This window comes from Halobacteriovorax sp. YZS-3-1 (assembly GCF_047084945.1).
GTDB lineage: Bacteria > Bdellovibrionota > Bacteriovoracia > Bacteriovoracales > Bacteriovoracaceae > Halobacteriovorax_A > Halobacteriovorax_A vibrionivorans.
The window spans coordinates 865,090-1,095,775 of sequence record NZ_JBKIYI010000001.1; the positions used below are offsets into that span (position 1 = coordinate 865,090).

Annotated in this window: 229 protein-coding genes, 1 tRNA gene and 1 riboswitch (2 of these 231 running past the window's edge); of the genes, 136 read left to right on the plus strand and 94 right to left on the minus strand. The window is 35.8% G+C overall.

Features of this window, described 5'->3' with window-relative positions:
• Both ACMAZI_RS04140 and ACMAZI_RS04145 read left to right on the plus strand, forming a co-directional pair.
• Positions 1 to 131 carry the 3' end of a protein kinase domain-containing protein gene (locus ACMAZI_RS04140; RefSeq protein ID WP_114705461.1) on the plus strand. Its footprint begins 616 nt before the window's first position, so 131 of the gene's 747 nt are visible here — the last part of the coding sequence; its start codon lies off the left edge, out of view; the stop codon is at positions 129 to 131.
• Positions 121 to 894: a PP2C family protein-serine/threonine phosphatase gene (locus tag ACMAZI_RS04145; RefSeq protein WP_412473721.1), complete on the plus strand. Its 774-nt coding sequence runs from the start codon at positions 121 to 123 to the stop codon at positions 892 to 894. The genes ACMAZI_RS04140 and ACMAZI_RS04145 overlap by 11 nt, the downstream gene beginning before the upstream one ends.
• Here the strand turns inward: ACMAZI_RS04145 and pheA are convergent.
• Genes pheA through ACMAZI_RS04165 form a run of 4 tightly spaced genes read right to left on the minus strand, consistent with a single transcriptional unit; the run spans position 891 to position 4,718 of the window.
• The gene (gene pheA / locus ACMAZI_RS04150) at positions 891 to 1,712 is read right to left on the minus strand and encodes a prephenate dehydratase (protein ID WP_114705459.1); all 822 of its coding nucleotides are present in this window, start codon (positions 1,710 to 1,712) and stop codon (positions 891 to 893) included. The two genes, ACMAZI_RS04145 and pheA, sit on opposite strands and share 4 nt — an antisense overlap.
• Positions 1,709 to 2,440: a prephenate dehydrogenase/arogenate dehydrogenase family protein gene (locus ACMAZI_RS04155; RefSeq protein WP_412473720.1), complete on the minus strand. Its 732-nt coding sequence runs from the start codon at positions 2,438 to 2,440 to the stop codon at positions 1,709 to 1,711. The genes pheA and ACMAZI_RS04155 overlap by 4 nt, the downstream gene beginning before the upstream one ends.
• Positions 2,440 to 3,597: a pyridoxal phosphate-dependent aminotransferase gene (locus tag ACMAZI_RS04160; protein ID WP_334678081.1), complete on the minus strand. Its 1,158-nt coding sequence runs from the start codon at positions 3,595 to 3,597 to the stop codon at positions 2,440 to 2,442. Before ACMAZI_RS04160 ends, ACMAZI_RS04155 begins: the two co-directional genes overlap by 1 nt.
• Before the next feature lie 29 nt (positions 3,598 to 3,626).
• The gene (locus ACMAZI_RS04165; protein WP_412473719.1) at positions 3,627 to 4,718 is read right to left on the minus strand and encodes a chorismate mutase; all 1,092 of its coding nucleotides are present in this window, start codon (positions 4,716 to 4,718) and stop codon (positions 3,627 to 3,629) included.
• A gap of 388 nt (positions 4,719 to 5,106) precedes the next feature.
• Between ACMAZI_RS04165 and ACMAZI_RS04170 the strand changes: the two genes are divergently transcribed.
• On the plus strand, positions 5,107 to 5,811 hold the full coding sequence (locus ACMAZI_RS04170; protein ID WP_412473718.1) for a hypothetical protein: 705 nt from the start codon (positions 5,107 to 5,109) through the stop codon (positions 5,809 to 5,811).
• A gap of 52 nt (positions 5,812 to 5,863) precedes the next feature.
• On the opposite strand, the gene ACMAZI_RS04175 is transcribed toward ACMAZI_RS04170, so the two are convergent.
• Positions 5,864 to 6,301, minus strand: coding sequence for a 6-carboxytetrahydropterin synthase (locus tag ACMAZI_RS04175; RefSeq protein WP_412473717.1), 438 nt, complete (start codon positions 6,299 to 6,301; stop codon positions 5,864 to 5,866).
• Positions 6,302 to 6,377: 76 nt separating this feature from the next.
• Positions 6,378 to 6,866, minus strand: coding sequence for a hypothetical protein (locus tag ACMAZI_RS04180; RefSeq protein ID WP_412475109.1), 489 nt, complete (start codon positions 6,864 to 6,866; stop codon positions 6,378 to 6,380).
• 88 nt (positions 6,867 to 6,954) lie between these two features.
• Between ACMAZI_RS04180 and ACMAZI_RS04185 the strand changes: the two genes are divergently transcribed.
• The 5 genes from ACMAZI_RS04185 to ACMAZI_RS04205 all read left to right on the plus strand — a co-directional run bounded on the left by ACMAZI_RS04185 (position 6,955) and on the right by ACMAZI_RS04205 (position 11,772).
• Positions 6,955 to 9,282 (plus strand): DNA polymerase II, encoded by a 2,328-nt coding sequence (locus ACMAZI_RS04185; RefSeq protein WP_120405292.1) that lies wholly within the window; start codon positions 6,955 to 6,957, stop codon positions 9,280 to 9,282.
• Positions 9,279 to 9,560: a hypothetical protein gene (locus tag ACMAZI_RS04190; protein WP_114705452.1), complete on the plus strand. Its 282-nt coding sequence runs from the start codon at positions 9,279 to 9,281 to the stop codon at positions 9,558 to 9,560. The genes ACMAZI_RS04185 and ACMAZI_RS04190 overlap by 4 nt, the downstream gene beginning before the upstream one ends.
• Positions 9,561 to 9,639: 79 nt before the next feature.
• Positions 9,640 to 9,864, plus strand: a complete 225-nt coding sequence (locus ACMAZI_RS04195) for a YggT family protein (protein WP_158536736.1) — start codon at positions 9,640 to 9,642, stop codon at positions 9,862 to 9,864.
• 75 nt (positions 9,865 to 9,939) lie between these two features.
• Positions 9,940 to 10,767 (plus strand): hypothetical protein, encoded by an 828-nt coding sequence (locus ACMAZI_RS04200; RefSeq protein WP_412473716.1) that lies wholly within the window; start codon positions 9,940 to 9,942, stop codon positions 10,765 to 10,767.
• Positions 10,768 to 10,908: 141 nt separating this feature from the next.
• The gene (locus tag ACMAZI_RS04205) at positions 10,909 to 11,772 is read left to right on the plus strand and encodes an FtsB family cell division protein (protein ID WP_412473715.1); all 864 of its coding nucleotides are present in this window, start codon (positions 10,909 to 10,911) and stop codon (positions 11,770 to 11,772) included.
• Here ACMAZI_RS04205 and ACMAZI_RS04210 read toward each other — a convergent pair.
• Positions 11,717 to 12,241 (minus strand): DUF192 domain-containing protein, encoded by a 525-nt coding sequence (locus ACMAZI_RS04210; RefSeq protein WP_120405290.1) that lies wholly within the window; start codon positions 12,239 to 12,241, stop codon positions 11,717 to 11,719. The two genes, ACMAZI_RS04205 and ACMAZI_RS04210, sit on opposite strands and share 56 nt — an antisense overlap.
• 30 nt (positions 12,242 to 12,271) lie before the next feature.
• Between ACMAZI_RS04210 and aspS the strand changes: the two genes are divergently transcribed.
• The 4 genes from aspS (at position 12,272) to ACMAZI_RS04230 (ending at position 17,596) form a co-directional block, all read left to right on the plus strand.
• Entirely contained in the window at positions 12,272 to 14,071 is a 1,800-nt protein-coding gene (gene aspS / locus ACMAZI_RS04215) for an aspartate--tRNA ligase (protein ID WP_233500229.1), read from the plus strand.
• 52 nt (positions 14,072 to 14,123) lie between these two features.
• Complete coding sequence (locus ACMAZI_RS04220; RefSeq protein ID WP_120405289.1) at positions 14,124 to 15,584, plus strand: SLC13 family permease; 1,461 nt, start codon at positions 14,124 to 14,126, stop codon at positions 15,582 to 15,584.
• A gap of 74 nt (positions 15,585 to 15,658) precedes the next feature.
• Entirely contained in the window at positions 15,659 to 17,194 is a 1,536-nt protein-coding gene (locus tag ACMAZI_RS04225) for a hypothetical protein (protein WP_412473714.1), read from the plus strand.
• A gap of 48 nt (positions 17,195 to 17,242) precedes the next feature.
• Positions 17,243 to 17,596: a hypothetical protein gene (locus ACMAZI_RS04230; RefSeq protein WP_412473713.1), complete on the plus strand. Its 354-nt coding sequence runs from the start codon at positions 17,243 to 17,245 to the stop codon at positions 17,594 to 17,596.
• Positions 17,597 to 17,785: 189 nt separating this feature from the next.
• Here ACMAZI_RS04230 and ACMAZI_RS04235 read toward each other — a convergent pair whose 3' ends face one another.
• Positions 17,786 to 18,382, minus strand: coding sequence for an RDD family protein (locus tag ACMAZI_RS04235; RefSeq protein ID WP_114705445.1), 597 nt, complete (start codon positions 18,380 to 18,382; stop codon positions 17,786 to 17,788).
• An 87-nt stretch (positions 18,383 to 18,469) separates the two neighbouring features.
• Positions 18,470 to 21,184 (minus strand): DNA mismatch repair protein MutS, encoded by a 2,715-nt coding sequence (gene mutS / locus ACMAZI_RS04240; protein WP_334678090.1) that lies wholly within the window; start codon positions 21,182 to 21,184, stop codon positions 18,470 to 18,472.
• Between the two features lie 124 nt (positions 21,185 to 21,308).
• Here mutS and ACMAZI_RS04245 point away from each other — a divergent pair, with 124 nt between their 5' ends.
• The 5 genes from ACMAZI_RS04245 (at position 21,309) to ACMAZI_RS04265 (ending at position 25,869) form a co-directional block, all read left to right on the plus strand.
• On the plus strand, positions 21,309 to 22,274 hold the full coding sequence (locus ACMAZI_RS04245; RefSeq protein WP_114705443.1) for an LptA/OstA family protein: 966 nt from the start codon (positions 21,309 to 21,311) through the stop codon (positions 22,272 to 22,274).
• Positions 22,275 to 22,278: 4 nt separating this feature from the next.
• A complete protein-coding gene (gene lptB, locus ACMAZI_RS04250; RefSeq protein WP_114705442.1) occupies positions 22,279 to 23,013 on the plus strand; it encodes an LPS export ABC transporter ATP-binding protein in 735 nt (244 codons plus the stop codon).
• A 54-nt stretch (positions 23,014 to 23,067) separates the two neighbouring features.
• A complete protein-coding gene (gene rpoN, locus ACMAZI_RS04255) occupies positions 23,068 to 24,519 on the plus strand; it encodes an RNA polymerase factor sigma-54 (RefSeq protein WP_114705441.1) in 1,452 nt (483 codons plus the stop codon).
• A 71-nt stretch (positions 24,520 to 24,590) separates the two neighbouring features.
• A complete protein-coding gene (gene hpf, locus ACMAZI_RS04260; RefSeq protein ID WP_158536735.1) occupies positions 24,591 to 24,968 on the plus strand; it encodes a ribosome hibernation-promoting factor, HPF/YfiA family in 378 nt (125 codons plus the stop codon).
• A 112-nt stretch (positions 24,969 to 25,080) separates the two neighbouring features.
• Positions 25,081 to 25,869: a DUF2608 domain-containing protein gene (locus ACMAZI_RS04265; RefSeq protein WP_114705439.1), complete on the plus strand. Its 789-nt coding sequence runs from the start codon at positions 25,081 to 25,083 to the stop codon at positions 25,867 to 25,869.
• 26 nt (positions 25,870 to 25,895) lie between these two features.
• On the opposite strand, the gene ACMAZI_RS04270 is transcribed toward ACMAZI_RS04265, so the two are convergent.
• Both ACMAZI_RS04270 and ACMAZI_RS04275 read right to left on the minus strand, forming a co-directional pair.
• Positions 25,896 to 26,453: a hypothetical protein gene (locus ACMAZI_RS04270; RefSeq protein ID WP_114705438.1), complete on the minus strand. Its 558-nt coding sequence runs from the start codon at positions 26,451 to 26,453 to the stop codon at positions 25,896 to 25,898.
• Positions 26,454 to 26,532: 79 nt separating this feature from the next.
• Positions 26,533 to 27,360, minus strand: a complete 828-nt coding sequence (locus ACMAZI_RS04275) for a mechanosensitive ion channel family protein (protein ID WP_114705437.1) — start codon at positions 27,358 to 27,360, stop codon at positions 26,533 to 26,535.
• Positions 27,361 to 27,509: 149 nt separating this feature from the next.
• On the opposite strand from ACMAZI_RS04275, the gene ACMAZI_RS04280 reads away from it, so the two are divergent.
• Positions 27,510 to 29,126, plus strand: a complete 1,617-nt coding sequence (locus ACMAZI_RS04280) for an ABC-F family ATP-binding cassette domain-containing protein (RefSeq protein WP_412473712.1) — start codon at positions 27,510 to 27,512, stop codon at positions 29,124 to 29,126.
• 2 nt (positions 29,127 to 29,128) lie between these two features.
• The gene (locus tag ACMAZI_RS04285) at positions 29,129 to 30,271 is read left to right on the plus strand and encodes a cation:proton antiporter (protein WP_334678095.1); all 1,143 of its coding nucleotides are present in this window, start codon (positions 29,129 to 29,131) and stop codon (positions 30,269 to 30,271) included.
• On the opposite strand, the gene ACMAZI_RS04290 is transcribed toward ACMAZI_RS04285, so the two are convergent.
• The gene (locus ACMAZI_RS04290; protein ID WP_412473711.1) at positions 30,268 to 31,350 is read right to left on the minus strand and encodes a porin; all 1,083 of its coding nucleotides are present in this window, start codon (positions 31,348 to 31,350) and stop codon (positions 30,268 to 30,270) included. The two genes, ACMAZI_RS04285 and ACMAZI_RS04290, sit on opposite strands and share 4 nt — an antisense overlap.
• Positions 31,351 to 31,427: 77 nt before the next feature.
• Positions 31,428 to 31,898: an FKBP-type peptidyl-prolyl cis-trans isomerase gene (locus tag ACMAZI_RS04295; protein ID WP_199506598.1), complete on the minus strand. Its 471-nt coding sequence runs from the start codon at positions 31,896 to 31,898 to the stop codon at positions 31,428 to 31,430.
• A gap of 88 nt (positions 31,899 to 31,986) precedes the next feature.
• On the opposite strand from ACMAZI_RS04295, the gene ACMAZI_RS04300 reads away from it, so the two are divergent.
• Together ACMAZI_RS04300 and ACMAZI_RS04305 are read left to right on the plus strand one after the other, a co-directional pair.
• On the plus strand, positions 31,987 to 34,146 hold the full coding sequence (locus tag ACMAZI_RS04300) for a UvrD-helicase domain-containing protein (protein WP_114705432.1): 2,160 nt from the start codon (positions 31,987 to 31,989) through the stop codon (positions 34,144 to 34,146).
• Between the two features lie 24 nt (positions 34,147 to 34,170).
• Entirely contained in the window at positions 34,171 to 35,325 is a 1,155-nt protein-coding gene (locus ACMAZI_RS04305; protein WP_412473710.1) for an MFS transporter, read from the plus strand.
• Here the strand turns inward: ACMAZI_RS04305 and ACMAZI_RS04310 are convergent.
• The 3 genes from ACMAZI_RS04310 to ACMAZI_RS04320 all read right to left on the minus strand — a co-directional run bounded on the left by ACMAZI_RS04310 (position 35,307) and on the right by ACMAZI_RS04320 (position 38,459).
• Positions 35,307 to 37,079, minus strand: coding sequence for a TonB-dependent receptor plug domain-containing protein (locus ACMAZI_RS04310; RefSeq protein ID WP_412474441.1), 1,773 nt, complete (start codon positions 37,077 to 37,079; stop codon positions 35,307 to 35,309). The genes ACMAZI_RS04305 and ACMAZI_RS04310 overlap by 19 nt on opposite strands.
• Positions 37,049 to 37,178, minus strand: a riboswitch (adenosylcobalamin-variant (AdoCbl-variant) riboswitch). Its footprint overlaps the gene before it by 31 nt.
• Positions 37,179 to 37,249: 71 nt before the next feature.
• Entirely contained in the window at positions 37,250 to 37,765 is a 516-nt protein-coding gene (locus tag ACMAZI_RS04315) for a hypothetical protein (protein ID WP_412473709.1), read from the minus strand.
• Positions 37,766 to 37,868: 103 nt separating this feature from the next.
• The gene (locus ACMAZI_RS04320; RefSeq protein ID WP_412473708.1) at positions 37,869 to 38,459 is read right to left on the minus strand and encodes a hypothetical protein; all 591 of its coding nucleotides are present in this window, start codon (positions 38,457 to 38,459) and stop codon (positions 37,869 to 37,871) included.
• A gap of 122 nt (positions 38,460 to 38,581) precedes the next feature.
• Between ACMAZI_RS04320 and ACMAZI_RS04325 the strand changes: the two genes are divergently transcribed.
• The 4 genes from ACMAZI_RS04325 to ACMAZI_RS04340 all read left to right on the plus strand — a co-directional run bounded on the left by ACMAZI_RS04325 (position 38,582) and on the right by ACMAZI_RS04340 (position 41,438).
• Positions 38,582 to 38,899 carry a winged helix-turn-helix domain-containing protein gene (locus ACMAZI_RS04325; protein WP_412474436.1) on the plus strand — a complete coding sequence of 106 codons (318 nt, stop codon included), beginning with the start codon at positions 38,582 to 38,584 and terminating at the stop codon, positions 38,897 to 38,899.
• 146 nt (positions 38,900 to 39,045) lie between these two features.
• Positions 39,046 to 39,357: a winged helix-turn-helix domain-containing protein gene (locus tag ACMAZI_RS04330; protein WP_334678099.1), complete on the plus strand. Its 312-nt coding sequence runs from the start codon at positions 39,046 to 39,048 to the stop codon at positions 39,355 to 39,357.
• A 75-nt stretch (positions 39,358 to 39,432) separates the two neighbouring features.
• Complete coding sequence (locus ACMAZI_RS04335; protein ID WP_114705426.1) at positions 39,433 to 40,440, plus strand: putative zinc-binding metallopeptidase; 1,008 nt, start codon at positions 39,433 to 39,435, stop codon at positions 40,438 to 40,440.
• Positions 40,437 to 41,438, plus strand: a complete 1,002-nt coding sequence (locus tag ACMAZI_RS04340) for an ATP-grasp domain-containing protein (protein WP_412473706.1) — start codon at positions 40,437 to 40,439, stop codon at positions 41,436 to 41,438. The genes ACMAZI_RS04335 and ACMAZI_RS04340 overlap by 4 nt, the downstream gene beginning before the upstream one ends.
• Here the strand turns inward: ACMAZI_RS04340 and rlmN (ACMAZI_RS04345) are convergent.
• Complete coding sequence (gene rlmN / locus ACMAZI_RS04345) at positions 41,435 to 42,481, minus strand: 23S rRNA (adenine(2503)-C(2))-methyltransferase RlmN (RefSeq protein ID WP_114705424.1); 1,047 nt, start codon at positions 42,479 to 42,481, stop codon at positions 41,435 to 41,437. The two genes, ACMAZI_RS04340 and rlmN (ACMAZI_RS04345), sit on opposite strands and share 4 nt — an antisense overlap.
• A gap of 51 nt (positions 42,482 to 42,532) precedes the next feature.
• Here rlmN (ACMAZI_RS04345) and ACMAZI_RS04350 point away from each other — a divergent pair, with 51 nt between their 5' ends.
• A complete protein-coding gene (locus ACMAZI_RS04350) occupies positions 42,533 to 43,306 on the plus strand; it encodes a dienelactone hydrolase family protein (protein ID WP_114705423.1) in 774 nt (257 codons plus the stop codon).
• Between the two features lie 34 nt (positions 43,307 to 43,340).
• Here ACMAZI_RS04350 and ACMAZI_RS04355 read toward each other — a convergent pair whose 3' ends face one another.
• On the minus strand, positions 43,341 to 44,594 hold the full coding sequence (locus ACMAZI_RS04355; RefSeq protein WP_412473705.1) for a hypothetical protein: 1,254 nt from the start codon (positions 44,592 to 44,594) through the stop codon (positions 43,341 to 43,343).
• Between the two features lie 133 nt (positions 44,595 to 44,727).
• Here ACMAZI_RS04355 and ACMAZI_RS04360 point away from each other — a divergent pair, with 133 nt between their 5' ends.
• On the plus strand, positions 44,728 to 45,105 hold the full coding sequence (locus tag ACMAZI_RS04360; RefSeq protein WP_114705421.1) for a thiol-disulfide oxidoreductase DCC family protein: 378 nt from the start codon (positions 44,728 to 44,730) through the stop codon (positions 45,103 to 45,105).
• Here the strand turns inward: ACMAZI_RS04360 and rlmN (ACMAZI_RS04365) are convergent.
• Entirely contained in the window at positions 45,085 to 46,137 is a 1,053-nt protein-coding gene (rlmN, locus tag ACMAZI_RS04365) for a 23S rRNA (adenine(2503)-C(2))-methyltransferase RlmN (protein ID WP_114705420.1), read from the minus strand. The two genes, ACMAZI_RS04360 and rlmN (ACMAZI_RS04365), sit on opposite strands and share 21 nt — an antisense overlap.
• Complete coding sequence (locus ACMAZI_RS04370) at positions 46,137 to 46,496, minus strand: hypothetical protein (RefSeq protein WP_412473704.1); 360 nt, start codon at positions 46,494 to 46,496, stop codon at positions 46,137 to 46,139. The genes rlmN (ACMAZI_RS04365) and ACMAZI_RS04370 overlap by 1 nt, the downstream gene beginning before the upstream one ends.
• Before the next feature lie 102 nt (positions 46,497 to 46,598).
• Here ACMAZI_RS04370 and ACMAZI_RS04375 point away from each other — a divergent pair, with 102 nt between their 5' ends.
• Entirely contained in the window at positions 46,599 to 46,949 is a 351-nt protein-coding gene (locus ACMAZI_RS04375; protein ID WP_120405275.1) for a Kazal-type serine protease inhibitor family protein, read from the plus strand.
• Between the two features lie 149 nt (positions 46,950 to 47,098).
• A complete protein-coding gene (locus tag ACMAZI_RS04380) occupies positions 47,099 to 48,685 on the plus strand; it encodes a methyl-accepting chemotaxis protein (protein WP_412473703.1) in 1,587 nt (528 codons plus the stop codon).
• 38 nt (positions 48,686 to 48,723) lie between these two features.
• Here ACMAZI_RS04380 and ACMAZI_RS04385 read toward each other — a convergent pair whose 3' ends face one another.
• The 4 genes from ACMAZI_RS04385 to ACMAZI_RS04400 are packed head-to-tail and all read right to left on the minus strand — an operon-like array spanning position 48,724 to position 51,834.
• Positions 48,724 to 49,524 carry an ABC transporter permease gene (locus ACMAZI_RS04385; protein WP_334678103.1) on the minus strand — a complete coding sequence of 267 codons (801 nt, stop codon included), beginning with the start codon at positions 49,522 to 49,524 and terminating at the stop codon, positions 48,724 to 48,726.
• Positions 49,524 to 50,321, minus strand: coding sequence for an ABC transporter permease (locus ACMAZI_RS04390; protein WP_334678104.1), 798 nt, complete (start codon positions 50,319 to 50,321; stop codon positions 49,524 to 49,526). The genes ACMAZI_RS04385 and ACMAZI_RS04390 overlap by 1 nt, the downstream gene beginning before the upstream one ends.
• Positions 50,314 to 51,306, minus strand: a complete 993-nt coding sequence (locus ACMAZI_RS04395; RefSeq protein WP_412473702.1) for an ATP-binding cassette domain-containing protein — start codon at positions 51,304 to 51,306, stop codon at positions 50,314 to 50,316. Before ACMAZI_RS04395 ends, ACMAZI_RS04390 begins: the two co-directional genes overlap by 8 nt.
• Before the next feature lie 6 nt (positions 51,307 to 51,312).
• Positions 51,313 to 51,834 carry a TrmH family RNA methyltransferase gene (locus tag ACMAZI_RS04400; protein ID WP_334678106.1) on the minus strand — a complete coding sequence of 174 codons (522 nt, stop codon included), beginning with the start codon at positions 51,832 to 51,834 and terminating at the stop codon, positions 51,313 to 51,315.
• A gap of 37 nt (positions 51,835 to 51,871) precedes the next feature.
• On the opposite strand from ACMAZI_RS04400, the gene msrA reads away from it, so the two are divergent.
• Both msrA and ACMAZI_RS04410 read left to right on the plus strand, forming a co-directional pair.
• A complete protein-coding gene (gene msrA / locus ACMAZI_RS04405) occupies positions 51,872 to 52,366 on the plus strand; it encodes a peptide-methionine (S)-S-oxide reductase MsrA (protein ID WP_412473701.1) in 495 nt (164 codons plus the stop codon).
• 219 nt (positions 52,367 to 52,585) lie between these two features.
• Complete coding sequence (locus ACMAZI_RS04410; RefSeq protein WP_334678107.1) at positions 52,586 to 52,840, plus strand: hypothetical protein; 255 nt, start codon at positions 52,586 to 52,588, stop codon at positions 52,838 to 52,840.
• A gap of 16 nt (positions 52,841 to 52,856) precedes the next feature.
• Here ACMAZI_RS04410 and ACMAZI_RS04415 read toward each other — a convergent pair whose 3' ends face one another.
• Entirely contained in the window at positions 52,857 to 53,825 is a 969-nt protein-coding gene (locus ACMAZI_RS04415; protein ID WP_114705410.1) for a DMT family transporter, read from the minus strand.
• 278 nt (positions 53,826 to 54,103) lie between these two features.
• Here ACMAZI_RS04415 and ACMAZI_RS04420 point away from each other — a divergent pair, with 278 nt between their 5' ends.
• A complete protein-coding gene (locus ACMAZI_RS04420; RefSeq protein ID WP_114705409.1) occupies positions 54,104 to 54,358 on the plus strand; it encodes a hypothetical protein in 255 nt (84 codons plus the stop codon).
• Between the two features lie 39 nt (positions 54,359 to 54,397).
• Here ACMAZI_RS04420 and ACMAZI_RS04425 read toward each other — a convergent pair whose 3' ends face one another.
• Positions 54,398 to 56,401: a urocanate hydratase gene (locus tag ACMAZI_RS04425; protein ID WP_412473700.1), complete on the minus strand. Its 2,004-nt coding sequence runs from the start codon at positions 56,399 to 56,401 to the stop codon at positions 54,398 to 54,400.
• A 162-nt stretch (positions 56,402 to 56,563) separates the two neighbouring features.
• Here ACMAZI_RS04425 and ACMAZI_RS04430 point away from each other — a divergent pair, with 162 nt between their 5' ends.
• Positions 56,564 to 57,037 (plus strand): CarD family transcriptional regulator, encoded by a 474-nt coding sequence (locus ACMAZI_RS04430; protein ID WP_114705407.1) that lies wholly within the window; start codon positions 56,564 to 56,566, stop codon positions 57,035 to 57,037.
• A 2-nt stretch (positions 57,038 to 57,039) separates the two neighbouring features.
• Here the strand turns inward: ACMAZI_RS04430 and ACMAZI_RS04435 are convergent, their stop codons facing one another.
• Positions 57,040 to 57,924: a trypsin-like serine peptidase gene (locus ACMAZI_RS04435; RefSeq protein ID WP_114705406.1), complete on the minus strand. Its 885-nt coding sequence runs from the start codon at positions 57,922 to 57,924 to the stop codon at positions 57,040 to 57,042.
• Between the two features lie 193 nt (positions 57,925 to 58,117).
• Here ACMAZI_RS04435 and ACMAZI_RS04440 point away from each other — a divergent pair, with 193 nt between their 5' ends.
• Both ACMAZI_RS04440 and ACMAZI_RS04445 read left to right on the plus strand, forming a co-directional pair.
• Positions 58,118 to 59,413: a hypothetical protein gene (locus tag ACMAZI_RS04440; RefSeq protein ID WP_412473699.1), complete on the plus strand. Its 1,296-nt coding sequence runs from the start codon at positions 58,118 to 58,120 to the stop codon at positions 59,411 to 59,413.
• Entirely contained in the window at positions 59,400 to 59,870 is a 471-nt protein-coding gene (locus ACMAZI_RS04445; RefSeq protein ID WP_334678109.1) for a hypothetical protein, read from the plus strand. The genes ACMAZI_RS04440 and ACMAZI_RS04445 overlap by 14 nt, the downstream gene beginning before the upstream one ends.
• Positions 59,871 to 59,902: 32 nt before the next feature.
• Here the strand turns inward: ACMAZI_RS04445 and ACMAZI_RS04450 are convergent, their stop codons facing one another.
• From ACMAZI_RS04450 to ACMAZI_RS04475, 6 genes are all read right to left on the minus strand, one after another.
• On the minus strand, positions 59,903 to 60,409 hold the full coding sequence (locus ACMAZI_RS04450; protein WP_114705403.1) for an NADPH-dependent FMN reductase: 507 nt from the start codon (positions 60,407 to 60,409) through the stop codon (positions 59,903 to 59,905).
• 16 nt (positions 60,410 to 60,425) lie between these two features.
• Positions 60,426 to 61,409 (minus strand): succinylglutamate desuccinylase, encoded by a 984-nt coding sequence (locus ACMAZI_RS04455; RefSeq protein ID WP_412473698.1) that lies wholly within the window; start codon positions 61,407 to 61,409, stop codon positions 60,426 to 60,428.
• Between the two features lie 11 nt (positions 61,410 to 61,420).
• Positions 61,421 to 62,644, minus strand: a complete 1,224-nt coding sequence (gene ilvA / locus ACMAZI_RS04460; RefSeq protein ID WP_412473697.1) for a threonine ammonia-lyase — start codon at positions 62,642 to 62,644, stop codon at positions 61,421 to 61,423.
• 9 nt (positions 62,645 to 62,653) lie between these two features.
• A complete protein-coding gene (locus ACMAZI_RS04465) occupies positions 62,654 to 63,202 on the minus strand; it encodes an FxsA family protein (RefSeq protein WP_412473696.1) in 549 nt (182 codons plus the stop codon).
• 93 nt (positions 63,203 to 63,295) lie between these two features.
• A complete protein-coding gene (locus ACMAZI_RS04470; protein WP_412473695.1) occupies positions 63,296 to 63,979 on the minus strand; it encodes an SH3 domain-containing protein in 684 nt (227 codons plus the stop codon).
• Positions 63,980 to 64,032: 53 nt separating this feature from the next.
• On the minus strand, positions 64,033 to 64,539 hold the full coding sequence (locus ACMAZI_RS04475) for a TerB family tellurite resistance protein (protein ID WP_114705399.1): 507 nt from the start codon (positions 64,537 to 64,539) through the stop codon (positions 64,033 to 64,035).
• 109 nt (positions 64,540 to 64,648) lie between these two features.
• On the opposite strand from ACMAZI_RS04475, the gene clpS reads away from it, so the two are divergent.
• From clpS to ACMAZI_RS04510, 7 genes are all read left to right on the plus strand, one after another.
• Positions 64,649 to 65,005: an ATP-dependent Clp protease adapter ClpS gene (gene clpS, locus ACMAZI_RS04480; RefSeq protein ID WP_240406482.1), complete on the plus strand. Its 357-nt coding sequence runs from the start codon at positions 64,649 to 64,651 to the stop codon at positions 65,003 to 65,005.
• A gap of 17 nt (positions 65,006 to 65,022) precedes the next feature.
• Complete coding sequence (clpA, locus tag ACMAZI_RS04485) at positions 65,023 to 67,365, plus strand: ATP-dependent Clp protease ATP-binding subunit ClpA (protein ID WP_114705398.1); 2,343 nt, start codon at positions 65,023 to 65,025, stop codon at positions 67,363 to 67,365.
• Positions 67,366 to 67,745: 380 nt separating this feature from the next.
• Positions 67,746 to 68,252 (plus strand): histidine biosynthesis protein HisIE, encoded by a 507-nt coding sequence (locus ACMAZI_RS04490; RefSeq protein WP_162929673.1) that lies wholly within the window; start codon positions 67,746 to 67,748, stop codon positions 68,250 to 68,252.
• 293 nt (positions 68,253 to 68,545) lie between these two features.
• Positions 68,546 to 70,021, plus strand: coding sequence for a tRNA (N6-isopentenyl adenosine(37)-C2)-methylthiotransferase MiaB (gene miaB, locus ACMAZI_RS04495; RefSeq protein WP_412473694.1), 1,476 nt, complete (start codon positions 68,546 to 68,548; stop codon positions 70,019 to 70,021).
• A gap of 84 nt (positions 70,022 to 70,105) precedes the next feature.
• Complete coding sequence (locus tag ACMAZI_RS04500) at positions 70,106 to 70,726, plus strand: hypothetical protein (protein ID WP_114705395.1); 621 nt, start codon at positions 70,106 to 70,108, stop codon at positions 70,724 to 70,726.
• Entirely contained in the window at positions 70,714 to 71,757 is a 1,044-nt protein-coding gene (locus ACMAZI_RS04505; RefSeq protein ID WP_412473693.1) for an aminopeptidase, read from the plus strand. Before ACMAZI_RS04500 ends, ACMAZI_RS04505 begins: the two co-directional genes overlap by 13 nt.
• 24 nt (positions 71,758 to 71,781) lie before the next feature.
• The gene (locus ACMAZI_RS04510) at positions 71,782 to 72,717 is read left to right on the plus strand and encodes a hypothetical protein (RefSeq protein ID WP_334678116.1); all 936 of its coding nucleotides are present in this window, start codon (positions 71,782 to 71,784) and stop codon (positions 72,715 to 72,717) included.
• A gap of 11 nt (positions 72,718 to 72,728) precedes the next feature.
• Here the strand turns inward: ACMAZI_RS04510 and ACMAZI_RS04515 are convergent, their stop codons facing one another.
• Entirely contained in the window at positions 72,729 to 73,547 is an 819-nt protein-coding gene (locus ACMAZI_RS04515; protein WP_114705392.1) for a hypothetical protein, read from the minus strand.
• Positions 73,548 to 73,668: 121 nt separating this feature from the next.
• On the opposite strand from ACMAZI_RS04515, the gene ACMAZI_RS04520 reads away from it, so the two are divergent.
• Positions 73,669 to 74,088, plus strand: coding sequence for a hypothetical protein (locus tag ACMAZI_RS04520; RefSeq protein WP_133296857.1), 420 nt, complete (start codon positions 73,669 to 73,671; stop codon positions 74,086 to 74,088).
• Positions 74,069 to 74,467: a hypothetical protein gene (locus tag ACMAZI_RS04525; RefSeq protein WP_412473692.1), complete on the plus strand. Its 399-nt coding sequence runs from the start codon at positions 74,069 to 74,071 to the stop codon at positions 74,465 to 74,467. Before ACMAZI_RS04520 ends, ACMAZI_RS04525 begins: the two co-directional genes overlap by 20 nt.
• Here the strand turns inward: ACMAZI_RS04525 and ACMAZI_RS04530 are convergent.
• The gene (locus ACMAZI_RS04530) at positions 74,447 to 75,232 is read right to left on the minus strand and encodes a hypothetical protein (protein WP_412473691.1); all 786 of its coding nucleotides are present in this window, start codon (positions 75,230 to 75,232) and stop codon (positions 74,447 to 74,449) included. The two genes, ACMAZI_RS04525 and ACMAZI_RS04530, sit on opposite strands and share 21 nt — an antisense overlap.
• A gap of 184 nt (positions 75,233 to 75,416) precedes the next feature.
• On the opposite strand from ACMAZI_RS04530, the gene ACMAZI_RS04535 reads away from it, so the two are divergent.
• Positions 75,417 to 76,880, plus strand: coding sequence for a hypothetical protein (locus ACMAZI_RS04535; RefSeq protein WP_412473690.1), 1,464 nt, complete (start codon positions 75,417 to 75,419; stop codon positions 76,878 to 76,880).
• A gap of 2 nt (positions 76,881 to 76,882) precedes the next feature.
• Here the strand turns inward: ACMAZI_RS04535 and ACMAZI_RS04540 are convergent, their stop codons facing one another.
• Both ACMAZI_RS04540 and ACMAZI_RS04545 read right to left on the minus strand, forming a co-directional pair.
• Positions 76,883 to 78,511: a ChaN family lipoprotein gene (locus ACMAZI_RS04540; RefSeq protein WP_334678119.1), complete on the minus strand. Its 1,629-nt coding sequence runs from the start codon at positions 78,509 to 78,511 to the stop codon at positions 76,883 to 76,885.
• 15 nt (positions 78,512 to 78,526) lie between these two features.
• On the minus strand, positions 78,527 to 81,382 hold the full coding sequence (locus ACMAZI_RS04545) for a hypothetical protein (protein WP_412473689.1): 2,856 nt from the start codon (positions 81,380 to 81,382) through the stop codon (positions 78,527 to 78,529).
• Between the two features lie 255 nt (positions 81,383 to 81,637).
• Here ACMAZI_RS04545 and ACMAZI_RS04550 point away from each other — a divergent pair, with 255 nt between their 5' ends.
• The 8 genes from ACMAZI_RS04550 to ACMAZI_RS04585 all read left to right on the plus strand — a co-directional run bounded on the left by ACMAZI_RS04550 (position 81,638) and on the right by ACMAZI_RS04585 (position 89,158).
• Positions 81,638 to 82,570 (plus strand): hypothetical protein, encoded by a 933-nt coding sequence (locus ACMAZI_RS04550; RefSeq protein WP_133296855.1) that lies wholly within the window; start codon positions 81,638 to 81,640, stop codon positions 82,568 to 82,570.
• A gap of 19 nt (positions 82,571 to 82,589) precedes the next feature.
• Positions 82,590 to 83,165 (plus strand): RsmD family RNA methyltransferase, encoded by a 576-nt coding sequence (locus ACMAZI_RS04555; protein ID WP_114705384.1) that lies wholly within the window; start codon positions 82,590 to 82,592, stop codon positions 83,163 to 83,165.
• Positions 83,166 to 83,216: 51 nt separating this feature from the next.
• Complete coding sequence (coaD, locus tag ACMAZI_RS04560; RefSeq protein WP_114705383.1) at positions 83,217 to 83,696, plus strand: pantetheine-phosphate adenylyltransferase; 480 nt, start codon at positions 83,217 to 83,219, stop codon at positions 83,694 to 83,696.
• A complete protein-coding gene (locus ACMAZI_RS04565; RefSeq protein WP_114705382.1) occupies positions 83,696 to 84,925 on the plus strand; it encodes a pyridoxal phosphate-dependent aminotransferase in 1,230 nt (409 codons plus the stop codon). Before coaD ends, ACMAZI_RS04565 begins: the two co-directional genes overlap by 1 nt.
• A gap of 64 nt (positions 84,926 to 84,989) precedes the next feature.
• Positions 84,990 to 85,991, plus strand: a complete 1,002-nt coding sequence (locus ACMAZI_RS04570; RefSeq protein ID WP_412473688.1) for a hypothetical protein — start codon at positions 84,990 to 84,992, stop codon at positions 85,989 to 85,991.
• A gap of 3 nt (positions 85,992 to 85,994) precedes the next feature.
• On the plus strand, positions 85,995 to 87,137 hold the full coding sequence (locus ACMAZI_RS04575) for a hypothetical protein (protein WP_412473687.1): 1,143 nt from the start codon (positions 85,995 to 85,997) through the stop codon (positions 87,135 to 87,137).
• Between the two features lie 118 nt (positions 87,138 to 87,255).
• Positions 87,256 to 88,581, plus strand: a complete 1,326-nt coding sequence (locus ACMAZI_RS04580) for a PhoH family protein (protein WP_412473686.1) — start codon at positions 87,256 to 87,258, stop codon at positions 88,579 to 88,581.
• 13 nt (positions 88,582 to 88,594) lie between these two features.
• Positions 88,595 to 89,158: a PilZ domain-containing protein gene (locus ACMAZI_RS04585; protein WP_114705378.1), complete on the plus strand. Its 564-nt coding sequence runs from the start codon at positions 88,595 to 88,597 to the stop codon at positions 89,156 to 89,158.
• A gap of 68 nt (positions 89,159 to 89,226) precedes the next feature.
• Here ACMAZI_RS04585 and ACMAZI_RS04590 read toward each other — a convergent pair whose 3' ends face one another.
• Together ACMAZI_RS04590 and ACMAZI_RS04595 are read right to left on the minus strand one after the other, a co-directional pair.
• Positions 89,227 to 89,538 carry a hypothetical protein gene (locus tag ACMAZI_RS04590; RefSeq protein ID WP_114705377.1) on the minus strand — a complete coding sequence of 104 codons (312 nt, stop codon included), beginning with the start codon at positions 89,536 to 89,538 and terminating at the stop codon, positions 89,227 to 89,229.
• 137 nt (positions 89,539 to 89,675) lie between these two features.
• Positions 89,676 to 90,287: a DedA family protein gene (locus ACMAZI_RS04595; protein ID WP_233500226.1), complete on the minus strand. Its 612-nt coding sequence runs from the start codon at positions 90,285 to 90,287 to the stop codon at positions 89,676 to 89,678.
• Between the two features lie 116 nt (positions 90,288 to 90,403).
• Between ACMAZI_RS04595 and ACMAZI_RS04600 the strand changes: the two genes are divergently transcribed.
• Positions 90,404 to 91,141, plus strand: a complete 738-nt coding sequence (locus ACMAZI_RS04600; RefSeq protein ID WP_114705376.1) for a hypothetical protein — start codon at positions 90,404 to 90,406, stop codon at positions 91,139 to 91,141.
• 6 nt (positions 91,142 to 91,147) lie between these two features.
• Here the strand turns inward: ACMAZI_RS04600 and ACMAZI_RS04605 are convergent, their stop codons facing one another.
• Complete coding sequence (locus ACMAZI_RS04605) at positions 91,148 to 91,750, minus strand: peroxiredoxin (RefSeq protein WP_114705375.1); 603 nt, start codon at positions 91,748 to 91,750, stop codon at positions 91,148 to 91,150.
• A gap of 249 nt (positions 91,751 to 91,999) precedes the next feature.
• Between ACMAZI_RS04605 and ACMAZI_RS04610 the strand changes: the two genes are divergently transcribed.
• From ACMAZI_RS04610 to lon, 6 genes are all read left to right on the plus strand, one after another.
• Positions 92,000 to 92,611: an ATP-dependent Clp protease proteolytic subunit gene (locus ACMAZI_RS04610; RefSeq protein ID WP_114705374.1), complete on the plus strand. Its 612-nt coding sequence runs from the start codon at positions 92,000 to 92,002 to the stop codon at positions 92,609 to 92,611.
• Between the two features lie 40 nt (positions 92,612 to 92,651).
• Complete coding sequence (gene clpX / locus ACMAZI_RS04615) at positions 92,652 to 93,962, plus strand: ATP-dependent Clp protease ATP-binding subunit ClpX (protein WP_114705373.1); 1,311 nt, start codon at positions 92,652 to 92,654, stop codon at positions 93,960 to 93,962.
• A 246-nt stretch (positions 93,963 to 94,208) separates the two neighbouring features.
• A complete protein-coding gene (locus ACMAZI_RS04620; protein WP_412473685.1) occupies positions 94,209 to 96,314 on the plus strand; it encodes a methyl-accepting chemotaxis protein in 2,106 nt (701 codons plus the stop codon).
• A 208-nt stretch (positions 96,315 to 96,522) separates the two neighbouring features.
• Positions 96,523 to 96,780 (plus strand): hypothetical protein, encoded by a 258-nt coding sequence (locus ACMAZI_RS04625; RefSeq protein ID WP_114705371.1) that lies wholly within the window; start codon positions 96,523 to 96,525, stop codon positions 96,778 to 96,780.
• 21 nt (positions 96,781 to 96,801) lie between these two features.
• Positions 96,802 to 98,127, plus strand: a complete 1,326-nt coding sequence (locus ACMAZI_RS04630; protein WP_412473684.1) for a DUF3373 family protein — start codon at positions 96,802 to 96,804, stop codon at positions 98,125 to 98,127.
• A gap of 435 nt (positions 98,128 to 98,562) precedes the next feature.
• Positions 98,563 to 100,971 carry an endopeptidase La gene (lon, locus tag ACMAZI_RS04635; protein ID WP_120405263.1) on the plus strand — a complete coding sequence of 803 codons (2,409 nt, stop codon included), beginning with the start codon at positions 98,563 to 98,565 and terminating at the stop codon, positions 100,969 to 100,971.
• Between the two features lie 79 nt (positions 100,972 to 101,050).
• Here the strand turns inward: lon and asnB are convergent, their stop codons facing one another.
• A complete protein-coding gene (gene asnB / locus ACMAZI_RS04640; protein ID WP_412473683.1) occupies positions 101,051 to 102,631 on the minus strand; it encodes an asparagine synthase B in 1,581 nt (526 codons plus the stop codon).
• A 127-nt stretch (positions 102,632 to 102,758) separates the two neighbouring features.
• On the opposite strand from asnB, the gene ACMAZI_RS04645 reads away from it, so the two are divergent.
• Entirely contained in the window at positions 102,759 to 103,220 is a 462-nt protein-coding gene (locus ACMAZI_RS04645) for an Lrp/AsnC ligand binding domain-containing protein (RefSeq protein WP_114705367.1), read from the plus strand.
• Here ACMAZI_RS04645 and ACMAZI_RS04650 read toward each other — a convergent pair.
• A complete protein-coding gene (locus ACMAZI_RS04650; RefSeq protein ID WP_412473682.1) occupies positions 103,217 to 104,008 on the minus strand; it encodes a sulfite exporter TauE/SafE family protein in 792 nt (263 codons plus the stop codon). The two genes, ACMAZI_RS04645 and ACMAZI_RS04650, sit on opposite strands and share 4 nt — an antisense overlap.
• 196 nt (positions 104,009 to 104,204) lie before the next feature.
• On the opposite strand from ACMAZI_RS04650, the gene ACMAZI_RS04655 reads away from it, so the two are divergent.
• Positions 104,205 to 107,666, plus strand: a complete 3,462-nt coding sequence (locus ACMAZI_RS04655; protein ID WP_412473681.1) for a hypothetical protein — start codon at positions 104,205 to 104,207, stop codon at positions 107,664 to 107,666.
• A 19-nt stretch (positions 107,667 to 107,685) separates the two neighbouring features.
• Here the strand turns inward: ACMAZI_RS04655 and ACMAZI_RS04660 are convergent, their stop codons facing one another.
• The 9 genes from ACMAZI_RS04660 to folE2 all read right to left on the minus strand — a co-directional run bounded on the left by ACMAZI_RS04660 (position 107,686) and on the right by folE2 (position 114,284).
• A complete protein-coding gene (locus ACMAZI_RS04660; RefSeq protein WP_114705364.1) occupies positions 107,686 to 108,270 on the minus strand; it encodes a hypothetical protein in 585 nt (194 codons plus the stop codon).
• Between the two features lies 1 nt (position 108,271).
• Positions 108,272 to 109,060 carry a hypothetical protein gene (locus tag ACMAZI_RS04665; RefSeq protein WP_133296853.1) on the minus strand — a complete coding sequence of 263 codons (789 nt, stop codon included), beginning with the start codon at positions 109,058 to 109,060 and terminating at the stop codon, positions 108,272 to 108,274.
• 159 nt (positions 109,061 to 109,219) lie between these two features.
• Complete coding sequence (locus ACMAZI_RS04670; protein WP_412473680.1) at positions 109,220 to 109,714, minus strand: hypothetical protein; 495 nt, start codon at positions 109,712 to 109,714, stop codon at positions 109,220 to 109,222.
• 258 nt (positions 109,715 to 109,972) lie between these two features.
• Positions 109,973 to 110,521: a hypothetical protein gene (locus ACMAZI_RS04675; RefSeq protein WP_412473679.1), complete on the minus strand. Its 549-nt coding sequence runs from the start codon at positions 110,519 to 110,521 to the stop codon at positions 109,973 to 109,975.
• 1 nt (position 110,522) lies between these two features.
• Positions 110,523 to 111,308, minus strand: a complete 786-nt coding sequence (locus tag ACMAZI_RS04680; RefSeq protein ID WP_412473678.1) for a helix-turn-helix domain-containing protein — start codon at positions 111,306 to 111,308, stop codon at positions 110,523 to 110,525.
• A gap of 97 nt (positions 111,309 to 111,405) precedes the next feature.
• Entirely contained in the window at positions 111,406 to 111,906 is a 501-nt protein-coding gene (locus ACMAZI_RS04685) for a hypothetical protein (protein ID WP_114705359.1), read from the minus strand.
• A gap of 197 nt (positions 111,907 to 112,103) precedes the next feature.
• Complete coding sequence (locus ACMAZI_RS04690; protein ID WP_412473677.1) at positions 112,104 to 113,054, minus strand: glycosyltransferase; 951 nt, start codon at positions 113,052 to 113,054, stop codon at positions 112,104 to 112,106.
• A 97-nt stretch (positions 113,055 to 113,151) separates the two neighbouring features.
• Positions 113,152 to 113,227: transfer RNA gene (locus tag ACMAZI_RS04695), tRNA-Val, on the minus strand.
• 118 nt (positions 113,228 to 113,345) lie between these two features.
• A complete protein-coding gene (folE2, locus tag ACMAZI_RS04700) occupies positions 113,346 to 114,284 on the minus strand; it encodes a GTP cyclohydrolase FolE2 (RefSeq protein WP_114705358.1) in 939 nt (312 codons plus the stop codon).
• A gap of 241 nt (positions 114,285 to 114,525) precedes the next feature.
• Here folE2 and ACMAZI_RS04705 point away from each other — a divergent pair, with 241 nt between their 5' ends.
• From ACMAZI_RS04705 to ACMAZI_RS04715, 3 genes are read left to right on the plus strand one after another with little or no spacing between them, the layout of a single operon-like run.
• The gene (locus ACMAZI_RS04705; protein ID WP_114705357.1) at positions 114,526 to 114,735 is read left to right on the plus strand and encodes a hypothetical protein; all 210 of its coding nucleotides are present in this window, start codon (positions 114,526 to 114,528) and stop codon (positions 114,733 to 114,735) included.
• Between the two features lie 10 nt (positions 114,736 to 114,745).
• Entirely contained in the window at positions 114,746 to 115,582 is an 837-nt protein-coding gene (locus ACMAZI_RS04710) for a hypothetical protein (protein WP_412473676.1), read from the plus strand.
• Position 115,583: 1 nt separating this feature from the next.
• Entirely contained in the window at positions 115,584 to 116,144 is a 561-nt protein-coding gene (locus ACMAZI_RS04715) for an AAA family ATPase (protein WP_412473675.1), read from the plus strand.
• 1 nt (position 116,145) lies between these two features.
• Here ACMAZI_RS04715 and arsB read toward each other — a convergent pair whose 3' ends face one another.
• From arsB to ACMAZI_RS04730, 3 genes are all read right to left on the minus strand, one after another.
• A complete protein-coding gene (gene arsB / locus ACMAZI_RS04720; protein WP_412473674.1) occupies positions 116,146 to 117,156 on the minus strand; it encodes an ACR3 family arsenite efflux transporter in 1,011 nt (336 codons plus the stop codon).
• Between the two features lies 1 nt (position 117,157).
• On the minus strand, positions 117,158 to 117,574 hold the full coding sequence (locus ACMAZI_RS04725) for an arsenate reductase ArsC (protein ID WP_412473673.1): 417 nt from the start codon (positions 117,572 to 117,574) through the stop codon (positions 117,158 to 117,160).
• An 87-nt stretch (positions 117,575 to 117,661) separates the two neighbouring features.
• Positions 117,662 to 118,987 carry a dihydroorotase gene (locus ACMAZI_RS04730; RefSeq protein ID WP_412473672.1) on the minus strand — a complete coding sequence of 442 codons (1,326 nt, stop codon included), beginning with the start codon at positions 118,985 to 118,987 and terminating at the stop codon, positions 117,662 to 117,664.
• A 54-nt stretch (positions 118,988 to 119,041) separates the two neighbouring features.
• Between ACMAZI_RS04730 and cysS the strand changes: the two genes are divergently transcribed.
• A complete protein-coding gene (gene cysS, locus ACMAZI_RS04735; protein WP_114705351.1) occupies positions 119,042 to 120,502 on the plus strand; it encodes a cysteine--tRNA ligase in 1,461 nt (486 codons plus the stop codon).
• A gap of 99 nt (positions 120,503 to 120,601) precedes the next feature.
• Positions 120,602 to 121,105, plus strand: a complete 504-nt coding sequence (locus tag ACMAZI_RS04740; RefSeq protein WP_120405254.1) for a hypothetical protein — start codon at positions 120,602 to 120,604, stop codon at positions 121,103 to 121,105.
• Between the two features lie 37 nt (positions 121,106 to 121,142).
• On the opposite strand, the gene lgt (ACMAZI_RS04745) is transcribed toward ACMAZI_RS04740, so the two are convergent.
• Positions 121,143 to 121,922: a prolipoprotein diacylglyceryl transferase gene (gene lgt, locus ACMAZI_RS04745; protein WP_334678144.1), complete on the minus strand. Its 780-nt coding sequence runs from the start codon at positions 121,920 to 121,922 to the stop codon at positions 121,143 to 121,145.
• Between the two features lie 57 nt (positions 121,923 to 121,979).
• Here lgt (ACMAZI_RS04745) and priA point away from each other — a divergent pair, with 57 nt between their 5' ends.
• The 4 genes from priA to ACMAZI_RS04765 all read left to right on the plus strand — a co-directional run bounded on the left by priA (position 121,980) and on the right by ACMAZI_RS04765 (position 126,928).
• A complete protein-coding gene (priA, locus tag ACMAZI_RS04750) occupies positions 121,980 to 124,016 on the plus strand; it encodes a primosomal protein N' (protein WP_412473671.1) in 2,037 nt (678 codons plus the stop codon).
• Positions 124,017 to 124,021: 5 nt separating this feature from the next.
• Positions 124,022 to 124,627, plus strand: coding sequence for a LysE family translocator (locus tag ACMAZI_RS04755; RefSeq protein WP_412473670.1), 606 nt, complete (start codon positions 124,022 to 124,024; stop codon positions 124,625 to 124,627).
• 92 nt (positions 124,628 to 124,719) lie between these two features.
• Positions 124,720 to 126,168 carry a sensor histidine kinase gene (locus ACMAZI_RS04760; protein ID WP_412473669.1) on the plus strand — a complete coding sequence of 483 codons (1,449 nt, stop codon included), beginning with the start codon at positions 124,720 to 124,722 and terminating at the stop codon, positions 126,166 to 126,168.
• A gap of 4 nt (positions 126,169 to 126,172) precedes the next feature.
• Complete coding sequence (locus ACMAZI_RS04765; RefSeq protein WP_412473668.1) at positions 126,173 to 126,928, plus strand: PhnD/SsuA/transferrin family substrate-binding protein; 756 nt, start codon at positions 126,173 to 126,175, stop codon at positions 126,926 to 126,928.
• Here ACMAZI_RS04765 and ACMAZI_RS04770 read toward each other — a convergent pair.
• The gene (locus ACMAZI_RS04770; protein ID WP_412473667.1) at positions 126,914 to 128,266 is read right to left on the minus strand and encodes a D-alanyl-D-alanine carboxypeptidase; all 1,353 of its coding nucleotides are present in this window, start codon (positions 128,264 to 128,266) and stop codon (positions 126,914 to 126,916) included. The genes ACMAZI_RS04765 and ACMAZI_RS04770 overlap by 15 nt on opposite strands.
• Positions 128,266 to 128,505, minus strand: a complete 240-nt coding sequence (yidD, locus tag ACMAZI_RS04775; RefSeq protein WP_412474019.1) for a membrane protein insertion efficiency factor YidD — start codon at positions 128,503 to 128,505, stop codon at positions 128,266 to 128,268. The genes ACMAZI_RS04770 and yidD overlap by 1 nt, the downstream gene beginning before the upstream one ends.
• A gap of 66 nt (positions 128,506 to 128,571) precedes the next feature.
• Between yidD and nth the strand changes: the two genes are divergently transcribed.
• Genes nth through ACMAZI_RS04790 form a run of 3 tightly spaced genes read left to right on the plus strand, consistent with a single transcriptional unit; the run spans position 128,572 to position 130,701 of the window.
• Positions 128,572 to 129,222 carry an endonuclease III gene (gene nth, locus ACMAZI_RS04780; RefSeq protein WP_334678151.1) on the plus strand — a complete coding sequence of 217 codons (651 nt, stop codon included), beginning with the start codon at positions 128,572 to 128,574 and terminating at the stop codon, positions 129,220 to 129,222.
• Positions 129,219 to 129,905, plus strand: coding sequence for an alpha/beta hydrolase (locus ACMAZI_RS04785; protein WP_114705341.1), 687 nt, complete (start codon positions 129,219 to 129,221; stop codon positions 129,903 to 129,905). The genes nth and ACMAZI_RS04785 overlap by 4 nt, the downstream gene beginning before the upstream one ends.
• A gap of 4 nt (positions 129,906 to 129,909) precedes the next feature.
• A complete protein-coding gene (locus tag ACMAZI_RS04790; protein ID WP_114706225.1) occupies positions 129,910 to 130,701 on the plus strand; it encodes a DUF2797 domain-containing protein in 792 nt (263 codons plus the stop codon).
• Here the strand turns inward: ACMAZI_RS04790 and ACMAZI_RS04795 are convergent.
• Positions 130,698 to 131,066: a hypothetical protein gene (locus tag ACMAZI_RS04795; protein WP_114705340.1), complete on the minus strand. Its 369-nt coding sequence runs from the start codon at positions 131,064 to 131,066 to the stop codon at positions 130,698 to 130,700. The genes ACMAZI_RS04790 and ACMAZI_RS04795 overlap by 4 nt on opposite strands.
• A 62-nt stretch (positions 131,067 to 131,128) precedes the next feature.
• Between ACMAZI_RS04795 and ACMAZI_RS04800 the strand changes: the two genes are divergently transcribed.
• Positions 131,129 to 131,983, plus strand: a complete 855-nt coding sequence (locus ACMAZI_RS04800; RefSeq protein ID WP_412473666.1) for an alpha/beta fold hydrolase — start codon at positions 131,129 to 131,131, stop codon at positions 131,981 to 131,983.
• Here ACMAZI_RS04800 and ACMAZI_RS04805 read toward each other — a convergent pair.
• On the minus strand, positions 131,980 to 132,645 hold the full coding sequence (locus ACMAZI_RS04805; protein WP_412473665.1) for a type 1 glutamine amidotransferase: 666 nt from the start codon (positions 132,643 to 132,645) through the stop codon (positions 131,980 to 131,982). The two genes, ACMAZI_RS04800 and ACMAZI_RS04805, sit on opposite strands and share 4 nt — an antisense overlap.
• Positions 132,646 to 133,006: 361 nt before the next feature.
• Here ACMAZI_RS04805 and ACMAZI_RS04810 point away from each other — a divergent pair, with 361 nt between their 5' ends.
• Positions 133,007 to 133,453, plus strand: coding sequence for a hypothetical protein (locus tag ACMAZI_RS04810; protein WP_114705337.1), 447 nt, complete (start codon positions 133,007 to 133,009; stop codon positions 133,451 to 133,453).
• A gap of 12 nt (positions 133,454 to 133,465) precedes the next feature.
• On the opposite strand, the gene ACMAZI_RS04815 is transcribed toward ACMAZI_RS04810, so the two are convergent.
• On the minus strand, positions 133,466 to 133,639 hold the full coding sequence (locus tag ACMAZI_RS04815) for a hypothetical protein (protein ID WP_158536729.1): 174 nt from the start codon (positions 133,637 to 133,639) through the stop codon (positions 133,466 to 133,468).
• Positions 133,640 to 133,829: 190 nt separating this feature from the next.
• Positions 133,830 to 135,083, minus strand: coding sequence for a M48 family metallopeptidase (locus ACMAZI_RS04820; protein ID WP_412473664.1), 1,254 nt, complete (start codon positions 135,081 to 135,083; stop codon positions 133,830 to 133,832).
• A gap of 71 nt (positions 135,084 to 135,154) precedes the next feature.
• Between ACMAZI_RS04820 and ACMAZI_RS04825 the strand changes: the two genes are divergently transcribed.
• From ACMAZI_RS04825 to ACMAZI_RS04835, 3 genes are read left to right on the plus strand one after another with little or no spacing between them, the layout of a single operon-like run.
• Positions 135,155 to 135,874 carry a hydroxyacylglutathione hydrolase C-terminal domain-containing protein gene (locus ACMAZI_RS04825; RefSeq protein ID WP_114705335.1) on the plus strand — a complete coding sequence of 240 codons (720 nt, stop codon included), beginning with the start codon at positions 135,155 to 135,157 and terminating at the stop codon, positions 135,872 to 135,874.
• Between the two features lie 21 nt (positions 135,875 to 135,895).
• Positions 135,896 to 136,369 (plus strand): thioredoxin-dependent thiol peroxidase, encoded by a 474-nt coding sequence (bcp, locus tag ACMAZI_RS04830; protein ID WP_114705334.1) that lies wholly within the window; start codon positions 135,896 to 135,898, stop codon positions 136,367 to 136,369.
• Between the two features lie 14 nt (positions 136,370 to 136,383).
• The gene (locus ACMAZI_RS04835; RefSeq protein WP_334678154.1) at positions 136,384 to 137,514 is read left to right on the plus strand and encodes a hypothetical protein; all 1,131 of its coding nucleotides are present in this window, start codon (positions 136,384 to 136,386) and stop codon (positions 137,512 to 137,514) included.
• A gap of 35 nt (positions 137,515 to 137,549) precedes the next feature.
• Here ACMAZI_RS04835 and ACMAZI_RS04840 read toward each other — a convergent pair whose 3' ends face one another.
• The 4 genes from ACMAZI_RS04840 to ACMAZI_RS04855 form a co-directional block, all read right to left on the minus strand.
• Entirely contained in the window at positions 137,550 to 138,560 is a 1,011-nt protein-coding gene (locus ACMAZI_RS04840) for a phosphatase PAP2 family protein (protein WP_412473663.1), read from the minus strand.
• 132 nt (positions 138,561 to 138,692) lie between these two features.
• On the minus strand, positions 138,693 to 139,748 hold the full coding sequence (locus ACMAZI_RS04845; protein ID WP_412473662.1) for a hypothetical protein: 1,056 nt from the start codon (positions 139,746 to 139,748) through the stop codon (positions 138,693 to 138,695).
• A gap of 16 nt (positions 139,749 to 139,764) precedes the next feature.
• Positions 139,765 to 141,141, minus strand: a complete 1,377-nt coding sequence (locus ACMAZI_RS04850; RefSeq protein ID WP_334678157.1) for a hypothetical protein — start codon at positions 141,139 to 141,141, stop codon at positions 139,765 to 139,767.
• A gap of 94 nt (positions 141,142 to 141,235) precedes the next feature.
• Positions 141,236 to 141,463 carry a DUF4911 domain-containing protein gene (locus ACMAZI_RS04855; RefSeq protein ID WP_114705329.1) on the minus strand — a complete coding sequence of 76 codons (228 nt, stop codon included), beginning with the start codon at positions 141,461 to 141,463 and terminating at the stop codon, positions 141,236 to 141,238.
• A gap of 130 nt (positions 141,464 to 141,593) precedes the next feature.
• On the opposite strand from ACMAZI_RS04855, the gene ACMAZI_RS04860 reads away from it, so the two are divergent.
• The 7 genes from ACMAZI_RS04860 (at position 141,594) to ACMAZI_RS04890 (ending at position 150,189) form a co-directional block, all read left to right on the plus strand.
• Complete coding sequence (locus ACMAZI_RS04860) at positions 141,594 to 142,316, plus strand: tetratricopeptide repeat protein (protein WP_158536727.1); 723 nt, start codon at positions 141,594 to 141,596, stop codon at positions 142,314 to 142,316.
• Between the two features lie 8 nt (positions 142,317 to 142,324).
• Positions 142,325 to 144,520, plus strand: a complete 2,196-nt coding sequence (locus ACMAZI_RS04865; protein WP_412473661.1) for a LysM peptidoglycan-binding domain-containing protein — start codon at positions 142,325 to 142,327, stop codon at positions 144,518 to 144,520.
• Positions 144,521 to 144,603: 83 nt separating this feature from the next.
• Positions 144,604 to 147,135 (plus strand): type I DNA topoisomerase, encoded by a 2,532-nt coding sequence (gene topA / locus ACMAZI_RS04870; protein WP_133296849.1) that lies wholly within the window; start codon positions 144,604 to 144,606, stop codon positions 147,133 to 147,135.
• 4 nt (positions 147,136 to 147,139) lie between these two features.
• The gene (locus ACMAZI_RS04875) at positions 147,140 to 148,057 is read left to right on the plus strand and encodes a DUF368 domain-containing protein (RefSeq protein ID WP_412473660.1); all 918 of its coding nucleotides are present in this window, start codon (positions 147,140 to 147,142) and stop codon (positions 148,055 to 148,057) included.
• 81 nt (positions 148,058 to 148,138) lie between these two features.
• A complete protein-coding gene (locus ACMAZI_RS04880; RefSeq protein ID WP_114705324.1) occupies positions 148,139 to 149,260 on the plus strand; it encodes a hypothetical protein in 1,122 nt (373 codons plus the stop codon).
• Between the two features lie 260 nt (positions 149,261 to 149,520).
• Positions 149,521 to 149,757 (plus strand): FMN-binding protein, encoded by a 237-nt coding sequence (locus ACMAZI_RS04885; protein WP_412473659.1) that lies wholly within the window; start codon positions 149,521 to 149,523, stop codon positions 149,755 to 149,757.
• Between the two features lie 6 nt (positions 149,758 to 149,763).
• Positions 149,764 to 150,189, plus strand: a complete 426-nt coding sequence (locus ACMAZI_RS04890; protein ID WP_334678161.1) for a hypothetical protein — start codon at positions 149,764 to 149,766, stop codon at positions 150,187 to 150,189.
• Here ACMAZI_RS04890 and ACMAZI_RS04895 read toward each other — a convergent pair.
• Genes ACMAZI_RS04895 through ACMAZI_RS04905 form a run of 3 tightly spaced genes read right to left on the minus strand, consistent with a single transcriptional unit; the run spans position 150,169 to position 152,019 of the window.
• Positions 150,169 to 150,666, minus strand: a complete 498-nt coding sequence (locus ACMAZI_RS04895; protein ID WP_412473658.1) for a DUF501 domain-containing protein — start codon at positions 150,664 to 150,666, stop codon at positions 150,169 to 150,171. The genes ACMAZI_RS04890 and ACMAZI_RS04895 overlap by 21 nt on opposite strands.
• A gap of 2 nt (positions 150,667 to 150,668) precedes the next feature.
• Complete coding sequence (locus ACMAZI_RS04900; RefSeq protein WP_412473657.1) at positions 150,669 to 151,394, minus strand: hypothetical protein; 726 nt, start codon at positions 151,392 to 151,394, stop codon at positions 150,669 to 150,671.
• Positions 151,381 to 152,019, minus strand: a complete 639-nt coding sequence (locus tag ACMAZI_RS04905; RefSeq protein ID WP_114705319.1) for a DUF3943 domain-containing protein — start codon at positions 152,017 to 152,019, stop codon at positions 151,381 to 151,383. Before ACMAZI_RS04905 ends, ACMAZI_RS04900 begins: the two co-directional genes overlap by 14 nt.
• A gap of 60 nt (positions 152,020 to 152,079) precedes the next feature.
• Here ACMAZI_RS04905 and ACMAZI_RS04910 point away from each other — a divergent pair, with 60 nt between their 5' ends.
• Positions 152,080 to 153,090, plus strand: a complete 1,011-nt coding sequence (locus ACMAZI_RS04910; protein WP_114705318.1) for a hypothetical protein — start codon at positions 152,080 to 152,082, stop codon at positions 153,088 to 153,090.
• Positions 153,091 to 153,151: 61 nt separating this feature from the next.
• Positions 153,152 to 154,753, plus strand: coding sequence for a glutamate--cysteine ligase (gene gshA, locus ACMAZI_RS04915; protein WP_412473656.1), 1,602 nt, complete (start codon positions 153,152 to 153,154; stop codon positions 154,751 to 154,753).
• Here gshA and ACMAZI_RS04920 read toward each other — a convergent pair.
• Entirely contained in the window at positions 154,734 to 155,546 is an 813-nt protein-coding gene (locus ACMAZI_RS04920; protein WP_412473655.1) for an aspartyl/asparaginyl beta-hydroxylase domain-containing protein, read from the minus strand. The genes gshA and ACMAZI_RS04920 overlap by 20 nt on opposite strands.
• 311 nt (positions 155,547 to 155,857) lie before the next feature.
• Positions 155,858 to 156,979, minus strand: coding sequence for a hypothetical protein (locus ACMAZI_RS04925; RefSeq protein ID WP_412473654.1), 1,122 nt, complete (start codon positions 156,977 to 156,979; stop codon positions 155,858 to 155,860).
• 126 nt (positions 156,980 to 157,105) lie between these two features.
• Between ACMAZI_RS04925 and ACMAZI_RS04930 the strand changes: the two genes are divergently transcribed.
• The 4 genes from ACMAZI_RS04930 to ACMAZI_RS04945 all read left to right on the plus strand — a co-directional run bounded on the left by ACMAZI_RS04930 (position 157,106) and on the right by ACMAZI_RS04945 (position 163,666).
• The gene (locus ACMAZI_RS04930; protein ID WP_412475110.1) at positions 157,106 to 157,744 is read left to right on the plus strand and encodes an N-acetyltransferase family protein; all 639 of its coding nucleotides are present in this window, start codon (positions 157,106 to 157,108) and stop codon (positions 157,742 to 157,744) included.
• Between the two features lies 1 nt (position 157,745).
• Positions 157,746 to 158,993 carry a diaminopimelate decarboxylase gene (gene lysA, locus ACMAZI_RS04935; protein ID WP_412473652.1) on the plus strand — a complete coding sequence of 416 codons (1,248 nt, stop codon included), beginning with the start codon at positions 157,746 to 157,748 and terminating at the stop codon, positions 158,991 to 158,993.
• Positions 158,994 to 159,002: 9 nt separating this feature from the next.
• Positions 159,003 to 159,557: a hypothetical protein gene (locus ACMAZI_RS04940; protein WP_114705312.1), complete on the plus strand. Its 555-nt coding sequence runs from the start codon at positions 159,003 to 159,005 to the stop codon at positions 159,555 to 159,557.
• A 164-nt stretch (positions 159,558 to 159,721) separates the two neighbouring features.
• Complete coding sequence (locus ACMAZI_RS04945; RefSeq protein WP_412473651.1) at positions 159,722 to 163,666, plus strand: tail fiber domain-containing protein; 3,945 nt, start codon at positions 159,722 to 159,724, stop codon at positions 163,664 to 163,666.
• Positions 163,667 to 163,719: 53 nt separating this feature from the next.
• Here ACMAZI_RS04945 and acnB read toward each other — a convergent pair whose 3' ends face one another.
• Positions 163,720 to 166,284, minus strand: a complete 2,565-nt coding sequence (acnB, locus tag ACMAZI_RS04950) for a bifunctional aconitate hydratase 2/2-methylisocitrate dehydratase (RefSeq protein ID WP_412473650.1) — start codon at positions 166,282 to 166,284, stop codon at positions 163,720 to 163,722.
• 175 nt (positions 166,285 to 166,459) lie between these two features.
• Between acnB and ACMAZI_RS04955 the strand changes: the two genes are divergently transcribed.
• The 4 genes from ACMAZI_RS04955 (at position 166,460) to ACMAZI_RS04970 (ending at position 171,412) form a co-directional block, all read left to right on the plus strand.
• Complete coding sequence (locus ACMAZI_RS04955) at positions 166,460 to 167,368, plus strand: hypothetical protein (RefSeq protein WP_412473649.1); 909 nt, start codon at positions 166,460 to 166,462, stop codon at positions 167,366 to 167,368.
• A 67-nt stretch (positions 167,369 to 167,435) separates the two neighbouring features.
• The gene (locus tag ACMAZI_RS04960) at positions 167,436 to 168,866 is read left to right on the plus strand and encodes an aminoacyl-histidine dipeptidase (RefSeq protein WP_412473648.1); all 1,431 of its coding nucleotides are present in this window, start codon (positions 167,436 to 167,438) and stop codon (positions 168,864 to 168,866) included.
• Positions 168,866 to 169,219, plus strand: coding sequence for a hypothetical protein (locus ACMAZI_RS04965; protein ID WP_114705307.1), 354 nt, complete (start codon positions 168,866 to 168,868; stop codon positions 169,217 to 169,219). Before ACMAZI_RS04960 ends, ACMAZI_RS04965 begins: the two co-directional genes overlap by 1 nt.
• Positions 169,220 to 169,267: 48 nt before the next feature.
• Positions 169,268 to 171,412: a hypothetical protein gene (locus ACMAZI_RS04970; protein WP_412473647.1), complete on the plus strand. Its 2,145-nt coding sequence runs from the start codon at positions 169,268 to 169,270 to the stop codon at positions 171,410 to 171,412.
• Between the two features lie 38 nt (positions 171,413 to 171,450).
• Here ACMAZI_RS04970 and ACMAZI_RS04975 read toward each other — a convergent pair whose 3' ends face one another.
• The gene (locus ACMAZI_RS04975) at positions 171,451 to 172,344 is read right to left on the minus strand and encodes a 1,4-dihydroxy-2-naphthoyl-CoA synthase (protein WP_114705305.1); all 894 of its coding nucleotides are present in this window, start codon (positions 172,342 to 172,344) and stop codon (positions 171,451 to 171,453) included.
• 107 nt (positions 172,345 to 172,451) lie between these two features.
• Between ACMAZI_RS04975 and ACMAZI_RS04980 the strand changes: the two genes are divergently transcribed.
• A complete protein-coding gene (locus tag ACMAZI_RS04980; protein ID WP_412473646.1) occupies positions 172,452 to 172,748 on the plus strand; it encodes a hypothetical protein in 297 nt (98 codons plus the stop codon).
• A 15-nt stretch (positions 172,749 to 172,763) separates the two neighbouring features.
• Here ACMAZI_RS04980 and ACMAZI_RS04985 read toward each other — a convergent pair whose 3' ends face one another.
• Positions 172,764 to 173,111, minus strand: a complete 348-nt coding sequence (locus ACMAZI_RS04985) for a hypothetical protein (RefSeq protein WP_114705303.1) — start codon at positions 173,109 to 173,111, stop codon at positions 172,764 to 172,766.
• A 69-nt stretch (positions 173,112 to 173,180) separates the two neighbouring features.
• Here ACMAZI_RS04985 and ACMAZI_RS04990 point away from each other — a divergent pair, with 69 nt between their 5' ends.
• Positions 173,181 to 173,600 (plus strand): hypothetical protein, encoded by a 420-nt coding sequence (locus tag ACMAZI_RS04990; protein WP_412473645.1) that lies wholly within the window; start codon positions 173,181 to 173,183, stop codon positions 173,598 to 173,600.
• Between the two features lie 9 nt (positions 173,601 to 173,609).
• Positions 173,610 to 174,503 carry a hypothetical protein gene (locus tag ACMAZI_RS04995; protein WP_412473644.1) on the plus strand — a complete coding sequence of 298 codons (894 nt, stop codon included), beginning with the start codon at positions 173,610 to 173,612 and terminating at the stop codon, positions 174,501 to 174,503.
• 1 nt (position 174,504) lies between these two features.
• On the opposite strand, the gene ACMAZI_RS05000 is transcribed toward ACMAZI_RS04995, so the two are convergent.
• Positions 174,505 to 174,996: a globin domain-containing protein gene (locus tag ACMAZI_RS05000; RefSeq protein WP_412473643.1), complete on the minus strand. Its 492-nt coding sequence runs from the start codon at positions 174,994 to 174,996 to the stop codon at positions 174,505 to 174,507.
• Positions 174,997 to 175,141: 145 nt separating this feature from the next.
• Here ACMAZI_RS05000 and ACMAZI_RS05005 point away from each other — a divergent pair, with 145 nt between their 5' ends.
• The 3 genes from ACMAZI_RS05005 to ACMAZI_RS05015 all read left to right on the plus strand — a co-directional run bounded on the left by ACMAZI_RS05005 (position 175,142) and on the right by ACMAZI_RS05015 (position 177,062).
• A complete protein-coding gene (locus ACMAZI_RS05005) occupies positions 175,142 to 176,158 on the plus strand; it encodes an ABC transporter ATP-binding protein (RefSeq protein WP_120405228.1) in 1,017 nt (338 codons plus the stop codon).
• Between the two features lie 83 nt (positions 176,159 to 176,241).
• On the plus strand, positions 176,242 to 176,787 hold the full coding sequence (locus ACMAZI_RS05010) for a YceI family protein (RefSeq protein ID WP_334678172.1): 546 nt from the start codon (positions 176,242 to 176,244) through the stop codon (positions 176,785 to 176,787).
• Between the two features lie 77 nt (positions 176,788 to 176,864).
• Positions 176,865 to 177,062 (plus strand): hypothetical protein, encoded by a 198-nt coding sequence (locus ACMAZI_RS05015; protein ID WP_334678173.1) that lies wholly within the window; start codon positions 176,865 to 176,867, stop codon positions 177,060 to 177,062.
• On the opposite strand, the gene ACMAZI_RS05020 is transcribed toward ACMAZI_RS05015, so the two are convergent.
• Together ACMAZI_RS05020 and ACMAZI_RS05025 are read right to left on the minus strand one after the other, a co-directional pair.
• Entirely contained in the window at positions 177,054 to 177,881 is an 828-nt protein-coding gene (locus ACMAZI_RS05020; RefSeq protein ID WP_334678174.1) for an RNA pseudouridine synthase, read from the minus strand. The genes ACMAZI_RS05015 and ACMAZI_RS05020 overlap by 9 nt on opposite strands.
• Positions 177,882 to 177,890: 9 nt before the next feature.
• A complete protein-coding gene (locus tag ACMAZI_RS05025) occupies positions 177,891 to 178,199 on the minus strand; it encodes a hypothetical protein (RefSeq protein WP_334678175.1) in 309 nt (102 codons plus the stop codon).
• A gap of 39 nt (positions 178,200 to 178,238) precedes the next feature.
• On the opposite strand from ACMAZI_RS05025, the gene ACMAZI_RS05030 reads away from it, so the two are divergent.
• Genes ACMAZI_RS05030 through lgt (ACMAZI_RS05040) form a run of 3 tightly spaced genes read left to right on the plus strand, consistent with a single transcriptional unit; the run spans position 178,239 to position 180,413 of the window.
• The gene (locus tag ACMAZI_RS05030) at positions 178,239 to 179,138 is read left to right on the plus strand and encodes a radical SAM protein (RefSeq protein ID WP_120405224.1); all 900 of its coding nucleotides are present in this window, start codon (positions 178,239 to 178,241) and stop codon (positions 179,136 to 179,138) included.
• Positions 179,139 to 179,160: 22 nt separating this feature from the next.
• Positions 179,161 to 179,637 carry a DUF2489 domain-containing protein gene (locus ACMAZI_RS05035; RefSeq protein ID WP_412473642.1) on the plus strand — a complete coding sequence of 159 codons (477 nt, stop codon included), beginning with the start codon at positions 179,161 to 179,163 and terminating at the stop codon, positions 179,635 to 179,637.
• A complete protein-coding gene (gene lgt / locus ACMAZI_RS05040) occupies positions 179,637 to 180,413 on the plus strand; it encodes a prolipoprotein diacylglyceryl transferase (protein WP_412473641.1) in 777 nt (258 codons plus the stop codon). The genes ACMAZI_RS05035 and lgt (ACMAZI_RS05040) overlap by 1 nt, the downstream gene beginning before the upstream one ends.
• Here lgt (ACMAZI_RS05040) and ACMAZI_RS05045 read toward each other — a convergent pair.
• Positions 180,391 to 180,597: a hypothetical protein gene (locus ACMAZI_RS05045; protein ID WP_114705291.1), complete on the minus strand. Its 207-nt coding sequence runs from the start codon at positions 180,595 to 180,597 to the stop codon at positions 180,391 to 180,393. The two genes, lgt (ACMAZI_RS05040) and ACMAZI_RS05045, sit on opposite strands and share 23 nt — an antisense overlap.
• Positions 180,598 to 180,688: 91 nt before the next feature.
• Between ACMAZI_RS05045 and serS the strand changes: the two genes are divergently transcribed.
• Positions 180,689 to 181,969, plus strand: a complete 1,281-nt coding sequence (serS, locus tag ACMAZI_RS05050) for a serine--tRNA ligase (protein WP_114705290.1) — start codon at positions 180,689 to 180,691, stop codon at positions 181,967 to 181,969.
• Positions 181,970 to 181,975: 6 nt separating this feature from the next.
• Here the strand turns inward: serS and ACMAZI_RS05055 are convergent, their stop codons facing one another.
• Complete coding sequence (locus ACMAZI_RS05055; protein ID WP_114705289.1) at positions 181,976 to 182,509, minus strand: GNAT family N-acetyltransferase; 534 nt, start codon at positions 182,507 to 182,509, stop codon at positions 181,976 to 181,978.
• A 126-nt stretch (positions 182,510 to 182,635) separates the two neighbouring features.
• Between ACMAZI_RS05055 and ACMAZI_RS05060 the strand changes: the two genes are divergently transcribed.
• Complete coding sequence (locus tag ACMAZI_RS05060) at positions 182,636 to 183,757, plus strand: ParA family protein (RefSeq protein ID WP_114705288.1); 1,122 nt, start codon at positions 182,636 to 182,638, stop codon at positions 183,755 to 183,757.
• A 3-nt stretch (positions 183,758 to 183,760) separates the two neighbouring features.
• Positions 183,761 to 184,189: a hypothetical protein gene (locus ACMAZI_RS05065; protein ID WP_114705287.1), complete on the plus strand. Its 429-nt coding sequence runs from the start codon at positions 183,761 to 183,763 to the stop codon at positions 184,187 to 184,189.
• Here ACMAZI_RS05065 and ACMAZI_RS05070 read toward each other — a convergent pair.
• The 3 genes from ACMAZI_RS05070 to ACMAZI_RS05080 form a co-directional block, all read right to left on the minus strand.
• Positions 184,172 to 184,501, minus strand: a complete 330-nt coding sequence (locus tag ACMAZI_RS05070; RefSeq protein WP_334678178.1) for a hypothetical protein — start codon at positions 184,499 to 184,501, stop codon at positions 184,172 to 184,174. The two genes, ACMAZI_RS05065 and ACMAZI_RS05070, sit on opposite strands and share 18 nt — an antisense overlap.
• A complete protein-coding gene (locus tag ACMAZI_RS05075) occupies positions 184,485 to 185,423 on the minus strand; it encodes an HD-GYP domain-containing protein (RefSeq protein WP_334678179.1) in 939 nt (312 codons plus the stop codon). Before ACMAZI_RS05075 ends, ACMAZI_RS05070 begins: the two co-directional genes overlap by 17 nt.
• Before the next feature lie 72 nt (positions 185,424 to 185,495).
• Positions 185,496 to 187,376 (minus strand): sensor histidine kinase, encoded by a 1,881-nt coding sequence (locus ACMAZI_RS05080; RefSeq protein ID WP_412473640.1) that lies wholly within the window; start codon positions 187,374 to 187,376, stop codon positions 185,496 to 185,498.
• 140 nt (positions 187,377 to 187,516) lie between these two features.
• On the opposite strand from ACMAZI_RS05080, the gene ACMAZI_RS05085 reads away from it, so the two are divergent.
• From ACMAZI_RS05085 to ACMAZI_RS05100, 4 genes are all read left to right on the plus strand, one after another.
• The gene (locus tag ACMAZI_RS05085) at positions 187,517 to 188,161 is read left to right on the plus strand and encodes a DsbA family protein (RefSeq protein ID WP_114705283.1); all 645 of its coding nucleotides are present in this window, start codon (positions 187,517 to 187,519) and stop codon (positions 188,159 to 188,161) included.
• Positions 188,158 to 188,715 (plus strand): peptidylprolyl isomerase, encoded by a 558-nt coding sequence (locus ACMAZI_RS05090; protein WP_114705282.1) that lies wholly within the window; start codon positions 188,158 to 188,160, stop codon positions 188,713 to 188,715. The genes ACMAZI_RS05085 and ACMAZI_RS05090 overlap by 4 nt, the downstream gene beginning before the upstream one ends.
• A 99-nt stretch (positions 188,716 to 188,814) precedes the next feature.
• Complete coding sequence (locus ACMAZI_RS05095; protein WP_412473639.1) at positions 188,815 to 190,650, plus strand: hypothetical protein; 1,836 nt, start codon at positions 188,815 to 188,817, stop codon at positions 190,648 to 190,650.
• A 3-nt stretch (positions 190,651 to 190,653) separates the two neighbouring features.
• Positions 190,654 to 191,313: a Type 1 glutamine amidotransferase-like domain-containing protein gene (locus ACMAZI_RS05100; RefSeq protein ID WP_114705280.1), complete on the plus strand. Its 660-nt coding sequence runs from the start codon at positions 190,654 to 190,656 to the stop codon at positions 191,311 to 191,313.
• Between the two features lies 1 nt (position 191,314).
• On the opposite strand, the gene ACMAZI_RS05105 is transcribed toward ACMAZI_RS05100, so the two are convergent.
• From ACMAZI_RS05105 to cmoA, 3 genes are read right to left on the minus strand one after another with little or no spacing between them, the layout of a single operon-like run.
• A complete protein-coding gene (locus tag ACMAZI_RS05105; protein ID WP_114705279.1) occupies positions 191,315 to 191,692 on the minus strand; it encodes a YbaN family protein in 378 nt (125 codons plus the stop codon).
• Positions 191,693 to 191,701: 9 nt separating this feature from the next.
• Complete coding sequence (gene cmoB / locus ACMAZI_RS05110) at positions 191,702 to 192,631, minus strand: tRNA 5-methoxyuridine(34)/uridine 5-oxyacetic acid(34) synthase CmoB (RefSeq protein ID WP_412473638.1); 930 nt, start codon at positions 192,629 to 192,631, stop codon at positions 191,702 to 191,704.
• A 15-nt stretch (positions 192,632 to 192,646) separates the two neighbouring features.
• A complete protein-coding gene (gene cmoA / locus ACMAZI_RS05115; protein ID WP_120405216.1) occupies positions 192,647 to 193,399 on the minus strand; it encodes a carboxy-S-adenosyl-L-methionine synthase CmoA in 753 nt (250 codons plus the stop codon).
• A 171-nt stretch (positions 193,400 to 193,570) separates the two neighbouring features.
• Here cmoA and ACMAZI_RS05120 point away from each other — a divergent pair, with 171 nt between their 5' ends.
• The 3 genes from ACMAZI_RS05120 to ACMAZI_RS05130 all read left to right on the plus strand — a co-directional run bounded on the left by ACMAZI_RS05120 (position 193,571) and on the right by ACMAZI_RS05130 (position 196,517).
• Entirely contained in the window at positions 193,571 to 194,215 is a 645-nt protein-coding gene (locus ACMAZI_RS05120; RefSeq protein ID WP_412473637.1) for a hypothetical protein, read from the plus strand.
• A 2-nt stretch (positions 194,216 to 194,217) separates the two neighbouring features.
• Positions 194,218 to 194,961, plus strand: a complete 744-nt coding sequence (locus tag ACMAZI_RS05125) for a response regulator transcription factor (RefSeq protein ID WP_158536721.1) — start codon at positions 194,218 to 194,220, stop codon at positions 194,959 to 194,961.
• A gap of 104 nt (positions 194,962 to 195,065) precedes the next feature.
• Complete coding sequence (locus ACMAZI_RS05130) at positions 195,066 to 196,517, plus strand: sensor histidine kinase (RefSeq protein WP_114705274.1); 1,452 nt, start codon at positions 195,066 to 195,068, stop codon at positions 196,515 to 196,517.
• A gap of 4 nt (positions 196,518 to 196,521) precedes the next feature.
• On the opposite strand, the gene grxD is transcribed toward ACMAZI_RS05130, so the two are convergent.
• Both grxD and ACMAZI_RS05140 read right to left on the minus strand, forming a co-directional pair.
• Positions 196,522 to 196,908, minus strand: a complete 387-nt coding sequence (grxD, locus tag ACMAZI_RS05135; protein WP_114705273.1) for a Grx4 family monothiol glutaredoxin — start codon at positions 196,906 to 196,908, stop codon at positions 196,522 to 196,524.
• An 81-nt stretch (positions 196,909 to 196,989) separates the two neighbouring features.
• On the minus strand, positions 196,990 to 197,643 hold the full coding sequence (locus ACMAZI_RS05140; RefSeq protein WP_334678184.1) for an alpha/beta hydrolase: 654 nt from the start codon (positions 197,641 to 197,643) through the stop codon (positions 196,990 to 196,992).
• Between the two features lie 109 nt (positions 197,644 to 197,752).
• On the opposite strand from ACMAZI_RS05140, the gene ACMAZI_RS05145 reads away from it, so the two are divergent.
• Together ACMAZI_RS05145 and ACMAZI_RS05150 are read left to right on the plus strand one after the other, a co-directional pair.
• A complete protein-coding gene (locus ACMAZI_RS05145; protein ID WP_412473636.1) occupies positions 197,753 to 198,400 on the plus strand; it encodes a 50S ribosomal protein L25 in 648 nt (215 codons plus the stop codon).
• 74 nt (positions 198,401 to 198,474) lie between these two features.
• A complete protein-coding gene (locus ACMAZI_RS05150) occupies positions 198,475 to 198,921 on the plus strand; it encodes a DUF962 domain-containing protein (RefSeq protein WP_114705270.1) in 447 nt (148 codons plus the stop codon).
• Positions 198,922 to 198,923: 2 nt separating this feature from the next.
• Here ACMAZI_RS05150 and grxB read toward each other — a convergent pair whose 3' ends face one another.
• The gene (gene grxB, locus ACMAZI_RS05155; protein WP_334678185.1) at positions 198,924 to 199,568 is read right to left on the minus strand and encodes a glutaredoxin 2; all 645 of its coding nucleotides are present in this window, start codon (positions 199,566 to 199,568) and stop codon (positions 198,924 to 198,926) included.
• An 83-nt stretch (positions 199,569 to 199,651) separates the two neighbouring features.
• On the opposite strand from grxB, the gene ACMAZI_RS05160 reads away from it, so the two are divergent.
• A complete protein-coding gene (locus ACMAZI_RS05160; protein ID WP_114705268.1) occupies positions 199,652 to 201,544 on the plus strand; it encodes an MFS transporter in 1,893 nt (630 codons plus the stop codon).
• Positions 201,545 to 201,562: 18 nt separating this feature from the next.
• Here the strand turns inward: ACMAZI_RS05160 and ACMAZI_RS05165 are convergent, their stop codons facing one another.
• Positions 201,563 to 203,554 carry an alkyl/aryl-sulfatase gene (locus tag ACMAZI_RS05165; protein ID WP_412473635.1) on the minus strand — a complete coding sequence of 664 codons (1,992 nt, stop codon included), beginning with the start codon at positions 203,552 to 203,554 and terminating at the stop codon, positions 201,563 to 201,565.
• 127 nt (positions 203,555 to 203,681) lie between these two features.
• Positions 203,682 to 205,673, minus strand: a complete 1,992-nt coding sequence (locus ACMAZI_RS05170) for a transketolase C-terminal domain-containing protein (protein WP_162929661.1) — start codon at positions 205,671 to 205,673, stop codon at positions 203,682 to 203,684.
• Between the two features lie 268 nt (positions 205,674 to 205,941).
• Here ACMAZI_RS05170 and ACMAZI_RS05175 point away from each other — a divergent pair, with 268 nt between their 5' ends.
• The 6 genes from ACMAZI_RS05175 to ACMAZI_RS05200 all read left to right on the plus strand — a co-directional run bounded on the left by ACMAZI_RS05175 (position 205,942) and on the right by ACMAZI_RS05200 (position 211,270).
• Positions 205,942 to 206,181 carry a hypothetical protein gene (locus ACMAZI_RS05175; RefSeq protein ID WP_120405210.1) on the plus strand — a complete coding sequence of 80 codons (240 nt, stop codon included), beginning with the start codon at positions 205,942 to 205,944 and terminating at the stop codon, positions 206,179 to 206,181.
• 66 nt (positions 206,182 to 206,247) lie between these two features.
• Positions 206,248 to 207,678 carry an aldehyde dehydrogenase family protein gene (locus ACMAZI_RS05180; RefSeq protein ID WP_412473634.1) on the plus strand — a complete coding sequence of 477 codons (1,431 nt, stop codon included), beginning with the start codon at positions 206,248 to 206,250 and terminating at the stop codon, positions 207,676 to 207,678.
• Positions 207,679 to 207,686: 8 nt separating this feature from the next.
• On the plus strand, positions 207,687 to 209,357 hold the full coding sequence (locus tag ACMAZI_RS05185) for a hypothetical protein (RefSeq protein WP_120405208.1): 1,671 nt from the start codon (positions 207,687 to 207,689) through the stop codon (positions 209,355 to 209,357).
• Complete coding sequence (locus ACMAZI_RS05190; RefSeq protein WP_114705263.1) at positions 209,357 to 210,085, plus strand: glycerophosphodiester phosphodiesterase family protein; 729 nt, start codon at positions 209,357 to 209,359, stop codon at positions 210,083 to 210,085. The genes ACMAZI_RS05185 and ACMAZI_RS05190 overlap by 1 nt, the downstream gene beginning before the upstream one ends.
• Before the next feature lie 11 nt (positions 210,086 to 210,096).
• Positions 210,097 to 210,741: a hypothetical protein gene (locus ACMAZI_RS05195; RefSeq protein ID WP_412473633.1), complete on the plus strand. Its 645-nt coding sequence runs from the start codon at positions 210,097 to 210,099 to the stop codon at positions 210,739 to 210,741.
• A gap of 1 nt (position 210,742) precedes the next feature.
• Complete coding sequence (locus ACMAZI_RS05200; protein ID WP_334678189.1) at positions 210,743 to 211,270, plus strand: NUDIX hydrolase; 528 nt, start codon at positions 210,743 to 210,745, stop codon at positions 211,268 to 211,270.
• A gap of 2 nt (positions 211,271 to 211,272) precedes the next feature.
• On the opposite strand, the gene ACMAZI_RS05205 is transcribed toward ACMAZI_RS05200, so the two are convergent.
• The gene (locus tag ACMAZI_RS05205) at positions 211,273 to 211,788 is read right to left on the minus strand and encodes an NYN domain-containing protein (RefSeq protein WP_158536717.1); all 516 of its coding nucleotides are present in this window, start codon (positions 211,786 to 211,788) and stop codon (positions 211,273 to 211,275) included.
• Positions 211,772 to 215,710, minus strand: coding sequence for a hypothetical protein (locus ACMAZI_RS05210; RefSeq protein ID WP_412473632.1), 3,939 nt, complete (start codon positions 215,708 to 215,710; stop codon positions 211,772 to 211,774). The genes ACMAZI_RS05205 and ACMAZI_RS05210 overlap by 17 nt, the downstream gene beginning before the upstream one ends.
• 224 nt (positions 215,711 to 215,934) lie before the next feature.
• Here ACMAZI_RS05210 and ACMAZI_RS05215 point away from each other — a divergent pair, with 224 nt between their 5' ends.
• Positions 215,935 to 217,287, plus strand: coding sequence for a hypothetical protein (locus ACMAZI_RS05215; RefSeq protein WP_412473631.1), 1,353 nt, complete (start codon positions 215,935 to 215,937; stop codon positions 217,285 to 217,287).
• Positions 217,288 to 217,290: 3 nt separating this feature from the next.
• On the opposite strand, the gene ACMAZI_RS05220 is transcribed toward ACMAZI_RS05215, so the two are convergent.
• Both ACMAZI_RS05220 and ACMAZI_RS05225 read right to left on the minus strand, forming a co-directional pair.
• Positions 217,291 to 219,057: an ABC transporter ATP-binding protein gene (locus tag ACMAZI_RS05220; protein WP_120405204.1), complete on the minus strand. Its 1,767-nt coding sequence runs from the start codon at positions 219,055 to 219,057 to the stop codon at positions 217,291 to 217,293.
• A gap of 145 nt (positions 219,058 to 219,202) precedes the next feature.
• A complete protein-coding gene (locus tag ACMAZI_RS05225; protein ID WP_114705256.1) occupies positions 219,203 to 219,568 on the minus strand; it encodes a helix-turn-helix domain-containing protein in 366 nt (121 codons plus the stop codon).
• A 121-nt stretch (positions 219,569 to 219,689) separates the two neighbouring features.
• On the opposite strand from ACMAZI_RS05225, the gene ACMAZI_RS05230 reads away from it, so the two are divergent.
• From ACMAZI_RS05230 to ACMAZI_RS05240, 3 genes are all read left to right on the plus strand, one after another.
• On the plus strand, positions 219,690 to 220,304 hold the full coding sequence (locus ACMAZI_RS05230) for a hypothetical protein (protein ID WP_412473630.1): 615 nt from the start codon (positions 219,690 to 219,692) through the stop codon (positions 220,302 to 220,304).
• Between the two features lie 7 nt (positions 220,305 to 220,311).
• Positions 220,312 to 220,926 carry a hypothetical protein gene (locus ACMAZI_RS05235; RefSeq protein ID WP_412473629.1) on the plus strand — a complete coding sequence of 205 codons (615 nt, stop codon included), beginning with the start codon at positions 220,312 to 220,314 and terminating at the stop codon, positions 220,924 to 220,926.
• A 103-nt stretch (positions 220,927 to 221,029) separates the two neighbouring features.
• Positions 221,030 to 221,461: a DoxX family membrane protein gene (locus tag ACMAZI_RS05240; protein WP_412473628.1), complete on the plus strand. Its 432-nt coding sequence runs from the start codon at positions 221,030 to 221,032 to the stop codon at positions 221,459 to 221,461.
• Here the strand turns inward: ACMAZI_RS05240 and ACMAZI_RS05245 are convergent, their stop codons facing one another.
• Complete coding sequence (locus ACMAZI_RS05245; protein ID WP_412473627.1) at positions 221,462 to 222,322, minus strand: Fpg/Nei family DNA glycosylase; 861 nt, start codon at positions 222,320 to 222,322, stop codon at positions 221,462 to 221,464.
• Positions 222,323 to 222,586: 264 nt separating this feature from the next.
• Here ACMAZI_RS05245 and ACMAZI_RS05250 point away from each other — a divergent pair, with 264 nt between their 5' ends.
• The 8 genes from ACMAZI_RS05250 to ACMAZI_RS05285 form a co-directional block, all read left to right on the plus strand.
• Positions 222,587 to 223,324 (plus strand): hypothetical protein, encoded by a 738-nt coding sequence (locus ACMAZI_RS05250; RefSeq protein WP_412475111.1) that lies wholly within the window; start codon positions 222,587 to 222,589, stop codon positions 223,322 to 223,324.
• 106 nt (positions 223,325 to 223,430) lie between these two features.
• Entirely contained in the window at positions 223,431 to 225,800 is a 2,370-nt protein-coding gene (locus ACMAZI_RS05255; RefSeq protein ID WP_412473625.1) for an AAA family ATPase, read from the plus strand.
• Positions 225,801 to 225,805: 5 nt separating this feature from the next.
• Positions 225,806 to 226,471 carry a DUF3223 domain-containing protein gene (locus tag ACMAZI_RS05260; RefSeq protein ID WP_412473624.1) on the plus strand — a complete coding sequence of 222 codons (666 nt, stop codon included), beginning with the start codon at positions 225,806 to 225,808 and terminating at the stop codon, positions 226,469 to 226,471.
• A gap of 10 nt (positions 226,472 to 226,481) precedes the next feature.
• Positions 226,482 to 227,750: a DUF6602 domain-containing protein gene (locus ACMAZI_RS05265; RefSeq protein ID WP_412473623.1), complete on the plus strand. Its 1,269-nt coding sequence runs from the start codon at positions 226,482 to 226,484 to the stop codon at positions 227,748 to 227,750.
• 24 nt (positions 227,751 to 227,774) lie between these two features.
• Positions 227,775 to 228,125: a DUF6998 domain-containing protein gene (locus ACMAZI_RS05270; RefSeq protein ID WP_412473622.1), complete on the plus strand. Its 351-nt coding sequence runs from the start codon at positions 227,775 to 227,777 to the stop codon at positions 228,123 to 228,125.
• Positions 228,125 to 228,247 (plus strand): hypothetical protein, encoded by a 123-nt coding sequence (locus ACMAZI_RS05275; RefSeq protein WP_412475112.1) that lies wholly within the window; start codon positions 228,125 to 228,127, stop codon positions 228,245 to 228,247. Before ACMAZI_RS05270 ends, ACMAZI_RS05275 begins: the two co-directional genes overlap by 1 nt.
• A 358-nt stretch (positions 228,248 to 228,605) precedes the next feature.
• Entirely contained in the window at positions 228,606 to 229,436 is an 831-nt protein-coding gene (locus ACMAZI_RS05280) for a hypothetical protein (RefSeq protein ID WP_412473621.1), read from the plus strand.
• Positions 229,437 to 229,684: 248 nt separating this feature from the next.
• Positions 229,685 to 230,686, plus strand: the 5' portion of a protein-coding gene (locus ACMAZI_RS05285) for an AAA family ATPase (protein ID WP_412473620.1). Its footprint extends 1,473 nt past the window's final position; the window shows 1,002 of its 2,475 coding nt (coding positions 1-1,002); it begins with the start codon at positions 229,685 to 229,687; its stop codon lies beyond the right edge, outside the window.

Genomic DNA, 230,686 nt, shown 5'->3' on the forward strand with positions numbered 1-230,686 from the left:
ACAAAAAGTTATCACCTTCCATCAAGTACATTATTTGTGGACTTAAAAGAGGGATGATCTTAAAACGATTTAAAAATATACGAATGCTTCGTTCTCACTTAGAAACAATGGATTGGTCGGATGCCATTTAAGAAGATTATCTGTGATATTAACGAATTTGAAAGTGATCTCTTTGATTTTGGAGATTATCGAATTGGTTATTTTATTTCTCGTCATAAATACAAAGAGGGAACAGAGCAAAATGAAGACTCTCTTTTTATAAGTGGGGATGAGAAGTCTTTCGTATTTGGTGTTGCTGACGGTGCTGGTGGCCATCCTAGAGGACGAGATGCTTCCGTCGCAATCAGTGAAGAGATATCAAAGTATAGCGCAAATTCTAATAGCCTTGATTTAATAGAGGCCGCTAATCAAAAAGTTAATGATCTAAAGGCCGGTGCACGTGCTACATTGGCATTTGCAGAAATCAAATATGATAATATTAGATTCTATCACGTGGGCGATTCTGAGATTCTTTATTGGAATGCTCATGGAAATGAACTCTATACTTCGACTCCACATTCTGGAGTAGGGCATATGGTTAAGGCCGGAGTCCTTGGGCAAGAGGAGTCCTTAAGCCATCCTGAAAGAAATTACGTTAATAATCTTATGGGTGATGATCTTATTAAAATTGAGTCAACTTCATCGTCTATTATGAAAAAAGGGCACACTGTACTTATCGGTAGTGATGGACTCTTTGATAATATTCCACACGACACTCTTACTGAGCTTATTGGTCAAGGTGGCTTTGACAAATCTTTTGAGGATCTCGTTAACTTCTGTAAAACTCAAACTGAAGATAAGTGGCTTAAGTTTGATGACACATCATTTGTCGTTATAAGAAAAGTTAAGGCCTAAAAAGAACCAGCAGGGTAGCTTCCAAGAATCTTAATATCATTTGCATCACGCTTTAATTCCTTAAGGCATTCTTGCACCTTCTTATCATGAAGGGCACCCATGAAATCAACATAGAAGATATACTTAAATGGTTGATGGGGAATTGGGCGAGACTCAAGTTTTGTCAGGTTGATATTGTAACTTGCAAAGACTTGAAGGCATCCAAGAAGTGCTCCAGGATGGTGCTTTGTTGTAAAAGCGATCGATGTCTTTTCTTTTCCAATTCCTGTTGGAATATTTTTCTCTTTTACAAAAATTAGAAAGCGAGTGTAATTATCCGCTTCATCTTGAATCTTTTCTTGAATGATATTTAGTCCGTAATAGTCGGCGCAAAGACGAGAGCCAACACAGGCTTCTGTTTCTGATTTTGAATCAGAGATAATTTTTGCAGAACCAGCTGTATCAAATTCGGCAACAGGCTTTAGCTTCTTTTCTTTAAAGAAGCCGTGGCATTGTGCCAAGGCAATCGGGTGAGAATAGACAGCTTTGATTTTATCTGTCTCCACACCCGGATTTGCCATGAGGCAATGATTAATTTCTAGATAGAGTTCGCCAATGGCAAAGAAGTCATGTTTAAAAATTAAATCCATATTGATATCGACATTGCCGACAATACTATTTTCTATAGGTAAGATGGCACAGGCGACGTCTTCGTCTTCTAGTGCTTGGCAGACATCTTCACTTAGGGCAATACCGATAGCTTCAACATCTTTTCCAAAATATTTATAAAGGGCCTCTTCTGAATAAGATCCTTTCGTTCCTTGAAAAGCTACTTTCAATCTTCTAACCTTTTAATCACTTTACTAAAAGAAGCGAGGAATTCTTCTCTCGTTTCCTTGGCGTATTTATTATGTTCATTCATATCTGCAAATAACTCCCAAGAGTCATTCTCAACGGTTTTTAGAATTTTAAGAAGTCTACGATATCCCTTTGTATCGATGGCAAGCTTCTTAGCATCCATATCCATCAATGTTCTTCCTATCATGTGAGTGAGTAGAAGAGAGTGGGAGATTTGTTTATCGTGCTCACTTGCTGTTGTTTCTATAACTTTAATTCCATGAAAGCGCATGAACGCACAAATCTTTTGATAGAGTTTGTCCTCAATTCGTACCGGACAAACAGCAATCTTTGTTCCAAATAGGGTTTCTCCTGCTGAGTCTGGCCCAAACATTGGGTGAGTTGCAAGGATACTCACTGATTCAGGAAGATGCTTTTTCATAACTTCAACGGGCATCTCCTTAACGGAACATACGTCCACAAGGAGAGCATCTTTTGAAAGTTTTGGAGCTATTTCTTTTATTACTGATTCAAATTTATTCATTGGAACAAATGGTATAACGATTGGGTTCTTACAGACTTCATCTAGAGACTTGAAGCGGCATCCCAGTGCTTCAACTTCCTCTTTTACGTCTTGGTTAATATCGTAAACCTCAACTGTAAAATCTTCTTCGAGGTATTTTGATATTAATTTACCTAGTCGTCCAAAACCAATTATACCAACTTTCATTATGCTAAAACCTTTTGAATTTTTTCATAAGCTAATTCGATTCGCTCTACTGTATCAGTAAAGGCAAGACGAATATAATTATCCATACCAAAGAATTTTCCTGGAACAAGAGCAACACCTGCTTCTTCAATGAGCTTTTGCACCATCTCCATCGAGTCCTTAACAAGGCCTTTTTCAATATAAGGAGTAATGTCTAGAAATAGATAAAACGCCCCTTGAGGTTCATTTGTTTTAAATAATTGTGAAAAGAGCTTAAAGGCTACATCTCTTCTTTCTTTCATCGTTGATAACATCTCTCCAATGATTTCCTCTTGGTGCTTAATTGCATTAACCGCTCCAAGTTGAGTGAAGGAAGGGATATTTCCACAAAGATGGCCCTGAAAACTATCAACTTTCTTTATGAAGTCTTCATGAGCAACCATATAGCCTACGCGAAATCCAGTCATACAAAACGTCTTTGAAAAGCTTTGGATTGATACGGATCTCTTGGCGATTTCTTCACCAAGCATAAGAGGTGAGATGAATTCTGTGTCGTAAGTGAGACTTTCATAGGCTTCATCACTTACTAACATAAGATCGTGCTCGATACATAGTTTACCTAATTCAGTGAGCTCTTCTCTGGTATAAACAACCCCAGAAGGATTATTAGGCGTGTTGATATAGATTGCTTTTGTCTTTTTAGAAATTGCTTTTTTAATAGCGTTAATATCTAAGTGAAAATTCTCTTTTGAATTAACAAAGATAGATTCTCCTCCTGCAAGTTTAATACTTTCAGGAATTGTTACCCAATATGGAATAGGAACAATGACTTCATCTCCGTCATTAAGAATTGATTGAAAGGTGTTAAAAATAATCTGCTTTGATCCGTTACCCACGAGAATGTTTTCTTGATGAATATCTGTTTTACAACGCATGTTGAAGTAGCCAGCAATGGCCGATCGAAGTTCTGGTTCACCTCGAACGTACGAGTATCTTGTTTTTCCAGCTTTTAAAGCTTCATAGATTGCTTCAAGAATACTCTCGCGAGGAGAGAAGTCGGGCTCACCAACATTGAGGCCAATAATATCTCTACCTTGATTTCTAAGGTTTGTTATTTGTGCTGCAACCTGGATACTTCCAGACGGAGCAATTCCGTTTACTCGATCAGATACTTTCATAATTTGATTATAACACCTATCTATATGAACTAAGATTCTTTTTTAAAATCATTCATCATGCGTGTTTGTTCTCTAACTGATTCAGTGTGAATTGCATGGTAGAGTTCTTCAACAAATCTTGGGTCGAGAGAAAATTTCTTACCCTTCTCAAGGCGGTCTTTCATAAGAGCATCCATTCTTCCTACTTGAAGTGGAGTTACATTATTTTCACTCTTAAGCTTTCCAATTTGCTTAACAATATTCATACGCATATGCATCATCTCTAGAATATCATTATCAACTTGATCGATCTTATTTCTAAGTTTGTTTAGCTCATCTTCAAAACCATCATTCAGGCCAATAGCATCTCTTACTTGTAGGTGAGTGATAATATCGTGAAGCATTTTTGGAGTTACCTGTTGAGCGGCATCACTTAGTGCTTTTTCCGGTGTAATATGTGTTTCAACCATCACACCATCCATGTTCATATCCATGGCCTTCTGACAAACTTCTCCAATCAGGTTGCGATTCCCTGCAATGTGAGATGGGTCACAAATAATCGGAAGCTCTGGCATTAGTCTTTTAAGTTCAATAGGAATTGCCCAGTAAGGCTTATTTCTATACTTTGTTTTTTCAGCACTTGAAAAACCTCTGTGAATGGCAGCTAGTTTATCAAGTCCTACTGCTGAAAATCTTTCAATAGCACCCATCCAAAGTGCAAGGTCTAAGTTGATTGGATTCTTTACCATTACAGGAATGTTGACGCCTCTTAAGGCATCAGCAATTTCTTGAACGGCAAATGGTGAAACTGTTGTACGAGCACCAATCCAAAGAATATCAACGTTATGTTTTAAGGCAAGTTCAACGTGAGAAGCGTTGGCCACTTCAGTTGTAATAGGAATACCAAAGTCTTTTTTTACTCGCTCCATCCAAGGAAGGCCCACAAGTCCTACTCCTTCAAATGTATTTGGGCGAGTTCTTGGTTTCCAAATTCCTGCACGAAAGGCATCAACTTTTCCGTTGGCAACTAGCTCTTTGGCGATCTGATAAACCTGCTCCTCACTTTCTGCTGAACAAGGTCCTGCAATAACGAGTGGTCTTTCTTTAATATCCATCCAAGAGTTTAGTGGCGCAATTTTCATAACTTTGATCCTTTCTTTTTTAGTCAACTATATATTACTCGTAGCAATATAATTCAAGTGTCTTCGATACTTTATCTCATCGAAAACACCTTAATATTTCTTAATTTTTCATTTTTTAAAGAAAATCAATGGAATTATTTGCTGATGATGCTCATCTTTGTCACTTTTGGAATTTTTGGCACTTCTTAATTGAGCAATATTAAATATTTGTATGAGTAAACTCTTTCTTTTCTCAAGTTGACGAGTTTGTTCAACTTTTAACTTTTCAATGTCGATTAGCCTTTATGACTTTTATGAATTGTTCCAGGTGCTTTTTCTTTTTCATGATCAGTGAAAAGTATCCAGGAACCTAAAATACTTTTAATGTAAGTTTGAGTTTGGAGACGAGATGAAAAAAGAATTATTTGAAAGAAGATCAAACCAATTCTTTCTTATAGTATTTATAACTTGTTCTATATTAGTATTTGCAGGAGCTTGTAATAATGGTTCTTTTGGATATTTCTCAGCTATTCCATTTTTTATATGTTTACTTGTTTTACTAAAGCATGATTTCGAATTTTTTATATTTCCATTTATATTTGTAATTTTTATTAGTTCTCTATTCTATTATTTGAAAATAATTGATAGTCGTTTGTTTCTTAGCGGAGTAGGAAAAACTATTGTTACTATAAAACCAGTCTGTATTAATAAAAGTGATTCAGAAGCAAGGTACTCAACTTTAACTCACCTGTATCTATGCAATGAGAAGAATAATGATAAATATACATTTATTCCTCGAGGTGTAGAGTTTGAAATATATGAAGTGAATGTAAGTAATGGAGACTTTGGAGAATCATATTCTTACCATGCAAGAAATGATGACATAGAGTTCTTTGAATATGAATTTAATGGCAACTTTAAACTGAAAAACTCAAACAATACTTTTGATATAAATGATATAAGAAATCCTATTCTTTATGGGATATCATGGCTAATGGTCTGGCCTATGCTGTTAGGTGGAGTTTTTGCATTACCTCTCTTTCCTGTAATTCCTTTTGTACTATATAAGTTTAGTGAGGCTGCAATGGAAGAGGAAGCTCAGGGAGAAATATAGGAACTTGAGTACACGGTTTCTGAAATCACCCTAGGAACCGCGTACTTAATAATTATGGAATATAAATTGCTGAGTTTTTTTCGTTTTCTTTAACTTCAAGGCGAGAAATCCAAACGCGACCGTCTGTTTTCTTCTTGATTAGCTCGCTCATTTTTTCATAAACGTACTGAGCTGTTCCTTCCATTCCTGCATTTGGAAGAACGCGAAGTTGAACAACTCCAGCTTCATCGAGCTTCTTAAATTCTTCCATAAATGGATCATCTTGTGATGCCAGGAAAGTGTGGTCAAACATATCATCAAGCCATGCCTTCACATCTTTAAGATCACCAAAGTCCATAACCCACATTTCTTTTGTTAGCTGTGAACATTCAAATTCAAAGTGAAATGATCTTGAGTATCCGTGAACAAAGCGGCAGTGAGATTCTGCTTTCCACTGACGGTGAGTACATGGGAATCCGTAAAAGTGTTTTGTTGATTTAAAAGTGGCCATAATTATCTCCGTTTAAGTGCAATAACATTAGCATATTTGAGATAATCATGGCCACTTTAATAGCCTGAGGGAGAGGCTATAACTTGATAGTTTTTAAGTCTTCATTAATTTCCTTAGAGGCCTTCTTTGTGAAGATGAGAGTAGGGGCATACTTAAAGGCCAAACCAAGGACTAAGAGAGTTTGGATAATGAAGATGTTTCGATTTGTGTCGGGTCCTCCTTGTAATGCACTAGTGTCAGAAGCCGACGGGAACCAACGTAGTGCGATGAAAAGCAATGCTGTCGGCAAGAGCATATTGACACATCCATTGTAAACACGTTCCTTAGCGTTTTTAGGGGGATTAATAAATTCATTAACAAGGGTTAGGGCCAAGGAACAGAGGGCCAATAAGCCGAATACCACAGGCATTGCAGCGTTTTGGAATACTTGGATCGAAAGCAGGGACAAAACGCCAAGAAACATATAGCTAAGTAAGCGATACTTCTTGCCTTTTTGACCCTTTTCCGAAAAGTAGTCCACGAGAAAAACTAAATTAAATAGTGTAAATACGATTGTTATTGTCATGCCCTGCATATCGGGGAAATGACGAATCACTAAACTTAAGAAATGTATAAAAAAAGACAAATCAGATTTAATAGGATAGTGTATTTTCATGACGGAAATCATTCATTGCCAAGGCTTTATTCTTCAAGACCAAATTATTGATCGCAACGATCATATGGAGTTAGTCTATTGGGTTAAGACTCCAGAGGATGTTGTTAAAGTTATTATCACAACTGAAAAACCTCTGTTCTTTATCGAGTCTGATGTGGAACTCAATATGAGTTTTCAAGGAGAGAGAAGAAAACTTGGCCTTAAGGCCTTCAATGGCCGAACGGTTGATGGAATTTATTTCAATAAACACAAAGATCTTTTAGATACACGTGAGCATTTCCATAAAAACGGTATTCGTACTTATGAAAGTGATGTTAGACCAAATGAGCGCTTTCTTATGGAGAGATTCATAAATGGTGAAGTTATGCTTCAAGGTCCATGTCAAAAGATCGGCAAAACTCGTGTCTTTACCAATCCACAAATTAAAGCATTAACTGATCAGCATCAGATACCAAAGTTTAATATCATGTCCATTGATATTGAAACGAGTATGGGAGATGATCTCTATTCAATTGCTATCCATCAAATCGGTGAGGCTGAGTATAAGAAAGTCTATATGCTTGATGAGTCTCGAACATATACAAATGATGATTTAACTCATTTCTATGGGAGTGAGAAAGAATTATTGAATGCATTTATTAATGAATTTCCAACATACGATCCAGACTTTATTGTGGGGTGGCATGTTGTTGGCTTTGACTTAAACTTTCTTGATCGAAAATGCCAAAAACTAGGCTTAAGATTAAACCTCGGCCGTGATGGCTCTCAAGTTCGTTTACGTGAAAGAAAAGGGGCAGGCTGGTTTTCTACAATAGCCGGACGCCAAGTTATTGATGGCCCACCAACATTGAGATCGGCCTTTTACTCATTTGAAAACTTTAAACTCGATACAGTCGCAAGTGAAGTTCTGGGAACGAATAAAGATATCTCTGCGACGGGAATGGAGAAAGTCGAAGAGATCACAAGACGTTTTAATGAAGATAAACATGCCTTAGCAAAGTATAATATTCTCGATTGTACACTCGTTTTAGATATCTATGAAAAATTACAAATCTATGATCATCTCTTTCGTCGTGTTCAATATAGCGGGATGCTAATTGATCGACTTGCCAGTTCAACTCGATCTTTTGATCACTTATACTTACCACGCTTACATCGTAAAGGATTTATCGCCGGTAATACTTTAGATATTGATAAAGAAAGTGCATCTCTTGGTGGACTTGTGATTGAAGGAACAAAGGGATTACACGAGCACGTTGTCGTCTTAGACTTTAAATCTCTTTATCCAACAATAATTAAAACATTTAAAATCGATCCTCTTTCTCGTTTAAGAGGAGATGTTAATGGAACACGTTTAAAGAATGGTGTTTCATTTTCAAAAACAGAACATATTCTACCTGAACAGATCGACTACCTCTTAGGACAAAGAGAGATTGCAAAGCATCGCCAAGATAAGAACCTTTCTCAAGCAGTAAAGATTCTTATGAATTCATTCTACGGTGTTATGGGCTCTGGTGGATGTCGTTTTTATCATGCTGATCTTGCCACTTCTATTACTTCAACTGGCCAATGGTTACTTAATGAATCCATGAATCATGCTAGAAGTTTGGGCTATGAGGTTGTCTATGGTGATACTGACTCTATCTTTGTTAAATTAAAATTCTTAGATGTTTCTCAAAAAGATAAAGCAGCTAACTCTCTTGCGAGGAAAATTACTAATCATCTTGCAGAATTGATTAAAAGAGAATTCAATGTGGAATCATTCTTAGAGATGGAATACGAGAAGTATTTTAAAAAGCTGTTTATTCCTGGGATGAGGGGATCTGAGCAAGGAGCTAAAAAACGCTATGCTGGATTGCTTGGTAATGATGAATTACACTTTTCTGGAATGGAGTTTGTTCGCTCGGATTGGACAAAGGCCGCAAAGAATTTTCAATTTGAAATTTATAAAATGTTCTTTAAGGACGAATCACTTAATGAATATATTAAGAGTTATGTGAATGACTTAAAGAATGGAATTTATGATCAGGATCTTGTTTATTCCAAGAGACTATCAAAAGATATCAGTGAATACACAAAGTCGAACCCTCCTCATGTAAAAGCAGCAAAACTTTTAAAAGAGAAGGAGCCAGATAAAGATATCCGTCAAATCAGTTACTTGATGACGTTACACGGGCCAGTACCAATTGATTTATCACCTCGTGATATCGATTATCAGCACTATATCGATAAACAACTATCTCCTGTCGCAACTGATGTGCTAAGATTTAAGGGTATCTCCTTTGACGATATTGTCATGGGTTCTCAAATGAGTTTATTTGAATGATGAAACGATATAAGAAGAATTGGACATTTTTTGGCGTCTTCTTTCTCCTCTTGGGTGGAAGTTATGTTCTTTTTAAAAGAGATATCTTTCTCTATGTTTGTGAGAATGAAAATAATGCTCCAGCATGCTTCTTATTATCTGATCTTTATCATCAAGATGGCCTCGCTGCCAAGTCACAAAAATATCTTGAGCTTTCTTGTCAGAATAAGTACGAAATTGCTTGTACTAAGCTTAATAAAGCACCTAAAGAAGCTTTAAGCTCTCCAATTGTTAAATAGTTTTAGGTTTTATCTTTTGCTTGTGCTTGAACTTTTTTAGGAAGTTCTATATTCTAATTGCCAATCAAGGGGATTAATTTTGATTCGCACACTAATCGATATTTACATTTTTATTCTTATCATCGATGTCATCATTTCTTATATTCCACAATATAAATCTCATCCTGTTGCCATTAGAATTAAACAGATCTCAGATTATACTTGTGGCCCTGTGAGAAGAATGTTGCCAGAGATGGATATTCCATTCGATATCTCTCCAATGATTGTTATTCTCGTTTTAAAGATTTTTGTCGCAATTTTTTAACGCGTCCAAATTCTTGCCAACACGTAGCAAAACCCTTTAGACTATAAAGTATATGTATTACCTACGGAGGGGTTGGTGCACAACGAGTTTGATTTTCTCACACAAGAGACATTTAACCTTAATACACAAGACGAAATTTTAGCAGACGACGATTTTAGAAATGAGTTTTTATTCGGCCACTCGTCTGAACAAATAAATAAAGAAGTTCAAAAACAAGATTATCCGCAAACTTGTGGACTCGTGTTTAATATCGTTAAGAGTAGCTCAACTTTTAGTCTGCGTGGAGTGATCACAGATAATATCAGTGACACTTTTGAGGCGGCTTTAATTGGTGATACTGCGACCTTAAAAGCTCTTCGTATCGACCAAGATGAAGTTTCTAAGTCTCTTTATTATGAGGTTGATAACCTTGACCTTGCTCAGGTTATTTTTGATCAGGTATTCAATAAGAGATTCCCATTAGAAGAAGATCTCATTTGTAATATCTCTGACCCTGGCTTTAGCTGGTGGTATCAAAGAAGTGACGATGCGATTCGCATTAATTTCAAAAGTCATAAACTTGAAGGAAATGGCCAGCGCTTAAAGCTTGGACCAATTGGTGATGTATGTATTGCTAGCATCTTATTTTCTCGTTTAGAGAAGTATCTTGAGAGTAAAATGTCCTTTCTTGAATACAATGTTTCAGAAAAGCATTTTATTATTAAGCCAAAAGATCGCTTTCACCGAGTATTTGACGAATTATCAGCACTATTTGAAGAAGGTGAGTTAGATCGTGATGCTCACATCTTAAAAGGGCTTGATGGCACTTTGAACCTCTACTTAAAAGAATTAGCTACAATTCGTAAGTTTTGGCTTCGTGTAGAATCACTTAATACGGATCAAGGATTTAATTTACTGTCATAATGGCCGAAAGCTTTTGACGGTGCGTCACGAGAAGATTTCCTACGGAAAAAGACTTGTGTCATTTTTTGAAACGCATTAAAATATTGATATTGGGAAAAAAAGTGTTCATGAGGAACGCTTAGCAAAAAACAGGATGTAAGTTTGCAATTTTCACTAGGAAGGAACCGTGGTCCAGCGTCGTCTGGTGCCTCTACAAATTCAACTAGTTCAAATCAGTCTAATTCGAGAAGTGCGGCGATGCAAAAAGCAATCGAGCGCAATCGTGCAAAGATGCAAAGACGTCAAAGTGATGCAGGTTCTCCACCTCCAACACCAGGAAGTCGACCATCTCCTCAATCACGTATGCAAGCGAGTGCTGCGAGTGAAGCGCCTAAATCTTCTGGTTCATCAGTTTTAGCAAAGCTTAGAGAGCAGAGAGTGGCAAAAGAAGCACAAGCTTCAGCGGCCGGAGCAAGAAGAGCATCAATGTCAGCTCCATCTTCATCTGCAAGGCCATCAACAACTGCATCAGCAGCAACAAGAAAACCAATTACTGATTCAAATAATATCGAAATGTCTTCACCACTTAGAAAGAAGACCACAGCACCGGCCGCGCCGACTTATGCACAACAATCAGAAGCTAAATCTTTAACGAAACCAAAAGCTAAAGTTTCAGCAAAGAGAAAAGTTAAGTCAAAGTCGAGAAAGAAAGGCGAGGTAACGAGCTGGGGTGTTAAGCTTTGTTGGGGGTTTTGTCTATTCCTATTAGGTCGCTTAATTTTTTCTCAAGGTGGCGTTATTGAATACTTTGATAAGAAATCAACTCTTGATCAAGCTTATCATGAGGCCCATCTCTTAAAAGAAGAGAATGCCGGACTTATGAAGGAGCTAGAATTAATTCGCACAAATAATAAGTATAAGAAGAAACTTGTTCGCGATCACTTAGGTTATATCGCACGTGATGAGTATCTTATTCTATTCCCAGAGAATTCAGAAACTTCTGTGAGAGGGCTTTCTTCCATTTAAGTTGGGAGCCCTTCGTTATCTTCAATTTCTTTGCCATTCCAGCATGTAATTCTAAGACAAATTGGCTTTGATAAGGCTTTGTTATTGGAATCTTCTTAGGGTTTTCTCGGCTAGGGTAATGAGGAAGAGTTTCAATGGCCACAACTTTAAAATTCTTATCGAGAAAAATAATATCTAAGTCAAAGAATGTATTTGGCATCCAAAACTTTAGTGGCATCATTCGACGATAAACAAAGAGTAAACCTTCGTCTTTTTTCATGGCCTCTGATTTGAGTCCACTTAGTCCTTGGCGTTTCTCTTTTTCGCTTACGGCCCAGGATACCTCAATTTCTTTCTTACTAGGTGTGATCATCGTGTTTACACCCCATTTTTTATTGATAAATTGACCATGACTAGGTGTGGCGTAAAACAAAACGACTGAGTAGAAAAAAATACTGAGAATATGTGTAGAATTTGCTATAAATTTCATACACAAAAACTATATATCAAGAGGATTAGCATGTCACAGATTAAGGGTTTGATGAGAACTCACAATTTAGGAGAATTAAGGGCCGAAGACATCGGTAAGAAAGTAACACTATGCGGTTGGGTAAATAAGAACCGCGACCTAGGTGGACTTACTTTTATCGATTTAAGAGATAAGTTTGGTTTAACTCAGCTTAACTTTACAAATTTCAAAGGCGACGTTGATCTTCTTAAAAAGTGTCACCTCGAATCAGTTATTATGATTAAAGGTGAAGTGGCAAAGCGTCCAGAAGAAGCTTTAAATAAGAATATGCCAACAGGTGAAGTTGAAGTCCATGTTGAAGAATTAGAAGTTCTATCAGAGTGTGATATTAACAATATTCCATTTCTTCCATATGGAGCGACTGAAGCAACAGAAGATAATAAGCTTAAGTATCGCTACCTTGATCTAAGAACAAAGAAGCTTCAAGATATTTTAAAACTACGTTCTAAGATTACTTTAGACGTTAGAAATACAATGCACGAAAACGACTTTATTGAAGTTGAAACTCCAATTCTATATAAGTCGACTCCTGAAGGTGCTCGTGACTATGTTGTTCCTTCTCGTGTTCATCCAGGTCACGTTTATGCACTTCCACAGTCACCACAAACACTAAAACAACTTCTTATGATTGGTGGAACAGATAAGTACTTCCAAATTTGTAAGTGTTTCCGTGATGAGGACCTTCGAGCTGACCGTCAGCCAGAATTTACTCAAGTGGATATTGAAGTTTCTTTTGCGACAGAAGAGTACATGAAGAATCTTGCAACAGATCTAATGAAAAATATTTTTGAATTAGAATCAGATTATGAGATTCCTGTAATGAATTATAACGATGCCATGAGAGATTATGGTTCTGATAAGCCAGATGTTCGTTTCGGTCTTAAGCAACATGTTGTTTCTGATCTTTTTAAAGAAACTGAATTTGGTGTTTTTAAAAATGCTATTGAATCTGGTGGAATGGTTAAGGCCATGTTCGTTCCTGCAACGATGGGAACTTTTTCACGTAAGATCCTTGATGGTTTTGTAAACGTTGTTAAGCCATTTGGTGGAAAAGGCGTTGCCTTCTTTAAAGTTGAAGAGGGGAAAGCATCTGGTGGTATCTCTAAGTTTATCACTGACGATGTGCTAGCTAATCTATCAAGTCTTCCAGACCTTGATGGTGATTCAAAATCTGGAACATGGTTATTCTTTGCTGATAAAGAAGAGATCGTTCATGACAGTGCAGATGCTCTACGTCGTCACCTTGGACAAGAGCTTAAGCTTATTGAAAATAGTGATAAGAAATATGCTTTCTTATGGGTAAATGACTTCCCATGCTTTGAAGCTGATGAAGAAAGATTATACGCAAAACACCATCCATTTACTTCTCCAAAATTAAGTGAAATGGATAAGTTTATGAATGAAGAAATCAGCGTGAAAAACGAAGTTCTAAAGAATCTTCCAGCTCAAGCATATGACCTCGTTTGTAATGGTTACGAGCTAGGTGGTGGATCGATTAGAATTCACAATGGTGCTGTTCAAGAGAGAATGTTTGAAGTTCTTGGAATGAGTGAAGAAGAAGTTGAAAAGCAATTTAGCTTCTTTGTTAATGCACTTAAATATGGAACTCCTCCGCACGGTGGGATTGCTCTAGGGCTTGATCGTATCACAATGGTAAAGGCAGGAACTGACAATATCCGTGACGTTATTGCATTTCCAAAAACAACGACAGCAAGTGATATGATGTCGAATGCTCCTTCTGTTCCTTCAAAAGAGCAGACTGATGAACTACACTTTAGTTTCTTAAAATAATCCAATCTTCCTCCTGTTGCTAATGCGGCAGGAGGAAACTTAAGAAGACTCTATGATTAAAAGCTTATATGATGAATTTAGAACTGAGTGGAAGAATAACACTGCTAAGTCAGTCATCTTTCAGTTCTTAGGCATCATTGCTTTCTTTCTTGTCTATACTTCAAATTTACCTTTAGAAGAAAATGCTAAAAAATTCTTAGCAATCTTTTCTTATGTTGTCGTTCAGTGGCTACTTTCAAGTACTACTTTATTTATATCAGGTCTTATGGGAGTTGCTCTAACTGTTTTACTTGGAGTTATATCTTTTGAGGAAGCCTTTAGTAGTTTTAGCTCACCAATAATCTTTCTCTTTATGGGAGGTTTTCTCTTAGCTCGCGCGATGGAGAAATTAGGATTAGATCGAAAAATTTCGATTGCAATATTAAGTTCAAAGTTTATCAATGGAAGTTTTAATCGAACACTTGCGGTAATTATCGTTGTAACTGCTACTTTTTCGATGTGGGTTTCAAACTCCGCAACAGCAGCTATGATGATCTCGATAGCTTTTGGTATCTTAAAGTCATTTAAAGTGAAAGAGGATATTACAAAACAATATTTTCTTTTAATTATTGGCTATGCTGCCACTGTCGGGGGAATGGCAACGCCAATAGGTTCACCTCCAAATCTCATTACGATGGGTTTATTAGAGCAGCATACAGGGCAGAGCTTAACATTTTGGGATTGGTTTAAATACGGTTTGCCTTTAAGTTGTGGTTTCATGTTGATTTTATTTCTTTATGCCAAGAGTAAAATTACAGAGGCCATACCTAAGGTTGATAAGAAGGATCTCATCCTAAGCTTAGGAAAGGACCATAAGATTTCAAATAATGAATTTCGTTTAATGGCCATTTTCTCATTAACGGTTTTCTTTTGGTTTGCTCCAACTATTGCAACTTTTGTTCTTGGTAAGGCCAATGCTTTAACCATCTATTTGCATAAGTATGTGACACCGGCCATGGTTGCTATCATTGCATCGTGCTCACTTTTTATGTTTCCAATCTATAGTAAAACAAAGCTATTGGAGCAAGAGGACATTAAGAAAATAGATTGGGGAACTTTGTTACTTTTTGCTTCAGGTCTTTCCCTTGGGACAACTCTTTTTAAAACTGGAATTGCAGAGTATGTTGGAAATAATATCATTACAATATTTAGTAACTTTAGTTTTTCAGTTATTCTAATTTTTATTGTGGCCATTACAATTCTTTTAACTGAGTTAGTAAGTAATACGGCCGCTGCAAATATTCTTGTTCCGATTTTAATTGCGGCTGCAGCAAAAGTTGGTTTTTCAACAACAACCGCAGCTTTTGTCATTGCTTTCAGTTGTAATATGGCCTTTATGCTTCCTGTAGCAACTCCGCCAAATGCTATCGTTTATGGAACAGGCCTCGTTTCAATGAAGAAAATGATCGGATTTGGTGCAATCTTAAACCTGATCGCTTTTGTCGTCCTTTGTGCCATCGTTGCATTCTTCTAAGGTTAATATTTCCTTTTAATTTAGTTTTTCTCTGATTATTAAAATGACCAAAGAATTTTGTCGAAAAGCGCAGTATGAAAGCACTTAATCTATCGATTCTTATTCTTTTTTCATTAAATTCTCTTGCCTTTGATGGTTTATTTGAAGACCTTTCAGAGATGGCCGACTGTGTAGAATGTGTCATTATGGAAGGTGCAAGTGAGGGCCAAGGAGGAGGGTATCCGAGTGGAGGCTTTTCTGGCGGAGGATTCCCAACTACTTCTGGTGGTGGTATGGGTGGGGGAGTTTTTGGAAGCGGTATGGGTGGTTACGGCGTTGGAATCACTAACGAGCTAACTCCAAAGAAAAAGAAGGAGATTGCAAAGCAATTTGCAATGAACCAACTTCAATATCATATTGGCAATTCTGATAAAGACACTATTAATCTGGATGAATACTTCAATAGTGTTGATCCTGAAAATGAGTTAAAACGACAAGATCGCGAAGAAATTGTTGCTGATTTAATTAGTCGCTCGACAACTCCTTTCTACGAATATGATTCTAAAACAGGAGTTGGAAGTTATACCGTTAGCCCAAATATCGATCGTCTAATCAGATCAAGTCAGGCAACGGGATATATTGTTTCTGATGAGTCCTATAAAGATCGTGAACTTGCTCAAGCTTATATTAGTTATCAAGGTGATGTAGACGGTCTAGTTAAATACCTAAAAGATAATTTCTCCGGAGAGAAATTGGCCGAAGCGGCCAATCAATATGCTATGTATACTGGTGTGGATAGTAGCGGCAATTTGACGGATGGTTACTATAAATTAATGAAACTCTCGTTAGAAGAAGGGGAGTTATCTAATGATAAAGTGATGAATTTAATCAGACATGAAATTACGACCAGGGCCTTAGGTGGAAAACCAACACCACTTTCAGGTCTAATTGAGAGACATATTGATGTTACTGAGTCTTTTCGTAATAACTTCGGCGATAACCTCGCTTGTGAGTATGCAAAAGGTGTTTATCTAAACACTAATAAGTGGAAGGAAGAAAGTAGTGCCATGCTACCAAATGGTGCAAGCTCATATCCTCAAATGAATTATGAACAAGAAGAAATGATTAAAAAGCTCAAAGAAAGTGCAGTTGTTAATAATGTAAATATGATGTCTCATTATCAGGCACTCGGTGGTAATTTAGAAGTTCCATGTGGAGACGGGAAGTATCCAAAAGACTATTTAAAGATTGCTATGGATGAAGGTCTTCTAAGCTTCATGGAAAAAGAAGAGTTACAAGCATTAGGTGTTTTGGAAGAGGATTGTTATGAGAATGTTTCAAGACTTGATCTTGCAAAACTTTGCGATGCTGCTTCTATTGCATGGATTCTAGAGAGGCAAACAAGTCGAAACCTACGAATGTCAGAGAAAACAAAGGACTCTAATGTTAAACATCACTATATAGAAGGAAGAGATAATTGCAGTATTACAGTACTTGATAATATTGTTAGGCAAAATGGCCGAACTGTAGATCGAGAAGTTCAGGTTCTCTTAAATAGTGATGAAGTTATTCTTAAAACAAAAAGTATGGACCAGCTTAAGGCCAGTATTAAAGAGCTTTACGACAAATAGTAAGATCTTTGTTGCACGAAATCATAGGGGCAGATAAAATAGAATATTATGGCCCTAAGTTTAAATAAAACTTTTGAAAAATCTTCAAAATCCAAAATTAAAAAACGTATTGAGAGTTCAGATGAATCTCTTTTGGAGATTATTCTCGATCATAAAGAAGAGCGCTCACGTCGTAAGCAAAAAGGTGAGTTAAAGGCCAATGTAAAAAGGCCATGGGATTCTAAAGATAGTGATCAGAGAGATCTCTTTAAGAGTGATAGTGAAGGGTATAATAAATCAAAAGTCGCATCTAAGTCTGTGATGCAGCCTTATAAAGAATCAAAAGCAGCTACATCTGATGAGAAATTAAAGTCTCGCGTTGTTGGGCGCGCCAGTGAAATCTTTTCTGACTTAGACTTTTAGGGGCGCGGGTACCAATGGAAGTTTCAGGTACTTAGCTTACTTATAAGTGCTTAAGCAGCCCTATATAAGTCTCTTTTGATCATTTTATCTTGTGAAAACGATTTAAAACGTAAGTTTAAAGAAAATTATGATGTTTTCAATTGGAAATGAGGGGCTAAACTATTGAAAGTTCCATTGGTACCCGCGCCCCTAAGAAACTTCTTCAAAGAGAGCGATCTGTTGTGCTTCTTCAGGAGTTGATACTTCCGCTTGTGCTAAGGCATATTCAAAATCATCCATACATACTACATGAGTGTGAGAGATAAAGTCTTGAACACCTTTTTGATCTTTCCTAACAAAGTTTAAGGCAAGTGGTAGATACGCTAGTAGGCTAGCAAAGACATATCCAATAGAGCGGCCAAAGCAGTCGAGGGCACTTAATTCTTCTGTCATATCTCGTGAGCTAACAACCTTTAGCTTAAAGAAAGCTTTTCCAAGCGTTTGTCCATTTCCTAAGTAATAAGAAAAAAAGAAATAACTAAAGAACATGATCGCTAGGGATAGGTTTGTTGTGTGGGCCTGAAACGTAAACGTCGAAACTCTCGGTGACGTTGAAATATTTGAAACATAATTATTTATAAAAGATAGCCAAACAAATGAAAGGGCCTTATTGGCAAAGACAATAATGTAGAGGTCACAAATAAATGCATATGCTCTTTTTCTAAGCCTATCATTTCGAAGCTTCTTGGCCGCTTTTGATTGTTTATAATGATCGTAAATTTCTGTCAGTTTCTGGTTTGCGCTCATGCCCTACGTATCGGCATCTAGGCATGGGAATAAAAAAAAGGACGTGCTGAACACGTCCTTGGAAAATATTGCTTATTCTATAATTATCTAGCTAAAAGTAATTTGGTCGACTAATTGATGAAGCTTATTAAGTGCTTGAATTGGCGTTAAGTTGTTAATATCCATTTTTGTTAGATCATCTTCAACTTGTTTTAAATAGTCAGGTACTTCTTGAGTTACTTCAATATTAAAGAAATCAAGTTGCTCACCACATGCAGACTCATCTTGTCCTAAAAGGGCCTTTGAAATATTTGTTTCTTTCTCCATGCTCTTTAAAACATTTTGAGAACGTTTTAAAACAGAAGGAGGAAGGCCAGCAAGTTTAGCAACGTAGATACCAAATGACTGCGAAGCTGCTTTTTCTATTAAGCGATATAGGAATTTTACATTTCCTTTATGATTTAGAGTTTCTACAGTTAAGTTCTTTGCTTGTGGATAACTATCAGCAAGATCAATTAATTCATGGTAGTGAGTAGCAAAAAGACATAGAGCTTTTGTTTCTTCAATAAAATGTTCTACTAGTGCCCACGCAATAGAAAGGCCATCATAAGTCGATGTTCCTCGTCCAACTTCATCAAGAATGATAAGAGAGTTCTCTGTTGCGTGCCTTAGAATCTCAGCTGTTTCGGCCATTTCAACCATGAAAGTTGATTGACCTTTTAAAATATCATCACTTGCACCAAGACGACTAAATAAGAAATCACAGATACTAACTTTTGCATTTTCAGCAGGAACGTATGATCCAATTTGTGTTAGTAATTGAATGATTGCGATTTCACGCATAACTGTTGTCTTACCGGCCATGTTAGGACCAGTGATAAGACCAAAGTATGTTTTTTCATTAAGTTTGAGATCGTGAGGAATAAACTGATCTTTTATAGCAGCTTTAATTAACGGATGCCATGCACCGTGAATATCCATGTCACGGGACTTGTCCGAAATTGTTGGTCTCGAAAATTCTTCATTACGAGCAATCCAAGCAAGTGATTGGAGAGTATCTGTTGTGGACAGAATATTTGCTAGGTTTTGAATAGCATTACTTAGCATTGTGATTTGCTTAATTAAGTTCTTAAAGATTTCTCTTTCTAACTTTTCAAGTTTCTCACGAGCTACCACAACTTCTTTCTCAAATTGAGTTAGTTCTTCTGTTGCATATCTTTCAGAGTTTACGAGAGTTTGCCTACGTACAAAGTTTGCAGGAACTTTATCTGTATGAGTTTTTGATACTTCAATGAAGTATCCAGCAACATTATTTGATTTAATTCTCAGCTTTTGAATTCCAGTCTCTTCACGGTATCGATTTTCAAGTTCAACAAGGGCCTGGGCCGTATTTTGTGAAACTTTAGCAAGACGATCACGTGTCTTATTTGCACCTTCCTTAATTAAGTTTCCTTTATCGAGGCTTGCACCAATTTCATCATTGATCGTTAACTTAATTTCATTGCGAAGTTCAAAAAGACTTTCTTTTGCTTCTTTATTTAATGTTCCAAAGACATTTGTAGGAAGCTTCTTAAGAGAGTTTAATAGATCTTCATAGACATCAACAGCACTTGCAATATTAAGAAGGTCTCCGGCATTTGCACGATTTGTCGCGGCCTTTGCTAGAATTCTTTCTAAGTCGCGTACGTTGTTTAATGACTCACGCGTATCTTGTAGAAGTTCATCATTTTTTAAGAAGTACTCAATTGTATCAAGACGATTTTTAATTTCTGCCTTACTCGTAAGTGGAGATGTGAAAATCGTTTTAAGTTTTCTTGAACCCATTGAAGTCTTTGTCTTATCCATAAAACCAAGGAGAGACTCTTTATAGGTTTCACGAGACTTTGGCAGTATCTCAAGTCCTGTTAGAGTTGGTATCGTCACTTTCATTGAGCCTGTTTCATCACTAAGGCTAAAAGTATGAAGGTGAGAGAATCCTTCGTGGTTTTGAGTTGAACAAATATAATATGAAAGGGCACCAATTGGTTCTAATACCGTTTCATTTTCTTTGATAACTTGGTCACGTTTATAAGTCGGAATTAATTTTTCAATATAGACACTCGAGTACTTTTCTTTAAAGTATTCTTTTGAAAGGTGAGTAACTAGAGTCCCGTTGTGTTCATTTAAAGTCGCAACATTTTCATACTTATCCCATTGACCTAGGTATGTAAGAAATTCTTTTGGTGCAAGAACACGAAGCTTTTCAATAAAGTCCTCAAAAGTTTCAAGAATAAAACCTTTGAAGAATCCTGTTGTGAAGTCGATTGTGATAATTTCAAAGCGTCCATTTGTTTCATTACAAGCGACAATGAATTGATCTTCTTTTGAGTCGGTCTTATCGAGATCAAAGGGCATCCCTGGAGAAACAACTTGAGTTACTGCACGCTCAACAATTCCCTTTGCTTCTTTTGGATCTTGGACCTGTTCACATATTGCAACTTTTAATCCTTCTTTTGAAAAGCGATCAATATAAGTTGCGGCCGCATGATGTGGAATACCGGCCATTGGAATTTTGTGCTCTCCAAGTTTTCCTCGGTGAGTAAGAGCAATATTTAAAATCTTAGAAGCGTTAATTGCATCTTCAAAGAAAACTTCATAGAAGTCACCCATGCGAAACATTAGCATGTGGTCGCGATATTGGGTTTTTATCTCGTGATACTGGGCCATCATTGGAGTTAGCTTTACTCCTTCGGCCACGATTTTCTCAATCTCTAAAGTCATATTATTGTTTCCCATATGTGTTGTGTATTCCTGAGCGATTAACTCTACCAAATACGCAACCATTGGAAAAGACTCCAATACTTACAATTGGCATGACGCGGATATTTGTCGTAAAATAGAAGGACGTAAATAGCTGATTATTTACTCAATTTTTAAGGAATTTATTTTGCTAAGCGTTGGACAGAGGTTGTCAATTTGGTTATTTCTCTTTGGCATCTTCGCTTCTACATATATGGGACTCTTTGTTACTTACAATACAACGGGTATTGATGAGAGTATGAATGAGCTTCTTGATCAAGACGTCTACTCATATTTTAAAAATGTGAAGTACTTTAAAATGTCTGATAAGCAAGGACGTTATCATTTAGATGCTGCTGAGGTTTCACAAAATTTAACAACCAATGTTTTGATTCTAACAGAGCCGAGTGGGGTTCTAATAAACGACTATCAGTCGCAGCCGATGTATTATGATGCCTACACAGGTGTAATCAATGTTAATAAGAAGTATCTTTCGTTAAGAGGAAATGTCATCTTAAGAGATCCAAATATTCGTATCGAGTCTGACTCAATGACATATTCTGATAATTCCCAAATGGTAAATTTTCAAGGAAATGCAAAATCATCATCTAAGAATTTCGATGCTGCTTATGAAATTGAAGTTGGCGCAGATAATCTTTCATACAATCTCTCAAATGAGTTAGTTAGATATGATGGAAATGTAAAAGGAAAGGTAAGTCGAACGAGGGCCTATGAAGATGATATCAAATTTGAGGCCAACTCGATTGTCGTCGATAAGAGCAAGCGCAATGCCAATTTGAGTGGAAATGTAAAATTTCTTAAATCTCAACTAGTTGCAAGTGCTCGAAATGGCGAAATCTACCTAGATAATTATAACAAAAAGCTCAAGTATTATGCACTTTATGACGATGTGGTTATTGAGGAAACTGTTTCTCCTAAAGGACAGCCACCTTTCAAAAGGAAGGCTTTCAGTGAGAGACTCGAGGGATTTATGGCAGAAGAAAAAATCGTTCTGCTAGGTCTTCCAAGGGTTTATCAAAAGAAAGACTTATTGAGAGGTAACACAATTGTTCTTAGGCGAGACATCGAAACCATTGAAGTTGATGATGCTAATACGAATTTTAAAATAAGGTAATAGCATGTCAGAAGAAATAGCACAGTTATCAGCTCATGGTTTAAAGAAAGTTTACGGCGGACGAGAAGTCGTTAAAGGCGTAAGCATCGATGTTAAGCAAGGAGAAGTTGTCGGTTTACTCGGCCCAAACGGTGCTGGAAAGACAACATCGTTTTACATGATGGTTGGGCTCGTTAAAGCAGATGAGGGTAGTATTGATCTCTCAGGTGAAGACTTAACGGAGCAGCCAATTCATATTAGGGCCCTAAAAGGTGTTGGATATCTTCCTCAGGAAGCTAGCATCTTTAGAGATTTATCGGTTGAGGCCAATATTTACTCGGTACTTGAAAACCGAGACTTACCAAGGGCCAAGAAGAAGACACTTCTTGATAACTTGATAAGCGACTTTGGTCTTGGACATATCCGTAAGTCTCTCGGTTCAGCTCTTTCCGGTGGGGAAAGAAGAAGAGTTGAGATCGCACGAACACTGGCATTAGAACCAAAGTTTGTCCTTCTCGATGAACCTTTCGCTGGAGTTGACCCGTTAGCCGTTAATGACATTCAAACTGTTATTAACAGCTTAAAAACGAGGAATATTGGAGTCCTCATTACCGACCACAACGTTAGAGAAACACTTGGAGTAGTTGATCGCGCGTTTATTATGAGTAGTGGAGAATTACTTGTAAGTGGGACACCGGAAGATATTGTAAACGATGAAAGAGCACGGAAGTTCTATCTTGGTGAAGAATTTAAAATGTAGCTAGACCAATAAACTAAAGTAGAGGTCTGGTTACGAAATGAATAAGGAACCACTATGGCCACTAAACTTTCACAAAGTCTAAATCAGTCTCAACAACTCGTGATGACGCCGCAACTTCAGCAGGCGATTAAACTACTCACATTAAGTCACTTAGAAATGACAGATGTTATTGCTAAGGAGATGGTTGAAAATCCGATGCTAGAAGAAGTTTCCCATGGTGAGGGAGATTACAAACTAGATAAGTTAGAGAATCAATCTAAAGAAGCAAAGGCCGACGATTTTAAAGAAGAGGCCATGATGAGTAGTGGTGACGATATCGACTGGCAAAAGTATGTCGATAGTTACAACTCAACTACATATGAACCAAATATGGCAACACCATCTCTTAGTCCAGATGATATGCCTAATTATGAAAATATGGTTTCCAAAGGTGCTTCACTAGCTGAGCACTTAGAGTGGCAGCTACGTATGGAAGACCTTAACGATGTGGAAATTGATTTTGCAATTGAGATCATCGGAAATATTAATGATGATGGTTATCTCTCATGTAAGTTTGATGAACTAATTGAGACTTCAAACCTTGAGCGTGAAGAGTGTTTGGGAATGCTGGAGCTTGTGCAAAGACTTGATCCTGTAGGATGTGGTGCTCAAGACCTTGTTGATTGTCTTCTTGCTCAGGCGCGTATCGCTGAAGAGCGTTCACCTTTACTAGAAAAACTTATTCGTTTTCATTTAACGAATCTTAAAAATAGAGATTATAAGAAAATTACAGCTGATACTGGTGTTGCAGAAGAGCAGATTATTGAAACAGCAAAACTACTTCATAATTTTCATCCAAAGCCAGGAAGACTTGTTGGTGGGGGAGAAACTCATTATGTAACTCCTGATGTTTACGTAGTTGAAATCGGTGGAGAGTTCGTTGTTCAGGTTAATGACGACGGTGTACCAAGATTAAGAATTTCTAAAATGTATCAGGATATGCTTAATCAAGCAGAATCCCTACAGAATAAAGAAGCTAAAGAATTTGTGGAAGAAAAACTTAAGTCGGCTTTATGGCTAATTAAGTCTATAAATAAGAGACAGAGAACAATTGACCAAGTGGCAAAATCAATTGTGAAAAAACAGCAGCAGTTCTTTAAAAAAGGACCTAAGCATTTAAAGCCAATGGTTCTAAAAGATGTTGCCAATGAATTAGGAGTTCATGAGTCGACAGTTTCACGTGCTACTTCAAATAAGTATATGCACACACCAATTGGAATGTTTGAATTAAAGTATTTTTTCAACGCTGGAATTGGTGGAGATAAAGGTGGAGTGGATGCCGTAGGTGAAGTTGTTAAGCTTAAAATCAAAGAGCTTGTAGACAATGAGAATCCAAAGAAGCCTCTATCAGATCAGAAGATTGCCGACCTTTTGAGTCAAGAGGAGATGAAAGTAGCAAGACGTACAGTCGCTAAGTACCGAGAAAGTCTTGGCATTTTGTCGTCGTCAAAAAGAAAAGTAAAATAGCTCGATATTTTGGAAAAACAGCCGATAGGTCAGTTCCAAGATACTTTATATCATAGAGGAGAATGTATTTTATGAAAGTTACAGTAAGTTTTAGACACCTTGAGCATACGCCAGCACTTGATGAGAGAATCCACGAAAAGTCAGAGAAGATTGCAAAATATCTGGACGGTAATCTCCATTTGAAGTGGAGCTGTGAAGTAAGAGATGGTCGCGAGCACTATGCTGAAATTGAGGTTCTAGGGCCAGGGTTTGACTTCCATGCTGAAGCTCATTCGGAAAACCTCTACAAAACAATTGACCTAGCAGTTGCTAAAATTGAAAAGCAAGTGCAGAAGAAAAAAGAGAAAATGCGTAATCGCAAAAAGATGCCTCATAAAGATATCGAGATCCTTGATCCAGAAAGTGCTTGGCTTGAGCACGAGCCTGATATTGATGATATGGCATCTTAAACTTATTTCTTAAGTAAAATTAATATCTAAAATAAGGCCTTCTAATAAAAAAGAAGGCCTTTGTCTTTTGTTGCTCTTCTTGCTAAGCTTCTCGCCTTAGAAAGGAGACCTTATGAAATTCTTAATTTCATTTTTATTAATTTTTAATACTTTTGCTTATGAAGAAATCTCTTCACACACTAACTTTTATAAGAAAGTAACTCACTATGCTTTAAAGAATAAAGTCGCTCCAAGTGACATTCTTGTCATCTACGATATTGATAATACTTTACTGCGTTTTAAAACGAGTTTTGCTAGTGATCAGTGGTTTAACTGGCAAAAAGATCAGATAAAAAAAGGATGCCCAAAACACTGTATCGCAAAATCTGTTGGGGGAGTGCTTCAGTACTCGTATAATGCGACTTTCTTGTCACGTATGTTACTTGTCGAAAAAGAGATCCCATCGCTTATCAGAAGCCTTCAGGAAGCTAATTATGGGGTTGTTGCTCTAACATCACGTGGGCCAGTTAATCATCCAGCAACAATTCGTGAACTGAATCGAAATGGCGTTGATTTTGATAAGAGGAATGCACCGAAATGGCCATTTTCTACTAAGCTGAATGGGCGAAAGGTTCGTTATGCAGATGGTGTCTTCTTAACGTCAGGGTTAAACAAAGGTGAGATGCTTACTTATCTTATTAATCGACCTAATTTAAAAAAGAAGTATAAAGCGATTTTCTTCTTAGATGATCGATTAAAGCATGTGAAGCATATGGATAAGTGGTTTAAGGGAAAGCTTGATGTTAATTCATATCGATTAACAACGACAGATAAAATCGTTAAGGCTTTCGAAGAGTCTGATAAGAAAGAAGTAATAAGAGTTGGTGAAGAATTTAAAGCATTGATGAAAGATTTAAATTAAAAAAAAAGCCTTCTTAGAAGGCTTTTTTAATATGATCTTGTCGTACAAAAAGTATTCATTCCAATTGTTGTACATTCAGTTTTTCCTGAACTTCTGCTTGTGCGAAAACTACCATCCCAGCTGTCTTGATCATGTTGTCTCATTGTAAGATAAGCAGATAGTGATGTTCTTTCTTGTTCAGAGAGATAAATGCTTTCTCCATTTTCAACTGCTCTTGATAACTCTTTAAAGTCGATATCGGCATCCTCTCTAATTGTGAGCATTCGCATACTTAATTTAACGGGATATCTTCTCTCATCCCAATTCTCTTTTATATGTCTTTTATTTGCTTTCTTATATCGCTTTCCATCTGATGATTTAATTGCGAATAGTCCAAATTTAAAGATTACACCTTTTTCATTTCGCATTTCATAGTTATCCACATGCCAATACTTTAATCCATCGCTTCCAATAATAAGACCTTGGTCTTCATCAAAGTAAGATCCAGCTTGGTCAAAAGGAGCAAGTTTTGTTGGAAAGATACCTGCCTGTGCGCTTGAAATAGAAATTAGCATGATAAGAAATATACCAAAGATTGATTTCATTTATTTCCCCCTATCGAAATATGAACAATCTATATCGTCGGGGGAATGATGCTGTCTAGAGACAAAATGACACTACTAATTAATTGTAGAACTCGCGCATAAAGTCTTTAATAATCTTTTGTTCAACTGTTCCTTTTGTGCGAAAAGGGGCCGTGATTCTTACATTTAATTCAATTTCTTCCTTTGAATTAAAAGTAATTTGAACTCTTGGCTTTAAAAGAGGGGTTTCAAGATGAGACTTTGTAAATAGCTTATTAAGAGCTCTTTGGGCCACTTCAAAATACTCTGAACAATAGAAGTCTGCTCTTTCAAGAAGTATTTGCTCTGCTTTTTCCCAATCATCATGAGGGTCTAATATTATATTAAAGCTATGGAGAACATAGCTTTTTAAGAATGTTTCATTTGTTACCTTACAGCTTAGAAATACTGAATTTGGGATAATGATGGAGCGTCCCGTAAAGTTATGAGAGTTCTTATTTGGCCCAAATTCTAAGAGAGTCGTTGTAAAAAGATCGCGATCGATAACGCTTCCTCTTCTTCCATCGACTTCGATAGCATCACCAATTATGAAGCCACCAGAGAAAGTTTTATAGATTCCACCAATTAAATTAAGGGAGAATTCCTTTGTAATAAGGACGATTGCAACAAGAACAGCAGCGAGTGAAAAGGCCAAGTTTTTAATCTCTGCCGAATATATATACAGTGCAATAAAAGCAAATAAAATAGTAAGAGAGATATTTGTATTAACAACATAACGTCTTTTCTGCTCTGTAGAAACGGACTTTGTCTTCTTTAGTACAAAAGAGACAAAGTGATTAATAAAATAGAAAAGAATAATCAGTAATACTAAATATACTGACTTTTTAATTTCACCATTTGCATTAATAAAAATATTCTCTAATTTCATAAGCTTAATTATAGTCTCAAATCCATAAATCCAGAATAACTATTTGCACAAAATTGCAAATGTTAAAGACATAGTTAATAACATAGTGATAAAATTAATCAACCTGAAAATCATTTATAAGTAATCAAAAATAAAGGACTTTTGTTCATATGCTTAACGTTTCCAATATTTCAAAAATTCAAAGTAGTGAAACTCTCTATTCAGGAGGAAGTTTTCAAATAAATCCAGGTGAAAAAGTTGGTCTCGTCGGTCCAAATGGAGCTGGTAAAACAACACTATTTCGAATGATTATTGGAGAAGAAAAGCCAGATGAAGGACAAGTATCATTTCCCGATAAATTACGTTGGGCCTATTTTTCACAAAAAGTAGGTGAGCTTGCGGGCCAAACAGCTCTTGAAGTTGTTATGTCTGGAGATGATAAAATTTCAAAATTAGGTGAAAAACTTAAGGTTTTTGAAGAAAAGCTGGCCGATTGCGCCAATATGAGTGATGACGAAATGAATGATGTCCTCATGAAAATGGGTGATGTTCAATCAGAGTTTGAAAAAAGAGGTGGCTATGACCTCGAAACTCGCGCTGAAGAAGTTCTGACTGGACTGGGGATTATGCCAGAAGATCACGGGAAGATGATTGAAGACTTCTCTGGTGGTTGGAAAATGAGAATCGCCCTTGCGCGAGTTCTTGTGATAAGTCCTGATCTCATTATCATGGATGAGCCGACAAACTATCTTGATATGGAGTCGATTCTTTGGCTTGAAGATTGGCTTAAGACTTTTGAAGGGGGAATCTTTATGACGACCCACGATCGCGACTTCATGAATAATGTTTGTAATAAAATTATTGAGATCGCTCATAAGAGAATTACCACATACTCGGGAAATTATGATTTCTACGAAAAAGAAAGAGATATTAGAAGAGAGCAATTAATCGCTCAAGCTTCAAGGCAAGCTGATATGTTGGCCAAAGAAGAAGAATTTATTGCAAAGTTTAAGGCCCGCGCTTCTCATGCGGCACAAGTACAATCTCGTGTGAAAAAATTAGATAAAATTGATCGCATTGAAGTTCCTGCTGAAGAAGAAAGCATAAGTTTTCAATTTCCAACACCTCCGCGAGGTGGAGATGATGTTGTTATTATTAAGGACCTTGCAAAGTCTTGGCCTTTAAGTGAAGGAGCGCAACACGATGTCTTTGATGGCCTTTCAGTAACTGTTAAAAGAACAAATAAAATTGCAGTTGTGGGTGTTAATGGTGCAGGTAAGTCAACGTTATTAAAATGTATCACTGGCCATACAGACGCAACAAAAGGAAGTGTTAGTATTGGCCCAAGTATTAAACTTGGCTACTTTTCACAATATTCACTAGAGGTATTAAATCCTGAATCATCAGTTTTTGATGAAGTAAGAAAGGATCTACCAACAGCTAGTGATGGATATATTAGAAACCTTCTTGCGGCATTCTTATTTCGCGGGCAAGACGTTGATAAGAAAGTTAAGTATCTCTCTGGAGGAGAGAAGTCGCGACTTGTTCTTGCAACTCTTCTTTCACAAAATAATAATTTTCTGGTTCTCGATGAGCCAACAAACCATTTAGATATTAAATCGAGAGAAGTCCTCTTAGATGCTCTTAAGAGATATGAAGGGACGATAATGTTTGTCTCCCATGATAGACACTTTTTGAGTGAGTTGGCCGAGCAGGTTTACGAAGTCGATAAAGGTGAAGTAAGAATTTTTCCTGGGAACTATAAAGAATATTTGGAAAGGATTTAAATATGATTCACTTAGTTAATTCTGAAGCACAGTATTTAATACTATTTACAGTGCTCTTAATATTGCCAAAGCTTTTACTGAGGTTTCAGATCCCAATAGGGATTTCTTCGATTGCTTTGGGTGTCGGAGCTGGATTAGGACTGGGGTGGTTTAGAGGAGATGAGCTTCTTCTTATGCTTTCTCGTCTTGGTATTACTTCTTTGTTTCTCTTTGCTGGTTTTGAAGTTGAAATAGAAGAGCTAAAGCAAAATTGGAAGGAGTTATTTTTAGGAGTAACTCAAATGTTAGCAATTACGCTTTTAGTTGCTTTTGGAATTTCTCTTTACTTTGAAATTGCCTTTAGGCCTGCGACTTTAATTGCTCTTGGTATTATGACGCCATCGACAGGTTTTATTTTAAACTCTCTAAAAAATTATGGATTCTCAGAAGGTCAAGAGTATTGGATTCGTTCAAAGGCCATCTCTAAAGAAATTGCAGCGATCTTATTACTCTTTGTTACGTTGCAGTCTGAAAGCCTTGTGAACCTTGGAAGTTCAACAATGGTTCTTATTGCACTAAGTGTTTTCTTACCATTAGCATATAAATTATTCTTCAAGTATATAGCGCCTTATGCAAAAGACTCAGAAGTTGGTTTTCTTATTCTTACAGCTCTTATCTGTGGTGTAATTACAAAGAAAATTGGAACTTATTATCTTGTTGGTGCATTTATCGTTGGATTTATTGCTTCAGAGTTTAAGCACTTTGGAAAATCGGATAAGTCAGAAGAAATTATTAAGAACTTACAAATGTTCTTCTCATTCTTTATCCCATTCTACTTCTTCAAAGCAGGGGTTAGTTTTACAAAAGACCTATTTAGTACTGAAGGATTAATCATTGGTTTAGTTTTCTTAGGAGTCTTTATTCCATTGAGAATTATCAATACATATTCAAATATGAATTTCTTTATGAAGGACTTTTGGCCTGATCGTAAGGAAATTACTATGTCACTTCTTCCAACTCTTATCTTTGGTCTTGTTATGGCCCAAATTTCAAGAGAAAGATTTGATATACCACTAGAGATCGTTTCGGGGCTTGTTATTTATACACTAGTTGCAAGTGTAATCCCTGCGTTTATGTTTAAGAAAGTTCCACCTGAGAACTTCTAAAAATACAATGTTGCGCCTAGGATAACTTGATGGTTTTCCGGGCGCTCACCACTTGGCTCAGTGCTATCATCAAAGACAAACTCAAGACCTAGTTCAACTTGCTCATATCGGTAAATATAAGAGGCAAGATAATAGGACATTTCGTAGTCTTCATAATTAACTTCATCAGAATTTTGCCAATTATAGCCGATCATTAATTGATGTCTCTTTGTGATATTCCAACCAATTAATCCCTCAAAGTCATCAGTTCTAATAAAGTTTCCATCCACTAGCTCAAGATCCTTTGCATCAGCATAATTAAATGCCGTAAAAAACTCTTTATAGATGTATCTTGCTCCAACTGAAACCGATGTCTCGCTAACATCTTCTCCTGTGCTATCTGTAATGAGATTAATTGCAGCTGCACCAAGAATGATATTCTTTGTGATATAGCGAATAGAAGCTGCAATACTATGTTCTAAGACGAGCTGGCCAATAACATTGCCAGCAGAGTCGGTTATATCTGTTGACTCATCTCCTGTTAGTTTTGCTTGGGCCCCCAAGTGAATATTTCCTAGCTTATAACGTAGTTGGACTAGATCGACTCCACGAGACGTTCCAATAACTTCACCATTTGAAGTATAAGTTGAAGAGGCAAATGCACCTGTCACCATAAAGATATCTGTTAGGCCAGATATGTCGTACCAGACAGACCAGTTCTTTCCAATCGTTGCCTCAAAGTCTCCCTTGGATAAGGAGAGGTAAGTTAGTCTTGTTGAAAATGGCCGGTCGCTAGTATTATCTACTTGAAAACGACCGGTCGTATTAGGAATTTCCTGAACGCTTTGGCTCGTATTGCTGGTATTGATTCCAAACTCAGCACGAAGACCAGTGGTGAACCCCTCGAGTAGGTCATCTCTCTCATATTTGAACCCAAAACGAGAGGAGTTATTATTTAGCGACTGAACTCCCGCTTGGCCAATAGCGGCCATTGAAAGCTTTCCGTATAGACTAAAATTTCCACCAAGGTCTTTGGCCTGAATTATTTTAGGAGTAAATAGAATGGATATTATAAAAAGATATTTTTGAATATACCCCACAAAACCCTCACTAAAATTAGTCTAATTTAATAGTAAAAGGGTTTTGTGTGGTTTTTTAACTTAAGAAAAGTAAATTCTTAGTGCTGTACGCCACCTACACCGTGAGCGTGACCGTGAGCAACTTCTTCATCAGTTGCCTCTCTAACTTCAGTGATTTCAATATCAAAAGTTAGATCTTGTCCTGCAAGAGGGTGATTACCGTCAAGAGTAACCTCTTCACCTTGTAGTTCGACGATTGTAAATGGAGGTAGACCTTGATCTTGGTTTACTTGGAATACGTCTCCAATATTTAATTGAGCGTCAGCTGGAAATTGTGACTTTTGAACTTTAATAATTAGTTCGTCATTCTTATTTCCGTAAGCATCTGCTGCTGCTACGTCAATTTTTGCTTTTTCTCCAACTGCCATTCCAATAACCTTTTCTTCTAGTCCTGGAATAATTTGTCCAACACCTTCAAGAAAAAGAAGTGGACCATGTTCAGAAGAAGTATCTAAAACTTCATTGTTTGAGTTCGTTAATGTGTAGTTAAATCCGATAACTTTTGGCATAATAAGCCCTCATGTTGTTAGTGTTTATTAATAAAAAAGAGTATAAAGTCTCAGCCTAACAATGTATTTGATAGAAGGCAAATAAAGAATGAGTGAATTAGATAATGTAAAATACATCGAAAAAATCAATGGATTCCTTGAGGAAACAATCCAATTGGTAAAACGTTTACCTGATTTAAACGCCGCAGCACTGGCCGATATTGCAGATAATATTAAGGCTTTGCGCGACGAGTCGCTAAATTGTAAGGAAGATGATTTACCTGGAATTATCCAGCAGATGAATTTATTGAATCAATTGGCCGAGCGTTACGAACAGCACCAAAGTATGCCAAGCCTGGAATCTCCATTCTTTGGTCACTTTAAAATTGAGCAAAATGGAAAGTTAAAAGACTTCCTTATTGGACACGTACCATTTTCACATAAAGAGCTAAAGTTTAAGATTATTGACTGGAAGAAATCACCAATGGCGAGAATCTTCTATCAATATGGACAAGGTGATGACTTTGACTTTGATCTCGATGATCGAGTTATCGAAGGACGTATTTTAGAGAAGGCCATCTTAACTGTTAGAGATGGACAACTGGTACGAGTTGACCGAGAAGGGGACTCATTTGTTTATCGTGATAATAAATGGATGTCCCTAAATGAAACAGTTAAAAAACTTGCTGGAGGAGAAGGGAGTGCAAATCAGTCCCTTGGTAGTGGGCGTACTGGATTTGATGGGCCAGAAGTAATCTCACTCCTAGATAAAACTCAATACGACCTTGTTAATCAAAGTGTGAATAAGCCACTTCTAATTACGGGGGGAGCAGGTAGTGGTAAGACTACAGTTGCTCTTTATAGGATTGCAAAACTTTGTCGTGAAGATGGAATTCGCCAACAAGATGTAATGGTTATTGTTCCAAACCAAGGACTTGTTAAGCTTTCAAAGAAGCTTCTAATTGAGTCTAATCTTGAAAATGTAAGAGTCTCTACTCTTGATGATCTTATTAAAAAGATTATTTTTCAAAATATAAGAAATATACCTAAGAAGATTGAATATAATCCGATGGATTCAATTGCCACTGTAAAAAGAAATCCTAAGCTTCTTAGTTTAATTGATGAATATCTTGAAAAGAAAGAAGAAGGAATTCGAGCAAAACTTAAAGATCGTGACCTTGAATTTTTCGATAATCAAGATGGCCCTCTTTATTTAAAACTTAAGAGAGTTAGTGAGAAGACTCATGATTCGATCTTAAAAGTAGAATTAAGAAAGTTATTAAAGAGCTTTAAAAATGTACGAGAAGAGTTATTAAATATCTTTTCAGACTATAGTCTAATGGAAAAACTTCCTGAGATGACTAATCGTCAAGTAACGTCACATATGCTTAAGGACTTAAAGTTTTATACTGCAAAACAAATTCAGTTAATGGACTCTGATAGTGATTACGTTAGTAAAGAGTCTCGAGATAGTGAAGTCACCGGATTTGTGGATAAGTACGATCTATCACTTTATAATTATTTAATTGTAAAACAATTTGGACATTTAAAGTATTTTGGCCGTGAATTTAAATTCTATAAGCATATCTTTTTAGATGAAGCACAAGAACTTTCACAAAGTGAACTTAAGCTACTTGGTCAAATTAAACATCGTGATGGAAATTTCACAATCGCTGGGGATAGTGTTCAGCAGATTGATCGTACTTTTGAATTCACTTCATGGCACGATGTCTGTCATAACCTTGAATTAGATGTCGATGATATTCAAGTTGAAGAGCTCAATGTTTCTTACCGTTCACCAAAAGAGATCGTCTCTTTCGCTCATCATGTACTAGGTCCACTTGCCCCTAAGCAATTACCTGATTCAAAGCGAGATGGTGGACCAATTGTTGAAACATCCGTTCAACATTTGGAACATGCGGCGATGCTAGTGAGTAGTGCTCTTATTGAACTAATGAATCGCGAACCGAAGGCCTCTGTTGCCATTATTTGTGCTAAGGAGAGTGTGGCGCGAGAACTGTATCGAGAAATTGAAGAGGTCGGAAGTGTTCGACTTGTTTTAGATGAGAACTTCTCACTGAAGCCTGGGATTGAAGTCACAACAGTAGAGCAAATCCGAGGACTCGAATTTGATTATGTCATCATTCCAGATTGTGATAAGGAAAATTATCCAATTGATAACACTGCTCGTAAACGTCTACATTTAGCAGCGACACGTGCAATCCACCAATTATGGTTACTATATAAAGATAAGTCTCTTATTGCTTAAGTAAGAGACTATAGAGGAAGAAGTTTGAAAAATTTTGGATACGTAATTCTAGGCTATATGTCCTTAGTCGCTCTAAGCTTTATTGATAATGGACGTGGGGCCGTTTATCCAGAACTACTTCGCTTCTTTTCAATTGGACCTGATAAGGGCTCATTAATCTTTTCCTTAATGTCTATTACCTCTGTTCTAGCATACCTTTCAACTTCTCTTTGGCTACCTAGGCTAGGGCCTGTTGTCTCAACTCGAGTTGCTATGATCATGATGGCAATTGGAACATATGGTATTGGTGCAGGAGGAGACTTTCAAAACTTCGACTTAAGTTTAGTCTTTGGTGCCTTAGCTGGTTTTGGATTTGGAATTACTGGTATCACGATGAATTTTATGGTTGATTCTGGAGCACCACCTTTTCAAAAAAGGCGATTCTTATCGGGGCTACATGGAGCTTATGGGCTTTCTTCACTCCTTGCCCCTCAATTATTATCACTATTTCTTTATGTTAATCTTAGTTGGATTCACTACTTTAAATTTTTAGCAATTCCTTGTGCTATTGTTTTGATTTATTCATTTTTTACTCATGATAGTCATCATCAAGATATAAAAGAAAACCACGGTACAATGAAGGATGCATTTTTCATGAATCTCTTAATTGGCCTTTTCGCTGGTTGTTACGTAGCCTCGGAGATTATGGTTTCTTCTAGAATAAAGTATTATCTTGTTGAAGCCCATGGATTTAGTGAATACGTAGCAAATAATTATCTTTCTTATTTCTTTCTCTTTCTTATGATTGGGCGACTAGGATTCGCATTTTTTAGGATTGAATTAGAGTCGAAAAAGTTAATTATTATCTCTTTAGTTTCGACATTAATTTGTTTTAGCTTAGGTGAGATACATCAAATATTTTATGCAATGACAGGGCTGTTTATGTCGTTTTGTTTCCCTGTCATTGTCGATTGGATTTCAAATTCATTTCCAAAAAAGAATCATGTCGTTCTTGGTAGTACCATGAGTTATATTGGAGTAGGTATTGCAGTTATGCACTTTATCTTTGGTGCAATCGCCGATCGCTTTGGTGCTGGCAACGCTTTCTACCTCTTTTATCTCTTAAATATTGGCTCTATGGTTTCATTTTTCATAGCGATGAGTCTTGTTAAAAGATATCATCAAAATGAGAGTTTATAAGAGAGATAATAGCTTCTAGGCATCGTTCCATAGTACTCGACGTTTTCGTACTTCTTATCAAGAATATTTAAAACTTTAAAAGAAAAGTTTTTATAATGATAAGTGAAATTACCTACAATATAGGACGGTAGCTCTCCACCAACATCTTTTCTCTTTCCAACGTATTGCCAATTATTAATCAGTCTTTGATTTTTACTTAGTTGATAACCAAGAATTAAGCTTCCTAATTGTTTTGGTGTTCTTAATAAATCAGAATCATCTGTTTCATTCTTTGCACGTTGAAAAGTTAGAGATGTCTTTATATTGAAACTATTTTTAAATTCTATTGAATGATTTAATTCAATCCCTTGAATTTGAGATTTTGCTATATTGTCATAACCAAAAACAGTAGTATCGTAATCAATTTGATTTTTAAGATCATAGTTAAATATAGCGGCCTCAAATTGAGACATTATCGTATTGTAGCTAAAGATAAACTCTGTATTTATACTATCTGTTGGTTTTAAATCATCAACTTGGTTGGCCAGTTGATAAAGTGTAGGAAGTTTAAATCCTTGTGAAATATGTGCCTTTAAAGAGATCTCATTATTTATTCGATAACCTGCACCTGCGCTACCTATTACGTTTGAGTTATTAGACTGTATTGATGAGAAGTCATCAAATCGTAGTCCAAGATCGTAGAACCATTTCTCAAGACTTAAGTTTGCTGCAGTGTAAACTGAGTATAATTCACTTTGAGAATTCTCAACTTCGTCTTCTTGCTTTGTGTACTCAACTCCAGAAAGTAGGCTTAGGTTTTGAGTGTGCTTATACTTAATATCAAGTTTAGCTTGTGTCTCATTACCTTTATATAATGGCGTAAAGCTATTCGTAGGGTCTTCTCTCTTAATATGTGAATAACGAATACTTGGAGTTATCGTTAATTTTTCATCTTCAGAAAAATAATTAAACCCTAGGTAATGATTTGATTGAAGGTATTCATTAAGATCGTTTTCAACGACATCGATTGGACCATACGGTGGAGTGGATTCAAAACCATCAATTTCTACTTCTGAGTCAAGAAGTTGACCTTGATAATTAAGTTCTAATTGTTCGTTTAAAAGATAGCTTAAATTAAGATTGAGGTTTAAGTTCTTAAATGAATCATCTTCTGCATTTTCGATTCTATCTTCATTGACAGCAGAGTAGCCATCACTTGAGAGGTAACTCGCACTTAATCCATAATTGAGCTTATCAGAGTTGCCGCTGCTCTGAAGGCCAGCTTTAACTGTATTTAAACTTCCGTATTCAAGATTTAATGAATTGTTCTTATGTCCTTTCTTTGTATTAATCTTTAGAACACCACCAACAGCGTTTGATCCATAGAGTATCGACTGACTTCCTTTTAAGATCTCAATGCTTTCGATATTTTCGAGCAAAAGATTATTCACTTGAAAAGAGTTATTAATATCAGTTGGATCAACAAGCTCGATATTATCGATAATAACTTTAGAAAAACCTGTTGGTAGTCCTCTTAAGTTAAAACTTGCGATTGATCCAAGTCCTCCTGTTTGGGGGATGAATACTGATGACCTACCTTGTAACAGCTCTTGCAAGGTCGTTGCTCCAGAGTCTTCAATTTCTTGGGCGGTAATGACAGTCACATCGCTAGTTATTTTTTCTTTTGATGTTTCAAGCTTTGAGGCCTTGATAAGAATGTCAGCATGAATTGGTAATGAAACTATAGATAATAGAATAAGTGGCGTTTTTATGATCTTCCTCCGAGATATAAAGTTAAAAAAACAGGGATCGGACTTTAACCGTTGCGGGACAGTCTCTGAATTTCACAGAGTTCACCTTGTCGAATTTTTCAATTCATGAATTTTCACAGGAGGCTCATTGTCTGTCAAGAAGAGCTTGAAGACAATGGGCCGTAAGATAGAAATTATATATTGTGATAGTACTGAGAATTGACGACGTCTTTATAAGTTTTAGGATCTTTCTCTTTTAAGTCTGAGAGAATAATCATATCTGGTGCATCTAAATCATTTGTATGTGTATGAACTTGATATTTAAATAACCAATTAAATAATTTACGATGCTCTAGATAGACGATTGTCTCACAGGCAATTAGTAATATCGGCGCTATTAAAAATGAGTTACATAAGAATAACTCAAAAAATAAGATATTAATTACAAGTGGTGCTGCAATTACGGCCGATAATGGAATGAACAAATTTAATAGAAACATTGTCCCAAGTACAATTTCAAGTGATTTAATCATGTAGTAAAGATAACCAGTTTCTTGCAGAGAATTAATAAAGGAAAGGGCCTCAGGTGTAAATTGTGACTCTGTTAATAGCCCTAGACCTGGAGTAACTCCTCCTAGAAGTAGAACCGTTCCCATAACAATTCGAGCACCAACAAAGAGAAACTTCCTTCTTTTACTTTCTGACTTCATAAAACCTCCAAAAGTGATCACCATTGATTATATGACCCAAGAGGCAAGCAAGTATGGAGGTAATGTTAAAATAAATTCAAGTTAAGAGAAAACTTCTTGAATACTAAACGCTTCTTATCTTACAGATAAAATAACCATCTTTTTCAACAACAATATTTTTTGAAAATGGAATGCGGATTCGAAAAAGTGGATCGTAAATCACAAAAGTATCTAGTCGCTGATTACTCTGTTGAAGATATTGTGAAATATCACTTATTTCTTTACCTAGTAATCTTTGATCTTCTTCGTTTTGTACTGAAGTTAGAATTGTTCTCGACTGGTCTTGTTTCATTAACTCAGAATATGCAATACCTTTAAGAGGAGTTTCAACTTTTAGGGAATTTAGTAGAGGGGTTGTTTCAATGAAGTGGCCATCTCGAGACCCACAATAGAATTCAAATCCCTGTTGAACAAATTTCTCTAAGACCTTTTTACTTAACTCATCTTGATAGAGTCGTACTAATTTTAAACCTAAGTATCGAGCTTGTAGCTGGAGTACTTCTTCGGGGATTCCTGTATGACCTAATTCATTACCTTCTTTATTAAGAAGACAAAGAAGAATAATTTCATCCTTTTTATGTGATTCTAATAGTTTCTTTAATGTTGCAAGAGAGGTTAAACCACCACTCCAAAATAGTACTTTCTTATTTTTCATCAATTACTCTTAAGTCCAATTAATATGTGAATAATCCCTATAGGTTTATTTTTACCTCACAAACATGGACATGTTCAATGGAATAAAATTTTCTCAATGATTCTTCTGGAGGAGAAATGAATATGCAACCACTTAATAATTCAAATAATCAGACCCTATCTTTTCGAAATCTGTCCTTGGACCCAAAAAATCGAGTGGCCTATGTTGATGAAAGAAAGGTAGAGCTGACAAAAACCGAGTGTAAGATCTTATTTTTTCTTCTCGATGGTGGCAAAAGAGTCTATCCGAGGGAGCAACTAGTTAAATTTATATGGGGAGATGTAGATGTGGCAAATAAAACGGTCAATACCCACCTCACACACCTAAGACATAAAACAAAAGGTGTTGATTTCAGGATTCGTATAAATCGCAACAACCAAATTTGCTTACACGATCTGTAATGTATTGAATTTATAGCCATTTTTCATATCTGTAGGAAATAATATTTCTATGATTAGGATAATTGTTTAGACATTTCCTATCTATAAGTTGTTAATTTTTTCGCCTCCCATTAACCTAATTTATTGAAGGGGGAGGAGTTAAAAATATGACATTTATTATCCAGAATGATTGGGTAGGATTTAGAAACCTGAGGATTAACCACAAAGAGAAGAAAGTTTATGTTGGAGATAATGAGGTAGCTTTAACAAAAACAGAGTATAAGGTTCTCTACTTTTTAATCTCAGGGGGAAAGAGAATTTACAAATTAGAAGAATTAGTAATGGGAGCGTGGGGACCTGTCGTTGTGACCAATAAAACGATAAATACGCATCTCTCTCATATTCGAGCAAAGATCGAGGGAGTCGACTTTAAGCTCAAGATTAATCGTAACGGCCAAGTCTGTATTAATGACTTATAAATAATTCATGCCAAGGCCTTTCTTCTTTAATTTCTTCCAGTTACAGCTATAATTGGCCCTTAACTGGAAGAGCAAATGAAGAAACTAAATTTAGAAAATTCTAATCAAAGAGATATATTGGGGGCCCAATTATGGGAACTCGATATCTCATTTGATAAGAGTATTTTTTCAAATTGTTTAGATCAGCTAAATCAGGAATTAGAAAATAAGAATTTATTAGTTCGACCAAAGGTTTGGCTTAGTGATGATTGGTTTTGTCCTGATTCTATCTCTGGAATTGCGATACCATTTACTCTAATGCACCCACGTTTAATAGCATTAGAAAGACAGTACATCGGTCATGTCGAAGGTGAAACTCGTGACTGGTTTATGAAGCTTATGCGACACGAATGTGGGCATGTTATGGATAATGCCTACTTTTTAAAAGATGAGCAAAGAAGAAAGAGTATCTTTGGTGATCATGATAAACGTTATCCAAATTCATATATTCCTAAAGTTTTCTCTAAGAATTATGTATATCACTTAGAAGATCATTATGCTCAGGCCCATCCTGAGGAAGACTTTGCAGAAACATTTGCAACCTGGCTAACTCCAAGATCAAATTGGAGAAATATATATGAAAACTGGCCAGCTCTAACAAAGCTTAAATACGTTGATTCTCAAATGAAGAGTTTACGCGGTAAGAAGCCAAATGTCGTTTGTTATAAAGAAGTCGACTCGATAGAGGAGAGCACCTTAACTGTAGCAGAGTATCTTCAGCTTAAGAAGAAGAGACTACGTAAGCAGTCTTTAACGAGACGAAGTCTTAAGCATATTGAGTCATACTTAAATGATAATTCAACAACTGGAACAGATTTAAGAGTTGTTCTAAAAAATAATCGCCAGAAGTTAATTAGAAACATCGCCTTGAAGACTAATACATATCAATATAAAATAGATTCTGTTGTTAAAGATTTGGAGAATATCACTTCAGTTAAGAAGCTATATATTCCAAATGAAAGAGGAACTCAAAACTTAGAAAAACTTTTGCTAAGTCATACTAAAAAGTTTTTCACTGAGGGCCGCGACAGGATTATCATGTGAGTAAAAAGAAAGTTCTCGTACTTGTCCATTCAGATCTAATTCCACCTCAAGATATTTCTAAGGAGGAGGAAGCACGGGAAGAGTTTGAATATAAGCCTTGGATTACTGAATACAATGTTATTAAGACTTTAAAGAATCTTGGTCATAACGTAAAAGTCGTAGGTCTTTATTCTGACTTAATGCCTCTTAGAGAGGCCATCGATGAATTCAAACCAAATATTGTTTTTAATCTACTTGAGGAATTCAATGGTAACGTTCTCTTTGATCAAAATGTGGTTTCCTACTTAGAGCTACTTAAGGTTAAGTATACAGGTAATAATCCAAGAGGCTTAATGATTGCACGTGACAAGGCAATGGCCAAGAAGCTTCTTTCATATCACCGAATAAAAACACCACAATTTCAAGTCTTTAAAAATCGTAAAAAAACGAAGCTTTCTAAGAAGTTGAAGTTCCCACTAATTGTTAAGTGCTTATACCAAGATGCTTCATTAGGAATTAGTGGAGCTTCAATTGTAAAAAGTGAAGAGAAGGCACTTGAACGTATTAAGTATCTCATGGATAAATACGAAGAAGAGGTCATTGTTGAAGAATTTATCGAAGGTCGTGAATTCTTTGTGGGAGTTATCGGTAATAAACGATTAACGATTCTACCAATTCTTGAACTTCGTTTTAACAAAGTTGATAAGCCTGAACTTGAACTCTATTCAGAGAAGGCCAAATGGAATATGAAGTATCGCAAATCAAAAGGTATCGATATTGAGTTAGCAGATATTCCTAAAGAAGTTAAAGAGCGAATAATAAAAATCTGTAAGCGAACATATAAAGTTCTTGAGTTAAGTGGCTATGCTAGGATTGATTTACGTGTTGATGAAAATGGGATCCCATATATTATTGAGGCCAATCCAAATCCAAATATCGCGATGAAAGATGAGTTTGCGATGGCTGCAGAGTCAGCTGGGATAAGCTATAAAAAGTTAATAACGAAACTAGTTAATTAGTTTGAGTTAGGAAGATTGAGCTTTTCGTACTGAGTCTTTAATTGTCCACAAGCTGCTAAAATATCATCGCCCTTTGTTTCTCGTACCGTACAGGTTAGTCCCGCTGCTTGTAGTGATCTTTGAAACCATTCAATGTGTTCATCACTTGGTCTCTTGAACTTACTTTCTGGGTACTCATTAAAAGGGATAATATTAATTTTTGATTCTTTTTTAGGCAGATTTTCAATGAGGCCATCAATATCTTCTTGAGTATCATTTAGATCTTTAATGAGTAAGTACTCGTACATGATACGTCGAGAGTTTTTAACAGGAATTGTTTTCAATGCCTCAAGTAGGCCATCAACTTGGTAGCGCTTATTAATTGGCATAAGCTCAGAGCGTAGGTTATTTCTAATTGCATGTAGTGAAATGGCAACATTCACATCCGGTAGCTCTTCCCATTGCTTAATCTTGGGTACTAATCCTGATGTTGAGATAGTTACCTTGTGCTTACTAAGGGCAATTCCTAAAGGATCAGTTAAGAGGTAGCAGGCCTTTTTAACATTTTCAAAATTATGAAGAGGCTCACCTTGGCCCATAAAAACAATATTTGAGATTTGATAATCTTTATCTACATTCTCGCGCATCCAGCTTGATACAGTTAAGTATTGACCGACAATTTCAGCTGTCGTCAGATGTCTTGTAAGGCCCTGGGTGGCAGTATGACAAAAGGTGCAGCCAATTGCACAGCCAACTTGTGATGAGATACAAAGAGTTGATCGTAGTCGCTTGTCATTTTCACTTTCGATCAAAACAGCTTCAATTGAATTCTTATCTTTAAGACCTAGGAGAAACTTTCTCGTCCCATCTTTTGACAGGCCTTGCCATAATACTTTGAGTAAAGAAAGGTCATATTCCTTAGCTTTTTCACGTACCACTCTTGGCGCATGCTCCCATGTATCAGGGTTGAAATTTAACTTTTTATAGACCCACTTTCCCATGATTTTTGCTTCATCATATGGGAAACTTTCTAAAGTTAAATTATATAAGCTATCTTTTGTCATAATGCATAATTAACCAATTGCATTGGGCCAGTCAATCTTTAAGGAGGAATAATGCGAATTTTACTACCTATTTTGTTCTTATTCAGCTTTGTAAGCTGTTCATCAGTCACAACGAAAGATGTTGACTACCAAGTAGGAGAACAGAATTTCAAAGGTTATATGGCACTTAATGGAAGCGCTGATGATAAGCGCCCTGGTATTGTTGTTGTTCATGAATGGTGGGGTCATAATGATTATGCCAGAAAGAGGGCCGATCAATTAGCTGATCTTGGCTATAATGCTATTGCTCTTGATATGTATGGTGATGGAAAAACTGCTGAGCATCCAAAAGATGCGATGAAATTCTCAAAGCAGGCTTTTAGCAACCCTAAATTGTTAAAGGCAAAGTTTAATGCTGCGGTAGAACTTTTAAAGAAGCAAGAAAGTGTCGACCCTGAAAGAATAGGTGCAATTGGATATTGCTTTGGTGGGGCAGTAGTTCTTTTTAATGCAACTCAAGGAGCAGATCTAAAAGCAGTGGTTTCATTTCATGGATCTCTAGGTGGAATAAAGACAGTAAAAAAGGGATCAACAGCTAAATTACTTGTAATTAATGGTGCCGATGACCCACTTGTTTCAAAAGAAGATATAAAGAGCTTTAAGAATGTTATTAGAGATTCGAAACTTTCCATGAAGTTTGTGAACCTTCCAGGTGCCACTCATGCCTTTACTAATCCTGCTGCGACAGAAAAAGGAAAGAAGTTTAACTTACCGTTAGCTTATAATGAAAAAGCGGATAAAGAATCTTGGGAGATGATGAGAGAGTTTTTACAAAATACACTTTAAATAAAAAAGGCCGTCTTATTGACGGCCTTTTTACTTATAGACATGAATTTAATTTCTTAAAGTTTAAATCAGTGTGATAACCATTTAGACTTAAATCATCAAAGCTTAGTGCTCTTGTTAGCTCATCATTATAATTAACAGCTTTCCAATTTATTGCTACAGGACTTTCACAATCAAGAGCAACATTTTCAATATCAATGATCGATAAGAACTTATTCTTCATTGGAAGTTTAACCTTACATGCTTGGAAGCTACCTGTGTCTCCAACTGAAGCACATAGAGCTGGCTTTTGAGTTTCAAGAACTAATAGATCTCCATCTTTTCTAAAAATTGTAATATCTTTTGATGAAGATTCAAAAGTTGAACCATTATTTACAAGCGCTTCTTGAATTAAGTTAGTTAGAGCATTTCGCTTGTGAGTATCATGGTGTAGGTTACAGTCAGCTGGAGTTGAAGGGTTGAACTTTGTTTGACATGCAAAGTTTTCAGCAAGAGCAACACCGTCTCTTTCACTTACTTTTGCACCGAAATCAGCATCACCTTCAATCTTTCCATGAAGCATACCAGCTACTTTTCCATCTACAATTACTGGAGCACCTGTTGAGTTCCAGTCGATTGCACAATTAGAAAGAACAAAGTTCTTAGAATCTTTTGTTCCGTTAATTGTAGTAAGTAGTGAATTTGTAATACCTTTACATTCTTTCTTTGCTCGAGTGTACTTTCCTTCTGAGAGTGCGTAATTTGTTGTTCCACCTCTTGAGAATGAAGTTATTTCAAAAGTTTTATTCTTATCTCCAAACTTAACACCATCAAATGTTGTTTCTAGGAATCCAACATTACTTTTTTGTTTTGTATTAACTAGAACAATTTCAGAATATTTTTGGTTTTCAATTGAGTCACATGTGTAAGTGAAGCCTTTTAAATCCTTGAAAGCAATTTGCTTACATGCAGATGCCATCCAGTCTCCAAATGATTGATCTCTTTCTTGTCTTGGAAGACATTTCTTTGCTGTAGCAACTAAGTTATCACCAACAAAGAACGATGCACATGTTTGAAGTCGCCCACGATTTAATTTACCCATAAGTAAGACTTCATCTATACATCCATCTTTTGAATATCGATCACATACAAAAGGTGCTTCATTTAGAGCTGATGCAATTGAGACTCCACCAAGGCCTTGGCTATTTAATGTAGGGCCAGTGTTGTCGTATAGGGAAGAGCGATCACCACAAGAAGTGAGACCAGCTAAGGTAAATACTAGTGTTGTTAGAAGTAGGGCGTTCTTCATAAATTCTCTCTCAAATATTTGATTAATGTTGGCCAAAATCTAGCATAAGAAAGATGAACTATGTATCAGTATGTGTCTCAATATAATTTTTACAATTTAGATTATTGAAGGACTTTAGTGTAAGATATAAACCATGAATATCGTCTTTCTCGATGGTAAGTGCTTGATTTGTAATGGCATCATCAAATTTATTTATCGAATTGATCGTAAGAAACGGATCAAATTCTGTCATCTCCAAGATGAGAAGGCGCTAAATTATCTAGAACAAGATTTCGTTAAGAATTTATCAACTGTCGTTTTCTATCAAGATGGTAAGATTTCAACGAAGTCTGATGCGGCCATTAATATCATGGTGACGCTGGGTCATACATATTTTAAACTCTTTCGTTTTATCCCGCGTTTCATTCGTGATGGAATTTATCAGTTTATAGCAAAGAATCGTTATATTATTGGGGAAGAACTTGATGTCTGTCCTATTCCTGAAGCTGACTTAGCAGAGCGCTTCCTCTAGCTCTTCAGATGTAAGCTGGCCACATGCCGCCAGGATGTCATCTCCTTTAGTCGTTCTTATTTTTGCATGAAAGCCAAGCTCCATTAGGCCAACCTTAAATTCTTCAACAGATTCCATCAGTGGCCTTTTATAAGGGGCACCAGGAAATTCATTAAATGGAATGAGATTGAAGATAACAGGCATTCCTTTTAAAAGCTCTCCAATCTTTTCTAAGTGCTTCTTACTATGATTTAAGTCCTTGATAACAAGGTACTCGAAAGTAAGGTATTGGCGCTTCATAAGTTTAAGGCCTTTTAATTCCTCAATTAGTTTTTCAATAGGGTAAGCCTTGTTTAATGGAATAAGTTCACTTCTTTCATCATTAAATGGTGAGTGGAAGCTAAGAGCAAAGTTGATACTACCTAATTCCTTAAAGCGTTTTATCCCTGGTAAATAGCCTGCTGTTGAAAGAGTGATTTGTCTTGGACCTAGGCCCATACCTTCATTTATCCTCAGGATTGAAATTGCCTGTGCTACTTCTTCAATATTATGAAGTGGTTCACCTTGGCCCATAAAGACAATATTAGGAGCCGCTTGATGGCCATTAAACTTTTCTTTAATGAAGTTATACGCTTGAATATATTGAAGAATGATCTCTTTTTCTTTAAGGGAGCGAGTAAGGCCCTGTGTTCCTGTAAAACAGAATGAGCACTTCATTGAACAGCCAACTTGAGAAGATAGGCATAGAGTGTACTTCTTTTGAAAGGGGACACAAACGGTTTCAACTGTGCGTCCATCGCTAAGCTTAAAAAGTAACTTAATGGTCTTATCATCAATAGACTCTTGAACTTTTGCTATTTCAAGAAAATCAAAAATAAAGTTTTCTTCTAAAAGAGGGTAGAGCTTCTTTGGTAAGCCTTCAATTTCGTGAAACGACTTCTTACTGTGTTTATAAACTTGAGTATAAATTGTTTGAGCATGGACTTTTGTAAACCCATGCTCAATTACAAAGGACTCTAGTTGTGAAAGTGGGAGGCTAAAGAATGACTTTATTAGAGCATCCCCATCTTTCGGGCCTGTTCCATCATTTGTTCACGCTGTTCTGGTGTCATATTTTGAACCATCTCTTGCATCTTCTGTATTTCTTCAGGTGACATTTGAGACATCATCTCTTGTGCCTTTGCATACATATCTTCTTGATTCTCAAACTTCTCCATTGAGAAGATGATTTTTTCTGGGCCAATTTCACTACCGATCATCTTTTTTTCACGAAGTTCATCGAGAACTTTATTTAGACTAAGACCTTTTGAGTCTGCGATTTCATACATTTTCTCTGTTGGTAGAGAAACCTTCTTTTGAGGGAAACCATTGGCACTTAAATTTTTGATAATTTGATCAATAAAGTTTTCCATGTACTTATCCTTTTTCTAGTCGTTTAGGGCACTATTATTAACATGATGCGCATGAAATTCCAAGATTAAGGCCATTTGAAGCCTTTGTGTTATAATTTATTTATGAAAATAATATCTCTTTTTTTAATTTTATCTCAGTTTCAAATATATGCTCTTCTTTGTTCAAAAGATTACCTTCCGGTTTGTGCCAATGGAGTTACTTATACAAATGCTTGTATGGCAGAGTCTTCAGGAGCAACTGATATAAAGAATGGTGCTTGTGAAGTTGTTGAAAAAAAGAAAAATAAGCCTTCTCATGTTTCTCCGCCTAAACCATCTACTTGTGTATGTCCTATGATTTGGAAACCTGTTTGTGGTGTTGATGGAAAAACTTATGGTAGCTCATGTAATGCTCGATGCAAGGGTGTTCCAATTAAGCATCAAGGGGCCTGTGACAAGATAGAATCTCACTAGATTTTTTTATTTATAAAAGGCCATTATTTAACTTAGAAGGTTAACAGTTGAATTTGCAAGGGTTAACAGTTGAATTAAGGTTAACTATAGAAACAAAGCTTAAGTCGTTGATCTTATTGCCCGATAGTTGCGTTAACTAGGGGTGATAAATGAACAAAAGTTTTAAGTTTAAATTAATTTTACTATGTGTCTTTTTATCAATTGTTAGTATTTCGATCAGTACTGTTTCCTATTTTGGAATCTCAAAATTGAGCGATGAGTCTCATGAATTTAGTCGCGATATTATTCCACGCAGTATTCTTCTCAACGAAATGGATGTTAGCTATCAGAAAACAAGAATTGCTGTTCGTACATTAGGACTTGAGAATAATACCGCTTCAGAAAATGAGGCTGCGATCAACTCTACTCTTGAGATGATTGCAAAATACGATAATGCCGCCAAGAAATTAAAGTCAAAAATCCACGATGAAAAAGAAAAAGAGATCTTTGATAATCTTGAAAAGGAGTGGATTAATTTTAAAGCGGTTGGTGCTAGAGCTATTGAATTGGCAAAAGACGGAAGTGTTAAAGCGAGAAAAGAATTATTAGAAATCTTTCATGTACATTGTCCAGAGGCTGCTGAAAGCTATCAAGTCGCCTTGGATCTTTACACTAAAGAGATTTCTCAAGAAGTCGTAACTTCTGCGGCCGCATTTAATCAGACTGTAAGCTCTCTTAATTATACACTTCTCATTGTATCAATTATTGGGGTGATTCTAGGTCTTAGTGCCGGTGTTGTTTACGCTAATAAGATTTCTTTACGCATTAGAGAAACTCTTGAGCGTTTAACAAAGAGTTCAAACTTTATGACTAAAAGTGCAAATAATATTTCACTTACGTCAAATAATCTAACATCTTCTTCTCGAAACCAAGACCTTTCTCTACAAGAGTCTTCTGCGGCAATCGAGCAAGTAAGTTCCATGATAAAGGTGACTTCAAATAATGCTCAAGAGTCTACTGAACTTGCAAAAGAGAGTTTAGATAAAGCTGCTTTTGGACAGAAGATCGTTAAGAAAATGATTGATTCAATGAATGGAATTGATAGCGATATTGTCGAGATGGTTGAAGAGTTGGGCTCAAATACAGAAAAGATGCAGCAGATTATTAGTCTAATTGAACAAATTGAAGAAAGAACACAGGTTATTAATGATATCGTTTTTCAAACAAAACTTCTTTCTTTTAATGCATCAGTAGAAGCTGCAAGGGCAGGAGAGTCTGGTAAAGGTTTCTCAGTGGTTGCCGAAGAAGTCGGTAAGCTTGCTGAGATGAGTGGGCACGCTTCTGTTGATATCTCTGAAATGGTGAGTTCAAGTGTAAAAGAAGTAAATCGTATGATTACTGAATCTAATGAAACACTTAATTCACTTGTTTCAAAAGTTAGAGATAGTGTTAACTCTGGAACTAAGGTTGCGGGAGAATGTGGTGATATTCTAGAGAGTATTGTTGAAAGTGTTGATGATGTTACAAAGGCCATTAACGAGATCTCAACTGCCACTTTTGAACAAGCAAAAGGTATTGAGGAGCTTCAAAGTTCTATCTCAAGTATTGATCTGTCTTCAAGATCTAATACTGGTATTGCTGAGGAAGCGTCTAAAGTAGCTGGAAAACTTTTAAATGAAGTTGTTCACGTTAATAAATCAATTGATGAAATTGAAACTGCCATACTTGGCGATGAAGCGGCCCCCAAAGCTGCCTAAAATAATCTGGCCACAAGTTTATGAGTACTCTTCCTTTGTCACGAAGAGGCTGAATCATAGACTTGTAGGCCTTTTTCCCAAAGAATCTTTAAAACAAACCAAAAGATTATCGTTGCTCCTACCATGATCAGAAGGTAGTGCCACTTATTCATATCTAGTAGAAAGCGTACTGGTGCAGAGCCAATTAGCAGAATTGGAATAAAGAAAGAAAAAACTCTCTTTGTCATTGTTCCATAGATTAGATCTGGCCAACGTGATAATTGTTGCATCTGCATTCTAAAGAAATTTATTCCAACACCCTCTACAAGCCAAAACATTGCACAACTTATAACGAATTCAATAACTGCTAGTAGTGTTAATGATAGGATAAGTAATGGGGGCACAAGAAGCCATTGTATTAAAGTAAAGCCGTTGGCATTAGCATAGTAGCAAAATATAGAGATCGCTGGAATCAATGTCGGAAGAGATGATGGGCGTACATAGCGAAAGAAGACACTGAAAATTGAGTTGAGAGGTCGCAGGATTGTATAATCGAGCTGACCAGATTTTAGATCATCACTAAAGCGCCAAAAATTTTGACTAAAGATAATCATATGAAAGCAATCCATTAAAAGCATATATGTCAAAAATAACATGAATTCATTTCTGTTCCAGCCCTTCACTTGATCAACGTGATCAAAGATAAAGTCTAGTGTGAAATATGCTGAAGCAAAGAAAAAGAGATCCATAAAGATCATGAGAACAAAGCTCGTACGAAAGCTCATTGCTACTGAAGTACTTGTCGAGACAAACTTTGAATAAACGCTTAAGTAGTGTTTACATTCGTTTTTAAAACTCATTACATCCCCGCTGCCGTATAAAGTTTAATTCCACGTTTCCAGACTAATGTACAGATTACGCTAACACCTATAAGCCAAGGACTTAATACGCTAAAGAACGTTGAGTAACTAACTGGCTCTCCCATAAAGACTTTAATCGGGTAGTAGGTTAGATAAGGGAATGGTGTGTACATGAGAATCTCTCTAAAGAAGTCTGGATAGAGTTCTAAAGGAATAATTGCTCCGGATAAAAACACTGTAATCATTTGAAGCATAACCCTTAGGATCCATGTCTCTTCAAGCCAGAAGGCCATAACCCCAGTTAGGTATTGTAGAGAAAACCAAAATAGACTTACAAATAGGCAAACGGCAACTCCATTTAAAAGAGTTATAAAGTCTATATTTGGTAGGATTCCAATAAGAGAAAAGAAGAATATTGCAAAACCTGTGACACATAATTGAATCATTTGAAATCCAATGAATGATGCCGTGTGGAACTCCCAGAAGTTAAAAGGGTAGATGAGATAAGTTGATATTCTTCCCATTCTAATATCAAGTGCTAGGTTTAGAGCAGTGTGGCCCTGTGCAAGTTGTGAGACAACAAAGGCCCATACATGGTAAGTTAACATTGCACTAAGAGTATAGCCTTTAATAGTATCAAGACCTGTACTTTCAAAAATTGCCGTCCAAAGATTGTATTTAATAAATAGGAAGACAATAGCAGGTCCAATAATTTGTAAAAAGAAGTTTAGACGGTATGCCGTATACTTCACTACGGAAATTTTAATTGTTTGCCACCACTTAATAAGATTAGACATTACTTAAGATCTCCGGATTCGCCATAATCTTTTTCATTACTTTTTCAATAGGAAGCTTTTCTGTATGAAAATCGATAACTGGATATTTAGAAAGAATTGCAGCGGATAATTGTGATAGCTCCTCTTTATCTACTCTCAATTCAACACTTGTATTGTGATCAAAGAAATCACAATCTAGCTTAGTCCAAAACTCTTCGTTGCTATCAATTGACTTATCAAAACTAAAGTAAACAGACTTCTTATCACCAAGAATTCTCTCCAAATTCTTTAGAGGCCCATCGTATGCTTTTTGCCCCTTTGAAATAAGAACAAGGTCCTTACAAAGAGCTTGTACATCGGCCATATAATGCGATGTTAAAATAATCGATAGGTCATTTTTTGCGTGATACTCTTTTAAGAAGTTTCTCATATTTTCTTGGGCCACAAGATCAAGTCCAATAGTTGGTTCATCGAGAAATAAAACTTCTGGTTCATGTAAAAGAGAGGCCATTAGTTCAAGCTTCATACGCTCACCGAGAGAAAGCTTTCTTACGTGAATATGAAAAAGTTCCGTTACATCAAGAAGCTCTCCCATATAGCCAAGTTTTTTCTTAAACATATCATCTGGTATTTCATAATATTTTTGAAGTAACTTAAATGAGTCCATGGCCGGAATATCCCACCATAGTTGCGACTTTTGCCCCATAACAAGGGCTATTTTCTTACGGAATTCTTTATCTCTTTGCCACGGCTTATAACCTGCAATTGAAACCTCTCCATCAGAGGGAACGATGATTCCAGTTAACATTTTCATAAGAGTTGTTTTACCGGCACCGTTTGGACCTAAGAGACCTTTGATCTCACCCTTTTCGACTTTGAAGCTGAAGTCTTTTACTGCATATTTTGTAATGGGGCTTCTATTAAAGAAAGACTTTACACTACCTTTAAAACCTTCTTCTTTCTTGTAACTTACAAATTTCTTTGTGAGGCCATTTGTTTCAATCATATTTAATTACTCGCTTGCGTGTTGATTTGTGTATTCGTACATAACAATACTTGCCGCTATTGAAACATTTAAAGATTCAGTTAGACCGTATTGTTTTATTTTTAACCTTTTTATTCCTGGCATATCTTTCAGTGGCCCAAATTCTTCGTGACCAAAGATAAATGCTGACTTCTGTGGAAGGTCGCATTTATTTAGAAATGTTTCTGCTTTTGAATCTAGAGTGAGAGGAGTGTAACCAAGTTCATTTATTCGCTCAATTGATTCTTCAATCTCATCGAAAAAGAATGTTTTCACTCTTTTAAGAGCGCCCTTTGCAATTGTGACATCGAAGAACTTCGTTCCAACAATATGGACTTCATAAATACTGTATATTTCACATGACCTAAGGATCTTTCCTATGTTGAAGCCACCCTTTAAGTGGTCCAAGACAATAATAATTTTATGTTGTCCGTGAACAGCTTTTTCTTTGGCTATCTCTAGTTCTTTCTCTAACTTCTTTTCTAAGAATTTTCTTGTTTTCTTGCTCATACTTGGGATAAATTACGAAATAAATCGGAGGTTTGCAATGAGCAATGAGACATCAAATGAAAATCAAATAGCTGTTCTTGGCGCAGGGTGTTTTTGGGGTGTTGAAGAGACCTTCCGAACGTTAGCTGGAGTAGTTGAAACAGAAGTTGGCTATGCTGGTGGTGAGTCGGATCAAACAACATATGAAGAAGTGTGTACTGATACAACTGGCCATGCTGAAGTCATTAAAATTACCTACAATCCTAATGTCATCAAATTTGAGAATCTCTTGGATGTCTTCTTTAAAAACCATAATCCTACGACACTTAATCGTCAGGGAGTAGATGTGGGTAGCCAATATCGAAGTGTAATCTTCTATTTGGATGAGGATCAGAGAGTTCAAGGTGAAAAGGCCATAAAAGAGCTTGATGAAAGTAATCGCTTCCCAAATCCCGTTGTAACTAAATTAGAAGCATTTAAAAATTACGTAAAGGCAGAAGAATATCATCAAAAATACTTGAAGAAGAAGGGTTTAACATCTTGTCTCATCTAAAATTGTTGAGAATATAAGCTCATGTTTTTATTGACAGTGGCGCAAGTTCTAGGCAATCGCGATCATGTTCAATAAATAAATTAACTACGACTCATCCCCAGCTGCAGTAGATAGAGTACTGTAATCACATAAAAGTAAAGATTATCTCAGAATTCGACATTTCTTGCGCATAATAGTTAATAGCTCAACAATCATGAGTGAAGGAAGAGGAGTTTATAAATGAATATTGAAAACTTTAGAGAGACTTTTATTGCCCATGCAAGAGATGAAATTAAATCAATCGTCTCTCAATCAAAAATTAAAGGCGAGTTCAACTGTGACGTCTTTAATGAGAAATTAGTGATTATTTGGTCCGATGCCCAAATAAATGGACTAACTGAAGATGAGTTTTCAACTTTAGTTTCTGAAATTATTCCAACTCACTTTGATAACGTCGTTTTCCCATTCACTGACGATATACCGCTTGCAGCTTAATTGCTGTATTTTACTTTCATAATACTCGGGTATCGTTGACAACAGACGATACCCCGGTATTTTCTATTTCATCAAAAACACCATCTGAATTATCATCTTCTTTTTTAATATTAGTGAAACGCGGTACAAGAGCTACTGAGATTACAATGACAAAAGCTCCTAACATGGCCGTAGGGTCCAGGGTCTCTTTAAAGAATAGGTAGCCAAATAAGGCCGCAAAAATTGATTCACTTAAAAAGACTAAACCTACAATATGAGCAGGGATTGTTTTTTGTGCAACTATTTGTAGAGAAAAAGCAATTAGTGATGAAAAGATAGAGACGATTAAGAATCCCCAAAGTGCAGAAGGGAAGCTTAGCGCCTTTGCAGAGTAGAGAACTTCAAGACTTGTTGCTCCTTCATAAATTAGAGCAAAAACTAATCCCATAATCCCCATGAAGATACATTGGAGAAAGTTAAAACGAATTGCATCCACGTTATTTGCATAGCGATCTGTTGCTATAATATGAAGAGAGAAAAAGACTGCTGATACGATGACAAAACCATCACCAATATTAAAATTATTAAAGTCCATACCATTCATCATCATAATCCCAAGCATTGAAGTCATGAGAAGGAGCCAGAAGGTTTTACGAACACGTTGTCCAAGAAAGATAACCGCAATAATTGGCGTAATAACGGCATAAAAGACTGTAAAGAAGCCTGATTTGGCCATTGTTGTTAGTGCAATCCCAACTGTTTGCAGTTGAAGAGCAGTCATTAGTAGCGCTGAGCAAACTAATCCACCGATAACTTCATCTTTGTTATTTGATAACTTTTTAAAATCACCTCTAAAGAGAAGGATTAATAAAGCGAAAAGACCGGCAAAAATATAGCGTAGAGAATTTGACCATACTGGTGAATAGTCAACAAGAGTAAAGCGAGTTCCGGCAAAGCCCATACCCCAAATCGCACATGCAATACTTAGAAGAATTATACCTTTCATGGGGCCAATATAAATTGAATTGAAATAGAAAACAATGGGAAAAGAGCGACAAAAGCCTAACGATATCGTTAGTTTTGAAAGGGCTTAAATTGAAATTGTTTGGTGCCATGAAAAAGTGACGAAATTTTTTTGACAAAAGCAAAGATCATTTATTGTTCATTTTCAGAAGTACCTGAAATTAAACGAGTATCCAAAAAAATTATTAGTATTTAAAAATTGTAGCAAAATAGATTTGTAGAAATGAAGTACACGCTACTTATTTTTTCAGGGGACGTTTAATGCAAAAAGATAATTTTAAGCAAACATTTTTAAATGAAGCAAGAAATGAAGTTCAAGGTATCTATTTAGAAACTACGATTGATGGTGATTTTAATGCAGATTTATTCTCAGAGAAATTAACACCAATCTGGACTGCTGCTTCCTTAAATGGATTAGATGAATTTGAATTTATATCTTTGGTCGAAGATATAATTAATAAAGATGCCCAGGAGATATATTACCCCTTTAGCCTTAACTATCGAGCTGTGGCATAGAATAAAAGTAGAGCTCCCTTATGGGAGCTCTCTTTTTTATTATAATAACTTATCATCAACGAGATTTGGTAGAGTGACTTTTAAAAGAGGCTCTTTTTCCATCGCTCTCTTAATTGCAAAAGTTGCACCTTCATTACGGGCCCAGCTTCTACGGTTAATTCCGTTATTGACATCCCAAAATAGCATCGACTTAATACGGCGATCACAATCTTCGCTTCCATCGAGAACCATTCCAAAACCACCGTTCATAACTTCACCCCAACCGACACCTCCGCCGTTGTGAAGAGAGATCCAAGTTGCTCCTCTAAATGAGTCACCAACGAAGTTTTGTACGGCCATATCAGCTGTAAAGCGAGAACCGTCATAAATATTTGATGTCTCTCTAAAAGGAGAGTCTGTTCCTGAAACATCGTGGTGGTCACGACCTAGAACTACTGGTGCCTTAAGCTTTCCTTCACGAAGGGCCTTATTAAAGGCAAGAGCAATTTCAATTCTTCCATCACTATCAGCATAAAGGATACGTGCTTTTGAGCCAACCACAAGGTCGTTCTCTTTAGCACCTTTAATCCAAGTAATATTATCTTGCATCTGTTGTGTAATCTCTTTTGGTGACTCTTGCATTAGTCTTTCAAGAACTTCTGTTGCAAGCTGATCTGTTAAATCAAGATCCTCTTGAGTGCTAGAAGTACAAACCCATCTAAATGGACCAAAGCCATAGTCAAAGCACATTGGGCCCATGATATCTTGAACGTATGAAGGGTACTTGAAGTCTTCAGTAGATCCTTCTTTCATAATATCAGCACCTGCGCGAGATGCTTCAAGTAAGAATGCATTTCCGTAGTCAAAGAAGTACATTCCTTTATCTGCAAGTTTATTAACCGCGTTTACGTGTCTTATTAAACTCTTCCTAACTTCAACTTTAAATTGTTCTGGGTTATTTGCCATCATCTCATTTGATTCTTCAAATGAAAGATCAGCAGGGTAGTAACCTCCGGCCCAAGGATTATGAAGAGAAGTTTGGTCAGAGCCAATATCAATATGAAGATCACTGTCAGCAATTTTCTCCCAAAGGTTAATGATATTTCCCTGGTAAGCAAGTGAGACAGCTTCTTTATTATCTTGTGCTTTTTTAATTCTTGCCATTAGCTCATCAAGATCAGTGAAAACTTCATCAACCCATCCTTGCTCATGGCGAGTCTTTACGGCCTTTGGATTAACTTCCGCAACAACACCGATACAACCTGCGATAACCGCGGCTTTCGGTTGCGCTCCAGACATTCCACCAAGTCCTGCAGTAACAAAAACTTTACCAGCTGTTTCAGTAACGGCCTCTTTAGAAATTTTTCTTAGAGCATTTAAAACAGTGATAGTTGTTCCGTGAACAATTCCTTGTGGCCCAATATACATAAATGAACCTGCTGTCATTTGTCCGTATTGAGTTACTCCTAATGCATTGAATTTTTCCCAGTCATCTGGCTTTGAGTAATTTGGAATCATCATTCCATTTGTCACAACAACTCTTGGAGCATCTTTGTGGGATGGAAATAATCCTGCTGGATGACCAGAGTAGAGAACGAGTGTTTGCTCATCTGTCATTGTCGCAAGATATTGCATTGTTAAAAGATACTGGGCCCAGTTTTGGAAAACGGCACCATTTCCACCATAAGTGATTAGCTCATGAGGGTGTTGAGCTACAGCATAGTCTAAGTTATTTGAAAGCATTAGCATGATGGCCGCTGCTTGTTTTGACTTGTGAGGGTACTCATCAATCGATCGCGCATGAATTTTATAATCAGGGCGATAGCGATACATATAGATACGACCGTACTTTTCAAGCTCTTCCTTAAACTCTGGAATTAGTTCAGCATGTAAATCACTTGGGAAGTAGCGTAGTGCATTTTTAAGGGCAAGCTTCTCTTCTTCTTGAGTCAGTATTTTCTTGCGCTTAGGTGCGTGGTTAATATCTTCTTCATATTTCTTATATTTTGGTAAAACCTTAGGAATACCTTCTAATATTGCCTGTTGAAAAGAATTATTATTCACTCTTAATACCCCTTGTACTTATGTATATTAAAAGGCTTATATCACTTTACTCATTATCTAGAAAGCTAATGGTGTCATTTGACGTGTCTCGTTACGAATCAAATGCCTTAGAGAAAATCGAATTCAAGTGTGATATAATAATTATCTAACGAAAGGGGAATTATGCCAAAATTAGAAATCGGACAAGAAGTAGTATCAATAAACTTTGGTGTTGGTGTTATAACAGAAATTAAAGATATGAGTGGTGCAGAGTTTTATATTATTGAGTCTACTGAAGGTCGCTCAACTACAATGATTCCAACGGTAAAAGAAGATGCTTTTCGCCCTTTAAGTTCTGAAAATGAATTAAGTAAAACTCTTGATCGTATTACTGAAGAGAGTAAGCCTTTAGAGTTTGACTCTAAAAAGGATCGTATTAACTTCTTTAAGTCTAATATTCAAAAACAAGATATCGATACTTTTGTAACTAATATTCAACAGCTACTACAAATTAGTGACAAAGGCGCAGCAGAGTCGAAATACCTTGAAATGCTTCTTGAGAATCTATCGATTGAAGTTGGAGCAGTTTTTAATGAGGATCTCAACCAAGCAAAAGAACGTGTGAACTCTTGCTTGGAAGGTAAGTTTTCTTTATAGGTTTATCTTCCTAGGTAGAGAATTCTATTCATTCTGAATACTTCTTCACCACCACAGCTACCCATTTTACAAACATTTGCTTCGTAACAATCTTTACGAGCATTGTATTTGTAGTCTTCGTCTCCACGAACTAGGATTCCTTCAACGATTCCTGTTTCTTCGTTGAATACTGCTGAACCTGAGTTTCCAGAGAATGTATCTAGGTTTGTTTCGAAGCTATAGAAGTCGCTATCATCACGTACATAGGCTCCTGCAGCTACTTTTGAAGGCAGACCTGATGGGTGTCCAATAACAAATACTTTTTCACCTTTTCTAATATTTTCAGATTTCTTCGTTCGGTATTCAAGTGGTGCACGATCTTCAACTCTTCTATCTAATTCAATTAGGGCGAAGTCTTCACCTGTGTAACGGCTAAGTTTTTGTACTACAATTCTCTTACAAGAATAAACATTCTTTGCTTCAATTGTTCTAGCATCGTCACGTGGATCTTTTTTTGAATAATCAAAAACCCAGTAATTGTCGTAACAATCTGTTACTGAAGTTGCACAGTGACCAGCCGTTGCAACATATTGTCTTCCATCTTTTTCAATTAGAAAGCCTGAACAATCTGCAACGTCGACTTGTTTATTAAATCTTTCGCCTTCACAAAGGTTGATTTTAGAGTCGATGGCCTTGTATGTATCTGAGTCTTGATTTTTTTGTTTCTTTAATTTGTTTTTTGGAATCATTGCTAGAGTTGATCTTTGAAGATCTAGCTTTGTTTGATTCATGACTTCGTATTGATCTAGTCGATTATCTTCACCGTAAACAACCTTATCGATAGCAAGAGTGTTAACAGATGATAGAAGTAGAGTAAGAGTGAGCAATACATTGAAGTTAAAATTCATTTTCTTTCCTTATTTTTGTGCGTGCATCCTTCTATCAACGTTATGTGTAAAAAGTACAGGGTAGCGTCATAAGTAATTTGTAACAAGTTCTTACATCCCATGAATACTATTGAGTGAGGTCGGTAAGTGTTTGATATTACATTTAAAGTTATGGTGAAATTTACCGATAAGTTACCGAGATGAGAGAACTTAGATGAGTTTAAAACACATTATTTCTATATTCATAATTTTGGCCGTGAGTACGTCATGTCAGATGACTGGTGACCAAATTCAAAATGGTCAATCTCAGATGATGGCCGAACGTATCTATAAAGAATCAGATATTCTTGATGCTGTTGATGATGTCATTGGTCCGGATGGAAGGCCAATTAAAGACAGATCATCACAAGAGGCGATGGAAGATCTAACTGATAATTATACAAACTTTCCTTCATCTAATGAGGTTAATAATTATATTAATGAGAGCCTGTCTTTTAATGGTCAATGTAGAATCGAAGAGGCTGATAAAGATTATGCCTATGGAACTCTTTATACTCGAGGCTCTATGGGTGCCAGACGAGTCTTAGCAACGATATATCAAAGTTGTGATGCAATTGATTTTGTTATGGATGAAACGACACCAAGGCTTAGTGGAGTTTCTACTCGTCCAGCAACCTTGACTGATGGAAGTAATTTTAGACAAAGAGTTATCACTAATCGAAATGCGATGGTTAACTCTCATGCAATATTAAGTCAGCTGGATAAAGATCCTGAGTTTCCTTCGGAGAAATGTATCGATACAACTCAGAGGCCTCCTGTTTATGGCTATGGCTCAAGAAAGGGACTAAGAAGTCGTGAAATCAATCTCTTTACAAGAGGTCAAGGTGTTGCAAAAAATAATGTTCAAGCTTCTGGTATCGATTGTTCTGAGTTTATTTCGGCCGCATTTGCAGCGGAAGGACTAAAGTTTAATAAATCAGATCGTGACTTTAATTCACTGACGACGACATCTCTTCATTACGCTTCAGATAATTCAGATTCATGTGTAAAGCCTGTGGAGTTTGATCTTCCATATTCGATTCAGTCAGGTGATATTATAAACTTAAAGGGAAGCCATGTTCTTATGGTGGATACAGCAGGGCCTGACCCTCTTGGGATTCGCGGTGCCGCAGAATCAAATAGCTGTAATTCGATAACGATTAATGATTTTGATTTTACATATATTCACAGTGGTGCCCTAAATAATTATGGGCCAGCAAGAGTCTCAGCTAAGATTCATGCAACTAAGCGTTCAACAATGTTCAATAATTTGCTGGCACAAGCAAGAACGGCCTGTACGAGACTAGTGCAGGGAAGAGCTTCTTCACAAAAGATGAGAAGTGGACGTTTTAGTATTCTTCGTCATGATTCTGGCAACCCTGCCTGTTATTATGAAGACTATGGTAAACTCAAGGGTGAAGAATGTATTAATCAGTGCTTTGGAGAAAGGAGGCTAAATGATGGTTACTAAAATACTCATAGCGGCCTTTTTATTTATATCTGTAAGTGCAAGTGATCTTTGTCCAAAGAATAAAGATCCAAAGACAGTTGCAAAGGATTTAATTTCTATCGAAATGAGTGGAATTCGTCTTATTACAGGTGCAAAAAAACAGTGTTTAAAAGAAGAGTTTAAAGAATATCGTTTCAATCATGATCCTGATTATGATGATCCTAAAAACTTAGAATATATTCTAGATTCAAAATCGAATATCAAAATAGAGAAGGTCGAATTAATTGATAAAGAGATTTTTCAATATCGTGCTTCTTATCAGGTAAATGTGGTTGATATAAAAGGTAATAGTAGTGTTGTTAAAGATAGAATTACTTTTATGTTAAATACAACTTCTAAGTCTCAGAAGGTTGGGGGATGTGCAATGGTCATTGAACCACCTGAAAAACTCGTTTTATTAAAATCATGTCAAAAATAAAAAAGGCTCCAAAAAGGAGCCTTTTTCATTTCTTATTTTGCAATTTTTACTAATTCTTCTAGTGCGCCTTTTGCTGCGTCTTCATTTAATGGCTTGCCATAATTTGTAAGTAATTTACGACCTAGGACATTCATACCAATAAATGAAAGTTGATTTAACATAGCTCCTAGAACGTATTGGCCGCCACCTCCGGAGTGAGTTCCGATTAAAGCTGGCTTATTAACAAACGCTTCTCTCCAAGATTCTCCACCCGAACGAGATACCCATGCGATTGCATTGACAAAAGATGGTGAAACAGAGCCATTATATTCTGGTGTCAGAAAAACAAATCCCTTTGCAGCAATAAATTTCTCAGTTAGCTTTTTCCCGTCTTCTGGAATTCCATTTTCCTCTTCTTGAGTCGTATAAAGAGGAAGGTTGAAGTCACTTAATTTTACAACTTCAAATGATTCATCCGTATCTTTAGACAGGCTTTCTAGTGTCTCTGCCATTTTTAAATTCATTCCGTCACTTGCAGCAACGATTAAAAAATCACTCATATTTTCTCCTGATCAGTTATTCAAGTTCCTTGATTAGTAATAATGCTCTTTGTCCTAGTATCACCTTTGAATTGGGAAAAATCATTCGTAAATTTTCTTCCGGGCAAAGGTAAGGTTGTTCATTTTGTGTAAATATATGCTCACCTTTTTTAAAAGGGGTGAAATTTGCACTTTCTTCTTCCTCAAAAGTAAATTTGAAGTCTTCAAATTCTTTATTAATTGATTCAAAGATTGTAAATGCCTTTGGTGCTTTCTTCTTTTCTAACTCATGTCCACTTAATAGCTTTTCGATAGTCTCTTGTGCCGCTTGAAACTTTCCAGGTGGGTTTTGTCCAAAAGGATAGACTTTGCCAAGCTCTACAGTTGCACTAAATGCATTAAACTTAGTAAATGAAAATGAGCTAAATACGGTTGATTCTTTGTGTGAAAAGAGTGACGCTTCGATTCCCATATTAGCTAAAATTAGGTTGAATTCATCGTCACGTCTACGCTCTTCGTTTTTAGGAACAAGAGCAAACCTTTCAATCATACTCTTTTTTAGAGCGCAGTGAAGGTCGAAGTGAAAAAGGTCTTTATCTTTTACCTCTTTATAAAAATCAAAACAGACCTTTTCAATAATTTCTGCTCGTGACTTTTCATAGTATTCATCTAAGTCCTTATATGCACCGTTAAAGCATCGGTTGAGGTTGTATTCACTAAACCTTTTACCTATATTCATGGCCTTTGGGTTACCAAATATAAATAGGGTTGGAGCCACTAAGTTTAAAGAGCCTGCAACCAGTTTATTGAGAATTTCATTTGTAAATTCAATTGGGGCCGTTTCATTGCCGTGAATCCCACAGGAAATGATAAAAGCATCTTCTGTTGAAGAAAGCTTAGGAATTGCTTTAATTATTCCTGTATCAAGAATATCAAAACGAATATCATTTTTTACAAATGAGCTCTTTTCTAGGTGCTCTTCATTTTCTCTTGTTGTTTTTAGAAAGTTAAATTCTGTCACAGGCCATCCTTTTATACACGCTTTGCACTGAAACCTTTTGACGTCAGTTCATCAACAATTTCACGAATATGCAAATGTCCTCTCGTTTCAAGTGTAAATTCAACTTCTGTTTCTCCAAGAACACTTGTTGTGAAGGCCCTATTGTGGTGAATTTCTAAAATATTGGCTTCTTTGCCACCAATGATACTTGCGATATGTGCAATTGTACCAGGTGTATCGGGAACATTAACAACAATTGAACAAGAGCGTCCAGATGTTACAAGTCCTCTTTCAATAATTCGATCAAGAATATTTAAGTCTATATTTCCACCACTAACTACAAGAACAACTTTTTTTCCTTTAATATCACTTAATTGATCATAGAGGAGTGAGGCCACTGATGCGGCTCCAGCGCCTTCTGTTAATATCTTCTCGTATTCTAATAAAGTAACGATAGCATGAGAGATTTCAGTTTCTTTGACTGTTACTATCTCATCAACATATTTTTTTACAATATCAAAGGTATTCTCAAGAACAGTTGTTACAGCGATTCCATCGGCAATCGTTTTCTTCTTTTCAATTGTTGTGATGTGGCCTTTTTCTTGAGATTGTTTCATGGCCGGCATCTCAGATGCTTCAACTCCAACAACGTGACACTTTGAACCACTTTCTTTAATTGCAGTGGCGATTCCTGAAATTAATCCTCCGCCACCAATTGGAACGGCAATAATATCGGCATCACTTAGTTCATCTAAGATCTCAAGCCCAATTGTTCCTTGTCCCGCAATAATATCCTTATCATTAAATGGATGAATAAAGACTTGGCCATTTTCTCTTTGGATCTCTAAAGCTTTTTGATAGGCATCATCATAGAAATTACCGTGAAGTATTACTTCAGCACCAAACTTCTTTGTTCCTTGTATCTTTGCAAGTGGAGTCGATTCCGGCATTACAATTGTCGCTTTTATACCGAGCTGTTTAGCCGCAAGAGCTACCCCTTGAGCATGATTTCCTGCTGAAGATGCAATGACACCTTTTTCTCTTTCTTCTTCTGAAAGTTTTGAGAGACGATTAAGTGCTCCTCTAACTTTATATGCTCCAGTTAATTGTAAGTTTTCTAGTTTTAAATAAACTTCACAATTGAACTTCTCACTTAAAGTTGTTGAATAGGTTAAAGGAGTCTTAATAATTCGATTTTCTATATTAAGACGAGCCTCTTTAATATCATTTAGGTCTACAATTAATTTATCTGTCATAAGGAAATCTTACTTCTTTTCGTAGTCAACTTCAAAGGTGTTTGCGTCAACTTGACGTGCTCCATGACTTTCTTCACGATTATCCTGGGCCTTTCCAAACTGTTCCTCAAAGCGAGCTCGAGTATTGTAAGCATTTCCACTATATGATGAGAATCCACCGCCATTTTTGAAGGAATAAAATTGCATATTTCCTGTTTGAATTGATTTAAGAAAGAACTTTCTCATATACATGGCCCAAAGATGTCTTGTAAGAGGAAGAACCATCGATAGGCCTAGAATATCTGTTAAAAAACCTGGAGTTAAAAGCAGTAGACCACCACCAAAAACAAGTAGTCCGTGAATAAAGCTTGAAGCTGGAACTCGACCTTGAGAAAGCTCACCTTGGATTTTTGCTAAAAGAGCTGCGCCTTGAGACTTTGCTAGTGCTGCACCTATGATCCCTGTTAGTACAACAACAAGAAATGTATTGGCACCACCTATCTGTCCACCGATCGAAAATAGTAGGTAGATCTCAATGGCCGGAACCACAGTAAATAATAATAGCAATATTGGAAACATGTTACCTCATTTATTAATTGTGTAACATAAAGATGGGAGCAGTTGGGAGAGTGTCAAGGGTAGGGGCCGTTAAGTCCCTGTATCTTGTTGAAATTATATAGATTTTAAATTCTTTTGATCGTAAACCCAACCTGTATGAAGAGTGTTTTTTAAATAATCGCGGTATTCAATTTGAACCCAATCTCCATCAGTTTTTAGGACTTCAACACGAGTATTTGGCGCTACTACTTGTAGCTTTGTTCCCTTGGTACTTGGAATACTTCTAAGGTTTAAATATTTAATAGGTGTGAAGAACTCTTTTTTAGTTATGACTTCTTTGATTGCTTGTTTTGGCGCAGGCTTAGTCTCTTTTGAAGGAGTATAAATAAACGCCCCAAGGATAATGGCAATTGATAAGATTCCACTGGCAATGATAATACTTTTGTTGTCTCTTGCCGTTGGAAGGATCTCTTCTTGAGGTTTGTACTCAATTTGTTCTTTGACACTTCTTTGGTTAATGATAATTGAATGAAGAAGTGATTCTAGTCTTTCAAATTTCTCATTTACTTCTTTTGTTTCAAATCTGCGCTCTAATTCTTCTATTTTCTTATATAATTGATCTTTTCCATTAGAATTGTCCGTATTTTCTTCTTCACGATCTATAACAGTTTGAGTCGTGGATTGAAGAAGATTAGAAATAGGACTCTTTGCAATCTTCTTTTCGTTCTTATCTAAGATGCTAGCAAAATTAAAATTCCCCTTAAATTCTTCTGTTGAAGAATTATTCATCTCTTTCATTTAACTTCCTTGTTTAATTATTCTAGTAACTTATATAAGTGTAGAGAATAGTTTTAAACTTGCAAAGTTTTTAAATACTCTTTGACGTCAGCTTGTGCGCTAAGGAAATATTTTTTTTCGAGAACTAGAGAATTTGCAATATAGCTTATCTCGTTACTTTCAACGCGATCAACTTCACCATCGGCAGCAGCAATTGCAAATAAAGCTTTTAATACTTTATATCTTTCATTTTGTGAGAGAATATCGACAAGTGGTGTACAATAACTTCTAGTATCGAGACCAGAAAGTTGTTTCATCATTTTTATTGAATATTCAGTGACGTGTTTTGCTTCGTCTTCTGTTAGATTTGTTACATCTCGTAGTATTTTTTCCATTTCGCTTTTTTCGCGTTGGCAAACATTGAAATCTGTATAGGCAATACGAGCAAGTAGCCCAGCGAAACAAGAGAGAATGACGAGGCGCTCTTCATCCATGTGAGGAAAAGTGCTATTGAGGAAGTCGTGAATATCATTAATTGAATCTGTTTTCTTATTTTGTTTAAAGAAGTCGAAGAAGTTCATAAGTGACCTTTTTTAGTGATTTTTCAGTCGTATACTCCTTGAAAAGATTAGCACACATAAGCGATAATAGAAAAGAAAGAAAAATCATTGATGAAGTGGAGAAGATAATTTGAATTTTAAAAAAGACGCTAATATTGACATGAGTATTTTTACTCCCATCTTTAGTACTGAAGAGGATGGGGATATTGCTGTAGCTGATAAAGTTAGAGTAAAAAAGCCATCAAAATATCATGTCGTACTTCATAATGATGATTATACGACGATGGAATTTGTTATTTGGATATTGATGCATATTTTCAATCGAAGCCAAGAAGAGGCGATGAAGATTATGCTTGATGTTCACAATAATGGCCGCGGAGTTTGCGGCACATATTCCTATGAAGTGGCCGAGACTAAGATGAACAAGGTGCTCTCGGAGGCCAAGAAAGAAGGTCATCCACTATTATGTACCGTTGAGCCTGAATAGGCACAGGAGCAAAGAAAATGATGTCAAAAAAACTTGAAACCATCATTAACGAATCGATCCAAAGGGCGAATACTCTTAGGCATGAATATCTGACATTAGAAAATGTTCTTCTCTCCTTATTATCTGATGAAAATGTGAGAGAGATCATCGAATATTGTGGTGGTAATCTTGATGAAATGGAGAGTGAACTCAATGAGTTTATTCACGATGAATCAAACTTTAGTATTCTAACGGAAGATCAAATCGATTCTTTATCAAAACAACAATTTGTTAATGATGAACTGAGAGAATTAGCACGAGAAAATGGGATCACATATCAACCAGAGATCTCCATGTCTCTACAGAGAGTTATTCAAAGAGCTGCTATCCATGTTCAATCAAGTGGGAAAAGCCAGATCTTAGGAGTAAATCTTCTTGTTTCACTATTCCAAGAGAAAGAAAGCTTCGCTCTTTACTCTCTTCAGAAGCAGGGAATTGAAAGATTTGATGTCGTGAAAGCGATTTCTCATGGATTGAGCTCAGATGATGAAGAAGGTGGAGAAGAAATTCCTCGAATTGAATATGTTGAAGGTGAGGATGTCTCATCAAGATCTAAGAAAGGAGACTCATTTCTTGCAAAGTTTACAATTAATTTAAATGAGCAAGCACGTGAGAACAGAATTGATCCTTTAGTTGGAAGAGAAGAAGAGGCATTGAGAATTGTTCAAATTCTATGTCGTCGACGTAAGAATAACCCTCTTCTTGTTGGTGAAGCAGGTGTTGGTAAGACCGCCATTGTTGAAGGCCTAGCTCAGAGAATTGTTGAAGAAGATGTTCCAGAAGTGTTAAAGGGAACAACAATCTTTAATTTAGATATGGCAGCACTCGTTGCTGGTGCAAAATTTAGAGGTGATTTCGAGCAAAGAGTAAAAGGTGTTATTAAAGACCTTGAAAAGCTAGATAAAGATGGCAAAAAAGCGATTCTTTTTATCGATGAAATGCATACGGTTATGGGTGCCGGGGCAACATCTGGCGGAAGTATGGATGCATCAAACTTATTAAAGCCTGCTTTAAGTCGTGGAGTTGTACGTGTAATCGGGTCAACTACATATGCCGAACATCGTAAATTCATTGAAAAAGACCCTGCTTTTAATAGAAGATTCCAAAAAATTGATATTGATGAACCATCAAATGAAGACACAATTGCAATTTTAAAGGGATTAAAGCCGAAGTTTGAAACTTATCATGGTGTAAAGATCTCTGATAATGTCATAAAAGAAGCAGTTGCTCTAACTTCTCGTTACTTAATGGATAGGAAGAACCCTGATAAATCAATCGATGCTATCGATGAAGCAGGTGCTTTAAATCAAATTCGTCCTGAAAAGAAGAAGAAATCTTCAATTACTAAGAAAGATATCGAAGATGTTGTCGCAAAAATGGCAAATATCCCTAAGCTTACAGTTGAAACAACTGAAAAAGATAAGCTAAAAGACCTAAATAAGAACCTTAAAATGCTTATTTTTGGCCAAGATCATGCTGTTGATGAAGTATCACAAGCAATTTACATGGCAAAATCAGGTTTAGGAGATGAAGGAAAGCCTATTTCAAGCTTCCTTTTTGCTGGACCTACTGGTGTTGGTAAGACTGAATTAGCAAAACAACTAGCAAATCAGTTAGGTTGTCATCTAGAACGCTTCGATATGTCTGAATATATGGAAAAACATTCAGTCAGTAAGCTAATTGGTTCGCCTCCTGGTTATGTTGGCCATGATCAAGGTGGACTTTTAACGGATGCTGTTAAGAAAAACCCACATTCTGTGTTACTTCTTGATGAAATAGAGAAAGCACATGTTGATATCTATAATATCCTTCTTCAGGTAATGGATCATGGGTCATTAACAGACTCCCAAGGAAGAACGACTGACTTCACAAACACAGTGATAATCATGACTACGAACGCTGGGGCCAAGGAAATGGACAGTGGAGCAATCGGTCTTGCCAAGACTTCTGCAAAGAATACAGGTAAGCGAGATCAGACCATAAAGAACTTTTTTAGCCCTGAATTTCGTAACCGTTTAGATGGAATTGTCCATTTTGATAAACTTTCTACTGAGTACATTGTTAAGATTGTTGAAAAATTCGTTTCTCAACTAGAAATGAAGTTAGCAGCTAAGAATATTGAGATCGTTTTAACAGAAAAAGCAAAAATCTGGCTTGCAGAAAACGGTTTTGATGAAAAAATGGGGGCAAGACCAATTGCTCGAATCATTGATCAGAAGCTTAAGAAGCCAATTTCAACAGAGGTTCTATTCGGTAAACTTACTCAAGGTGGAAAGATTGAAGTTACAGTTGAAGATGATGAGCTAAAACTTCTTTTTTAATCTTTTTATTCATTAAATACTTCCCAAATACATACTTTTAAAAATTGCGAAACTGCCCTGAAAGGGCAGTTTTTGCTTCTTTTTTGAAAAAAAAATGAAAAAAAATTTCAGTTAATTTTTTTGTAAACTCAAAGTTGTAACTAACGTCTATAACTTGTTTTTCAAGTTTTTATGTTTTTTGAAAAAGCCGTGCTGTCGGCTTGTTTCGCTGTTTTCTTTAAAAATAATTTAAAGTAATTTCCAAATTAATCCGAAGTTAAAAAAGAACATAGGGAAATAAAAAAGATACTTATGCTAATCAAAATGTTATTTTTTGTTTGCACACAAATAAAATAATGTTTACCATAAATATAAGTATTGAAAAAACCAGGAGGATGTCAATGGCAGTTAAAAAGAAAACTACTAAAAAGACAACTAAGAAAAAAGTAGCTAAAAAAGCTACAAAAAAGAAAGTAGCTAAAAAGGCTACAAAGAAAAAAGTAGCAAAGAAAAAAGCTACAAAAAAGAAAGTTACTAAGAAAAAAGCTACAAAGAAAAAAGTAACTAAGAAAAAAGCAACAAAGAAAAAAGTAGCAAAGAAAGCAACTAAGAAGAAAGTAGCTAAGAAAAAAGCAACTAAGAAGAAAGTTGCTAAGAAAAAAGCTACTAAGAAGAAAGTAGCTAAGAAAAAAGCAACTAAGAAGAAAGCTGCTAAAAAAGCTACTAAGAAAAAAGCAACAAAGAAGAAAGTAGCAAAGAAAAAAACTACTAAGAAAAAAGTAGCAAAGAAAGCAACTAAGAAGAAAGCTGCTAAAAAAGCTACAAAAAAGAAAGCAACAAAGAAAAAAGTAGCGAAGAAAACGACTAAGAAGAAAGCTACTAAGAAAAAAGTTGCAAAAAAGAAATAAGAACATTTATTCTTAATTTATAAAGGGCCCGCTATTTATAGCGGGCCTTTGCATTTCTGGGTCAATTTTACTTATCTCATTTACATTTCACTCAAAAACATCTAAAAAAAGACCATATTATCGCCAGATTTTATAGCTGATTCGGTAATAAAATTCTAATGATTTCAGTAGTTTATGGGATGTTATCTCATAGCTTTTCGCTAGGTTTTATCGTAATTTCAGCTATTTATATACTAATGTTCAGGACTTTTGGCCCGTACTACTAGCGGCGTCTCTGGGCAAATGAGGTTTTTATGGAAAATCAGACTAACGAATTAAATTCTCCAAGTGGTTTAGGTGTAAGTAAGCAAAATCACGTAGTAACATCATTCTTAGACGAAAATACTGGAGATCGTATCATTCGATTAGGTGATGTGGATTTTCCACCTCGTAAAGTTTGGATGAAAACTTACGGTTGTCAGATGAATTATCATGACACTGAAAGAATTCTTGCTCATTTAAAAAATCTCAATTTTTCACATACTGAAGATCTAGATGAAGCAAGTTTAGTACTTTTTAATACGTGTGCAGTAAGAGAACTTGCAAATAATAAGTTTTATTCACAATTAGGTGAGTTGAAACACTTAAAAAAGAAGAAAGGTGAAGAATTAGTTGTTGGAGTAGGTGGTTGTGTTGCCCAAACTGAAGGAAAGGATCTTGTAAAAAAATTCAAACACCTGAATTTTGCTTTTGGCCCAGACACTATTGATACAATTAACGATATGGTTTACCGAACTTATGCAGGAGATAATAAGTTTTCCGTTAATACTTGGGACCGCTCTTCCAATTTTTCAATTGAAACAAAGATTAATCACGGAACACCACAGGCATTTGTTAATATTATCAAAGGCTGTGACAAATATTGTACTTACTGTATCGTTCCTTATACACGTGGTCGCGAACGTTCTAGAAAGCAGGCCGAAATTGTTGAGGACGTAAGAAGACTCGTTGAATATCAAGGAATTCAAGAGGTTATGCTTCTTGGTCAGAACGTAAACTCGTTTGGAAAAGAAAATGGAGAGCGTATATCTGATCTAATTATGGAATTAGATCAAATTAATGGCCTAGAAATTCTAAGATATACGACTTCACACCCATATGATGTAAGTGATGATCTTATCGCTGCTCATGGTGAAGCTAAGAAATTATCAAAACACTTACACCTGCCTGTTCAATCAGGTTCAAATACCGTACTTCAAAGAATGAATCGTGAGTACACGAAAGAACATTACCTTGGTCTATTAGAGAAACTTCGTAAGGCCCAGCCAGAAATCGTTCTTTCTACTGATATTATCTGTGGATTTGTAAATGAAACAGATGAAGAACATAAAGAAACACTAGATCTACTTGAGAAAGCTCAATTTGATTTCATCTATTCTTATGTCTACTCTCAAAGAAGTAAGACTCGTGCAGCTAAGATGGAAGACTTCTTAACACAAGAAATTAGAAAATCTCGATTGCATGAAGTTCAGGCCTTCCAACTTTCTATCCAGGAAAAGATCCGCTCTACAATGGTTGGAAAGACGTATCGTGTTCTTGTAGAAGGGGCAAATACAATGAAAGGTGAGACTAAGTGGAAGGGGAGAACGAATTGTAATCGCGTGATTCACTTCAAGGGACCAGAAGATCTTAATCTAAAATGGCACTGGGTTGATGTGAAATGTATCAGTACAACAGCTCTTTCATGTCAGGGTGAACTTCTTCAAGACTTAGGAAGACGCTTACAATAGCCCGAAATAACAAGGGTTTGGAGTTCTTTGCCTAAATGACTATTAGTGAGCTTTAAAGTTGTAAGATATCTATGAGGATATTTTATGATTAAAAAGACGTTAATTAAGTATTTTATTTTAAGCTTTATAACTTCACTTTCCTTTGGAATGACTGAGCTTGATCTCGATTTCAATTATAATAAGAATATTTTGGGCTCAAATAGAGAGTCATTTGATCGAACAAGAACTTATGCAGGCTCTTTAACTTTTTATTTTCTAACTTATACAGGAATAGAATTTAATATCGCCCATTCTGAGAATGAAATCTATGGAAAGTATGACAATAGTGGTGTTAGTTCAGGCCTTGTAATTCAAAATGAGACAACTAATATTGAAACTCGTAGTTATGGAATAGGGATAAGGCAGGCTTTTTCAAGTCGAAAGTCTTTTATACAACCTCTTTTATCTCTTGGCTGGAGTCATCAGGAATATACTTTAAAATCAAGAACGCTTGTTACAGATCTTGATACATCCACTGATTACCTAATTGAATCTCAGGAAGATAAGACAAAATATAGTGCCATGTTTGCTGCCTTTGCGTTAAAATTTAGATTAACACGATTCATTTCATTAAAAGGGTCTGTTAAAACTGTATTTCGTGCCTTTGAATTTGAAGAAGCACGAGATCAACTCTCATATAACGCTGGGATCTCATGGATTTTTTAAGACTTGGACTGCTTCTTACGATTACGACCTCTTTTATATCATGTGCAAAAATAAGCTATTTAACAGAGCAGGGGATAGGACAAGTTGATATCTTATGGAGCGCACGAGATAATAAAGACGTTCTTTTGGATCCCAAAGTAAAGCCTGAGTATAAAGAAAAAATCAAGAAAATCGAAACTTACAAAAAGTATTTTTATAATTACTGGGATAAAAAGCCAACAGAGATCTATTCACAAACAACTCTACTTAAAACTCGTGCCGTAACTTATTTAGTTATAGCTTCAAGACCAAATGAAGTTAAGCCTCGCAAAGAATGTTTTGCTTTTTATGGATGTTTTCCTTATCTGGGGTTTTTCAAAGAAAGCTCTGCTAGAGAATTTGCACGTGAGTTGGAAGAATCGGGTTACGAAACCTATGTGAGAGATGTGCTGGCATACTCAACCTTAGGAAACTTTGATGATCCAATACTATCTTCATTCTTTGAGTATGGAAGATATAGTTTAACTGAAACTATTTTTCATGAACTATTTCATACAATCTTCTTTGTTAAGAATGAAGTGGACCTCAATGAGAATCTCGCTAATTACTTTGGTAAACAGATGCTTATTGAGTATTACAAAGATGACCCAAAGCTAGATGAATACTTAAAGAATCTCAAACTGAATTCAAAACTTAAGGCTTCAATTACTGAACACGCTAAGAAACTTAAAGAAATTCTTCGTAGCAGTGAAGATTGGCAGGCCAAGAAAGACCAATACCTAAATGAGACGATGCCTCGTGAGCTAGAAGAGCTATGCCTAGAGCTTAACGCCAAGAAGTGCTGGCCAAAGAAAATGAAGTGGAATAGTGCATCTCTTGCAGCATTTATGACTTATGAAAAGAGCCAGTCCTATATTGAAGACTACGCTCAAAAATTTCAAGGTGATCTTAGAAAGCTATTGGCCGATATTGAAGCAAAGTATCAAAAGTTTGAAGATATCGATACTGAGTTAAGTTTTGAAGAGTATCTATTTAAAAATAATTCCAAATAATGAAATAAATGCTATCTTCTAATTATGAAGCATATATTCTTTATCGATCCAATTGAGAAATTAGTCACAAAAAAAGATTCCACTATTCTTATGGCCTTAACGGCACAAGAAAAAGGAAACGAAGTCTTTGTTTTATTTGAAGATGACTTCTACATTAAAAATGTAGGTCAGGTTAGCTTTGATTGTTATAAAATCACTGGTGACATCAATGAAAACTTCTACATTGAAAACTTCCAAGTAAATGAGAAAGAGAAGGTAACTCTATCTCATGAAGTAATACTTCATATGCGAATTGATCCACCATATGATTCACGCTATCAGCGATATTTATGGATGCTCGACTTTTTAGAAAGTAAGACAGCTGTTCAGGTTAAAAATAATCCAATTGGAATTATGAAACATAATGAAAAGCTAGAAGCTTACTTATTAGAAAATAGTCTTGAGAGCTATGTTGGAACGTCATTAAATGGAGTGAAGAGCTTCGTTGAAAAAATTAGCGCTCAAGGCGTACGAGAATTGATTTTAAAGCCTCTTGATCTTTATCAGGGAATAGGTGTTGAAAAAATCAGTGTAAACGAGCTAGAGGCTAAATTTAAGGCCAAATGCGATGAGTTTAAAGGCCCAGTTGTTGTGCAACAATTTGATGAGTCAGTTTACGCTGGCGAAATTCGCTCAATATTCTATCGTGCAAAAGAGATTGGAACAATCTTGAAGGTTCCACAAGAAGGTGAGTACCTGGCCAATATTGCACAAGGTGCTAAGTATTCTGCTGTGGACTTAGATCCAAAAGTTAAAAACGAGTGTGAAGAAGTTTGTAAGAAGCTTATGAATGACGGAGTAGACTTAGTCGCCTTTGATATTTTAGGAAATCGTTTATCTGAAGTTAATGTGACATGTCCAGGTCTAATGGTGGAGGTTTCTTCTGCTATGAAAAGAAACCTCGCACTTGATTTATTTTAAGAAATTTAGAATTACATTCTAGGTGCAGATGGTGGAAAGTCTTTTGTGTAATCAGTTGAGAACTGAAGATCAAAAGAAACACAATCATTTTGCCAAACAGAAGACATCTGGCAATATCCAGCAATCGCTGGATCATCACTGCTATAGCCTTGATTTAGATAGTATTGGCATGACCAATCCCATTGAACGTCAAGAACGTCAATAACAACAGGTCCTGCTGTATTTGGAATATAGCTTCCTGAAAATTCTTTAACTTTTGAAACTTTATCAGTGGCAATATCGCCGAAAGTAACAGTTCGGTAACTACACGTACCGCTTTCACTTCTAATACATAATTTAATTTTAAGTTTTTCATATGGTTGAGGGTTGTAATGACATTTTACCCCATAAGAGTCCATTGTTCCTTGGGCAGGAGCTTGTCTTGGACGAACACGAATATTTAAACGAGAATCAGTATAGAGAATAAGTTGTCCATCACCAAGGCTTGTTGAAGACCACCAAGCATTTGATCCATTTACACGAGAGTTACCGTGAAGAGTAATTCCTTCGATTGTATAGAAATCTTGTGTCTGACCACCATCGGCCACTCCACCTTCATTACCATCTCCATAACCATCACCTGGAGTTGTATCTTCATTATTTCCATTATCACCCGAACCTGAGTCGTCTCCCCAGTCTGTGCCACCGTTATTCCAACCATTGTCTGAGCCTCCAGATCCACCCCAGCCATTACCTGTGCTTGAGTTGTAATCAGCTCTTTTATTTGTAGGCTGGACGCAACTAACTAAGGTTAGTAACGCGATTGCAGTGATAAAAGTAAACTTTTTCATGTTATCCTCGTTCTTACATTTCCTCACTATTTTATCGGTAATTCATTGAATATACTTTAATCTTCATATAAGTAGCGAAAATTGCTATGGCATTTTTCCTAAAGATTGCTAAAATTAAATTGTGTTAGTTAGAAAAGAAATTATACGTAAATTAGTGGATCAATATTATCAGGTAGCAAACTACCTAATTGAAGATCAGCTTCAGGCCATGCAATTAATTATTGATGTTGCAACAGGGGCCAGTGAAGAAGATGAAAGCTTCCTGTATAAGATTGATAATGATTATTTTGAGAGGCAATTTCTCTTACGTTTAATTTCACTTGCAACTAAAAGGTCACAGCAGACAAAGACAAAAGGGAAACTCCTTAATCATGTAAAGAAAAAAGCCTGTATTTATCTTTTCGAAATTCGAGGGGAGAGTGTCGATAATATCGCAATGGTTTTAAATATTTCACATCAAGAAGTCCTGGCCTATATTGATCATATACAAATGAACTTTGCTACGGCACAAGAGAGAGATAATGGACGCCCACTTAACTAATTTAAATAAAGCTCGATCACAGTGTTTCTTTGCTAAAAAGATGACTTATTTTGAAAGTTCAGACTTTGTTCACAATGAAGAGCATTTATCTAATTGTGAAGACTGCCGTTTAAAAATAGCTCAATTTGATTTACAAAAAGAATTAATATTAAAGGATTTTGCAGGTTTTGCGGCGGATGAGGAAATATCTCAGGACTTAGAAGCAGAGCTTGAAGAAATTATTCCGACTATCACAAGTGATGATTCACAGATGACATTACCAAAAAGAACTTACTCTCTTTCTGTGAAGGATTTTTTTGTATTTTTAATTTTTGGAATACCTCGAAAGATACAGCTTTTTGTTGTAGCTTCTTTAATCCTAGCGGCGTGTATTTACTGATAAAGAGAAGATCGCATAATACTTTCCATCTTCATCTTTTAGGTCTTTTACAATATTAGGAATCTTATTCATTTTACCTAAAGCATTTTCAAAGATTTTATGAATATCATCGTCTTCTGAAGACTCTAGGATCTTTACAATCTCTGCATTTCCCAACTCATCGTAGCGAACGACGGCCTTAAGTTTTTGAGCACTCGCATTACGAAGAGAGTTTTCAACATAAGGCCTCTCGTTGATTCGATCTCGAACTGAGATTTGTACAGAGTTAATGTATTGAGTTGCTACACGTTTATAGAATGCGTAAAAAACTTTCTCAAACTCATTGAGTTCATCAGGGCTTATGCCCTTTGGAGGGAGAAAAGTTACTGAGGCATCTTGAATAGTATCAAGCTGCTTAGACCAATTTGCACTTTTAAAGCTCTCTTGTGAGATCTTCTTTTGAATATATTGATTTCTTTGAATTGAGCCTCTTTTTTGCAATTCAAGAACTTCTTTTTCTTTCTTCTTAGAAATTGCTGCACGAGAGCTTTTTACTTGCTGATCAACTTTTTTGAAATCGTTCTTACTGTAGGCGAGTTGACCGAAGAGGTTATTATTATCTTGGGCCTTTTTCACACCAAGCTTTCTTACATCAACCTGTTTGAACTTAACTTTTAAGGGCCTTTCTTGCACTAACTTCTGATCGCTATCATCATTGATGACATAGCCTAGCAAAATAGCATGCAGCAAGAGCGAAAATAGAGTAGCAACATAAAGGTTGATCATATTTCTCCAGTGAAATCTTAATGATTTCTCATAATATTCTAGCATTTTAGTCCGTTGGGGACAAAAATTTCCCTTAAAACTGGTAAAAATTGTCTACTCTTTCATCTGGACTAATGAATAGGTAGAATTAAAGTGTGGTAAAGCCACTGCTGTAAATGATTTACGTAATTTTAAGGACTTATGGATGAGTAAACCTGTTAAATACAAATTTTCAAAGGCAAGAGTCGCAATCTTGACCGTATCTTCGATATCAATATTGACCATTGCTTATATGCTAAGCGGTGTTTCAAACAAATATAAGTTGGTATCAACAATCCAAAATGGAATTCAAATATGTAGTACTCGTGTTCAGCAAACGTATACAGCAGCGGTTGCAGGTGACATGAATTCAACTTACATGGACAGCAATTTTACTTCTCAAACAGGGGAGTGCTTTGCCCAAGTTACAGATTTAATGAATGAGTACGGTAAGTTCTCTTCAGCTATTATAAAGAAGTTCAATACAGTAAGTTCAAATGTTCACTGGTTCCATGAGAGTCTAAGAAGTACAGGGAAAGGGTTTTCTGTAACAGATCAGAACTTCTCAAAGAATATTGATGAAAAATACTCTCAATTTGAAGATGCTGCTGATGCAGGATCAATTTTGATTGAAAATCATGTTGAAACAATTTCTTCTTCTTTATCAAATATTAAATTATCACTTGCTCTTATAGCGGCCGTTTTCCTCTTTACTTTTGTTTGGGAAGCAGTATTTAGAAAAATTGTTCTAAGACGCCGTAAGGAATTAGAAGATGAAGCTTTAAGTTTACTAATGCTTAATCAAGATGAGAATTTTGATGAAATCGAAAGTGTAATAATGAATGCGTTAGAGCTTAATGAAATGAAACATTGCTCAAAGCTTTATTCTGCACAAAAGCAGAGCTTTAGAAAAGAGAAGAGAAAGTCTACAATTTCAGCTAATGAAAATAAGACTTTTGGAATGCTTCTTTCTAATGACGATACAGATGCAAAAGAAGTGGCCGATGAAATTTGGTCAATGAGTGAAGATAGTAACGCTCAAGAAAGTGAGAAGAATCTTGATGAGTCAAATGTTCCAATGGTTAAAAGTTGTGAAATCTCATCTGTTAATCGCTTTATCGCTTGTAAAGTCCAAGATCAATTCAAAGACCAAGGAATTGAGTTTTCAATCGATACTCAAGAGAGAGAAATTCTTGGTGAGCGTGAAACAATTGAACAAATCCAATACAGTATCCTTACAGATGCTGCCAAAAATACTTTAAAAGCTGCTGAGGAGAGTGAAGAAAAAACTCTTCAAAAAGTTGAAGTTCAAGGGAAAACTCTAGGAGCTATCTACTACTTAAGTATTTCATCTTATGGTGATAATAAGAGTGGGGTAGAGCTTGAAACTTCTGTGCAAATTGTAAGAGAACTTTTAAAAGACATCTCTGGGCGTCTTGAACTAGCAAACCTTTACAATGATGATCTTCAGCCAGTTGGACGAAAGTATAAGCTTATTTTTAAGACGAAAGATATCAATCAAGTTGCGCTTCAAGAAAAGAAAGAAGAGCCTAAGAGTGAAGAGTCTAATAAAAAGGTTACTCGCATTGAAAAAGGTACAAAGCGCGAAATCATGCAACGCCTGATGTAGTTTTAGAACTCGCGTTTTTTAAGACTTTTAATCGAAACTAATTTTCCAATTTCATTTAAGATACTGAGGTAATTTTCATTTGAGTAGTCATCAGTGACTACCAAGTGAAATACCTCTTTGTACTCTGGTCTCTTTGTAGCAAAGAAATAGTCAAAGATAATATCTGCAAGCATATGAGAGACTTTTCTTGCTGTTTTATGAAGTTGATAAATATCTAGCCCTTTAAGCTCATCATTAATAATTACTTTCTTATTGCAAAGCTTTTTACAGGCTTTAAATACTTGCTGATCACTCTTTTTGATATTTCGATTGGCGCGAGACATGTACTGAAAGTCTTTATACATATTACATTTTCTATATGGATTAAAAAGCTTAGAGCAGAAGTAGGCACTGATGTAATTATGGATTAAATAAACAAATAGTCCGGTACGATCGCGTTTATTAAAGAACTCTAAGATTTCCTTATCAGGTACTTTAAGCTTTGCCTGATAAATATGAATACCAGCTAAGTAAGAGATACGATTAACAGAATAGCTAGAGCAATAATAGGCCTTTTTTCCTGGAAGTTTGAACGTTTTACCGTGTTCAATAAGCTTTTTGTAAAAAGACTGGGCCTTCTTTGATTTTACCTTTGAAATTGTTGTTTTAACTCTTTTAAGGTTTTGTTGATCAAAGATACGAAAATCTTCAAGCTCTCCGATTGCAATATCGAGATCGAGAGTATTGTTGATTTCATGACAAAAGTAGGCGAAGTTATCAACGATATTATCTGAAAACTTAAGTGTTCCTGTTTCGATGATATATTCGTGAATATCAAAATTGGGATCATCAGCTAAGTGCTCATACCAATAGATTTGCGACTCATACTTTAGCCATGGAGGAGAGTTAACGAGAACAAACTCTCTTAAGTTATATTTTACAATTTGATCTGATCTAAGCTTTCCTTTCTTAACAAGTTGCCAGTAAACCTCGTCAGTATTTTGATGAATAATAGTTTGAACGACGTTCTTTTTATTGAGATCAAAAACTTTTTGAGGAAGTTTATTTGGTACGATATGTAGCTCTCCAAATAAGATGAGAAGCTTATGATCAGGATTTTCTTTGTGGTATCGGGTAATAGTCTTGGCCGCTTGGTTGTCTCTTTGGTTGAGATTTCCTTTTGTATTAAGGGCGATAATTGGAATATTATGTTTCTTAGCAATTTCAAAAAAGATCTTGTAATAGGTCCATGGAAAGCGCCAAGAGTTCTTATAGTTAATAGACTCGAGAAACTCTAATTCCGTAATAGCACCCCTTAGAAACGAATCGATAAAGAATTGATGATTGATATGGATAAACTCCACACCAATAGCAAATTGGTAATCATTCTTTGCTAGGATACGAATGATTCTCTCAAGGTTACGTGTACTCTGATCAAAGGTGTGAAAGTCTCCCAGATAAATAATGTCTGAAGTATCAATTGATTGGTAGAGTTGATTGATTGTAGATGACTCAAACTCACGGCGAGCATAGCGTTGTTGATCAGTTCGATACTTCTTTAATAGCTTTGAGGGCTCTCCTTCAAGAGAGTTAGCTTTATTTTTAAAATATCGATAGATATTCCAATGAGTTTCATCGACCCTAAGTTGCATAAGTCTATGATATCACTAGTTATTTATTTGACCAATAATTATATTATTTAGAGTCGTGCTAATGAGTTGATATGTCTCGTTCACTTCCTTGGCCACTTGGTCCTGAGCACTTAAGACAGCATTTAATTCTTGTGCACTTGGTACTTCAAGAGACTGAAGTATTGTTGAGATTGCAGTACCTTTGGCACTTGAAAGAATGAATTGAATGAACTTGAGAAGTTGTTGATCACCATGCAACTTGATGATTTCAACGTCATTTGAAACTAGCTTTAAGAAAGTAGTATGTTCACTTTTTTCCAGAATTGCACTTGTCAGAGGTAAGTGTACCTGGCTTCTGTCACTCATAAGTGTTTCAAGGTATACATCTTGATTATTTGGGTAAATTTGAAACTTTGGTAATTCAACAATTCTTTGAATCAGCGATGGGTTCGTGAAGTCATAATTTGCTTGAATCTTTCCACTTGAGATCTGATCACTATAATTTCCAATGATAATCTTTAAGTGAGAAAGGATACAGCTTGTATGCCATGGCCATTTTTTCGATAGAAGATTGATCGTATCAATCTTGTTACTAAAGAGCTGTTTATATGTAGCGAAGCTTAAGCTTATAATTGAATCTCTTGAAAGAGTAATATCTTGAAGTGATTCAATATGGTAGTCCGGTAGAAACTCAGTGCGTTCTAGGAATTTTGGAATCAGCATTGCATTGAGTTTCGCTTTTGTTTTCTTTAGTCCACCATTAAAAGTCAGCTGAGTAATTTGCTTACCAATTGTAGTCTTAAAGAACTCCCTAAATAAGTTAATATTTAAGTTTGAGATCTTTGGTAGAAGACCGAAATACTGGAAGTAAGCATAACCGTATTCTTCAACTTTTGCTTTTAATGAGTCAATTGAAGTTAGCTCAAGTTTTATGTCATTCTCATTAGTGAAGTCTACAATTAGTAGGTAAGGGTAGCGCTCTTGAGGATTCATATTGAAACCAAGTAGGTCATAACCTTCTTCATCTCTTGAGTTTGATCGGTAATTTGATAGAGATTCAACACTGAAGAATTGATCAAATGGAATACAACTCTTAGTTAAATTCTTAAAATATTGTGGGTGAGTAATCTTGTCACTCTCACTATTATTACTTAATAGCTTTCCGTTAAGAATCGCATCTTGATGGAATTCAAATGATAATCCACATTTTGTTTCATTAGAAAATAGTGGAGCATCAATTGATTTCTTATTTGCAAATAATTTATCTAATTCTTCAACGAAGAAGTCGAATTTCGAGAAGTGAGTCAGGTCACCGTTCATGTTAACTGTCAGGCAAGACTCTTTTAAAAGTGCTGAGTTAACATCTGGGTTTCCAAAGATATCAAGTTTGTTTTCAACAATTCTCTTAGAGAAGATATATAGGTAGCGAGGAATTTCTCCTTTACCTTTTAACCCTTCAAAATTGATACGCATACGTAATTTGTATTGCTTTAACAGGGCCTCGTTCTTATTTGCATGAGAAGGAACAAATAGCTTCTGATTTGAGAAAACATACATATATCCACTATTAGATAGATGCTCACCATTTTGCATAATATTTGTAATTAGAAAGTGGTGTGGGTTCTTCTTTGGAATATTAACAAGGTTTACAAGAATTCTGTCGTAGATACTTTGTTCAACTTCTGTTGAATCGAGCAGAGAGAATTGTCCGCTAGCAGAGACTCTCGACTTATTAGACTTCTGTTTAAATAAAGAAACAATAAGAGAAATAGGATCCTTTTGCTGTTTCGGTGCTAAGTAAACAAGGAAAGTCATATACTGAATTTCTTGGAAGATCTTTAAGTATTGACCAGTAACGTAGTTATCACCACGGAATTCTGGGCAAATTACTTCTTGCCACATTTCATTTGAGTTATTCTCCTGAGCAATCCAGTGAGAAATTGTCAGTGAGTTTAGAAAGTCTCCAGTAAAGAGAGAACTTAGGCAGTGTGGAGCATCATTGAAGCTAAAGTAACCATTGTGGTTCTCAATCCACTTTGGAAAATTAACAAGAAGATTATTAATCATTAAACCAAAGTTTCTGTTACTGAAAGCATGTGAATACTTATCTGTTTCGTTGTTAAATAGAACAACTTCTAATTCATTTGGTATTTCGTGATTTAAAACCTTAAAAAACTCTATTGGGTTTAAGTCTTTAAAGATTGAATTGAGCTCAACAATGCTGTCACCAAAGTTTTCATTTGGCCTAAACCAGCTATATTCATTTGTCCCAAGGGCACGACTTGATAATTCTCTAGAGCTTGATACCTTAAAGATCTTACTTAAAGTTGAGTTTGGATTTAAGATTTCTTTCTTAGTTAATGTTTTAGAATAGAATGCACTCAGTTGGCTGATAAAGCGTACTTTTAAAATATAAACGCTAATAGAGCGTAGGCAGTAGACCTTAAGAAACTCTTGAGTTAGCTCATAACTAGGAGCATTCTTATTGTCGAGGTTCTCCCAGAACTGGTTGAAGTCTGAAATACCCTCTGGATGAACTTTATTATACTTAGTGTAGTCTACGAATTCTTGGTAAAGAGACTGTCTAAGACTTCTATTACGAGAACGAAATGATTTAACCTGTGCTTTTGCTTCATCAAATAATTCAAAAACAATCTTTTTAAATTTTACACTTCCCTTAGTGAGTAAGCTTTCGCCTCTCCATTTTGGTAGGATATGCTCTGAAACAAGAAATTCACCGGCATTGATGCTTGGAAGTGAAGACTGAGCAGTGCTGGCCGCACCACTAGGCTGCTCTGAAGGAAAACTTTCCTTTTGAGCTACGCTTGGACCTTGGGTCTCAGCAATATTATTTATCAGCCAATTCTTAGCCGAAAATGATTCGTTCTTCACAGTGTTGTTGATTCCAAATTTTTTTTAATTCCCAGTAAAACCAAATTTTAAGCCAGACTAACTCCTTAACTTATCCATCGGAAAGTTAACTTTCTAAACTGTTAAGGGAAAGTCATGTGTTGCGTCCTTAAAATCGGTAGTAAAATATAACGATGGCCACTCATCTTGTCATGTAAAAAAACAATTTTCCGTTAAGAAAAGCTTTGTAAATACCTGAAACTATGTATGCGATATTTCTTAAAGTTTCTGTCATCTATGACGAAGAGAGTCAGTGACAATGATTCAGTAAATGGAGTTCATATGAGTGGAAATAGTTCACAAAATGCAGCTGCAAAAAGTGCAGAAAAAGGTTTTTCAGAAAACGAGTTAGACGACATCATGGCAGAGTTTGCTAGTCTTGATGCTGAGCTTACAACAAGTGGGCCATTAGCAGAGGAAGAGCAAGTTAAAGAAGAAGTGCCAGTTGTTGAAGAGGTTAAGGCCGAAGAAGTGGAGACTCCTGAAGTTGAAGCCGCACCAGAAGAACCAGCTGCTGAAGCTGAACCTGTTGCTGAAGAAATTAACCCTCTCGATGAACTAGAAGCTGCAACACAAGCTCCTGTAGAAGAAGAACTTCATGTTGAAGATTTTCCTGCCGCAGAGGAGTTTGAAGAAATTAGTGCTGAAGCAACTCCAGCTCCAGAAGAAAAAACAGAAATTATTTCAGAAACAGATCTTATGGAAGCTTCATCTGAAGACGAGGCCAATCCAACTCCTTCAATTGCTGAGGCATTTGGAGAAGGCTTTGATGAAGCAGAGATGGATGCCATTATGAAAGATCTTGAAGATATTGATGCTTCAGCAGGACCTGCTCTTGAGATGGAAGAAGAGGTTGAACCAGAAGCTCATGAAGAAAATGTTGTTGCTATGAAAAAGCCTGAAGAAGTGGTTGAAGTACAGCCGACAACAGTTGCAACTCCAGCAGCTGGAACAGGTGAAGTGGCTTTCAGTGCAGCGGGTAATATGAATTTCAACGTTAATCTAACAATTGCTGGCTCTCAAGCGACACTTAGTGTACAAGATGGTTGCTTTAAATTAACGATGAATGGAGTTGATATCTCAATTACAGAGGAAGGCTGTAAGGCCTTTATTGAAGGTGGAGTAAACTTTAATATTCCACTTCCAACTGATAAGAAGGATGTCGCTTAAGACTTAAAAAAGGTTTTCAATGGCCATAAATATATTGGGTGGGCATGCGAAAGGGCATGCCCTTTTTGTTCCCCCTGTTTCAATTACACGTGCAACAACAGTTATGCTAAGACGTAAGTTTTTTGATGCACACCAAGATTTAACAAATTGCCTATTTATTGATCTTTTTGCTGGTAGTGGAGCTATGGGCTTTGAAGCTTGCTCTCGTGGAGCGCAAAGAGTGATCTTAGTAGAAGATAATCCAAAAGCAATTTCAGTTATTAAGAAGAACAAAGCTTCAATGAATAAGAAAGTTGATACTTCAAATATTGAAGTTATTAAGCAAAAAGCTCAGGTATATATTAAGAATATCGTCACATCAATTAAGACTGACTTATATGATGAAGTACATCTCTTCATCGATCCACCTTATGAAATGAAGGCCATCTACTTCGAGATTTTAAAGATTTTAAGAGAATCTGATTTTCAAGGTGAAGTATGGTTGGAGTCAGATCGTCAAAAAGGAGTAGTGGAGGATGATCTCAAGAAGCATTCCTTTACTTTCTCTAAAGTTTACAAGCAAGGAACGAGTTATATTGCAAGAATTGCAATGTAGCTAGCTACCATATAAAATTAAGTCATATAAATTAAAAGAAATAGGAACTCAATGAAAAGAGCAATTTATCCAGGTACGTTTGATCCTTTTACAAATGGACACAAAGATATCTTAATGAGGTCATTAAGTGTTTTTGACGAAGTCATTATTCTTGTTGCCCACAATCGAAACAAGAAGCCTTTCTTCACTGCAGACGAAAGAGTTGCGATGTTAGAGGAGACTTTTAAAGATGAGCCAAGAGTAAAAGCTGATAAATGGGAAGGCCTTATTGTTGACTATGCTAAAGAAAATGAAATCAGCTCAATAATTCGTGGCCTAAGACCAACAGGTGACTTTGAAGCTGAATTTCAAATGGCATCAATGAATAAGAGACTCTATCCTGAAATCGAAACAGTTTTCTTTATCACGGAAAGGGATAATTATTACGTATCAAGTTCTTTAGTAAAAGAGATCCATAAACATGGTAAACTCATTAAAGAATTTGTACCTGATACTATTTTTAATTGGATTAATAAAAAAGGAAAAGTTTAATGACAAATGTCTCAAAACGTTCTGAAGATATCAACGAAAGTATTACTTTAAAACTTAATGCAAAGGCCGTTGCTTTAGCAAAGGAAGGGCAAAAAGTTTATAACTTAACAGCGGGGCAACTTCCATATCGTCCACCTAAAGAGCTAGTAGAAGCGATTCGTGGAGAGTTGGACTTTTTAAAAAGTTTTCAATATAGCCCTGTTGCAGGTGATGGTGAGTTACTTGAGAAGTTAATTGATTATGTGGAAACATCGAGATCAATTAGTTTTGAAGACTACGATCATCGCTTTGCTGCTACTGTTGGAAATGGTGGAAAGCATGTTCTGGCAAATATCTTTGCTGCCCTTGTAAATCCTGGAGATGAAGTTATTGTTTTCGCTCCTTATTGGATCTCTTATCCTCAAATGATTAAGTTGAATGGGGGAGTCATCAAAGTTGTAGAGGCTTCTATTTATAATGCTTTTGAGCCAGACCTTGAAAAGCTAAAAGAACTATTAAGTGATAAAACAAAGGCCATCATTTTAAATAGTCCAAATAATCCATCTGGCGTTTTTTATAATGAAAAATGGATGAAAAGCTTCGCTGAAATTATTAAGCCATTTGAAAATACTTATGTAATTTCAGATGAGATTTACTACGAATTAAATTACTACGATCCAAGACCTACTTATTTTTATCAATACGATCGTGAGCTCTTATCTCGTACAATAATCGTGGACGGGATATCTAAAAGCTTAGCTTCAACTGGCTTAAGACTTGGTTATTGTATTGCTCATGAAGATATTATTAGTGCTATTAAAAAGATTCAGGGGCATACTGCGTCTGGTTCTTGTTCATTAATTCAAAGAGCATTACTGCGTTATAATTTAAATCAAATTGATGAATACCTCTCGCCTGTAAAGAAGCATCTTCGAGAAAATTCATTAATTCTTAGAGAAGTTCTTAGAGAGAATCAACTTGAAAAATGTTGGTATCAGGTGACATCAGCTTTTTATTTTCTAATGGATTTTTCAAGCGCACCAATTATTGAAAAATTTAAAAAGAGTGAAGACGATCAAACTGATTATTCTGTTCAGATTTGTGAACAATTACTTGAGGAAAAAGGTGTGGCGATGGTGCCAAGTGGTGATTTCGGTCTACCAAATTGTGCCAGAATGTCACTTGTACTACCAAAAGATGACTTTAGGGACGCAATTATTGCATTGTCTGAGTTTTTAACTCGGGAATAGTGCTGATACTTCGGTATCTCGTTCCCACTACCAATTAAAGCTATTCTTAAGAGATAATTAAGCTGTGAATAAACTAATCGTTCTAGCTACTTATCTCTTATTTCTTCTTTCAGTCTCTTCTTGTGGAGTCGATGATGAACTCGAGCTTCAAAGAGACTATCTCTATGTTGAAGATCATCTTACTTCAGGAAATTGTGATAAGGCCTTAAGCGCAATGCTTTCAATGAAAGAGCAGAGTGGGGATGCTACTTATTATAAACTCCTGGCCTCTTCTTATGCGTGTAAAGCAGGATTTACTGTCACAGGTTTCTTTGCAAATGAAATTATAAAAATTGTAGCCGGAGCCGAAATTTTAAGTGGTTTATCGAGTTTTACTATTGCTCAAGAGATGACTAATATCGATAGCCTCGACTATTACTATATCACTAAGGCCGTGGACACTCTTGTTTATTCAGGTGGTGTTGGGCCCGTTACAAAAAATCCTTCAGCAACTCTAAGGATTCAAACATTTGGTTCTTATGGAGCCGCCGATATCAATTCCCTTTTGATGTATTTACTCTTTGTTAAAAACGGTATGAATATGGCCTTCTATGGTAATTCAGATGCAACTGGTGCAAAGGGTGCAGGTACTGTTGGAACGAATGTCTGTCTTTATCAATATGCTGATATGGGTGATGCAGACCTAGATGCATATGTAGCTTCAATTTCTGGAAGCATGGGAGTCTGTGATGACACTGCAGACGAGGGGAGTGCTGAGCTTAAAAATGGCGACGGAAGTATTAAGCTAGATCGCGCATGTGGCCTTATGACAGATTTTAATAACCTTATTGATGTTCTCTCTAATCTTACCATCGGTAATGTTAGTGATGCCGACCTCGTTACTCTCTTAAGTGATGTCTCGACAGTTCAAGATGCTTTTACAGCTGGTCCTGTTGCAACATTTGGCCTATCTAATAATTTAATAACAGTTAAAAATACAGATGAATGCGTAACTGAATTCACAGGAAGTGAAGAGCAAGTTGGCTTTTATATGGCCTCATTTTTTGAAACGCTACACTCAAGGTAATCATTGAAAAACTTCACAAGGCTCATATTTATTATTTGCTTAGGGTTATCGACGATATCAACGCAGGCCTTTGAGAAATTCCAATTAGGTCAATCTCCAAAAGCAAGACTAATGGGAAATGCTTGGATGGGATTAGCAAACCAAGATACTTTTACAATTTTTTATAATCCAGCAAGTCTTGGTGGTAATTACGATATTGATTTGTCTCCTGTAAACTTAACTGTTGCTGGACCTAATGCCCTTGATGATCTCGATCGTTTTTCTAATTTACCAAATGATGCGGATGCCATTGCTGATCGACTCTTAGGATTTCCTCTTTATTTAGAGTTATCTAATTTTTCAACGATCAAAGCACATCACTTTTCGTTTTCTTACTTCACACAAAACCGTGCCAATATTGTTTTAAAGAATCGGGTAAACCCTGCATTTGATGTTGATTACAGCTATGACCGTGGCTTTATCACAGGATTTGCTTTTAATTTAATTGGTGGAAGTCGAAATAAACAAAACCAGAAAATTATGACAGGTGAGAGACTCTCAATTGGTTATTCTTTTAAATATTTAAGTCGTGAAGGTACAAAAGATAAATTTGATCTATTCTCTACAAATATAATCAGTAAAGTTGAAGCTGGTTTCGCTTCTATCGAAGATATTAAAAATACTTTCGGATACTCAAAAGGAGCAGGTACAGGTCATGATATCGGAATTGAGTATGCCAATGGTTGGGGAAATACTGAGTTTGTAGCATCACTAGCAATTCTCGATATTGCAGATACTCACTTTGAAAAAGAATACGGAGACAATAGCGTTCCAAAGATTAACATGGCCATTAATTCTGGTTTTGCCTTTAAGCAAGACTTTAAGGTCTTTGATTATGCTCTTGCCTTAGATATCAAACCATTAAATCAGGGACTCGACTTTGGCCGCATGATGCATCTAGGTGCTCAGGTGAATATTCCATTCTTTGGTTTTTTTGCAGGAATCGGTGAAGGTTATCTAAATTATGGTGCTGAGCTTAGAATGTGGCCTGTCACACTTACACTTGGTTACAATAGTGTTGAGATCGGTGCAGATTACAAGCAAACAGAAGGTGATAGGCTATTTGTTTTCCTATCTCTTTTTGATGTTTCAATGGATATCTTTTAATTACAATACTCTTCGCACTTTGCTGCGCATTCCCAATTCCCCTTTTTCTTTGACATCCCTTTCGGCGATAACTTAAAATTTAGGTAAGAGAGGATTCCTCCCATCAATTCTTAATGTCATGGAGGGCATTTTGACTAGAAAAACCTTTGTTCTTGATACTAACGTATTACTATTTGATCCTAATGCTATTAATAAATTTGGTCCAAACGACGTCTTTATTCCACTTGTTGTAGTTGAAGAAGTTGATCGTTTTAAGAAAGACCAAAATGAGAATGGCCGTAACGCACGTTACTTTTCTCGTATCATCGATGAACTTCGTCAAAAAGGTTCTCTTGTTGATGGTGTTGAATTAGATAATGGCGGAACACTAATCATTTCAGTTGATCGAGCTGTTGATAATCAAGAGGAAACGATTGATTTATCAATTAATGACAACTTAATTTTGGCCTCTGCAATCTTTCTAAAAGAGCAAGGTGATGATGTTACGTTAATTACAAAAGATATCAACTTAAGAATTAAATCAGATATCCTGGGAATCACAGCTGAAGATTACGGGATGAAAGATATGAAGATAGAGGAGATCTATAGCGGTTATCGTTATCTACCTCTACCTAAAGATAAGTTAGAAGAATATGAAAAGAATCGCTTCCTACAATTAGAAAACTGGGAAGAATTAGAAATTTTTCCAAATGAGTATTTAATTGTTCATGAAGAAGGAAATGATCGTAGAAGACTTCTAGGACGTTTTTCTAAAAGCAAGCTAGGAATTGTTCCTCTAATCCCAATGAGAGAAGGGATCTGGGGTATTTATCCAAAGAATATGGAGCAACAATTTGCTCTTGATGCTCTACTAAATGATGATATTAAATTAGTCTCACTTGTTGGGAAGGCCGGTACAGGTAAGACTCTTCTTGCCATTGCAGCAGGTCTTGAAATGACGATTAATCAAGAAAAGTATTCAAGACTACTTGTTTCTCGTCCAATTCAACCAATGGGAAGAGACCTTGGTTATTTACCAGGTGACGTAAATGATAAGCTAGGTCCTTGGATGCAACCGATTTTTGATAATATGGACTTCCTCTTTGATCAAAGAAGAGCTGGAACAAGTTCGTCATATGTTGATCTAATGGATCACGGACTTCTTCACATTGAACCACTGACATATATTCGAGGTCGTTCAATTCCTGGACAATACTTAATTGTTGATGAGGCCCAGAACCTTTCACCACACGAAGTTAAGACAATTGTTACTCGTGCCGGTGAAGGAACGAAGATCATCCTAACAGGTGACCCGTACCAAATTGATAGTCCATACCTTGATGAGGTAAACAACGGGCTTAGCTATGTTGTTGAAAGGCTAAAGACGGAAGATATTATTTCTCATACGCAGCTGACTGTTGGTGAGCGTTCTGCGCTTTCTGAAACAGCTTCGAAGCTACTTTAGGAGTTAGAAACCAGTGTCACGTTCAAATCGTCAATATTTAAGAGCGCCTGTTAATCAAGAGATGCTCTATCTTTGTGACGATTATGTACTAAAGGCAAAGTGTTCTAATATTTCTGAAGGTGGAATGTTAATTTCTGATATGGGGCGCGTCCCTGAAAAGTCGCGCTTCCATACAATGATATCTCTTATTCAATATCCTGAATTTTCAAAACTTAGCACACAGAAACTATTAAGTATTGATCACAGTGCTTTTGATATTGAAGTATTGCGATGTGAAGTTGATGTTGTTCGCTCTTTTGAAGGACTGTCAGAAGTTGAAAAAATTCTTCTACCCTCAATTGGTGCGAAGTTCAGTGAAGTGAGTTCTGGAAATATGGCCTTGATTAAAGCCTACGTTCAAACTTTTTCAAAAAATATGATTTATCTCTTAACGCAATTTGAGAACTCATCAAAGAAGAAGGGTAATATTGTTCAACTTAGAAAGACTGCCGCTTTACTCGGCTACGATTCATCACTAAAGATTCCACTTCTTCGAGCAAAAGTCTTACACGATTACCAATCACTAGAATCATTATAATTTAGAATAATAAGGCCCAGATTACTGGGCCTTAATAAAACGAGAAGGATATAGGTTTCAAACAAAGCTTATAGTTTTGCCTTGATTGAAAACTTTAAGTCTTTAATTGTTGCTAATAAATATTTATCAATAGGTGTTTCGTTATCAAGAATTCGGCTTTTAAATTCTGCCGTAAGCTGATCTACTTTTACTAGAAGTTCGTCATTGATTGCATTTTCTTGATTAATTTCACTCACGAGACTATGTGTTTCATTAATAAGTGCAGAAAAATCAAGTTTCGAAAAATAATCTCTTTGAACAGTATTTTCACATCTCATTGCTTTTTCAGCTTTAAACGCATTGAAATTTACTACTTTCTCTTGTGGGATAGAATTTAACATTTCGCTTGTACTCCAAAAAAATAAATACCGTTCAACTTTTTTCACATTTTTTGTGAACAAGCGGGATTATGGAGTAACAAGCCTGAGCTGACAATAAATATCCTCAGGCCTTGTAATTTTTTCTATAATTTGTGATTTTAATTAGTTACACGTTTCTTTTTCCATTTTTTAATGGCGAAACCGAGAATGACGGCAAGGGCAACCGAGCCAATCACGTAATTAGATTTTTTGATATATTCAATGGCCGCTTCTCCAAATTTGTAATAAACCGTGAAGTAGACGACACAAGAAATCGTTGCGGCTATTAAGTCCGAAAGGGCAAATTTCCATGCATTCATTTTACCAAGCCCTGCAGATAGGAATAGAGCATTCCTAAAACCAAATGGTACAAATCGACCAAAGATTAATGTGAAGACACCATACTTCTTAAAGAAGGCATTTACTGTATCAAGCCTTTCTTGCGTCACCATCGAAGCAAAGAACTTTATTCCAAAGATTTTTGGACCGAGATAGCGTCCAATGAATCCATAACAAATTAAATCAGAAAAATATGCTCCTAGAAAAACAGCAAAGAAAAGAGGGTAGAGATACTCTGGATTTTTTGCAGCTAAAATCGCCGAAGTAAATAACATGACATCTTCAGATATTGGGATATTAAAACCAGCAAGTAGTAGTAGCCCAAAGATAATATATGGAGCTAAGCTTACATTAGTATTTATATAGAGCATGATTTGATCGATAAATTCCATTATTTCTCCTGTAAATAAACACTTAAAAGAATATCCTAAATTCTATTAAATCGCATTAATTTATCAGCTGTTTTTTCCTAGCTTAAAACTTTTAAGTCTTTTGTTACTATGCTTTTGTGAAGTATTTTAGATCACTTGTAATATTCTTTATTGGCCTAAATATAAATCAGGTCCACGGAAAAAACTTAGATTACTTTCTAAAGTCTAATGGTGATGAGTTCAACTATTTTATACAAACGGCCGCTTCACTGGGTATTCAAAAAGAAAAAGTTTCTAATATTATGACTTCTACTGAGCAGAATTCACCAATGACAATTACGGCCGGTTTTGCATTTTTCCCTAGTTCAATTGAAAAGCTATCTCTACTTGCAACGGGAAGTCTATCTTATATTGTGCCATCCGATATTAAGGAAGAAGGAGGAAGTACCTTCTCAAATAATACGAAACTAGATCCTGAAACTGGTTTTAGCTTCCATGCACATAAATCTTATACTTATCGAAATGTAACGGGATTCTTTGGAGGCCTTGATCATGAAGTCTTCTATCTCTATAACACACCTGATTTTCTAGGAAGTGGAAAGGAGTTAAAATCAGTTACTCAGAAAATTACTTATGGGACATTGGGCTTGGCCTTTGCACAAAAGTTTTTCACACCATTTGTATTTAAAATGAGTGCATCTCAATCATTTAGTTCAAAGACAGGCTTAAAAGGACAACGTTATTTAATCGATTATTCACAAAAGTATAGTGAGAATATGTGGTACCACATTTTCGTAAAAAGACATGAATTACAAGATGATTTGAGAGAATTAAAGATAACCCGACTCGGTGTTGGAGTCGGGTTCTATTATTGAATAAGACTATAGCTTATTAAAGTATTCTTGTGACCCTTGTGGATCTGGCTTCATTGTGTCAGCACCTTTTGTCCAACCTGCCGGACAAACTTCTCCGTGCTTAGCTGTAAATTGGTAACCATCTACAAGTCTTGCAACTTCTTCTACATTTCTACCAACTGATAGATTGTTGATTGAAACGTGTTGAACAATATTGTTATCATCGATGATATAAGTTGCTCTAAATGCAACATCACCAGATGGCATTAGCGCTCCATATGATCTAGAAACTTCTTTTGTAAGGTCTTCTAGAATTGGGAAATTAATGTCACCAAGTCCACCTTCATTTCTTGATTGCTTCGTCCAAGCTAGGTGAGAGAAAGCTGAATCAACTGAACAAGCGATAACTTCACAGTTAAGGTCTTTAAAAAGTTGAATCTTATCTGAGAATGCAGTGATTTCTGTTGGGCAAACAAATGTGAAATCTAGTGGGTAGAAGAAAAGAACTTTCCACTTTCCTTTGAAGTCAGAAAGAGAGATCTCTTTGATTTCTCCATTTACTACTGCATTTCCTTTGAATTCTGGTGCCGCTTTTGAAACTAGCGAAGTTGGATAAACTGTTTCAGTCATTACTTTCTCCTGTGTGTTTAAGTACTTAAAAATTTATTCATTTTTTCTTGAATCGATTTAACCGTAGCCTTATGAGAAGTTCAAGACCTGTTATGTTAATTTTGATACTTTTGGCGGTGAAGCTTAAATAATTTCCATTGCTTAGGGACGTATTAATTATTACTTAACTTGCACTTTTATCTAAAGAAAATGACTCGGCTCACCGAAATGTTGAATGAAATCGAAAAATTCATTTTCTAGGGAGAAAAAATGACAGATCCAAAGGCACATATTCCTAATCCAATTGTTATTGAACAAACAGCAAGAGGAGAGAGACAATACGATATTTACTCAAGACTATTACTTGATCGAATTGTTTTTCTAGGAACGCAGGTTAATGACACTGTTGCCAACTTATTAATTGCTCAGATTATGTTCCTTGAGCAAAGTAACCCAGAAGATCCAATTCACTTCTATATTAATTCACCAGGTGGAAGCGTTTATGCAGGCCTAGGTATCTACGATATTATGCAACACGTATCATGCCCAGTTTATACTTACTGTGTTGGTCTTGCTGCATCGATGGGATCACTGCTTCTAACAGCAGGGGAAAAAGGACACCGTTATAGTCTTCCTCACTCAAGAATCATGATTCACCAACCATTAGGTGGTGCACAAGGTCAGTGTTCTGATATTCAGATTCAAGCAAATGAAATTCAAACATTAAAAGATCAGTTAAATAATATTTACATAAAGCACTCATCTGTTGATATGACGATGGAAAAAATTGTTGCTGCAACTGATCGTGATAATTACTTGTCGCCAACTGATGCAATTGAGCTAGGAATTATCGATAGCGTTATTGAATCAAACAAGAAATAGAACTATAGTTGAATACTGTATATAAACGAAAGGAACTTTAATGAGTAAAAAAGAAGGATCATATAACAGCGCTCTGTCTTGTAACTTCTGCGGAAAATCTCAAAAAGAGGTAAAGAAGTTAATTGCAGGACCAGGTGTTTATATATGCGACGAATGTATCGAGCTATGTAATGAAATTATCTACGAGGATACAGTTAAGTCTGTATCAAAAGCAGCTCTTGATAATGTTCCAAAGCCACACGAAATCAAGAAGCACCTTGATGAGTATGTAATTGGACAGGATCGTGCTAAAAAGATTATTTCAGTTGCAGTTCATAACCACTATAAAAGAATTGCCCACGGTGATTCTAAGAGAAAAGATGATGCTGTTGAATTAGCAAAGTCGAATATCTTACTTGCTGGGCCAACTGGTTCAGGTAAGACTCTTATTGCACAATCACTAGCAAAGTTTCTAAATGTTCCATTTGCTATTGCTGATGCAACTTCTCTAACTGAAGCTGGTTACGTAGGTGAGGACGTTGAGAATATTATTCTTAACCTTCTTCAAGCATGTGACTACGATGTAGAAAGAGCTGAGCGTGGAATTGTTTATATTGATGAGATTGATAAAATTGCAAGAAAGTCTGAAAACCCTTCAATCACTAGAGACGTATCTGGTGAGGGTGTTCAACAGGCACTACTTAAGCTAGTTGAAGGTACAGTTGCTTCAGTTCCACCAAAAGGTGGTCGTAAGCACCCTCAACAAGAGTTTATCCAGGTAAACACAAAGAATATTCTCTTTGTAGTTGCTGGAGCATTTGTTGGACTTGATAAGATCATTGAAAAGCGTATGACTAAGAGACCAATGGGTCTAGTTGCTAAGCAAACTGTTGACGCTGAAGAGTCTGTAATTCAAAAGCTAGGTGGAATTGAAGCAGAAGATCTAACGAAGTTTGGATTAATTCCTGAGTTCATTGGACGTCTTCCTGTTAATGCTCTACTTGAAGAGCTTGATGAAGCAGCACTTGTTTCAATTCTTACTGAACCAAGGAATGCAGTAACGAAACAATATCAAAAGCTTTTTGAATTTGATGGTATCGAACTTGAATTTGAAGAAGCAGCACTTCATGCAATTGCTAAGACTGCACTTGAGAGAAAAACAGGTGCTCGTGGTCTAAGAGCAATCATTGAGCAAACAATGCTTGAAGTTATGTATGATGTACCAGCAAATGATAAAGCTAATAAAGTTATTATCACTGAAGCTTCTATTAGAGGAATTGAGTCTCCAAGAGTTGAAGAAGGTCCGCGCAAGGAATTCTCATCAACTGCGAACTCAGCTCTTGAGGCCAAGAAAGATATTGAATCAGCTTAATTAAATTGAATACATTTTCTTAATAATAAGGCACGACATAGTTCGTGCCTTTTTATTTTCATCTTTGATGTGAATCCTGTTACGTAACTATCTTTATTTAATTTTCATAAATTCAGTCACTTATCGCTTCATTATTAATAAATTAGTTAAGAAACTTAAAGAATTTCTAAAGGTTGACACTTAGCTAACCGAAAAATTATTTAGATCTATTTTATGTTTAGGGGATAAGAGATGTTTAGAGGGAATGTGTTAACAAAATTAACAAAGTTTATGGCCATAGGCCTAAAAGAAAAACTTTATTTCATTTCAATTGGAATGGTTTTATTTATATCATTTGCGGTTTTTGTCCCTTTTCAAAAAGGAATTGAAGATCAAAAGGCAAGTAAGCGAGTTGGATTTGCTCTTTATTATAATAATTTAACAAATTCAATTTCTGAACAATTCTTCACTAATTATAATAACGTTCAATCTTTTGCTCGAAACAAAGATCTCAAAGATAAAGACCCTGGAGCATCAACGTTTCTTTTAAATGAGCTTGTCACTCTCTACCCTGATACAGATATGTTATTTCTAATTGGTTTAGATGGGAAACTAATTGCTCATTCCGAAATTACGGCCACTGGGGAAAAACTGAACACAGAATTTCTTAAGTCTTATAACTTTAAAAATGATAATTGGTTTCAAAAAACATCAAAAGGTGAGTACACAGAAAATTACGATAAGAAAATTTTTGGTGCTTTTGCTGGAAAAGTTCACGAGAGTGAAATGATATCGAAAGTGTATGGCGAAAAGAGAATGGGGCAATACTTCTCAACTCGTATTGAAGATGAATATGGTGACCCAATTGCCGTTTTAGGTGCATTTGTGGGAAGCCGCTGGTTTGAAAGTGAAATGAAGAATCTTTTTCATACTTTAAACTCAAATGGAATGGACTCTTCTGAGATTCACTTAATTAATAGCGAAGGAAAAGTCATCACTTCTTATGACAAAGAACTTGCAAAGAAAGACAAGAATCTTCATGACTTTGAAAATTATAATTTAGCAAAAACATTGATTGCTTCAGATGATGAGATGGCAGTCAAGATGAAGGAAGGTAAGGTAGATACTATTCTTCATCCTCATATTCTTGGGGACAGTAAGGAAACATATCTTTACTCATTTGGTGAAATTCACCATCGCCGCTTCCTTGATATGATGAAGTGGAAGTTGGTTATAGGAATGACGGAAAAACAAGCCTATGGTGAAATTATAACACTTCAAAATTTATTCTATTTCACATTAGCTGGTGTTCTAATCCTTTGTGTTGCTATCTCTTTTGCAACAGTTAGAAATCTTTATAAGCAACTTCTTGGAGTTGTTGCAAGCTTAGAAAACTCTGCCAAATCAACGGTTAAATTTGTTGAAAATTTAAATGGGGTTTCTCATCGTGTAAGTGAGCTGACTTCAAATCAAGCGCAGGCAATACATGAGACTGCATCTACCCTTGATGAATTATCAAGCATGGTAAAAATGAATGCTCAGAATGCAGCGACGTCGGTTGATGTTTCAACGGATAATGAAAGAGTTGCACAGGATGGAAAACATAAAGTTGAGGAAGTTAAGTCTTCAATGAATAATATTAAACAAGCAAATGATGACGTCCTTAGAACGACAAATGACGGAAGTGAAAAAATCTCTGAAATTGTTAATCTGATCAATGAGATTAATGAGAAAACACAAGTTATTAATGACATTGTTTTTCAAACAAAGCTTCTTTCATTCAATGCTTCAGTAGAAGCGGCCAGAGCAGGTGAGCATGGTAAGGGCTTTGCTGTTGTTGCAGAAGAAGTTGGAAATCTTGCTGCAATGTCTGGAACTGCATCTGAAGAGATTAATGCAATCCTAACGAAGTCAGTTGCCCATGTTGAAAAAATCGTAAAAGAAAATAAAGAGTCTGTAGAATCGATGATTGAGCAGTCTCGTGTCAAAATTGATGATGGAATTAAAGTTTCAGAAGAGTGTACAGGGGCCCTTGAAGAGATTGTTCATGGTGTAATGAATGTATCTTCAATGTCTCAAGAAATATCAGCAGCGACATCTGAACAAGAAACAGGCGTTACAAATATTTCACAAGCAATGAATCAGATGCAAGAAGCCTCTTCTGATAATCAAGAAATTGCATCAAAGATGCTTCAATATGCGGAAGATTTAAATAATGAAACAAACAATCTTCAAAATGTTCTATCAATACTCCAAAATGAGATAATTGGCGGAAGAACAAAAAATGATGCATCGACATCTAAGGTAAAAAAAACTGAAGATGCAAAAGTCGTAAAATTTCCAAAAGAATCAAATCATAAGAAGGCATCGTAGTTATTACGGTGCCTTATATTCCCGACTTAAATGGTTTTTTGGTCGTTAAGCTGTATGGATTAAGTGAATTTAAACATTTAGATAGATTTACTTTAGCTTTTCTTTAGAAAAGTGCAGATTGCCTCTTTATTTTTTTCGTATACCTCACTAAAATAATTTTTATTAGTAGTTTAAGCATTTAACTATGTTCTCATATCAAGGAGGAGCCATGAGAATTTCTAGGATATTTCCTATTTTATTAGGAGTTTCACTAATGTCTCCTTTTGCATTCGCGGGTGCAAAAGATGACTTCATCAATGCTGTTGTAAAGCAGTGTAAAAAATCAAAAGCAGAAGCAGAAAAGATGGCAACACCAGGTCGTTCTGGAACCGTTATTAAGTTTAAGACTTGTTCTGGTGCAACAGTAGACGTTGGAAGCGGATGTACACTTCAGTGTAAAGATGCATCTTCATCAATCGGTGGATAATTAATTTAAGGAGACTAAAAAATGAAATTAAATACAATGAAAAAATCAATTATCGCACTTGCAGTTCTTTCATCAACTGCATACGGTGCATCTCTAGAAGACAGAGTAGAGGATCTAGAATTTGCTCGTGACCTTAATACATGGTCATTTTCAGGTGAGCTTGAGTCACGTTATGACTACTTCAATGAAGAAGATAAGTTAGCAAATGATCACTACAACGAAGATCAGTATTCTCTATGGGCAAGATTTGATATCCACTCAAAGAGAAGTGATAGGCTAGACTTCTATGGTCGTCTTTCTGCTTCTAAATACTTCAATGATTTTACTAAGAGAGTTAATGCTGATTCATCTATTGCAGCGGCCGGTGGAGCTGGTCGTAATAAAGATGGTGCAACTCTTTATGTAGAAAGAGCGTTTATTAATTATAAGATTAATAATCAATTCACTTTCTCTATTGGTCGTCTTCCAACGATTGAAGGACCTTCTTTCCACCTACAAAAAGGAACGGCTAGATCTGGTTCTTACCCTCAACTAGCATATGGTGCACAACTTGATGGTATGGCCTTAACTTATGGAACAAAACTATTTGGTGGATCAATGGCTGTAAGAGCTATTTATACTCCACTTAACCAAAGAGCTATTGGAGGCTCAGGACAATCTGGTTTCAATGATTCTGATGGCGTACAAGTTTCTTCTACTGAGGATATGTACTCAGTAATGGTTGACTATGAAAAATTAAACCTTGGTTGGGCAGATCGTTTCAATTTCATCGGTCAATATGTTGGCTTTAACGATTTCTTCTTTGATGCAACTTCAAATGTGACGACAGGAGCACCTCCATCACCAACAACAGACGCAGCTATTTCAAATCTATACTTTGATTATAATGCTTTCGTTGTTTACTTAGAAGCAAATGGTGTTGCTGGAACAGGTCTTGATTTAGGATTTACTTATAAGCATACTTCTGTTGACTCTAGAGGTGGAATCACTAGTGTCGGTGGTATTTTCACAGATGGAAGTGATGGTAAAAATGATGGAAATGTTTTCATGCTAGATGCTCGTTATTCGTTTGGAAAATTCAAGCTAGGATACGAGTTCTTACAAGCTGATGAATATGCATTCACTGTAGGACTATCAGATGTTGATGCTATCGGTTTCTATCAAACTCCAGATTCAACAGGTCATCACGTATATGGATCATATGATTTTGATTCAGATCTAAGACTAATTCTTGGTTATATGATGCAACAGGTTGACACTAGCTACACACAAAACGTTGTAGGAGCTGGTACTGATACTGACACTAAGGTTGATGCAGGTTATGCAAGACTTATTGCAAACTTCTAATTAGTTAAGATATTTCTTAACTTACTCCATAGGGGCCAGACTTAATGTCTGGCCTTTTTTTTTTGCTTATTTCTTGAGACACTCTCACAAAATCTTATCTCAAGAATCTTCGAGAAGAATGTAAAGTTCAGAGATATTATTTCTAGAGATGTTCAATTTACGATTATAAAAAATTCATACAGCCTAAATGTTAGAATATTTTAGCTAAACAGTGTTCACCGCTCAGGTAAGGAAAATGCCTTTAAAAACCATAGGTTAGGCTATTAATACACTGTGAATTTATTGAGGGGCATAAGATTCCGGCGAAAAAAACTTTCCAAAACGTGAGGGGATATTGATACAATTTATTAAAGGAACAGAATTTAGACATGAGGTCTTTTTCCTATCCTTTCCCAGAATGAAATTATGACAAGTATTAATAGTGCAGGAGGTGCTATGTCAGACAAGAAGTCAACTGAGTCGAAGAACTTACCACTACTTCCACTAAGAGACATGATTATTTTTCCACATATGGTTGTTCCACTATTTGTAGGAAGAGAGAAGTCAATCAATGCTCTAGAGGAAGCTTCAAAAAATGGTAATGAGCTTTTTCTCGTCACACAAAAAGATGCTAGTATTTTAAATCCAGATCGTGAAGATGTTTACAATGTAGGAACTGTTGTAAATATTATTCAGATGCTTCGCCTACCAGATAATACAGTTAAGGTACTTATCGAAGGGAAGTATAGAGCAACGATCGATGAGTTTGAAGCAAGAAGTGAAGGTTATTGGGCCGACGTTTCTAAATGCGTTCCAGAAGTTCCAGAACAAGTTAAGATCGAAGCGACAGTACGTTCAATCAAAAACGTATTTGAACAATATGTGAAACTTAATAAGAGAATTCCACCTGAATTACTTATGAGTATTTCATCAATCACTGATCCATCAAGATTAGCTGATATTATTGTTGCTCACTTATCGATGAAGATCCCAGAAAAGCAAGAGATTCTTGAAGCTGTGGATATTGAGCAACGTCTTCAACTTCTATTAGAGAAGATGCAAGGTGAAATTGAGATTATTAACGTAGAGAGAAGAATAAGAACTCGCGTTAAGTCGCAAATGGAAAAGTCTCAAAAAGAGTACTACCTTAATGAGCAGATGAATGCGATTCAAAAAGAGCTTGGACAAAAAGATGAGAAGTCTGAAGTTCAAGAAATGGAAGAGCGTCTGGCAAAGAAGAAAATGCCTGAAGAAGCTGTTAAGCGTGTTACAAAAGAAATTAAGAAACTTAAGTCAATGTCTCCAATGTCTGCAGAATCTGCAGTTGTTAGAAACTACATTGACTGGATGCTTTCTCTACCATGGGGAGAGTACACAGAAGATAATAATGATGTTGAACATGCAAGAGAAGTTCTTGATGATCACCACTTCGGAATGAAAGATGTAAAAGAGAGAATTCTTGAGTATCTTGCAGTAAGAAGTCTTGTTGGTTCTGAAGGTAAGGGAACAATCCTTTGTCTAGCAGGTCCTCCAGGTGTTGGTAAAACATCGATTTGTCAGTCACTTGCTGAGTCTCTTGGACGTAAGTTTGAAAGAGTTTCACTTGGTGGTGTTAGAGATGAATCTGAAATCCGTGGTCACCGTCGTACATATGTAGGTGCTATGCCAGGTAAGATCATCAGCGCTGTTAAGAAAGCAGGAACATCAAACCCAGTTATTCTACTAGATGAAATTGATAAAATGACATCTGATATGAGAGGGGATCCAGCGGCAGCAATGCTTGAAGTTCTAGATCCAGCTCAGAATAAGAACTTTGGTGATCACTATATTGAAGTAGAATACGATCTATCAAAAGTTATGTTTGTTATGACAGCAAATGATCTTGGACAAATTCCAGGTCCACTTAGAGATAGAATGGAGATTATTAACTTAGCTGGTTATACTCCGATTGAGAAAACTCAGATCGCTAAGAAGTACCTTGCACCACGTGCATGGAAAGATAATGGACTTGATGCTTACGAATACTCAATGAGTGAAAATACAATCATGGACGTTGTTCGTGGTTACACTAAAGAAGCTGGTGTTCGTGGCCTTGAAAGACAGTTCAACACAATTGCAAGAAAGATTGCAACTGATGTTGTCACAAAAGATATTGAAAAAGGTAAGAAGTTCACAATCACTTCTAAACAACTTAAGAAGTTCCTTGGTCCTGTTAAATTCGATGATAATGTAATCGAAGAGCAGCCAGAAGTAGGTCTAGTAAATGGTCTTGCTTATACTTCAGTTGGTGGTTGTATGCTCCATATCGAAGTTATTGCAGTTCCAGGTAAAGGTGGTATCCAAATCACTGGTAAACTTGGAGAGGTTATGACTGAGTCGGCAAAAGCAGCAATGAGCTATGTTCGTTCAATTGCAGGTCGTCTTGGAATTGATAAAGAATGGTTTGAAACACATGATATTCATATCCATGCACCTGAGGGAGCGACTCCAAAAGACGGTCCATCAGCAGGTATCACAATGGTTACGGCCATTACATCAGCAATCTCTGGAATTCCTGTAAGGCAAGATGTTGCCATGACAGGTGAGGTAACAATTAGAGGACGTGTTCTTCCAATTGGTGGCCTAAAAGAGAAGATGCTGGCAGCAAAACAAGCAGGAGTAAAAACAGTTGTTATTCCTGAGAAGAATAGAAAAGATCTTCTTGAGATCCCACCGGAAATCAAGCAAGGACTATCTGTTCATCCAGTAACTCATGTTGAAGATGTTCTTAAGGTTGCTCTACAATTAACAGAGCCAGAGAAGTTCATGTCACATGTAGGACTGAAGGTTATCGATTCTGGGAGCGGGATGGAAGTAGCTAACTAAGCTATTATCCTCCTAAAAATTAATACTTGTTAAAAGAAGGGCCAATTTAATTGGCCCTTTCTTATTTTTAATTTTATTTTTATACTCCTGAGTCACCGTAGTTTGGAAGAACACGGGCCGATGGATCATCTACCTGACAGTTTTCCCATTCTTTATTTGGCATCCAAAAATCTTTAATTAAATGTGCTTTATCTGGAAAATGTGTTTCAAAGATTTCTCGATACATTAAAGACTCTTTTGTAAAAGGTGTACAATGCTCATATTTCTCACGTGCCTGAGCAACGTCTGAATCGCTGTACTTATCTTCAGCAAGCGCCTTTAGCCAATCAACCATATCGTGTCCTACAGCATCTGAGAATGCCGCTTTTTCACGCCAAAGAATCTCATCCGGTAGGTATTCACTATGATCAAAAGCTTTTCTAAGAAGATATTTACCTTCACCAGACCAATTCATCTTTTGCTCTGGTGCAATTCCCATAACATATTCAATAAAGGCCTTATCACTAAAAGGTACTCGTGCTTCAAGTGAATGAGAACTAATCGAGCGATCAGCTCTTAGAACATCATAGAGATATAATTCATGAACACGTTTTTGTGCTTCTTTTTGAAATTCAAGTGCACTTGGTGCAAAGTCTGTATACTTATAGCCAAAGAGCTCATCGCTAACTTCGCCTGTTAGGACAACCTTCACATCAGTTTTCTCACGGATGTACTTACAAACCAGAGACATCCCCATTGAGGCCCTAATCGTTGTGATATCCCATGTTTCAAGCTTGTGAACTAGCTCTGAGAGATGGGCAAACGCTTCTTCTTTTGTAAAGATAACTTCATGATGCTCGCTTCCTAGAAAGTCTGCAACAATTCGCGCATATTTTAAATCAATTGGGTTTGTATCAATACCCACAGCAAATGTTTTAATTGGTTTATCACTTAACTTTGCAGCTATAGCGCAAACTAGTGATGAATCAAGTCCACCTGAGAGTAGAAAACCAACTGGAGCATCTGCATCAAGACGTTTTTTTACACCTTCTACAAGGTGATCATGGATTCCCTTATAAACGGCTTCAAGATCTTCTTCTTTTCTTGTTTTAATTTCTCTCACATCAAAATATGAAACAAATTTACCATCAGCGTAGTAGTGGCCTGGTGGAAATGGTTTAATATCACTACATAGCTCTTGTAGGGCCTTTACTTCAGAGGCAAAGGCAATCTTTCCGTCCTCAACTCCATAACCATAAAATAGGGGACGGATACCAATAGGGTCTCGGCCTGCAAAGAACTTACCATCTTGTTCAATAACAAAAGCAAATTCACCATCGAGTGATAGAAGTAACTTCTCAATACCATATTCTTCAAAAATAGGGATGATCACTTCACAATCAGAGTCTGACTGAAAGTCATAGCGTTCGATATAGTCTGTCTTTAAAAGACGATGATTATAAATTTCTCCATTACAAACAAGGTGTGTTTTAGCTTTTGAGATAAAAGGCTGAGAACCAGCATCTGTCAGGTCCATAATGGCAAGTCGGTGAAATCCCATTAGGCCATCTTTCAAAGAGTGAATTGCTCTTTGATCTGGACCGCGGTGTGCGATTAAATCGAACTTAACTTCAAACTCTTCTTTATCAACTATTCCGGTAAAAACACTAAATCCACACATGAAAACCTCCATATTTTTATTAATAATCGGTAATTTTTATTAATTTCTCAATTATGAACATCTCAAACTATTAATTATTTAATAAATAGAGTAATCTAATGAGGATATAGTATATTTGAGGGGCAAAATGGCCGAAAAATACGAAATTGATAGTACTGATAAGAAGATAATTAAGCTTTTGGAAAAAGATGCCCGCATGCCCTTCCTTGAAATGGCCAGAAAAATAGGGGTTTCAGGTGGAACTATTCATCAAAGAGTGGAAAAGCTTAAGGAAGCTGGCATTATCATAGGAAGCTCTATAAAGGTTGATTATGCTAAACTTGGTCATGGTGTTGTGGTTCTTCTTGGACTTCACTTAGTTAATGCACGAGATATTCACAAAGTAATTGATAAGCTTGAGAAAATGGATGAAATTGTTGAAGCCTATTATACGACAGGTGATTATGCATTAATTGTAAAAATCATGGTTAAGGATATAAATCACTTTCATGAATTTCTTATTGGAAAGATTCAGATGATTAAAGAGATTCAATCGACAGAGTCTTTCATTAGCTTAAAACAAGTAATTGATAAGAGCCTAAACGTTTAAGAGATAAAACTAGTCGTCTTCTTTATCGCTATAAGGATAAGCATAATAGCAAAAATCTTTTTCATAAGCACTTGATTGGCCACACTTGAAATCTTTGCTCCAAGCTTTGCGAAAAAGAAGCTTGCAATTGAAATTCCAAAGAATGCAGGTAAGTAGATATAGCCTAGGGAGTGATCTGGTGTCACTTTATTAAAGCCGCTATAAATATAAAATACACTACTTATAAGTGCGATGGGGATTCCTATCGATGCTGAAATGGCCACTGCATTCTTCATCTCATAACCGCGCCAAGTTAAAAATGGAACACTAATTGTGCCTCCACCAATTCCTAAAATTGAAGACTTCAAACCAATAATAAAGCCTGTAATAGCATAGAGGAAATTAGATGTTTCTTTTGGTTCATCAACTTTAACTTTGTAAAATAACATTTTTAAAGAAACTAAGTAGAGGTATGTGATAAATAGCCCTTCTAGAGTTCTAGCTTCAACTTGGTTAACGAGATAGGCTCCAGCACAAATTCCAATGATTAGAGGTGGAATTAGTTTTTTCGTAACTTCAGATAGGAGATTTCCCATATTGTAATGTCTTAATGTCGATGAACTTGCAGTTACAACAATTGTTGCTAGAGAAGTACCAAGGGCCATAAACATCGTAATATCTGATGAAAATCCTTGTTCTTTAAAAATGAGTAAGAGAGTTGGGACAATAATTACACCGCCACCGATTCCAAATAAACCTGAAAGTGTTCCAACAAAAGCGCCAACGGCCAAATATAAGAGAAAAATCATCTTATTAATATGCACTTAGAAAGAGGGGAAGACAAGAGTTAAAGATAGACTAAAAAGCTCAGGTTGTGACACAAAACTATTGAATATATGATTAAAAAAATTGGTGATAAATGACTTAGCACCGCGCCAATGCAAATCTTGCCACATGCTTATTTAAAGACAATTTAGTGAGAAAATATAGGGCAGTGAGGACCCTATGAATCTATTTAATTTAAAGAATAAAAAAGTAAAAGAAAACCCTGAAGAAATCAAAGCAATAACTGCTCAGGCAGCTGAGAAAATTGTTGAAGATCAACGATTACTTGAGGAAGCAATTAGTGAAAATAATTCACTAAAAAGAGATATTGAAGTACAGCGTATAAAGCTTCAAAAAACAGAAAATAATTTACGTCGACTACAGTCTGATCTAACAGATGAGATAGCGGATAAAGAAATTCTTGAACAAAGAATAGATAAGATTAAGTCTCTAAATAAGTCTCAAGAGTCATCACTAAAAGAATTAATCGATCAAAAGCAGCTTGTTATAAAAAGTATTACGAGTTTAAAGGAAGAGGTAACAGGTCTTTCGAAAACACATGGTGATAAATTAGAAAGTATTAATAAGATCAAGCTTGAACTTGCAACATTAAAAGGTGAAGAGGGTACTTTAAAGAGTAAACTAGACGTTCTTAGTGGCAATAAAATCTGTAATGCAGAAGTGAAAGAAGGTGTAAGCAACCAGATTAAGGATACTAAGAAAAGAATTAAGAAAATGCTTTCACAAATAGAAAGCGATAATATCGAAATTCAAAAAGTAGAAGATCAAATTGAATTATTAAATACTGAAAGAATTAAACTTGATAGTGAAATCTCTTCATTAATCGAGAAGAGCCAGAAAGTTAAAGCCAAGAAAAATGAAGAGGCAACACTTTATGAAAGAATGAAGTACGACCTAGAGGCGTCGTATGAGCACAAAAATGAACTTGAGAAGAAACTTGCTCATCAAGTAAGTGAGTTGCAAGTTGTTAATTCAAAGCAAGAAACTGTTAAGCAGAGCATACTCAAGATTAAAGCTCGAATTAATCGACTCGAATCAGAGGCTTCGGAGCTTAAAACTCAAGAAGAAAGTGAGAAATCACAACTTAAAGAGTTAAATTACCTCCTCGATTCACAAGAAAAAAAGAAGCTTGAGCTAGAGTCTGACTTGGAACTGCTAAAGTCAGAATCAGGACGCTTCAAGAAATTAATTGAAGAAAACCTAGTTCAGCAAAAAGAGTTAGAAACAAAGATTACATCATTAAGGGAAAGAGAGGGAAGCTCTCTCTTAGAACTTGATGAGCTAGATCGAACTTATAAGAAAACAAAGAGAGAATATGAATTAATTCTTGCAGAAAGTATTGAAAGTGAAAAAAGAATTCGTGCTCTAAATAGTGAAAGTGAAAGATTAACAATTTCGCTTAAAGAGCTTGAAACAAAGAAGAATCAGGCTACTGCAAATTGTTTAAATCGTGAAAAACAAATTGAAGCTCTCGAAAGAAAGATACAAGACGAATCTAATGAGATTAAGAATTTAAGACTAGAGATTAACGAAGAGAAAGGCCGTGAAGTAGAATTGAGACAAGAAATTTTTGATCTTGATGTCGAAAAACGTCGTTTGTTATCTGAAAAAGAGAGTCTTTCTCAAACAGCTCTTAAATTAGAAAAAAGTATCGATCTTCTAAATCTTAAAGTTGAAAAGTCTAAGAGAAATAGAGATGTTCTTAATGAAGAAATTCAAGAACAAGATAATTTAATGAATATTCTTCTAGCAGATGAAGAGAAAATCACTAAATCAAATAATGAAATCCTTTTACAAATTGGAAGTTTAAAGGGACGTATTGAGATCGGTGAAGGGCGAATTGAAACTAAGGGGCAAGAGATTGAAGAATTGGCCCAAGAAAATACAAAACTTAATAGAATTGCAGATGAATTGTGTACTAAGTTAGATCAAACAGTACAACAATTGGAAGGTGTTGAAGAGAAAGTTGCTCATTTTGAAAGAAAAATCTCTCAAGTAGAAGAAGAGATTAGCAATAATAAAGAAGTAACGAGTGAAAATATCGAGATTATCTCGCAACTAGAGAATAAAGTCGTCGATTTAAAAGATGTACTTTCACGTAAAGAAAATACTCTATCATCGCTTAAGTCCAATACAAAGCGAGTTGAGAGAATAAAGAATAAAAAATCGAAAGCAAAAGAATCTATAGAAACAGAAATTTCTAAATTAGATGTAGCAATCCAAAGAGAAAGCGATACATATGAGAGACATCTGACACATAAGAGAAATCTTGATGGGCAACTGAAGCTGCTGGAAGTAGAAGTTGAGGACAAGAGAAGTAAAGAGCAGGTTTTAAAAACAGAAGTTGAAGTTATTGAAAAGATGATTAACTCAACAGAACAAAAGCTAGATGAACTTGATAGTGTAAAAAGAAATCAAGAAAGTAATTTACAAGAATTTACTTTAAAAAGAGATACGCTTCTAGCAAAGCATAAAGACTTAAACAATCAACAAGTTATTAGTAATGAAGAATTAACTAAGATTGAAAATGATTGTTACAATATTAGAGCTGCAATGGCGACAATCGAAGCAGAAATCGAGGAAGCCGAAAATCAATTAGAGTCAAACCTTACGAGAAAGGTACAACTTAATCAAGAAATCAAAAAACTTGCTGTTGATACTAGAGAAGCAAAAAAAGAAATCGTAAAACTTAATACAGAAATTGAAAAAAGCAGTATTGAATTAAGTGAAGTTGAAAATAAGCATCAAGAAAAGCTTGAGCTTTTAAATGTTGAATTAGACGAAAAGAAAATAGTCGAGAAAGAGTTTAAGCAAAAGAAGAAAAAGCTTAATGAAGCATTGGCCGCTTCTCAAAAGACTGAAGATGAATTGAATCTTGTTCTTCTAAATAAGGAAACATTAGAAGAGGGAATTGATAAGGCCACAAGACAAAAAGGTGAGCTTCTCATTCAAAGAGATGAGCTTTTAGGACGTCTTAATAAACAAAGAGAAGAAAACAAAGCAACACGTCAACTTCTAGAAGGTGTTTCTATTGAAATTAATGAATTAAGAAAGGAATGTTCTTTAATTAATGACGAATTCCAAGAAGAAAAAAATAAGACAAAGACAATCGTTAACTCTCTAGAGATGTTAAGAGGTCAGGCCAGAAGTTTAAAGGCCCAGAGAGCTCAAAGTCGCTTTGAGATCAAATCTGTTAAAGAACAAGCCGCTCCTATTATGGCAGAGGTGGAAAATACTCAAAAACAAATAAAGGTTGAAGAAGTTCAAAGTGATTTAGAGATAGCTCTATCAAAAATAGAATTTGATGCAAGTCTATATATCAATGAGAATGCTGTTGATAGAATCAAGACGGCCAAATATCAAAAAGGTTTAATCTCTTATATCGAATCTTTACCATTTGTATTTTCTCGAATTGAATTTGTTAAAATCACTCTAATTCAATCTGGGGATCTTTCAGTTACAGTAACTGGAAACCTAAGATGTGATGAAGAGCTTACTAAAGAACTTCTTAAAGATAATATAAAAGGGAAGTTTACAGATGGCATCCGTTTTAAGATTAGTGATAACTCAATTCGTTTAGTAGTTGTTGATAATAGAAAAAACCTAGGCGTTAGTATATAAGCGCCTAGGATTAATTTTTCTAATTACAATATGGGATGTCGTATTTTTTAGTGAAGATTTCGACGTATTTTCTATCACCGTTTCTATTATTTCGCGTAATATCTTTTCTTAAAGTAATACTTGGACTTAGGCTTTGTCTACGTACTTTCTTTATAACTTTACAGCGATTATCTTTACGGCCATAACACCTTCTTTCTTCACTTTCAGACTCAATCGGATATGAATAGTATTTTGATCCAGCTAAAACATCTTTAAATCGATCATTTTCTCTACTTCCACCAAGCCATACTCTTTTGTATACAGGCATTTTCTTAATTGATCTTAGTTTGTCGTTTTCAATACAAACGTTAAATACCGATACTATTTTACCAACAAAGGCAATATCACCTTGAAGATCAAGGTTATAGTCATTTCTTACACGATCTCTGATGATATTCCAGTTCTTATCTTTTAGTTCATCGAGATCGTCAACTCCACCAACTACACCGCCAGTTCCTGCGTCAATGCGGTCATTTTTAAGTTCTAGGAATCCATTAATTCCGCCAGTTCCTGCGACGGTATTTAGGCTAAGTCCAATTAATATTATAAATACTAGATTCTTCATTTTAATCCTTTCTCATTGTGTCTGTGGCCATAAAAGTGAATGTCTTGATTTCACCAAGCATTCCTTCTTCCTTAGTCACATTAATTTTTTTATAAAAAGCTTCTTGGTCAATTTTTAGCCACTTTCGATAACCTTCGGGACTTAAGCCTTCTGCATAAAATGCGATTAGGTTTTTTTCAGCAAGATCAACATCTTCTGTTTTCGAATATTTTTCAACTAAGTTTAAACCAAGCCTTTTTACAAGTTTAGGTGAAAACTCTATCTGTTTATCACCAATTGTGTATGTATTCTTTTTTGTAAGTTTTAAAACTCCAAGGTCTAGCATTTTATCTGCTGTTTCAACGCCGCTCATACCATAGCGATATTGAATATATTCGCTTGTAATTGGTGACATTGAGGCAAGACAGTAAATCTCTGCAAAAACTTTATCATAGAGCATCTCTTGATTTGCTTCTTCACTATATTGAAGATTACCCTTGGTTGAAATAGGAGATCTTTTTTCAATTTCCTTTGCAACTCTTTCTGGAATATTCTTTAACATAAGGCCGCCATTAGGACTTTCAGCTAGACAGCTATAAAGTCTTACTAGTGTTTGATAACCAGGTCGGTTTTCTTGGGCCAATAATCGTTTTAATGTTCTTTGATGGATTCCAGATTTCTCTGATAGTTTTCTTAGACCTATTGATTCATCACGAAATTGTTTGAGATGTGTCGTGATATCGAGTGCAACTTGTCCTTTTAGATCAAGGGTCGTTGTATCTTTTAAGTTGTTGATATCATTTGTAGTCATTTCTCTCATTATGCTTCAATTTATACGGTAATTGTGCCAGTTTCGTAATTAAAAACATTTAAGTAGTAAAAATTACAAAGGCCAAGAACGTGTCTTGGCCTTTTTATAGCAGCAAGTGCCCCTTAGGGAAAAGGCACTTGCCTAGATCCTTACTCGTAATTAGTTACAAGCTGGGATTTCGTATGATTTTGTGAAAAGCTCTACTAGCTTGTCATCACGATCTCCACCACGACGAACTAACTTAGAAATAGTGATGTCTCTAACAACTGATTGAGTTTCAACTTCTGTATAAGTTTTACATCTGTTGTCGTTTTTTCCGTAACAAATTTCTTTAGTTACAACTCTTGAGATTGGGAAAGAAAGAATTTCGTAACCAACGATTACTTTTTTGAAGTTATCATTATCTCCACCTCTATTAGTTCTAACGTACTTGTAGATTGGGAATGGCTTAGTTGTATTGAAGTTTTCACCGTTAACACATACGTTGAAAGCTGTAGTTCTAGTTGTTCCCATGAATACTGAGTATCCTGAAGACATAACTAGGTCTACGTCATTTTTAACTTCTTCTCTAATGTGATCCCAAGTGTCGTTTGCAGATAGTGCAAAAGATGAAACGCTTAGTAATGCAGCAGCAAGTGCGATTAATTTTTTCATAAATTCCTCCGGTTTGTTATTAAATTGTTTGAAATGTTGTTTAAACAATTTGTTTCTTATTTAGTTGTTTTGATGAGATGAAATTAATTTGATTGAATTAAAGTGACAATTTTTCTACTCGATTAATGGGATTTTCATCGACATTGTCATAAGAATCTTGGTTTTTTAGGACAAATGAAGGTTTTTGACGATTTTGTCCATATTTTGCAAAAAAAAAGCCGCTATTACTAGCGGCTTAATTTATTTTGAATTGTTCATCTACTGACAATAAGGAATGATAAATTCTTTATTAAAAGAGTCCTGAATTACTTCTCTAGGCCTATCACTATTGCTTTTATAGACTTTTACTTTTTTTACTTTCACCTTTTTTATGGTTTCAGTTGTAACTTCTTTCGTTACTTCTCGACATCTCTTGCCATTGTTTGCACAAACTCTATCCCATGTAGTGTAGGTGATAGGGAAGCTTAACTTTTCAGTTCCAACTTTGACATATTTATATCCGTCTTCATCTGCTCCAAAATGTGTTTTGCCAACTTTAATTCTCTCGTACTTAGGAAATTCTCTTGTTGTTCTGAGAATATCTCCGTCAAGACATGTATCAAATGCACTTACTGGCCTTGAGACAAAGACAGTTGTTCCTTCTATTTTGATGTCATCACTTAGTTTTTTAGCATTTAGAATCTTATCCCATGATGTATTTGGTCCTAGTTTTGCAAAGTCATCTTTCGTTGGCTTTGGTCCACCTGAAACTCCTCCTACGCCTGCATAGATAGAAAGGGATGCTAAAATTATTATTAGTTCTTTCATATTATTTCTCATTCAAAGTATCTGTTACCATAAATGTAAAAGATCTCTTTGTTCCTTTTGATTTACTCTCATTTGCAATTTTAACTTTTTCTTCAAAAGCCTTAGCGTCGACTTCAAGCCAACGGTTATAAGCTTCGTCACTCAAACCTTCTGCGTAGAAGCCGATGATATTATTTCCATAGTCTTCTGCGTTTTGTGGTTTACTATACTTTTCAATTAGTGACATTCCTAAGCGCTTAAGTGTTTTTGCGCTGAAATTCGTTTGATTCTCTCCAAGGGTATACAGCCCCGCCTTTGTCTGTCGGAGCGCTTTCATATCAAGCATCTTTTCTAAAGTTAGCATTCCACTCATTCCGTAGCGATATTGAATTAGCTCATTGGTTATTGGTGAACATGCTGCTAAGATATAAATCTCAGCAAAAGTTCGATCATATAACATTTGAGTTTCAATATTCTCGTGAAACTGAATACCTTCACTTGCTCTATTTGGATTACACTTATTAATCTCGTTCTTTATCACTTCAGGAACTAGAGATAATAAAAGTGTGTCATTATTAGTGTTATAAATAGCTCGGTAAAGCTTTAGAAGTGTTTGGTATGTAGGCTTATTTTCCTTGGCCAGTAATCGATAAATTGTCCTTTCACTAACTCCACTTTTATCAGAGATAAGTCTTACGCCAATTTTAATATTGCGATAGCTTTTCAGATTATCAGTCAAATCATTAACGACTTGATCGATAAGCCCAAGAGGTTCTTGGCCGATATGTGGGGAGTTGGTTTTATCCATAGAACTTGGAATAGCATGAACAGATTGTTAGATCTACTCATGCTATAAAAAGTATAGCTTAAGCGCCTTAGGGAAAACGCTTAAGCTATTGAATTTATTAGTTACAAGCTGGGATTACGTATTCTTTCTTGAAAAGTGTTTTTTCAATTGTACGATCATTTGAACCAACGTTTCTTCTAACAACTTCTTTTACAGATACGTTCTTAGTTAGGTCTTGGTTAACTGTGTAAGGAACTCTCTTACAGTTTTTGTCATCGTTTCTACAAACTTCTTTATATGAAGTGTAAGTTGTTGGGAAAGAAAGGATTTCGTATCCAACGATTACTGATGCATACCCATCTTCGTCAGCTTCTGGGTGAGATTTTCCAACTTTAACGATTTCGTAAATTGGGAATTCTCTAGTTGTAACAAATTGGTCACCGTCTAGACATACGTCAAATGCGCTAACTGGACGACCAACAAATACAGTTGTTCCAGCAAATGAAAGATCCCAATCAGCAGATACTTCAGACTTGATTGTATCCCAAGAATCGTTTGCAGATAGTGCAAAAGTTGAAACGCTTAGTAGTGCAGCAGCAAGTGCGATAATTTTTTTCATAAATTCCTCCGGTTTATTAGACATTCAATTTGTTGAAGCCTTTAATTAATTAAGTTGTTTTGATGTGGAGGTTATATTTTTTACGAATTGTTATGTCTAAAAAACACAAAGTATATTGAATTTTTCTTGGACAATGGCAGTAGGGTCGCCTTATTTGGCTGACATGTTAGAAATGATGTCAGCTCATTGATACCATTTTAAAATGGAAGGTTATTGAACGAAGATAGTCTTTTCATATGTTTGATAACAGCGCTTCTATGATCAAAAGCTAATTCTTGTTGTTCTTGAATACCCATCATTAAAATGTTTTTAGCATAAGTAATTAAGTCTTGCATTGTAGGGTGTATTTGGGTTTTTTGTGTAACCCAGCTATATCTTATATCATTATTGTCAAGAATTAGCGGAATACATCCTTGGTAGATTGCTTCTAGCGTAGCGAGAGAAAAGTTATCAGTTTTAGAAGTTATAATAATAAACTTATGTTTTTGCATTGTCTCAATGGCTTGATGATGTGGTATTTTATCTTGAAAGATTATATTCTTTTTATCTATTAAAGAAGAATAAGGAGTAACTTTATTAGAATTATCATTCAAGTGTTCTCCAATTATTTTTATACTCAGATTATTTAATAATATTTCATTAATTTGTTCTGGTGATATCTTTTCTGGAATCACTCTTCCTATAAACAATAACTCATTACTTCTTTGTAAAAAATTGTTTAATGGTATTTGTTGTAGTTCGGGAAAATCAAATATCCACTCAATGTACTTTAACCCTAAGGTATTTGCTTGATTCTTAATTATTGGATTCGAACATATAAGTCCGTCGTAGTCCTTTAGATTTTTATGATGCTTCTCTTCTAGATATACAGGACCTGGAATAAAAAAGTAGGCTTTGGCGTTATAGTGACGTTTTAGGTGTGTTATTGCTAGACCCTGGCATTCATGTACTAATAAAACAATTTCTTTATTAATAGATAATTTTTTAATGTCTTCTCTAATTTTAAAAAGGTTGTAGGGATACTTTGTAAGGATTAAAGCTGTATCATATTTTTTATTTAAAAAAATATTCAAATAATTTGCAGACTTTAAAATGCCTGTATGTCTACAAGTATCAGATATGATTATTATTTTTTTTTTCTTCTTCATAAATAACATTATGAAGTAAAACTAAATAAAAAAAAAGAACTCATCGAGTTCCAATTAAAGTTTGTGAATTTATGGGAGGTTTTCCACTGAAAAAAAGTGGTGGGCGATGACAGGATCGAACTGCCGACATCTACCTTGTAAGGGTAGCGCTCTCCCAGCTGAGCTAATCGCCCTCCGATTTGAAGTGGAGTTAGAATAAGGATTTCACCCTTAGTTGTCAATATAGAAATTTAAAAAATATAATATTTTTTTTATAAAATAAAGGCCTCTTATTTAGAGGCCTTCTATTTCTTATGCTTTTGGGTGTTCTTTTCTGATATATCCGACAGCATTATGGCTGTGTAAGCTTTCTAGGTGCTCAACCTTGGCCTGCCAGTCTAGGATTTCTTTTTCAGAGTTTAGAACCTCTGAAATTCTTCTTGTAGAGTGCTCAACAAACATTGGATTATCACCGTTTAAGATTGCAAATGCCTGCTCATCAAGTCTCTTAACAAGAGATTGAGTCTCTGTAGGAAGTGCGATTCTCATTAGTTCAATTAAGTCCTCAACATGAAATTTCGACTCTGCTTTGTATTTAACAGTAATCGTAGCAACTGATCTTTGTGAGTGAGCAGAAGCGATACCACTTCCTTCAGTTGTTTCACCATTTCTGTATTGCTCTTCATATTGCTTAGACATTGAAAGAGAACATGGGCATGTCGATGAGTATTCATACTTAAGTGTTAAATTGATGTATGGAATTCCATCACGACCTTCAATTCCTTCCATTGATACATTGTAGTATTGCCAACCCCAGTTTCCTGATTTTAGTGACTGTTGCTTAACTGGATAATTAAAGTCTAGCGTTAGGTGGGCCTGTGGAATCAATGGTTCAGTATCATAGTCACGAAGATCTGTACGGTATCTTCTAAGTACTGTTGCGAAGAATTCGTTATTAACGTTCTTCTCAAGTCCTTCTGCTTGAAGGATGTTACAGAAGCGAGACATGTTTGCACCTGTCTTGTGTGCTTCTAAGAAAACAAACATTGAAGCTTGTGCGTCAGTTGAGCGCACACTTCCATCTCTGTGTTCAAAATTTAGTGGAATACGAAATCTCTCAATCCCAACTTTTGGGATTGCGATATGCACGTCATTCGCCGTTTTTTGGAAATCATTAAGTCCAGTATCATCTTTGATCTGGCAGTTTAAGATATCTTCGCTGCTATTTCTAAGCGCTTCGATGTTTTTCATAGTGTGTCCTTTTGTTCCTTATGCAGAGGTAGGTGTGGTCCAACCTTACGTTTTATTAATAATAGCACGTTTTAACGTGTTCAAGGACTTTTGGCAAACGAACTCCGTAGTAATTATAAGGCTATACAGTGTATTACCAATTAGTTAATGAACATAAGTTGTTGTTTTTTATGAAATAACCTCATTTAATATGCGAAATTTCAGTAAATACGGTAAAATAGAAGGTGACGAGGAGCTTGATATGAAGGAAAGGTCCGTAAAAGTCGAAAATTTCGTACGCTACTTTGGCGAAATTGAAGACGTAAAAAAGCAAATTGAATGTTGCCCTAAATGTGGGGCCAAATTCACTGTGACTCATTTAGCCGATCACGATAACCTCTATATTCACGAAGAGGTGACATGTGAAAACTGCACATATGGAACAGAGGAAACACTTCATATTTTAAATTAAGGAAGTTTAAGTGAAGTACACATTAGTTATTGCTGTCATCGCCAGCCTGGGAGCTGGTTTCTTTATTGGAAGATCTCAAATACCAAAGCCTGAAATTCAAATCAAAGAAGTTGAAGTTATTAAAGAAAAGAAAGTCGAAGTGATCAAGGAAGTTCCAGTTATTGATAAGGCGGGGGATGAAGCCCTTGCGCAAGCCTTTACTTTATTCTTAGCGGCTCTTGGACTTGAAAAAGTTAAGGTTCAAGAAGATGAAGTAAAAGAGATCATGAAAGATCCAACGGACTTCATTGCAAGAAATTCAATAAAAGAAAAATTAGCGCATAAGCAAAATACTGATAAAGATAATGAATCAAGATGGGGGATGCCTAGTAAGACTTCTGATGTGAGCGCACCTCAAGAGCCTAAAGTATATGAGATGGTGAAGTATTCTCCAACTCCAGCGATAACTGAACCAACTGTCTTTTTAGCAAAATCAAAAGTGATTAATGATGCAAAAGAGCTACAAAAAATTAATGGTTCTTATGCGGGGCAGATTAATTTTTTTGATGGTAAATACAAAGGTCAGCGCCACCGTATAGTTTTAAATGTCGACTACTTTTCATCAGATGATGGGAAGGGAACTGACGGGCAATCAGAAATTCTCTTATATGATGAAAATGGAAAGAATTATTCCCACTCGCGAGGTACAGGTGGTAATCGTAATATTTTAAATGGCGAGGATGGCTCATTTGTTATTCGAATCGTCGATAATACCTTCATTCACTTTGTGACAAAGTTTGGAATGAAGATGGCAAATTACTACGATGATGGAAAGCTTGTAGGAATAGCCAAGCTTGTGGAGAATTAAAATGAATGGCCCTCTTCTCATTATCGTATCTGGCTTACCTGCAACGGGAAAGACGACGATTTCAAAAGAGCTCGCAAAAGAGTTTTCATTACCATTGATAGGAAAAGATATAATTAAAGAAAGTCTATTTGATAGCTTGGGAGTTAAGGATAGGGCCTGGTCAAGAGAGCTTGGAAAAGCAAGTTATCCCATTTTATATTCTTTTATTGAAGCACAACTTAAGGTTTCTAAAAACTTGCTAGTAGAGAGTAACTTCTCTGATCAATTCGATACACCTATTTTAAAAGACTTTATCTCAAAGTATGATGCAAGGGTACTTACGATTTATTGTGAGTGTAATGGCAAAGTCTTATTAGAGCGTTTTAAGACAAGGGCCTTATCTGGAAAAAGACATCCAGGGCATCAAGACCAATTAAACTTCGATGAATTCAAAGAATCACTCGCAAAAGGTAAGATTGAGAAATTAGAGCTAGATTGTAAAAGCCTCATTGTTAATACGACTAACATTGATGATCTTGACTTAACTGAAGTGAAAGTAGAAATAAAGTCTCTACTTTCTTAAATTAATAGCGCCATTTATTTGCAATCTTAACAAGACTAAGCATAACCGGAACTTCAATAAGAACTCCCACAACAGTTGTTAGGGCCGCTCCTGAGTTGATTCCAAAAAGGGCGATGGCAACAGCAACTGCAAGTTCAAAGAAGTTACTGGCACCAATCATTGAACCAGGGGACAAGATATTATGTGGTAAGCACATCTTGCGACCAATTCCCCAACTGACAAAGAAGATAAAGTAAGTCTGAATTGTAAGAGGAATTGCTATCAGAAGAATGTGAAGCGGGTTTGCTAAGATTTTTTCCCCTTGAAAAGCAAAGAGAAGAACAAGGGTTGTTAAAAGGGCAGCAATTGAAACTGGTTTAAGGCGTGCCATAAAGACCTCTTGAAACCACTTCATTCCAAATTTCTTAATTAAGACTTTATTTGCGATATAGCCTGCAAGCAGAGGAATTACGACAAAGATCACGACTGAACTTATGAGTGTATCGTATGGAATCGAGATACTTGTGACTCCAAGTAGGAATTGAACGATAGGAATGAAAGCAACAAGAAGAATTAAGTCATTAATGGCCACTTGAACAAGTGTGTACTCAGGATCACCTTTTGTTAAGTAAGACCAAACAAAGACCATGGCCGTACAAGGAGCAGCACCTAAGAGAATTGCTCCTGCAATATATTCTTGTGCAAGCTCTGGACTTAAGTAAGCAGCATAAATTTTTGAGAAGAATAACCATGCAAAGAAGGCCATAGTAAAAGGCTTAATAAGCCAGTTGATGACAATTGTTAAGCTTAGGCCTTTGGGATTTTTTCCAACATCAGCAATAGAATTAAAGTCAATTTGTACCATCATTGGAAAGATCATCAACCACACAAGGATTGCAACTGGGATATTAACAGTAGCTATATTCATCTCACTTAAAATTGAAATTGATGAACCAAGGACCTTTCCTAGAATAATACCTGCGACGATACAGATCGTTATCCAAATACTTAAATAGCGCTCAAAAAAACCCATCTTATATTCTCTCTTCTAAATTAATTACCATTGTCTTTATTTCATCTCTCACGCGGCGATAAACCTGAAGTATTTCTTCTTCGTCACTAAGGTCTTTAGTGAGGCGAGGAGGATCATCGAAACCGATGTGTATGATCTTGCCACTAGGAAAGTAGGGACAATTTTCATTTGCGTCACTACATACTGTGATGACAATATCCATTTTCTCTTTTATTTCATCCGTTGTTTTTGATTCATGATTTGAAATATCAACGCCTGCTTCTTTCATGACAGCTACGGCATAAGGATTAAGGCCATGCTTCTTTGTCCCTGCTGAGTAGAAGTTATACTTGTTTGCTTTTAGGGCCTTGCCCCATCCTTCGGTCATCTGAGAGCGACACGAATTCCCCGTACATAGGAATAAGATATTCTTTTTCATTACATACCTACATTTTAAATAACATCCTATTATTACAAACTTCGTAATGAATCGAGTAGCTCTTAATTGTTAAGATTTGATTATGCTCTATTTACCTCGAACGATCGGCTGGGCCTGAACTTTAATGGCCTTGCCGTGATCCATGGCAACTTGTCCGCTTACAATCGTGTATGTTGGCGTTCCTTGAACTTCCATTCCATTAAATGGTGTCCAACCAACTTTAGAAGCCTGATCCTCATTCTTAATTGTGAACTTCTTATTCATATCAAGAATTGTGAGATCGCCATCCATTCCTTCTTTAATAAAGCCCTTATTGAGCTTAAAGAGTTTTGCTGGATTTTCTGCGAGGTAAGTGATGATATCTTCAAGTTTAAGTCGTCCAGCTTCAACATGAGTTAGCATAACTGGTAGCATCGTTTGCACACCTGGCATTCCTGAAGGTGATTTAGGATATGGCTGATCTTTTTCTTCAAGAGTATGAGGAGCGTGATCACTCCCAAAGACATCAATCACACCATTTTTTAAACCTTCCCATAGGCCATCTGTATGGTCCTTTGTGCGAATTGGTGGATTCATTTGAGCAAGTGTTCCAATCTTGTCATAAATATCTGGTGCAAAGAGAGTCAGGTGTTGAGGAGTGACCTCAATTGTACAATGCTCTTTTTGATCTTTTAAAAATTCAATTTCATCTTTTGTTGTAAGGTGGAGAATATGAACCTTGCGACCTGCTTTCTTTGCAACTTCAATAATCATCTTAGTTGACTCTAGGGCCGTCTGGGCATCACGCCATTTGTAGTGTGCGTGAACATCCCCATTTGCATTATCACGAATAGCAACGTTAGCGTGAAGCCTTTCTTCACTTTCACTGTGAACTGAAATATGGCAATCAAGAGTTTTAAAGATCTCAACTAATTTATCTGTATCATAAAGGAGTAGGTCGCCAGTTGAGCTTCCTAGGAAGATCTTTACCCCAGAGCACCCAACCATATCTTGTGATTTAATAAGCTCATCAAGGTTCTTTCCACTTGCTCCAATGAAGAAGCCGAAGTTGGCATATGAAGTCTTGCGGGCGATATCAACTTTGACCTGCGTTGCTTCAACTGTTGTTGTTGCCGGCTTTGTATTTGGCATTTCAAAGAAGGTACAAATACCACCTAAGACAGCAGCTTTTGAGCCGTGAGCGATATCTTCTTTATGAGTGAGACCAGGTTCGCGAAAGTGGACCTGTGAGTCGATAAGTCCTGGTAGGATATCGAGTCCCTGCGCGTCAATGACTTTATCTGCTTTTGAAAGCTCTTCATCACTAAATTTAGCTAATTTAACTATCTTAGCGTCCTTTATTCCGATATCTTCTTGCCAGCTTTTTTGTGATGAGTGTAGAGTTCCGTTTTTGATGATTAAGTCGAATTCCATGACAGTTTTCCCTTTTTCGGTTATTCTATCTGCATAAAAATAGAGGAGTTGATAGTGTCACTAGTAGTTTACAATACTTTAACAAAGAAGAAAGAAACTTTTAAGCCGTTAGAAGAAGGCAAAGTTAAGCTCTACCTTTGTGGTCCAACGGTTTACGGGCCGCTTCATATTGGAAACTTTAGAGGGCCAATCTTCTTTAATTTTGCCCGCAATTGGATGGAGCATATCGGTTACGATGTAAACTTCGTTTATAATTACACTGATGTTGATGACAAGATCATTAATAAGGCAAATGAAGAAGGCGTTGATTCACTTGAGATCTCAGAGCGCTATATTAAATATTTCCAAGAAGACTTTGGCCGTCTAGGACTACGTCCTCATACTCATAACCCGAAGGTTACAGATTATATTCCTCAAATTATTGAGTACGTTCAAGGCATAATCGATAATGGTATGGCCTATGTTGTTGACGGAGAAGTTTTCTACGAGACAACAAAGCTAGATTCATATGGAGAGTTATCGGGCGTAAATCTAGACGAATTAAATTCGGGAGAGCGAGTCGAAGTCGACGAGCGCAAAAAAGACCCAAAGGATTTTGTTCTTTGGAAGCCTGCCAAAGAAGGTGAACCATCATGGGATTCTCCATGGGGCAAAGGTCGCCCAGGTTGGCACATTGAATGTTCTGCCATGATCAAATCTATCCTTGGTAAATCAATTGATATCCACGGTGGTGGAATCGATTTAATTTTCCCACACCATGAAAACGAGATTGCTCAAGGTGTTGGATGTAATTCATGTAAGTATGTAAATTATTGGATGCATAATAACTTCATCAATATGAGTGGAGAGAAGATGAGTAAGTCCCTTGGGAATATCATCACTGCTCGCGCATTCATGGATGAATATCATCCAGAAGTTCTAAAATATATTATGCTTTCAACTCACTACCGTTCAATGCTTGATGTGACTGATGAGAAGATTGATCAAGCCTTTAGCGGATCAATTAGAGTTTATCGCGCACTTCAAGTTGCAAAGCATGCAGCAACTTTTGCGACAAATGATTCAGCTAAAGTTAATAAGAAGTTAGCAGAAGAATTGTCACGTCTTGATAAGAAAATTGAAAAGGCTTGTAATGATGATTTCAATACTAGTGAGATGATGTCAGCAATTTATGAAGCCGTTAAAACTTTCAATGCCCTTAATCTTGAAAAGAAGGCAAAGGATGTAAATTCTGCTCCAACTGCAATTGCCTTTTCTGAATGGATTGCAAAGTATGGCCGTATGAGTGCTTTATTTGCAATGGACCCTGAGCAGTTCTTAAATGAGATTAAAGAAGTTCAAATCAGAAGAAAGGGGATAGCCCTAGAAAAGGTTGAAGAGCTTCTTGCTAAACGTGCTGATGCTCGTGCTGCTAAGGACTGGGATGCCGCGGACTCTGCTCGTGATGAGCTAAATGCTCTTGGAATTGATTTCCAAGAAAGTGGTGACGAGGTCACTTGGTCTGTTCGTGTTTAAAGCTTGAACACCGTATGTAATACTTCCAAATCTTTAATCTAGACTCTCTTCTTGTGATATTTTTTAAATATACATACATATGACAAGAGGAGAGAACCCATGAAAAAACTAATGATTTCAGCTACTTTGATGATTGTTTCAGCTTCATCATTTGCACAAATTAATTCAAAAGAATTTGTTAATTGCTTTGTTAAGGCAACAAATGAAGTGATTGTTGAACTTCAAAATGGAGATTCAAAAAGTAAGAAGAAGAGACTTTGTGAGGAACTTTCTCAAGAAACAGTTGATCGATTAATTGAAAAGTTTACGGTTGTTGAAGGTGGGGTATTAAAATATTACTCTGCAAACTCAATGGGCCAAGAGCGAATGATTGATATTTACGATTATATTAAAAATGATATGGACTGTTACGGTCTTCCTCTTGAAGGTCAAAAAGGTTCATTAGTAGGAGCAATCGCAAATTCATTTGCTTATAATAAGAACCTCGATTTAGCAGATGCTGCTCTTGATAGAATGACTGGAATTGATCTTTGGGGATCATTCTTTGGTAAGTCTAGAATATATGACACGCTAGATGAATTAGATTTATCTTATTGCAAATAATAAGAATATAAAAAAAGGAAGCTTGAAGCTTCCTTTTTTATTTTTTTTCAACTGGTTTATAGAAGACAAGAATTATACCTGCAATAATTAGAGGTATACTCAAAAGTTGTCCCATATTTAGAATCATCCCTTGTTCAAAGGCAACTTGATTCTCTTTAAAAAATTCAACAATAAATCGCCAAGTGAACCCACCAATAAAAATAAGTCCAAGAAAGCGTCCCGCTTGCCATTTCTTATGAAACTTTGAATAGAGAAAGTAAATAACACCTGAGATAGCAAAGAAGCCTAAGGCCTCATATAATTGAGCTGGATGGCGTGCAATATTGTCAGCACGGACAAATTTAAATGCCCATGGAAGACTCGATGGATGGCCAAGGATTTCTGAGTTAAAGAGATTTCCAAGGCGAATAAAACCACCTGTCATTAATGAAGGTGCAGCGACAAGATCAAGAAGCCAAAGTAGTGGAACATCCTTTACTCTTTTCTTAAAGATGTAGATAGAGATAATAACACCTAGGAAACCACCGTGGCTGGCAAGTCCGCCTTTCCAAACATAGAGGATCTCGAGAGGGTTACTTAAGTAGTAGCCAGGCTCATAGAATAAGCAGTGGCCTAGTCTGGCCCCGATAATACAACCAGCTATCATATAATTTAAGAGGGAGCTAACTTGATCTGTTGTAAACCCTTTCTCTTTAATTAGATAGCGACGACAGTATCGCTCGCCAATAAAGAAGCCAAGGATAAACATAAGTGAGTAATAACGAACCGCGACAGGTCCAATCCTAAATATTTCTGGATCAACATTCCATGTAATCATATACTTATTGTATGGTTTTAGTGTAGCTTTTACACTTACTTTTTAAAAATTATTCTTATGCAAGACGTTAACAAGCTGAACGCTCAACATTATTGCCAAGTCGCGGTCAACTATCCAAAGCTTCCAAGTATCTTAACCTATAAAACCTTAGGAGAGGAGATTCCTGTCGGCTCTCTTGTGGAAGTACCTTTGGGGAGACGAAAGGCCAAAGGTGTCGTGACAGAATTTAATATCTCTAATGAAGACCTTGAAGCAACTCTTGCAAAGTATAAATTAAAACCTGTTAATGAAGTATTAGCTCCAGAGTTTAGCTTATCAAAAAGTGAAATGAAGCTTTATTCTTGGATGTCTCGCTATTATCACTATAATCTTGGACAGCTTGTTTGGGATTGTTTACCTAAGATTTTAAAGAGACCACGAGAAGTAGAGACAGAGTTTGGACTTAATCAAGACTTTGAACATGTATTAAGTCCTGACCAGAAACCAATTTATGAAAGTATAAGTGCAAGGCTTGAATCTGGCTTTGATCGTTTCCTTATTCATGGAGTAACGGGCTCTGGTAAGACGCTTATTTATCTTCATCTAATTAAAGAAGTATTAAAGAAAGGAAAGAGTGTTCTCTTTCTTCTTCCTGAAATTAATTTAACTCCTCAGTTTATGGAGACTTTTAAAAAATATCTAGACTGCCCTGTACTTCCATATCATTCAGGAGTAACTCCTTCACATAAGAATTCAATTTGGAAGTTTTTAAAGAAATCCGATCGTCCTGTACTTCTAATGGGGGTACGCTCAAGTGTTTTTCTTCCTGTTGAAAATTTAGGCCTTGTTATTGTTGATGAAGAGCATGACAGCTCATTTAAACAAACAGATCGTTGTCCTTATAACGGAAGAGATGTGGCCATTAAAAAGGCCCAGCTCTTTAATGCACCAGTTGTTCTTGGTAGTGCCACTCCAAGCTTAGAAAATTATTATACGTTCACCCAACTTAAGCCCGATAATTATTTTAAGTTGGAAAAGAGGGTCGCTGGCGGTTTCCCTGAAATCGAATTATTAGATTCACGCTCTCACGGGCAGAAAAAAGATATGGATGCTCTATCGATTTGGCCTTTTGAGAAGAAGTCGATGGATATGATTAGCGAAGCTTTAGATCGTGATGAACAAGTCCTTGTCTTTGTTAATCGCCTTGGTTTTTCAAATTACCTCCAATGTCGTAGTTGTGGTTATAAATTCGAAGATCCAAATACAGGGGTTCCGCTTAGATACTTTAAAAATAAAAATATTCTTTCTAGCTCTCATTCTGATTATCAGATTCCTCGTCCTGAAATTTGTCCTGAGTGTGGAAATATGAACCTTCTCCAAAAAGGCTTTGGAACAGAGAGGTTACAAGAAGTTCTTCAAGACTTTTATCCTCAAAAGAAGATAGAACGCTTTGATCGTGACGAAATAACAAATCTTGAAAAGCTAGAAGATAAATTGGACCGTTTTCATAAAGGCGAAATTGACATTTTTGTCGGTACACAGATGCTATCGAAAGGTCACAATTTTAAAAAAGTAAATCTCGTTCTAATACTTGGAACAGATTCAATGTTAAACTTTCCAGACTTTAGGGCCATGGAAAAAGCATATCAAATGATTGTTCAAATTCTTGGAAGAGCGGGACGTTATTCAAATCATGCTAAGGTTGCGATTCAAACGATGCTTCCTGATAATACAATGTTTGATTTCATTAAGTCACATAGCTTCAATGGCTTTTATGATTATGAATTAAATACGAGAGAATTTGGTCTCTTTCCACCATATACGAAGATGGCAAATATCCATGTTTCAGGTCGAAATCGTGAAAAGATTATCTCTGATCTAACTCATGAAATTAATAGACTACGTATGCTAATAGATAAGATGGGAATCGATGCGCAGGTTTGGGGACCGACTCCAGCAATGATTGAACGACGTGCAAATTTATTTACTTGGAGTATGACTCTTATGTGTAAAAATGGGGGAGAGTTAAACCAAGTGTTGCAAGTTTTTAGGTCTCAAAATAAAATCGATTATTCTTTTTCAGTTAAAATAGATGTCGACCCAATGGATACGTAAGTCTTATGATAACCAAAATTCTCACTAGTTTTATTTTTATTGTTGCACCTCTTGTGTACTCACCGGGGCCTGCCAACATAACCCTTGCTGGACTTGGCGGCACCTTTAGTTTCAAAAAGACGCTACCTTTCATTTTAGGACTATGGCTTTCAACGATCTCTGGCCTACTAATTTGTCTATATGGAGCGACTGACTTTATCATGAAGCATAAGACGCTCATGACATATCTTCCAATATTTGGAGCACTCTATTTATTCTATATGGCCTATAAGAGCCTAACGAGTATTAAAAAAATTTCAATTGAAGATAATCAAGAAGAAGATGAAAGTTTAAAAGGTCCATCATTTATTGAAGGTGTTATCTTTCAGGCCTTAAATCCTAAATTTTTAGTATTTACGATAAGTGTATATTCACCCTTCATAGATGAAGGAACACTTTTCCTTTCATTATTTAGTGTGATTTTATTTATAGGCGGGGCCAGTGCACACTTAGCGTGGTTCTTTTTAGGTAATCGTTTATCACATATTTTAGGTGGCAAAACAGCGCAATACTTCTTTGGTATCCTCTTGATCGGTGTTGGAATTTGGATGGTATCTTCTAGTCTCAAATAAATTCAGATAGTTATATTTTCTCATTGAGTTAAAATATCAATTGTTTATTTAAGATATTGTAATCGTGCTTTTCTCCTAGTAAATTATCTCACATGAAGCCAACCATTAAACGCTCTTCTTATTTAATCCCAATGATAGTTGGAGTTGTCCTTTGTATTTGTTTTTCAGGTTTAGCTTTTATTGTTTTCGACAGGTACATCAAACAAAATGATATAGATTTTAAAGAACATCGTAAGTCGATCTCAAAGCAGATTGTTGAATCTCTTAAAGTTCCTGTATGGAACCTGAATTCTCAGTATATAGGTAATATCTCTCAAGCATTTATTTATGATGATGAGGAATCAGTTGTTTCTATTAAAATTGAAGATGAAGAAGGTAATTTGCTATCTGAAGTCAATAGGGAGCACCCTGTTGGCAATGGAGTTTTACCTCACCAAATTATGACTGAAGAGTTTGATATTATTTATCGAGATCGACTTATAGGAAAGGCCATTATCGATTTTAGTAATATCTCAATTGTTCGTGATAGTGGTAAAATATTTTCTTTCTTAGGATTATGGTTTAGTTTAACTCTTTTTTTCACTTTGCTTATTGTTGCAATCGTTTGTTATTACTTACTAATCAAACCACTAAATTACTTTGTTTCAACTCTAAAGAGAAATGCTAATGGAGAGTATGGAATTGTAAAGGAAGAGTTTTATCTTTCTGAATTATCGATACTTGCAAAAACTCTTAATTACGCCACAAAAGAGATCAAATTTAGAGATGAGAAATTACAGCAATATAATGATGAATTAGGTGAAAGAATCGCTGAGAAGTCGAGAGAGCTTTATATTCAAAAAGAGAGAAGTCTCGTTTCAGAAAGGTTAGCAAGTCTTGGACAAATGGCCGCAGGGATTGCTCATGAAATCAATAATCCACTTTTTATCATCTCGGGGAATATTGCAAGGCTTAAAAGACAATTAGGTGATGACAATAGCAAAGCGAATGACTTTTTAAGTAAAATTGATAATGCTACGACACGAATAAGCGAGATTGTAACGAGTATGAAAACTCTTTCTCGATCTGATTCATTGAATGAAAAAGAGTTTGTTGAAGTAGAGGAATTAGAGTCGATTGTTGGTACGATTTGTAATAGTCGACTTACAGAAAAGAATATTGAAATATCATTTCATTATGAAGATGGCCATCGAGTTTACGCTAATAAAACACAATTATATCAAGTTCTTGTAAATCTAATAAATAACTCTATTGATGCAGTTGAAAATCTAGATGAAAGATTTATTCACGTTAAGTTTTTTAATACTGAAAGTAAGCAGATTGTTGAAGTTGTTGATAGTGGAGATGGTATTCCACAAGAGATCGTTCATCGTATAATGGATCCATTCTTTACTACTAAAGATGTAAATAAGGGAACAGGACTTGGACTCAGTCTTTCTCATGAGATGATGGTTAAAAATGGTGGGGAGCTTATCTATGACGACTCTTCAAAGAAAACAACTTTTACCTTAACTCTTCCTCTTTCCACTGGAGTGAATTAAGTAAATGAGATCGTTTAAGAGTTTAATTCTTATTCTTATATTGTCATTTTCAAGCTTGAGTCTTGAAGCATCGAAAATTGAGGTAAAAGTAGGAATGTATATTATTCCACCTTTTTATTCTCGTATAGATCAAGATGCGTCTGGGATTCTTGTGGATTTAATTAAGTACCTCAATGAAAATCAAAAGAAGTTTCAATTTAAGATCGTTGAAACATCTCCTCGAAGAAGGTATCGAGATCTTGAAAATGGTGTTTACGATATTATTTTCTTTGAGAATTCTATTTGGGGTTGGAGTGAGAGAAATGTAAAGCTCAATGAATCAAAAATCTTCGCAACAGGAAAGGATTTATATATTGCAAAGAAAGAGCCTCATTTAAAAGATCAGCAGGTGAAATTCTCAAGTCTTCATGACAAGGTAATTCTCTTAAAAAGCGGATTTCATTATGGATTCTTAAAACTAAAGTCTTATGATGTTAAGGATAAGAATCTTATTTACACAAACTCTCTTGAAGGAAATATAAAGAATATTCTTAGAGGTAAGGGAGATATTACAGTCATTAACGACTCATTTCTAAAAATGTATTTAAAGAGACATCCAAAAGATAAAGATAAACTTGTGGTTAGTGAAAAAATAGATCAAGTTCATAACTTTAAAGTTCTGGCACGTCCCAAAAGTCCCATTTCAATAGATGAGATCGAAAAATTATTTCCATTATTGAAAAACAGTACATACTTAAGAGAAGTTCTACATTTGAAGTAAGAGGAGTTCGCTAAATCGTTCTTTAGCTCTACGCCAACCTTTAGCTTCTTCTCTGAGTCTTTCTGTCTTATTGGTATTCTTACCATCGACTAACTTTCTTTTTTGCAAATTATTAATCATTATACAAAATGTTCTCTTTGTTTTTTCAAAACTTTGGCCACAGATATTATAGACATAATCGATGCTGCCTGTTTTATAGCGGAATTTCTCAAAGCCATCATCGTTAAGATATTTACGATGGAGAGAACCGCTATGCCCTGTGATTGAAAGTAAGTTGATGAAGTAGTGACTACCAAATTTTTGATTTGCATTCTCTTGGATAAAGTTTACGATTTCTTTTGGTGTTATTCTTGTTTCTGTTGTCAGTCCTGAGCTGTTTTCGATTTTACCTTTTGTTTTAATTTTAAGATCTTTAATCATTTTCTTTGCAGCATCTGCTAAGTTTTCTTTATTTGTTGCCTTCAAAGTTAAAGTTTCAATGAAAAGATTATTAGAGTACTCCATGGCCAATTTAACAAGATCAAGAGAAGATGGTGACTTTATTGTATTAAGTCTTTTTGTCTCGCTTTGTTCTTTATTTGTAATCTTAATTCCTGAGATGCTTATACCTCTTTGCTCAAGTTGCTTTTTTAAATAGTAAGCATTAAATGCTAAAGAGTTTCTTATGGGTACTTCAACAAAGTAATCTTTTGTTTTCGTATATTGCCATTTTTCAATATCTTGAGACTTCTTATTCTGATTTTTAAAGCCAACACCTGGGCCAAGTGACTTCTGTGAACTTATTGTTTGAAAGCCATCATGCTTTGGGAAAATTGATTTCTGTGTTGAGCGTCCAATTGATTTAAAACGATTAAAATTTAGATTAAAGCCTGAAATACTTTGATTGTATGGTTGATCATCTAGACCTACGGTTCCAATACGTTCAATATTAACGAAATTGTTAACCACCACAAGGTTACCATCTACTTTTTTTATTCCTTCTTGTGCAACAGATTCAATCAAGTCAAATATTTGTGGCGTTAATAGGTACGGGTCTCCAGAAGTATTCAAAATGAGATCACCCTTTAAAGTCCCATTTTCAATATCGCCACGATAGCTAATCGATGTACTAAAATGAAAATCTGTTCCAAGTTTATCGAGAATATAATATGCCGAGAAAATCTTAAAAATAGAGGCTGGTATTAAATTTTGATTTTCATTAGATGAAATTACTTTTCCATTTTCATCTGCTATGTAATAGCTCAGCGTGTCGCCTTTTTGTAGAAATTCTTTTTCTAGATCCTTGATTGTGTTTGCACTAGTATTAAGGGCCAAGGCCAGAAGTAATATCTTGATCATTAATGTTTATCCTTGTGACTGCATTCTGGAAGTACGGGATCGTAACCTCCTTTTGACCATGGATGACAAGTTGCGATACGCTTTATTGTCTTCCAAGTTGCAATATGGAGTGGCAGTTCTTGAAAAGCCTCTATTCCATATTGTGAACATGTCGGCGTATAGCGACAATTACTACCGAGAAATGGAGAGATTGCCATTTGATAAAAACGGATTAATTTGATGAATACGTATCTCATTATGCGTTATTTTAGCATTTTCATTCATAATTTGCTAAATTTTTGTGATCAAATTAATAGGAATAGAAAATGTTAAAACAAGAAAGAGCAGACTATATTGTAGAGGCCTTAGAAGAGCTTTATCCTGAGACACCTGTACCACTTGATCATACGAATGAGTTCACTTTGCTCATTGCAGTTCTTTTATCTGCGCAATGTACTGATGAAAGAGTTAATCAAGTGACTCCGGCCCTTTTTGCTAAAGCTGATAATGCTCGAGATATGATGAAATTATCTCAAGATGAAATTAAAGAGATCATCAAGCCTTGTGGACTTTCACCGAGAAAATCTAAGGCGATTTACGACCTTTCAAGAATTCTTGTAAGTGAGCATGGTGGTGAAGTACCTGCTAGCTTTGAAGAGCTTGAAAAGCTACCTGGTGTAGGTCATAAAACTGCATCTGTTGTTATGGCACAAGCTTTTGATGTCCCAGCTTTTCCTGTTGATACTCATATTCATAGACTAGCTCAAAGATGGGGTCTGACAAAAGGAAAGAATGTCGTTCAAACAGAAGAAGATTGTAAGAAGCTTTTTCCTAGAGAGCTTTGGAATAAACTTCATCTCCAAATTATTTTCTATGGCCGAGAGTATTGTAAGGCAAGGTCATGTTTTGGCCTAGAATGCCCAATCTGTCGCCACGTATATCCAAACCGTAAATCAAAAGTAGAGACAAAGAAATGAGAGTAACTCGAATTAATGATTTTGATATTCTATTACATGAAGGAAGCACAAAGAAGTCCGTCGTTGTACTGCATGGTTACGGTGCTAGCTTTCAGGACCTCGCTCCTTTATATCAATACCTAGATCCAAAAGAAGAGCTAAACTGGTACTTTGTTGATGGGCCTTTAAAAGTTGATATTGGCATGGGAATGAAAGGAAGTGCATGGTTTCCAATTGATATGATGGGACTGCAACAGGCAATGATGGCCCAAAGAGTAGAGGACTTCTTCTCTCAAGTTGTACCAGATGGAATTGAAGATATGCGAGACCGATTAATCCATCTTATAAAAGAAATTAAAAAGAATAGTGAAGAATTATACTTAGGTGGATTCTCACAAGGCTCAATGATGAGCTTAGCAATTGCATACAAAGAGCCAGCTCTTGTGGATCGCCTCTTTTTACTTTCTTCTACATTATTTGATGAAACACATATCGCTGAAAATACTAAACATATAAGACATATTCCTATTTTCCAATCTCATGGTACAGGTGATCCTGTTTTACCGTATTTTTTAAGTGAAAAGCTTAAAACCTATTTGGAAAAAGTTGATCAATATGAATTTCATCATTTTGAAGGTGGCCATGAAATTCCGATGCCTATTTTAAATAAATTGCAACGCTTCTTAGAAGAAGGAAGAGAATAATATGATTAGTGGAAATATTAGAAAAATGAAATCAGAGCTAGGGGATGTCGTTCAATACCATCTACCAATGGGAGATGAGCTTGTTGATATGAATGCTCTAATTGAAAAGAAAATCAAACTAAGTTTTGATGGTCAGATTAATTCAATTTACTCTGGTGAATTAATAAAGAAGTCATATTCTCAAGGTTATTCTTATAAAGAAATGATCACTCTTGCTCAATGTGACTCATGTATTGTGAAGCCTGAAAAGTGTCATTATCACAGAGGAACATGTCGTGAACCAGAATGGGGGGAAAAGCATTGTATGATCCCTCACTATGTTTATCTGGCCGTATCTAGTCATGTCAAAGTCGGTATAACTCGACACACTCAAATTCCTACTCGTTGGATAGATCAAGGAGCTAGTTATGCTCTGCCGATTTTACAGGTTCCAGACCGAAAGACATCTGGTGAAATTGAAGTCGAAATTGCAAAAAGTTTTTCTGATAAAACAAATTGGCGAAAGATGCTAATGAATGAGGTTGCAGACGAAGACTTAGAAATGATTAGAGATCAAATCTATGATGACTTTGCGGATTTAATCGATGACTTTGGTCTTGATGATTTAGAAGAAGAAGTAACACATATAAATTATCCTGTTGTGGAATATCCAACTAAAGTTAAGTCTCTTGGTTTTGATAAAAATCCTGTCATTGAAGGAACTTTAATGGGGATTAAAGGACAATATCTAATTTTAGATACAGGTTGTGTAAACATGCGAAAGCATGGTGGATACTTTTTAAATCTTGAGTATTAAATATCAAGTTCTAATTCTAATTCAGACTCTTTTGCGTGTTTGATTATAAGGTCTTTTAAGCCTTTCGTAGAAATAATATGGTCTGTTAGTGAAAACTTATGCGAAAGAGGTATTGCACAGCCGTTATCACATTTTGCATCAGTCGTTACAACGTGAACAGTTTGGACAGGCTTTTTATTATTGAAACTGGCCATCCATTGAAAATGCTCATGAATCTTATCTGAGATATTTTGTAAGATCTCATCTTTTCTATCAAGATTAAATAGAAAACGACCTGTATCTTTTTGGCGGCCGTTAACTAAAATATTCATGACGCCTTTTTCTTTTAAATGTACACTATTGCTTAAACACTTTGGACAAAACATTACTTTTCCTTAAATTTAAGTATAATTATAAGAGCTAAATAAAAAATAATAAAGGGTAAAATATGGAACCGATCAAAAGAGCTATTCCAATGCGTGATGGTGTCAAAATCTATACGGAAGTTGTCGAGCACGGTGCTAAGTATTGGTTGATTGCTAGTCATGGGATAGGTGAGCACTTAGGTCGTCATAAATACCTTCAAGAAGTCTTTGGTTTTGATGTCAATGTTTTCCAATACGATCTAAGGGGGCATGGCCGTAGTGGTGGTGAAAAAGCCTATATAGATCCTTTTGATCAGTTCATGGAAGATCTTAAAGACATTATTCAATACTTAAAAACAAATTATAAAATGGAAGGCTATATACTTTATGGTCATTCGATGGGGGCCCTTATTACTTGCGGCTTTGTTCAAAACTATTTAGGTGATGATATTGAAAACCTTAGGGCGATGATCGTTAATGCACCTCCTGTGGGAGTAGGTGGCCCACTTGGAAAATTTGTCAATAAAGTGAAATCTGGGTTTTTTAATAAATTAGCTAATATCAAAATGTCAGTACCACTTGGTGGACTAGTTGATCTCAATACTTTATCTCATCGAAATCAAGTTATTGAAGAGTTTAATAATGACCCTTTAAATCATAAGAAACTCCATACGAAATTATTACTAGAAATGGTCGCTAGTAGTAAGAATGTCTTTTCAAGACGTATTAACGATAAAGTTGAGAAGTATATTTCATATGGAACGGGTGATACTCTTATCAGTGTGCCAGAACTTGAAAAATATTTAAAAGAAGTAGATCCAAGCTTTACAGTAAGAACAATTGAAGGCGCACGTCACGAACAATATCAAGAAATCGAAAAGTATCGAGTTCCATACTTTAATTACTTAAGGGACTTGGTTAAAAGTTTAATTTTTTAAAGCTTGTCGATATATTCAACAAAGTTTTTAAATACTTTATGACCACCATCAAAACCAGCTTTTAATTTCTCAGCAGAGAGTTCCTGCTCAATATGATGATTAATAAAGTCTTGAGAAGCTTCAGGATGTCCTTGAAAACTAAAGAAGGGCAGATCCTTATGTGCAATGCCATCATAAAAACAATCTTTAGACTGGGCCAAGTGAACAAAGTTTTCAGGAAGCTCTTTTACTTCGTAATGATGTGTAATAAATAACTCAAATTTCTCACCTTTAACAAATCCAAATTGATCTTCAAGTATCTCAAGCTCTCTTGTTCCTTCAAATAATTTATTATCAGGTGTTACCATATCAACCTGTGCTCCAAATATGTCTGCAATAAGTTGGTGGCCGAAGCAAATTCCTAAAACAGGAATTCCATTTTCCATTTTTGATTTCATTCTTTTAGCAAGATCAATCTGCCACTTAAGTCGTTGATATACATTTGAATCAGAACCAAAGATGATATATCCACTTGCTTCTTCTATCTTATCAAGAGATTCACAGCCAAATTTTGAAACCCAGTGGTAAGTAAAGGGCCTATTAAAGTTTTGTATTATTTGGTTCATACAATTGTATGAAGGATTCTCAATAGAGCAGTCGATAATAGCAATTGGCGATTTCATTTTTATCAATTTCCTATGGTTTTAACTTACAGGATTGTATGGTCAAAATTATTAAGTGTCAGCGAAAACTGAAAGTTTAATTATTGTAAAAACTAAACAGGCCCGTAATTTTGGCGATTTTATCAATCATAAGAAACTAAACTCGATTCGTTTTATTGAAAAGGCCTTAGTTTATATGGTTAACTTAATTTTTTGTGCTTATGTGATTTCAAGCATTTCAATATCCATTTTGACATTAAGTTAAATAATCTTTGAAAACTTGAGTTAAGTCATTAATTTTAGGTGGATTCTAACTAAAATCAAGTTAAAGTTCTGCTAAAATTAACCCGATAATTAAATAAGGATTTTTGTGAGGTAAATTTTGTCTACAGCAAAGAAATTAGATTCTGAAATACAAGAAGAAACAAATAACGTGGCCGAAGAAGCTGCGGCAAATGTTCTTGAGTTTTCAATTACTAGACAGATTCAAGATGTTGATCTTTCAAAGTTAGGTGAGAGTCCTGAGGACTCGACGGGAAGTCTTACCAATATTAATAGTGGAGCTCAACCTGTTGGAGAGGTTACTCATACTCAAATTCTAAATTTAGCAAAAGCAAATAACGAGGTGGATGTTTTAGAGGCACAAGTTAAACTTATTGCACTCTTTGTTTCAGAGGCCCGTATTCTAGAAGCTGAATTAAATAAGTATATTCATGCTATCCATAAACAAAGCCCACAATCAAAGAAGTATCTTCTTCAGATGAAAAAGGTTGTGAAGGACTTTTCAAATATTGAAAAGATCTTGGATAAGGCAAAATCAGTTAAGTAATCTAAAAATAGATTAGTTTACTTTCTTTGAAGTCTCTTTCTTATCTTTACCATCATTTTGCTTTGAACCCTTTCCATCTTTACCTGGGCCTTGGTCCTCAACTGGAATACTCTTTAATTGACTTGCATAAGTCGTCGTTGAAAAAACTAGGCAAGAGAGCACTGTAAGAGCAATAAAAATCTTCATATTAAACCTCAATGAATAAAACAATTATCTTAAGAATATTTGGCTTATAAAATAAAGACAAATAGTTAAATGCAATGAGTAATTTAATTTTGTATATGTCAGAAAACAGAGGGAATCTTACAGGAAACTAGATTTAAATTGAAGTGAGGTAAGCCTGATCGGTGTCAAACTTACCCTCTTTATAAAATACTTATTTAATAAAAGTTTCTAAGAACTTAACTCTAGTTAGTGCTGGTGGGTGAGAGTGATAGAAAGCACTGTAGAGAGGATCTGGTGTTAATGTACTAGCATTGTCCTTATACATCTTAACAAGAGCATTAATAAGCTCTTGAGGGTTTGAATTTTGAGAAGCAAACTCATCTGCTTCAAATTCATATTTTCTTGATGCCCAAGAAGAGATTGGAGTAATAAAGAAAGTGTAAACACCACTAACAAGTATAAATAGAGTTAGTGCCATGTAAGTTTCACTTGAGTGAACTCCATGCATTTCAAAAAACCAAGTTGTTTGCATAAGTTGACCTAGTATAAAGAGGCCAAGAAAGCTGAAGACAAATGCTTTAATCATCATTTTCAGTATGTGCTTACGCTTAAAGTGTCCTAGCTCGTGGGCCAATACTGCCTCAACTTCAGTAGCATTTAAGCTATTAATTAAAGTATCAAAGAAGACAATTCTCTTGTTCTTACCAAAGCCTGTGAAGTATGCATTTCCATGGCCACTTCTACGTGAAGCATCCATAACAAATAGTCCCTTACTTTCAAAGTCGACTCTTTTTAGTAGTGCAAGAATTCTATCTTTTATTTCACCATCTTCTAGTTCAGTAAATTTATTAAAAATTGGAGCAATAAAGGTTGGGTAGATCCACATTAGTAGAAGTTGAAAAATTGATAGGAATGCCCAAGCATAGGCCCACCAATACTCACCAAGAGATTCCATAATCCATAGGATCCCATAGATAAGTGGAGTTCCTATAATGAGGCCAAGAATTGATCCTTTTAGCATATCTGTGATGAATGTCTTTATTGTCGTCTTATTAAATCCATACTTCTCTTCAATAACAAAAGTCGTATAAAGAGATTCTGGCAGTGACAGGATCGAATTAATGAAACTAAAGGCCAATAAAAAAACCGTTCCGGTTAGTAGGGGAGATAATTCAAATGACGTAATCGTTTTATTAAGAGCATCTAATCCACCAAGTAATGTCCAACCGATCAGGATAATATAGCCAATAAAATTAAATAATTGACCTTTGTTTAACTTCTCCATTGAATAGCGGGCAGCTTTTTGGTGATCTTCTAAAGTGATCTTATCTGCAAACTCTTCTGGTACCTGATTAAAGTTTTTACCAATATGCTTAATATTTCTTTTATCAAGATATGCTTCAACAAGTCCTTTTAGACATACTGCAGAAATGAATATTTTTGATGCCATCGAAAGATTGACCATATGCTTCCTTTTTTTTAACTTCTATAATTGTTATGACCTATATATCATGACAAAAAAAAAGGTATTTGCCTATGAATGTTCATCAAATTTATACGGATTCTCCGCTTCGAAACTACAATTACATTGTCGAGCTAGGCAATGGAGAAGTTGCTGTTGTGGATCCAATTTATCCAAAGTTAGTAAATGAGTGGTTGGTGGAAAACAACCGCGTTTTAGCTGTTGTTCTCTTGTCCCATGGCCATCATGATCACGTTGCTGGTGTTGATGAGTTAGTTCAGCAACATGGTGCTCAAATCTGGGGACATAAAGATAGCTACAAGAAAATAGATCGTATTCTAGAAGACGGTGAGAAGATATCCACTGCACTTGGAGAGATGGAAGTTATCGAAACTCCAGGCCATACGATGGATCATCTATGTTTTCTATTTTATGAATCGGGTAAGCAGGTTGAAATAATCACAATGGATACTGTTTTCAATGCCGGAATTGGAAATTGTAAAAATGGTGGAAACCTCGATGTATTTGTAGAAACAATCTTAGATTTGAATGAGAAGGTTGAAGATCAAGTGATTCTATGGCCTGGTCATGACTATATCGAAAATAACTTACGCTTCACTCTTAGCATTGAACCTGAAAATGAAGACGCAAAAGAGCTTCTTGAACAAGTTCACAAAGAAGGAAGTGTTAAGTTTCGAACAAATTTTGCAACTGAGCGGAAAGTGAATTTGTTTTTGATGACGAAAGATGTAGAAGAGATTAAGAAATTGAGAAACAAACGAGATAAATGGTAAAAATTAAATAGGAGAGTTGATATGAGTTTTCCAAAAATTGGAAATATGGCGCCAGCATTTACACTTAAAAATCAAGACGAAGAAAAAGTAAGCTTAAAAGACTTTAAGGGTGAGAAAAATGTTGTTCTTTACTTCTACCCAAAGGCCATGACACCTGGTTGTACGACTCAGGCTTGTGGAATTAGAGATTATAAGAAGAAATTTGCAAATGCTGATACTGTGGTTCTAGGAGTATCTCCAGATGAGCCTAAAAGGCTTGTACGCTTTATAGAAAAGCAAAAACTTAATTTTGACCTTCTTTCAGATCCTGATCACAAGATTATGGATAAGTATGGTGTTTGGGGCCTTAAGAAATTTATGGGTAAAGAATACATGGGTGTGATGAGAACAACTTTTATCATTGGCAAAGACGGTCGTCTGAAATATGTAATGGATAAAGTTAAAACAAAGTCACATCATGACGATGTCCTTGATTGGATTAAAGAAAATCTATAGACCCTGGGAATTGTATGAAAATTTTAATTTTATTCTTACTTGTAAGCTCAAGCTTTGCTTCAACAATAGAGATTATGTCTTATAACGTTGAGAATCTTTTTGATGCTCAAAAAGATGAAGGCAAGAACGACTGGGCCTATCTTCCAAAGAATACAAAAGGGAAGAAAGAAGCCTGTGCAAAAGTTAAATCAAAATATCGCCGTAATGAATGTTTTGATGCTGACTGGACTCAGGAAAAAGTTGATATGAAACTCTCTCAAATTAAAGATGTTATCTTAAAAGAGAGAAAGAAACTTCCAGGAATTCTTGTTCTTTCGGAAATTGAAAATGCAAATGTTATTGGCCAACTTGCAAAGGTCTTAGGATATAAGAAGTACTACACATCTAATTCTCCTGATTACCGTGGAGTTGATCTTGCTGTTCTTTTTAATGAATCATCGGATTTAAAATATGTTGGAAGTAAAGAGCATGTTTTAAAAGATGAATATTTTAAGAAGAGACCTTCTAGAAATATTTTTGAAACTCAATTTAAACTAAAGGGAAAAGATCTTTATATCTTTGCTAATCACTGGCCAAGTTTAGGTAATCCTGATCACGCTAGAGTTGTAGCTGCTAAGACATTGAAGTCGCGTATTGATGAAATCCTAAAAAAGAATACTAAAGCTTCTGTTGTTGCTGTGGGTGACTTCAATACAATTCCAGAGTTAAAAGCCGCTGATAATAAGCACCCAATGAGGGATGTTCTTTTAAAAGATAAGACAATCGTTGATGTCGAAAAGACTTTTAGAGCTGATAAATCACTTAGTAGTAAGAAAAAGCTTCCTCCGGGGACATATTTTTACAAAAGAGGTGGGCAGTGGAATCACCTTGATAGAGTCTTCGTTCCAAAAACGATGTTAGATGAGAAGGCCCCTATTAGTTTAGTTCTAGGATCTTATCAGATTTATGCACCTGACTTTATCAGAGAGCCTCAACCTGCAACTGTAGTAGAGGAAGATATTGAAGAAATGAGAGATCGTGGATTTAAGCTTTATGAACAAAAGAAAATTGAAACGCCTCCAAACCGTTATGATCACCTTGCTAAGAAAAAACAAAAAGCAGGGTTCTCAGATCACTTTCCAATTGTATTTGAATTAAAATATTAGAATAAAAAAAGGGCCATGATCGGCCCTTTCTTATTTTATTTACCATAAACACTTAAGAAATATTGATATGTACATTCTCTTGTTACACCGTTTTTAGCGTATTGATCTTCATAGTGATCTCTACATCTTTTCATGAAGTTACGAGCAGAATTATCTTCTTTTCTTCTTCCACGAAACTCAAATTGAAACCCAGCATAATTTGGAGTAACAATTGGATGAATCGACATATCCCACTTTTCGTTTCTATTTATTTCAAATTCTTCAGCGTAAAATAACTTACCTGTTAAATGTCCTACTAGAGCTCCAATGGCAACATCACTTGCCCAGTGAGCCTTGTCGTGAACTCTCGACCAACCTCCAACAGCTGCCGCAGTGTAGGCAAGTACAGGAATAATCGTTGATTTATCTTTGTAGTGTTCAGCAATTACAGTTGCAAAGGCAAAGGCCGTTGTCGTGTGACCTGAAGGAAATGAAACGTTATCATTATCCCAATTAAATCCTGTGAAATCTGTATGGTCATCAGTTTTATTAGGGCGTTTACGACTAAAAGTCATTTTCCCTGCTCTGGTAATTAGGCCAGATATTGCAGTTGCCTTAAGTGCTACTTTTGCAACTCGAGTTACTTCATCATTATCAATTACTACACCTAATACATATCCAGCAGCAGAGATACCAATTGGCATACTTCCAGCTTTTTCTCCCCAAAAGGCAATCTCTTTAGTGATTTCTGTGCGATTGTCTTGAGCAAATTGGATTAGTTCTTCATCATTATTAAAAAGTAAGATAGCTGTACTTGCAGCAGCACCAATTGTTAATAATTCTGAATTTGTGAGACCTACCGGTAACGTTTGATATTCGGGACGGAAAGTAAACTCACCATATCGGTTTATAACTCCATCTTCTTCATATCGTGGTTGAATGACACTATCTTTACCCATTCCTGGACAGATTCCATCTCTAAGAAACTCTTCAACAGTACATGTTGCATAGGAATTCATTAAAATAGTAAGGCAGGTGATTGCCTTTAGTATCGACTTCGCACTCATTCTCTCTCTCCAGTAATAGGCTTAATATAAAATGAGTATAGACCTAAACTAAGTATTAAACTGTTTAGTATGTAGTATTTCTACCTATAGCTAAAATTTAGACGATTTTATTTAGTTCGTGATTTCAGTGAGTTATGGAATGTTTAGAAGACGTGCCATTTCATAATAAGCTTGCGCAGACTTGAAGCGCTCAAATTTATAAAATCTCTTTTGAAAGCTTCTCTCATGTCTTTTTCTTTCTAGTAGAACAGCTGTACCAACTTCAGCAAACATTTCAGTAGGTGAGACTGTGGAGTAGTCAGAAGGAAAGTTATCGTACTTCATCAAAGGATTTTTATCTGTATTAATAAGAGTTGCTTCAACTAGATTATATGAAGTTTCTTGTTGATCACAATTATGCTGATAAGTTAGTTCGCCATCTTTATTATTCCATCCGACCTCATTTACAAAGTGATTGTAGAGCTCAGGCATTTCTTGAGCGATAAAGTGGAAGTACTCATGTGTAAGAGTTAGACTAAATTCATTAAAATCTTTTAAATGGTTCTTGTAGAGAATCAATTGTTTCCATTCTTTTTCATAAAGGCCACGGGTCATAAATTGATCTTTACTTTGTGTTTCAAGCACAATGAATTTTAGATTATCTGTAGTCGAAGTTAACTCTAATTGAAGCAGCTCTTTTATGGCCGTCAATTCTTTCAGGTTTGTCTTGGCAGCGGGAATAATAAGAATATTATATGTAACAAATACATCTCGTTGAATAATTGCTGCATAATCTCTTTCTTGTTCATCAATATTTAAACTGTAGTTAAAGTCTATGAAGTCTGCAATTCCATCTTTATCTTGGTCTTCACCTTGTTCAGTTGATAATGTTGGAAACTCATCTGCAATATTATCGACACCGTCTCCATCAATATCATTGTCAATACTGTCTGGAGTTCCATCTAAGTCTTGATCAAGGAAAAGGAAGAAGTCGTTATTTCTTATTACTTCCATCTCAAGTATTTTTGAGTCTATTTTATATTTTAGTCTTAAGTTAATATCTTTATAAACTTCTTTAGAAATTCTATCAAAAGAATCAAGTGCAATTGAATAATTAGAGGATGCAATAAATATAAAGAGACTCATTAAGGCATAGTTTATATACCTCAATGGAGTCTTCTTATAATTTAATGATTTTTTAATCTTCATTTATGCCCTTTATATCCTAGTGATAGTGAGCTGCCCAAATATCTGCCCAAGCTTCAATAAATCCACCATGACCACCAACAAGTGCATATGATAGGATTGCAGCAGGGAAGTAAAAAGGCCCAAGTAAAGCTGATTGTTTCGCGTGTCCTGCTTCATGCCCTGAAGCGAACCTATGGCCAGTACAGAAGTCTAACTCAAAAAGACCAGCAGACATTTTACTTGGTATATATCCAAGCCCACAAACATCAGCATAGATTTGCATTTTAGAAGCTGAAATTGCTAAGCGTGGAAGATCGAAGTTAATCATTCTCATGTAGCGATATGGTGTTACTGTTTCTAAGAAACTTAGGAAAAGGTTTACACCACGGCTAACTGGAACAAGTAGCACTTTCGTTGCAACAAATGCTCCACCAATCATCGTATTAATCAGACCCCATGAGAGATTTGAAGCAATAACAAATAAGTGCATTAGTGGGTGATCTGGATTTGCCGGATCAAAGAGTAATGACTTCTTACCAAATGTTGAATCAAAAGAGGCTAGGGCCTTATCAAACTCTTCTTGCTGCTCTTTTGTTAAGGCCTCTTTTTTATACTCATTGAATTTCTGTATCTTTTCAGAGTTTTCTTGTTTTCCAGAGTTTAAGAGATTATTAATATTTTCACTAATTGCCTCTGGAAGAATATTATGATCTCTCATGGCCTTAAGTTTCTTTAGTGTTTTCTCAGCATCTTTATCAATAATTTTCATCATACCGATATAGGCCATATGCTGCTGAAGAACTTCTAGTTTGAATTCTTCATCATTTTCACTAAATCGCTTCATATTTTTACTTGAAAGTTTTTCGATATAGTTAATAGATCGCTTAGCATAGCCTTCACTTAGGTTTCTTAGGTATGTTAGAGAATAAAGAGCAAGGACTTCATTTTGTGCAATCTGCTCAGGAGAATTCTCAAGTCTATTAAATTGATTTTTTTTGTATGAATTCTTTCCTGCTTCATAGGTAATAGCATGAATATCCATCGTAAGCTTCTTAACATCAGACATCCACTTTTTGATCTTGGCCTTACTTTCTTCGTATTTTTCAACGGTTCTTACTCGACGTGTGCGATCATTTGCGCCAAAAGTGCGCTTCGAATTTGTCCATGTCTCAAGTTTTGGAGCTTTATTGATAAGATGAGCAATTCTTTCAGCTTTAAACTGAAGATCATTTGCCATGACTAATTTTCCATCATTTAGTGATGATTTAGGCGCAACCTGAAGTGTTGCTTTAAAATCTTCAAAATGATTGTTTATACCTTTGTTTGTAACAACCTTGCATGATGCCATTTGTAGGCAGGCCAGAATGCATAAAGAAGTACTAATGGCCTTCTTTAGTTTAGGGGATGGGGACATAATCTCTCCTTTATATTTATAAAGCTTTGCGAGTTATATCACTTTCATTAAATTTTATTAGAATACTTGAAAATTTGTTAAAGCTGTTCAGATTTTAGTCAATAAACTCGAGCTCGATCTCTTTTCCAAGTTTATTAAGTAGTTGGACAACTTCTTCTTTAAGGCTAGGGTGTGCTTGAACAATAATATCACGATGACCTTCGTGTTTATCGCCTTCAATAGTTGAGTAAAAACATAGTCCTTCGTTGGCCTCTAGTTGAAAATAAAAATAGGCTGATTCTTTCTTTGGAACTCTTACTATTGTTTTAAATATTTCACTCATAAAATACTCGACTACTTTGTTTTTATCGTTGGAAGACTTTGCCTATCCACGAAATTTCATTGACTTAAACGCTTTGTAACCTAAAATATTATTAAAGGCCACTCTTTTATCAAGTCATGGAGGACACATAGTGAAAGATTTCAGGATGAGATTGCCACTAGTTTCTATTTTTATTTTATCTCTTTCAACTACATCTTGTTCATGGATGGGAAAGAGAAAAACATTGTTTGAGGAAGAGGGGACAGCTGATACTCAACAAGCAAAGAGTCAGATGGTGCCAAAGGCTCAGTATGATCAACTTCTTGAAAAGTATGACAAGCTATTAAAAGAAACTAAAGCTCCAAGTTTGGCCGAGCAATACAAATCGAGTTCTAAACCATCAGCTTCGCAAGAAGAGGTGCAACTTGAGATGATTGATGATCTTGAAAAAGCACGTCGAAACGAATTAGCAGAAACGGTTGATGTTTTTGCAAATGAAGTTGCAGCAAAGAAGCAGAACCAACAAAATGATGATCTTCAATTACAAAAAGAATTAAATTTATTAAAGCAAGCCGAAGGTCTTTTGGCCCAGAATCGATTAGATCAAGCACTTACTATCCTAAAGGATTTAGAAAGTTCAAAACATGGCCAAATAAAAGTAAGAGCAAAATTTTATTTAGCAGAGATGCTTTTTTCTCAAAATGAATTCGATTTAGCAATGCAGTTATATGAAGAGATTTTAAGGCAACATGCTTTTTCTGGTCTCGTTATTAAAAGTTTAGGGCGCTTAATTGCATGTACTGATAAATTAAAGTTAAAAAAGAAGAATGAAAAATATCATTCAATTCTTCATGACTTCTTTGGCGAAGCATAAGGGTAGATTTGAAAAAGAGAAATCTAAAATTTCTATTTTGTATCGTAGCTATCATATTGAAAGTGAATCTTTCATATGCTCAAGACGATCTTCAAGATCTCGAATTATTAGATGACAAAGATCTTCTAATGCTACTTGAAGAAGAGGCCGATCAACCTCAGCAAACAGATGTTTCAGATGAAGTATTAGAAGATGAATTAAAGTCTTTGAAAAATAATCAAAAAGTTAATCTTCCAGGTGAGGAAGTCTTAACAGAAGAAAATAAAAAGAAAATTAATGAGAATAATGCATCAGGAGCTGATTCAATTGATGAAATTGATATTTTGGCCGAAGATGTAAAGTCAGATGTTGAGGTTGTAGAGCCTAGTAAGGCCAATAAGATAAATACCTCTGATAAAAAAGTCTCTCTAGATAAGAACTTATTTAATGTTGGTAAAGAAGAAAAAGAACTTCTTGAGCTAGCTAAATTTGTTGAGAAGAAAATTCCAGCAGATGAGTGGAATGAGTTAGCGACGGCCGCAAAAGTAGATAAGTATGTTGTCCAAGAAGGTGATTGGCTTTGGAAAATTTCAAAGAACCTTTTTGGATCAGGATTTTATTATTCTAAAATCTGGTCAATGAACCCACAGATTACAAACCCTCATGAAATTGAACCAGGACAAATCCTTGTTTTCTCAACAGGTAGTGAAGAATCATTTCCAAAAGTTTCTTTTGGTAGTTTTGATTCTCAAACACCTGAGGATACTAAGGTTGCAGGTGTAAAGGTTGCAAGCTCTGGGGCTTTTTCAAATTATGGTGAGGATATAAAGTCTGATTGGTTAGTTGAGAGAAGAAAGTTAATCGATAAGGGTGCATTCTTTCAGTCATTAACTGAGTCGACATATCAAGATGTTCTTTCGATGACTGAGATTGAACTAAATACTGATTATAAAAAGTATGCTCCTCCTGTTACAAAAGTTCTTATAGAAGAGCCAACTGAGGAATATGATGAGAATGGAATCTCATCTATTGAAAGGCAAGAAATTAATGTCTCGCAAGGGTTCTATTTAAATACTTTTCTTTCAACAAATCATATTCAAGATCTAGGTTATATATCAGATAAGAAAGATGAAGCTGTTTTGATTCATGATAAAGGTAAGGCCTATGTACAATTTGATAAGTCAGTCCAAGTAAGACCTGGAGATCAATTTTCGATTTATCAACCACAAGGGAAAGTTTCTCATGAAATTTCTGATCGAGAAGGGCTTCGTTATTCTATTGTAGGTCAAGTAAAGGCCACAAGAGAACTTGAAGACAATAAATGGGAAGTTGATACTTTCCAAATTGTGGATGTTATTGAACGTGGAGCACGAATCACTGTCTATACGCCAAAAATTGCAAAAATCTTTCAAACATATAATTCACGTCGTATTGAAGCAGCAATTATTGGAGCATTTAAGGTTCAAGAAAGAGGCTTAGCTCTAGGAGATGTCATTTATCTTGATCGTGGTCGTGTTGATGGTGTGGAGCTAGGAAATATCTTTGAGATATATTCTTTTAGAGATCAGGGAACAGGAAAGAAAATTAGTTCTCAACCAACTTATGTAAAAGGTGAGGCAACAATTATTACTGTAACGGATAATTTTGCAACTGCAGTCATTTCATATTCAAATGATGAAATGGGCCTTGGTAATATTGCCCTGACTAAATCTGAAGCAACTGCAAAGATGGCAGACCAGCTTAGAACTAGTTCACGTGAAAAGGCCTTAGGTGAAAAAGAGAACCTTGCTCTTGAGGAACTTGATGTTGAATTAAATTTAGATAATCTTGGTGAAGACTTATTAAAACAAGTTGATGAAATTCGTATTGAAGAAGATGAGCTTGAAGAGTTAGAGCGCCAAGAAAGAGAAAAATCAATTATTAAAGAACAGGCCCGTGATCTAAAGGAATTAGAAAAGCTTGAACAAGAATTAATTGATGCAGAGACTAAATTGAATGAACAAAAGATTGATGAAGATACTTACCTAGAGCGTCAAGATCTTAACTTAATTGAAAAAGGTGTTAAGACAAAAGATCCTAATGCACTCGAGTCAATGAATGAGATCGAAGCAAAAGAGGGACGCAAGTATATGGATGAAGATCTGAACAGTAAGGAAAATCCTTATGGATTGACTCCATACGACATCGAAGAAATTGAAGAACTATTGAATAGTGATTCAAATTAATCTATGCTAGCAAAAAATATGTTAAGATATTTGAGGCGCGTTTTAATAACGCGCCTTGTTTTTATTACTAGGAGTAAGTGAACATGTCACAAACAGACGTTGTGAGTGAAGCTGCAACAAAAGCTGCCTCTAAGAAGGCCTCGAAAAAAGCAGCAAAAAAAGCAACAAGCAAAAAGAAAACAGCTAAGAAAAAGACAGCAAAGAAGAAGACGGCCAAAAAAACTGCAAAGAAGAAAACGGCCAAGAAAACTGCTAAGAAAGCGAAAAAGAAAACTTCTGGATCATCTTTAAAGGACAAAGACTATAAACTGGTTATAGTGGAGTCACCATCTAAAGCTAAAACAATCAAAAAATATCTAGGACGAGGATTTCAAGTCGTTGCGTCAAATGGACATATCAAAGACCTTCCTAAGTCAAAACTAGGTGTTGATATCAAGGATAACTTTCAAATTGACCTTGTTCCAATTAGTGGGAAACAAGCAAAGATTGAAAGGATCCAAGAACTTGCCAAATACGCTAATGAAATCTTTCTCGCACCCGACTTGGACCGTGAGGGAGAGGCCATTGCATTCCACCTTTCAGAAGAAATTGGAAAGCGAAAAAAAATTAGAAGAGTTATCTTTAATGCCGTAACTAAGAAAGCGGTAACAGAAGCGGTAGAAAACCCGACAGAGCTAAACGTCAATATGTACGATGCTCAAAAAACTCGTCGTGTTCTCGATCGTCTAGTGGGTTATAAAATTTCTCCGATTCTTTGGGACAAGGTTCAGCGAGGGATTTCAGCTGGTCGAGTTCAATCTGTTGCACTAAGAATTATTGTCGAAAGAGAAGATGAAATAAAAGCCTTTATTCCTGAACAGTGGTTTTCAATCCACGGTGATATGGAAAAAGATGGCAAGCTTTTTGAAATTAAATACTATGGTGAGACAGCAAAGAAGAAGACTGAACTTACTGATGAAGAATTCACAAAGAAGATTGTATCAGATGTAAAAGGTAAGGAATTTGAAGTTATTGACGTTAAAAAACGTGAAAGAAAACAGAATCCAACTCCACCGTTTACAACTTCTAAGCTTCAACAGGAAGCGGCCAATAAATTAGGTTTTACGGCCAAGAGAACAATGATGGTTGCGCAAAGACTTTATGAAGGGATTGCAACAACGGACTTTGGAACTGTCGGTCTTATTACATATATGAGAACGGACTCTGTTAGAACTGAGCCAGAATCATTAAATGCCTTACGTGAATATGTTAAGGATCAATACGGTGAAAAGTATTTATCACCAGAGCCTATTGAATATAAGAAAAAGGGAAGTAGCAAGGTTCAAGATGCCCACGAGGCCATAAGACCTACTTCTTTAGAATATACTCCTAATCAACTTAGAGGAGATCTTGAGCCAGATGAGCAGAAGCTTTATGAGCTTATTTGGAATAAATTTATTTCATCTCAAATGAGTCAGGCCATCATCGATCAGACCGCTGTAACTTATGAATGTGAAGGTCACTTCTTTAAGGCCAATGGTTCAATTATTAAATTTGCTGGTTTTAGAACTGTTTATATGGAAGCAGCGGCTGAGAAGGCATCACGTCGCGGTGGAAATGACGATGAAGATGATACAGCAAAAGCAACAGGTGAACTTCCATTAATTGATGTCGGTGAGAAGATGAAGGCCAAGAATGGCCCTAATGAAGTTGAACATTGGACTTCACCACCTCCAAGATATAATGAAGCCTCACTGGTTAAGACATTAGAAGAAAAAGGTATTGGTCGTCCTTCGACTTATGCTTCGATTATTTCAAATATTCAAGATCGTGGTTACGTGGAAAAGGTCGAAAACCGTTTCATGTCAACAGAGCTTGGAACAGTTGTATGTAAAATGCTTATTGAATCCTTCCCTGATGTTATGGACGTTGCTTTCACAGCAAACGTTGAAAAGCTTCTGGATAAGATTGAAGAAGGTGAGATTAAGTGGAAGAAGGTTCTAAAAGAATTTTGGCAAGGGTTTGAAAAAACTCTTGAAAAAGCCAAAGAGGAAATGAAGAACCTTAAAAAGCAAGAGATCCCAACAGGAATTCACTGCAAGAAATGTGAAGATGGTGAGTATCTTATTAAATGGGGACGTAATGGTCAGTTCTTAGCTTGTCGAAACTATCCAGATTGTACTTCAACTTTTGACTTTAAAAAGCACCTTGATGGAACTATTGAAATTCTTCCAAAAGATTGGTTCCGTGATCCATGCCCTGAGTGTGGAAAGCGCCTTGAAGTTAAAAAAGGTAAGTACGGCCGTTTCGTTAGATGTGAAGAATATCCAAAATGTGAAACAACACTTCCATATACTATTGATGTAACTTGTCCAAAGTGTAAGGTTGGAAAGTTTGCAGAGAAGAAGTCTCGTTACGGGAAAATCTTCTATGGTTGTACGAATTATCCAGACTGTGAAACTGCATTATGGAATGAGCCAAAAGTTTATGACTGTCCAGCATGTGGATTTGGTGTCATGGGTGTGAAGGAAACAAAGCGTTGGGGGAAACAACTTCAATGTCCTGAATGTAAGCACTCAGTAGATTGGGATACGACTCCATTTGCTAAAGAAGACGAAGAATCTAACAACGAGTAACAAAATGATAAATAAAGATATGGCCCTTGTTTTTTGCAAGGGCTTTCTTATGGGCATTGCCGACTTAATCCCAGGTGTTTCTGGGGGAACAATTGCATTTATTACGGGAATTTATGATAAGTTGCTTTCAACAATAGCAGCGATAAATAAAGACCTTATTAAAGATGCACTTACTCTAAATTTTAAAAGTGTTTCCCAAAGAATTGATCTAAGGTTCTTGATTCCACTTGCAGTTGGTATTCTTGGTGCAATGTTTTCGCTTGCGAGACTAATGCACTATCTTATCAATCACCATCCAGTTCCAACTTGGGGCTTATTTCTGGGTCTTATTTCATCTTCGATAATTGTTATTGCTAGAGATCTAAAAGATCGAAAAAATCCAATGAATCTCTTAATGGTTTTATTGGGAGGCATGCTTGGCTTCTTTATTACTCAGCTTGTTCCTGTCACAACTCCTACAGATCATTGGTTTATCTTTCTTTGCGGACTTATTGGAATTACGGCCATGATCCTACCTGGTATCTCTGGCTCTTTTATTCTGCTTATCTTAGGTAAGTATGAATACGTTACAGGTGCTTTGAAGAATCCTTTTGCTGATGGTGCTTTTGTTATTATTGGTGTTTTTGCCATTGGCTGTTTAACAGGTCTTCTAAGCTTCTCTAAGGTCTTAAATTACTTTATGAATAACTTTCGTGAACGTACCATGGCATTTTTAGTGGGAATACTTTTTGGAACTCTATCTAAAGTATGGCCTTGGCGCGAAGTTACTCAATCTGTCGTTATTCGTGGAAAAACGAAGATCTTGGCCGAACGGGCCTTTTTTCCAACAACTCTTGGTGTAGAGGACTTCATTGCAATTGGTCTCATTCTTTTTGGTTTCTTCTTTGTTCTCTTTTTAGAGCGCGGAGCTACTAAGCCATAAATATTATTGTCTTGTTGAGTGTCTTGACTTTTTGTTAACTATCTTTAATATCTGTTTGGTAAATCAAACACAGGAGAAACAATGAAGAAGTTTTTAGTAACTCTTTTGCTTGGTGCGTCGTTTGCAAATGCAGCAACAACTCAAGAGCTAGAAAGAAAAATTAATATTTTAACGAAAGAAGTACAAGACATTCAGTCTCAAGGTCTTTCATCAAGAGTAAGCCTTGGTGGTTATGGGGAAATCGTTTTCAAAGATAACTCAGACTCAAATGCTCAATGGGACACTCTAAGAAATGTTCTATACGTAGGGTATAAGTTTAGTGACAAGTGGTCATTCATGACTGAAATTGAAATTGAGCACGCTGATGAAATCTATACTGAATTCGCAGAGATTCGTTATGCACATTCTGAACTATTAAACTTCAAGGCCGGTCTACTTCTATCACCACTTGGTCTTGTTAACTTAGAGCACGAGCCAACTCGTTTTATTGGTGTTAATCGTCCAGAGATTGAAAAAAATATTATCCCAACAACAATGCGTGAAAATGGTTTTGGTGTTTATGGTACTTGGAAGAACTTAGACTATAAATACTATATTATGAACTCTTTAGAAGGGTGGAGTAACGCTGATGCTTCAGGTTTTGATGCTGATGGTGTTCGTGATGGACGTCAAAAAGGAGCTAAGGCAGTTGCTGGTCACTGGTCACATATTTTAAGACTAGATTATGGATTTGATTTTGGTCTTGATCTAGGTACTTCTGTATATGTAGGGACAACGAATGGTGACGCTCAAGGTGAACACAATATTTATGATGTTCACTTAGCATATAACTACAAAGGCCTAATGGTGAAAGCATTATATGTTTATTCAACACTTGATGGTAAAGAATTCTCTGCTAAGTCAGGAAATGTTGTTGCTGACGTAATGCAAGGTTATTATGTAGATCTTGGATACAATATTACACATAGTAAAACTTATACAATTATGCCATATGTAAGATATGAGAGTTATAATACTCAAGATGATGTTGACGCTACTGTAGGTGTTGCTGATAAGGCCAATGATAGAACAAACCTAACAGCAGGTGTTATGTATAAGCCACTTGATAAAGTATCATTCAAAGCTGACTACACAAAGTATGAGAATGCTTCAAATGTTGGTGAGTCTGAGGCTTTCAATTTTGGAATTGGATGGGAATACTAAATAATTCTATATTTTTTGAAGTGGGGAGAGTTCTTCTCCTCACTTTATTTTTTTCCTATAGCGCCGAGGCCGGCCTAAAAGACACCCTTGCACGTAAATTTCCCAAATGTCATTTTGTAGAAAAATCGAAGTTCTTAACTGAGAAAGAATATAAGATGATTAAGTCAAAGTTTCCCACTAGAGATGTGAGGAGATTCTATTCATTTTATCAAAGAGTATGCAATCAGAAGAGTTCCTTTGATTTCGTATTCTCAGATATTGTGAGAACAAAGAGACAGCTTGTTCATATTCATATTGAAGATAAGAAGCTAGAGAGTTTAAAGGTTGTTAAATTTGAAGAGCCCTCAGAGTATCGAGTAAAAGACAGCTGGCTTAAGAAATTTAAGTCAACTCTTCCAGATAGTATTGATATTGTATCGGGAGCAACTCTCTCGTCTAAGAGTACAAAATTTCTAGTGTGGTTATCACTATACTTACAAGGTGATATACTTAAGTAAGTAATCATGACCAGAGCAGAAAGAAATACAATATTCACAATCAATTATCTTGTTCTCATAACAAGTATTATCTACTTCATTGCAAAGTATTTTTTAGCAATAGAAGGGGAATGGGGACCCGAAACTCACCCTCTTACAATTATTTTCCAAAAAGTTCATGTTTTAACAGTTCCTTTTCTTATCTTTGCCGTTGGAATGATTTTCTCTAATCATGTTTGGAAGCGTATTGAAAGTGGATATAAGAAGTCTCGAACTTCTGGAATTTTTCTTTTGGTTCTTCTTGTTTTGATGAGCTTAACTGGATATTTAATTCAAGTTGTTGATGGACAAGTCTTTAGAGAGTATTCAGCTTATCTACATATCGCTGTTTCTGTTATTTGGAGTGTGGTCTTCTCTTATCATCACATTTCTTCAAATCGCAAAAGAGCCTAGCTTTTCATCAATCATATCGCCAATAATATGTGGCCTTACTAAGTGATATGCATAGAACATATGGAGGCATCTCAAATGATGAAAGTCTCTAAGTCCACCGATCCCATTTTCAGTAATCATTGGCATCATATTTTCTGGTAGTTCAAGATTTAATTCTTTGAATAATTCAATTCTTTCATCTCGATAAGACTCATGAATAGACTTCACTTTCTCTTGTAGCTCTTCACTATTATTGATTTTATTTTGTAGCTCTTTTGTAAATCCTTGTCCCTCTAGATGACTTATCTTCTTGTAAACAATAGGGTCAACAAGCCAATAGATTGTTGGAAATGGGACTTTGTCTACAACAGGGGAAACTTTTAGAGATGCTGGTGCACCTTCTTTGGTTCGAGCTGATATCTCAAGCACTCCACGGGCTTCTCGTTTTAAAAAGCTTTCAATTTTTTCGATGTCTTCTTTAGTCGCTTCAAGTTTCATAATTAGAATAAAGTTACTCCAACCTTATAGAAGATTGAAAAGGAGTTAATATCATTTCGAGCACTACTTTCTTTGACGATTTCTACTTTTGTTGGATCAGTTCGATCTATTAGTGTTACTTTATATGATCTATGGCCAGCAACAGAGACTTCAAGAAAGAATGGATAGCGACCAATTTCTTTAATTTGTTCAATTCCTACAGCTAGTGCACCACCAAAAGAGTCATAGTTTAGCTTAAGGTCTCTATCATTTGAGTCTATATTAAAACCATCGAGGCTTAGTGAACTTAATTGCCAGCTAGGGCCAAATTTAACGTATGCTTTAAACTTTCTAAAGCCGATAAAGTTTAGATATTCAATTTCTAGATCAGGAGTATTAAATCTTAATGTTGGTGTAATTGTAAAAGAACGAAAATTTCCCGAACCACTTAGAATATTTCCTTCGTAACCAAATTGAAGATCTTTTGCGCGGCCAAATGTTGTATGGGACTCAACACCAATTTCAACTCTTTCATAGCGATATGAAAATTGGGTATATATTCCAAAAGCAGTCGATTCATCACGATCTTCGATATTGTAACGATTTTCAAACTGGTCATCATCAAGCTCGTTAAATAGCATTTTCTCAAGTGTTAAACCTGTTCTTAAATAGTACTCATAAGGCTTAGCAGATATTGTTATGCCTGAGATGATTAAAAGAAATATAAGAAATCTCTTAAAAACTTGCATGTATAAAATATCCTATGGATTTCTTATCAAAGCTTGGAGCAAACATTGCTGAAGCTTTTATTCCACGTCCTTCAAATATTGAAGAGAAAAGGGTCATTGGATTAATTAAGTGACCAAAAAATTTTGAGACACTTCCACCGTTATTTAGCAGTTCCATGGAAAGCTTTTCAAAACCATATCCCATAACGGCCCCAAGTACAGGTGTTTGATATAGATCTTGCACAGAAGCTGGCTCTGTATACACTTCAATGAAGAATTCAAAAACGGTACTAGAGACAAAAGTTAAGGCCAGTGAGTCTGAGTAGCTATAGCTTCTTGCTCGGTAGTATAGGAACATTTGTGAACCAGTATAAGGGTGAACCATATAGTTCCAAAAAGGTTCATCTCGATCAAAGACGATGCGACCAAAGTTCTTACGATAAACTTCTAAAGAACCTTCATTTTTTACAGTATCCCATTGTGTTAAAGGGTATGCGATTAATGAAAGTCCAAAAACAAAACTGAGGTCTTCAAAAACTTCTTGTTTGGTGTGTTCACGATCTTTGTAGAAGTAACTTTCTTGTGCTAAAGAATTACTTCCTAGAAGTAGTAGAAATGGGAGAAGGTATATAAATAGTCTTTTCACGATGACTTCTTATATAAATTTATACTCATTCTGGCCACAAATACGAGCTAAGGTTTTTAAATGATTAAGGTTTTTAAATATATTTTTCTTACGTTTGTTTTCTTAAATACATTTGCTCAAAATTCTAAGTATCTGATATTTAATAAAGACGTCGATACGATATGGTCTCCGGTTCAGCTGTATATCAATGGTTCCTTCGACGTTATTCAAAACCCATATTGGTTTAACCAAGAAAACTATTGGAAAAAGCACAAAGAAGTATGGAATGAAGTAAAGGATCCCTTTCATGAGATTAGAAAAGAGGGAAGCTTCGGTGAGTTCTTCAAAGAAGAATTTTTAAGCGATAGGGTACTTCCAAATATATTCTTGCATACTTTTGGTGGTGCCTACGAAACCAAGAAACTTCTTGAATACGCTGATTATTACGAAATAAAGTGGGCAAAAACTTTTTCATTCTTCGTAACCTATGCGATGCACTTTGGTAATGAAGCAAACGAAACAGATCAACCTGAAGTCTCTGCTTATGATCACATCGCAGATCTCTATTTCTTTGATGTCGCAGGTTTCTTTCTTGGGCTAAATGATGATTTTATGAACTTTATGATCAATGAAGCAGGTATGAGTACTTGGCACTTTATGCCCGTTTACGATATCGAGCATGAAGACTTTTTCAATGTTGGCCTAAATTATGTGTTTCGACCAAAAATACTTCATTATAAAAATATGAGACCTCTTCTATATCTAGGAATGATGAATATGGGGGGAATTACTTTTGATGTTGGTGATCTTTCCCATTCAGTTGTTGCAGGACTTGCTTTAACGAACCCTCTAGAGAGAAAAGGACGCTTCGTTTATGGTTATTATTTAGAGACTCTCGGACAACAGGCTGCGTCACTTCTTCTCAATGGCTCTGAAGACTTTCGTGTACGACTAAACCTTTATCCAGCACTATTTAAACATTACTCTGGAACTGTGCGCAACTTCGCTCTGATGCTTGGGCAAACAAAGAATGAGGATTTTGCTTTTGGAATCAACTATGAGCTGCCTGTAAGTATTGGATACTTAAATTGACACAAGCTTGACTTGAAAGCTTTCTTATCTAAGCGTAGTATATTCGCTACAAGGAAACGTTATGGTTAGAAGTAATATTGATACCTTACAGAAGTATCAAAAAAAATATGGAAGTCAGTCAATTCTAAGTGTTAATAAAGGAATTGAAAAAGAAGGTCTAAGAGTAAATCTTGCGGATGCAAAACTTGCACAAACTGACCATGACCCTAAGTTTGGATCTAAATTACTTCATAAGTGGATTACGACAGACTTTGCAGAAAGTTTATTAGAATTCATCACACCTGTTTCCCATAGCTCACAAGAAACAATTAAAACTCTTGGAAATCTACAAACTTATGTTTTAAAGCAAGATGATAAAGAAGGGATCTGGCCATCTTCGATGCCTTGTATCCTGCCTGATGATAAGGATATTAAACTTGCATATTATGGTGAGAGTAATTCGGGACGTTTAAAAACTCTTTATCGCTCTGGCCTTTCTTTACGTTATGGAAGATCGATGCAATCAATTGCAGGCGTTCATTATAACTTTTCAATGACTGATGAATTTTGGAAGAATTGGCATGAGCTTCTTGGAAGTAAGCTGCCTCTACAAAAGTTTATTAATAAAGAATACCTAAATTTGTGCCGTAACTTTAGAAAGTACTCCAATGTACTACTCTATTTATTTGGCAACTCTGTAGCAGTACATGAATCTTTTCTAAAGGGAAAGAAACACAATCTAAAAGTTATACATGAAGATGAAGCTTTCGGAAAAACATATGCTACTGAGTTTGGTACCTGCCTAAGAATGGGAGGGCTTGGTTATACAGGGTCTTCGCAAGATGGAATTCGTATCTGCTACAATGGGCTTGATAGCTATTGTGATAGTTTAGAAAATGCACTGAAGGTAAGTTATAAACCATTTGAAGAAATTGGTTTAAGAAATGAGAGTGGAGAACTTCAACAAATTAGTACAAATATTCTCCAAATTGAAAATGAGTTTTATTCAATTATTCGTCCAAAGAGAATTGCTCCTCCTGGAAAAAGTGCCTTGGCCTCTTTAAGAAGTGAAGGAATTGAATATATTGAAGTTAGACTTTTGGATATCAATCCCTTTGCGGAAAATGGAATTTCTGAAGAGCAGGCAAACTTCTTAGATGCATTTCTTCTGACATGCCTATTCTCTGAATCGCAAAAGTGTACACGTGAAATCTATAATGAAATTGAAGACAATAATCAAAGAATTATAAAAGAAGGCCGTAAGGATAATCTGACGATTCTAAATAATGGACAAGAAGTTAGTTACCGTAACTATCTTGAAGAATTCTTTAGTATGATGGAAGAGACAATGAACTCCATTGATGATGGCCATCGTAAAGAAGATCTTATTAAATCCATTGATTTTCACCGTTCAATGTTAAATCCTAGAAATACACTATCTCAAAGAGTGTATGATCTTGCATGTGAGAAGGGATTTATTTCTTCAATGCGTGAGCTATCGATCTCACATCGTCGTGGACTCTTTGAAAGTTGTAATGAAAGTATCTTTCAAGGCAAGCTAGAGGAAGAAAAGAGTGCTTCTGTTCAAAGGCAAGTTGAGTTTGAAAAACTCGACGACGTAGAATTTGAAGATTACGTCACCGCTTATGTTGAATCGAGTTTTTCTAAAAAAGAGACTGTATAAAATTAAGAATTAAGTAAACGAGTCCAAAAGCCAAGGCCACAAGTGTTAAGTTTACTGTATGCTTTATCACTTTATATAAGACGATATTTGTTTGTTTTAATGTTCTTACTTTTAAAAGAGCTGGCGTGACAGCACCAAAGATACGATTAACTAATCCTCTTTGGTCACCTGGGATATTTGGCACAAGTGTAATTCTCATAATCTGTTTAAAGACAAAGTTTATAATCTTTCCAAATATGTTAGTTGGACGATCGACTTCAAGCATAAGAATGATTCTTTCATCTTCAGAGTTATTAAAAGCAAAGTGAAGATAAGTTTCATCAAATAACAGGGCCTCTCCGTCTCTCCATGAATAATCTGTACCATCAATATTGATATAGCACTTATCATCATTTGGAGTCTTGAGTCCAAGGTGATAGCGCAGTGATGTTGCAACGGGATCGAGGTGTTTGGTTAGCTTTGAGCCTACTGGTAAGATTGAAAACATTGCACCATTAACTCCTGGCACTTTAGAAACAAGTTCAACTGTTTGAGGACATAGGTTCTTTGCTGAGTTAAGTGTTGTTCCATACCAAGTGAGATAAAATTTTGACCATCCATACTTGTAGAAAGTACGAAATCCAATATCGTAATGTCCATCAGATGTAGGATCTTTTACCTTATCAAAGTAGCCATTTTCACGAAGGGCAACTGCTTCTTTGCGAATTGTCTCCCAATTATCTTGAACTTGTTTTAATTCAGGAAAGTCAGCAAGGTCCATAATAGGCTTAGCTGCTTTCTTTTTAGTAAACATATAGAGCAAGCAATTTAGGGGAGCAAAAATAGGCCATCCCTTTCTTAGATAAAAAGTTAAACTTTCATACCTTTCGCTTCCGCGATAGGCGTACACATATCCCATTGAGGCAATGCCAAAGAGAAATAAGAATATAAGAACCGATATAACGCTAATAGTCTTTGTCCTGTTTAAGGTTGATACTTATCTATGTAATATACCTTAGAGGAGCTTTTTCATCCATGATTTTTCTCATTATATGCAATTCGTCATATAAAGATTATTAGCTACGCTTTTATTAAATGATTATGTTCAATTGTCTCCAATTGTTTTTAAATATCATCGGGATGCTTGACGAGACCTTGATATGTTCTTTTGCAGGTGTCTACGCCTACTACTTGAAACGTTGAGCTAGTTAAGCTTTCAACCGGAGCTGATGCAGTATCAAGAAAGGCCTTTGTTTTGGATATTTCTGGCTTATTAAATGTGCCACCGATTGCCTGTTGAAGCTCTGGACAATAGTCTTCATCCAATATTGAGACAACCAGCTCTTTAAATACTTCTGCTTTTAAATCTGCTCCACCTTCAATAACAATGAGGTTTTCTGCTGTGGCAACTGCCACATCATTCATCGTGGCCACATCACCTCTAAGTTTAACATCCACATTGATTTGCTTTAAAGGTGTATCACCGCCACGAAAACCTCCCAGTGTTTGCCCTAGGCTGGCCGCACTTGTATAAAGTAGGCCAATAGGGCCGAGGGCCACAAAGGCTGCCGCATCAATAAGGCCAATGCTTCTAGTATCGAGAAAGTTTGAGATAACATCATCCACTCGAAATCCTTTTAGATTTAAATTTGATCCATAAACTCGAGCATCTATATTCTCACCCTCTATTTTTGCATCGATATTAATATATCCAGACAGTCCTAGTGAGGCATCGAAGAATTTAATAAGGTGGTCAAGATTCAACTTATTATAGTTAATTTTTATGTCTTCATAATTGACAAGGTTTATGGCGACTTCACCTTTGTTTTGTTTTCCAAAATCGCTTATATGAATATTTTCAATTTTCAAAGTATCGCCAAACTTCTTTTCTATTGAGAATTGAATCTGATTTAACTTGAAGCCACTAACTTGGACGCCCTTGCTTTTTATATTGATTTTAGAGTTTAAGGCCTGTGAATAGCGTTGAAAAATTGAAAATGATTCTTTTACAGCTAGTAAGTCAATTTCCGTATGGGCAATGATAAGTTTATTATCTTTATCGATTGGAAAGGAGAGACTTGTAACCTCCCAATGCCCAATTCTAATTTTTTCAACTTTTTCGACCTCTCCACCTGCTAGTCTAATCGCAATTTTTGTCGTCCAGTCAATTCGAAAGAGTAAGACTCCTACAATGAGAAAAAGGGATGTAATGAATAGGAGAAAACCAATAAGGACTTTTTTTTTCATGAGTTTTTTAGTCGGTTAATTGTAAATACAAATAGTTTGGTTCATTTAATCACACTTCAAATTCAAGGGGAATAAAAACTTGGTTAATTGTTTTAAAGTTACCAGCAACTTTCTTAATGCGTTATAATGATAAGTAATATGCTTAAGAACTTTATTTCAAAAACAATGAAAGCACAGAAGATGCAACAAAAAGAGTATAATTCTTATACTCCATTTGTTGTGGATTATAAGTCACGTCCTTTATCAAATGATGTGACAACTCGTTATGCGAGAAGTGAAGATGCCACTTCTATTGCGAGGATAATCAATGAAAATAATAATGACCCAAGTCTTGATTATAACTACTTTCTAAAACGCACGCGCTCAGAGCTTGCACACGGTGGAAATCGTTCTGGCTTTCATATTATAGTCGCGCAAGTAGGTGATCAGATCGTAGGCTACGGACGATCGATATATTATAGTGAATTAATGATTAAAAATTATTCTTATCCTTCACCTGTCGGTTGGTATCTAATGGGAGTAACAATAGACCCACAATTTAGAGGTCAAAATATTGGTGCTCTTTTAACAAGAAAGCGCTTAGATCATATAAGACAAGTTGCTTCTAAAGCTTATTATGTGGCCAATGCAAATAATAAAACTTCAATAAGAATGCATGAAAAATTTGGCTTCAAAGAAAAAGAGCGAGGAGCAGGGTTTCTTAAAATCTGCTTTAATAATGGTTTAGGAATATTATTCGAATGTAATTTAAATAATAAGGATTAGAATGGATTTTTTCAATTATAAGGGTAGTGAATTATACGTCGAAGATATAAGAGTCGAAGAACTTGTCCAAGAGTATGGTACACCTCTTTATATCTATTCTTTAAAAACTTTTAAAAGACATTTTAATGCCTTTAGTGGCCCTTTAAAGGATCACAAACATTTAGTCTGTTATGCGGTTAAGGCCAATTCAAATATAAATATTTTAAAAGAATTAGCCGCTCTTGGCAGCGGTTTTGATATCGTTTCAAGAGGTGAGTTAGAAAGAGTTCTTAGGGCCGGTGGAGATGCCTCTAAGACAGTTTTTTCAGGAGTTGGAAAAAGCCGAGATGAAATAATCTATGCTTTAAATAAGAAAATTAAATGTTTTAATGTTGAATCGATTTCTGAACTTAAACGAATCAATGAAGTGGCTGGGGAGCTAAATGTTATTGCTCCTGTATCGATTCGTGTTAATCCAGATGTTGATGCCAAGACGCATCCGTATATTGCAACAGGATTAAAAGAAAATAAATTTGGAATCTCTTTTCAAAAAGCACCGCAGGTTTATGAGATGGCAAATGAGATGAATAATATTTCAGTTGAGGGGATAGACTGTCATATCGGCTCACAGCTGACTTCTCTGGTACCATTCTTAGTAGCACTAGAGCGTTTAAAAGAGTTAATTAATAATTTAAAGGATAAAGGGATCTCACTTAAGCATCTCGATCTAGGAGGTGGCCTAGGTGTTAAATATAAAGATGAACTTCCTCCTCATCCTTCTGAGTATCTTGGTGAAGTCATTAAGAGTTTGGAAGACTACCCAGAGCTTGAACTGATCTTTGAACCAGGTCGAGCAATTGCTGCAAACGCAGGGATTCTCGTTTCTAGACTTGAGTATATAAAGGAGAATGAAGGTAAGCATTTTGCCATTATTGATGCGGCAATGAATGATCTTATGAGACCTGCTCTATATCAGGCTTGGCAAGAGGTTATCAAAGTCAATTTAGATATTAAAGGAGAGACCCATCAATATGATATCGTCGGCCCTGTTTGTGAGACTGGAGATTATCTTGCAAAAGATCGCGAACTTGATCTTAAAGAAGGAGAACTTTTGGCCATTCGATCTTGTGGTGCTTATGGATTCACGATGTCTAGTAATTATAATTCAAGGCCAAGAGCATGCGAGATTTTAGTTGAAGATGGTAATGCAAGGGTAATTAGGAAGAGAGAAACGTTTGAAGATCTTTACTATCTTGAAGATTGTGATTAGGATGCACTTATGAATAAGAAGATTACTTTAACTCCATTATTTCCTACAACTGAGTGGGCCTGGGATATCTCTAAAAAGTCCGGAGATACTGTTCGCATCCTTCATCCTTCTGGGAACGTCTTTGTTTCACAAGTTATCCTAAATAGGCAGTCACGACTTGAAGGAAATGAGCAGAAGATTTATGACTTAAATTTAAAAGATGTTGATCTTATTGCATATATTATGGATTACTTTTTAAATAAGGCTACCACAAAGCTAAATCGTGGTAATGCCATGATTGTTGCCGGAAACCTTGTTTCTAGCTATCGCTTTCGTCTTCCACTTGGTCCAGAGACAATTCCTTTTGAAGACCAAAAAACTAATTTTGGAGAATATCGAAAATTTGGTGAACATAAGCTTTCAATGAATGGACAAGATGTTGATGTATTTGTAATTGGCAAAGAAGGAAAGAATGAATTCTACGCCGTAACTCTTTCCGACACTAAAATAGGCGACTTTAATATCCCTAAATTAGAACTACTTAAGTTCCCACGTTCATACTTTCGTCAATCATTTGATAAGTAGTTACCAATAGCCTTCTTTTATTGGCATTTGAGTCTCTTAACTATTGAGAATTCTGACTAGTACACTTGTGTATTCAATAGCTTATTAAATAAGTGACAGGAATAATCTGCCTCTCGTGAAAATCAATTAAGATTATTAAGTGAACCATTCGATAAAGAACTGAAATGATGAACTTACTTAAGCAATTTCACATTCTTGGACTCATTGTCACATTTACTTTGGTATCGTGTGTACCAAAGATTCAAAGTCGCGATAATAATCGTGACAATCTCTACGTACAAAATATTCAAATAAATGGTTCTCAATTGAGAATTGATGGCCAGAACTTAGACGATGTTAGTCACGTTCGTATTACAGATAAAGATGGAAATGTTTCAAGCTTTGAAATTGGTGTAAAGTCTAATAAAGAGTTAATAGCAGAAGCATTATCAAATACACTTATTCCATTAAATCAAATTTTAACAATGACTTTAGAAGGAGCTCATGGTGCAAGTACTTACAGTATAAGTGCTTCTCTTCCTGATATGGGTGCATCTCATGGTCAAACTCTTCAGTATAATGCAATTACAGGTCAGTGGGTTCCTGCTAATCAGCCCACCTCAAGTGTTACTTCTGTTAATGGTAAATTAGGAGCTGTATCATTAGGTATTGATAATCTAAGTGATACCGATACAAGTGGGGCCGTGACAGGTTCCGTTCTCAAGTTCAATGGTGTCAATTGGGTCGTCGGTACAGATAATGGTGGCTCATCAGCTAATGCAACTTCAATTCATAATCGCACAATTTTAGATATCACTCCAACTGATGGTCAGGCCCTCGTTTGGAGTTCTGCTAATTCTTCATGGGTCCCAACTACTGTATCAGGTGGATCTGGAGGCTCTGGAGAGTCCAATACTGTTTATTCAACAGGTGGTACTTCGATCTTTAAGCAAAAAGTAGGGAGTCAGCTACAATTTAAAGGTTTAAATGGCTCAAACGATATTGTTGTCGATAATCAAACTAATAGTCTTGATTTACAAATAAGTACGGCCAATGGTGCTAATCAGCTTTTAAGATTAGATTCATTTGGAAGACTACCGGCCATCGATGGTTCTCAGCTTACTGGAATCTCTAGCGGTGGAAGTGGTGAAACAAATACTATTTCAAGCGCAGGTGGAGTCTCAATTTTTAAACAGAAGTCTGGTGAAAATTTAGAACTTAAAGGGTTGCAAGGATCATCTGATTTTGCAATTAACGGCAGTACTAATACTGTAGACTTTCAAATAAATACTAGCAATGGTGCAAACCAATTATTAAGACTTGATTCGTCAGGTCGTCTTCCTGCTATTGATGGTTCTCAACTTACTGGAATTGTCGCATCAGGTGGAAGTGACAATACGATACAGTCACGAAATGTTTCAGCTACGGCACCTTCAAATGGGCAAGCCCTTTTATGGAACTCAGTAAGTTCACAATGGGAGCCAACAACGATTACCTCAGGCGGTGCAGGTGGTGAAGTCAATACAGCGACGAGTGCCGGTGGTGAATCGATCTTTCAAAATAAAATTGGTACTGATCTAATCTTTAAAGGTCTAACAAATACAACAGATATTCAATTAACTTCAAATGCAAATGATATTGAGATAGGTGTAAATACTTCAAATGGTGCAGGTCAATTACTAAGACTAGATGCTTTTGGAAGATTACCTGCAATTGATGGATCTCAACTAGTTGGTGTTTCTGGTGGATCTGGCGATGCTTTAACCTTACAGTCTCGAGATATTGCTACGACAGCTCCTACTGATGGCCAGGTTCTTACTTGGAATAATTCGACCACGCGATGGGAGCCTCAAACTCCACTTGTCGGTGGCGGTTCAGGAGAGGCAAATACTGTTTCAAGTGCTGGTGGAGCATCAATCTTTAAACAGAAATCAGGAATTGATCTTGTTCTAAAAGGGTTACTTGGTTCAAGTGATTTCAATATTACTTCAAGTACAAATACTGTGGACCTATCTATTAATACGTCAAATGGAGCTAACCAACTCTTACGTCTTGATGCTTCGGGAAGACTACCTGCTTTAGATGGTTCACTGCTGACAAATCTTCCTGGTGGAAGTGGTAATGCAACAACTATCCAATCCTTTTCTGTTTCAAGTGCCACTCCAGCAAACGGTCAGGCCTTACTTTGGAATGACTCTAATTCTCGTTGGGAGCCAACGACTATTGTAACCGGCGGAGGAGGCGGAGAGGCCAATACAGCTTCAAGTGCTGGTGGTGAATCTTTATTTCAGTCAAAGGTATCATCGAATTTAGTTTTTAAAGGATTAACAAGTACGGGTGATATTTCACTAACAGGAAATACAAACGATGTTCAAATTGGTTTAACAACGGCAAATGGGGCCAATGAAATTTTACGCCTTGATGGCTTTGGAAGACTTCCTGCAATCGATGGATCACAATTAACAGGGATCACAACTTCTGATACAACCCTGCAATCTCGTAATGTTGCCTCGACGGCACCAACTGATGGGCAAGTTCTAACTTGGAATAATACAGCGACACAATGGGAGCCTCAAACAGTTTCTGCTGGTGGCTCAGGTGAAACAAATACAGCATCAAGTGTCGGTGGAACAGCAATTTTTAAACAAAAGACCGGAAGTGATCTAGAGTTTAAAGGTTTAACCGGAAGCGCTGATATTAGCTTAACGAGTAATGCAAATGATGTGCAAATTGGCGTTAATACTTCAAACTCTGCAAATGACTTAGTAAGACTTGATGGACTTGGACGTTTACCTGCTATTGATGGTTCTCAGTTAACAGGAATCAATGTGTCAGCTGAAGCAAATACTGCTTCAAGCGCTGGTGGTACTCAATCTCTTTTTTATCAAAAAAGTGGAGTGGATCTCCAATTTAAAGGTTTATCATCCACTAGTGATATAAGTATAACTGATAATACTAGTTTTTTAGATTTTGCAATTAATACATCAAATGGTCCGAGTGAGTTATTAAGGCTTGAAGGCGACGGTAGTTTACCGGCATTAGATGGATCTAATTTAATAAATGTTCCTTCTGATGATACTACTATTCAGGGGAGAAGTGTAAACTCAGCTGCTCCAGCAAATGGGCAGGCATTAGTATGGAATTCTATTAGTTCACAATGGGTTCCAGGAACGATCTCTGCTGCTGGAGATAATCTAGGTGACCATACAGCAACAAGTAATTTAGCAATGGGAAATAACTATATTTCGTATTCAGGTTTAGATGAAGGCCTCTTTGTTAATCTTGGTGGGAATGTGGGTATTGGTACAAATTTACCTCAGTCAGACTTAGATATTTATGAAGCAAATGTTGAAGTTAAGGTGAGAGATTCAAATGTTGGTATTTCATCGGAAGCTCAATTTAACTTTTTTGTAGATGGTGGAGAAGCCGGAATGTCTCTATTAAATACTAATTATGATTGGTCCGGTGAGGGATTTCCTGATTCATCTTGGTCAGATATGTTCCTCTTTTATACGGGGCCATCAAGTTCTAATGGTATGAGATTTCACCCATTTGCTGGAAATATTAATTTTTCAGTAGGTGATGCTGTCTTTACTGATATTATGCATGTCAATGCAACAAATACAAATGTTGGTATCTTAACAACATCTCCAGGTGCTGCTTTTGCTCTTGATGTTAATGGACAGATACGAACAACAACTACTGTCGATACATCTTCAGATAGAAGATACAAAAAGAATATAAAGAATATCTCAAGTGAAGTTTCTATCTTGGATAAGTTTTCTTTAATCGAAGGTGTCTACTTTGATTGGAGACAGAAAGAATATCCAGAAAAGAATTTTAAAGAAGGTCGTGATATTGGTGTCATTGCTCAAGATATTAGAAAAGTATTTCCAGAAGCCGTGACAGAAGATGAGAATGGTTTCTTAAGTGTTGCTTATGCTAAATTAGTTGCACCACTTATTGAAGCAGTAAAAGAGTTAGTTGGTATTACTGATACAAATAAAAGAAATATTGCTTCAATTGAAGCGCGCACAAAGAAGCTTGAAGAAGAAAATCGAATGTTAAGAGAAGCTCTTTGTGAAATGAATCCAAAAGCAAAAATCTGTCTAAAAGAAAATACGAAATAAAAAAAGGGAGCTAATAAGCTCCCTTTCTTTTATATCTCTAATTTAATATGAGATTAAGCGTCAGCGTCAATTGAGAAACCTTCCATTTGATCAAAGTTTAGGTAACGATAAATTGAATCGTCCTTACCTTGAAGTGGTTCCATCATTGATAGATACTCATCTTGCTTTGGAATGTATCCAAGTTTTGCACAGATTGCAGCAAGTTCTGCTGAACCTAGATAAACCTGAGCACCTTTACCAAGTCTGTTGTTAAAGTTACGTGTTGAAGTAGAGAATACTGTTACACCATCTTTAACTCGTGCTTGGTTACCCATACATAGTGAACAACCTGGCATTTCAAGTCTTGCACCAGCAGCAGCAAATTTTGAGTAGTAACCTTCTTTTGTCAGTTGGTCTTTATCCATTTTCGTTGGTGGACATACCCATAGTCTTGCATCAGCTTGACCTTGGCCATCAAGAACTGTTGCAGCAGCTCTAAAGTGTCCAATATTTGTCATACAAGAACCGATGAAAACTTCATCAATTTTATCACCTGCAACATCACTCATTTTCTTAACGTCATCTGGGTCATTTGGACAAGCAACGATTGGCTCTTTCATTTCATCAAGATCGATTTCAATAACAGCAGCGTATTCAGCGTTTGCATCCGCTTCCATTAGCTCACCATTTTCAATCCAATCATTAACTTCTTTAATTCTTCTCTCGATTGTACCTTTGTGCCCAAAACCATTTGCAATCATTGATTCCATAAGAGCAACGTTTGATCTTAGGTATTCAACAACTGTTTCACGACCTAGCTTGATCGTTGAACCAGCAGCACTTCTTTCTGCAGTTGCATCTGTAAGTTCGAATGCTTGCTCAAGTTTTAGATCTGGAAGACCTTCCATTTCAAGGATACGTCCAGCAAAGATATTTTTCTTATTCTTCTTTTCTACTGTAAGTAGACCATCTTGAATTGCTTGATAAGGAATCATATTTACAACGTCACGTAGAGTGATACCTGGTTGCAACTTTCCTTTGAATTTAACTAAAACAGACTCTGGCATATCAAGTGGCATAACACCAAGAGCAGCAGCAAATGCTACAAGCCCTGAACCAGCAGGGAACGAAATCCCAAGAGGGAATCTTGTATGTGAGTCACCACCAGTACCAACTGTGTCTGGGATAAGAAGACGGTTTAGCCAAGAGTGAATAATTCCATCACCCGGTCTAAGTGCAACACCTTCTCTGTCTTGAATATAAGTTGGAAGAGTAGCATGAGTAATAACATCACTTGGTTTTGGGTAAGCAGCTGTGTGACAGAAAGATTGCATAACTAGGTCTGCATTGAATTTAAGACATGCAAGTTCAGTCATCTCATCTCTTGTCATTGGCCCTGTTGTATCTTGTGAACCAACAGTTGTCATTTTTGGAAGACATGAAGTTCCTGGAAGGATTCCTTCAACTCCACATGCTTTACCAACCATTTTTTGAGCAAGAGTATAACCTTGTCCATCTTTAGCTTCAGTTGTATGCGGTTTTGCAAAAATTCCTGATTCATTAGCAGTATTTTGACCTAGGGCCGCTCTTGCTTGATCCGTTAGCATTTTACCGATGATTAATGGAACACGTCCACCAGCTCTATATTCATCAAGAATTGTCTCAGGACTGATATCGTATTTTGCTAGCTCTTCACCTTTTTCATCTAGAATTCTTCCTTCTAGTGGGCGAACTTCAATAATTGTTCCTGTAGTAAGTGCCGATACATCAATTCCTTGAATTGGAAGAGCACCTGAATCTTCAGCAGTGTTAAAGAAGATTGGAGCAATTGTTGAACCGATAATTACACCACCACGTCTCTTATTTGGAACGTATGGAATATCTTCACCAATACACCAGATAAGTGAGTTACAAGCAGATTTTCTTGAAGAACCAGTTCCAACAACGTCACCTACGAAAGTAACAGGAAGCTTAAACTTTTCTTTAAGGTCTGCAATTTGCTTTGGTCCTTCTGGGAAAAGAGATCCACCCATAACATTTGCGTGAAGTGGGATATCCGCTCTTGTGAATGCAAATGGAGCAGGTGAGAAGTCATCTGTATTGATTTCACCGTCTACTTTGTAAACGACAGTTTTAATTGATTCTTCAATTTGTGGCTTATTAGTGAACCACTCAGCATTTGCCCAAGATTCAATAATCTCTTTAGCAATTGCATTGCCACCATCTGCTAATTTCTTAACATCTTCAAATACGTTTACAGCAAGTGGAAGGTTTTTAAGTTCTTTTGCTGCAAGTTTTGCAAGCGCTTCGTCACTGCCTGCAACAATATCAACTAGACCTTGAAGGTTGAAACCACCAACCATCGTTCCTAGTAATTCAACAGCATATTCTTTTGAAATAAGTGAACATGTATGTGCACCCTTTGTAATTCCAATAAGGAAACTTGCTTTTACTTGAGCTGCTGGATCAACACCTGGGTTGATGCGATCTTTTAATAGATCTAAAAGCTCTTGTGTTGGCTCAGTTTCAAGAAGTTTTACAACTTCTGTTGCTTGTTCTTTAGTAAGTGCTAATGGAGGAATACCTTCTTTGGCCCTTTCCTCAACATGTGCGTGATACTCTTCTAGAAAATTAGACATAGATCCTCGACTTTTTTAATTTAGAGTTAAATTCTTTCTTAAACATTATATGAATTATTAATGTTTTTTATCACTTTTATGGGCATATTGCTAGTGGCTTCAGAGGTTACGGTGTGTTGCGTAAATTAAGTTTTTTTAACTCATTGCATATCTTTTCATGGTCGATAATTTCATTATGAAAAAACAAGAGTTTGAATTAGAAATTGAAAAGTTGTGTGAACAAATCTTCTTTAACGAAAAATTATTAGAGTTTATCAATGTTCACAATTCCTACACCTTACAATTTGCAAAGGCATTAAGACAGTCTTTGGATTGTGAAGTCATAAGAGGGGGTCCTGATACGGGAATTTTTGGAAGCCTTCACATGCATACTCTAAAGAATATCAATTGGATTGAAATCTATGCTGGAACAAAGGCCTTAATTGAAATAAAGAACGTATTTGGACACAAGAGGTACCTAACGATTAGTGCATCTAAATTATCTAATATGGTCAATATGTCTTCAGACTCTGGCTATAGCTTACTTCTTAATGATGTTATGAGCACTGGCTTTTTGGCCGGTATTGAATTTGATTTTCTTCGTTATAAGAAGAGATCTTCTATCACAATCTCCAAATCTCGATCGCGGGCCGCCCAAGAATATGGTGGTACGATCCTTGAGAATGTTAAATTAATCCATAATTTAAGTACTGGTAATACAAAGTCTTTTGAAGACAAGCCTGATCTCAAATACAACTTGATAAGCTTGGCCATTGAATACCACCACTATAATATGATCCTAAATACAGAAGGTACGGGAAAGGATGCTACAGTACGAAAGATTTATTTATCCCGTGGCTCAAATCTCAGTGATTATTTTGAAAAAGAGGGCTCATTGGATATCTTTCATTTAGATGTAAAAGGAAGTCCATTATTCAATGACAACATGGGCCTAGATCCCTTAGATGGTATTTATCTAAGTTGGAAACCTCATATTATTGATGTCTATCTATTAGAAGAAGCACAGAAACATCCTCGTTTCCCTCAATTTGGAGAGGATATTAGGCAAGATCAAGAAAGTGGAGATGGGGAAGAGGCCGCTTAAGCTAGATTCTACTTTTCTAAAATTGAACTTCATAGTAGATTGAACAAAACTTGAATGAGGAAGGTTTATGAATCAATCACGTGTCGATCATATTGAGCCAAAATTAGTTTGGTCAAATTTTCAAAAATTATTAGATACTCCAAGACCAAGTTATCATGAAGAAGCTGTTCAAACTCTTCTTATGCTCTTTGGAAAGAGCCTTGGGCTAGAAACATACCGCGACGATGTAAATAATGTAATTATCAAAAAACCTGGACAACATGGAGGAGAGAAATCAGCTCCTGTTATTCTTCAGGGACATCTTGATATGGTTGCTCAAAAAAATGAAGGGAACCCACATGATTTTAAAAATGATCCAATTACAACAATAATTGATGGAGATTGGATACATGCAAATGGAACAACTTTAGGTGCTGACAATGGTATTGGTTGTGCTTTTGCAATGGGATTACTTGAGAGTAAAGATCTTCCACACCCTCCTTTAGAATGTGTCTTTACGGCTTGTGAAGAAGCAGGAATGCACGGAGCGATCGGACTAAAAGGGCACCACTTTGAAGGTAAAGTGATGCTAAACCTTGATACTGAGGAAGAAGATGAGCTAATCATCGGTTGTGCTGGTGGAGTTGATCTTATCTTTGAAAAAGAATTCTCTACACAAGAAGTAAAGAGTGAACTTTACCAATTGGTTATAAAAGGTCTTAAAGGTGGACACTCTGGAATTGATATTCATACTGAAAGATTAAGTGCTAATAAATTAATTCCTCAGGCCTTGGAAGGCGTTGAGTTAAATCTTATTTCAATAAAAGGTGGAACACTTCGAAATGCAATTGCTCGTGAGGCATTTATTGAGTTTAGTGCCACTGAAGAAGAAGTCGCTAAGTTAAGAGGTAAACTTGAAGAGTTATATCTTAAACACTCTAGCATTGAAGCAAATATAAATTTTGAAGTTAATAAAATTGAAGCTGAAAGTAAAAAAGGCCTATCGATAGAAGATTCAAATAAAATTGTCGCAGCAATAAAGAATTGTTTCCATGGCGTGAAGGCCTGGGATCAAAACTTTAAGGGTGTTGTTGAAACATCAACAAATCTTGGGGTGATTGCGCTAGAAGATGGAAACTTTGCGATGGCAAATCTAATTAGAAGCTCTAATGAAAGTGCAAGAGATGCATTTGCTCAAGAAATGATTGATGCACAAAAAGATCTTCAAGCAAAAGCAAAGCTTGAAGGAGCTTATCCTGGTTGGAAACCTAATCCAGACTCAAAAATTCTAACCATTACAAATGAAGTATATAAAGATTTAAGAGGAAGTGAGCCAAAAATCTCTTCAATCCATGCTGGGCTAGAATGTGGTATTTTATCAAAAGCAATGCCTGATGTGGATATGATTAGTTTTGGACCTAATATTACAGGTGCACATTCACCTGATGAGCAAGTTTCAATTTCTTCAGTTGAAAAAACTTGGGTACTTTTCCTAGAAGTAATTAAGAGGCTTATCTGATGGTTGCTATCGCTTTAAAAAATAACTTAACGACAATACTTGTCTATTTAATTGTTGTTCAAATACCGATGCTTATCGTTTATTACTTTGCTGATGAGCTAGGGATTTCAAATTTATGGCTTTATTTTATTTGCTTAATTATCGGGTTAAGGATTGCATTCTTTAAAGATGATTATTTTAAAAAGCGCGTTGAAGGAGGCCTATTTAAACAGCTCCAATCAAAGTTTAAAAAATCTCCTTCAAAAAGTGAAATCGTTAAAGCATTAAATATGACGATGAGTTTTAGAGACGCAATATTCTTTGGCAACTTAATCCTCCTTCTTATCCTTACTGCATTGTTTAACCAATTTTAACTTATAATATTTAGATAGAGCGTCGAAACAGTTATTGTGAAACTGTCTTTGACGCTATTTATATTATTATTTGTAAGCCTATTAATTCACTCCTGTCGTGATGTTCGTCGAGATATAAGCTCAATTGATGAGCTCTTTCTTGGAGAAGCGCATACCTTTAGTGCAAAGATCACAACTCTTAGAAATAATGGTAAGCGAATCACTATTTCAGGAGGGTGTGAAAACGGTGCAAAAGTCTCTTTCTCTTCAGAGTTCTTAGTAAGAGGAGATTCAAAAACAGTAGATTGTGAAGATGGGCTTTATGAGAAGAAGCTCTTCTTTCAGGATGATATTGAAGGACGGATGTGGGTTCAGGTTAGGCATTTAAATCAAAGTATTGATGTACTTGTCCCTTTTGTTGATACAAAAAATCCAAGTCGTGTCATTTTAACATCTCCTGTTCCTGGCTATCGTTATGGAAATAGTATCTTCTTTTCAGGTCGATGCGAGCCAGGTGCAAAAGTTTTTATTAGAAGCTCTTATCTTGATAGTGTTCTTCGAACTGTTGGTTGTGCTAATGGTGTGTTTATTTCTTCAGTGTATTTAAAAGATAGTATTGCAGATGAAAGTCAGATCATTTTCTCTCTGTATCAAGTGGATCCTTACGGAAATAGTTCCTCGCCAATAAGAATAAATGTTGAATACCAAAATATTATGAATTCGATTACTTTAGATGAACAAATGATTCCACTTGGTGATGAAGAAGCAACGATAAGTGGTAGCTGTGGTGATTTTGATTTTATAAGTATCGAAGGAGAGCAAGTTGCTTGTGATAATAAGAGGTTTAAATACGTCTTTGATAAGTACTTAGTAAGGCAGGGAAAGAATAGCTCGTTTAGAATAGTTGTCGTTGAGGGACTTAAAACTAACGGGGCCCGCTCAAATGCAAAAATTGCCATTGTCTATAATCAATTATTTGAAACTAATCCAAGATTTTATTCTCCCACGGGAACTTACGATATACGTGAACGTAAAAAATTGGTTGTAAGTGGAACTTGTGGGAAAACCTATTTCAAAGGAAGTGTTAGGCTTTATACAGCGAAAAATCCAAATATATTAAACAGTGGTGAAACAATTCCATTGAATTTTGATGGGAGCTTTTATGTGAAGACTAATGAGTTTAGTTTAAAAGGAGAGGAGAGAATTTATGCCGAATGTAGAGACTTTTATATAAAATACAAAACGAATAATTTCTATACTGATTTTAACTTTGTGGATACTTCAGATATTAATCGATTAAAAAAAGACTTCTTTTTTGAGACACCTACTATATCTCTTACTGGTAATTGCTTGAGAAAAGGACGAGTCGTTATTACTAATACAAGAGATGGTAAGACCATGAAGAGTGACTGTGTTGGAGGAGAAGTCCAATTTATATTCGAATCTAATCGCTTGTGGGGCAAGGATGTATTTGAAGTATACGAAGAAGATGTTTTTGAAGAGTTAAAGAGTGAAAAACAACTCTTTACTATCAATTATAATATTTTCCCAAACTATCCTTCTCGATTATATATTGAAGCACCATCTCCTCTATGGGGCTCTCTTTATCATGACGTAATTTTATATTGGAATTATGAGCCTGGAGATGACGGTGGTGAGACTGATTATGGTATTTATTCTCGTGATAGTTATATACAAGCTCAGTGGACGTCAATTCCAAGGGGAACGAGAAATATTGTTATAAGAGGACGCGACTTAGTTAAACTAGGTTACGAAGAGTGTAGTCAAGTCCAGCTATTTTTAAAAGTGCAAAATCGTAATAAAGATCGTGCTGTCATTGTTGAGTCGAAAGGATTTTATTTTGACTTTACTCCACCGCAACCGATTGAGGTTTTAGATGTCGACTATTCACCTTTATTTAAAAAAATGTTGCCGGAATTTAAAATTTCTGAAGTCGATGACAATTGTAGTGATTATATTAAATATGATTGGTTTAAAGGCATTCAATGGTATGAAGTAAGACTTTATAAAATTGATCTTATTAAAAGTAATATTGATTTAATTGATGAAATGTTTCTGTTTGAATTATCCGATATTAATAAAGCACAAAGAGTATTTGATTTAAAAGGTGTTTATCAAATTGGAATTGTAGCTGTTGATATGGGCCTAAATCGTTCTAAAGAATATCGTTCAATTATGTTCTCATGGAATTAGAGAAATAAGAGGGCACGGAGGCCCTCGTTTTATATAACTTAGTAATGCCAAGGAAATTGAGAGAAGTCCTGATCACGTTTTTCAACGAAAGCATCGCGGCCTTCTTTTGCCTCTTCTGTTCCGTAGGCAAGTCTTGTTGCCTCACCGGCAAAGAGTTGCTGACCAACTAAACCATCATCAAGAAGATTGAATCCAAACTTAAGCATACGCATTGCTGTTGGAGATTTCGAATTCATCTCTTTTGCCCACTCAAGTGAAACTTTTTCAAGTTCAGCATGTGGAACGACTTTATTTACCATTCCCATTTGGAATGCTTCTTCAGCACTGTAGTTAAATCCACAGAAGAAAATTTCTCGTGCACGCTTTTGTCCACACTGACGTGCAAGATAAGCAGATCCATAACCTGAATCAAAAGAAGCAACATCTGGATCAGTTTGTTTAAAGATTGCATGTTCTTTAGAAGCAATTGTCATATCACAAACAACATGAAGTGAGTGTCCACCACCTACTGCCCATCCAGGGACTACGGCCACTACAACCTTAGGCATAAAACGGATGAGTCTTTGTACTTCAAGGATGTGAAGTCTACCTAATTTGGCCGGATCAGGAGTTCCATCACCATCAACATATTTATAACCATCTTTACCTCTGATTCTCTGGTCTCCACCTGAGCAGAACGCCCATCCACCATCTTTTGGTGAAGGTCCGTTTCCAGTAATCAGTACAACACCTACATCACTCCACATTCTTGCGTGATCAAGAGCTCGATAGAGCTCATCCACTGTTTGTGGTCTGAATGCGTTGCGACATTCTGGGCGATTGAAAGCTATTCTCACTGTCCCTTGGTCGACAGCACGATGATAAGTAATATCTTTGAAGTCGAAACCTTCAACTTCTTTCCAAGCACTTGCGTCAAAAATATCTGAAACCATTTTGATCTCCTTTTTGCTCAATATAAAATGACTGAGTTAAAGTGTCATTCATAACTTTATATGCGGCCCGTCTAAACATATTGTTTCTAATGCGCTCAAATAGAGATATGAAAAAACTAATACTAGCTCTATTTTTTATTCTTTCTGCAGGCTTCGTCTTTGCAGAAGTAACTGTAACTATTGATGGCCAGAGATACTTTTGCTCTGTAGATGGAAGGCCACCACAAGATCGTGAATGGAGATGTGTCCCTCATTGTACTAGAAGAAACTTTGATGGGGATTGCATGCGTTACGGACAGGATTATTGTGGTTATGATGCGACTTGTATTAAGCGTTGTGAAAGACGTGATACAAGTGGTGATTGTATGAGATATGGCGATGATATCTGCCGTTCAGAACAATAATAAGAAATAGTACCGTTATTTAACTCTTTTTATTTCTTCAACTTTTATATGAAAGTGGGATGTTTCTGTCTCTGTTTCACCACTTATTAAAAAGATTGTGTCGCGATTATAGCTAGTATCTTCCCCAAGTAAGCTAGGGTTCATTTTTACTAATAATAATCCGAAGCTATCTTGTATTAAATAGAAGTCATTTTTTAGAGATTTAAATATTGTACCTTGAATACGAACATTTTTTTTGTCACTTGGTGATCGACGAAGTTCACTAGTTTTATAAATACTCCCTTCTTCTTTTCCTAGATAGAGTCCTGGGCTTGAGCAACCAAGAAGGGTGGTGAATAGAAATAATTGAAAGTATTTTGCCATGGATAAATTGTATTTAATATTTCCCGCTTTGACTATAGAAGTTAGTCGGCCCATAATTAAGGAATGAAAATGATTCAAAAGATAATTATTTGTACTTTATTGATAACAACATCTTACGCCGACTTCAACGGCCGTTGGAGTGGTGAAGGGGTTGCAAAGACAGCCTCTGCTTCAAGCCCATGTGAAAAAGTATATTTTCGACTTTCGCTTTCTCAAGAAAAATTTAAAATTCAAGATGGTGGATATAACTGTAGTGGATTAAGTGCTGAGTATCCGTATTCTGTCTTTACGATACAAGGAAATGACCTAATCTATAAAGGTGAAATCTCTGGTCGCATTAGTGATAATGAGATAGAAATATTTTCAATAGAAGATGGCTTTCAATTACTTTTTACAAAAATTGATAATCAAACAATTAAAGTAGAGGAAAGATGGCAAGATGGTGATGATTTTCTCGTAATCAATTCATCTTTAGAATTAATTAAATAAGAAGGTTTTGTGATTAAAAATAATATGGTTTCTGGCTTTAGCTTTATCAAGCACGGGCTCACTCTTGAATATCCAATTTTAGAAAGTGTTCAAAGTATAGATCCACTCTGTGATGAGGTGGTTATTAATGTTGGTTTTGAAACTCCTGAGTGTGACAAAGATGACGGAACTTATGAATACCTAAGAGATAATCTTACAGGAGAGCGATATAAGTTTATTAAGTCATGGTGGGACCCATCAATAATGAGTCGTGGACTTATTCTTTCTCAACAAACAAATATTGCAATGGAAGCTTGCAAGGGCTCAATCGGCCAATATATCCAAGGTGATGAGGCCATTCATGAAGATGACCTTCCTCTAATTGAAGAAGGAATTAGAAAAATGGTTGATCGTAAAGAAATCGAAGGACTTCTTTACAATTATACTCATTTTTTTGGAAATACTGATCTTTATAAATTTGATCCTCATTCATATCGTAAAGAAGTGAGAACTGTTAGGCTTGGAATAGGGCTTGAGAGCTATCTTGATGCTCAAGGGTTTCGTTTTTCAGATGGCAGAAAGCCGAGTGCTATAGAGACTGGTGCTCGTATTTTCCACTATGGATGGGCCAGAAGAGAGAATGCGATGTCTGATAAAAAGCGTGCATTTGAAAAGCTTTATTTTGGAAAAGATCATGAATCTGAAGAGTATACATATGATCGAATTTTTGGGCTTAGAAAATTTGAAGGAACACACCCTGCATTGCTCAAGTCTTGGATTGAAAAAAATCATAATGATGTAACATTTGAACAATTAAATGACCCACGTATCTTTGCTAATTTTAAGAATTGGATTCGTTTAATGGTAGAAGAATATACCGGCCATATGATAGGTGAGTTTCGAAACTATAAAAAGATTAAGTAAGTTAAGCTGCTTTTTTATAATTATCGAGTTTTTCTTGGGCCTCCATAAATTCTTCAAACTCTCTGCGTAGAGTTGCATCAGTCATTCCGTCTGAAATTAAGTCAAAGGCAAAGTGAAAGAACTCTCTCCAGTTATTTTCTAATTCTTGATTCCAATTATTTAAATGATATGTCTCTAGAGCTTCGAGAAAAGCTTGCTCAAAAACAGGAAAATAGACTTCTGAAATATCAACTTTAAATTGGTATTCTCCAAGACCTCGCAGATAGTATTTCAAATAACTAGGTTGGTTCAGATTTTTCACCGCAATAGTTATGGCACGAGTTGCAAGGGCATTGAGGTTTTCAAAATCAACATGACGAAAAAGCTTTTGCATATCTGGCTCGATAATGAAGACATTATCAAAGAATGTACGCCAGAAATTCGTTAGGTTAGGCTCGATACGATAAAAGGACTCTTTAATTGCTTGTGTGTCAAATCGATAATTTATGACCATTTTCAATTCCCATTTGTTGTTACTATCTAGCTAGCGCATCGTATCTCTAGTAAATGATCATGATTTAATTTTTCTTAAGATTGAGTTGAGTCTATTATTTACAGATTGTATGAGATACGAGAATCTAAGCTAAGCATAGGACATCATGAAAATACTAGAAGTTAATGATTTAACATATAATTTTGATCGTAAGTCGATCTGCCAATTTGATAAAATCTCTTTTGATTTGCATAAAGGAGAGGTTTTAACTCTTTTAGGTCCTTCGGGCACAGGAAAGACTACTTTATTTAATATCCTCTGCGATAGGTTAACTCCGCTTTCTGGAGAGGTAAAAAAAAGTCATGACCTAAAAATTGAGATTGTTTCTGGTGTTGATGGCCTTAATTGGGATAAGACAGTATTCGAAAATATTGAAGATCATCTCTTGTTAGATAATCCTGAAGCGGATTCTAATCGAGTTAGAGATATGATTGAGATTTTCGGCCTTGAATATAAAGACCATAAACGTTTAGATGAATTATCTGCGGGACAATTACAAAGGCTTTTATTTGCTCGTTCAATGGTCATTTCACCAGATGTACTTCTCTTAGATGAGCCTTTTTCAAATATTGATGAGTTTTTAAAAGCGACTTTATGTCATGAAATATTTGAAATTTTTAAAGAGAACGAGATTTCCTTAATCTTCATTACCCATAATTTGAAAGAAGCTTACTCTTTAAGTGATCGTTTGATGTACTTAAGTGGAGCTAAACTTCAGGTATATAATAATCCTTACGATTTTTACAGAAGACCTCTTACTATCGATGCTGCTCGTTTTGGTGGACTCGTCAATCTCGTTGCTGGACCTGTTACTGGGCGAGCGGATAAGAGTTTAACTCTTAAAAATGACTTCGGTCAATTTGAGGTCATTGATGATATTGGTATTTCTAATCAATTTGCTTACCTTGCTTTTCGTCCTAAACATTTGAAAGTAACTCCTGATGGTGACATAAAGGGACGTATTAAAGTCATTCGCCGTTTTGGTGAATTTGATATTTTAGAAGTGGCATCGACAAATTCTAAAATTCTACGTGTACAAGTTGATGATGCAAGTAGCTTCCAAGTAGGACAGCAACTATCCCTATCAATTGATGTGGCCAATTCTTTCCTTTTACCGGTTTAGGAAAAACTTAACCAAATCTTGTCTTCGCTGCAATTAAAAGCTCCCATAAAATATTGTGAATATATTTCTCTTGGGAGCGGATCATGAAATTCTTAATTATAGGCTTTTGTATTATTCTCTCGATACTTGCATTTGCAGGAGATATTAATACTAAAAAGAGCTTCATTAAATGGCACGCTACTAAAGTCGGTGGAGAGCATTGGGGCCATATCAAATTTAAGGATGGTAATATCCAAACTAATGATAAAGGAGAGCCGATAAAAGCTTCCTTTACTGTTGATATGAGTACAATCGATGTTCGTGATTTAGAAGGTGAATGGAAAGAGAAGCTGCAAAATCACTTAAGAACAGGTGATTTCTTTGAGATTTCAAAATATCCAACAGCGACAATGGAGACTTCAAATATAAAAAAGATTGGAGATAATAAATATCGTGTGAAGGGAAACTTCAAAATAAAGAATAAGATTCAGCCTATAACTTTTGATATGACCTATAATGGTAAGCTTGCCAGTGGAAGTTTCAGCTTTGATCGAACAAAGTTTGGAATTATGTACCGTTCAACTTTACTCGGCACGTTAGGAGATAAGGTCATTCACGATAAGGTTGATTTAGAGTTTAAGGTTCAATAACGACTTTACAAAAACTTGACGCAGTTATCATAATAAAAGTGTGCATGGATCTGGGATCTATGCTACTTTAGCCTCATATGAAGGCTGGAACTATAAAATATGCATTTTTTGAAAAGGATCACTACTTAATTCCCATTACGAGAAGAAGTAAGAATCCTATTGCTGACTATAAGAAAGAGTTAGTTGAAAAATCAATTGAGAAAGAATTAAATCTCAAGGTGAAGCATATTAGCTCTAAGTCAATGATTGAAAAAGGTGACAAGAAGCTAAAGTAATTGCTTCTCCTTAGGTATCTCTACTGTCACAAAGTTTCCACTTCTCCACGGATCATCAAAACTTAACTTACTAGCAACTAATTGCAGTCCGATATCGTTTCCGTTTCCTTTCCCATAGCGTGGATCTCCCATGACTGGAAAACCAAGTTCAGTAAATTGAATACGAATCTGGTGCTTGCGTCCCGTAATAAGTTTTACTTCAACAATGGAAGTTTTCTCTAGCTTCTTTTTTACAGTATATTCTAAGATGGCCTCTTTTCCATCGATAACACTTTCAAGTCTCTTTGACTCTGGAGGATGACCTTTTACTTCAGCTTGATAAGTCTTTTCAATCTTATGATCTTTAATTTGTTGAGAAAATGCTCTTGCTCCTTTCTTTGTGTAAGCAATAATCATGACACCTGAAGTTTCTTTATCGAGGCGGTGAATGAGAAAAGGCTCGCGTCCCATGCGCTTATGAAGCTCTCTTAAAATTGTGTAGCTATCACCATACTTCGTCCCTTGGCATAGAACGCCAACAGGTTTGTAGTAAACACCATAGTGATGAGTTTCGTGAAGGCATTTAAGCTCACTCATATCTTGTTCTTGAATATTGAGATCAACAAAGAGTTTGATGGTTTGACCACGCTTCACTTCATACTTGGCCTTGCGAATACGTTCTGGCTTTGCTGACTTTGTCCAACAAGCACCTTGTTTCATAAGATTTTTAATTTTTATCTTTGATAACTCAATATTTGATTTTTCACATTTTGATGCGAGAAGATCAACTGCACTCATATCTGTATGGGCCTTGGCCGTTACGGTAAACTTATTAGTCATATCTATTTCTTATCCATTATAAAAAGGGCAGCCGCTGCATCCACTTTGGCAACAATCGTTAATATCCGCATCTTCATCGACTCTCAAATTAGGTGAGACGAGTGAAAGACTATAGGTTTTTAGTCCTCTTACCATACCGATGAAAGTAAAGAGGTCTGGATTTTCGAGGGGAGTTTGCATTGTTCCAAGATTTAGTGAAAGGGCAAGGTGATGAGCTATTGAGTGTGTATCACAAAGGATATTAAACTGCGCTGAACTCTCTTCATTTAGAGTCACGATGAATTTTTCACTATAGGAGTCGATGATATATTCTTTCATTAGCTTCCAATTGATGGCCAAATATTGTAATTTAATCTTATGTACTACGACTTTCCAATTCAATATGATGAACCTGTTTTTAGGCCACCTTCTGAAGGTCGCTCCCTTCTTATACAACAAACCATTGGCTGCTCCAATAATAAATGTACTTATTGCAATATGTACCGTTCAAAAACCTATAAAGAGCGAAACCCGTCCGAGGTCGTGGAGGATATTCGCAAGGCCGGTGCCTATTATCGCCGCTTTGAAATGCGTCCGTCTAAAGTATTTTTATGTGATGGCGACGCTCTTGGTGCTCCTACAGAGGATATCTATAAGAGTTTACTGGCAATTAGGGAAGAATTTGGGGATATACGAGTGGGCGTTTATGCCACAGCTCAAAATATGCTGGATAAAACAGATGAGGAGCTACGTTTTCTTAAGGAAGCTGGACTTGGGATCTGCTACCTCGGAATGGAGAGTGGGTGCGATAAAGTTCTTCATATGACCGTAAAAGGCAATACGGCCCAAGATATGATTGATGGCTCATTGAAAGTAATGGCCGCTGGCATGAAGTTATCAGTTATTGCCATGCTAGGCCTTGGTGGAAAGAAGCATACCCAAACGCATGTGGTAGAGACGGCTAAAGTTCTGTCTAAAATTTCTCCTGATTATCTCTCGTTTCTCACAACTATGGCCGTTGAAGGAACGCCATATCATCGAATGGTGACACGAGGCTTTGAGATGCTTACGACAAAAGAAATTCTCGGTGAAATGCACGATATTTTAAGTGGAATTCAGGCAAGTCGTGAGATTTTACTTCGAATTAACCATGTTTCTAATATGTATCCTATTGGAGGAAGCCTGCCACAAGACCAGGCAACGATAATTCAACAAGTTAAGCAGTGGTACGATGAAGCTCCTGTGGGAACTTATCCACCAAAACCTTCACATATGTAGGAATTCGCAGTATAAAAAGCTCATGTTTGAAATGACTCAAGACCAATTCACAATCGCTTTTATTATTCTATCTGTTCTGATCTTTATACTTTCGATTGGAGTGGGCTTCTTTTATATAAAATTAAAAGAGGAAACTCGAAAGAGAATTGCTGAACACGATAAGATGGAAGCAAGAGAAAAAGAACGTCAGGCTTTTGTTCGCGATAGCCTTATTACGATTGCACGTGCCTTTGTGCAAAAGCAGTGTGAAGCCAGTGAAGCTTGTATCAGAATTAGAATGCTAATTGATCGCGTTGACTTCGTTGAAAACACAGACTTTCCAGTTATCTTTTCAATGTATGAAGAGATCAAACACTTTGATACTCATCAAGCAAGAAAAGACCTTTCGAATCAAGAGCGTTTCAACCAAGATAAACAGCGATTTGCCATTGAAGACAAACATATGGATAATTTAGTTATTGAATGTGAAAAGTTAATAACTAATTTATCGGCCAATTAATGCAATATTACGTCCACAATCTGAATCCAATCGCTATTGATTTTCTAGGAATAAAAATTGCATGGTATTGGCTGGCCTATTTCCTTGGCTACTTCTGGACACTCTATTTTGGAAAATATTTAATCACAAAAGAAAAACTCAATATTAGTTTTACTCATTACTTAAACTATCTCTTTGTAGGCTTCTTCGTCATGCTGGCCGGAGGGAAGATATTCTATATTCTCTTTTATAACTTCTCCTATTATGCAGCTGACTTAAAAAGAGTTTTTTATTTTTGGCAGGGAGGAATGAGCTTTCATGGGGCCTTGCTAGGTGCTGCTCTATGGACTTTCTATTACGCTAAGAAACACGGCTTAAAGTTTCTAGAGTTAACAGACATTGTAGTAACTGGTGTAGGTATTGGAATTATGCTTGGCCGTATTGCAAATTTCATTAATGGAGAACTGGCCGGGAGAGTTACTGATGTTTCTTGGGCGGTGATATTTCCAAAGCTCTATGATATGAGTCCACGCCATCCTTCACAACTTTATGAAGCTCTTCTAGAAGGTCTTGTCCTATTTATTATTCTCTTTGCTTGTAAGAAGAACTTAAAAAGGCCAGGACTAAACTCTGGCCTATTTCTGATTATCTATGGAATTTCTCGTTTTATCGTTGAGTATTTTCGAACACCGGACCCTCAAATTGGTCTCTTCTTCGATTTATTCTCAGTAGGGCAATTCTATTGTGCAGTGATGATCCTATTTGGAATAGGAATTATTTCTTTGCCTTCTCGTTAATAGCATTTTCATATTGCTTTAGAAGTTCAGGATCAACTTCTGTTGGTGTAATTTTTCTAAAACTCTTACGAGCATTAATCATATTATCACACCTGTGAACGGCACCGTCCCCCTCAACTGGAACGTTTTTACGCCCATCTTTCATCCATGTAATTTCTTTTCCACAATAACGACATGATGCCATGAGTAACTCCCTGATTATAAAGCAATTTAGAGTGTTAATTTTAGTCTTTTTGGGTTATTCTAACAACCATAAAAAACATCCGGAGTGCATAGTGTTAGATATAAAATTTATCAGAGAAAATGTTGATCTAGTAAAAGAGGTTATTGCTAATAAAGGTGTTGGCCTTGATCTTGATGAATTATTAACAATTGATGGAAAACTCTCTGAATTAAAAACTAAACAACAAGAATTGCAAGAGAAGAGAAATGCTCACTCAAAGCTAATTCCTAAAGCATCCAATGAAGACAGACCAAAACTTATTGCTGAAGGTAAAGAAATCGCCGCTCAGCTTAAGGAAATGAATCCAGAAATAAGTGAACTTGAAGAAAAATTTAAGACGTTAATGTACTTAACTCCAATGCCTCCATCTAAAGATGCGCCAATTGGAAAAGACGATACTGAAAATGTTATTTCTCGAGTTGAAGGAGAGAAGCCAAACTTCTCATTCACACCAAGACACCACGTTGATATTTTAGAGATGAACGAATGGGCAGAGTTTAAAAATATCGCAAAAGTTTGCGGGTCTCGCTCTTACTCTTTAAGAAATGATATGGTTCTTCTAGAGATGGCCATGCACCGTATGGCTCTTGATATGCTAATTGAGAAGGGATTCACTCTTGTGTCTTCACCTTCAATGGCAAGGGAAGATGCTCTCTATGGAACAGGTCACTTTCCAACAGGAAGAGAAGACGCTTACTATATTCCAGATCATGATATTTACTTATCGGGAACTGCTGAAGTTCAACTAAATAGTCTTCACGGTGGAGAAATCCTAAGCGAAGCAGACCTACCAATTCTCTATGCTGGATTCTCGCCATGCTTTAGAGGTGAGGCCGGAAGTTATGGAAAGGATGTAAAAGGTCTAATCCGTGTTCACCAATTCCAAAAAACAGAACAATTTATTATCTGTAAAGGAGAAGAGGCTGAGTCTGAAAAATGGCACAACGCCCTTCTTGAAACAGCTGAAGAATTTTGTAAACATCTAGAGCTACCTTACCAAATTCTCGAAGTTTGTACTGGAGATATGGGAGCAGGGAAGTATCGTATGTTCGATATTGAATGCTGGGTACCAAGTGAAGAGAAGTATCGTGAGACTCACTCATGTTCTGCACTTCACGACTGGCAATCAAGAAGAACAAATACTCGTTATAGAGATGCTGATGGAAACGTAAAGCATGTTTATACTCTAAATAATACAATGGTTGCGACTCCAAGAATCTTGGTACCATTTATTGAAAACCACCAACAAGAAGATGGATCTGTTTATATTCCAGAAAAACTTCGTATGTATATGGGTGGGAAAGAGTTCCTAAAAGGTAGAAGTAATAAATAATAGATATTAAGGGAGGATAAGGCTTAGCGTTTGAATCCCTTGATGTGCACTTGAAAGTTTTAGTTCACAACCATGAGACTTTGTCATGGATTGAGCAAGCCCAATCATATTACTATTTGTCGTTAACATCTCGCCCTTAAGAATCTTAACGCCACGTTTTTTAGCTTCAACTATAAGTAGAGAAAGAAGTTCTTTTCCAACTCCCATTCCTTGAAATTTATCAATAATAGTTATAGCGAATTCAGCTTCTTCGTGATTTTCTCGGAAAATATCAAAGCGAGCGATTCCCATAGGATGAATAGGTGATGTTGCTGTGATTGCACCAATTGCGTAGTGAAATCTCTTATCATATTCAGTCAGGCTTATAAGTTCTTTGCCTGTTAAGCCTTTCTTAGCAGCAAAAAAGCGATGGTAAATAGATTTAGGTTGCATTTCCTTGATGCCTTCAAGGATAAGTTTCTTGTCAGAAGCCGAAACTTCACGAATTAGGGCCTTGTGTCCTTTAAAATCGTAAATATGTTCTAACGATACTGCTTCCACATTGAAATCATAGCACAGCTTCTCTTTTCAAGTATAGAGCTAGTACTTATAAAGCGGAATATTTTGACATGAGATACCGTAAATGCGTAAAATTAATAGTAAAGTACTTATGGAGGAGACTTAATAATGGATAATTTCTACCCACTTAAAAAAGTGGCCGATATATATGGTGACCCAAATTTAAAATTTACGATTCAAGACTTAGAATCGCAAAATAAAATTCCAAGCTCCCGCAAGTACCGTAGTGGCGCAATCTTTAGAAAAGGTTGGCCAACTGGGTTACTTCCACAAATAGGTGAAGAGGTTGGATATTTCAAAAAGTTTGAAAAGTCGACTTCAGTTTGTGTTTTTACGACAAAGGGTGGAGTTTTAAAATCAACTCTTGCTTTAAACCTCGCTCGTACAGCTGCATTACACGGACAAAGAGTTTGTGTTGTCGGTCTTGATATTCAGGGAGATGTCACAACGTCTTTAGGTTATGACTCTGAGGTTGATGATGGTGAAGACCTTGGTGAACTGATTCAGCGTTTAGATCAAACAAAGGGACTCTGTGATTACTTTAGTGGTGAAGCCACTTTAGAAGATGTGATTGTTCAGGTTGGTCTACCTAATCTCTTTATCATTCCAGAAACACCTGAGTTAGTTGCTTTAAATGATTCTTTAAATAATATTAACCGACGTGAGTTTTGGTTAAAAGAACGTGTTATTGATCCTTTAAAAGAACATTTTGACCTTGTGATTATGGACTGTTCTCCAAATTGGAATAAGTTAACTACAAATGCTCTTGTAGCATGTGATGCGCTAATTTCTCCTCTGGAGTGTAAGATTAATAACTTTAGAAACTTTAGAGTTTTCTCACACTTCTTAAAAGAATTTAAAGATGAAATGAGATTAGATTTTGAATCTATTTTTGTTCCAACAAAATATTCTTCTAATAAAAAATTAAGTAACGATATCCTTAATTGGTACTACGCCAATGTTGAAGGCTGTACGACAATTGGAATCAAGGAATCAGTTAGCGCAGAAGAAGCAATGGCCTTAAACCTTTCAATTGCAGAACACGCAAGTGGAAAACCGATTGCAAAAGATACGATTGAGCTATTTAAGCAAATTCATAAAGCAATTGAAGAGTCGCATTCACGTCGATCAAATCAGTCTGAATCATTGAAGCATCAAGCGCGTGTTATGGGTGGGATTGCAAATAGCAATCTTGGCAACCTTGGGGCGTCACTTGGACATGGGGTTTAAATTATGGCAATTGGCCTAGGCGATTTAGCCGCTAAAAATAAAGTAGCAACTCAAAAAGTAGGAGAGGTAAGAAAGACTTCTCCTATTAATAATGATCTTCTAAAGAATCATAATGAAGCCACTGAAAAAAATAATCGTCAGAACCAATTAAGGCCATGGGAGGCAAAGTCTCAGGCCCAAAAGAGTACAGTAGCATCTCTTGCTGTTAAAAAGGCAAGTGAGGTTGCTATGAAAAATGAAGCTATGGCCCGTGAACTTAGAAAGAGCTTTACGAGTGCTCAAAAAGAGCTAGAGCTTGAAATGTATATTGAAAATCGTGAAAAAGAATTTCTTAATATGGATAATTCACGTGATCTAAATAAATCAAGAAAGAGAATCCATACACATCGATCTTTTCTAAAAAGATTAAGAGATTCACTCTTTAGGTCTTAGACTCTTATCAATTTTAAAATTCTCAAATTCTCGATCATTAAAGCAATGGAGAATTTTATTTGTATATTTCTTTAAAAGTACTTTTTGATTTCCACCTTTAAAGAATTCATTGAAGGCCTTGGAACATAGCTTCTTTGTAAACTTATGATCAACTTCGCTACACTTTTCAATAAATTTACATGAATTAGGATAGCCTCGATAGCACTTCATCGATTCGATATCGCAACTTTCTTCGCTTACTTTCTTTCCATCACATGAAAAGAATAGGGCAGTAAAGCTAAGAAGAAAAAAAATATTAAATAACGCCTTCATCAATGAGAATGTCCTTAAATTTATTAATAATATCATGTTCGAAATCATCAATATGTTTCACTGTTATTTCCATGAGAGCATCTCTTGGATTCATTCCAGATATTGTTACATGCTTATCATATGTATTAACTAGGGATAGAATCATAATCGGTAAAGTTAAATTCTTAAGCTTATTTGGCCCTTTCCCTGTTAGTACTTCTTCGTGATTGACGATTAACTCAAGAACACCTTTTTTAACCCAAGGTCGATCTTTTAGAGCACTAATGGCGTCCTTTACATGTAGGCCATATATTCTTTGCTCATCATCATTCATATCTTCTTTATGTTTTTTAAACAACTCTTGATCTTGTTTGTTTAGTCTTGTTAAACCTACATCGTGTAAAAGAGCGGCAGTCGAGATATTAGAAATTTCTTTGTCACTACATCCCACTCGAATTGCTAATCTCGTTGCCAAGCTTGCAACATTCATAGAGTGTGCGATTACAAGATCTGTATCAATTGTTTTCTTCTCAAAAAATTCTTTTAAAGCATCTGGACCAGTTTCTAAAACTTTCTTAAGTTTTTGTGCTGCCACTTCAGTCATTTCATAACTTTTTTCACTATCTGGGTTTTGAAATGATTGCTCTACGGCGGTTAGACATGCTCCTTCAACCACAGCAACTTTTTGCTCTAAATCAAGGTCTTGATCTTCAAGTTTTTCATTCATGAGTTCTTGAATATATGTTTGATACATATGGATATCTTTATCATCGATATAGAATTTAGCCACTTTCTGTTTCGTTAACTTTTCTAATTTATCTGTTGGAATCAGAGTTCCGGCTTCCTGATACTTTAAGTAAGTCTCTTTAAAATAAATATAGAGATCAAAAGTGATCGTCTTGGATGGACTAATAGTTGTAATTTGTAATGGTATAAACTTCATCTCTTCTCATTAAATTATATCTATACTATTAGTGTATTTCTAAAACGTGTTTATTACAATAATAGAGGAGAATTATTCTTCTTTAATAGGAATTTTAAAAGAGACAAGAGTTCCAGGATTTTGGTTTTCAATGATGAAGGTTATGTTTAAGAGTTCAGAATAAGAGCGAATAATAAAGTATCCAAACCCTGATCCTTTCTCTCCAAGTGTACCAATACTTATACCTGTATCATGATGGTTTTTTATTTTTTGAATTTTTTCTTTTTTGATACCAATACCATTGTCAATAATATCAATGACTAAGTGATCGTTCTTAAGTTTTGAATCTATTTTTATGAAACCACCTTCTGGTGTGAACTTAATTGCATTAGAGATGACGTTTCCAATAATTTGATGAGTGAGAATTGGAAGGTTAGAAACGATAACCTGATTTATATTATCTTGGTTAATTTTAAGCTTTATATTTTTTCTATCACATTGAGGTCGAAATATTGTCTCAATATTATTTATTAACTCTTTAAGCGCAAAAGCCTTCATCTCTGGTTTGTTATTTATTAAGGCTTGTTCTGACTTAACATTATCGAGAATATCTTTTATATGGTTTGTCGCTGAATAGATCTTTGGCCAAGCTTTTTTATCATCGACATGGCCTCGTCTTAAGTATCGACTAGCATAACCAGAGATCACAAATAGTGAGTTGGCAATGTCATGAGAAAGTACTCTGAGTAGTCGAATATACTTTTGTTGATCAAGGTTTTTGATCTTATTAATTTCATTTTCTTTTTTGATTCGGTTAATTTTTAACCCTAGTGCAATGGATAACACAAAAGTCTCGATAACATTTCCAAAAAGAATGGAGTGTTGTGTATAGAAGTTATATTCAATGAGTCCATATGAGGATGCAAAATAAGCAAATGCGCTTGCATATAAAATAAGCCATGAAAGTAAATAAACCTTTGACTCTGAGCTTGGATTTTTAAAATTAATATAAATTGTTGTCCCAAGAACAGTTATACAGACATACAGAATGTATAAGTCAATGATTATTCCAACTGGAATCGTTCCAATCCATACTTCATTAAGGCTAATGAGTGTGCAGCATATAATCCATATTATTGTAGAGATGATCTTTAAGCATCGAAAAAGTTTTTGATTTATTTTTTCAAAATCTAAAAGCTTATAAGCGAAGGTGAAAGTAAAATAAGCGGCAGATGTACTAAATACACCGAGAATACTTTTTAGAAGATATAAACCTAGAATATTTTGAAGATATCCCGTAAGTGTCATTACTGTTAAGCATACAAAGAATAAGAAACTTGAGTATATGAAATAGGCCGTTTCGCGTACAAGAAAAAATAGTACAAAGTTATAAATTAGTAAGGATAGGATTATCCCAAAGTAGAGTGTATTTAATATGATATGGGCATATTCTGTTTTAAAGAAATTATTTAAACTGTATAGGTTTACTTCAGAGTCTAATCGATGAATAGATTTTAGTTTAACAACGTAAGACTTTTGTTCTCCACTAGGAATATTTACGTAGAAAGAATTGAATAAGCGAAATGTGGATTCTTCCCATGTTTGAGTTTTTGTTAAAACTCCATCATTTAGAAGAAAAAGATTACTCGTATCAATAAAGCTAGATGTAAAGTGGACGGCCCCTTTAAATAGACTACTACTGTCATTTTTAAGGGTTATCTTAAACCAGATATAGTCTTTGGTGTATTCAATGTTAAATGAGTTTGCTTTATTAGTATGGAAGTCAGTATTTTGGAATTCTTTATTAGAACTACGTCTTATTGAGATTGCTTTTGTAATATTAACCTTATCATTTTTTAAAAGGTCAGCTGTATTATTTGTAATTTCATAGATTGAATCATTCGCTGCGCAAATAGAATGAACTATCATTAGAAAACTAAAGAGAATAATCAATTTTTGATAGCGAAAAAACATATAGATATTATAGGGCTTAATAAGACTTATTGAAAAGAATTTGTTTAAGTTCTATCTGTAAAAAATCAGCTAATCTTTCTTTGATAGAATCAATTTGAAAATGTACAATTTGAATATATTTATGCTTTAGAGAGTAACTTATGAAGAAGTTGAATTTTTATTTTGATTTTACGTCACCATATTCATACCTGAGTATGATGAAAATAGATAACGGCCAATTAGATGATCGTTATGATATCGAGTTTATGCCTGTTATGGTGGGACGTTTATTTGCTTTGAATGAATTATCAGCTCCAGCTCAAGTGAAAAATAAAGCACTTTATCTTTTCAAAGAAGCCTTAAGGTCTGCAGATAGACAAGGAGTAGAGTTGACTTCTCCGAGAACCTTGCCATTTAATTCTCTTCCATACTTGAGGATGGCATTAGGTTTAAAAGAAGATAAAGTTAAACAAAGAGAATTTATAGTTAAGACTTTTCAATATGGTTGGAGAGATGGACTTGATTATGAAGACTACGATGGGTTTAAAGCATATATAACTAAAGATTGCTTACTAGAAGCTGAGTACGAAGAATTAGAAAATTCTAAAGAGTTAAAAAAAGAACTTAAGAAATTAATAAACTCTGCGTATGAAAGAAAAATTTTTGGTGTTCCTACATTTGAGGTTAACGATGATTTTTATTGGGGTGATCACAATTTCGAGTCCCTCGCAAAAAAAGAATTTTTAGACTATAATCAACACAAAGAATTTTTAAAGTTCAAAGAATTTTTTAAGGATGAAAAATGAAAGACATAATTAAGTTATTTACAATTCTTCTTTTAAGCTCATTTGTATTTGCAAATACAAAAGTAATCTTAAAGACTAATTTTGGAGATATCACTTTAAAACTTTACGATAAGAAAGCTCCAAAAACTGTAAAAAACTTTCTCGAATACGTAAACTCTGACTTCTATAATGAAACGATCTTTCATCGAGTGATTGATGGTTTTATGATTCAAGGTGGGGGATATGATACAAATCTTAAAAAGAAGAAAACAAATAAGCCAATTGAAAATGAAGCGACTAATGGCCTAAGTAATGTACTTGGAACAATTGCAATGGCACGTACATCGGTAATTAATTCGGCGACTTCTCAATTCTTTATCAATGTTAAAGACAATACTTTCCTTGATCATACAGGAAAATCACCTTCTCAATATGGATACGCAGTATTTGGTAAGGTCATAAGTGGAATGGCCGTGGTTAATCGAATCAAGAAGACAAAAACTGGAAAGAATGGACCATTTCAGAATTTACCAAACACAAATATCGTGATTAAGAAGGCTTACGTCCTCCCTTAAACTTTATTTCATAGCTTAGGGCTCGGGTATTATACGTTCAGCAATAGCAAATTCTTCGTTTTGAAGAATTCGCTTCATTTTCTGAGATATAATTTATCCATGGGTTCGTTAAACTTTAAAAGTAAACCAAAATTAAATTATTCTAAATTTAACCAAATTAATGGGAAGCATCCTTTACAGAAATCTTGTAAGGACGCTTTTATTACATATCAAGCAAGACGCAGACACGGCGGTAAGCTAGCTTTCTTTAATTTTGACCTTGCTAAGGAAATGGGCCTAATTCCAATGTCTCATCCTGAAGAGGTAACACCTGAGTTAGAAGAGAAGATTTTAGAGACATTTTCAATCGTTATTATTAATGAATACGATATTGAAAATGAGATAGAGTTCCCTGAAGAGGATATTTTGCCAAATAAATACATGGCAACACGCTACCTACAATTACAACATCCTAATAAACAGGGGAAAACATCAGGTGATGGAAGGTCTGTTTGGAATGGTGTTGTAAAAAATAAGGGAAAGGTTTGGGATATTTCAAGTCAAGGAACAGGAGCAACGAGCCTTTCTCCTGCTACTCATATACAAAACAAATTCTTTCAAACAGGGGATCCAACAATATCATATGGTTGTGGATATTCTGAGTTTGATGAAGGGCTTGCAACCTTAATGTTTTCAGAAGTTATGAATAAGAATAACTATGAAACAGAAAGATGCTTGGCCATTATTAAGTTTGAAGATAATATTTCAATAAATGTAAGGGCAAATCAAAACTTGATTCGACCTTCTCATATGTTTAATCACTTAAAACAAAGTAATTATGATGCCCTTAAGGATATTGTTAATTACTATATTGATCGCCAAGAAACAAATGGTACTTGGAAAAACGTCCCTAAAACAGAGAGTAGGCGATATAAATACTTTTTAAAAAAGCAGACTGAAGTTTTTGCAAGACTAGCAGCAAACTTTGAGGATGATTATATATTCTGTTGGCTTGATTGGGACGGTGACAATATTCTAATGAATGGTGGAATTATTGACTATGGATCAATTAGACAATTTGGCCTATTCCATCACGAGTATCGCTTTGATGATGTTCAGAGGTTTTCAACAACAATAAAAGAACAAAAAGATAAAGCAAAGTATATCGTACAAACATTTATTCAAATTGTTGACTACTTAGAGAATAAAGAAAAACGTCCAATAAGTGATTTCTATCAATCAACTTTTCTTCGTAACTTTGACAATTTATTTGACGAACAAAAAAAGATTAATCTCTTATCCAAAGTAGGTATTGCGCCTAAGTATCATGAGTTCTTAATAAAGAATTATAATTACATAATAGAAAGTTTTTCAAAGGACTTTTCATACTTTGAAAGGACTAAATCAACCTATGGACTATATGAAGTAAGTGATGGCGTTTGTTGGGATGCAATTTTTTGTATGCGTGATATTCTAAGGGAATTACCTCAAATTATTTTAAGTCGCGGAGAGACTATTGGAAGACAAGAGTTTGTTGATATTGCCAAATCTACATATGCAACTCAAGAAGATCTTGCAATCAATTCATACAGGGGAGCTAAAATTGATAGCTTCCAAAAGAATTATATGTCTCTTATAAAAGCAATTGCGAGAAAAGAGAATAAGGATGAAAAAGATATCCTTCTTGAAGTCCTAATGCGTTCTTCAATCATTAATAAGTTCGATCGAGTTACAGGTGATAGTATTGCCCGTATTGTAGAATCAATTGTACAAAAGCAAAAAAAGTTTGATCCTAATACGATGTTTTCAGCTATGGTTGATTTTAGGGAACATCAAACATTTGATCCTGATAATATTGTTCCAAAACAAGAGCGAAACTCTAATACCAAAAAAGAATTAAAACCTATCGTTACTGAATTCCTACAAATTGTAAGAGATTATAGAGAAGGCATCTAAGAAATGAAAATTGGTTTATATGGTGGAGGGGACTTCTGTGATAATGAGGAAATCGACGAGCATATTTTTGAAATGTGTGAAAGCGAAGAGCCAAGTATTACTTTTATCCCCGCCGGTTCATATGAGTCGGAACTAGATTTCGTCGACTTAATTAAAGCATATAAGAAAATCGGTTTTAAAAGGTTTATTCACTTTCCTGTTGACCACGAATTTGATTCAACACTAATGCAAGAAGCTCTTTCAAGTGATGTCATTCATCTTGGAGGAGGTAATACCTTTTACTTTATCAAGCATCTTAGACGAAGTGGTATTTTTAATCGTTTAATTGAATATGCAAATAATGGTGGTATTCTAACAGGTCTTTCTGCCGGTGCAATCATGACAACTCCAAATATAATGACGGCATCCTTTCCTCCGTGGGATCGTGATGATAATGAAGATAATGTACGAAACTTTAAGGCCATGAATTTAGTGGACTTCGAGTTCTTTCCTCACTATAGAAAATCTAAACGATATGATATTGAATTAAAGAGACACTCAATTTTATCTCGATTTCCTATATATGCTTGTCCAGATGGTAGCGGTCTTGTTGTAACAGATGAAGAAATATATGTTCACGGAGAATGTTACATCTTTGAAAATGGTCAAAAATATAAGTTATAGATTATTTACGATGACTCGGTCTAGTAAGTAGGAAGGTAATGATAGATAGCCCAATAAGTGAAATAATGACTTTTATTGTTGGGGCCACATCAACATATATAAGTGAATAACTAAAGAGTGCAATAATCATTGAGATTGCAATAATCTTACTCTTAATTGATACGACGCCATACTTGTTCCAATCAGTAATAATCTCACCAAATATTTTATGATTAAGTAACCATTGGTAGTACTTTTCACTGCTTCGAGAAAAGCAGTAGGCACTAAGTAGCAAGAATGGTGTTGTTGGAATTAAAGGTAAAAAGACTCCAATTATAGCTAAGGCAACGAATGCAATTCCAAAACTTAAATAGATAATTCTCTTGCTTTGATTGATCATATCTTTTTATTAAAATGTTTTAATAGGTGAAGTAGGCTTCTTCTTGGCCTTGATACAGAACCTCACTGGTGCTGGATATCCTTCTACTGTTTTACTCTTATCATTATCATCTAAAAAATCTTCAAGTGATTGATGTGGCGGAGGACACCAAGGAGTCTTCCTTTGCTCTTCAAAATTAGTTGTAGACACTGATACGACTTCAATATCTATAAAGCCTGTTCGATTAATCCAATTCTTTAAACAAGTTAGGGTTGGTAGGAACCATACATTTCTCATTTTTGAATAACGATCTTCAGGAAAGAGGCAAGTCGAGTCTTCACCAGGTATACCAATTGTCTCCATAATCATTTCGCCACCAGGTACGAGGGCCTCTCTTATTGAGATTAATTGCTCAAGAGGATGACGGTGATGATAAAGAACACCCATGGAAAAGATCACATCGTAGAAAGATCGAAAGTTAGGAAGGTCTTCAATACCAAATAACTCAAATTTTAAATTATCATGCCCTTTAAAGTGATTAATAAAATCAAATTGGGCCTGGTTATGCATAACGGGATCGATTCCAATTACAAGTTTTGGATCTTGTTTGGCCATCTCAAACATATAGTAGCCATTGTTACAGCCAACATCGAGTACAACCTTGTCTTTTAAATCAGGAAGAGATTCCTTAAGACGCTCCCATTTCTTATCAGATCTCCATTCAGCATCAATACCTAATTCACCAATTTGAAATGGTCCTTTACGCCAAGGAATTAGCTCTTTGGCCGTTTCAATTGTCTCAGTAGAGTTAAGCTTAAGTGAAGGAATTCGATCAAAAATAGCTTTGTATTCTTTTTGGTACTTTGTACGAAACTCATGAAGTTTTGCTTTCTTTAGCTCTCTTAAAGACTCTATATCAACACGATTACCAAATTTTTCTAAATATTCTAAATTGTCCATTTTCTCTACTTAATTCTACTTGATACAAAGATAACAAGAAAAGTTATACCATCTAAAAATCATCTCAGACTTCTCAAAGCCAGCATCATTTAACATCTTCATCTGTTGTTGTGGAGTTAAAGGCTTTAAAACATTTTCAAGGGCCTCTCGTTTTTGAGAAATCTCCATTTCACTATATCCATTTCTTCTTTTGAAGTCATAGTAGAGGTCAATGAGTAAATTATCGATCTGCTCATCTTGGCAAATAATTTTCTCTGCCAGAATGAAGCATCCATTCTCATTTAGTCCATTATAGATATTTTTTATGACCTCAAGTCTTTCTTCCATTGGAAGAAATTGAAGAGTGTAATTCATGATAACCATGCCTGCATCTTCAATCTTTGTCTCTGTAATAGATTCTTCTTTTAGTTCGACATTATTTTGAAGTCCGTGGGCATTAAGCTTTTGTGAAGCTTTCTCTAGCATTGGCTTAGATGTATCAATCCCGATAAACTCTGGAAGGGGACGATCATTTTGTCTAAAGTGGTCTGCCATTAAAAGCATTGTTGTTCCTGTTGAGCATCCTAGGTCAAAGACTTTTCCACTCTTATAGAAACGACGAGTCAGATCAATAATGATCTTATGAATTTCATGGTAATTTGGAATACTACGAGACACCATGTCATCAAATACTGATGCAACATTTTGGTTAAATTCAAAATCAGAGATCTTCTCAATTTTATTGGCAAAGACCTTATCTTCGCCATTGTTCATAAATTTGTTTGTCATGGGCCGAAATTAGAATAACTTTCGGCCATTGTCCAATATATCTATAAAATATACCTACTAATCTACTGTAATTTCATATAGTTATTGTGCCGCGTGAAATTTTACTTTGAATAAGTAATTTTTATTGGTATGTAAACAAAATATATTAAAGACAGTAACAACGCAGGTATTATGACAAAAGAAATTAGTAATGGTGAAGCCTTTAATGAAACGCTAAGAGTTTTGGCCCATGACTACTCTGGACATATGCATCTCATTAGATTTTGTATCGATGAGATTTTACAAAAGCAAGATCCAGAAAATCCATTCGTTAAAAGACTTAATCAAGGTCTTGAAAGATTTCAAACAGATCTCGATTTGCTTAAGCAATCGACTCCATATTTTTTAGAAGAAGAAGTTCAAATAAGTAAAATTGCTTCACGTGCATTTGGCCAAGGCCGAATTTATTTAAAGAAGCATTTTGCGGATTTAACTTGGTCTATTGTTGGTGATGGCAGTATTGAAGCAAAGAATGCTAACACTTTAAGTGAAGGACTGTTCGCTTTTGCCCACCTATTTTCTACATTAGCAAAAAAAGAGGGAAGAGATTCGATTCATATCACCTTAGAAATTAAAGACGGGTTAAGAAAATTAATATTTCTTAAGTCAGATTTAAACAAATACTTAAGACAGGACCTCGATTCCATCTTAAACTTAGGTGACGAAAACGAAAAAACATTGAGAAGATACATCGGTGTCGAAAACTTTGTGGCCAAGGGTTGGGAATACGATGTGCTCGATGGGGAAAACAATTTATCGGTGAGGTTAAAATTATGACAATGGCAACAGACAAGGAAATTTGGATTTTAGAGGATGATGAGGGATGTCGTTTTGTATATGAACAAACTTTAGTTCATCGCTACAACAACTTAAAGTTTTTTACTTCTATTGAAGATTTTCAAAAGGCTTTAAGTGAAACGGAAAAGAACCCAGCATTAATCATTGCTGATTTAATGTTAGATGATGGGAACTTTATGACTTACTTAAACCATTCTAAAGATCGACGTTTAATGGTAATACCATTTATCATCGTTTCTAGTATTGATGATATCGATGCTCTAAGATTCTGCTTTATGGAAGGCGCACTAGATTACTTAACAAAACCATTTAAAAAGAATGAACTAATCGTGAAGATTGAAAATGTCTTTAACGGTAGTCCACGTCGCATGGTTCAACCAATTGCACATAAATCGATGCTTCTTGATGGAAAAGAAGTTGAGCATTTAACAAGTAAGCAAAAACAACTACTGGGTCTATTTATTAATTCTCCACATCGCATCGTAAGCCGTGATGACATTTTAGATAATGTATGGGGAGATACAACGGTTCACCCTAAAACAGTTGATGTTCACTTATATAACTTAAGACGTAAACTACACGACTATGGTTATATTATCCGCTCTGAAGGTGGAGGAAAGTGGTCATTAATACCTGATACATATGAAAAATCTGCATCAAGTAATGACGACAGTCATAGTGCAAGTTCTTCAGGTGATGAGCAATCATCTGTATCATCTATGTAATACAGAAAATAAATAATAATAGTGAATTCTCCTATATTTAACTATAGGGGAATTCCTGTTTTTTTGAAGTTGTTGATTTAGTATTTAAGCTTACGAGACGCCAAGTGAAAGAGATTAGTAATAACTTATCAAAAGAGTTATTCCATTCAGATGTTTTCTACAGCCACATCGACTTTGATGGAACTTATATACATTTAAGTGAAGTCTATATGGGCTATGGAATTGTTGTTGGAGACTCAATTCTTGAGACAATCATTCCAGCAAAACGAAAATTCTTCGAAAAACAAATAGCCGAAGCACGCAAAGGTGAAATCGTGCACTTTTTCACTGAAACGCGAAATCGATTAGAAGAAATTGATAAGTGGGAGATGTGGCTACAACCATCATATTCAGCAGATGGTAATTCGATAGAGTATATAGAGGTTTTTAGTCGTAACTTGAATGCAGGAACAGAAAACTTTATTTCATCACTATTCAAGAATTTTTATACAGCAACAGATGATGACCTTTATATCTTAAATGATGAATTATATATTTTAGATATAAATAAATCATCAAAGAATGGTGATATCGGTAAAAGCTTTTCTGAAATTATGGAAAGAGATGATGATTATCTCTTCTTTCTAAATACTTTTGAACAGGCCAAACGACTAAATGGAGTGGCCCTTAAAGTCACTCATCCAATACGAAAAAGTAATAGAAATCAAAAACGCTATTGTCGTATTAGTGTAACGTATATGATTATTCAGGGCGTTGGGCGCTATATGCTACAGATTCGAGATGTTCATCAAGAACACTCAAATCGATTAGCACTCAAGATTCAAGAAAAGCAATTTGAAGAGTTTGAAAGATGGCGCTCTCTTGGACAGATGTCTGCTGGGATTGCCCATGAAATAAATAATCCACTTTGTATTATTAGAATTCAAGCTGAACAATTATTAGATCGTCTTGGTAGTCAAAGAAATGATATCGATCCTTCTCATTTAAAAAAGCTAGATAGTATTATTAAGCAAGTTGATCGAATCGAAAATATCGCAAATAGTTTAAAGATTTATTCTCGTTCATCAAATTCTATTTCTAAACAGACTCATTATCTTGATGACCTAATTAACGATACACTCGGCCTCTTTCAAGCTCAAACTGGTCGCGAAATCTATATTGACTATAAAAATAATTATAAAGAACTTGAAATTGAGTGTAAGAAGAATGAGTTTTACCAAGTTATTTTAAACTTATTGATGAACTCTTATCAGGCAGTTCAAAAGTTCAACTCTTTAGAAAATTGTTGGATAAAAATTTGGATAGAAAAAACAATTTTAAATCAATATGTCATTTATATTCAAGATGGTGGTAATGGAATAAAGAATGAAGTTGTAAAAGATATCTTTACACCATTTTTTACCACTAAAGATGTCGGAAGTGGAACAGGGCTTGGCCTGAGTATTTCAAAGAAGCTTGCTTTGGAAAATGGAATGATTTTAGATTTTGAAAAAGACTTTAATTATACAACATTTTCAATAACACTAGGCTTAGATATAACTAAGCCTAGTGAGTAATTTCTTATTTTAAAACTTCTTGAAGTTGTCCAGATTGAAACATTTCTGTAATGATGTCATTACCACCAACTAATTCACCCTTGTAGTATAATTGTGGGTATGTTGGCCAATTTGAATAGGCCTTTAATCCTTCTCTAATATCCATATCTTCTAGAATATTAAAAGTCTTATAAGGCTTACCAACTGAGTTTAGCATTGCAATAGTATTTGCAGAGAAACCACACATTGGCATGTCAGGAGTACCTTTCATAAAAAGAAATAGATCTGCAGAATTGATTAATGACTTAATTTGCTCATTAAGCTCTGAGTTCTTATCTACATTTGAAACGGCCTCACCTTGATTAATTGGTGTCGATTCTTTTCCTAAGATATTAAATGGGTTATCGCTCATACAAGATTCCTTTTTTTATAATTTTCTCTATCTTACCTAATAATAGTGGCTTTGAAAATGGCCAATGGTAAGTAGCTAATATTAAAGACGTTCGTTGAGCCAGAGTCTCAATTGCATGATTTCATCGATGTCGATATCATGCTCCATTTCATATTGATAAAACTCTGAACTTGCACCAAGCTTGTTGATATGATCAATTCCGGCCTTCGTTTGATTGATATCTATGACTGGATCATTAGTACCATGAGCACAGAAAATATCAGTTTCTCTTAGGCATTTGCTGAGGTCGTGGGGAAGTCTTTCGGGATAAATCCTTGGGGACATAAGAACTATTCCACCTAATTTGTGCTCAAGCTGGTAAGCGGTTTCAAGGCTTACGCAACCTCCCTGTGAAAAACCAGCAAGGAAAATGTCTTCATAATCAAGTTGTTCATTTTGTTTAACCAAGTCATGGATTAGGCTTTTTATAATAGAGACACTATTTTCGATTCCAGGGATTGGATCCTTGGGTGGAATGTCATACCAACTGTAGCCAAAATAGTATTTCTTAGGAGCATTCAATAGAAGATAGCTTAGCCCAGTCACATTCACTTCTTTAGCAAATATTTTATAAGACTCAAGTGAGTCGCCAAGGCCATGCATGAGGATCATTACTTTTTGTGCACTGGTTGGAGCAATATCGCTTGAAGGTATATAGAAAGAGTCAAGTATTGGGGTGTGTTTTAGTGTTTTCATAGGGAAAAAATAGGAGATTGTTCGTTTTTATTCAAGTTTATTCTAATTTTTTTTTATGAACGGTCGATAGAATAGTATCTACTGAATCCACGGAACACAGGAGGAAAATGTGTCAACAACTGATATTCTAAAAGTTGAAAAAAGAGATGTAGGAGCTTCAACAGCTCAAATGAGAAAAGAAGGATATATTCCAGGCGTAATCTTTGGAAAAGATTTTGATGGTGCTAACTTTAAAGTACCTAAAGTTGACCTAGCGAAATTTCTTCATAATTCAGGGAAAGTTTTTGAAGTAGAATTTGCAGGGAAGAAACACCTTGTAACTCTTAGTCACGTACAAAGAGGGCATCTAGGAACAGATTTTGTTCATTGCTCATTCCATAAAGTATCTGCAAAAGATAAAGTTTCACTTTCTCTTCCAATTCACTTCATTGGTGAAGCTGCTGGTATCAAGCAGGGTGGTCTTGTTAACATTAACTTCCACGAAGTTGAGGTTGAAGGTCTTCCAAAAGATATGCCAGAGTACCTTGAGTTTGATCTATCAGGACTTGAGCTTGATGAAAACTGGACTCTTGAGCACTTCACACTACCAAAAGGTCTTACTTGGGTACACGATGTAACAGATACAGTTGTTACTTGTTCAATGCCAAGAGTTGAAGTTGAGCCAGAAGTTGAAGAAACTGAAATGGTTGTTGAAACTCACGCTGATGCAGAAGCAGAAGCTGAAGAAGCTCCTGAAAAAGAAGAAGCAGCTTCATAAAATAACTTAATCATCTTATGTTATTATATAGGGAGACGGTTAGGTCTCCCTTTTTTGTATTGGAGAGCTTAGTTATGAGGAGTTTAGAAACCTGGTTATCACTATATGGCCAATCCCATCAAAATCGTACTAACCAACGAATTCATGAGGTCTGTGTACCTTTGATCACTTGGTCATTACTGGGATTGTTGTGGGCCATTCCTACTCCTGAAAGTTTCGGTGCTTTTAACTGGTCCTGGCTCTTTGTCATATTGGCAAGTTTCTTTTATTTAACTTTAAAAAGCTTTAAAGCAATTAGTGTTGCCTTAGGTCTTGTCCTTCCGTTTATGTTCTTAAATCATTTCTACTTGGAGAGTTTCTTAGGAAGCTACTTCTTAATAACTTGGGTTTTAATTTTTGTTGTGGCATGGATAGGGCAATTTATCGGTCATAAGATTGAAGGAAAGAAGCCTTCATTCTTTGAAGATCTTCAATTCCTTCTTATTGGACCTATTTGGGTATTTCTTGGTGATAAATCTTAGCTCTATTTCCAAAAGTCTTCGTGATAGTTGAAGCTTGTTAGCTCCTTTACCTTTTGTAGATAAATATGGATCTGCGGAGGAAATTGATATTCTGGAAAGATATACATTCCCCAGATATGCGAAGCCAGTAGAATATCTAGAATGGTAAATTTATCACTTTCATAAAATGGTAATAACTTACTTGGAAGTTGTCCGAGGTTTAATTCTAAACCTTTTAGAAAGAGCTGCTTGTTTTGAGCAAGTGTATTAAAAGGTCCACGCTTAGCTGATTTCTTATTTATAAAGTACTCGCGAGCTTCTGGAGTGAACTCTTTTGACCACGCCCAATATGGCATGCAGAGGTTGTGAACATCTTTTCCAAGCGCATCGAGATATTGCTCAAGTTGCTCATAACTTTCAGTATCCAATTTGTCTAAATGAAGATCTTTTTCACTTTTTTGCGCTAAAGCCTTAATTATGTCTAAGGATTCGTTCATTATTTCGCCATCAATTTCCATTATTGGTAGCATCTTTTTATTTGTAAGCTTAAGTGGTGTCTCTTCATCATTGTAGTCTAAAACCACCGACTCATAGTCTAGATCGAAGAATCCGAGTGCCATACGTACTCTTACACAGAATGGACAATGGATGTAATGATATAATTTCATATTTATTCCTTTCGGGTATTTGCGTCATGCCGTATCAGTAAATAATAGTACAATATTGTTAAGAATTATTTAAGGAAAAATCCATGTCATTAGCAATGCTATATAAAGAGAGAAAGTTTTGGCCCTTGTTCTGGACGATGTTCCTGGGGGCCGCAAACGATAATGTATTTAAGAATGCGTTAATTATTTTAATTACATATAAGAATGTTTCGTTATTTGGTTTAGGTGCCGAGTCATTAGTTGCTTTTGCTGGTGGTGCATTTATTCTTCCATATGTTTTATTTTCTGCAACATCAGGTCAGATCTCTGACCATTACGATAAAGCACAAGTTATTAAAGTAACTAAGTTTACTGAATTAGCATTTATGGTTGTGGGATCAATTGGTTTTATAACAGAAAGTTATGGCCTGTTGATGTTGACTCTCTTTTTAATGGGTGCTCAATCATCATTCTTTTCTCCCGTTAAATTCTCTTCTCTTCGAACAATATTAAAAGACGATGAATTAACAACTGGAACTGCCCTTATTGGTGGTGGTACATTTATTGCGATTCTTATCGGTACAATTATTGGAGGACTTGCAGCTGCCGCTCCTGATGCTACAAATGTCGCTTCTTTAGCAATCCTAGGATTTGCAATCTTGGGGATTATTACAGCAAGATTTCAAAATAAAATTAATGATATTAATGAAGATGTAAAAATCGATTATACGTTTATTAAGCCAACTTTTAAGCTCCTGGCCGACTCGATGAAAGATAAGAATTCTTTTAGGGCCATGATGGGAGTTTCATGGTTTTGGTTCTTAGGTTCATTCGTTCTATCAGTAATGCCAGCTATCATTAAAAATGTTTTCTTTGGTAGTGAGATGGTTGCTTCTATTTTTATGGCAACTTTTACAGTCGGGATGGGACTTGGCTCATGGATATGCTCAAAGTTATCTGGTAAGAGAATTGAGGTTGGAATGGTTCCAATCGCAGCCTTTGGTATGTCACTAGCTGTATTTGACCTTTATTATATTTCTACTCAGTGGCCAATGTCAGTCACTGGCGCATTAATGCCGCCTGCTGAATTCTTTACGCAGCCAATGGCCATTAGAGCAATAATCGATTTGCTTTTAATTACGATCTTTGGCGGAAACTTCTATATTTCTCAACTAACATTCATGCAACATAGTGCTCCTCTTGAGCGCTTAGCAAGAACGATTGCGGCCAATAATATATGGAATGCTATCTTTATGGTTGTAGCAGCTGTATCAATTATTTTACTGAAGAAATCAGGAGCAACAGCTCTTGATAATCTTGCTATCCTTGGTGGTGTTAATCTCATCTATGCGGCCATTACATATTACTTCTTTCATGAAGAGATGTGGCGCTTCTTCTTTCATATGTTAACAAATGTTTTATATGACATCGAAGTTGAAGGTGAAGAAAATATCCCTAAAGATGGTAAAGTCGTCATTGCTGCAAACCATACATCATTCGTCGATTGGGGAGTGGTTATGAGTCTTTCTCCTAGGCCTATACGTTGGGTAATTGATCACAGATATTATTTCATACCGGGACTAAAGCAATTCTTTATGCAAGGTCATCTTATTCCAATTGCAACACGTAAAGAAAACCCTGAGCTATTAGATAAGGCGTATTCTAAGCTCGATAAGACTCTTCAAGAAGAGCGCTGTGTTGGCTTCTTTCCTGAGGGATGGATTACTCGCGATGGTAAACCTCGTCGTTATCAGCCAGGTATTAAGAAAGTTGTTGAACAAACTAATGCTACGGTTGTTCCAATTGTTATAAAAGGTCTATGGGGAAGCTTTTATTCTTTTTCTGGTAAAGGTGTTTTTAAAGGAATCAGATGGAATTTACTTAAACGCCGAAAGGTGAGAGTAATTGTTCTTTCGCCAATTGGCCCTGATGAGTTCTGCTATAAAGACTTAGAAGATAAAATGGTAAGTGAATATGTAAAGCCTCTGTCATCATAACAGAGGCTTTTTTTATTTTTATGGTGTAACGATATTAAATGTTTTAGGGAATATATCTAAACTACTACTTAATTCATTTAAAGCGTTTTGATCTCCATTAAAAGATACGTCATCTCTCTTATTTAATTGCTTAAATGTAGCTGCACCCATTGCTAGTTCAACAAGTTGAGCATGTTTAATTTCAATCTTATTATCACTACTAGAAGCAAGCTCTCTCTGTTTTTTACTAGGTGCTTTGCTTGAATATGTTAAGACACTATTTCTAAGGGAAATATAGTATCGCTGTTTCTTGTCTGTTACATTTAATTCGATTGAAATATCTTTATTCTTAGCTTTCTCGCTATTTACTCGAACGGCCAAGTAATCAAGAAGTAATTCCGTATCCATTTCAGCTAAAATAGCAGGTGAGGCTGTGGCCGAAGCAGGAGCTCCAACGCCATTTCTTAATTCATATGCTCCTTGTGCATAAAAGTTTCTCCACGTGGCATTCTCCGCCTGATAGGCAAGCTGTTCATATGTATCTGCTAAGAGTTGTTTTGCTTTAACATTCTCAGGCTGTGCATACACAAGTTTATTTAGTACTTCTGCTACATATCGATATTCACCTTTTTTAAAGTCTCGTACCGCTAAGTCTAGTACTTTTGCATCCCCACCCATATAGGCAATTGTTTTCTTTGCTGATTCAACTTGTGGAAGGGGATTTAATTCAGCCGGGTTACCATTAAAGAAGCCTAAGTACTTATCATAAACAGCTCTTGTATTATGGCTTAAGCTTCCGTAGTAGCCACGATTTCCAAATTCTTTTGCGATGTTAGGATTTAATTTAATACTATCGGCAAGCTCTGTTCCAGTCATTCCTTGATTAAGTCGATTTACAGTTTGATCGTGAATAAATTTATATAAATCTCTTTGAGTTGACATAAAAGAGACGACATTCTCATTACCAAATGTTGGCCAATGATGTGAGCTAAAGAGAACGTCAGCATTTCCATATTTTTCAAGCGCATGTTGAATATGTTTTGACCACGCTAAACTATCACGTACTTGTGCGCCTCTTAATGTTTGAATATTATGCATTGTATGAGTGATTATTTCTGCACCACAAAGCGCATTACTTCTTGGGAAGTAGGCCATCATCTCTGTTGGTGCTTCTGCTCCTGGAGTGTAGATAAATTCAATAGGAACTCCATCCACAACTAATCTCATATCTTTATCAATTACCTTTGTCGGTTTAGCTATTGCGTATTCACCGTTTGCAACAAAATTTCCTAGACCTGTTCCTATGGGTCCTTGAATATTAAAGTCTAGTGTTCTGGCATACATGTATTCAGCTCTTCTACTCATGGCCGCTCCAGCAATGACATTTTCGCTAACAGACTCATGAGTAAAGCCAACAGGCGCATATACTTTTACTTTTCCACTGTTAAGATCTTTCTTATTGGCCACACCATAGACTCCTCCAAAGTGATCAAGATGAGAATGTGTGAATATAACGGCCGTAACAGGTCTTCTTTCAACGTGTTTATTAATGAGCTCAAGTGCTGCTCTTGATGTCTCTGTTGCAGTAAGAGGGTCAATGACAATCCAGCCCTTTCTTCCTTTAACAAAAGATACGTTTGCAAGATCAATTCCTCGAACTTGGTAAATGTATTCATTAACTTTAAATAGGCCATTGATTGAATTAAGTTGTGATTGTCTCCAAAGACTTGGGTTTACTGTTTCAGGGGCGTCGCCTTTTGTTAGATGGGAGAATTTTTTAGGCTCATACACTACCTTTGTTCCATCTTTAGACATAATGGGGGTTTCAATAGTTGCTATAAAACCCTTATTAGCATTATCAAAGTCTGATTTGTCACTAAAGTCTAGCTCCGAATAAAGTCTTTGATTAGCTTCTTTCGTATAATTTGATGCTGACTTGGATTCTTTATTAAATGTGTAAGATCCACCTCTTGAGCAACCTATTATTACGAGTGTAAGAAGTAAGGTTGAAATTAAAATTCTTTTTTGCATAGATTCTCCTTTAACTTTTCATAGGAGAATAATCGGTTGGGAAGAATCGTTTTATGATAAGAAGGAAGGTTAAATAAGGTAAAGAAAAAGAGAAGGCTTCATTACTGAAGCCTTCAAATGTAGATGATTATGAGAATTGATTGATAATTGCTTCTTTATCAAAACCAAACTTTGCATAAAGCTCTTTGGCCGTATAAGAAGACTGACCAAAGTGGCCATCGTTACCAAGAGACTTGATTTCAAACTCAAGTCCTTCTTGCTTAAGAGCGTGGCATAACATTGCTCCAGCTCCCGCTGTCAGTTGATGATCTTCTACTGTTACCATTTTGTTACCATTCTTAGCTAGTTGGTCCTTGAATGTTTCTAGATCAATTTTATTAATGAATGGGTTATTGATAACTGTTACATCTTTTCCTTTAGCTGATAATTCTTCTGCTGCATCGAGGGCACCTTGAACAAGAGGGCCATGGGTAACAATAATTCCATCTTTACCTTGGCGAAGAACTTGAGCTTTACCCCAAGTGTAGTCTGAACCTTCAGTGTATGAAACTGGATGCTTTTCACGTCCAAAGAAGAATACTGTTGTTTCTGGTGTTTCACCTTTTTCAACGGCACTTTCATAGTTCTTAATCGCTTGATACATTAGACTTTCAGCTTCATCTCTTGATGAAAGGGCAACAACGCTTGTATTTGGAATACCTGCTACAGCTGAGAAATAAGTTGTTGCTTGGTGAGATGCACCGTCAGCAGCATCTTGAAAACCTGTGTGTGAGAAGAGACAGATTACTGCACCTTGAGAAAGTTGAGACATAATTAAAGGAAGGTTTCCTTTTGTTACACCAAATTGTGCAAATGTATCAACAACAGGAATAAATCCTTGTTTTGCCATTCCAACTGCTGTTGAAACCATATTTGATTCAGCAATACCTACATCAACGTAGTTTGCTGGAAATTCTTTTTGAAATGCTGCAACTCCAGTAGAGCCTGCAAGGTCAGCTGTTACTGAAAAGACTGGTAGTCCTTCTTTTGTCGCTTTAATCATTGCATTAGCTAGACCTGGTTGAACTTTATCAACAGGTGTTGAATTAGAAGAAGACTTCGCTTCTGGCTTAGAAGATAAGATTTCATTTGCCCAATTCATAAATTCTTCAGGACACTTATCTCCGCTATAAATCTCTTCTAGGAAAGCAGGAAGCTTTTCATCGTATGCGCCAAGAGGGTAGCCGTGACCACCTGACTTTGCTTCTTGTGTAGATTTAACACCGTAACCTTTAATTGTTTTAATAACGAGGGCAACAGGCTTGGCATCATTTGATTTAGCTTTTGCAATATTTTCTTCAATTGCTTGATAAACTCTTTCTAGATCGTGTCCTTCTTCAACACGCACTAGATCCCAGCCTTGTTCTTGTAGTGAAAGGAAGCTACCTTTCATATCATAGCTGTCTTCTGTAATTCTTCCACCAAGCTTTGTATCATTATCACTAATAATCATTAGAAATGGATTCATTTTTCCTTTCTGTGCAAGGCCTGGAATTGCTGCCATTGCTTCACGGGCCTCTCCTTCCATGCATCCACCATCTGAAATTACACAGATTGTTGCACGATCATTACCAATGGCCTTATCTGCAAGAGCAAGCCCTTGTGCTTGAGGAAGTCCTGAACCAAGTGGCCCATTAGAAATGAAAACACCTTCTGGGTTTAGGTGAGCTTCACCGTGTCCAGTTAGTTTAGAGTTTATTGAACGAAATCCTCTTAGGCTCTCAAAGTTTAATCCATCAAATCCTAGATTTGCTCTTAAAGCATAGATTCCGTTTTCAGCATGTCCTGCATCGTTTACGAAATTATAATTTTCAAACCAATTTGTTCCACTTGAGAACATGATTGAGTGAAGGGCACTCATCATTTCTGCAAATGCTGCTGGTCCACCCCAGTGACAAGCGGCTCCGCCAATAACAGCATGTTGATTCATTAATGCTACAAGGGCACGAGTTGCTCTTGGATCAGCTAATGTAATCTCTTTTCCGTTTTGGTCTTTGATTGTTGTTGCATAGATTGGTTGTTTTGTTGGTGCTGTTGCTAATTTGTTTTTAACGTTTAATGGCCTGATCTTAGTCGTCATTAATGTCTCCGAATTCATTGATTTTCAATAACTTATAAAAGGTATCATGAGAGAAATTTTTCTGGCCAGTCATTATTTAGGACGGCCAGTGTCAAAGGCTTTTGACAGTTTTCTTTGGCACAATTGGCCCAGAGTGTCAGCGCTAAGTGTTTGGAATTATAGCTAACATAAATTTTTTAAGTTTTATTCTGAAATGACGATAAAATATATGGAGACAGATATCAATAATTAATATGGAAATTAACTTTAAGAGAAGAGGATTCAAGAGATGTGTGATGCATGTTCAGCCGCTGGAAGAAATTGGTCTCTCGCAAACGGACCGCAGCGTAGTAAGCTAGTTAAGGCCAAAATCTTTTCTGCATTTAACGGAAGAGAGATAAAGGTTAAATTATGTTACTTATGTTCCATCAAACTTTTTATTGGTGGTGAAAAATCATTCTTACGCGAAAACCCCTCATTTAATTTTGAATTAAGCAACCAGCATGCTGGTAGTGAATTTGATTTTTAGATTTTATTATTTGACCCATCAAATTTTATCTAGATAGAATACCACCTTAGACAAGGTGGTTTTTTTATGCGCGAATACTCACAATTTCATTCTTCATTTGTGGCAAACGAGTTCTTGTCCGCAGATGACTCTCTACACGTTAAAGATAAGTACACTCAGGAAATGTTAGGGGAGATCGGCTTATTATCTCATGAGCAATTTGATCATGTCGTTAATTCGTCTAAAAAAGCTTTTAAAAATTATCAAGAATTCGATAGTGCACAAAGAAGTAATCTTCTTTTTAAATTAAGAGATGCTCTAGAGGATGAAGCCGAATACTTTGCTGAATTAATTTGTAGAGAAGCAGGTAAGCCAATTAAATATGCACAAGCTGAAATTAGCCGCTGCTTAGAAACAATAAAACTAGCTGCTGAAAAAGCACGTCATCATTCTAGTGAGACACCTGATCTAAGTTATGGACCCGGCGCAGATAAGATGGCCATGATTCAACATGAGCCAGAAGGAATTGTCTTTGGTGTTTCACCATTTAATTTTCCACTAAATTTAGCTCTTCATAAAATTGCCCCAGCTCTAGCTGTTGGTTGCAGTGTTATCGTTAAACCTTCACCGTCAACACCAATTACTCTTTTAGCTTTTGCCAAGCTCCTTTCAACAGTTGGTTTTCCAAAAGGTATTTTAAATGTCGTTGTCTGTGAAAATGATGTAGCACAATTATTCTTAGAAGATGATCGAATTAATGTTTTCTCTTTTACAGGAAGTGCGAAAGTTGGTTGGGAATTAAAAGCAAATTGTGGAAAGAAGAAGTGTCTTCTTGAACTTGGTGGCAATGCGGCCGTAATCGTTAATGATGTGGATGAACTTGATGAAGTCATTCCCAAAATTGTTAATGGTGCATTCTTATATGCTGGCCAAATTTGTATATCTACTCAAAGAGTTTATATTGCAAGTGAGATTTACGAGAACTTTGTTTCAGCATTCTTGGAAGAAGTTGAGATGGTTGCTTCAGGAGATCCTAGTGATAAGCTCATCACAAATGGGCCTGTTATTAATGCCGCAGCACTTGAGCGCATCCATAGCTGGGTACAAGAAGCTATCAATAAAGGGGCCGATCTTCTATGCGGTGGCCATGTTATCGATGAAGAGCATAATATCTATGCACCAACGGTTTTAACGAATACTGACCCTGATATGAAGGTGGTAAGCGAGGAAATCTTTGGTCCTGTCGTGATTCTAGAGCCTTATGACTCATTTTCTGAGGCAATTGAACTTGTAAATGATTCAAAATATGGCCTACAAGCTGGTGTTTTCACAAACAGCTTAGTAAATATGAAAGAGGCAAGTCGAAAAATTAAGGTTGGAGGATTAATCTTCAATAATATTCCAGGATTTCGTATGGATGCAATGCCATATGGTGGAATTAAAGACTCTGGTCTTGGTCGCGAGGGAATAGCTTATGCAATGGAAGATTACACTCGTAAAAAACTAATCTTATTTTAGGGGAAAGAATGAAAGCACTTTTATTATTCGTATTATGTTTCAGTAGTTTTGCATACGCTCCAGACTGGGGAAGAGATGTTCGATTAGAAAAAGGCGAAAATAGAGAAAACCTATATAAACTTTCAAATGAAGAATTAGAAGAAATAAAAGAGCACGGTATTAAGCATGCTCTTAAATGGCCTGTTGATGTTACAGGTCTTTATATACCATATGATGCTTTTGAGAATTTCTTTGAATTAAAAGATGAGAAATTTGTAAACTTTGTTCTAACAACTCTTGGTGAAAAGAAGTTTGGAGTAGATAGTGTTGAATCATTTTATCAATGGTTAGGACTAAATCCATATAATGATGAGAATGCAACTGGCATTTATCGTATCCCATATCCAGATGGAGAGAGACCTGATTACTATATGGGTGCAAGTATTGTGGATACAAAGTGGGGGAAAGGACTTACTTTTAGTTGTGCTACTTGCCACTCTGCAAGCCTATTTGGAACAAGTGTAATGGGGCTAACAAATAAGGCCGTTAAGGCCAACGAATTATTTGTTAAGGCAAGAAAGCTTCTTCCTTTAATTCCATCAAAAATGTTTCAAAAAGTAACTCATGCAACTGATGGTGAAGTTGAAATGCTTCGTCGCTCTCGTAAGAATATTGGTGCTGTTGGTGCAACTTCTCCAATGGTATTAGGGCTTGATACTTCACTTCCTCAAGTTGCCTTATCTCTTGCTCGTCGTAAGACAGATGAGTATGCGACAAAATCAAAACTAACTCAAATCTTTCCACGTTTTAATCCACTAGAGACAACTGTTGCTGATTCAAAGCCTGCTGTTTGGTGGAACCTAAAATATAAGACTCGTTGGTTATCTGACGGTTCTATCGTTTCTGGAAATCCAATCTTTACTAATTTCTTGTGGAATGAATTAGGTCGTGGAACTGACTTAAGAGAGTTAGAGAAATGGATGCAGGATAATCCTGATATTATTCGTGAATTAACGGCAGCTGCTTTTGCAACAAAGCCACCACGTATTGATGACTTCTTCGATATTTCTCGCATCGATATTAAAGCGGCAAAAAGAGGTGAGGACGTCTATAAGGATCGTTGTCAAAAGTGTCACGGTGAATATCAGAAAAATTGGTCTCTACCATTTTCAGGTCTAATGTCTAAGAGTGAGCAGATCAAAACTCGCAAGGTTATTTATCATGAAGAAACTCCTGTAAAGGATGTTGGAACAGATCCACTTCGTTACGAAGGAATGAAGTATTTTGCTGATGACTTAAATGAATTAAAAATTTCTAAGTGGATGAAAACAGTCGTTGAACCACAAGTTGGATATGTACCACCACCGCTTGATGGGATTTGGTCACGTTATCCATATTTACACAATAATTCGATTCCAAATCTATGTGAGTTAATGACTCCTCCTGATCAAAGAGTGAAAACGTTTTACCAGATACCATCTGATGATCCCATCTTAGACTTCAATTTTGAGTGTAATGGTTTTCCTGTTGGAATGGATATTCCTGATGAAAGACGTATTCCAGAAGCTTTCTTTGATACTTCTAGACCTGGTCTTTCTAATTCTGGACATTACTATCGTATCTTCACTGATCGCGATGGGAATGAATTATTAACTCAAGAGCAGAAGGCCGATTTAAGAGTATTTTTAAAGACATTATAATGGAATTTTATCTCGATACTTATATTGCTCACAGAGGGCTTCACTGCCACGAATGCCCGGAATGCCCAGAGAACTCTCTGGCCGCTTTTCAAGAAGCGGTTAACCACGGCTATGCTATTGAGCTTGATGTTCACTTATCAAGTGATGGGCATGTTATGGTCTTTCATGACGAGACCCTGACGCGAATGACTGGCAGCAATGGAAAGGTATCTCAATATACCCTAAAGAGCTTAAAAGAACTTCGCTTGGCAAAGGGAGATGAGGAAATACCAACCTTAAAAGAAGTCCTCGATCTTGTTCAAGGAAAGGTTCCTCTTGTTATCGAAATTAAAGTCATCGACCACGATGGTGTCTTAGAAGCTGAGGTTATGAAGTTGCTTCATAACTATGATGGAGATTATGCAATTCAGTCATTTAATCCAATGACATTAAAATGGCTTCGCAAGCATTACCCAAGTTTAACGCTGGGGCTTTTAGTTACAAGAGATTTTAGTGATACAAAGCTTAGTCGTCTAAAACAGAGAATCTTGGCCAATATGACTTTTATTCCAGTTATTAGGCCAAATTACATCGGTCTAGATATTGATACTTATTCAAAAATCCAGCTGCAAATTATCAAACGTTTCACTTTTAACCATCTGGTCTTTTGGACTGTCAGAACAAAAGAACAAATGCGGACAGCAAAGCGATTAGGTGCTAATATAATATTTGAGAATATTAAACCTTAATTGAGTCGTTTATGAAGAAGTTCGCATCATTTGTTATTGTCGTCGCTATTATCGCTACGGCCTATCTATTATTTCAAAAACTTAATACAGGAAGTGACACTGCTGGTGTTAAGGAAAGTGAAGTCATGGTCGTTGAGTTTGAGGACCGTGCCGCACCAAAATTAGATAATGAAGATTCTGATCCGGTAAAAGTTGAGGATGTGGAAGATGAAGTGAGTTCCTCTCGAGAAGGGCTTCTAATCCAATCGGATGAAGAGCTTGATAAAAGACTGGAAGAAAAAGAAGAGGAATTTGATCGTCTTGAAGAGCAATGGCTAAGTGACGTGAAGGATCTTTTCCTAAATGAGCTTCAGTTAACGGAACGTGAATACAAAGATTATCTAAATATGAGAGAAGGACTTTTTAGCGACAAGATTGCTGCTTTTGAAGATATGCATGATCAGCTTGAGGCGAAGTATGGAGAAAACTATACTTATAATCCTACAGAAGAAGAGATGGCCTTTGATCGTGAAATCCAAAAGAAATATGACGAGCTTCTTTTGAGAAAAATCGGTAAAGAAGCTTTTATTAAATACCTTGAACTTAGAGATCGTACTAACGAAAAAATACTAGAGAGCACAAAACAAGACGATGCTGCTCTTCTTATGGAGTTCTAGTTTGGAAAAATGGATTATAAAATCACGTAAGCAAGAGCATCGTGGAAATATTTTTCTTTACGAGACAATTGATGCTCACCATCCGACAAAGCCCATCGCTTGTGGCCCATATGATATTATTCGCCTTGCTGACTGGGTGAATGTGGTGGCCATCACTGAAGATAATAAGATCGTTCTTGTTGAGCAATATCGTTTTGGCATGGATGAGATCACTATTGAGACTCCGGCCGGCGCTATCAATCGAGGTGAAGATCCTCTTGTTGCAGCTAAAAGGGAGCTCGAGGAAGAAACTGGCTATATTAGTGACGAGTGGGAGAGTCTTGGCCGTGTTAGCGTCAACCCTGCTTTTATGACAAATAGTGCTCATTTCTTCTTGGCCAAGAATTGCCGCCCTGATGGAGAGCAAAACTTTGACCCTGATGAAGATATTGAATTAGTGATTAAACCAGTCTCAGAGCTAAAAGAGGTCCTTAAAAACATGGATCACTCACTAAGTGAGCTATGTATTAGCAGGTACCTCTTAAAATAGTTCTATTTCTTATGCTTTCTCTTGTTATTTCTATTTGGACGACTTTGTCCAGGTAACTCAAACCAATCACTTTCATCGATTTCATGATAGTAATCGGCCTCTTCAACAAGAAGGCCAGATGTTGTTTCAGGAATTGAGGCAATCTCAACACGCACACCTTCAGATCTAAGGTGGCGAACTAGCTCTATATAGTCAGAGTCACCAGATAATATGATGATTGTATCGACTTTTGAGGCAAGTTGAGTTGCTTTAATTGTAAGTGGGATATCTGCACTTTTGTGACAAGGAATAACTGAACCGTAGTAGTGGTTATGTAGTCTCTCTGTCAGCTTTGATGAGATATTCTTACCTTCTCTAAAATAGATTAGGCGATTAAGACCGCGGTTATCTAGTAACTTTGGGATAAGAGTGTCGAAGTTAACCATTGTATTTTGGTTATTTGTGACACTGTGAATGCTTCTTTCAATATTGTTACCGTCGATTAAGATAGCAACAGTTTGATTAATAAAAATTTCCATAAAATGCTTCGCTTTCGTCTGATTGGACATAGTCAGCATGGCATTGTCTGATTTGCTCTACGAGCATATCAGTCGACATCCCTTTAAAGATCTCATTGAGTTCGTCCTCATCAACATCTGTTCTTCCGAGCGCACAAGCTGCTAGCTCTTCTTTAAACATAATTGAAGGATCTTCAGGTTTTCTCTTATCTACAAGGAATTTCAGTAGCTCACTAATATCAAGCCTTTTGGCCTTGAATTTTTTGAAATACTTCTTAAACCAAATATGAGTCCAAGCAACATTAATAGCACCTGGGTCTTTATGGTATTTTAGTAGATAAAAGAATGCTGTACGTCCAAAGGTTTTTAATTTTCCTTTAAGTTTCGCAATACTAATAATTGCATTCTTGTATGCTTGTTCATAACCACGATCAAGATCTCCTTGGTCGAGCTTATTATCAGCATTTTTATCAAATCTAATATAAGTTGATTCGATATTTAACATTGCACCGATAACTAGTGTGAAGTCCTTTGTTCTCCACCATACCTTATCGATATCTTCTACACTTCTTGAGAATACTTCGACACCTTCAATAAATTGAACGATGTGCTCTCTACTATTTGCATCCACGTATTCCTTTAGACGTGGGAAATATTTTGAAAGGTTCTCTTCATTCTCTCCAAATAGTTTATCAAAGAATTTCGTACGAATACACTTTGACTCCATAACTTTGAACCCGTTCTCATCAATACGATGTGAACACTCATTTTCAGCGTAGAGATTATCCTCAAGTAGAGAAGTCATCTTTGCTGCTGTAAAGATTAGTTCAATAAACTCACTTACTTCATCAAGGTTGATATAAAGGTCACCACCAGAAGTTGCCTGGAAGAGATCTGATAGAAGTAGAATATTTTCACCAAATGTCTTAAAGTCATCAGTCCAAAGTCCCATTTCTTCAAGAGCTGCCTTTAAACCAACTAGAGCGTTATTGAGTTGGTTATCTCTTAGGCCTTTCGATACTCTTGGGTTAGTCGTGTCTCCTTCAACAGCGTACCCTTCAAGTACGTAAGGAAGGACATTCCTAAAGAGCATGATTGAGTTAAAACCTGTCTTATTTCTTACGATTTGCGCTTGATAAGTAGGGAAGCCATCTTTATTTCTAAAGTAACGGAAGTCCCTTGCTACCTTTGCAAATTCCTCTGTCAGGATAACGTATGACTTTTTCGTAATTAATTTGTACTCAGGTACTTCTAATTCCGTTGGGAACTCTCTCTGATCAATATAAACTGGGTCAGGAGATTGCATACGATCACTGAAGAATCTAAACGTCGCATCAGAGAATAGTTGTGCTTCAATTGCTCCATCGATGATTTCAAAAATACGATCTATAGCATCACTTGAGATCATGAGATCAAAGTTTTCACTTCCCGGAGGATCAAGTTCAGAACAAATCCATTTTGAACTACCTTGCTTATCTGGATCATATGCAGGGTTTGGTTTACATGGAATTGGATACATTAACTCTGATCGAGGAACTGGATCAAAAACTCTTTGAGTGAACTCAATTAGAGTTCTCTTAAAGTTATTCATATTGATAAGATCGGCCTCATCTTTAGGCTTATCTTTTCGACGATTAATTTCTAGTAGGACTTCATTTGCAAAACTTAGAATATCCTTTGCTGAGAAGAAGTCTCTCTTTTCAGTTACAGGGTGAAGGATTGACTTCACCTTACGGATTAACTTTAGAGCAGTTGCCGTATTTTGAACTGAATCGGACTCAATAGAGAAGTCTGTAAAGAAAGCATCATATAATACTTCCGCTAGGCCTTCTGACATTTCAGTTAAGTGATATAAGTCGTCTCTATTGATGATTAAGTTATTACCACCAAGTACAAGCCCTTTTAAAGACATTGCTTGAGAGTAGAGTGCTGTATTAAATTCTTTCTTGAACAGGGCCTGAGATTCGTCTAGGCGTAAAATAAGTGACTTGATTAAACCATCTTGATTAACAAAGTCTTTATTAAGTAGGTAATTTGATAGCTCTGCCTTAATTGAAAGGAATCGATTTACATAGTCTTTTTTTGAAACAAGACTTCTTGTCGTCTCCTCTCCATCTTTCATCTTTTTAAAGATTTCAACATTCTCAATATGAAAGTCTAGGAATGCTAAGTAGCGATAGACAATGGCCACAACATTTACTGTCGACTTAAGCTCTTTAAAAGAAAGGTGCTCAACACTTGGTGGAAGACGTAAGATATTATCTTTGTAGTTTCCAACAAGGTTCTTAAGAGCGATTCCTTTTTCTAAGTCTTCAGGCTTTTTAAAGAATTGTTCAATAATATTATTAATATCAGTTACTGTAATAACATTGTCGCTATCTAGTTCATCAAGTAAAAGATCCTGAACTGAGCGAACTTGAGCTAAGAAGAAGTTATTCTTTTCTAAAGATGTTTTTTCAATATAGTCCTTAGAAAGATACATCAGATCAAAGAATAGGGCAGCAAGTGGATCTGTCTTACTTAGAATCGTTAAGAGTTCTGGTAGTTGTAAAACTTCTCTTGTTCCACCTGTTGTTAGTACTTTTAGAGCAAGAAGAGAGTTTGTAAAATCATCTCTAATATCTAATTCGTATAACTCAATAATATCATCTGCAAATTGCAGAATATTCATTTGATGATCACGAGGAATTGTAATGTCTTCATTTAAAAGCTTCTTAGCATTAGTACTAAGCTTTCCAATTTCTGCACGAAATTCTTTTTTGATTACAACCTTGCGATCAAAGTCTTTATCTTCGATTTCTTTAACTAAGTCAGTTAATATATTTATCGACTCAAATGAGCGAATCCCCACATTAATTAAGCTAAGGGCAAGTTCTACATCAGAGTATGAGAATACTTCTGGATTACCTCTGATTAGATCTCGTTTCGCGTAACGTAGTAATGCTTTTAGTTTTCTATTTGTCTCTTCATTTGTTCCCAGAATTTTTGAGATGATATCATCTGAAGTAAAGAACTCGTCGATGATATTATTGATATCATCAATAGTGATGATATTCTCTTCTTTCTGGTGCTCGTAAACATAGAGTTTTAATTCTTCAATATTATTTGCAAGCTCATTAAAGTAGGCTGAACCATCCTTATAGTATTCTTTCTTTAGGAAGAAGATATCTGCAATATTCTCTAAGAATACTGGTAGAAAAGTAAATAATTGGGCGAATTCATCAGAGTCAATATAGATTCTCGATCCACCAAGAAATAGCTTCTTAGCGAATAGAAGAGAGTTGATAACTTCTTTACCAAGTTTAAAGTCTTTTAGGTCTTTCGTGATATCTAAAATTAGATCCTGAATATCGATGGCCTGTGCAGGACCTGGAATATCTCTTAGAATTACATTGATATTATCTGCAAGAACATTTGATTGTTGTCTCATTTGAGCAGAAAGTTTTTCGTACTTTTTTAAAGTCTCAACTTTTTGCATCTCTTTAACTGTATCAACAATCTTTACACCAGAGCGATTAATCTCTTTTAAGATAGCAAAGAATGAATCAATTTTTGAACGAGACATTTGTCCTGGGATATCTCTTTGAAGTAGAGAGTTTAATTTAAAGAGTAGATCAAGCCCTTCGATAATATCGTCAGCAGAGCCAGGAGGGTTGTTCATATACTTTCTAGCAAAGCGTACGATGTCTTCTCTAAAGAAGAAGCGCTTGTCACGACTTTCAACATATTTGAACTTATTTAAGGTGTCTTGGACACAATTAAGCTCTTTTTCAATATTAACTTCAAATATTTTCTTAATTCTATCGGTGTCGATTTTACAACTAGCTGAAATCCCGTCGTACTCAGCGATATCTGCTCCGTCGACTGGGTCATCATTAATAAATCCACATGAGGAAATGAGTAAAGAAATTGCTAGAAAAGCAAAGAAATTACGTAATTTCAATGTGTTAATGTACTTGTTCATGTTGTTCACGATAAAATTCTAGAAAATTTCTAGTTAAATGAAAAGGAATAACCGTATAATTTGTAATGTTTTTGCAATGTGCGTTAAGTTTGTACACATAATCTGACGGATAAGTGTCCAAACTGTTAACACCTAGGGTAATGGCTACTAGGTTGGCTTTAAGTTCTTCTATTTGTGAACCTTTTCTGATTTAATAATCTTTAATGAATAATTTCATCAAAAGATTTACATTACTTTGCTTGTCAATTTCAAGCCTATCTACGCTAGCGCAGCTAGACGGAAGCATCTCGTATGAGAAGTTCCAACGCTTAAATGATCCTGCCAAGAAGTCTGAATATGACGATTGGGCCCAAATTGAAGGGAATTATGAATCAAAGATGTGGAATGCAAAAGTATATGGTGAATTTGCAGCTAGGGCCTATGTAAGTAAAGAGGCAGCTTTTAATTTCTCTGCTCCTGAAGCTTATGTTGAGTTTAAAGATGATGAGAATCGTATCAGTGTAGGCCGCCAGTTATTAAGATGGAATGAAAACGAAGACTATTGGTTATTAAATACCTTAAATCCAAATCAAGGCTTCTATCTCTTATCAGAAAAGAAAGAAGGACTAGTTGGGATTCAATACGATCACAAGTTTAATAAGAATATTAACTTCTCGGTATTCTTCTCTTACTTCTTTGTTCCAGGATTAAATCCTAGTCTTGAAGTTGAAGATGGAAATATTACGAGTCGAAGTGAGTGGGTAAGACTTCCTCCAAAGTATACAGTTCTAGAAGGAAATCTTCTTCCTATTTATTACAGTATTAATATGCCTAATATCTATAATGATGTTGTTAAAAATAAGTCTCTTGGATTTAGGTTATCTGGTTCAAATGAGGAAAGAAACGCAGAGATCTCGGCCTTCTTTATCTATAAGCCACAAAATAGTCTTCAGATGAATGCTGAGGCACGCTTTGATCAAGATAATGATCGTGTTGCTGTTGATGCATCTCCACTTGTAAACCACCATTTATTTTATGGAATTCAATATAAGCAACAACTAGGCGATGTTCAGATGGTTGCTTCAATTGATATGAATGATCCTACGGCAACATTTGGAAATGACTTTAAAGTTGTAGACTTTAGTCGTGAAGAAGATAAGACATTTGAGTCTGACTATTTTGTTATTGAGCCAAACTATGAAAAAGAAAGTTATGCCTCAATCTCATTTAATGTGAATCAAGGTTATTATATGTTTTCTTTAAACTATATTAATCTTCTGACTAATAATCAGCGTGGTTCAGATGACTTCTTCTCTGATACAGCAAAGTGGGCAAGTGCTCTTGGGATGAGAGGACGTTACTACTTTACTGACTTCATTAATGTAATGGGTGATCTTAAATATGACTTTGAAAGAGAAGATATCATTTTAAAGGCCGAAGCAACTTATGCCTTCTGGGCAGGAAGTGCAAGTGTGAATCTAGGTGCCGAGCTTATTAAGTCGCCAAAGAAGAACTCTTATTGGTCAGCTTATCGAGCTAACGACACCATCTATTCATCACTTCGTTTTGCTTTTTAATTCTTAAACATTTCCAGTTTGAACATTCCATAGCGCACGATAGAGTCCATCTTGTTTAATGAGCTCCTCATGAGTTCCGCGTTGTTCAATTCTTCCTTCATTTAATACACAGATTTGATCTGCATGAATAATTGTCGAAAGACGGTGGGCAACCATAACTGTTGTGCGACCTTGAGTGATGGTCTTAAGTGATCTTTGAATGGCGGCCTCTGTCTCGTTATCAATAGCGCTTGTGGCCTCATCAAAGATAAAGAGCTTTGGATCCTTTAGGATGGCCCTCGCAATTGCAATACGCTGCCTCTGGCCTCCTGAGAGCTTTTGTCCTCTTTCTCCTACTATTGTTTGATAGCCTTGGGGAAGGAGTTCAATAAAGTCATGGGCCTCCGCTAATTTTGCGGCCTTCATGGCATCCACTTCCGTTGCATCATTTGATCCGTAAATAATATTGTCTAGAACAGTTCCATGAAAGAGGTAAGTGTCTTGTGAAACAAAACCAATATGAGAGCGAAGAGAGTTTTGCTTTAGCTCTTTTAGGTTTCTACCATCAAAGTTAACATGGCCTGATTGAGGATCATAGAAGCGCTGAAGAAGTTTTAGCATTGTACTTTTTCCCGAGCCTGTTGGACCAACAAGAGCAACAGTTTGTCCTGCTTGAATTTTAAGAGTGATATCTTTAAGTCCAGTGTTGTCTTCTTCATCATATTTGAAATTGATATTTTCAAAACTTACTTCACCATCAAAGCTTTCCAATTCTTCTTTTCCATCAATGACTTTAATCTCTGTTTCAAGTAGGTCCATGACACGAGAAGTGGATGCCATTGAACGTTGGTAGAGATCAAAAGTTTCACCTAGGCGAGTTAGAGGCCACAGAAGCCTTTGGACTAAAAAGATTAACACTGAATATGAGCCCACTTCTAATGATCCATCAAAGACTTGAGATGCACCTATTGTTAAAGTGAAAAGAAAACCACATAAAACGGCCATACGAATTATAGGGCTAAATGAAGAGGATACTCTAATGGCCTCTTTATTCGCTCTAGCGTAGCGATTTGATTGTTTTTCGAGACGATTGTATTCAAACTTTTGGGCCACATATGACTTAATAGTCATCATACCTGCAATATTATTTACTAACATACTTGCTAGTAGGCCCGCTTCACTTCTTACATTTTGATAACGTGGCTGAACTTTTCTTTGGAAGTAAAAGCTTCCCCATAAAATGAAAGGTACCGGCGTAAGAGAGAGTAGGGCAATTTGTGGTGATAAGTAAAAGAAGATTGCACCAATAGAGACAACTGTTGTTAGTGTTTGAATAATATCATTTGCACCAATATCAAGAAATCTCTCTAGCTGATTAATATCATCATTTAAAACAGTCGTTAAATTCCCTGAATTCTGTTCTTGATAAAAAGAAATATGAAGATTTTGAAGGTGATCATAAGCTTCCATTCGAAGGTCGTGTTGAACTTCTTGCGCCAGGCCTCGCCACCATACTTTTAAGAGGTATTCAAAGAGTGATTCAAGTGCCCAAATAATAAAAGTTAAAATGGCCAAGATATAGATTTGATGGATCTTATCACTAATTCCCATCTCTGCTAAAAAAGATTCCTCTTGTTTAACAACGGTATCGACAGCAAGACCTATTAATAGGGGTGGAGCAATATCGAAAATTTTATTGAGAATAGAAAAAGTTGAGGCAGTATAAATTTGGCCTTTTTTATTGTTAAAATGGTTAATTAATTTACGTAAAGGTGAGGATTGTGAATTCATTATATATGTTCCTAGTCATAAAATCTGTACTGGACGAATTATGCCTGAAACTTATATACTTGAAAAGTTCCCCGCCAATCTCATTAGTATAGAATCGTTGTGCTTGAGAGATTGACGAGGGTGAAATGCGTAGTCTAGCTAGACCCTAGACTACGTAATTACTAGCAAATTCGAAATTTCTTTTAATTTCCTTGCCATTGTCGCTAGAAACTCTCTGAGAACTTTCTTCCTGCTCGCCCTCAGCTTCTGCGAAGTAATTATCAATCGTCTCTGCATAATCTTTTAGCAGAGTTTCCCTTAGTTCTTCTTTTGATACTTTTAAGACATCACAAATAGAATTTAGTGATCTTAATGGAACAGAACAAAGTCCTCTTTCAATATTGCTGATAAATTGACCGTTCTTGTAACCTAGTCGATAAGATAAACCTTGTTGAGATACCTTAGGTGACAAGCTGCGTCTTCTTTGTTTAATCAATTTTGCAATGTTCTCAAAAACTCTTTTCTCTTTCATTGTATTAACCTCCAGTTTTATCGATTACCAAGAATTGTTATTTGGTACTCAATAATGATATTATGTTTAGGCAATATTATTTACTTACAAATACGTAAGGTTTATTATGGTAATAAAATTAATGGCTTGCACGCCAAATCAAAAGAAAATCTTTAGAGAGTCGGCAATAGAATCCATTTGTAGTGCCAATTTTGTGTATTTAGATGAGCTTCCTTATGATCTGGGGCCTGGTGAAATCCTATTTGTTGAGCTCGATGAAGTTACAGATGAGCTTCTGGATGAGGTTCAATACACAAAAGTTAAGTTCTTATTCTTAACTGACACGCTGCAGGGGGATAATGTCGGCCGATTTATTTCGCTAGGGGGCAATTGCCCTATTATGAAAAGCTTAAGTGAAGAAGATTTTATTTCAGAAATCATAAGACGAATTCATCAAAAGGAAATGTTTAAATTACTACACTTGGTGAGTCCAACTGATGTTGAATTATTTAGATTTATTCACCGAGCGGGTAATGGAGAAAAGTCAAAGTTAAGTGAATTAATTTTTGGCTCTACAAGTGAGAGCACTATTGATGTCAACTTAAGTCGTTTAAGAAAAAAATTAAGGGACCCAGAAGTTGGAAATGACTTCTTTAGAATCATAACTAAAAATGGACGACTTTACATTGTGAGTTGTCTGACTAATTATGAGATTCCAGGACACTTATTAAAGAATGAAAATAAAAAAGTAATTTGAGATGACAATGAGATTAATGGCCTACACTGCAAATGAAAACAAACTTTATCTAGCGGATAAGATTGAAGAAAAGAGCGGCCTTAAAATTGAGTATATAAAAAAATTTCCTAAGTATAATGGCGTTGGTGAGTTACTTATTCTCGATCTAGATGATGAGTCGATAGAGTTTAAAGATAAATTAATTGATGAGATTCAATATATTGATGCAAACTTTGTCTACTTAGTAGGGGACTTCTTTGGGGATCGAAACAAGCGTATTATTCATATGGGTGGAGAGCTCTTTACTTTTAAAAGTTTAAATGACACAGACTTTATCGAAGTTCTTTTTAATCGTCTCGTTACTTTAGAAATCTATAAATTATTCTCTATCATCGGACGTACTGATATGGACCTCTTTAGGGCCATTAACCGTGCAGGTAATGGAGAAAGAGAAATAATATCAAAAAGTCTCTTTGGTTCTTCTAGTGAAAATACAATTGATGTGAATTTAAGTCGTTTACGTAAAAAGCTACGTGACCCTGAAATTGGAAATGACTTCTTTCGTATTATTACAAAATCTAGACGCTTCTATCTTGTAAACCAATTAAATGGTTATGAGATACCTGAAGAATTGCTTATCTAAAAAAAAAAGCAAGTACATTAGTCGTAAATCTTTAAGTAAATTAAGTACAACTTTTCTTTCTTCACCGAGATAATTCCTTAATAACTATAATTAGGAGATTTCGATGAAGACGAAGTTACCAACTATAGCGCGATTAATTCTTGGATTTTTATTTGTATTTTTTGGAATAGCGGGACTTTTTAATCTCCTTCCACCGCCAGAGAATATGCCTAAGGATCTTCAAACTTTTATGGGAGGTCTTATTGCTGCCAAGTATTTCTTTCCGCTTTTAAAAATAACAGAAATAACTTGTGGTGCTCTTCTCATGATTGGAGTCTTCGTTCCATTGGCCCTTGTTGTTCTTGCACCAATTATTCTCAATATATTGCTTGTGCATATTGTGCTGGATCCATCTGGACTTCCTATTGCAATCGTTTTGGTCGTTTTAGAAATCTACTTAGCTTTCTTTAGTAAGCCTTACAGTGATATTGTTAAACAGATTTTTCGTTGTCCATTAAAAGAGGAATTAGATAAAAAGAAGCAACAAGAAGGTTGATTACTTCTGACACTTTGGACAGTAGTAAGTTCCTCGCTGAGCAAGTGTGATTTTCTTAACTTCTGTCTCTTTACATAGGCCACAGATCTTTTGATAAAAGACAACAAGGTTTTTTACACCTTCACCCTTTTCACCAAAGGCATCTTGATAGCCACCAGAAAAAGTTGTACCGCCTGTGCTAATGGAATCATCGAGAACAATCTTTACGGCCATATAAACTTTTTCAAGTTCAAGCTTCGTTAGGGTCTTCATTCTTCGCGTTGGACGAACTCCTGCTCTTGCGCAAATTTCGCTGGCCATATAATTACCAACACCGGCAAAGAAGTTTTGCTCTAAGAGAAATGGTTTTAACACTTTATTAGGACGCTCTTTTTTTAACATCAAAAGATAATCAAGAGTGAATTCTTCTTTTGATACATCAGGTCCTAAGCGCGTAAGCCATGTGGCCTCATTTGGTGGAGAGTAGAGGTGAAAGACACCAAAGCGGCGAGGGTCAATATAGCCTAGATGAATTGGCCCTTTTGCATTTGTCCCAATGAGTTTTACATGAGTATGCTTTTCAGTAATCTCTTCCGTTGCAATTCGCCACGAGCCCGACATCCCCAACCCTGAGATCGCTCGCCACTCATTCCCATCTTGATCCTCAAAGAAAAAACGCAGAACCTTTCCCTGGCGCTCTACACGCTCAAGAGTCATGCCCTTAGGATTGAAGTCCTTATCCTTAACAATGGAATCACTCACATCAGAGTATGCGACTTCCTCGATCTCCATTGGGAGAACGTGAGAGAGTTGTGATTTGATGGTTTCGACTTCTGGTAATTCTGGGATAGCGCACTTCCTGTAATATTTTACGAAGAACATCTCCGCTATTAATTCGCTGCCATTTTACATGGCCACTTTGAAATTCGCAATTACCAATTCTCGTAAAACTTTTTAAAGAAATATGAAATTTTATTTCTAAAGGATGGGTTTAGGTAAGAGTTGTAAGGTGTTCATTTTGTTATTGGAGAGTTTTGATGCAATTGTATGTGCCTAAAATTGTTGATGTTTTGGAGCTTGTTGAGGCTTAAGTTTATGGGGTTAGGTGGCGATGTGTGATTATAATAATCAACTATGTCAGGACTTATGAATAAACTCATAAAAATTAATCACGTATTACAATTTATTGTTTATGTCGTATTTATTATCTTTTTAAGCGTTACGATTTATTCGAGTCTTTCAGCTTCTAGAGGTAATTCAGCTGAACAAGTCGATTTAAATAAGAGTGAGAATGGTGATAAGCTTGGAGAGTATGTCTCCATTCCTGTAACAGCTTCTAATGATAAGTTTCTAGTCTCATATGTTGTTAACTTTGATAAAAATAGAAGTTCTTACAAGAACTTCAAATCATCTGGTAGTAATGAAAAGTATACATCTTTTTTAAGCCCTAACCTATGGGGATGTTATCGTTGTTCCATTTCAAATTTAAAAATCATTAATCGTAATACTTCAAAATCCAAAGACTTATTTGATGGAAGAGAAGTTATTGGTGGCTTTGCAATACCAAGAAATAAAGATCGAGATGGCAAACCCAGAAAAAATAAATTAGATAGAATCTTCTTCTCAAAAGTTGATGCTGATTACAATTCGGACAAAGTTTTAAGTTCAAAAGATGGATATAGACTCTATATTTCTGACTTTAGAGGAAAGAGTAAAGTAGCACTCTCTCCTGAGGGAACAGATGTAGTTGGTTACCGTGTCGATTACGAATTTAAGAAGATATACATACAAGTGAAGAAAGATAGTAATAAGAACTTTAAGTTTGATGATGGTGATGACGTGGTTGTTCTTGATGTTAGCTTGAGTGAGTACTTTGAGAGTTGATTGAAGAACTTGATTGTAAAAGAATGGGTTCTTTTTCTTAATGCGAGGTCAGTGAAAAGACGCATGGATCTAATACTCACAATATGATTAATATAGGTGGTTTCTAGTGCTTAAGAGAATTAGTAGGGTAAGTAACTTTGGTGTCTATCAAGATTTCGTGTGGGGAGAGTCCCTTAAGAGATCGAATCGGATTATTGATTTTAATAAATTTAACATTATTTATGGAAGAAACTACTCTGGAAAGACAACTTTGTCGAGAGTAGTACGATGCTTAGAGAAACAGTGCAAGCATGAGGATTACAAAGAATCGTCTACTGTTTATACGGTGAATGGCGGCGAAGAGATTTCATGTGAAAATCTAAACAACTTTAATCAGAATCTAAGAGTTTTTAATAAGGATTTTGTTAAAGATAATTTATCTATTCTTTTCAATGATGATGCAGAAATTTCTACTTTCGCTGTTCTGGGTGATAAAAATGTAGAGGTTGAAAGTAAAATCAAATCTACGAAAGAGAAACTTGGGAATGTTGACGAAAAATCAGGTCAAATCTATGATTACTTTTTAAAGAGTCAATCATTTAAAGAAAAGAAAAAAATACATAATGATTTGGTCACTAAGAAGGATGATGTTCTTAGAAACAAAGCACGAGAGATGAAGTCTGATAGTGATTTTGGTGATGTGTCTTATTCTATTAGTAAGATAAAGGTTGATATTGGAAAAACTCTTGAGGATGATTTTGTTCCGGCAGATAAGGCAGAACAAAGTAAGTTAAGAGAGATCATTAACGAAGATGAGAAAGATACATTGGCCGAGATGCCACCTGTAGTGTTTTCGTTGGAAGAGGCTTTTAAGGAATCGTTGATCTTGCTAGAGTCAGAGGTAACAGCAACTGTTACTATTAACGACTTGGAAAGCAATGCATCTGCACAGTCATGGGTGAAAAGTGGGATTGAACACAACAAAGAAAGAGATAAGTGCCTTTTTTGTGATAACTCACTTAGTGAATCCAGTTGGAAAAGATTAAGGGACCATTTCAATCGAGAATCAGAGCTTCTTGAACAAAAAATAGATAGTACTTTAGCAAAACTAGATATGGAGGTGCGAAAACTTGAAGGAGTTTCAACTCCTTCAGTTGAAGGAGTTTATTCGGAGTATAAGGCTGAATTTGAACAAGCCTCTAAAGCAATAAATGAAAAGATAGCTAAAATGTTGAGCAATTTAAATATAGTGATTGAACACCTTAGTGCAAGAAAAGGTAATATATTTAAAAAAATATCAATTGATGAAGAATTTGTTGTTAGTAATTCATTTCTTTTTGAGTCAGTGAACAAGTTAAATGAGGTTATTGAGCAAAGTAATAATCATCATAAAGAACTGGATAAAAATAAAAAAATCGCAACCAGTAAATTGAGGTTATCAGAAGTTTATAATTTTATTCAAACGATATCTTATGAAGAAGAATTAAAGAAGATAGGCATTGCAAAGAAAGAGTCAGATGATGCAAATCAAGAAAAGATGGAGTCCAAAGCTAAAAAGGAAGAATTGGATCAGTTGCTAGTTTCCTTGGAGTCAGAGCTTAAAGATGAAAGTAAAGGGGCTGAGAAAATAAATAAGTTCTTAGCTGATTATTTTGGTCATGAAAGTCTTAGGCTTGAACATTTTGAAGAGGATGATGTCGGAACATTTAAAATTATGCGAGGTGGTGAGGTTGCTAAAAACCTAAGCGAGGGAGAGTCAAGCCTTATCGCATTTTGTTATTTTATGGCAAAACTCCATGACTTGGAAACAAAGAAAGAAGAAACTATTATTTGGATTGATGACCCGATATCTAGTCTCGACTCAAACCACATCTTTTTTGTATTTAGCTTAATTGAGAATGAGATAGCGGCCCCCTCTGATACCGGTAGCGGAAACAAATATAATTACGATCAACTTTTCATATCAACTCATAATCTGGAGTTCTTAAAGTACTTAAAGCGTCTAAGTCACCCTTTTGTTAAAGATGATAATGGAAAAAAGATTGATCAGAGTGAGTATTTTTTAATTGAAAGAAATGAAAATCGGTCAATTATAAAGTTAATGCCTAAACATCTCTATCATTATGTGACTGAATTTAATTATTTATTTGAAAAAATTAAAGCTTGCGCAGAAGAAAGTGCTGAAGGTGACAATTATGATATTTTCTATAACTTTGGAAACAATCTAAGAAAGTTTTTAGAGAGCTACCTTTTTTATCGTTACCCTAATAGAGATGATTTAAAAACAAAGGTTTCCAGATTCTTTGGAACAGATGGAGTCGCAAAAACACTAATAATGAGGATTTCAAACGAGATGTCTCATGCTGATGGGACAGTCGAGAGAAGTTCGATGCCTATTGATGTTTCCGAGGCTCAAAAAGTTGCTTGCTATGTTTTAGAGAAAATTAAAGAAAGGGATCTTGAACAATACGAAGCGCTGGTGCGCTCTATAAGGTAGATGTTATGGCAAAAAGAAAGAAGAATGTTATCGGAGATATTGAGTTTAAGACACAGGGAGAGGCGATCTCATATACTAGAGAGTTTTTACTTGCTTGTGAATCAAAAGGGGAGATCATTTGTGGTGATGATGAATGGGACTTTTTGTGTGATTTAATAAAAGGTCATCATGAGTGGAGTGTGAAAAAGGGAGTAGGAGTTAAGAAATTTCTCATAGGTAGAAGTGCTATGGGAGGTCACATCGAATTAAATTTGGTTAGAAAGGATGATTCATTTGTTGATATAAGTTGGAGGAAGAGTGTTACTGGGACAGTAACGTCTCCTTTGAAGAATTTAAACTCAGCAATGAGGGAAGCCATCGAGTATCAAATTGAAGACTTTCGAAACACTGTGTTTTCACCGGGGAGTGTTTGTTATTTGTGCGAGAAGGAGATTGAGAGTTCGTCTGATTTGCACATTGATCACTCTTCTCCAACATTTTTGGAACTTTTTGAACTATTTATTGAGGGCAAGGTTTTGCCAACGGAATTTGAGGATTGCTTAGATACAAATAGGGCGATCTTTAAAGAGGTTGATTTGGACTTCAAGGAGGAGTGGGTGAATTATCATGAAAACAACGCTGTTTTGAAATGTGCACATAATCTTTGTAATTTAAAACGTAAGAAGAAGTAGGAGATATTGAGTGATTAAAAGCTTCATTGAGATTATCGAGAATATTGCGGATAGAGAGAAGGAAATTTTAAACGAATCTGATGAGACGCATCCAGGTATTATTGGTCAGATGTATGAGGGGCTAACGGCTGAATTAGTTAAAAAACTTTCTGTTGATATATTTAGCGATCTTGGGTTGAAAGTTTCAAAGGGAGTTGTTGTTGACTCTGATGGTACTGAGTCTGGTCAAATAGATTGTATGTTAGTTGTGGGAGATGGAGAACAGATACCTTATACGGATAATTATAGGTATGACGTTAATGATGTAGTGGCAGTTTTTGAGGTAAAGAAAACAATAAATAAGACCGAAATGAGAAAATCCATGACTCATCTGCGTAAGATATGTGACTTAGTACCTTCAAAATCTTTTCAGGCAAACCTTTTTGAAAGAGCGTTTTTGGCTGTGGTTGGGGAGCCCGCAAGAAAACTTGAGGTTGTGCACAAGGAGAAGCAGGATCATAAAGCAGTTATGCACAGTTTTCTGGCTCTTGAGTCGGTGTTACCGCTCAGGATAGCTATTGGTTTTAATGGATTTGCTACAGAGAGTGGATTTAGGAGTAGCTTTTTGGACATTTTGGGCGAACATGAGGGAAAAAAAGGAGGTTCACCTTTTTCTCTACCCAGTCTAATTATTAGTAACAACTACTCAATAGTAAAGCTTACTGGAATGCCATTTTCTGCTTCTGAGTTAAGTAAAGAGTGGGACCTTCTTGCATCGTCTAGCTCATCGGGCATAGAATGTTTAGTTGAATTAATATGGACGAGATTAAACTTTTATTTTGGAGTACCTGCGGAGGTCTTCGGTGATGATTTAGAGGTTCCTGTTATGATGCCACTTTTGAGAGCATTTTATCGCGAAGACAAGAAAGGGTGGGAATATAGTGCAATAGAAATGACTGAGGCAAAGCTTAAAGAAGCCCGAGATTATGAATCGGAGGATTGGTTTCCGCCTGAGATTTCTGACTGTGAAAGATTGTACTTAGCCTGCTTAAGTTCGAATCCTGGGATTCACTATAAAGACAAAAGACTAAAGAGGATTGCTCTGCGATATGGCACAACTGCCGCAAAGGTTTTTCGATCATTAAATGATAAAAGAATTGTTTATAAAAGAAATGGTAACGTTGATTATTTAACAACTGAGTTGGCAATAATATTTCATCCGAGCGGGAAAAGCTATGCTTTGGATATGGCAGATACTAAAGCGTCTCTATGGATGCAAAAGTACGGGGTTAGCAAATAATTTTATTCTGTTAGGAGAAAAAATGTGAAGCTTGGTGAAAAAAGTAGAATTGAGGCTATAAGGCACGTAATGGGAACTATTTTCAATTCTCAAAAAATACTTAAAACGCTCGCGCCTGATTATAAATGGGCAGGTCTTGGAAATTTGTTAGGTGATTACGGCGAGTGTATTGCAATCGACCACTATGGAATGGATAAGGCGCCGGCTGGATCTGCGGGTTTTGATGCGATTACAGAAGATGGTAAGACTGTTCAGATAAAAACTAATAATGCTGCAAAACAGATTGGTTTTCGTGGAGGTGCTGATCTTATTCTTGTTTTGAAGGTATTGAAGATGGAAGTTGGAGTGAACTGTTCTTTGGGGATTTTGAATTAGTGAAATCTCAGTCAACATATTCAAGTAGGGACAACAAGCATATGATTGGTGTTAGTAAGCTTGAGAAGTTAGCATCAAGTTATAAACTTCCCATAGTAGGTGAAATTGTGAAAAACTCTTAAATCGAATGAAAAAGAGTGAAATAAAAGAAAGCTCGAATCAACGTCTATATCTTTAACTTAACGAAATAACTGACTTTTTATTTTGTGCCTGTTTATCTCGGGTAACTCAGGCACTTTTTAATTCCTTTTTTATGTGGGCAGAAGTTTATCACTATGGTCATTTTTTTTGAATTTTTTTCTCTTGAGAATGGGTGGAGGTTCGCGTTGTAAGGTGTTCATTTTGTTATTCACTTCATTATTGCAGTGTTGGTATGTGCTTGAAATTATGGAGGTTTTCTTCGGTGAATATATTAAGTTTAGATTAAAAAGTGGCGAAGTGTAGCTATCTATTAATCATTTATATCTTAAGAGGGATAATATGAACCTACTATTACGTCTTGTACCAATTACTTTTTTAATTATATTTACGTTTCAAAGCTCATTAGCTGAAAGTTCAAATGAGAAAGAAAAGCTAGTGGACGAGATTGTTGACCTATCTGGGATTGAAAAACAGACATTATCTCTAAGTGATATTTTAGAACAACAGGCCAATACTCAAACTGCTCAGGCTAAAAACTTATCTGCTGACGAGAAAGCAAAGTTAAAAGAATTGATTTTGTCAGGATTTAAGGCTGAAAGAATACTTTCAAGCATTAAAAAGAAAATGATATCAAGCTTATCTGAAAAAGAATTGAAGTCTCTAGTAAAATTTCATAAGCAGGAGAAGATTCTAAAAGTCTCAAGACTTGAAGAGGCTGCGTCGACACCTGAAGCTATGGTGGAGATGCAATCGTTTGCACAAGGCTTGGCGAAAAATAAACCATCTCAAGATAGAATTCAAACAGCGATGAAGCTTCTTCATGAAACAAGAATGCTCGAGTTTATGGTTGATGTCATGGTAAATATCATCAAGGGGGTTGGAGAAGCAGCTCAAGGTGAAAAAATACAAGAGTATCAAATTGATCTGATGAAGACACAAATGAGACCTCAACTTCAAAATGTACTTCTTGTTCAGACACTTTATACTTACAAACCACTTTCTAAAAAAGAATTTGAAACTTACCTTGCTGACATCGCAGGGAATAAAGAGCTTAAAAAAGTTAGCAACATTGTACTTGAAGAAGCGAATGTTGAATTTGATAGATGGGGAAAAGTAATGGGGAAAGGATTTAAAGATATCTTTTCAAAAAAAGACAAAAAACAAAAATAAATAAGTTAAACTAATACGGTTCCAGGTGCATTTTCTTTATGGATTAAGTGACTGGAGAGGTATTAGTAAAAGAAAATACTGGAGTCTGATTAATTTCCACGTTGCTGTAGCGTGTCGTCTTGTAGTTCTAAGTATTTTTAAAACTGTATTAGCAGACTTTTTATTTTCGAGAAGGTAGACTTTAACTGTTTAGAACAGATTATGATAAAAGATGGTTTTAATGCATGTAAATTAAGGATAGTTGATAGATGATAGAAGGTATAGATAAGGCGCTTAGTGAATTCAACGAATACGAATCAAATATATCAGACTTTTTAAAATCTGATATGACTGAGACAGATACACGCAGTAAAGTTATTGATCATATGTTTAAAAATGTACTTGGCTGGGAAGAGGTGGATATCCTTAGAGAAGAAAGTGTTGAGTCAGGGTTTTATGATTATAAATTTTCAACATCTGATTTTTCATTCATAGTTGAGGCTAAAAAAAATGCAGTGGACTTTATATTACCAGAAAAGCAAAGATATGTGACTCTTGGTACTTTGGCTAAAGGAAATAAATCAGTAATTGAACAGATTCGTAGATATATCTTTGATAAGGGCTTGGCGTTTGGGATAATTACGAATGGTCATCAATATATTGTTTCTCAATTTATAAATACAAGTGGAGAGGATTGGAGGAAAAATAAGGCAATTGTTTTTAGAGATTTAGATGATATCTCTGAGAACTTTATACTCTTTTATAATTGTATATCTAAGGCTGCAGTTCAATATAATAAAATGCTTAAGCTAAATTTACCATCGCGTAAGCCAAATTTGTTAGTTGATGTATTAAAGGGAGCTGATAGGGCTCTTGTCCGTAATGATTTAAGTGCACAGCTTGCAAAGGTTATTATACAGGCTTTTGGAGAGCTCGCTAATCAGTCTAAAGATACTGAGTCAGAACTTCTGAAATCTTGTTATGTAAAAAATGAGGATATCAAAAAATATAATTCTGAACTTGGAATTGCTCTTGAAGATAATGCTCCTGATATATCTGAAAATATCTCTAAAGCAAAAAATACTAATAATATAAATAGGCAATTAAAAGATAATATCCTAAATGGTAAAAAAATTCCTCAAAACCCTCCCTTGATGATTATCATAGGTGGGAAAGGTGTTGGTAAAACAACATTTATAAAAAACTTTTTTGAAATAGAAATGTCTAAGAAGTCAAAATTAACAAGGCCTTCTGTATATATTGATTTTAGG

Bases quoted from the DNA above. Each gene is read 5' to 3' on its own strand.
- ACMAZI_RS04595 (WP_233500226.1), bottom strand. From the start codon at position 90,287: ATGGAATTTATCGATCAAATCATGCTCTATATAAATACTAATGTAAGC.
- ACMAZI_RS05045 (WP_114705291.1), bottom strand. From the start codon at position 180,597: ATGGCATCATGTCGTTATTGTGGAAAAGAAATTACATGGATGAAAGAT.
- ACMAZI_RS04175 (WP_412473717.1), bottom strand. From the start codon at position 6,301: ATGGCCACTTTTAAATCAACAAAACACTTTTACGGATTCCCATGTACT.
- ACMAZI_RS05020 (WP_334678174.1), bottom strand. From the start codon at position 177,881: ATGACTAATAAGTTTACCGTAACGGCCAAGGCCCATACAGATATGAGT.
- ACMAZI_RS04280 (WP_412473712.1), top strand. From the start codon at position 27,510: ATGCTTAACGTTTCCAATATTTCAAAAATTCAAAGTAGTGAAACTCTC.
- ACMAZI_RS04330 (WP_334678099.1), top strand. From the start codon at position 39,046: ATGACATTTATTATCCAGAATGATTGGGTAGGATTTAGAAACCTGAGG.
- ACMAZI_RS04190 (WP_114705452.1), top strand. From the start codon at position 9,279: ATGATGAAACGATATAAGAAGAATTGGACATTTTTTGGCGTCTTCTTT.
- ACMAZI_RS04385 (WP_334678103.1), bottom strand. From the start codon at position 49,524: ATGAGTTTTAAAAACGAATGTAAACACTACTTAAGCGTTTATTCAAAG.
- ACMAZI_RS04875 (WP_412473660.1), top strand. From the start codon at position 147,140: ATGATAAATAAAGATATGGCCCTTGTTTTTTGCAAGGGCTTTCTTATG.
- ACMAZI_RS04400 (WP_334678106.1), bottom strand. From the start codon at position 51,834: ATGAGCAAGAAAACAAGAAAATTCTTAGAAAAGAAGTTAGAGAAAGAA.
- ACMAZI_RS04630 (WP_412473684.1), top strand. From the start codon at position 96,802: ATGAAATTAAATACAATGAAAAAATCAATTATCGCACTTGCAGTTCTT.
- rpoN (WP_114705441.1), top strand. From the start codon at position 23,068: ATGGCCACTAAACTTTCACAAAGTCTAAATCAGTCTCAACAACTCGTG.
- ACMAZI_RS04525 (WP_412473692.1), top strand. From the start codon at position 74,069: ATGGACGCCCACTTAACTAATTTAAATAAAGCTCGATCACAGTGTTTC.
- topA (WP_133296849.1), top strand. From the start codon at position 144,604: ATGTCACAAACAGACGTTGTGAGTGAAGCTGCAACAAAAGCTGCCTCT.
- ACMAZI_RS04965 (WP_114705307.1), top strand. From the start codon at position 168,866: ATGGTTGCTATCGCTTTAAAAAATAACTTAACGACAATACTTGTCTAT.
- ACMAZI_RS04985 (WP_114705303.1), bottom strand. From the start codon at position 173,111: ATGGCAAAATACTTTCAATTATTTCTATTCACCACCCTTCTTGGTTGC.
- ACMAZI_RS05160 (WP_114705268.1), top strand. From the start codon at position 199,652: ATGTCATTAGCAATGCTATATAAAGAGAGAAAGTTTTGGCCCTTGTTC.
- ACMAZI_RS05170 (WP_162929661.1), bottom strand. From the start codon at position 205,673: ATGACGACTAAGATCAGGCCATTAAACGTTAAAAACAAATTAGCAACA.
- ACMAZI_RS05125 (WP_158536721.1), top strand. From the start codon at position 194,218: ATGGCAACAGACAAGGAAATTTGGATTTTAGAGGATGATGAGGGATGT.
- ACMAZI_RS04505 (WP_412473693.1), top strand. From the start codon at position 70,714: ATGGATTTTTTAAGACTTGGACTGCTTCTTACGATTACGACCTCTTTT.
- msrA (WP_412473701.1), top strand. From the start codon at position 51,872: ATGAGCAATGAGACATCAAATGAAAATCAAATAGCTGTTCTTGGCGCA.
- ACMAZI_RS04580 (WP_412473686.1), top strand. From the start codon at position 87,256: ATGGAGGGCATTTTGACTAGAAAAACCTTTGTTCTTGATACTAACGTA.
- clpA (WP_114705398.1), top strand. From the start codon at position 65,023: ATGATGTCAAAAAAACTTGAAACCATCATTAACGAATCGATCCAAAGG.
- cmoB (WP_412473638.1), bottom strand. From the start codon at position 192,631: ATGGACAATTTAGAATATTTAGAAAAATTTGGTAATCGTGTTGATATA.
- ACMAZI_RS04910 (WP_114705318.1), top strand. From the start codon at position 152,080: ATGATTAAGGTTTTTAAATATATTTTTCTTACGTTTGTTTTCTTAAAT.
- ACMAZI_RS04815 (WP_158536729.1), bottom strand. From the start codon at position 133,639: ATGAAGATTTTTATTGCTCTTACAGTGCTCTCTTGCCTAGTTTTTTCA.
- asnB (WP_412473683.1), bottom strand. From the start codon at position 102,631: ATGTGTGGATTTAGTGTTTTTACCGGAATAGTTGATAAAGAAGAGTTT.
- ACMAZI_RS04685 (WP_114705359.1), bottom strand. From the start codon at position 111,906: ATGAAAAAAATTATCGCACTTGCTGCTGCACTACTAAGCGTTTCAACT.
- ACMAZI_RS04755 (WP_412473670.1), top strand. From the start codon at position 124,022: ATGATAACCAAAATTCTCACTAGTTTTATTTTTATTGTTGCACCTCTT.
- ACMAZI_RS04930 (WP_412475110.1), top strand. From the start codon at position 157,106: ATGATAAGTAATATGCTTAAGAACTTTATTTCAAAAACAATGAAAGCA.
- ACMAZI_RS05010 (WP_334678172.1), top strand. From the start codon at position 176,242: ATGAAATTCTTAATTATAGGCTTTTGTATTATTCTCTCGATACTTGCA.
- ACMAZI_RS04880 (WP_114705324.1), top strand. From the start codon at position 148,139: ATGAAGAAGTTTTTAGTAACTCTTTTGCTTGGTGCGTCGTTTGCAAAT.
- ACMAZI_RS04610 (WP_114705374.1), top strand. From the start codon at position 92,000: ATGACAGATCCAAAGGCACATATTCCTAATCCAATTGTTATTGAACAA.
- ACMAZI_RS04435 (WP_114705406.1), bottom strand. From the start codon at position 57,924: ATGAATTTTAACTTCAATGTATTGCTCACTCTTACTCTACTTCTATCA.
- ACMAZI_RS04510 (WP_334678116.1), top strand. From the start codon at position 71,782: ATGAAGCATATATTCTTTATCGATCCAATTGAGAAATTAGTCACAAAA.
- ACMAZI_RS04725 (WP_412473673.1), bottom strand. From the start codon at position 117,574: ATGAAAAAGAATATCTTATTCCTATGTACGGGGAATTCGTGTCGCTCT.
- ACMAZI_RS04185 (WP_120405292.1), top strand. From the start codon at position 6,955: ATGACGGAAATCATTCATTGCCAAGGCTTTATTCTTCAAGACCAAATT.
- ACMAZI_RS05180 (WP_412473634.1), top strand. From the start codon at position 206,248: ATGCGCGAATACTCACAATTTCATTCTTCATTTGTGGCAAACGAGTTC.
- ACMAZI_RS04180 (WP_412475109.1), bottom strand. From the start codon at position 6,866: ATGACAATAACAATCGTATTTACACTATTTAATTTAGTTTTTCTCGTG.
- ACMAZI_RS05150 (WP_114705270.1), top strand. From the start codon at position 198,475: ATGAGGAGTTTAGAAACCTGGTTATCACTATATGGCCAATCCCATCAA.
- lgt (WP_334678144.1), bottom strand. From the start codon at position 121,922: ATGATTACATGGAATGTTGATCCAGAAATATTTAGGATTGGACCTGTC.
- ACMAZI_RS04900 (WP_412473657.1), bottom strand. From the start codon at position 151,394: ATGCAAGTTTTTAAGAGATTTCTTATATTTCTTTTAATCATCTCAGGC.
- ACMAZI_RS05280 (WP_412473621.1), top strand. From the start codon at position 228,606: ATGAACCTACTATTACGTCTTGTACCAATTACTTTTTTAATTATATTT.
- ACMAZI_RS04440 (WP_412473699.1), top strand. From the start codon at position 58,118: ATGAGTTTAAAACACATTATTTCTATATTCATAATTTTGGCCGTGAGT.
- ACMAZI_RS04650 (WP_412473682.1), bottom strand. From the start codon at position 104,008: ATGATTTTTCTCTTATATTTGGCCGTTGGCGCTTTTGTTGGAACACTT.
- ACMAZI_RS04590 (WP_114705377.1), bottom strand. From the start codon at position 89,538: ATGTTAAATTCTATCCCACAAGAGAAAGTAGTAAATTTCAATGCGTTT.
- ACMAZI_RS04820 (WP_412473664.1), bottom strand. From the start codon at position 135,083: ATGGTCAATCTTTCGATGGCATCAAAAATATTCATTTCTGCAGTATGT.
- ACMAZI_RS04465 (WP_412473696.1), bottom strand. From the start codon at position 63,202: ATGTTTCCAATATTGCTATTATTATTTACTGTGGTTCCGGCCATTGAG.
- ACMAZI_RS05165 (WP_412473635.1), bottom strand. From the start codon at position 203,554: ATGCAAAAAAGAATTTTAATTTCAACCTTACTTCTTACACTCGTAATA.
- ACMAZI_RS04895 (WP_412473658.1), bottom strand. From the start codon at position 150,666: ATGAAACTTGAAGCGACTAAAGAAGACATCGAAAAAATTGAAAGCTTT.
- ACMAZI_RS05075 (WP_334678179.1), bottom strand. From the start codon at position 185,423: ATGAAGTTTATACCATTACAAATTACAACTATTAGTCCATCCAAGACG.
- ACMAZI_RS05090 (WP_114705282.1), top strand. From the start codon at position 188,158: ATGAAAGACATAATTAAGTTATTTACAATTCTTCTTTTAAGCTCATTT.
- ACMAZI_RS04160 (WP_334678081.1), bottom strand. From the start codon at position 3,597: ATGAAAGTATCTGATCGAGTAAACGGAATTGCTCCGTCTGGAAGTATC.
- ACMAZI_RS04565 (WP_114705382.1), top strand. From the start codon at position 83,696: ATGACAAATGTCTCAAAACGTTCTGAAGATATCAACGAAAGTATTACT.
- ACMAZI_RS04835 (WP_334678154.1), top strand. From the start codon at position 136,384: ATGAAAATTTTAATTTTATTCTTACTTGTAAGCTCAAGCTTTGCTTCA.
- ACMAZI_RS04210 (WP_120405290.1), bottom strand. From the start codon at position 12,241: ATGAAATTTATAGCAAATTCTACACATATTCTCAGTATTTTTTTCTAC.
- priA (WP_412473671.1), top strand. From the start codon at position 121,980: ATGCAAGACGTTAACAAGCTGAACGCTCAACATTATTGCCAAGTCGCG.
- ACMAZI_RS04350 (WP_114705423.1), top strand. From the start codon at position 42,533: ATGCGAATTTTACTACCTATTTTGTTCTTATTCAGCTTTGTAAGCTGT.
- aspS (WP_233500229.1), top strand. From the start codon at position 12,272: ATGTCACAGATTAAGGGTTTGATGAGAACTCACAATTTAGGAGAATTA.
- ACMAZI_RS04265 (WP_114705439.1), top strand. From the start codon at position 25,081: ATGAAATTCTTAATTTCATTTTTATTAATTTTTAATACTTTTGCTTAT.
- ACMAZI_RS05245 (WP_412473627.1), bottom strand. From the start codon at position 222,322: ATGTTCTTCGTAAAATATTACAGGAAGTGCGCTATCCCAGAATTACCA.
- ACMAZI_RS04320 (WP_412473708.1), bottom strand. From the start codon at position 38,459: ATGAAAAATAAGAAAGTACTATTTTGGAGTGGTGGTTTAACCTCTCTT.
- ACMAZI_RS04675 (WP_412473679.1), bottom strand. From the start codon at position 110,521: ATGAAAGAACTAATAATAATTTTAGCATCCCTTTCTATCTATGCAGGC.
- ACMAZI_RS04825 (WP_114705335.1), top strand. From the start codon at position 135,155: ATGAATGTTCATCAAATTTATACGGATTCTCCGCTTCGAAACTACAAT.
- grxD (WP_114705273.1), bottom strand. From the start codon at position 196,908: ATGAGCGATAACCCATTTAATATCTTAGGAAAAGAATCGACACCAATT.
- ACMAZI_RS05120 (WP_412473637.1), top strand. From the start codon at position 193,571: ATGACAAAAGAAATTAGTAATGGTGAAGCCTTTAATGAAACGCTAAGA.
- ACMAZI_RS04975 (WP_114705305.1), bottom strand. From the start codon at position 172,344: ATGGTTTCAGATATTTTTGACGCAAGTGCTTGGAAAGAAGTTGAAGGT.
- rlmN (WP_114705424.1), bottom strand. From the start codon at position 42,481: ATGACAAAAGATAGCTTATATAATTTAACTTTAGAAAGTTTCCCATAT.
- nth (WP_334678151.1), top strand. From the start codon at position 128,572: ATGTTAAAACAAGAAAGAGCAGACTATATTGTAGAGGCCTTAGAAGAG.
- ACMAZI_RS04500 (WP_114705395.1), top strand. From the start codon at position 70,106: ATGATTAAAAAGACGTTAATTAAGTATTTTATTTTAAGCTTTATAACT.
- ACMAZI_RS04765 (WP_412473668.1), top strand. From the start codon at position 126,173: ATGAGATCGTTTAAGAGTTTAATTCTTATTCTTATATTGTCATTTTCA.
- acnB (WP_412473650.1), bottom strand. From the start codon at position 166,284: ATGTCTAATTTTCTAGAAGAGTATCACGCACATGTTGAGGAAAGGGCC.
- ACMAZI_RS04390 (WP_334678104.1), bottom strand. From the start codon at position 50,321: ATGTCTAATCTTATTAAGTGGTGGCAAACAATTAAAATTTCCGTAGTG.
- ACMAZI_RS04315 (WP_412473709.1), bottom strand. From the start codon at position 37,765: ATGAAGTCAGAAAGTAAAAGAAGGAAGTTTCTCTTTGTTGGTGCTCGA.
- lgt (WP_412473641.1), top strand. From the start codon at position 179,637: ATGCAATATTACGTCCACAATCTGAATCCAATCGCTATTGATTTTCTA.
- ACMAZI_RS04335 (WP_114705426.1), top strand. From the start codon at position 39,433: ATGAAGAAACTAAATTTAGAAAATTCTAATCAAAGAGATATATTGGGG.
- ACMAZI_RS04375 (WP_120405275.1), top strand. From the start codon at position 46,599: ATGAAAATAATATCTCTTTTTTTAATTTTATCTCAGTTTCAAATATAT.
- ACMAZI_RS04540 (WP_334678119.1), bottom strand. From the start codon at position 78,511: ATGCAACTTAGGGTCGATGAAACTCATTGGAATATCTATCGATATTTT.
- ACMAZI_RS05225 (WP_114705256.1), bottom strand. From the start codon at position 219,568: ATGAAAGAGAAAAGAGTTTTTGAGAACATTGCAAAATTGATTAAACAA.
- ACMAZI_RS04855 (WP_114705329.1), bottom strand. From the start codon at position 141,463: ATGAGTGAAATATTTAAAACAATAGTAAGAGTTCCAAAGAAAGAATCA.
- ACMAZI_RS04145 (WP_412473721.1), top strand. From the start codon at position 121: ATGCCATTTAAGAAGATTATCTGTGATATTAACGAATTTGAAAGTGAT.
- ACMAZI_RS04760 (WP_412473669.1), top strand. From the start codon at position 124,720: ATGAAGCCAACCATTAAACGCTCTTCTTATTTAATCCCAATGATAGTT.
- ACMAZI_RS04530 (WP_412473691.1), bottom strand. From the start codon at position 75,232: ATGATCAACCTTTATGTTGCTACTCTATTTTCGCTCTTGCTGCATGCT.
- ACMAZI_RS04680 (WP_412473678.1), bottom strand. From the start codon at position 111,308: ATGGATAAAACCAACTCCCCACATATCGGCCAAGAACCTCTTGGGCTT.
- ACMAZI_RS04715 (WP_412473675.1), top strand. From the start codon at position 115,584: ATGAATGGCCCTCTTCTCATTATCGTATCTGGCTTACCTGCAACGGGA.
- ACMAZI_RS04325 (WP_412474436.1), top strand. From the start codon at position 38,582: ATGCAACCACTTAATAATTCAAATAATCAGACCCTATCTTTTCGAAAT.
- ACMAZI_RS04415 (WP_114705410.1), bottom strand. From the start codon at position 53,825: ATGAAAGGTATAATTCTTCTAAGTATTGCATGTGCGATTTGGGGTATG.
- lysA (WP_412473652.1), top strand. From the start codon at position 157,746: ATGGATTTTTTCAATTATAAGGGTAGTGAATTATACGTCGAAGATATA.
- ACMAZI_RS04410 (WP_334678107.1), top strand. From the start codon at position 52,586: ATGAATATTGAAAACTTTAGAGAGACTTTTATTGCCCATGCAAGAGAT.
- ACMAZI_RS05220 (WP_120405204.1), bottom strand. From the start codon at position 219,057: ATGAATTCACAATCCTCACCTTTACGTAAATTAATTAACCATTTTAAC.
- ACMAZI_RS05100 (WP_114705280.1), top strand. From the start codon at position 190,654: ATGAAAATTGGTTTATATGGTGGAGGGGACTTCTGTGATAATGAGGAA.
- arsB (WP_412473674.1), bottom strand. From the start codon at position 117,156: ATGGGTTTTTTTGAGCGCTATTTAAGTATTTGGATAACGATCTGTATC.
- ACMAZI_RS04980 (WP_412473646.1), top strand. From the start codon at position 172,452: ATGAAAAAACTAATACTAGCTCTATTTTTTATTCTTTCTGCAGGCTTC.
- ACMAZI_RS04230 (WP_412473713.1), top strand. From the start codon at position 17,243: ATGGCCCTAAGTTTAAATAAAACTTTTGAAAAATCTTCAAAATCCAAA.
- gshA (WP_412473656.1), top strand. From the start codon at position 153,152: ATGGTTAGAAGTAATATTGATACCTTACAGAAGTATCAAAAAAAATAT.
- ACMAZI_RS04605 (WP_114705375.1), bottom strand. From the start codon at position 91,750: ATGACTGAAACAGTTTATCCAACTTCGCTAGTTTCAAAAGCGGCACCA.
- clpX (WP_114705373.1), top strand. From the start codon at position 92,652: ATGAGTAAAAAAGAAGGATCATATAACAGCGCTCTGTCTTGTAACTTC.
- ACMAZI_RS05205 (WP_158536717.1), bottom strand. From the start codon at position 211,788: ATGGAAATTTTTATTAATCAAACTGTTGCTATCTTAATCGACGGTAAC.
- ACMAZI_RS04805 (WP_412473665.1), bottom strand. From the start codon at position 132,645: ATGAAATCGCCAATTGCTATTATCGACTGCTCTATTGAGAATCCTTCA.
- ACMAZI_RS04665 (WP_133296853.1), bottom strand. From the start codon at position 109,060: ATGACTACAAATGATATCAACAACTTAAAAGATACAACGACCCTTGAT.
- miaB (WP_412473694.1), top strand. From the start codon at position 68,546: ATGGAAAATCAGACTAACGAATTAAATTCTCCAAGTGGTTTAGGTGTA.
- ACMAZI_RS04890 (WP_334678161.1), top strand. From the start codon at position 149,764: ATGACCAGAGCAGAAAGAAATACAATATTCACAATCAATTATCTTGTT.
- ACMAZI_RS04555 (WP_114705384.1), top strand. From the start codon at position 82,590: ATGGCCATAAATATATTGGGTGGGCATGCGAAAGGGCATGCCCTTTTT.
- ACMAZI_RS04535 (WP_412473690.1), top strand. From the start codon at position 75,417: ATGAGTAAACCTGTTAAATACAAATTTTCAAAGGCAAGAGTCGCAATC.
- ACMAZI_RS04370 (WP_412473704.1), bottom strand. From the start codon at position 46,496: ATGGAAAACTTTATTGATCAAATTATCAAAAATTTAAGTGCCAATGGT.
- ACMAZI_RS04955 (WP_412473649.1), top strand. From the start codon at position 166,460: ATGAAAAAACAAGAGTTTGAATTAGAAATTGAAAAGTTGTGTGAACAA.
- ACMAZI_RS05215 (WP_412473631.1), top strand. From the start codon at position 215,935: ATGAATAATTTCATCAAAAGATTTACATTACTTTGCTTGTCAATTTCA.
- ACMAZI_RS04670 (WP_412473680.1), bottom strand. From the start codon at position 109,714: ATGAAAAAATTAATCGCACTTGCTGCTGCATTACTAAGCGTTTCATCT.
- ACMAZI_RS04270 (WP_114705438.1), bottom strand. From the start codon at position 26,453: ATGAAATCAATCTTTGGTATATTTCTTATCATGCTAATTTCTATTTCA.
- ACMAZI_RS05030 (WP_120405224.1), top strand. From the start codon at position 178,239: ATGTACTACGACTTTCCAATTCAATATGATGAACCTGTTTTTAGGCCA.
- ACMAZI_RS04395 (WP_412473702.1), bottom strand. From the start codon at position 51,306: ATGATTGAAACAAATGGCCTCACAAAGAAATTTGTAAGTTACAAGAAA.
- ACMAZI_RS05260 (WP_412473624.1), top strand. From the start codon at position 225,806: ATGGCAAAAAGAAAGAAGAATGTTATCGGAGATATTGAGTTTAAGACA.
- ACMAZI_RS04655 (WP_412473681.1), top strand. From the start codon at position 104,205: ATGAATCTATTTAATTTAAAGAATAAAAAAGTAAAAGAAAACCCTGAA.
- ACMAZI_RS04155 (WP_412473720.1), bottom strand. From the start codon at position 2,440: ATGAAAGTTGGTATAATTGGTTTTGGACGACTAGGTAAATTAATATCA.
- ACMAZI_RS04170 (WP_412473718.1), top strand. From the start codon at position 5,107: ATGAAAAAAGAATTATTTGAAAGAAGATCAAACCAATTCTTTCTTATA.
- ACMAZI_RS04300 (WP_114705432.1), top strand. From the start codon at position 31,987: ATGAGTGAATTAGATAATGTAAAATACATCGAAAAAATCAATGGATTC.
- ACMAZI_RS05190 (WP_114705263.1), top strand. From the start codon at position 209,357: ATGGAATTTTATCTCGATACTTATATTGCTCACAGAGGGCTTCACTGC.
- ACMAZI_RS04225 (WP_412473714.1), top strand. From the start codon at position 15,659: ATGAAAGCACTTAATCTATCGATTCTTATTCTTTTTTCATTAAATTCT.
- ACMAZI_RS04285 (WP_334678095.1), top strand. From the start codon at position 29,129: ATGATTCACTTAGTTAATTCTGAAGCACAGTATTTAATACTATTTACA.
- ACMAZI_RS04165 (WP_412473719.1), bottom strand. From the start codon at position 4,718: ATGAAAATTGCGCCACTAAACTCTTGGATGGATATTAAAGAAAGACCA.
- ACMAZI_RS04785 (WP_114705341.1), top strand. From the start codon at position 129,219: ATGAGAGTAACTCGAATTAATGATTTTGATATTCTATTACATGAAGGA.
- ACMAZI_RS04840 (WP_412473663.1), bottom strand. From the start codon at position 138,560: ATGAGTGCGAAGTCGATACTAAAGGCAATCACCTGCCTTACTATTTTA.
- ACMAZI_RS04660 (WP_114705364.1), bottom strand. From the start codon at position 108,270: ATGAAGAATCTAGTATTTATAATATTAATTGGACTTAGCCTAAATACC.
- ACMAZI_RS05070 (WP_334678178.1), bottom strand. From the start codon at position 184,501: ATGAAGGCGTTATTTAATATTTTTTTTCTTCTTAGCTTTACTGCCCTA.
- mutS (WP_334678090.1), bottom strand. From the start codon at position 21,184: ATGGTTGCGTATTTGGTAGAGTTAATCGCTCAGGAATACACAACACAT.
- ACMAZI_RS04360 (WP_114705421.1), top strand. From the start codon at position 44,728: ATGAATATCGTCTTTCTCGATGGTAAGTGCTTGATTTGTAATGGCATC.
- ACMAZI_RS04625 (WP_114705371.1), top strand. From the start codon at position 96,523: ATGAGAATTTCTAGGATATTTCCTATTTTATTAGGAGTTTCACTAATG.
- ACMAZI_RS04355 (WP_412473705.1), bottom strand. From the start codon at position 44,594: ATGAAGAACGCCCTACTTCTAACAACACTAGTATTTACCTTAGCTGGT.
- cmoA (WP_120405216.1), bottom strand. From the start codon at position 193,399: ATGACAAACAAATTTATGAACAATGGCGAAGATAAGGTCTTTGCCAAT.
- ACMAZI_RS04740 (WP_120405254.1), top strand. From the start codon at position 120,602: ATGAAAAAACTAATGATTTCAGCTACTTTGATGATTGTTTCAGCTTCA.
- ACMAZI_RS04445 (WP_334678109.1), top strand. From the start codon at position 59,400: ATGATGGTTACTAAAATACTCATAGCGGCCTTTTTATTTATATCTGTA.
- ACMAZI_RS05035 (WP_412473642.1), top strand. From the start codon at position 179,161: ATGTTTGAAATGACTCAAGACCAATTCACAATCGCTTTTATTATTCTA.
- ACMAZI_RS04275 (WP_114705437.1), bottom strand. From the start codon at position 27,360: ATGAAATTAGAGAATATTTTTATTAATGCAAATGGTGAAATTAAAAAG.
- ACMAZI_RS05085 (WP_114705283.1), top strand. From the start codon at position 187,517: ATGAAGAAGTTGAATTTTTATTTTGATTTTACGTCACCATATTCATAC.
- ilvA (WP_412473697.1), bottom strand. From the start codon at position 62,644: ATGACAGATAAATTAATTGTAGACCTAAATGATATTAAAGAGGCTCGT.
- ACMAZI_RS04940 (WP_114705312.1), top strand. From the start codon at position 159,003: ATGAATAAGAAGATTACTTTAACTCCATTATTTCCTACAACTGAGTGG.
- ACMAZI_RS05240 (WP_412473628.1), top strand. From the start codon at position 221,030: ATGAAGACGAAGTTACCAACTATAGCGCGATTAATTCTTGGATTTTTA.
- ACMAZI_RS05185 (WP_120405208.1), top strand. From the start codon at position 207,687: ATGAAAGCACTTTTATTATTCGTATTATGTTTCAGTAGTTTTGCATAC.
- ACMAZI_RS04800 (WP_412473666.1), top strand. From the start codon at position 131,129: ATGGAACCGATCAAAAGAGCTATTCCAATGCGTGATGGTGTCAAAATC.
- folE2 (WP_114705358.1), bottom strand. From the start codon at position 114,284: ATGAAAAACATCGAAGCGCTTAGAAATAGCAGCGAAGATATCTTAAAC.
- ACMAZI_RS04705 (WP_114705357.1), top strand. From the start codon at position 114,526: ATGAAGGAAAGGTCCGTAAAAGTCGAAAATTTCGTACGCTACTTTGGC.
- ACMAZI_RS05250 (WP_412475111.1), top strand. From the start codon at position 222,587: ATGAATAAACTCATAAAAATTAATCACGTATTACAATTTATTGTTTAT.
- ACMAZI_RS04690 (WP_412473677.1), bottom strand. From the start codon at position 113,054: ATGAAGAAGAAAAAAAAAATAATAATCATATCTGATACTTGTAGACAT.
- lptB (WP_114705442.1), top strand. From the start codon at position 22,279: ATGTCAGAAGAAATAGCACAGTTATCAGCTCATGGTTTAAAGAAAGTT.
- ACMAZI_RS04220 (WP_120405289.1), top strand. From the start codon at position 14,124: ATGATTAAAAGCTTATATGATGAATTTAGAACTGAGTGGAAGAATAAC.
- ACMAZI_RS04515 (WP_114705392.1), bottom strand. From the start codon at position 73,547: ATGAAAAAGTTTACTTTTATCACTGCAATCGCGTTACTAACCTTAGTT.
- ACMAZI_RS04645 (WP_114705367.1), top strand. From the start codon at position 102,759: ATGGCCGAAAAATACGAAATTGATAGTACTGATAAGAAGATAATTAAG.
- ACMAZI_RS04845 (WP_412473662.1), bottom strand. From the start codon at position 139,748: ATGAAGATTAAAAAATCATTAAATTATAAGAAGACTCCATTGAGGTAT.
- ACMAZI_RS04475 (WP_114705399.1), bottom strand. From the start codon at position 64,539: ATGAACTTCTTCGACTTCTTTAAACAAAATAAGAAAACAGATTCAATT.
- ACMAZI_RS04770 (WP_412473667.1), bottom strand. From the start codon at position 128,266: ATGATCAAGATATTACTTCTGGCCTTGGCCCTTAATACTAGTGCAAAC.
- ACMAZI_RS05175 (WP_120405210.1), top strand. From the start codon at position 205,942: ATGTGTGATGCATGTTCAGCCGCTGGAAGAAATTGGTCTCTCGCAAAC.
- ACMAZI_RS04380 (WP_412473703.1), top strand. From the start codon at position 47,099: ATGAACAAAAGTTTTAAGTTTAAATTAATTTTACTATGTGTCTTTTTA.
- ACMAZI_RS04490 (WP_162929673.1), top strand. From the start codon at position 67,746: ATGGCAGTTAAAAAGAAAACTACTAAAAAGACAACTAAGAAAAAAGTA.
- ACMAZI_RS05065 (WP_114705287.1), top strand. From the start codon at position 183,761: ATGGCAATTGGCCTAGGCGATTTAGCCGCTAAAAATAAAGTAGCAACT.
- ACMAZI_RS05015 (WP_334678173.1), top strand. From the start codon at position 176,865: ATGAAGGCTGGAACTATAAAATATGCATTTTTTGAAAAGGATCACTAC.
- ACMAZI_RS04470 (WP_412473695.1), bottom strand. From the start codon at position 63,979: ATGAAAGAGATGAATAATTCTTCAACAGAAGAATTTAAGGGGAATTTT.
- ACMAZI_RS04920 (WP_412473655.1), bottom strand. From the start codon at position 155,546: ATGTTTACTAAAAAGAAAGCAGCTAAGCCTATTATGGACCTTGCTGAC.
- ACMAZI_RS05025 (WP_334678175.1), bottom strand. From the start codon at position 178,199: ATGAAAGAATATATCATCGACTCCTATAGTGAAAAATTCATCGTGACT.
- grxB (WP_334678185.1), bottom strand. From the start codon at position 199,568: ATGAAATTATATCATTACATCCATTGTCCATTCTGTGTAAGAGTACGT.
- ACMAZI_RS05140 (WP_334678184.1), bottom strand. From the start codon at position 197,643: ATGAAAACACTAAAACACACCCCAATACTTGACTCTTTCTATATACCT.
- ACMAZI_RS05060 (WP_114705288.1), top strand. From the start codon at position 182,636: ATGGATAATTTCTACCCACTTAAAAAAGTGGCCGATATATATGGTGAC.
- coaD (WP_114705383.1), top strand. From the start codon at position 83,217: ATGAAAAGAGCAATTTATCCAGGTACGTTTGATCCTTTTACAAATGGA.
- ACMAZI_RS05235 (WP_412473629.1), top strand. From the start codon at position 220,312: ATGAGATTAATGGCCTACACTGCAAATGAAAACAAACTTTATCTAGCG.
- ACMAZI_RS05080 (WP_412473640.1), bottom strand. From the start codon at position 187,376: ATGTTTTTTCGCTATCAAAAATTGATTATTCTCTTTAGTTTTCTAATG.
- ACMAZI_RS04430 (WP_114705407.1), top strand. From the start codon at position 56,564: ATGCCAAAATTAGAAATCGGACAAGAAGTAGTATCAATAAACTTTGGT.
- ACMAZI_RS05000 (WP_412473643.1), bottom strand. From the start codon at position 174,996: ATGGTCATAAATTATCGATTTGACACACAAGCAATTAAAGAGTCCTTT.
- ACMAZI_RS04295 (WP_199506598.1), bottom strand. From the start codon at position 31,898: ATGCCAAAAGTTATCGGATTTAACTACACATTAACGAACTCAAACAAT.
- ACMAZI_RS04450 (WP_114705403.1), bottom strand. From the start codon at position 60,409: ATGAGTGATTTTTTAATCGTTGCTGCAAGTGACGGAATGAATTTAAAA.
- ACMAZI_RS05095 (WP_412473639.1), top strand. From the start codon at position 188,815: ATGGGTTCGTTAAACTTTAAAAGTAAACCAAAATTAAATTATTCTAAA.
- ACMAZI_RS04990 (WP_412473645.1), top strand. From the start codon at position 173,181: ATGATTCAAAAGATAATTATTTGTACTTTATTGATAACAACATCTTAC.
- ACMAZI_RS04795 (WP_114705340.1), bottom strand. From the start codon at position 131,066: ATGTTTTGTCCAAAGTGTTTAAGCAATAGTGTACATTTAAAAGAAAAA.
- ACMAZI_RS05230 (WP_412473630.1), top strand. From the start codon at position 219,690: ATGGCTTGCACGCCAAATCAAAAGAAAATCTTTAGAGAGTCGGCAATA.
- ACMAZI_RS04550 (WP_133296855.1), top strand. From the start codon at position 81,638: ATGACGAAGAGAGTCAGTGACAATGATTCAGTAAATGGAGTTCATATG.
- ACMAZI_RS04730 (WP_412473672.1), bottom strand. From the start codon at position 118,987: ATGGAATTCGACTTAATCATCAAAAACGGAACTCTACACTCATCACAA.
- ACMAZI_RS04960 (WP_412473648.1), top strand. From the start codon at position 167,436: ATGAATCAATCACGTGTCGATCATATTGAGCCAAAATTAGTTTGGTCA.
- ACMAZI_RS05005 (WP_120405228.1), top strand. From the start codon at position 175,142: ATGAAAATACTAGAAGTTAATGATTTAACATATAATTTTGATCGTAAG.
- ACMAZI_RS04235 (WP_114705445.1), bottom strand. From the start codon at position 18,382: ATGAGCGCAAACCAGAAACTGACAGAAATTTACGATCATTATAAACAA.
- ACMAZI_RS04925 (WP_412473654.1), bottom strand. From the start codon at position 156,979: ATGAAAAAAAAAGTCCTTATTGGTTTTCTCCTATTCATTACATCCCTT.
- ACMAZI_RS04850 (WP_334678157.1), bottom strand. From the start codon at position 141,141: ATGTCCCCATCCCCTAAACTAAAGAAGGCCATTAGTACTTCTTTATGC.
- ACMAZI_RS04420 (WP_114705409.1), top strand. From the start codon at position 54,104: ATGCAAAAAGATAATTTTAAGCAAACATTTTTAAATGAAGCAAGAAAT.
- bcp (WP_114705334.1), top strand. From the start codon at position 135,896: ATGAGTTTTCCAAAAATTGGAAATATGGCGCCAGCATTTACACTTAAA.
- lon (WP_120405263.1), top strand. From the start codon at position 98,563: ATGTCAGACAAGAAGTCAACTGAGTCGAAGAACTTACCACTACTTCCA.
- hpf (WP_158536735.1), top strand. From the start codon at position 24,591: ATGAAAGTTACAGTAAGTTTTAGACACCTTGAGCATACGCCAGCACTT.
- ACMAZI_RS05105 (WP_114705279.1), bottom strand. From the start codon at position 191,692: ATGATCAATCAAAGCAAGAGAATTATCTATTTAAGTTTTGGAATTGCA.
- ACMAZI_RS04945 (WP_412473651.1), top strand. From the start codon at position 159,722: ATGATGAACTTACTTAAGCAATTTCACATTCTTGGACTCATTGTCACA.
- ACMAZI_RS05195 (WP_412473633.1), top strand. From the start codon at position 210,097: ATGAAGAAGTTCGCATCATTTGTTATTGTCGTCGCTATTATCGCTACG.